This window comes from Streptomyces sp. 3211.6 (genome assembly GCF_003634815.1).
In the GTDB taxonomy this organism is placed as follows: Bacteria; Actinomycetota; Actinomycetes; order Streptomycetales; family Streptomycetaceae; genus Streptomyces; species Streptomyces katrae_A.
In genome coordinates, this window is sequence record NZ_RBXC01000001.1 from 1686858 (window position 1) to 1911611 (window position 224754).

Annotated in this window: 211 protein-coding genes, 7 tRNA genes and 1 pseudogene (2 of these 219 running past the window's edge); 60 read left to right on the forward strand and 159 right to left on the reverse strand. The window is 72.4% G+C overall.

Features of this window, described 5'->3' with window-relative positions:
- The 11 genes in view from glgX to BX286_RS07895 are tightly spaced (at most 40 nt apart) and all read right to left on the reverse strand, a layout consistent with a single transcriptional unit that may run on beyond the window.
- Positions 1–1040, reverse strand: the 5' end (the start) of a protein-coding gene (gene glgX / locus BX286_RS07845) for a glycogen debranching protein GlgX (RefSeq protein WP_237292703.1). The gene continues 1093 nt to the left of window position 1, outside the view; only the first 1040 of its 2133 coding nucleotides appear in the window; it begins with the start codon at positions 1038–1040; the stop codon falls past the left edge of the window.
- Positions 1037–1381, reverse strand: coding sequence for an STAS domain-containing protein (locus BX286_RS07850; protein WP_079424956.1), 345 nt, complete (start codon positions 1379–1381; stop codon positions 1037–1039). The genes glgX and BX286_RS07850 overlap by 4 nt, the downstream gene beginning before the upstream one ends.
- A gap of 40 nt (positions 1382–1421) precedes the next feature.
- Positions 1422–3245 (reverse strand): AGE family epimerase/isomerase, encoded by a 1824-nt coding sequence (locus BX286_RS07855; protein ID WP_079424958.1) that lies wholly within the window; start codon positions 3243–3245, stop codon positions 1422–1424.
- Between the two features lies 1 nt (position 3246).
- On the reverse strand, positions 3247–3693 hold the full coding sequence (locus tag BX286_RS07860) for a VOC family protein (RefSeq protein WP_208949809.1): 447 nt from the start codon (positions 3691–3693) through the stop codon (positions 3247–3249).
- Positions 3693–4304, reverse strand: coding sequence for a DJ-1/PfpI family protein (locus tag BX286_RS07865; protein WP_121014777.1), 612 nt, complete (start codon positions 4302–4304; stop codon positions 3693–3695). The genes BX286_RS07860 and BX286_RS07865 overlap by 1 nt, the downstream gene beginning before the upstream one ends.
- On the reverse strand, positions 4297–5913 hold the full coding sequence (locus BX286_RS07870; protein ID WP_121014778.1) for a GMC family oxidoreductase: 1617 nt from the start codon (positions 5911–5913) through the stop codon (positions 4297–4299). Before BX286_RS07870 ends, BX286_RS07865 begins: the two co-directional genes overlap by 8 nt.
- 14 nt (positions 5914–5927) lie before the next feature.
- Entirely contained in the window at positions 5928–6311 is a 384-nt protein-coding gene (locus BX286_RS07875; RefSeq protein WP_079424964.1) for a nuclear transport factor 2 family protein, read from the reverse strand.
- 15 nt (positions 6312–6326) lie between these two features.
- Positions 6327–6782 (reverse strand): nuclear transport factor 2 family protein, encoded by a 456-nt coding sequence (locus tag BX286_RS07880; RefSeq protein ID WP_079424966.1) that lies wholly within the window; start codon positions 6780–6782, stop codon positions 6327–6329.
- A 13-nt stretch (positions 6783–6795) separates the two neighbouring features.
- On the reverse strand, positions 6796–7227 hold the full coding sequence (locus tag BX286_RS07885) for a nuclear transport factor 2 family protein (RefSeq protein ID WP_079424968.1): 432 nt from the start codon (positions 7225–7227) through the stop codon (positions 6796–6798).
- Positions 7228–7261: 34 nt separating this feature from the next.
- Positions 7262–8908: a thiamine pyrophosphate-binding protein gene (locus tag BX286_RS07890; RefSeq protein WP_100865098.1), complete on the reverse strand. Its 1647-nt coding sequence runs from the start codon at positions 8906–8908 to the stop codon at positions 7262–7264.
- 19 nt (positions 8909–8927) lie between these two features.
- A complete protein-coding gene (locus BX286_RS07895; RefSeq protein ID WP_079424972.1) occupies positions 8928–9752 on the reverse strand; it encodes a type 1 glutamine amidotransferase domain-containing protein in 825 nt (274 codons plus the stop codon).
- A 274-nt stretch (positions 9753–10026) separates the two neighbouring features.
- Between BX286_RS07895 and BX286_RS07900 the strand changes: the two genes are divergently transcribed.
- The 6 genes from BX286_RS07900 to BX286_RS07920 all read left to right on the forward strand — a co-directional run bounded on the left by BX286_RS07900 (position 10027) and on the right by BX286_RS07920 (position 14168).
- Positions 10027–10299, forward strand: coding sequence for a UBP-type zinc finger domain-containing protein (locus tag BX286_RS07900; RefSeq protein ID WP_079424974.1), 273 nt, complete (start codon positions 10027–10029; stop codon positions 10297–10299).
- An 86-nt stretch (positions 10300–10385) separates the two neighbouring features.
- A complete protein-coding gene (locus BX286_RS07905) occupies positions 10386–12035 on the forward strand; it encodes an FAD-dependent oxidoreductase (protein ID WP_045946197.1) in 1650 nt (549 codons plus the stop codon).
- A gap of 61 nt (positions 12036–12096) precedes the next feature.
- The gene (locus tag BX286_RS07910) at positions 12097–12588 is read left to right on the forward strand and encodes a hypothetical protein (protein ID WP_079424978.1); all 492 of its coding nucleotides are present in this window, start codon (positions 12097–12099) and stop codon (positions 12586–12588) included.
- A gap of 76 nt (positions 12589–12664) precedes the next feature.
- Complete coding sequence (locus BX286_RS37835; protein ID WP_079424980.1) at positions 12665–12994, forward strand: putative quinol monooxygenase; 330 nt, start codon at positions 12665–12667, stop codon at positions 12992–12994.
- The gene (locus tag BX286_RS37840; RefSeq protein ID WP_079424982.1) at positions 12991–13470 is read left to right on the forward strand and encodes a group II truncated hemoglobin; all 480 of its coding nucleotides are present in this window, start codon (positions 12991–12993) and stop codon (positions 13468–13470) included. Before BX286_RS37835 ends, BX286_RS37840 begins: the two co-directional genes overlap by 4 nt.
- Before the next feature lie 98 nt (positions 13471–13568).
- Positions 13569–14168: a DUF4232 domain-containing protein gene (locus tag BX286_RS07920; RefSeq protein WP_121014779.1), complete on the forward strand. Its 600-nt coding sequence runs from the start codon at positions 13569–13571 to the stop codon at positions 14166–14168.
- A 21-nt stretch (positions 14169–14189) separates the two neighbouring features.
- Here BX286_RS07920 and BX286_RS07925 read toward each other — a convergent pair whose 3' ends face one another.
- The 5 genes from BX286_RS07925 to rpe form a co-directional block, all read right to left on the reverse strand.
- Complete coding sequence (locus BX286_RS07925; protein WP_100865096.1) at positions 14190–14561, reverse strand: barstar family protein; 372 nt, start codon at positions 14559–14561, stop codon at positions 14190–14192.
- Entirely contained in the window at positions 14558–14992 is a 435-nt protein-coding gene (locus BX286_RS07930; protein WP_079424988.1) for a ribonuclease domain-containing protein, read from the reverse strand. The genes BX286_RS07925 and BX286_RS07930 overlap by 4 nt, the downstream gene beginning before the upstream one ends.
- A gap of 50 nt (positions 14993–15042) precedes the next feature.
- Positions 15043–15264: a hypothetical protein gene (locus BX286_RS07935; protein ID WP_079424990.1), complete on the reverse strand. Its 222-nt coding sequence runs from the start codon at positions 15262–15264 to the stop codon at positions 15043–15045.
- 79 nt (positions 15265–15343) lie between these two features.
- Positions 15344–16360, reverse strand: coding sequence for a sugar-binding transcriptional regulator (locus BX286_RS07940; RefSeq protein WP_045946176.1), 1017 nt, complete (start codon positions 16358–16360; stop codon positions 15344–15346).
- Positions 16361–16498: 138 nt separating this feature from the next.
- Positions 16499–17185, reverse strand: a complete 687-nt coding sequence (gene rpe / locus BX286_RS07945) for a ribulose-phosphate 3-epimerase (protein WP_079424992.1) — start codon at positions 17183–17185, stop codon at positions 16499–16501.
- A 201-nt stretch (positions 17186–17386) separates the two neighbouring features.
- Between rpe and BX286_RS07950 the strand changes: the two genes are divergently transcribed.
- On the forward strand, positions 17387–18493 hold the full coding sequence (locus BX286_RS07950; protein WP_079424993.1) for an amidohydrolase family protein: 1107 nt from the start codon (positions 17387–17389) through the stop codon (positions 18491–18493).
- Positions 18494–18668: 175 nt separating this feature from the next.
- Here BX286_RS07950 and BX286_RS07955 read toward each other — a convergent pair whose 3' ends face one another.
- Together BX286_RS07955 and fmt are read right to left on the reverse strand one after the other, a co-directional pair.
- Positions 18669–20135: an RsmB/NOP family class I SAM-dependent RNA methyltransferase gene (locus tag BX286_RS07955; RefSeq protein WP_079424995.1), complete on the reverse strand. Its 1467-nt coding sequence runs from the start codon at positions 20133–20135 to the stop codon at positions 18669–18671.
- Positions 20136–20246: 111 nt separating this feature from the next.
- Positions 20247–21191, reverse strand: coding sequence for a methionyl-tRNA formyltransferase (gene fmt, locus BX286_RS07960; RefSeq protein ID WP_079424997.1), 945 nt, complete (start codon positions 21189–21191; stop codon positions 20247–20249).
- Positions 21192–21440: 249 nt separating this feature from the next.
- Between fmt and BX286_RS07965 the strand changes: the two genes are divergently transcribed.
- Entirely contained in the window at positions 21441–21965 is a 525-nt protein-coding gene (locus BX286_RS07965; RefSeq protein WP_079424999.1) for a hypothetical protein, read from the forward strand.
- A gap of 201 nt (positions 21966–22166) precedes the next feature.
- On the opposite strand, the gene BX286_RS07970 is transcribed toward BX286_RS07965, so the two are convergent.
- From BX286_RS07970 to pyrR, 14 genes are all read right to left on the reverse strand, one after another.
- A complete protein-coding gene (locus BX286_RS07970; RefSeq protein WP_079425001.1) occupies positions 22167–24287 on the reverse strand; it encodes a primosomal protein N' in 2121 nt (706 codons plus the stop codon).
- 230 nt (positions 24288–24517) lie between these two features.
- The gene (gene metK, locus BX286_RS07975; protein ID WP_079425003.1) at positions 24518–25726 is read right to left on the reverse strand and encodes a methionine adenosyltransferase; all 1209 of its coding nucleotides are present in this window, start codon (positions 25724–25726) and stop codon (positions 24518–24520) included.
- Between the two features lie 194 nt (positions 25727–25920).
- A complete protein-coding gene (gene coaBC / locus BX286_RS07980; protein WP_079425005.1) occupies positions 25921–27147 on the reverse strand; it encodes a bifunctional phosphopantothenoylcysteine decarboxylase/phosphopantothenate--cysteine ligase CoaBC in 1227 nt (408 codons plus the stop codon).
- A 92-nt stretch (positions 27148–27239) separates the two neighbouring features.
- Positions 27240–27512 (reverse strand): DNA-directed RNA polymerase subunit omega, encoded by a 273-nt coding sequence (rpoZ, locus tag BX286_RS07985; protein ID WP_004948662.1) that lies wholly within the window; start codon positions 27510–27512, stop codon positions 27240–27242.
- Between the two features lie 28 nt (positions 27513–27540).
- Positions 27541–28104: a guanylate kinase gene (gene gmk, locus BX286_RS07990; RefSeq protein ID WP_079425007.1), complete on the reverse strand. Its 564-nt coding sequence runs from the start codon at positions 28102–28104 to the stop codon at positions 27541–27543.
- A 61-nt stretch (positions 28105–28165) separates the two neighbouring features.
- Complete coding sequence (locus BX286_RS07995; RefSeq protein WP_030234009.1) at positions 28166–28489, reverse strand: integration host factor; 324 nt, start codon at positions 28487–28489, stop codon at positions 28166–28168.
- 293 nt (positions 28490–28782) lie between these two features.
- Positions 28783–29634 (reverse strand): orotidine-5'-phosphate decarboxylase, encoded by an 852-nt coding sequence (pyrF, locus tag BX286_RS08000; RefSeq protein WP_261340940.1) that lies wholly within the window; start codon positions 29632–29634, stop codon positions 28783–28785.
- Positions 29631–30740: a quinone-dependent dihydroorotate dehydrogenase gene (locus BX286_RS08005; protein ID WP_079425009.1), complete on the reverse strand. Its 1110-nt coding sequence runs from the start codon at positions 30738–30740 to the stop codon at positions 29631–29633. The genes pyrF and BX286_RS08005 overlap by 4 nt, the downstream gene beginning before the upstream one ends.
- A gap of 100 nt (positions 30741–30840) precedes the next feature.
- Positions 30841–34149: a carbamoyl-phosphate synthase large subunit gene (gene carB, locus BX286_RS08010; protein WP_079425010.1), complete on the reverse strand. Its 3309-nt coding sequence runs from the start codon at positions 34147–34149 to the stop codon at positions 30841–30843.
- The gene (gene carA, locus BX286_RS08015; protein ID WP_121014780.1) at positions 34142–35293 is read right to left on the reverse strand and encodes a glutamine-hydrolyzing carbamoyl-phosphate synthase small subunit; all 1152 of its coding nucleotides are present in this window, start codon (positions 35291–35293) and stop codon (positions 34142–34144) included. The genes carB and carA overlap by 8 nt, the downstream gene beginning before the upstream one ends.
- Positions 35290–35871 (reverse strand): hypothetical protein, encoded by a 582-nt coding sequence (locus BX286_RS08020; protein WP_079425014.1) that lies wholly within the window; start codon positions 35869–35871, stop codon positions 35290–35292. The genes carA and BX286_RS08020 overlap by 4 nt, the downstream gene beginning before the upstream one ends.
- Positions 35868–37160 (reverse strand): dihydroorotase, encoded by a 1293-nt coding sequence (locus tag BX286_RS08025; RefSeq protein ID WP_079425016.1) that lies wholly within the window; start codon positions 37158–37160, stop codon positions 35868–35870. Before BX286_RS08025 ends, BX286_RS08020 begins: the two co-directional genes overlap by 4 nt.
- Before the next feature lie 2 nt (positions 37161–37162).
- Positions 37163–38152 carry an aspartate carbamoyltransferase catalytic subunit gene (locus BX286_RS08030; protein ID WP_079425018.1) on the reverse strand — a complete coding sequence of 330 codons (990 nt, stop codon included), beginning with the start codon at positions 38150–38152 and terminating at the stop codon, positions 37163–37165.
- A 107-nt stretch (positions 38153–38259) separates the two neighbouring features.
- A complete protein-coding gene (pyrR, locus tag BX286_RS08035; protein ID WP_079425020.1) occupies positions 38260–38847 on the reverse strand; it encodes a bifunctional pyr operon transcriptional regulator/uracil phosphoribosyltransferase PyrR in 588 nt (195 codons plus the stop codon).
- A gap of 229 nt (positions 38848–39076) precedes the next feature.
- On the opposite strand from pyrR, the gene bldD reads away from it, so the two are divergent.
- Complete coding sequence (bldD, locus tag BX286_RS08040; RefSeq protein WP_007263032.1) at positions 39077–39577, forward strand: transcriptional regulator BldD; 501 nt, start codon at positions 39077–39079, stop codon at positions 39575–39577.
- A gap of 158 nt (positions 39578–39735) precedes the next feature.
- Here bldD and nusB read toward each other — a convergent pair whose 3' ends face one another.
- The 15 genes from nusB to rpsD form a co-directional block, all read right to left on the reverse strand.
- The gene (nusB, locus tag BX286_RS08045) at positions 39736–40170 is read right to left on the reverse strand and encodes a transcription antitermination factor NusB (protein WP_079425022.1); all 435 of its coding nucleotides are present in this window, start codon (positions 40168–40170) and stop codon (positions 39736–39738) included.
- 2 nt (positions 40171–40172) lie between these two features.
- The gene (efp, locus tag BX286_RS08050) at positions 40173–40739 is read right to left on the reverse strand and encodes an elongation factor P (RefSeq protein WP_079425024.1); all 567 of its coding nucleotides are present in this window, start codon (positions 40737–40739) and stop codon (positions 40173–40175) included.
- A 59-nt stretch (positions 40740–40798) separates the two neighbouring features.
- Positions 40799–41905: an aminopeptidase P family protein gene (locus BX286_RS08055; protein ID WP_079425026.1), complete on the reverse strand. Its 1107-nt coding sequence runs from the start codon at positions 41903–41905 to the stop codon at positions 40799–40801.
- A gap of 82 nt (positions 41906–41987) precedes the next feature.
- Entirely contained in the window at positions 41988–42722 is a 735-nt protein-coding gene (locus BX286_RS08060) for an AAA family ATPase (RefSeq protein WP_079425028.1), read from the reverse strand.
- A gap of 46 nt (positions 42723–42768) precedes the next feature.
- Entirely contained in the window at positions 42769–43209 is a 441-nt protein-coding gene (aroQ, locus tag BX286_RS08065; protein ID WP_045947843.1) for a type II 3-dehydroquinate dehydratase, read from the reverse strand.
- Positions 43206–44297, reverse strand: a complete 1092-nt coding sequence (aroB, locus tag BX286_RS08070) for a 3-dehydroquinate synthase (protein ID WP_079425030.1) — start codon at positions 44295–44297, stop codon at positions 43206–43208. The genes aroQ and aroB overlap by 4 nt, the downstream gene beginning before the upstream one ends.
- Complete coding sequence (locus tag BX286_RS08075) at positions 44294–44812, reverse strand: shikimate kinase (RefSeq protein ID WP_079425032.1); 519 nt, start codon at positions 44810–44812, stop codon at positions 44294–44296. Before BX286_RS08075 ends, aroB begins: the two co-directional genes overlap by 4 nt.
- Entirely contained in the window at positions 44809–45993 is a 1185-nt protein-coding gene (aroC, locus tag BX286_RS08080; protein WP_079425034.1) for a chorismate synthase, read from the reverse strand. The genes BX286_RS08075 and aroC overlap by 4 nt, the downstream gene beginning before the upstream one ends.
- A gap of 148 nt (positions 45994–46141) precedes the next feature.
- Complete coding sequence (locus BX286_RS08085; RefSeq protein ID WP_100865090.1) at positions 46142–46966, reverse strand: shikimate dehydrogenase; 825 nt, start codon at positions 46964–46966, stop codon at positions 46142–46144.
- A 6-nt stretch (positions 46967–46972) separates the two neighbouring features.
- Positions 46973–48697, reverse strand: coding sequence for an endolytic transglycosylase MltG (gene mltG / locus BX286_RS08090; protein ID WP_100865089.1), 1725 nt, complete (start codon positions 48695–48697; stop codon positions 46973–46975).
- 128 nt (positions 48698–48825) lie between these two features.
- Entirely contained in the window at positions 48826–49296 is a 471-nt protein-coding gene (gene ruvX, locus BX286_RS08100) for a Holliday junction resolvase RuvX (RefSeq protein ID WP_079425040.1), read from the reverse strand.
- A gap of 2 nt (positions 49297–49298) precedes the next feature.
- Complete coding sequence (gene alaS / locus BX286_RS08105) at positions 49299–51968, reverse strand: alanine--tRNA ligase (protein WP_079425042.1); 2670 nt, start codon at positions 51966–51968, stop codon at positions 49299–49301.
- On the reverse strand, positions 51968–52312 hold the full coding sequence (locus BX286_RS08110) for a DUF6167 family protein (protein WP_079425044.1): 345 nt from the start codon (positions 52310–52312) through the stop codon (positions 51968–51970). Before BX286_RS08110 ends, alaS begins: the two co-directional genes overlap by 1 nt.
- A gap of 8 nt (positions 52313–52320) precedes the next feature.
- On the reverse strand, positions 52321–52749 hold the full coding sequence (locus BX286_RS08115; protein WP_079425046.1) for a DUF948 domain-containing protein: 429 nt from the start codon (positions 52747–52749) through the stop codon (positions 52321–52323).
- Positions 52750–52926: 177 nt separating this feature from the next.
- Positions 52927–53538: a 30S ribosomal protein S4 gene (gene rpsD, locus BX286_RS08120; protein ID WP_007263048.1), complete on the reverse strand. Its 612-nt coding sequence runs from the start codon at positions 53536–53538 to the stop codon at positions 52927–52929.
- A gap of 259 nt (positions 53539–53797) precedes the next feature.
- Here rpsD and BX286_RS08125 point away from each other — a divergent pair, with 259 nt between their 5' ends.
- Positions 53798–54523, forward strand: coding sequence for a DUF2470 domain-containing protein (locus tag BX286_RS08125; RefSeq protein WP_398898299.1), 726 nt, complete (start codon positions 53798–53800; stop codon positions 54521–54523).
- On the opposite strand, the gene BX286_RS08130 is transcribed toward BX286_RS08125, so the two are convergent.
- The 5 genes from BX286_RS08130 to BX286_RS08150 all read right to left on the reverse strand — a co-directional run bounded on the left by BX286_RS08130 (position 54517) and on the right by BX286_RS08150 (position 59590).
- A complete protein-coding gene (locus tag BX286_RS08130; RefSeq protein ID WP_121014782.1) occupies positions 54517–55227 on the reverse strand; it encodes an HNH endonuclease family protein in 711 nt (236 codons plus the stop codon). The genes BX286_RS08125 and BX286_RS08130 overlap by 7 nt on opposite strands.
- 191 nt (positions 55228–55418) lie before the next feature.
- Positions 55419–56771: a replication-associated recombination protein A gene (locus BX286_RS08135; protein ID WP_079425052.1), complete on the reverse strand. Its 1353-nt coding sequence runs from the start codon at positions 56769–56771 to the stop codon at positions 55419–55421.
- A 53-nt stretch (positions 56772–56824) separates the two neighbouring features.
- Positions 56825–57439, reverse strand: coding sequence for a vitamin K epoxide reductase family protein (locus tag BX286_RS08140; RefSeq protein WP_121014783.1), 615 nt, complete (start codon positions 57437–57439; stop codon positions 56825–56827).
- Between the two features lie 172 nt (positions 57440–57611).
- Positions 57612–58871: a histidine--tRNA ligase gene (hisS, locus tag BX286_RS08145; RefSeq protein WP_121014784.1), complete on the reverse strand. Its 1260-nt coding sequence runs from the start codon at positions 58869–58871 to the stop codon at positions 57612–57614.
- Positions 58872–58879: 8 nt separating this feature from the next.
- A complete protein-coding gene (locus BX286_RS08150) occupies positions 58880–59590 on the reverse strand; it encodes an MBL fold metallo-hydrolase (RefSeq protein WP_079425058.1) in 711 nt (236 codons plus the stop codon).
- A gap of 152 nt (positions 59591–59742) precedes the next feature.
- Here BX286_RS08150 and BX286_RS08155 point away from each other — a divergent pair, with 152 nt between their 5' ends.
- From BX286_RS08155 to BX286_RS08165, 3 genes are all read left to right on the forward strand, one after another.
- Entirely contained in the window at positions 59743–60525 is a 783-nt protein-coding gene (locus BX286_RS08155) for a peptidylprolyl isomerase (RefSeq protein ID WP_079425060.1), read from the forward strand.
- A gap of 190 nt (positions 60526–60715) precedes the next feature.
- Positions 60716–61945 carry a DUF349 domain-containing protein gene (locus BX286_RS08160; RefSeq protein WP_079425062.1) on the forward strand — a complete coding sequence of 410 codons (1230 nt, stop codon included), beginning with the start codon at positions 60716–60718 and terminating at the stop codon, positions 61943–61945.
- Between the two features lie 235 nt (positions 61946–62180).
- Positions 62181–63431, forward strand: coding sequence for a mannosyltransferase family protein (locus BX286_RS08165; RefSeq protein WP_237292706.1), 1251 nt, complete (start codon positions 62181–62183; stop codon positions 63429–63431).
- Between the two features lie 78 nt (positions 63432–63509).
- Here the strand turns inward: BX286_RS08165 and BX286_RS08170 are convergent, their stop codons facing one another.
- The 15 genes from BX286_RS08170 to pgsA form a co-directional block, all read right to left on the reverse strand.
- Positions 63510–65933: a bifunctional (p)ppGpp synthetase/guanosine-3',5'-bis(diphosphate) 3'-pyrophosphohydrolase gene (locus tag BX286_RS08170; protein ID WP_079425064.1), complete on the reverse strand. Its 2424-nt coding sequence runs from the start codon at positions 65931–65933 to the stop codon at positions 63510–63512.
- 260 nt (positions 65934–66193) lie between these two features.
- Complete coding sequence (locus tag BX286_RS08175; protein ID WP_079425066.1) at positions 66194–66751, reverse strand: adenine phosphoribosyltransferase; 558 nt, start codon at positions 66749–66751, stop codon at positions 66194–66196.
- Positions 66748–67803: a protein translocase subunit SecF gene (secF, locus tag BX286_RS08180; RefSeq protein WP_079425068.1), complete on the reverse strand. Its 1056-nt coding sequence runs from the start codon at positions 67801–67803 to the stop codon at positions 66748–66750. Before secF ends, BX286_RS08175 begins: the two co-directional genes overlap by 4 nt.
- 1 nt (position 67804) lies before the next feature.
- On the reverse strand, positions 67805–69607 hold the full coding sequence (secD, locus tag BX286_RS08185; protein ID WP_079425070.1) for a protein translocase subunit SecD: 1803 nt from the start codon (positions 69605–69607) through the stop codon (positions 67805–67807).
- Positions 69608–69757: 150 nt separating this feature from the next.
- A complete protein-coding gene (yajC, locus tag BX286_RS08190; RefSeq protein ID WP_079425071.1) occupies positions 69758–70195 on the reverse strand; it encodes a preprotein translocase subunit YajC in 438 nt (145 codons plus the stop codon).
- A gap of 164 nt (positions 70196–70359) precedes the next feature.
- Complete coding sequence (ruvB, locus tag BX286_RS08195) at positions 70360–71433, reverse strand: Holliday junction branch migration DNA helicase RuvB (RefSeq protein ID WP_079425073.1); 1074 nt, start codon at positions 71431–71433, stop codon at positions 70360–70362.
- Between the two features lie 78 nt (positions 71434–71511).
- Positions 71512–72138, reverse strand: a complete 627-nt coding sequence (ruvA, locus tag BX286_RS08200; RefSeq protein ID WP_100865084.1) for a Holliday junction branch migration protein RuvA — start codon at positions 72136–72138, stop codon at positions 71512–71514.
- Positions 72135–72671, reverse strand: a complete 537-nt coding sequence (gene ruvC, locus BX286_RS08205) for a crossover junction endodeoxyribonuclease RuvC (RefSeq protein WP_079425077.1) — start codon at positions 72669–72671, stop codon at positions 72135–72137. The genes ruvA and ruvC overlap by 4 nt, the downstream gene beginning before the upstream one ends.
- 130 nt (positions 72672–72801) lie before the next feature.
- Positions 72802–73554 (reverse strand): YebC/PmpR family DNA-binding transcriptional regulator, encoded by a 753-nt coding sequence (locus BX286_RS08210; protein ID WP_079425079.1) that lies wholly within the window; start codon positions 73552–73554, stop codon positions 72802–72804.
- 57 nt (positions 73555–73611) lie between these two features.
- The gene (pdxT, locus tag BX286_RS08215) at positions 73612–74205 is read right to left on the reverse strand and encodes a pyridoxal 5'-phosphate synthase glutaminase subunit PdxT (protein WP_121014785.1); all 594 of its coding nucleotides are present in this window, start codon (positions 74203–74205) and stop codon (positions 73612–73614) included.
- An 11-nt stretch (positions 74206–74216) separates the two neighbouring features.
- Positions 74217–75134: a pyridoxal 5'-phosphate synthase lyase subunit PdxS gene (gene pdxS / locus BX286_RS08220; protein WP_079425083.1), complete on the reverse strand. Its 918-nt coding sequence runs from the start codon at positions 75132–75134 to the stop codon at positions 74217–74219.
- A gap of 181 nt (positions 75135–75315) precedes the next feature.
- Positions 75316–75858 (reverse strand): hypothetical protein, encoded by a 543-nt coding sequence (locus tag BX286_RS08225; protein ID WP_079425085.1) that lies wholly within the window; start codon positions 75856–75858, stop codon positions 75316–75318.
- 21 nt (positions 75859–75879) lie between these two features.
- Positions 75880–77046, reverse strand: coding sequence for a glycosyltransferase family 4 protein (locus BX286_RS08230; RefSeq protein ID WP_079425087.1), 1167 nt, complete (start codon positions 77044–77046; stop codon positions 75880–75882).
- Positions 77043–77948, reverse strand: a complete 906-nt coding sequence (locus tag BX286_RS08235) for a phosphatidylinositol mannoside acyltransferase (protein WP_121014786.1) — start codon at positions 77946–77948, stop codon at positions 77043–77045. Before BX286_RS08235 ends, BX286_RS08230 begins: the two co-directional genes overlap by 4 nt.
- Complete coding sequence (gene pgsA / locus BX286_RS08240) at positions 77948–78610, reverse strand: phosphatidylinositol phosphate synthase (protein WP_079425091.1); 663 nt, start codon at positions 78608–78610, stop codon at positions 77948–77950. Before pgsA ends, BX286_RS08235 begins: the two co-directional genes overlap by 1 nt.
- Positions 78611–78864: 254 nt before the next feature.
- Here pgsA and BX286_RS08245 point away from each other — a divergent pair, with 254 nt between their 5' ends.
- From BX286_RS08245 to BX286_RS08255, 3 genes are all read left to right on the forward strand, one after another.
- Positions 78865–81078, forward strand: a complete 2214-nt coding sequence (locus BX286_RS08245) for an elongation factor G-like protein EF-G2 (protein WP_121014787.1) — start codon at positions 78865–78867, stop codon at positions 81076–81078.
- 227 nt (positions 81079–81305) lie between these two features.
- On the forward strand, positions 81306–82988 hold the full coding sequence (locus BX286_RS08250) for a hypothetical protein (protein ID WP_100865187.1): 1683 nt from the start codon (positions 81306–81308) through the stop codon (positions 82986–82988).
- Between the two features lie 41 nt (positions 82989–83029).
- Complete coding sequence (locus tag BX286_RS08255) at positions 83030–83443, forward strand: DUF1992 domain-containing protein (RefSeq protein ID WP_121014788.1); 414 nt, start codon at positions 83030–83032, stop codon at positions 83441–83443.
- Here BX286_RS08255 and BX286_RS08260 read toward each other — a convergent pair.
- Positions 83440–84000, reverse strand: a complete 561-nt coding sequence (locus tag BX286_RS08260; RefSeq protein ID WP_079425099.1) for an HIT domain-containing protein — start codon at positions 83998–84000, stop codon at positions 83440–83442. The genes BX286_RS08255 and BX286_RS08260 overlap by 4 nt on opposite strands.
- Positions 84001–84078: 78 nt before the next feature.
- On the reverse strand, positions 84079–86055 hold the full coding sequence (gene thrS / locus BX286_RS08265) for a threonine--tRNA ligase (protein ID WP_079425101.1): 1977 nt from the start codon (positions 86053–86055) through the stop codon (positions 84079–84081).
- A gap of 221 nt (positions 86056–86276) precedes the next feature.
- On the opposite strand from thrS, the gene BX286_RS08270 reads away from it, so the two are divergent.
- Positions 86277–86801: an N-acetyltransferase gene (locus tag BX286_RS08270; RefSeq protein ID WP_079425103.1), complete on the forward strand. Its 525-nt coding sequence runs from the start codon at positions 86277–86279 to the stop codon at positions 86799–86801.
- 176 nt (positions 86802–86977) lie between these two features.
- Here BX286_RS08270 and BX286_RS08275 read toward each other — a convergent pair whose 3' ends face one another.
- Both BX286_RS08275 and BX286_RS08280 read right to left on the reverse strand, forming a co-directional pair.
- The gene (locus tag BX286_RS08275; RefSeq protein WP_079425105.1) at positions 86978–88204 is read right to left on the reverse strand and encodes a hypothetical protein; all 1227 of its coding nucleotides are present in this window, start codon (positions 88202–88204) and stop codon (positions 86978–86980) included.
- Positions 88204–88782 (reverse strand): DUF4365 domain-containing protein, encoded by a 579-nt coding sequence (locus BX286_RS08280; protein WP_079425107.1) that lies wholly within the window; start codon positions 88780–88782, stop codon positions 88204–88206. Before BX286_RS08280 ends, BX286_RS08275 begins: the two co-directional genes overlap by 1 nt.
- A gap of 236 nt (positions 88783–89018) precedes the next feature.
- On the opposite strand from BX286_RS08280, the gene BX286_RS08285 reads away from it, so the two are divergent.
- A complete protein-coding gene (locus BX286_RS08285; RefSeq protein WP_079431609.1) occupies positions 89019–89744 on the forward strand; it encodes a 3'-5' exonuclease in 726 nt (241 codons plus the stop codon).
- Between the two features lie 71 nt (positions 89745–89815).
- Here BX286_RS08285 and BX286_RS08290 read toward each other — a convergent pair.
- Positions 89816–89887: transfer RNA gene (locus tag BX286_RS08290), tRNA-Val, on the reverse strand.
- 38 nt (positions 89888–89925) lie between these two features.
- Positions 89926–90399, reverse strand: coding sequence for an SRPBCC family protein (locus tag BX286_RS08295; RefSeq protein ID WP_079425109.1), 474 nt, complete (start codon positions 90397–90399; stop codon positions 89926–89928).
- 165 nt (positions 90400–90564) lie between these two features.
- On the opposite strand from BX286_RS08295, the gene BX286_RS08300 reads away from it, so the two are divergent.
- A complete protein-coding gene (locus tag BX286_RS08300; protein ID WP_121014789.1) occupies positions 90565–93087 on the forward strand; it encodes an SCO7613 C-terminal domain-containing membrane protein in 2523 nt (840 codons plus the stop codon).
- Positions 93088–93151: 64 nt separating this feature from the next.
- Here the strand turns inward: BX286_RS08300 and BX286_RS08305 are convergent.
- Both BX286_RS08305 and BX286_RS08310 read right to left on the reverse strand, forming a co-directional pair.
- Positions 93152–93223 (reverse strand) — tRNA-Val (locus BX286_RS08305).
- Positions 93224–93280: 57 nt separating this feature from the next.
- On the reverse strand, positions 93281–93718 hold the full coding sequence (locus BX286_RS08310; RefSeq protein WP_079425111.1) for a TIGR02611 family protein: 438 nt from the start codon (positions 93716–93718) through the stop codon (positions 93281–93283).
- Between the two features lie 177 nt (positions 93719–93895).
- Here BX286_RS08310 and BX286_RS08315 point away from each other — a divergent pair, with 177 nt between their 5' ends.
- On the forward strand, positions 93896–94309 hold the full coding sequence (locus BX286_RS08315) for an SsgA family sporulation/cell division regulator (protein WP_030011909.1): 414 nt from the start codon (positions 93896–93898) through the stop codon (positions 94307–94309).
- A 215-nt stretch (positions 94310–94524) separates the two neighbouring features.
- The gene (locus tag BX286_RS08320) at positions 94525–95139 is read left to right on the forward strand and encodes a CGNR zinc finger domain-containing protein (protein ID WP_079425113.1); all 615 of its coding nucleotides are present in this window, start codon (positions 94525–94527) and stop codon (positions 95137–95139) included.
- Here the strand turns inward: BX286_RS08320 and BX286_RS08325 are convergent.
- Both BX286_RS08325 and BX286_RS08330 read right to left on the reverse strand, forming a co-directional pair.
- Positions 95095–95286 (reverse strand): hypothetical protein, encoded by a 192-nt coding sequence (locus BX286_RS08325; protein WP_079431610.1) that lies wholly within the window; start codon positions 95284–95286, stop codon positions 95095–95097. The genes BX286_RS08320 and BX286_RS08325 overlap by 45 nt on opposite strands.
- Before the next feature lie 131 nt (positions 95287–95417).
- Positions 95418–95837: a hypothetical protein gene (locus tag BX286_RS08330; RefSeq protein ID WP_121014790.1), complete on the reverse strand. Its 420-nt coding sequence runs from the start codon at positions 95835–95837 to the stop codon at positions 95418–95420.
- A gap of 163 nt (positions 95838–96000) precedes the next feature.
- Between BX286_RS08330 and BX286_RS08335 the strand changes: the two genes are divergently transcribed.
- The gene (locus tag BX286_RS08335; RefSeq protein ID WP_079425116.1) at positions 96001–96498 is read left to right on the forward strand and encodes a DsbA family protein; all 498 of its coding nucleotides are present in this window, start codon (positions 96001–96003) and stop codon (positions 96496–96498) included.
- 10 nt (positions 96499–96508) lie between these two features.
- On the opposite strand, the gene BX286_RS08340 is transcribed toward BX286_RS08335, so the two are convergent.
- The 3 genes from BX286_RS08340 to BX286_RS08350 form a co-directional block, all read right to left on the reverse strand.
- On the reverse strand, positions 96509–97342 hold the full coding sequence (locus BX286_RS08340) for a GNAT family N-acetyltransferase (protein ID WP_121014791.1): 834 nt from the start codon (positions 97340–97342) through the stop codon (positions 96509–96511).
- A gap of 68 nt (positions 97343–97410) precedes the next feature.
- Positions 97411–98232, reverse strand: coding sequence for an aminotransferase class IV (locus tag BX286_RS08345; protein WP_121014792.1), 822 nt, complete (start codon positions 98230–98232; stop codon positions 97411–97413).
- The gene (locus BX286_RS08350) at positions 98229–99314 is read right to left on the reverse strand and encodes a chorismate-binding protein (RefSeq protein ID WP_079425122.1); all 1086 of its coding nucleotides are present in this window, start codon (positions 99312–99314) and stop codon (positions 98229–98231) included. Before BX286_RS08350 ends, BX286_RS08345 begins: the two co-directional genes overlap by 4 nt.
- A 182-nt stretch (positions 99315–99496) precedes the next feature.
- Between BX286_RS08350 and BX286_RS08355 the strand changes: the two genes are divergently transcribed.
- From BX286_RS08355 to BX286_RS08375, 5 genes are all read left to right on the forward strand, one after another.
- Positions 99497–99569: transfer RNA gene (locus BX286_RS08355), tRNA-Gly, on the forward strand.
- A gap of 38 nt (positions 99570–99607) precedes the next feature.
- Positions 99608–99681: transfer RNA gene (locus tag BX286_RS08360), tRNA-Cys, on the forward strand.
- 1 nt (position 99682) lies between these two features.
- Positions 99683–99754 (forward strand) — tRNA-Val (locus BX286_RS08365).
- Between the two features lie 32 nt (positions 99755–99786).
- Positions 99787–99858, forward strand: a tRNA-Val gene (locus tag BX286_RS08370).
- Positions 99859–99907: 49 nt separating this feature from the next.
- Positions 99908–99979: transfer RNA gene (locus BX286_RS08375), tRNA-Val, on the forward strand.
- A 204-nt stretch (positions 99980–100183) separates the two neighbouring features.
- Here the strand turns inward: BX286_RS08375 and BX286_RS08380 are convergent.
- Entirely contained in the window at positions 100184–100393 is a 210-nt protein-coding gene (locus BX286_RS08380) for a hypothetical protein (protein ID WP_384757425.1), read from the reverse strand.
- Between the two features lie 527 nt (positions 100394–100920).
- Here BX286_RS08380 and BX286_RS08390 point away from each other — a divergent pair.
- Entirely contained in the window at positions 100921–102201 is a 1281-nt protein-coding gene (locus BX286_RS08390; protein WP_121017598.1) for a serine/threonine-protein kinase, read from the forward strand.
- Between the two features lie 167 nt (positions 102202–102368).
- Here BX286_RS08390 and BX286_RS08395 read toward each other — a convergent pair whose 3' ends face one another.
- The 3 genes from BX286_RS08395 to BX286_RS08410 all read right to left on the reverse strand — a co-directional run bounded on the left by BX286_RS08395 (position 102369) and on the right by BX286_RS08410 (position 105666).
- Entirely contained in the window at positions 102369–103187 is an 819-nt protein-coding gene (locus BX286_RS08395; protein ID WP_079425126.1) for an RNA methyltransferase, read from the reverse strand.
- A 42-nt stretch (positions 103188–103229) separates the two neighbouring features.
- Complete coding sequence (gene cobA, locus BX286_RS08400; RefSeq protein ID WP_121014793.1) at positions 103230–104492, reverse strand: uroporphyrinogen-III C-methyltransferase; 1263 nt, start codon at positions 104490–104492, stop codon at positions 103230–103232.
- A gap of 919 nt (positions 104493–105411) precedes the next feature.
- The gene (locus BX286_RS08410; protein ID WP_079425129.1) at positions 105412–105666 is read right to left on the reverse strand and encodes a hypothetical protein; all 255 of its coding nucleotides are present in this window, start codon (positions 105664–105666) and stop codon (positions 105412–105414) included.
- 329 nt (positions 105667–105995) lie between these two features.
- Here BX286_RS08410 and BX286_RS08415 point away from each other — a divergent pair, with 329 nt between their 5' ends.
- Positions 105996–107255, forward strand: coding sequence for a helix-turn-helix domain-containing protein (locus BX286_RS08415; RefSeq protein ID WP_079425131.1), 1260 nt, complete (start codon positions 105996–105998; stop codon positions 107253–107255).
- Here BX286_RS08415 and cutA read toward each other — a convergent pair.
- From cutA to BX286_RS08450, 7 genes are all read right to left on the reverse strand, one after another.
- Positions 107252–107569: a divalent-cation tolerance protein CutA gene (gene cutA / locus BX286_RS08420; protein ID WP_121014795.1), complete on the reverse strand. Its 318-nt coding sequence runs from the start codon at positions 107567–107569 to the stop codon at positions 107252–107254. The two genes, BX286_RS08415 and cutA, sit on opposite strands and share 4 nt — an antisense overlap.
- Before the next feature lie 725 nt (positions 107570–108294).
- Entirely contained in the window at positions 108295–112098 is a 3804-nt protein-coding gene (gene cobT / locus BX286_RS08425; protein ID WP_121014796.1) for a nicotinate-nucleotide--dimethylbenzimidazole phosphoribosyltransferase, read from the reverse strand.
- 244 nt (positions 112099–112342) lie between these two features.
- Entirely contained in the window at positions 112343–113557 is a 1215-nt protein-coding gene (gene cbiE / locus BX286_RS08430; protein WP_121014797.1) for a precorrin-6y C5,15-methyltransferase (decarboxylating) subunit CbiE, read from the reverse strand.
- 60 nt (positions 113558–113617) lie between these two features.
- Positions 113618–114331, reverse strand: coding sequence for a GNAT family N-acetyltransferase (locus BX286_RS08435; RefSeq protein WP_079425139.1), 714 nt, complete (start codon positions 114329–114331; stop codon positions 113618–113620).
- 238 nt (positions 114332–114569) lie between these two features.
- Positions 114570–115433 (reverse strand): MetQ/NlpA family ABC transporter substrate-binding protein, encoded by an 864-nt coding sequence (locus tag BX286_RS08440; protein WP_079425141.1) that lies wholly within the window; start codon positions 115431–115433, stop codon positions 114570–114572.
- A gap of 116 nt (positions 115434–115549) precedes the next feature.
- Positions 115550–116218: a methionine ABC transporter permease gene (locus tag BX286_RS08445; protein WP_079425143.1), complete on the reverse strand. Its 669-nt coding sequence runs from the start codon at positions 116216–116218 to the stop codon at positions 115550–115552.
- Entirely contained in the window at positions 116215–117282 is a 1068-nt protein-coding gene (locus BX286_RS08450) for a methionine ABC transporter ATP-binding protein (protein WP_121014798.1), read from the reverse strand. The genes BX286_RS08445 and BX286_RS08450 overlap by 4 nt, the downstream gene beginning before the upstream one ends.
- A 626-nt stretch (positions 117283–117908) precedes the next feature.
- Here BX286_RS08450 and BX286_RS08455 point away from each other — a divergent pair.
- Both BX286_RS08455 and BX286_RS08460 read left to right on the forward strand, forming a co-directional pair.
- Complete coding sequence (locus BX286_RS08455) at positions 117909–118277, forward strand: hypothetical protein (RefSeq protein WP_079425147.1); 369 nt, start codon at positions 117909–117911, stop codon at positions 118275–118277.
- Positions 118270–118686, forward strand: a complete 417-nt coding sequence (locus BX286_RS08460) for a hypothetical protein (protein WP_100865068.1) — start codon at positions 118270–118272, stop codon at positions 118684–118686. The genes BX286_RS08455 and BX286_RS08460 overlap by 8 nt, the downstream gene beginning before the upstream one ends.
- A gap of 16 nt (positions 118687–118702) precedes the next feature.
- On the opposite strand, the gene BX286_RS08465 is transcribed toward BX286_RS08460, so the two are convergent.
- From BX286_RS08465 to BX286_RS08475, 3 genes are all read right to left on the reverse strand, one after another.
- The gene (locus BX286_RS08465) at positions 118703–119209 is read right to left on the reverse strand and encodes a GNAT family N-acetyltransferase (RefSeq protein WP_079425151.1); all 507 of its coding nucleotides are present in this window, start codon (positions 119207–119209) and stop codon (positions 118703–118705) included.
- A gap of 36 nt (positions 119210–119245) precedes the next feature.
- The gene (locus BX286_RS08470; RefSeq protein WP_079425153.1) at positions 119246–119767 is read right to left on the reverse strand and encodes a sigma-70 family RNA polymerase sigma factor; all 522 of its coding nucleotides are present in this window, start codon (positions 119765–119767) and stop codon (positions 119246–119248) included.
- A gap of 73 nt (positions 119768–119840) precedes the next feature.
- Positions 119841–121001, reverse strand: a complete 1161-nt coding sequence (locus BX286_RS08475) for a glycerophosphodiester phosphodiesterase (RefSeq protein ID WP_079425155.1) — start codon at positions 120999–121001, stop codon at positions 119841–119843.
- 288 nt (positions 121002–121289) lie between these two features.
- Between BX286_RS08475 and BX286_RS08480 the strand changes: the two genes are divergently transcribed.
- Entirely contained in the window at positions 121290–121922 is a 633-nt protein-coding gene (locus BX286_RS08480; protein ID WP_079425157.1) for a 1-acyl-sn-glycerol-3-phosphate acyltransferase, read from the forward strand.
- A 3-nt stretch (positions 121923–121925) separates the two neighbouring features.
- On the opposite strand, the gene BX286_RS08485 is transcribed toward BX286_RS08480, so the two are convergent.
- The 3 genes from BX286_RS08485 to BX286_RS08495 all read right to left on the reverse strand — a co-directional run bounded on the left by BX286_RS08485 (position 121926) and on the right by BX286_RS08495 (position 125578).
- The gene (locus BX286_RS08485) at positions 121926–123416 is read right to left on the reverse strand and encodes a membrane-associated oxidoreductase (protein WP_121014799.1); all 1491 of its coding nucleotides are present in this window, start codon (positions 123414–123416) and stop codon (positions 121926–121928) included.
- Between the two features lie 69 nt (positions 123417–123485).
- Positions 123486–125030, reverse strand: a complete 1545-nt coding sequence (locus BX286_RS08490) for an MFS transporter (protein WP_079425161.1) — start codon at positions 125028–125030, stop codon at positions 123486–123488.
- Complete coding sequence (locus tag BX286_RS08495; protein ID WP_079425164.1) at positions 125030–125578, reverse strand: TetR/AcrR family transcriptional regulator; 549 nt, start codon at positions 125576–125578, stop codon at positions 125030–125032. The genes BX286_RS08490 and BX286_RS08495 overlap by 1 nt, the downstream gene beginning before the upstream one ends.
- 89 nt (positions 125579–125667) lie before the next feature.
- Between BX286_RS08495 and BX286_RS08500 the strand changes: the two genes are divergently transcribed.
- A complete protein-coding gene (locus BX286_RS08500) occupies positions 125668–126171 on the forward strand; it encodes an HAD domain-containing protein (RefSeq protein WP_079425166.1) in 504 nt (167 codons plus the stop codon).
- A 201-nt stretch (positions 126172–126372) separates the two neighbouring features.
- Positions 126373–126792, forward strand: a complete 420-nt coding sequence (locus BX286_RS08505; protein WP_121014800.1) for a hypothetical protein — start codon at positions 126373–126375, stop codon at positions 126790–126792.
- A 67-nt stretch (positions 126793–126859) separates the two neighbouring features.
- On the opposite strand, the gene argH is transcribed toward BX286_RS08505, so the two are convergent.
- A complete protein-coding gene (gene argH / locus BX286_RS08510) occupies positions 126860–128287 on the reverse strand; it encodes an argininosuccinate lyase (RefSeq protein WP_079425170.1) in 1428 nt (475 codons plus the stop codon).
- 259 nt (positions 128288–128546) lie between these two features.
- Between argH and BX286_RS08515 the strand changes: the two genes are divergently transcribed.
- Both BX286_RS08515 and BX286_RS08520 read left to right on the forward strand, forming a co-directional pair.
- Positions 128547–130097 carry a hypothetical protein gene (locus tag BX286_RS08515; protein ID WP_121014801.1) on the forward strand — a complete coding sequence of 517 codons (1551 nt, stop codon included), beginning with the start codon at positions 128547–128549 and terminating at the stop codon, positions 130095–130097.
- Positions 130098–130366: 269 nt separating this feature from the next.
- Positions 130367–131053, forward strand: coding sequence for a L,D-transpeptidase (locus tag BX286_RS08520; RefSeq protein WP_079431612.1), 687 nt, complete (start codon positions 130367–130369; stop codon positions 131051–131053).
- Positions 131054–131086: 33 nt separating this feature from the next.
- On the opposite strand, the gene BX286_RS08525 is transcribed toward BX286_RS08520, so the two are convergent.
- The 8 genes from BX286_RS08525 to BX286_RS08560 all read right to left on the reverse strand — a co-directional run bounded on the left by BX286_RS08525 (position 131087) and on the right by BX286_RS08560 (position 139003).
- Positions 131087–131626, reverse strand: a complete 540-nt coding sequence (locus tag BX286_RS08525; RefSeq protein ID WP_079425174.1) for an arginine repressor — start codon at positions 131624–131626, stop codon at positions 131087–131089.
- A gap of 7 nt (positions 131627–131633) precedes the next feature.
- On the reverse strand, positions 131634–132824 hold the full coding sequence (locus tag BX286_RS08530) for an acetylornithine transaminase (protein ID WP_079425176.1): 1191 nt from the start codon (positions 132822–132824) through the stop codon (positions 131634–131636).
- On the reverse strand, positions 132821–133756 hold the full coding sequence (argB, locus tag BX286_RS08535) for an acetylglutamate kinase (protein ID WP_079425178.1): 936 nt from the start codon (positions 133754–133756) through the stop codon (positions 132821–132823). The genes BX286_RS08530 and argB overlap by 4 nt, the downstream gene beginning before the upstream one ends.
- On the reverse strand, positions 133753–134925 hold the full coding sequence (gene argJ / locus BX286_RS08540) for a bifunctional glutamate N-acetyltransferase/amino-acid acetyltransferase ArgJ (RefSeq protein ID WP_079425179.1): 1173 nt from the start codon (positions 134923–134925) through the stop codon (positions 133753–133755). Before argJ ends, argB begins: the two co-directional genes overlap by 4 nt.
- A 115-nt stretch (positions 134926–135040) precedes the next feature.
- Positions 135041–136069 (reverse strand): N-acetyl-gamma-glutamyl-phosphate reductase, encoded by a 1029-nt coding sequence (gene argC / locus BX286_RS08545; RefSeq protein WP_079425181.1) that lies wholly within the window; start codon positions 136067–136069, stop codon positions 135041–135043.
- Between the two features lie 45 nt (positions 136070–136114).
- The gene (locus tag BX286_RS08550; protein WP_100865063.1) at positions 136115–136645 is read right to left on the reverse strand and encodes a GNAT family N-acetyltransferase; all 531 of its coding nucleotides are present in this window, start codon (positions 136643–136645) and stop codon (positions 136115–136117) included.
- Positions 136646–136735: 90 nt separating this feature from the next.
- Positions 136736–137500 carry an N-acetyltransferase gene (locus BX286_RS08555; RefSeq protein WP_121014802.1) on the reverse strand — a complete coding sequence of 255 codons (765 nt, stop codon included), beginning with the start codon at positions 137498–137500 and terminating at the stop codon, positions 136736–136738.
- Between the two features lie 63 nt (positions 137501–137563).
- Positions 137564–139003 carry a PLP-dependent aminotransferase family protein gene (locus BX286_RS08560; RefSeq protein ID WP_079425187.1) on the reverse strand — a complete coding sequence of 480 codons (1440 nt, stop codon included), beginning with the start codon at positions 139001–139003 and terminating at the stop codon, positions 137564–137566.
- Here BX286_RS08560 and BX286_RS08565 point away from each other — a divergent pair.
- Positions 139002–139930, forward strand: a pseudogene (locus BX286_RS08565) (DMT family transporter). The gene BX286_RS08560 and the pseudogene BX286_RS08565 sit on opposite strands and share 2 nt — an antisense overlap.
- A gap of 59 nt (positions 139931–139989) precedes the next feature.
- Positions 139990–140205 (forward strand): DUF1918 domain-containing protein, encoded by a 216-nt coding sequence (locus BX286_RS08570; RefSeq protein ID WP_079425191.1) that lies wholly within the window; start codon positions 139990–139992, stop codon positions 140203–140205.
- A gap of 79 nt (positions 140206–140284) precedes the next feature.
- On the opposite strand, the gene BX286_RS08575 is transcribed toward BX286_RS08570, so the two are convergent.
- Positions 140285–141556 carry a glycoside hydrolase family 10 protein gene (locus BX286_RS08575; protein WP_079425193.1) on the reverse strand — a complete coding sequence of 424 codons (1272 nt, stop codon included), beginning with the start codon at positions 141554–141556 and terminating at the stop codon, positions 140285–140287.
- A gap of 155 nt (positions 141557–141711) precedes the next feature.
- Between BX286_RS08575 and BX286_RS08580 the strand changes: the two genes are divergently transcribed.
- Together BX286_RS08580 and BX286_RS08585 are read left to right on the forward strand one after the other, a co-directional pair.
- On the forward strand, positions 141712–142614 hold the full coding sequence (locus BX286_RS08580; RefSeq protein ID WP_079425195.1) for a 3-hydroxybutyryl-CoA dehydrogenase: 903 nt from the start codon (positions 141712–141714) through the stop codon (positions 142612–142614).
- Between the two features lie 73 nt (positions 142615–142687).
- A complete protein-coding gene (locus BX286_RS08585) occupies positions 142688–144010 on the forward strand; it encodes an acyltransferase (protein ID WP_187344109.1) in 1323 nt (440 codons plus the stop codon).
- Here BX286_RS08585 and BX286_RS08590 read toward each other — a convergent pair.
- The 10 genes from BX286_RS08590 to infC form a co-directional block, all read right to left on the reverse strand.
- The gene (locus BX286_RS08590; RefSeq protein WP_100865059.1) at positions 144007–144537 is read right to left on the reverse strand and encodes an NUDIX hydrolase; all 531 of its coding nucleotides are present in this window, start codon (positions 144535–144537) and stop codon (positions 144007–144009) included. The two genes, BX286_RS08585 and BX286_RS08590, sit on opposite strands and share 4 nt — an antisense overlap.
- Positions 144538–144589: 52 nt before the next feature.
- Complete coding sequence (locus BX286_RS08595) at positions 144590–145927, reverse strand: transcriptional regulator (protein ID WP_100865058.1); 1338 nt, start codon at positions 145925–145927, stop codon at positions 144590–144592.
- 454 nt (positions 145928–146381) lie between these two features.
- A complete protein-coding gene (locus BX286_RS08600; protein ID WP_079425203.1) occupies positions 146382–147437 on the reverse strand; it encodes a PP2C family protein-serine/threonine phosphatase in 1056 nt (351 codons plus the stop codon).
- A gap of 184 nt (positions 147438–147621) precedes the next feature.
- Complete coding sequence (pheT, locus tag BX286_RS08605; RefSeq protein ID WP_079425204.1) at positions 147622–150150, reverse strand: phenylalanine--tRNA ligase subunit beta; 2529 nt, start codon at positions 150148–150150, stop codon at positions 147622–147624.
- Positions 150150–151277: a phenylalanine--tRNA ligase subunit alpha gene (pheS, locus tag BX286_RS08610; protein ID WP_079425206.1), complete on the reverse strand. Its 1128-nt coding sequence runs from the start codon at positions 151275–151277 to the stop codon at positions 150150–150152. Before pheS ends, pheT begins: the two co-directional genes overlap by 1 nt.
- A gap of 168 nt (positions 151278–151445) precedes the next feature.
- A complete protein-coding gene (locus BX286_RS08615) occupies positions 151446–152558 on the reverse strand; it encodes an ATP-binding protein (RefSeq protein WP_121014804.1) in 1113 nt (370 codons plus the stop codon).
- A 55-nt stretch (positions 152559–152613) separates the two neighbouring features.
- Positions 152614–153471, reverse strand: a complete 858-nt coding sequence (locus BX286_RS08620; protein WP_079425208.1) for an RNA methyltransferase — start codon at positions 153469–153471, stop codon at positions 152614–152616.
- 135 nt (positions 153472–153606) lie between these two features.
- Entirely contained in the window at positions 153607–153993 is a 387-nt protein-coding gene (gene rplT / locus BX286_RS08625; RefSeq protein ID WP_079425210.1) for a 50S ribosomal protein L20, read from the reverse strand.
- A 101-nt stretch (positions 153994–154094) separates the two neighbouring features.
- Positions 154095–154289, reverse strand: a complete 195-nt coding sequence (gene rpmI / locus BX286_RS08630; RefSeq protein ID WP_030387121.1) for a 50S ribosomal protein L35 — start codon at positions 154287–154289, stop codon at positions 154095–154097.
- 102 nt (positions 154290–154391) lie between these two features.
- Positions 154392–155105 (reverse strand): translation initiation factor IF-3, encoded by a 714-nt coding sequence (infC, locus tag BX286_RS08635; RefSeq protein ID WP_079425212.1) that lies wholly within the window; start codon positions 155103–155105, stop codon positions 154392–154394.
- 325 nt (positions 155106–155430) lie between these two features.
- Here infC and BX286_RS08640 point away from each other — a divergent pair, with 325 nt between their 5' ends.
- Entirely contained in the window at positions 155431–155796 is a 366-nt protein-coding gene (locus BX286_RS08640) for a DUF1844 domain-containing protein (RefSeq protein WP_079425214.1), read from the forward strand.
- 91 nt (positions 155797–155887) lie between these two features.
- Here BX286_RS08640 and BX286_RS08645 read toward each other — a convergent pair whose 3' ends face one another.
- From BX286_RS08645 to BX286_RS08655, 3 genes are read right to left on the reverse strand one after another with little or no spacing between them, the layout of a single operon-like run.
- Positions 155888–156628, reverse strand: a complete 741-nt coding sequence (locus BX286_RS08645; RefSeq protein WP_079425216.1) for an SseB family protein — start codon at positions 156626–156628, stop codon at positions 155888–155890.
- Positions 156629–156640: 12 nt separating this feature from the next.
- On the reverse strand, positions 156641–157903 hold the full coding sequence (gene mycP / locus BX286_RS08650) for a type VII secretion-associated serine protease mycosin (RefSeq protein WP_121014805.1): 1263 nt from the start codon (positions 157901–157903) through the stop codon (positions 156641–156643).
- Positions 157900–158721, reverse strand: a complete 822-nt coding sequence (locus BX286_RS08655; RefSeq protein WP_185117255.1) for a hypothetical protein — start codon at positions 158719–158721, stop codon at positions 157900–157902. Before BX286_RS08655 ends, mycP begins: the two co-directional genes overlap by 4 nt.
- Positions 158722–158850: 129 nt before the next feature.
- On the opposite strand from BX286_RS08655, the gene BX286_RS08660 reads away from it, so the two are divergent.
- The gene (locus BX286_RS08660) at positions 158851–160044 is read left to right on the forward strand and encodes an amino acid deaminase/aldolase (protein WP_079425220.1); all 1194 of its coding nucleotides are present in this window, start codon (positions 158851–158853) and stop codon (positions 160042–160044) included.
- Positions 160045–160057: 13 nt separating this feature from the next.
- Here BX286_RS08660 and BX286_RS08665 read toward each other — a convergent pair whose 3' ends face one another.
- The 4 genes from BX286_RS08665 to BX286_RS08680 form a co-directional block, all read right to left on the reverse strand.
- The gene (locus tag BX286_RS08665) at positions 160058–161338 is read right to left on the reverse strand and encodes a haloacid dehalogenase-like hydrolase (RefSeq protein ID WP_261993382.1); all 1281 of its coding nucleotides are present in this window, start codon (positions 161336–161338) and stop codon (positions 160058–160060) included.
- A 116-nt stretch (positions 161339–161454) separates the two neighbouring features.
- Positions 161455–162246: a 3-oxoacyl-ACP reductase gene (locus tag BX286_RS08670; protein WP_079425222.1), complete on the reverse strand. Its 792-nt coding sequence runs from the start codon at positions 162244–162246 to the stop codon at positions 161455–161457.
- Positions 162247–162251: 5 nt separating this feature from the next.
- On the reverse strand, positions 162252–163631 hold the full coding sequence (locus tag BX286_RS08675; RefSeq protein ID WP_100865053.1) for an aldehyde dehydrogenase: 1380 nt from the start codon (positions 163629–163631) through the stop codon (positions 162252–162254).
- Between the two features lie 41 nt (positions 163632–163672).
- Positions 163673–165037 carry a glutamine synthetase family protein gene (locus tag BX286_RS08680; RefSeq protein ID WP_079425226.1) on the reverse strand — a complete coding sequence of 455 codons (1365 nt, stop codon included), beginning with the start codon at positions 165035–165037 and terminating at the stop codon, positions 163673–163675.
- Between the two features lie 77 nt (positions 165038–165114).
- Here BX286_RS08680 and BX286_RS08685 point away from each other — a divergent pair, with 77 nt between their 5' ends.
- The 3 genes from BX286_RS08685 (at position 165115) to BX286_RS08695 (ending at position 168204) form a co-directional block, all read left to right on the forward strand.
- Entirely contained in the window at positions 165115–165861 is a 747-nt protein-coding gene (locus BX286_RS08685; RefSeq protein WP_079425228.1) for a FadR/GntR family transcriptional regulator, read from the forward strand.
- Between the two features lie 124 nt (positions 165862–165985).
- Positions 165986–167443: an ethanolamine permease gene (eat, locus tag BX286_RS08690; RefSeq protein WP_079425230.1), complete on the forward strand. Its 1458-nt coding sequence runs from the start codon at positions 165986–165988 to the stop codon at positions 167441–167443.
- A 53-nt stretch (positions 167444–167496) separates the two neighbouring features.
- Entirely contained in the window at positions 167497–168204 is a 708-nt protein-coding gene (locus BX286_RS08695; RefSeq protein ID WP_079425232.1) for a gamma-glutamyl-gamma-aminobutyrate hydrolase family protein, read from the forward strand.
- A gap of 176 nt (positions 168205–168380) precedes the next feature.
- Here the strand turns inward: BX286_RS08695 and BX286_RS08700 are convergent, their stop codons facing one another.
- Positions 168381–169304 carry a LysR family transcriptional regulator gene (locus BX286_RS08700; RefSeq protein ID WP_121014806.1) on the reverse strand — a complete coding sequence of 308 codons (924 nt, stop codon included), beginning with the start codon at positions 169302–169304 and terminating at the stop codon, positions 168381–168383.
- 70 nt (positions 169305–169374) lie between these two features.
- Here BX286_RS08700 and BX286_RS08705 point away from each other — a divergent pair, with 70 nt between their 5' ends.
- The gene (locus tag BX286_RS08705) at positions 169375–170499 is read left to right on the forward strand and encodes a TDT family transporter (RefSeq protein ID WP_079425236.1); all 1125 of its coding nucleotides are present in this window, start codon (positions 169375–169377) and stop codon (positions 170497–170499) included.
- Here BX286_RS08705 and BX286_RS08710 read toward each other — a convergent pair.
- The 3 genes from BX286_RS08710 to BX286_RS08720 all read right to left on the reverse strand — a co-directional run bounded on the left by BX286_RS08710 (position 170468) and on the right by BX286_RS08720 (position 174006).
- Positions 170468–171199: a helical backbone metal receptor gene (locus BX286_RS08710; RefSeq protein WP_079425238.1), complete on the reverse strand. Its 732-nt coding sequence runs from the start codon at positions 171197–171199 to the stop codon at positions 170468–170470. The genes BX286_RS08705 and BX286_RS08710 overlap by 32 nt on opposite strands.
- A 4-nt stretch (positions 171200–171203) precedes the next feature.
- Positions 171204–171752, reverse strand: coding sequence for a helix-turn-helix domain-containing protein (locus tag BX286_RS08715; protein WP_237293290.1), 549 nt, complete (start codon positions 171750–171752; stop codon positions 171204–171206).
- A gap of 253 nt (positions 171753–172005) precedes the next feature.
- Entirely contained in the window at positions 172006–174006 is a 2001-nt protein-coding gene (locus tag BX286_RS08720; RefSeq protein WP_079425240.1) for a hypothetical protein, read from the reverse strand.
- Between the two features lie 269 nt (positions 174007–174275).
- Between BX286_RS08720 and BX286_RS08725 the strand changes: the two genes are divergently transcribed.
- The 4 genes from BX286_RS08725 to BX286_RS08740 all read left to right on the forward strand — a co-directional run bounded on the left by BX286_RS08725 (position 174276) and on the right by BX286_RS08740 (position 178829).
- Positions 174276–175181, forward strand: coding sequence for a 5'-3' exonuclease (locus BX286_RS08725; RefSeq protein WP_100865051.1), 906 nt, complete (start codon positions 174276–174278; stop codon positions 175179–175181).
- 49 nt (positions 175182–175230) lie between these two features.
- On the forward strand, positions 175231–176076 hold the full coding sequence (locus BX286_RS08730; RefSeq protein WP_079425244.1) for a siderophore-interacting protein: 846 nt from the start codon (positions 175231–175233) through the stop codon (positions 176074–176076).
- 209 nt (positions 176077–176285) lie between these two features.
- A complete protein-coding gene (locus BX286_RS08735) occupies positions 176286–177836 on the forward strand; it encodes a serine hydrolase (protein ID WP_079425246.1) in 1551 nt (516 codons plus the stop codon).
- Positions 177837–177854: 18 nt separating this feature from the next.
- Positions 177855–178829: a pseudouridine synthase gene (locus BX286_RS08740; RefSeq protein WP_079425248.1), complete on the forward strand. Its 975-nt coding sequence runs from the start codon at positions 177855–177857 to the stop codon at positions 178827–178829.
- Here BX286_RS08740 and BX286_RS08745 read toward each other — a convergent pair.
- From BX286_RS08745 to BX286_RS08800, 12 genes are all read right to left on the reverse strand, one after another.
- Entirely contained in the window at positions 178826–179482 is a 657-nt protein-coding gene (locus BX286_RS08745; protein WP_079425250.1) for a TetR/AcrR family transcriptional regulator, read from the reverse strand. The two genes, BX286_RS08740 and BX286_RS08745, sit on opposite strands and share 4 nt — an antisense overlap.
- Before the next feature lie 90 nt (positions 179483–179572).
- A complete protein-coding gene (locus BX286_RS08750) occupies positions 179573–182425 on the reverse strand; it encodes an RNA helicase (RefSeq protein ID WP_079425252.1) in 2853 nt (950 codons plus the stop codon).
- A gap of 118 nt (positions 182426–182543) precedes the next feature.
- Entirely contained in the window at positions 182544–183509 is a 966-nt protein-coding gene (gene tatC / locus BX286_RS08755) for a twin-arginine translocase subunit TatC (protein WP_079425254.1), read from the reverse strand.
- Positions 183510–183567: 58 nt separating this feature from the next.
- On the reverse strand, positions 183568–183858 hold the full coding sequence (gene tatA, locus BX286_RS08760) for a Sec-independent protein translocase subunit TatA (RefSeq protein ID WP_079425256.1): 291 nt from the start codon (positions 183856–183858) through the stop codon (positions 183568–183570).
- Between the two features lie 205 nt (positions 183859–184063).
- On the reverse strand, positions 184064–184273 hold the full coding sequence (locus BX286_RS08765; RefSeq protein ID WP_079425258.1) for a hypothetical protein: 210 nt from the start codon (positions 184271–184273) through the stop codon (positions 184064–184066).
- A gap of 23 nt (positions 184274–184296) precedes the next feature.
- Positions 184297–184530, reverse strand: coding sequence for a hypothetical protein (locus BX286_RS08770; protein WP_079425261.1), 234 nt, complete (start codon positions 184528–184530; stop codon positions 184297–184299).
- Positions 184531–184545: 15 nt separating this feature from the next.
- Positions 184546–185514 carry a YafY family protein gene (locus tag BX286_RS08775; protein WP_079425263.1) on the reverse strand — a complete coding sequence of 323 codons (969 nt, stop codon included), beginning with the start codon at positions 185512–185514 and terminating at the stop codon, positions 184546–184548.
- A 44-nt stretch (positions 185515–185558) separates the two neighbouring features.
- Positions 185559–186515 (reverse strand): YafY family protein, encoded by a 957-nt coding sequence (locus tag BX286_RS08780; protein ID WP_079425266.1) that lies wholly within the window; start codon positions 186513–186515, stop codon positions 185559–185561.
- A gap of 123 nt (positions 186516–186638) precedes the next feature.
- Positions 186639–187031: an FKBP-type peptidyl-prolyl cis-trans isomerase gene (locus BX286_RS08785; RefSeq protein ID WP_079425268.1), complete on the reverse strand. Its 393-nt coding sequence runs from the start codon at positions 187029–187031 to the stop codon at positions 186639–186641.
- A 55-nt stretch (positions 187032–187086) separates the two neighbouring features.
- Positions 187087–188091, reverse strand: coding sequence for an FKBP-type peptidyl-prolyl cis-trans isomerase (locus BX286_RS08790; RefSeq protein ID WP_079425269.1), 1005 nt, complete (start codon positions 188089–188091; stop codon positions 187087–187089).
- Positions 188092–188219: 128 nt separating this feature from the next.
- The gene (gene pafA / locus BX286_RS08795) at positions 188220–189581 is read right to left on the reverse strand and encodes a Pup--protein ligase (protein ID WP_079425272.1); all 1362 of its coding nucleotides are present in this window, start codon (positions 189579–189581) and stop codon (positions 188220–188222) included.
- A gap of 58 nt (positions 189582–189639) precedes the next feature.
- Positions 189640–190878 carry an MFS transporter gene (locus BX286_RS08800; RefSeq protein ID WP_261993383.1) on the reverse strand — a complete coding sequence of 413 codons (1239 nt, stop codon included), beginning with the start codon at positions 190876–190878 and terminating at the stop codon, positions 189640–189642.
- A gap of 139 nt (positions 190879–191017) precedes the next feature.
- On the opposite strand from BX286_RS08800, the gene BX286_RS08805 reads away from it, so the two are divergent.
- Entirely contained in the window at positions 191018–192019 is a 1002-nt protein-coding gene (locus BX286_RS08805; protein WP_261993384.1) for a LacI family DNA-binding transcriptional regulator, read from the forward strand.
- A gap of 63 nt (positions 192020–192082) precedes the next feature.
- Here the strand turns inward: BX286_RS08805 and prcA are convergent, their stop codons facing one another.
- The 6 genes from prcA to arc form a co-directional block, all read right to left on the reverse strand.
- A complete protein-coding gene (gene prcA / locus BX286_RS08810) occupies positions 192083–192847 on the reverse strand; it encodes a proteasome subunit alpha (RefSeq protein WP_079425276.1) in 765 nt (254 codons plus the stop codon).
- Between the two features lie 40 nt (positions 192848–192887).
- A complete protein-coding gene (prcB, locus tag BX286_RS08815) occupies positions 192888–193727 on the reverse strand; it encodes a proteasome subunit beta (RefSeq protein ID WP_121014808.1) in 840 nt (279 codons plus the stop codon).
- Complete coding sequence (locus BX286_RS08820; RefSeq protein WP_398898313.1) at positions 193679–194278, reverse strand: endonuclease VII domain-containing protein; 600 nt, start codon at positions 194276–194278, stop codon at positions 193679–193681. Before BX286_RS08820 ends, prcB begins: the two co-directional genes overlap by 49 nt.
- Before the next feature lie 47 nt (positions 194279–194325).
- Complete coding sequence (locus BX286_RS08825) at positions 194326–194538, reverse strand: ubiquitin-like protein Pup (protein ID WP_045947082.1); 213 nt, start codon at positions 194536–194538, stop codon at positions 194326–194328.
- Between the two features lie 184 nt (positions 194539–194722).
- Positions 194723–196234, reverse strand: a complete 1512-nt coding sequence (dop, locus tag BX286_RS08830) for a depupylase/deamidase Dop (RefSeq protein WP_079425280.1) — start codon at positions 196232–196234, stop codon at positions 194723–194725.
- A 248-nt stretch (positions 196235–196482) separates the two neighbouring features.
- Positions 196483–198249: a proteasome ATPase gene (gene arc, locus BX286_RS08835; RefSeq protein WP_079425282.1), complete on the reverse strand. Its 1767-nt coding sequence runs from the start codon at positions 198247–198249 to the stop codon at positions 196483–196485.
- A 264-nt stretch (positions 198250–198513) separates the two neighbouring features.
- Between arc and BX286_RS08840 the strand changes: the two genes are divergently transcribed.
- Positions 198514–198834 carry a ferredoxin gene (locus BX286_RS08840; protein WP_079425284.1) on the forward strand — a complete coding sequence of 107 codons (321 nt, stop codon included), beginning with the start codon at positions 198514–198516 and terminating at the stop codon, positions 198832–198834.
- Between the two features lie 4 nt (positions 198835–198838).
- Here the strand turns inward: BX286_RS08840 and BX286_RS08845 are convergent, their stop codons facing one another.
- From BX286_RS08845 to BX286_RS08855, 3 genes are all read right to left on the reverse strand, one after another.
- Positions 198839–199330, reverse strand: coding sequence for a hypothetical protein (locus BX286_RS08845; RefSeq protein WP_261993620.1), 492 nt, complete (start codon positions 199328–199330; stop codon positions 198839–198841).
- 305 nt (positions 199331–199635) lie between these two features.
- A complete protein-coding gene (locus BX286_RS08850) occupies positions 199636–200532 on the reverse strand; it encodes a tRNA (adenine-N1)-methyltransferase (protein ID WP_042814566.1) in 897 nt (298 codons plus the stop codon).
- Between the two features lie 18 nt (positions 200533–200550).
- A complete protein-coding gene (locus BX286_RS08855; protein WP_100865183.1) occupies positions 200551–201684 on the reverse strand; it encodes a site-2 protease family protein in 1134 nt (377 codons plus the stop codon).
- Positions 201685–201929: 245 nt separating this feature from the next.
- On the opposite strand from BX286_RS08855, the gene BX286_RS08860 reads away from it, so the two are divergent.
- Both BX286_RS08860 and BX286_RS08865 read left to right on the forward strand, forming a co-directional pair.
- Positions 201930–202808, forward strand: coding sequence for a RecB family exonuclease (locus BX286_RS08860; protein ID WP_079431617.1), 879 nt, complete (start codon positions 201930–201932; stop codon positions 202806–202808).
- Between the two features lie 61 nt (positions 202809–202869).
- Positions 202870–203541 (forward strand): response regulator transcription factor, encoded by a 672-nt coding sequence (locus BX286_RS08865; protein ID WP_079425288.1) that lies wholly within the window; start codon positions 202870–202872, stop codon positions 203539–203541.
- Between the two features lie 80 nt (positions 203542–203621).
- Here BX286_RS08865 and BX286_RS08870 read toward each other — a convergent pair whose 3' ends face one another.
- From BX286_RS08870 to metH, 4 genes are all read right to left on the reverse strand, one after another.
- On the reverse strand, positions 203622–205205 hold the full coding sequence (locus BX286_RS08870) for an ABC transporter substrate-binding protein (protein ID WP_121014809.1): 1584 nt from the start codon (positions 205203–205205) through the stop codon (positions 203622–203624).
- Positions 205206–205276: 71 nt separating this feature from the next.
- Positions 205277–206881 carry an ABC transporter substrate-binding protein gene (locus tag BX286_RS08875; protein ID WP_079425292.1) on the reverse strand — a complete coding sequence of 535 codons (1605 nt, stop codon included), beginning with the start codon at positions 206879–206881 and terminating at the stop codon, positions 205277–205279.
- A 480-nt stretch (positions 206882–207361) separates the two neighbouring features.
- Entirely contained in the window at positions 207362–208063 is a 702-nt protein-coding gene (locus tag BX286_RS08880) for an HAD family phosphatase (protein WP_079425294.1), read from the reverse strand.
- Between the two features lie 115 nt (positions 208064–208178).
- Complete coding sequence (metH, locus tag BX286_RS08885; protein WP_121014810.1) at positions 208179–211691, reverse strand: methionine synthase; 3513 nt, start codon at positions 211689–211691, stop codon at positions 208179–208181.
- A gap of 253 nt (positions 211692–211944) precedes the next feature.
- Between metH and BX286_RS08890 the strand changes: the two genes are divergently transcribed.
- The 5 genes from BX286_RS08890 (at position 211945) to BX286_RS08910 (ending at position 218209) form a co-directional block, all read left to right on the forward strand.
- Entirely contained in the window at positions 211945–212712 is a 768-nt protein-coding gene (locus tag BX286_RS08890; RefSeq protein WP_079425299.1) for an IclR family transcriptional regulator, read from the forward strand.
- A 325-nt stretch (positions 212713–213037) separates the two neighbouring features.
- Positions 213038–213820 (forward strand): MIP/aquaporin family protein, encoded by a 783-nt coding sequence (locus BX286_RS08895; protein ID WP_079425301.1) that lies wholly within the window; start codon positions 213038–213040, stop codon positions 213818–213820.
- A 79-nt stretch (positions 213821–213899) separates the two neighbouring features.
- Entirely contained in the window at positions 213900–215426 is a 1527-nt protein-coding gene (glpK, locus tag BX286_RS08900; protein WP_079425303.1) for a glycerol kinase GlpK, read from the forward strand.
- A gap of 38 nt (positions 215427–215464) precedes the next feature.
- Positions 215465–217072 (forward strand): glycerol-3-phosphate dehydrogenase/oxidase, encoded by a 1608-nt coding sequence (locus tag BX286_RS08905; protein ID WP_079425305.1) that lies wholly within the window; start codon positions 215465–215467, stop codon positions 217070–217072.
- Between the two features lie 126 nt (positions 217073–217198).
- Positions 217199–218209 (forward strand): PAC2 family protein, encoded by a 1011-nt coding sequence (locus BX286_RS08910; RefSeq protein ID WP_121014811.1) that lies wholly within the window; start codon positions 217199–217201, stop codon positions 218207–218209.
- A 146-nt stretch (positions 218210–218355) separates the two neighbouring features.
- On the opposite strand, the gene mshC is transcribed toward BX286_RS08910, so the two are convergent.
- The 4 genes from mshC to BX286_RS08930 all read right to left on the reverse strand — a co-directional run bounded on the left by mshC (position 218356) and on the right by BX286_RS08930 (position 221879).
- Positions 218356–219585 carry a cysteine--1-D-myo-inosityl 2-amino-2-deoxy-alpha-D-glucopyranoside ligase gene (gene mshC, locus BX286_RS08915; protein ID WP_079425309.1) on the reverse strand — a complete coding sequence of 410 codons (1230 nt, stop codon included), beginning with the start codon at positions 219583–219585 and terminating at the stop codon, positions 218356–218358.
- 120 nt (positions 219586–219705) lie between these two features.
- A complete protein-coding gene (locus tag BX286_RS08920) occupies positions 219706–220500 on the reverse strand; it encodes an SCO1664 family protein (RefSeq protein WP_079425311.1) in 795 nt (264 codons plus the stop codon).
- 5 nt (positions 220501–220505) lie between these two features.
- Positions 220506–221096: a DUF3090 domain-containing protein gene (locus tag BX286_RS08925; RefSeq protein WP_079425313.1), complete on the reverse strand. Its 591-nt coding sequence runs from the start codon at positions 221094–221096 to the stop codon at positions 220506–220508.
- A gap of 75 nt (positions 221097–221171) precedes the next feature.
- Positions 221172–221879: a histidine phosphatase family protein gene (locus BX286_RS08930; protein WP_079425315.1), complete on the reverse strand. Its 708-nt coding sequence runs from the start codon at positions 221877–221879 to the stop codon at positions 221172–221174.
- Between the two features lie 55 nt (positions 221880–221934).
- Between BX286_RS08930 and corA the strand changes: the two genes are divergently transcribed.
- Complete coding sequence (gene corA, locus BX286_RS08935) at positions 221935–222927, forward strand: magnesium/cobalt transporter CorA (RefSeq protein WP_079425317.1); 993 nt, start codon at positions 221935–221937, stop codon at positions 222925–222927.
- 15 nt (positions 222928–222942) lie between these two features.
- On the opposite strand, the gene BX286_RS08940 is transcribed toward corA, so the two are convergent.
- Entirely contained in the window at positions 222943–223731 is a 789-nt protein-coding gene (locus BX286_RS08940) for a hypothetical protein (RefSeq protein WP_079425320.1), read from the reverse strand.
- A gap of 290 nt (positions 223732–224021) precedes the next feature.
- On the reverse strand, positions 224022–224754 hold the 3' portion of the coding sequence (locus tag BX286_RS08945) for an LLM class F420-dependent oxidoreductase (RefSeq protein WP_100865043.1). The gene runs 317 nt beyond the window's last position; 733 of the gene's 1050 nt are visible here — the last part of the coding sequence; its start codon lies beyond the right edge, outside the window; the stop codon is at positions 224022–224024.

The window sequence follows — 224754 nt, forward strand, 5'->3', positions numbered from 1 at the left end:
GCGACCCAGTGGCGCAGGCAGTCGAGCACGTAGTTGCGCACGACGGGGTGGTTGCAGTTGACCGTGTTGCCGGTGCCGCTGAAGTTGAAGTAGTACCCCTCGGGCGTGAGCATGTAGTACGTGGCGTTGTCGAGGCCCTTGAAGGAGATGGTGGGGCCCTGCTCGTTGCCCTCGGCGGTGTGGTTGAAGACGACGTCGAGGATGACCTCGATGCCGGCCGCGTGCAGGTCCTTGATCAGGGTGCGGAACTCGTCGCCCTGCATCCCGTAGCGTCCGGTGGCCGCGTAGCCGGCCTTGGGCGCGAAGAAGGAGACGGTGTTGTAGCCCCAGTAGTCGTAGAGCTTCTCGCCGGTCTCCGGGTTGCTGCGCGGGTTGTCGCTCTCGTCGAACTCGAAGACGGGAAGCAGCTCGATGCAGTTGACCCCGAGCTCCTTGAGGTACGGGATCTTCTCCCGCAGCCCCGCGAAGGTGCCGGGGGCGGTGACCTGCGAGGAGGGGTGCCGGGTGAAGCCTCGGACGTGGGCCTCGTAGACGACGAGGTCCTCGGCGGGGATCCCCAGCGGGGTGTCGTCGCCCCAGTCGAAGTCCTGGAGGCAGACCCGCGAGCGGTACTGGTAGCCGCGGCTGCGGTCCGGCTCCACGCCCCACACGTCGCGGCCGGCGATCAGCCGGGCGTAGGGGTCGGAGAGGACCTGGCGGGCGTCGAAGCGGTGGCCGGTGGCCGGGTCGAAGGGGCCGTCGGCCCGGTAGCCGTACTCGATGTTCTCGTGGTCGAGGCCGAAGACCGTCATGGAGAAGACGCTGCCGGTGCGGAACTCGTCGGGGAATTCCAGCTCGGCCATCGGCTCGGGCTCTCCGCGCTTGTAGATGACCAGGGTCATGGAGGTGGCCTGGTCGGAGAAGACGGAGAAGCTGACCCCGCCGGGGACCACGTTGGCCCCGAAGGGGAACGGCTTGCCCGCGCGGACGCGGTACCCGCCCACTTCGTGGGTCGGGTACGCGTCCACGCGCAGCACTCGTTCGGAGCGGGCCTCGCTCATCGCGCGGCCCTGGCCCGCCCGGCGGCGGCCGCGGCCTGGCCGGTCTCGAAGAAGTCGAGGAAGCCGGTGGCCGACATGACGAACCGGACTTCCTCGCTCACCCCGTACAGGGTGACGGCGACGCCGGCGTGCTGGGCCTCGCGGTAGACGACCAGCAGGGTGCGCAGGCCGGCGCTGGAGACGTAGGTGACGGCGGTCAGGTCGATGCGCAGCGCCCGGCCCTCGCGGACGAGCGGCAGCAGGGTCTCCAGCAGGGTGCCGGAGGTCTCGCTGTTGATCTCGCCGGTGGCGACGAGCACGGTGCCCGTCTTGTTCCGGCGTTCCTTCAGGTTCAGACTCATGTCGTGCTTCCCCTCTGGTTGGGGCGCCCCCCGTTGGGCATTACTTCTGGGCCACCGGCCGGAGCCGGACCTTGACCTTGACCCGCCCCTGGACGTCGGGGAGGTGGACGGTCAGCTCGTCCGCGTCGAACTCCTCGTACGGCTTCTCGTCGATCTCCACCGACGCGATCCGCACCGAGCCCGCGGGCAGCAGGTCGGGCGAGACGCGCAGGGTCCGGCCGGGCAGGTCGGCCGGGTCGGGCTGGAAGTGGAAGTCCATCTCCCGGCCGTTGATGAGCAGGTTGTTGTAGACGGCGGCGAGGTAGCACAGCTCCGCCGAGTGGTACATGGACATCGAGTGGCTGCCCTTGAGCCGCTCGGTGCCGAGCAGGTACGGCGTGCCGCTGGCGAGCACGTTGAAGTACACGGCTCCCTCGTCGTGGTCGAGGAAGAAGGTGTTGTAGAAGGCCTGCGCCTGGCGTGCCTCGCGCAGGTTCGCCTCGCCGCCGACGGTGCCGTTCAGGATGAGGTAGGCGAGGATCGCCTGCTCCTGCTGCCACCAGGCCTTGCGGTCGTGCCAGGCGAAACGGTACGCCTCCTGGTCCCCCTCCTTCACCCGTTCCACGACGTCGTACCAGCCGCCGCGCTGGCGGTCGCTGCCGACGGCGGGCATGATCTCGCCGATCTTGCGGGCGAGCTCCTGGTAGGCGGGCTTGGCCTTCAGCGAGTTCATCCGCATCAGGTTCCAGGCGATCTTCAGGTTGTGCCCGACGACCGCGCGGTTCTGCTGCCAGCTGTGCGCGGTGTCGTGCGACCAGTCGCGGAAGAAGCGCTCCTGGACGAACGGGCTGTTCTTGTAGTCCGGGAACTTGTCCGCGATGGTGTCGAAGGTGTACTCGAGGAAATCGGCGTACTTCTGGTCGCCGGTCGCCAGGTACAGGTTGATCAGGTAGGCGGGCGCGTGGTCGCCGACGGAGTTCCAGTTCTTGCGTTCGGCGTTCTCGCCCAGGGACTCGTGGTCGGGGCTGAAGAGGATCGGGTCGATGTGCGAGAAGTACCCGCCCTGCTCCGGGTCGTGGAAGAACTTGTCGAACAGCCGGATGGTGGCGTCGGCGTCGTTCTTGATCCGGACGTCGCCGGTGACCCGGTAGGTCTGGATCGGGCCGGCCAGGGCGTAGATCTGCTCGTACATCGGGATCGCGTCGTAGTCGTCGGAGAACTCCGAGGTGAACAGCTTGCGCTCGCTGTCCCCGTCGACGCTGATGCCGTGGTACCAGTAGACGACGTCTTCCTCGCTGTCCACGACCCGCATGTGCTTGCGCAGGTACTCGGTGCCGCGTTCGGCGATCTCCAGGTACTCGTCCTTGCCGGTCAGCAGGTAGGCCGAGGCCATGCCGTAGACCAGGCGGGAGATGGTGTCGGTCTCCTGGACGTGGCTGGCGGTCTTGTCGCCGCCGAGCCGGATCTCGGTGCGGTACTGCGTGAAGTCCACCGGCCCGTCACCGAACTGCGCCCGCTTGTAGAAGTCGGCGAGGGACTCGATCTGCTTGACCCACCAGCCGGCCTCCTCGAAGCGGTAGTCCTCGGCGCTGCGGCCCAGGAAAACCAGCCGCTTGGCGTCGAAGCGGCCGCCCTGCTCGGGGTAGTGGACCCCGTAGGCGAAGAGGAACCGGCCGGCCGAGAGCATCTCGTCGACGTGCCCGGAGGCGTCGACGTACGGCTCGTCCAGGTTGCGCACCAGCTCGGCGCTGGGACCCGAGGCGAGCGAGACGTCGAACTCCCGGTCGTCGGCGGTCCGCAGGCGCAGCAGCCGCGACGCGGAGTCGAAGCGGACGACGTAGCCCGCGATCGTGTCGGAGAAGGAGAAGCCGGGCGTGCCCGCCATGTCATGCACCGTCCTTGTCGTGTGAGCTGTCGTCCTCGAATCCCTGACTGACCTCGACGATCACCCCGTCGGGATCGCGGACCCACACGGTCCGCCAGCCGCAGATGAAGTCGTCGAAGTCCAGCGGCCCCAGGGTCACGTCGGCCGCCTCGCCCAGTTCGGCGAGGAAGGCGTCGACGTCGTCCGTCTGGAAGGCCAGGTGCCGGATCCGGCCGGGGGCCGGCGGCCCGTCGTCGTGTGCCGGGCGGGCCGGGCCCACCGGCGACTCGAAGAGCTCCAGGTACGCGTCCCCCTTGCGCAGGAACACGATCCGGGCCTCCCCGAGGTCGACCACCCGGGCCCGGGTGAAGCCGAAGTACCGGGTGTAGAACTCCTCGGTGCTCTTCTGGTCGGCGCAGTTGAGGCCCACGTGCGACCAGACCATCGCGCGCTGCCCGGTGCCGGCCATCAGGCGTTCCCCCGGCCCCGGCGCGCCGCGAGCAGTTCGATGATCCGGCGGGCGAAGAGGTGGTGGTGGCCGCCGGTGCGGCCGGTGACCAGGTCCCCGTCGACCACCACGTCCTCGTCGACGTACTCGGCACCCATGTTGCGGACGTCGCCGATGAGGTTGTTGTGGCAGACCACCTTGCGGCCGCGGACCTTGTCCGGGATGGACGAGGCCAGCCACATGCCGTGGCAGATGATCCCCTTGAGGACGGTCGGTTCCTCGAAGGCCCGGCGCAGGAACTCGGTCGCGGGCGCCAGCACGTCCACGTCCTCGGTGTAGCGCAGCCGGTCGGCCACCATGCCCGAGGGCACGATGACCGCGGCGTACCGGCGCAGTTCCTCGTCGTCCAGCCCCTCCAGGGACTTCTCGGCGGTGAACGGCGCCCGGTACTCGTGCCCGGAGAAGGTGATGGAGTCGTTGCCCCACAGCCGGGTCAGGAAGTCGACCTCGGCGCCCTCCTCGGCGAACCGGCGCTGGTAGTAGAAGATCTCCGGCTCGTAGAAGTCGCTCTCGACCAGGACCGCGATCCGCGTCCCGGTCAGCACGCCCTCGCGCAGTACGACGTCAGGCACGTCGGGCCCCCCTGTTCCGGCCGGTGAGGAAGTCCGCCGCGCGTTCGGCGATCATCGCGATGGCGGTGTGGCAGTTGCCCGACGGGACCGCCGGCATCACGCTCGCGTCCACGACGCGCAGGTTCCGTACGCCGTGCACCCGCAGTTCGGGGTCGACCACGCAGAGGTCGTCGACGCCCATCCGGCAGGAGCCCGCCTGGTGGTGGTAGCTCTCGGCCTTCTGCCGTACGAAGGTCCGCAGGTCCTCGTCGGTGACGGCGCCGGGCCCCGGCTGGAGCTCCTGCTTGTACCAGGGCGAGAAGGCGGAGGTGGCGAAGATCTCCCGGGCGAGCTTGACGCCCTGCACCATCCGTTCGAGGTCCCAGCGGTCGCCCAGGTAGTTCGGGTTGATCAGCGGGTGGGCGAGCGGGTCGGCGCTCGCCAGCCGGACGGAGCCGCGCGAGACCGGGCGGACGACGCCGGGCAGGATGGACACCGTGTTCGGGTGGCTGCGGCCGACGATCACGTCGAAGGGGACGTGGACGAAGGCGATCTGGAGGTCCGGGGCGGGCAGTCCGGGCCGGGAGGACAGGAACAGCGCGCTCTCCGACAGGTTCTGCGCCGGCGCCGGGAGTTCCTGGGTGACCTCGGCCATCAGCCCGGTCAGGACGTGGTTGTGGAAGTTCTCGCCGACCCCGGGCAGGGCCGCGGTGACCTCGATGCCGTGCTCGCGCAGCTGCTCGGGGTGGCCGATGCCGGAGAGCAGCAGCAGCTTCGGGGACTCGATCGCCCCGGCGGCCACGATCACCTCCCGGCGGGCCCGCACGGTGTGCAGTCCGGGGGCCGCGGCGGTGCTGTGGCCGTCGCGTACCGTCCGGCCGGGGATCTCGGCCGGGGGCCGGAGCTGGACGTACTCGACGCCCGTGCAGGTGTCCCCGTCGAAGAGCAGCCGGGTGGTCTGCGCGCTGGTGCGCAGGGTCAGGTTGGGGCGGGCGAGGGCCGGCTCCAGGTAGGCGGCCAGGGTGCCCTGGCGGCGGCCGTCGGCCACGTCGATGTGGTGCCAGCCGGTGCCGAAGAGGCCGCGGCGGGGGCCGTCGGTGTTGAAGTCGGCGATCTCCTGGTGGCCGAGTTCGACGGCGGCGTCGATGAAGGCGCGGGAGACCGGGTTGGGGCCGTGCCGCCCGGCGTTGGTGACCCGCTGGGGGCCGCCGGTGCCGGTGGTGGGGGCGGTGGCGTCCTCCTGGTCCTCCAGCAGCGCGAAGTACGGCAGCACGTCCTCGTACGCCCAGCCGGCCGCGCCCTGGTAGGCCCAGTTGTCGAAGTCCGAGGCGTGGCCCCGGATGTGCATCATGATGTAGAGGTTGCTGCTGCCGCCGGGCGCCTTGCCGCGCGGCTCGTAGGTCCGCCGCCCGCCGAGGCCCGGCTGCGGGACGCTGGTGTAGCCCCAGTCGACGGGGCCGCCGAGCAGCTTGTACCAGGAGGACGGGTCGTCCACCTCGGGCGGGATGCGGTTCCCGCCGGCCTCCAGGACCAGGACGGAGACGTCCGGGTCGGCGGAGAGGCGGTGGGCGAGGACGCTGCCGGCGGTGCCGGAGCCGACGATCACGTAGTCGTACTGGTCTGTGGCCACGGGTCCGGTTCCCCTCAGTCCTGGCTCAGCACCTGGAAGGGAACGGTGTCGTGGAAGTTGGCCATGTAGGCGATCCGGCCGTCCACGATCCGGAAGAAGTTCATCACCTCGGCCTCGATGGCCTGCCCCGACGGGCTTTCGGCGGTGATGTGGGAGACGGCCGCGGCCTTCTCCCCGTCGACCAGGAAGTGCACGGGCTCGTTGCGGAAGACCCGGTACATGGCCCCCATGCCCTTCATCATCGACCGCAGGGTCTCCAGGCCCTCGATGTGTCCGGCGAGCTGCTCGTCCATGACCTGGTCCTCGGCGAACAGGTCGCACCAGCGGTCCCAGTCCCCGGCGTTGGCGTACTCGTAGTACTTTCGAAGGACTTCGGTCACGCTCTCTCGGGCGTCCATCGGTCTCTCATCCCCCTATCGGTCCCTGCGGGTGCCGTCCGGCGCGAAGGGCGCCCAGAACTGGCTGAAGGCACTGGCCGTGTCGCCGAAGAGCCCGTCGCGGCCCTCGACGATCCGCCCGTCGCGCCACTTCATGAAGTGGAAGACCGGGTAGTCCATCCGCTCGTACGGGGAGCCGGCCGCCGGGTCCGCGCCGTCCCGCAGGGCGGTGTTGCGGCAGACGTCGGCGCTGCAGTCCGGCCCGGTCAGGACCGCTTCCAGCTCCATGCGGAAGGTGCCGCCGGTGAGCTTGTGGGTCTGGCCCATCAGCTCCAGGAAGGCGTCCAGGCTCTCGTACCAGCCGGCCAGCGGGTGGTTGCCGGGCACCAGCCAGCGCAGGTCCTCGGAGTAGTACTCCAGGATGCGCGCGCGGTCTCCGGAGCCGAGGGCCCGGTAGGCGGCCTCGACCCGCTCGCGGGTCACTTCGGTCATCGCCGCGGCCCTTTCAGAGCGAGCCCGAACCGGGCATCGGCGCCAGTTCGTTGACGGTGTACTGCTTGATCAGCGGGCCGTCCGCGCCCGCCACCACGGTCCAGGTCTGGTCGGCGTCGAAGCCGAGCCACTGGCTGCGGGCGGCCGGCGGGTCCCAGATCTTGGCCTGCCAGTTGACGAGGACGCGGACGATCGCCCGGTCGCCCTCGATGACCGGCTCCACCTTGGTGACCGTGTGCACCTCGTCGAAGAAGCGGTGGGTGACGGCGTCGTACCAGCGGCCGAAGCCCTGGTGGCCGAGGAAGGTGTCCTCGGGGACCTTGAACTCCAGGTCCTCGGTGATGAGGGCGAGGACCTGCTCCAGCGGGAGGTGGCGGTCCAGGGCCACGTACCAGTTCTCGGCGAAGGTGCGGATCGCGTCCTCGGTCAGCCGCTCGGCGGGCATGCGGTCTCCTCCTGTTCGGTGTGGTCCGGTCGGTTCAGATCTGGACGTCGACGAGGTACGGGCCGGGGTGGGCCAGCATCCGGTCCACGGCGGCGGCCGCCTCGTCCGGCTTCTCCACCCGCGTCCCGTCGGCGCCCAGCGCCCGGGCGAGCCCCGCGAAGTCGATCTCGGGGCGGGAGAGGTCGAAGGAGCCCGGGAAGGGGTGTCCGGCGATGTCCCGTTCCCGCCAGTACTGGGCGATGTTGTCGTCGAGCAGCCGGTACTTGCGGTTGTTGCAGACCACGAACTTGGCGTCGATCCCGTGCCGGACCGCCGTCCACAGCGCCTGGTAGGTGTACATGGACCCGCCGTCGCCCGCGAAGCCGACGACGAGCCGGTCGGGGCGGGCCAGCTTGGCGCCGACCGCCCCCGGGAAGCCCACGCCCAGCGAACCGCCCCGGGTGAGGTGGTAGTCGCCCGGGCGCTCGGGCGGCAGGTACCGGGTGACGAGCGGGGAGGTGGTCAGCGCCTCGTCGAAGACGATCAGGTCCCCGCCGGTGCGCTCGGCCAGCCTCCGCAGGAAGACGGCCATCGGCGTGTCCTCGTCCGGGGACGGCTGCCGGGCGGCGTCGGCCCGCTCCCCGGTCCTCGCCTGGAGCCGCGCGGCCGCCGCCGCGCGCCGCTGCGGGGTGAGCCGCTGTTCCAGCACGCCGGCCAGCGCGCGCAGCGCCTGGCGCGGGTCGGCGGCGAGCCCGAGGTCGACGGGGTGGTTCTTGGCGATCTCGTAGGCGTTCAGGTCGATGTGCACGACCCTGGCGCCGGGCCGGAAGGGGTTCTCCAGTTCGGGGAACACCTCGGGGAAGACGTAGGTGCCGACGATCAGCACCCCGTCGGCCTCCCCGACCAGCTCCTTGCTGTGCGGGCCGAACATGTGGCCGGTCTGGCCGCGGCGCAGCGGGTGCGAGGCCGCGATGTTGACCTCGGAGGAGTCGACCTCGTACACGTCGGCGCCCAGCAGCTCGGCGACGGCGGCGAGTTCGGCCTGGGCCCCGGAGAGCGAGACCCCGTCCCCGACGAGGACCACGGGGCGTTCGGCGGAGGCGAGCAGCTCCGCCGCCCGGCCCACCGAGGCCGGCGAGGGCGCCACGTCGGTCAGCGGCACGGTGGCGGGCAGGACGGGTTCGGAGTTGAGCTCGTCCAGCACGTCCATGGGCAGGGCCACGAACACCGGGCCGCGCGGCGGGGTGAGGGCGATCTTCACGGCCCGCCGGATCGTGCGCAGCACGGACCGGGGGTCGGTGACCCGGGTCGCGTACTTGGTCACGGGCCTGGCCATGGCCACCAGGTCACTGGCCATCTGGGCGTCCATGGCGTCGTAGCGCACCCCGGCGTCGCCGGCGACCACGACCAGCGGGGTGTGGCCGCGCAGCGACTGGTAGAGCATGCCGATGCCGTTGCCCAGCCCCACGCCGGAGTGCAGCTGGAGCAGGGCCGCACCGCCGGTGGCCCGGGCGTAGCCGTCGGCGATGCCGGCGGCCACGGTCTCCTGGAGGGCCAGGACGTAGTGGAAGTCCGCCGCCGCGTCCGCCGCGTCGAGGAATCCCTGTTCCACCGTTCCCGGATTTCCGAACATCACCGTCAGGCCGTCGGCCTTGAACTGCTCGATCAGCCTTTCCCGTCCGGGAGTGGCTTCGGAATTCATCGGACTCCCCCTCATTCCCCTACCACCCGTAACGGGTGAGGCCGTTCTCCAGGACTTCCACGATCTTCTGCCCCGTGAGGTACGAGTCGGGGGTGGAGCGGCCGGTGACGAAGGGATAGTCGACTATCACGGACAGCGGGTGGCCGAAATTCCCGTGATAGGCGCCGCGCGGGCCGGTCGCGTCGCGCAGGATGTACTCCAGCGGGTACGGCGGCGGGCCCATGTTGAAGTCGGTGCCGAGGAATCCGGTGCCGTCCTTGTAGTCGTATTCCTTGCAGTGGCCCGTGACGTGCTTGCCCCAGATGATGCTCTTGCGGTCGCCCCAGTCGCGGGCGAAGGCCAGGCAGGCGACGCCGTAGCACTCGGCGGCCACGACCTTGCCGGCGTTCTTGAAGGCGAGGATCAGGGCGTGGACCCGCTCGTTGTTGGCGAGGTCGACGATGGGACCGCTGCCGCCGACGATCAGGATCGCGTCGTAGCCGGCGATGTCGGCCTCGAGCTTCTCCAGGTCCCGGTGGTACTGCTCCAGCTTGCGCAGGTAGGCCTCGTCGCTCGTGTACGGGCGTTCCGGCACCCATGCCTCGATGTCGAGGGGCGAGTCGAGGCGGCTCGACTGCTCGAACTCCCGGCCCAGCCGGGCGTTCTCCTCCGAGGTGACCGAGCGGCCGAGCGGAGGGTCGACGAAGCTGGGGTCGAGGCTCGGCGGAAGCGCGTGGGCGCGCTTTCCGGTCGGCGTGGCGAATGTGATCTCGTAGCCCTGCTCGTCGAACTTCGAAACGGGACCGATCAGTTCCTCGGACCAGTAACCGTGTTCGGAGACAATGACCAGAATCTTTCTGCTCACGGATTCCTCCAGGCGCGGCCTGTTGTGTTTGCGTCCACCACACTGCGTGCGGCCGGAGCCCGCGTCAAAGGGCGGGAATGCGACTTCGTGAGGTAGCGGGCAAGGTGGTGGCGGCACCTCACCTAGTAGTCCGGCGAGGTCAGGAAGTACGCGCCGGACTTCCTGACCTCGGCCGGATCGCTGAACCATTTCAAGATCCCCGTTTTATGGTCTGGACGCCCCGTGATGGGCGGGCGCGCCGGGTCAGGAGTGCGTGAGGAGAGGGACGGGGACGATGACGAAGGACCTGTTGTGCACACACGTCGACCAGATACGTCCGGTGAAGCCATCCGCGGACGGCTGTGAGGAGTGCCTGCGCCTGGGGGACGTCTGGGTGCACCTGCGGATGTGCCTGAGCTGCGGGCACGTCGGATGCTGCGACTCCTCGAAGAACCGCCACGCCACCAGGCACTACAGGGCGACGGCCCACCCGATCGCGGCCTCGCACGAGCCCGGTGAGGACTGGGCCTGGTGCTACGCCGACCAGCTGATGCTGGAGCCGGCGTGAACGCCGCCCAGGGGAGCCCCGCCTCCCCCGCGACCCCGGCCGCGAGCACGGCCGCGTCCCCGGAGCGGGCCGAGAGCCGCAAGCCCGTGATCCTGGCGGTGGACGACGACCCGCAGGTGCTGAGGGCGGTCCGCCGCGACCTGCGCAGCGCCTACGGCGACCGCTACCGGGTGCTGGGCGCCTCCTCGGCCGCCGACGCCCTGAAGATCCTCGACTCCCTCGACGAGCGCGGCCACGACCCCGCGCTGTTCCTCGTCGACCAGCGGATGCCCGACGTCACCGGGGTGGAGTTCCTGCTGGAGGCGGTCAGCCGCTTCCCGGACGCGCGCCGGGTGCTGCTGACGGCGTACGCGGAGACGGACGCGGCCATCACCGCCATCAACCGGGTCCGGCTGGACTACTACCTGCTCAAGCCCTGGGACCCGCCGCACGAGCGGCTCTTCCCGGTCCTGGACGACCTGCTGTCGGACTGGCTGGCCACCTACCGGCCGGCCTACGACGGGATCATCGTCGCGGGCCACCTGGTCTCCCCCGGCACCCACGCCGTCCGGGACTTCTTCACCCGCAACGGGCAGCCGTTCCGCTTCCTGAACGTGGAGCGGGACCCCGAGGCGCTGACGGTCATCGCCGACGCCCAGGCGGGGGCGGCGCTGCCGCTGGTGCGCTTCCCGGACGGCTCGGTGCTCGCCGCGCCGACCGACGCCGAACTCGCCCGGCACCTGGGCCTGTCCACCACCGCCTCCCGCCCGCACTACGAGTGCGTGATCGTCGGCGCCGGCCCGGCGGGCCTGGCCGCCGGGGTGTACGCGGCGTCCGAGGGGCTGTCCACGCTGATGCTGGACTCCCGCGCCCCGGGCGGGCAGGCCGGCACCTCCAGCCTGATCGAGAACTACCTCGGCTTCCCCTCGGGCCTCTCCGGCGGGGACCTGACCCGCCGGGCCACCATCCAGGCCTCCCGCTTCGGCGCCGAGATCCTGCACCCGGTGGAGGTGGTCTCCCTCACCCGGGACGACCCGGCGAAGATCCTGACCCTGGCGGACGGCACGGAGATCAGCGCGGAGACGGTGCTGCTGGCGACCGGGGTCTCCTACAACCGCCTGGAGGCCCCCGGCGCGGACCGCTTCGAGGGCGCGGGCCTGTACTACGGGGCGGCGACCACGGAGAGCTCGGCCTGCATCTCCCAGCACGTGTTCATCGTGGGCGGCGCCAACTCGGCCGGGCAGGCGGCGGTGCACTTCGCCAAGTACGCGGCCCGGGTGACCATCCTGGTCCGTGCGGCCTCCCTGGACGCGAGCATGTCCCGCTACCTGATCGACGAGATCGAGCGCACCCCGAACATCGAGGTGAAGGTCCGCACGACCGTCACCGCCCTGGACGGCGGGGAGCACCTGGAGCGGATCACCCTGCACGACGCGGACACCGGCGAGGACCGGGAGGTCCCGGCCCGGTTCATGTTCACGTTCATCGGCGCCCGCCCGCACACCGACTGGCTGTCCGGCGTGGTCGAACGCGACGAGTACGGCTTCGTCCTCACCGGCTCCGACCTGATCGCCAACGGCGGGGAGCTGCCGGCGGAGTGGAGCCTGGAGCGCGCCCCCTACCCGCTGGAGACCAGCGTCCCCGGGGTCTTCGCGGCGGGCGACGTACGGGCCCACTCGGTCAAGCGGGTCGCCTCGGGCGTGGGCGAGGGGGCCATGGCCGTCTCGCTGATCCACCGCTACCGCTCGATGGGCTGAAGCCGAGGGCGAACACCCGGACCCTTGCGATCACGAGGAGAGCGGATGCAACGTTGATTACATGATTACAGCCGAACAGAGCGAGAAGCTCCGCGCGTGGTTCGCCGAGCGCCTGCCGGTGGACGTCTACGAGTCCCTCGTCTCGGTCACCGTCGACCGGGAGGAGATCACCGTCATCGGCACCGTCCCGGCGTCCGAGTCGGTCAAGGAGTTCCGCGAGCGCACGCGCGAGCAGCGCATGGAGGTGGCCCGCGAGGCCGAGGAGCTCTACCGCCGCAAGGTCGCCTGGGGCGTGGAGGCGGGTGGGGAGACCGTCCTCTTCACCCACCTCGCGGTCCCCGTCATGACCCGGCTGCGCCAGTCCGAGCGCCAGGTGCTCGACACCCTGGTCGCCGCCGGGGTGGCGCGCAGCCGGGCGGACGCGCTGGCCTGGTGCGTCCGCCTCGTCGGGGAGAACACCGACGCATGGCTCCGGGAGCTGCGCGAGTCCCTGGACAAGGTCCGCCAGGTCCGCGCGCAGGGCCCCGACATCCAGAAGTCTCAGCCGGAGTGACGGAAATCCCCACCGGGCACTGATGATCCCGGAAAGTATCCGGGACGACCTGATCCCAGGGAGAGGCACGCACACCATGACCACCACCGTCGAGTACATCCGCTACCGGATCGCCTCGCAGGACCAGCAGGCGTTCGAGGAGGCGTACTCCCGCGCGGCCGAGGCCCTGGCGGCCTCGCCCGAGTGCATCGACTACGAGCTGGCGCACAACACCGAGGACACCGAGCGGTACATCCTGCGGATCCGCTGGACCTCGGTCGACGCCCACCTCAACGGCTTCCGCAAGGGCGAGCACTTCCCGGCGTTCTTCCAGGCGATCCGCCCGTACGTGACGAACATCGAGGAGATGCAGCACTACACCGTCACCGACGTGGCCGGCCCGGGGAAGGCCGCCGGTCAGTCATGAGCACCACGCCCACGATCTACGAGTGGATGGGCGGCGCGGAGGCCATGCGCCGCCTCACCGACGTCTTCTACGGTCATGCCCTGCAAGACGAGATCCTGGCCCCGGTCTTCGCGGGCATGGACGCGGAGCACCCGCAACACGTCGCGGTCTGGCTGTCGGAGGTCTTCGGCGGCCCGGCCGACTACTCGGCACACCACGGCGGCCACATGCACATGGCCACCAAGCACCTGGGGCGCGGCATCACGGAGCAGCAGCGCCGCCGCTGGGTGGACCTGCTGCTGGACACGGCCGACGAGGTCGGCCTCCCGACGGACCCCGAGTTCCGGGCGGTGTTCGTCTACTACATCGAGTGGGGCACCCGGATGGCCCTGATCTACTCCGGCCCCAACCCGCCGCCGGTGGACGCCGCCAAGGTCCCGGTCTGGTCCTGGGGCCAGACCCCGCCGTGGATCCCGAAGTCCGCACCGGCGGAGTGACACCCCGGCCGGGGGCCGGCCCGCGCCGGCCCCCGACCGGAGGGTCCACGTCCATTTGGGCGTAACGGCAACGTCCCGCCCCGAATCGGCAACGGTCCGTGGAGCAGCCGTGCCCGCCGGGGTTCGCCAGCACCACCCCGGCCGTTTCCGCCGCCACGCCCGCCACGCCCGGCGCGTCCGGCGTCGCCGCGCCCTCGGCCGCCCCGGGGAGCGGGGGCACGGCCGCCCCGTCGAAGGGCCCTGACGGCGGCACCACCTGCAACGACAACGACCTCTCGATCGGCCTCTCGCTCTGGCGCCAGGACTCCGGGCAGAACGTCCTCGTCACGGCCACCAACGTCAGCGGCAAGCCCTGCACCCTCTACCACTACCCGTACGTCGGGTTCGGGGCCACCATCAAGGGCCCGCTCGGCCCCTACGGCACGCCGCCGCGGGCGATCGCCACGATCGCACCCGGACAGGAGGCGTACGCGGGGGTCTACCTCTTCCGCGGGGGCGAGGCGACGACCGCCGTGGACTCGCTGTCCCTCGGCTACCAGGACCGGACCCCGGGCAGCAACAGGGACGTGGGCCGGCTCGACCTCCCGCTGGCGGCGCGGACCGGCACCCTCAACGCCGGGCACGCCGCCAAGGTCACCTACTGGAACCTCGGCCTGCGCGCGGTGGAGGACCAGCTGTTCCGCCCGGGCACGAGCTGACCGGCGCCGGGCCGGCGCCCGTCAGGCCGCCGGCCCGGCCAGCAGCACCGTCAGCGCGGGCGCCCCGTCCTGCTCCCGCCAGAAGTCGACGGCCTCCTCCAGGATCTCCCCCAGGGTGGCCCAGTCCTCGGCCCGCTCCGCGGCGTACCCGCGCCAGGAGGTCACCGCCAGCAGCCGGCCCGGCGCGTCCGGCAGCCAGGACAGGTCGATCAGCGCGTCGGCGAGGGCGTCCCAGTTGCCGCCGAACCACTGCGGCACCTCGAGCGCCGCCGCGCAGCGCCGCATCAGGGCGGCCTTGCTGCGCACGCCGTCCAGGTCCAGCCGTACGGTCGTCCAGCCGGCCGCCTCGGCGGCGGCCAGGGCGGGGGCGAGCGGCTGCGGGGCGAGGGTCATCGCAGAACCGCCTTGAAGGTCTCGTAGTGGTCGTCCGTGTAGTAGAACTCCCCGCCCTCGCCCGTGACGATCCGGCGGGCCCCCCGGTCGCGCTCCCCCGGGGTCTTGACCGTGTACTCGTGGTAGTAGCCGCGCTTCTGCTTCGGCAGGACCTTCTCGAAGTTCCCGAAGACCGCGCCGTCCTGCCGGTAGGCGTACGGGCCGCCCTTGTCGATGAGCGCCAGCACCTCGCGCGCCTGCGGCGGCAGCGCGTCGGCCCGTACGGTGGCCATCCCCTTGGCCCACGCGGGCGCGGTGGCGCCGGTCCTGGGCGACGGCGGTGCGGCGGGGGCGGGCCCACCGCCGCAGCCCCCGGCGCCCACGAGCGCCACGCAGAGGAACAGGGCCCCCAGCGCGCGCGACAGCGACCGGGGCACGCTCCGAAAGATCATGCCTCGATCGTGCCAAATATCCGATATTTACGCGAACGGCGATGCGTGGCTCACAGCACCACCATCCTGGAGTACGGGCTCAGGACACGTCTGCGGACCGAGCCGAAGTCGACGAGTACCGCTACACCCTCTTCGACACCGACGACCCGGCCGAGGCCGTGCTCATCGTGGTTCACCCGGTCGCCCACGCCGAACTCCCTTACGGGCGGCTCCACGAGGGCTTTGAAGGGACTGGACGGCAAGTGGCGGCGGGACGCCGCGGGCCTGGTCATTGAAGCCAGTATGCGTGCAGGAGCCGCATTCCGACCCCGGCTCCGGGTATCGATTGCGACACCCTCCGCCCAACGCGGCCTACAGCTCGTCCGGATCGGCCCGCTCCAGCGCCGGCCGCAGCCCCGGGGCGGACTCGGTCAGCAGGTAGTCCGCCACCGCCGTGTCCGTCACCAGGCTGGTCACGAGGCCCGAGCGGAGCACCGCCCCGATCGCGGCGGCCTTGCGCAGCCCGCCCGCGATCGCCACGACCTCCGGGATCCGGCGCAGCCGGTCGGCCTCGACCGTGATGCACCGCTCGCCGAGGTCGCGGCCGACCCTGCGGCCCTCCGCGTCGAACAGGTGGGCCGACATCTCGGCCGCCACGCCCAGGGAGGCGTAGTGCGCCCGCTCCTCGTCCGTGAGCATGTCGTGCACGGTCGAGATCCCCGGCTCCCAGGAGCCGATGGACACGGCCGCCACGGTGACCTTGTCGAAGTACTCGAAGGCCCGCGCGATGCCCGTCTGGTTGCGCAGCGCCGCCGCCGTCGCCGGGTCGGGCAGCAGCATCGGGGCGTAGATCGGGTGCGCGTCGCCGCCGGAGACCTGTGCGGCGCGCCGTACGGCCTCCACGGACCCGCGCTCGGCCGTCCCCGCGTCGTACACGCCGGTCAGCTGGACGACCGTGCACGGCGGCAGACGGTGCAGGGAGGCGGCCATGTGGATGGTCGACCGCCCCCAGGCCAGCCCGAGGACGTCGCCCTCGTTGACCAGCTCGCCCAGCAGGTCGGCCGCGACCGCCCCGAGGTTCTCCGGATCGGGCGCGTCCTCGCTCGCGTCGGCCGGGGACTCGACCACGACGGCGTGCCGCAGCCCGTACCGGGCGCGGAGCGCGTCGGAGCGCTCCGCGTCCAGTTCCGCCGGTACCCGGATCTCGATGCGCACGAGGTCGCGTTCGAGGGCGGTCTCCAGGACCCGGGCCACCTTGAAGCGGCTCACGCCGAACTCCTCGGCGATCTGGATCTTGGACTTGCCCTCCAGGTAGAAGCGGCGTGCCATGGCCGCCGCCTGCACCAGCTCCGCGGGTCCCATCCGCAGGGCTGACCGTCCCGCCGACATTGCAGACACCGCGCTCTCCTCACTGCTGTTCACACTGTCGTGTTCACACTCTCGACTCGCCGTTCATCCTGTCAGATCCAACGGCCATTGATCAGCCTGGACGACATCCGTTCACCGAGCCGTTCACCAACGATCGGTTCAGTGGTCGCAGGCCCAGGGGGCGGCGGCGATCGCCGCACCCGCCTGGTCACGCAGAGTCCGCACCGCGGCGGCCGGATCGACCGCCCCGTAGACCGCGCTGCCCGCCACGAACACGTCGGCGCCGGCCTCGGCGACCCGCTCGATGGTGGTGGCCGAGACCCCGCCGTCGACCTGGAGCCACAGGTCCAGTCCGTGCTTGGCGATGAGCTCCCGGGTCCGGCGGACCTTGGGCAGCATGATGTCGAGGAAGGACTGGCCGCCGAAGCCGGGCTCGACGGTCATGATCAGCACCATGTCGAGCTCGGGGAGGATGTCCTCGTACTGCTCGATCGGGGTGCCGGGCTTGAGGGCCATCGCCGCCCGGGCGCCCTGGGCGCGGATCTCGCGCGCGAGGCGCACCGGGGCCGCGGCGGCCTCGGCGTGGAAGGTCACCGAGCCGGCGCCGGCCTCCACGTACTGCGGCGCCCAGCGGTCGGGGTCCTCGATCATCAGGTGCAGGTCGAGCGGGATGTCCGTGGCACGGCTCAGGGACTCCACGACCGGTACGCCGAGCGTGAGGTTCGGGACGAAGTGGTTGTCCATGACGTCGACGTGCAGCCAGTCGGCCCCCTCGACGGCCCTGGCCTCCTCGGCGAGGCGGGCGAAGTCGGCGGACAGGATGCTGGGATTGATCTGAACGGCCATGCCCCAAGCCTGCCATGCCCCCGGCCACTTCAGGCCACGGCCCCGGAACTCGCGGTTTCCGTAGCACCGCTTAAGTGATCCACTCGCCGATTCCGCCTGACCCTTCAGTGTCGAGTGTGACCACGACGACACGTCCCCTGGCCCTGATCCGGTCCCTCGTGTCCCCCGCCCACAGCCGGCGGTCCGCGGAAGAATGACCGCGTGAAGACGGCTCTGACGAACGCCCGGGTCTTCGACGGCCGACGGCTCCTCGGCCCCGCCACGGTCGTCATCGACGGCGGGGTGATCGCCGCCGGCCCCGACGGGGCACGGGAGGTCGACGCCGGGGGCGCCGTCCTCCTCCCCGGGCTGATCGACTCGCACGTGCACCTGCACGGCCCCGAGAACCTGCGGCAGCTGCGCGACCACGGCGTCACCACCGCCCTCGACATGGCCACCTGGCCCCCGGCCCTGGTCGACTCCCTGCGCGCCGCACCGGGACTCACCGACATCCGCAGCCCCGGCACCCTCGCCATCGCGGCGGGCGGCCTGCACTCCCGGATGCCCGGGGTGCCGGCGGACAGCGTCGTCACCGGCCCCGCGGACGCGGAGCGCTTCGTGGCGGCCCGGGTGGCCGAGGGCGCGGACTACATCAAGATCGTGGCGGAGCGGCCCGGCCCCGGGGCCCTGGACCAGGCCACCCTCGACGCCCTGGTCACCGCCGCGCACGCGCACGGCCGGCTCGTCGTCGCCCACACCGCCGCCTCCGAGGCCTACGCCATGGCGCAGCGGGCCGGCGCCGACGTGCTCACCCACGTCCCGGCGGACCGCCCCCTCGACGCGGCGGCGACGGCCCGGATGCACGCCGCCGGACGGGCCGCCGTACCGACCCTGACCATGATGGAGGGCCTCGCCGCGGCGGGACTGCCGGGCCTGGAGCACTACGACCGGGCCCGCGCGAGCACGGCCGCCCTGCACCGGGCGGGCGTCCGCGTCCTCGCCGGCACCGACTCCAACGCCACCCCGGGCGTCCCCTTCACCCCGCCCCACGGCAGCAGCCTCCACCACGAACTGGAACTCCTCGTGGACGCCGGCCTGTCCCCCCTGGACGCCCTGCGCGCCGCCACGGTCCTCCCGGCCCGCCACTTCGGCCTCACCGACCGCGGCACCATCCGCCCCGGCCACCGCGCCGACCTCCTCCTGATCGACGGCGACCCCCTCACCGACATCCGCGCCACCCGCCGCATCCTCCGCGTCTGGTGCGCGGGCGTCGAGCGGCCCGCCGACGACGACGGCCCACAGCCGGAGCGCCCCGCACCGTTCGGATGAGGGGCAACGGCACGTCATCCGCCGACGGGCGCCCGCCCCTCGGAGGGGGTCGTCACCGCAACGCGCACCGCACCGGTGGCAGAAGCCGCCACCTGTGCGACCGTGTGCTCTCCCGGGTAGCCGGCGACGACCGCCTCTCACCGCCGAGGCGGGAGGCCGGCGGCGGAAGGTGCCGCTACGCCGTGCGGCGGAGGAGGGCCAGGTACATGGCGTCCGTGCCGTGGAGGTGCGGCCACAGCTGGACGTCCGGGCCGTCGCCGAGGGCCGGGACGCCCTCCATGTACGGGCGGGCGTCGATCAGCTCGGCCGCCACCGGGACGTTGCCCGCGCCGCGGCCCTTGAGGACGTCCTCCACCACGACCCGGGTCTCCGCCAGGTGCGGGGAGCAGGTGGCGTAGCCCACGACGCCGCCGACCCGCACCGCGGACAGGGCCTCGCGCAGCAGGGCGCGCTGGAGCGGTGCGAAGCCCTCCAGGTCCTGCGGGCGGCGCCGCCAGCGGGCCTCGGGGCGGCGGCGCAGCGCGCCCAGGCCGGAGCAGGGCACGTCCATCAGCACCCGGTCGAAGGAGCCCGGGCGCCACGGCGGGCGGGTGCCGTCGGCGGCGATGACCTGGTACGGGCCCGGGTTGCCGGCCAGCGACCGCTCCACGAGGCGCGCCCGGTGCGGCTGCTTCTCGGAGGCCAGCAGGAACGCCCCCCGCTGCGCGGCCAGCGCGCCCAGCAGGGACGCCTTGCCGCCCGGGCCCGCGCAGCCGTCCAGCCAGCGCTCGTCGCGGCCCTCGACCGGAGCCGCCGCCAGGGCCATGGCCACCAGCTGGCTGCCCTCGTCCTGCACGCCGGCGCGGCCCTCGCGGACCGCCTCCAGCGCGCCGGGCTCACCGCCCTCGGCCATCCGCACGGCGTACGGGGACCAGCGGCCCGGCAGCGCCGACTCCTCGCCGAGCGCCTCCACCAGCTCCTCGGGCGTGGACCGGCCCGGCCGGGCCACCAGGGTGACCTCGGGCCGCTCGTTGTCCGCCTCCAGGAGGTCCTCGATGCCGGCGCGGCCGCCGCCCAGGGCGTCCCACAGGGCGCTGACCACCCAGCGGGGGTGGGAGTGGTAGACCGCGAGGTGCTCCTCGGCGTCCTCCTCGTACGGCGGCGCGACCCGCTCCAGCCAGCCGTCCAGGTCATGGGCGGCGATCTTGCGCAGGACGGCGTTCACGAACTTGGCCCGGCCGTCGCCGAGCACCACCCGGGCCAGCTCCACGCTCGCGGAGACGGCGGCGTGCGTGGGGATGCGGGTGCCCAGCAGCTGGTGGGCGCCGAGCGACAGCACGTCCAGCACCGGCGGGTCCACCTCGCGCAGCGGCCGGTCGACGCAGGCGGCGATGACCGCGTCGTAGGTGCCCTGGCGGCGCAGGGTCCCGTAGACCAGCTCCGTGGCCAGGGCGGCGTCGCGCGCCTGGAACTTCTCGTCCTGGCGGGCCTTCTTCAGCAGCGGGGGCAGGACGAGGTTGGCGTACGCGTCGCGCTCGTCCACCGCCCGCAGCGCCTCGAAGGCCAGCATCCGGACGGGGTCCTTCTGGGGCCGGCGGTAGGGCTTGGCCGGCCGGCCGCCCTGGCCGGGGCTGCGACGGGGCTGGGGGGACTTTTCGCTCACGTGGAAGGTGCTCCGGAGGTACGAGGTGCTTCGGGGTGCTGCGGTGTCGCGGGGTACCGCGGTGTCACGGGGTGTCGCGCCCGCCCCCGCCGGGGGCGGGCGCGGATGGAATCAGCCTACGTCGGTCCCGCCCAGGCGCTCGCCGGGAGCGATGCGCACCCCGCGGGCCCAGTCGGCGCCCTTCATCGGCTTCTTGCCCTGCGGCTGCACCCAGAGCAGCTCGACGGCGTGCGAGCCGGTGCCGACGTACACGTTGTTCTTGGCGGGGGCCAGGACGCCGGGCGCCAGGTCCGTGCGGTCGGGGACCAGCCCGACGGAGACCAGCTTGAGGCGCTCGCCGCGGAAGACCGTCCAGGCGCCCGGCGCCGGGGTGCAGCCGCGCACGACCCGGTCGGCGCGCAGCGCGGGGGCGTTCCAGTCGACGCGGGCGTCCTCGACGGTGATCTTCGGCGCGAGGGAGACCCCCTCGGCGGGCTGCTCGACGGCGCGCAGGGAGCCGTCCTCGATGCCGTCCATGGTCGCGGTCAGCAGCCCGGCGCCGGCGAAGGCGAGGCGGGTCAGCAGGTCGCCGCTGGTGTCGGTCGGGCGGATGTCCTCGGTGAGGACCCCGAAGACCGGGCCGGTGTCGAGCCCCTCCTCGATCCGGAAGGTGGAGGCCCCGGTGACCTGGTCGCCGGCCATGATCGCCTGCTGGACGGGGGCGGCACCGCGCCAGGCGGGCAGCAGCGAGAAGTGCAGGTTGACCCAGCCGTGGACGGGGATGTCCAGGGCGCTCTTGGGGATCAGGGCGCCGTAGGCGACGACGGGGCAGCAGTCCGGGGCGATCTCGCGGAGCCGCTCCTGGAACTCCGGGTCGCGCGGGCGGACCGGCTTGAGGACCTCGATGCCCGCCTCCTCGGCCCGCTCGGCCACCGGGCTGGCGACCAGCCGCCGGCCGCGGCCGGCCGGTGCGTCGGGCCGGGTGACGACGGCCGCGACCTCGTGCCGCCCGGAGGCGATCAGGGCGTCCAGGGCGGGCACGGCGACCTCGGGGGTGCCTGCGAAGACGAGCTTCACTGGGGTCCTACCTCGCTATCTCGGCGTCAGCAGCGGTCCAGTCTAGGGGGCGTGGTCCCCCGGGCCCACCTGCGGGATCGGGGGCGTACGCACACACACGCGCCTCTCGCATATGCCGACACGCCCCCAAGGCGTGACCTGGGCGCACGTTGGCGCGTTGGTCAAGAGAGATTGACCGAAACGGGCCGCGATTCTGAACGGTGTCTGCGGCCCGATCCGCTCTTCAGCACCGGTTCGAGAGGCTTCTCCATGGCCGACCACGCCACCCATGACGCCCAAGCGCGGGCCAGTCTGCACCTCCTGGTGCGGGACATCGAGCGGGTTCGCCGGCAGGTGGACGCACTGCGTACGCTCACCGCCCAGCTCGGCAACGTGTACCGCCCGCGCCGCTCCGGGCCCTCCACGGGCTTCGTCGTCTACGGCAGGGCGCCCGCACCCACCGTCCGCCTCGCACAGGAGCTGCGGGACAGCGTCGAGACGCTCGTCACCGCTGCGGTGGACTTCGACCGTTCCCTGGGCTTCTCCTGGGACGCGGTCGGGTCGGCGCTCGGCGTCACCAAGCAGGCCGTGCACCGCCGGTACGGGGCGCGGCGGGCGCAGGCCGCGGAGGCGGCGGAGCCGCCGGCCGAGGGCACCACGACGCGGACGCTGGGCCCGCTGCCGACCATTCCGGCGGCCCGCTCCGTGCCGCCGCAGCCGGTCCGCGAGGACAGCCAGGCCGCTGCGGCTCCGGCTCCCCGTCAGTCGGCCTTCCCCGGGCCCCGCAACGGCTGACCCCGCCCCGCCGCCGGGACGCCGACCCCCGACGGCCCCCCGGCCCCGCAGAGGCCGCCCGCTCGTAAGGCGGCCCTGTGGGGCCGCCCCCTGCCCGCCCTTCGCCCGTTCCTCCCCGGCTACCGCTGAAGGAGGAACGGGGGAAGGGCGGGGCGGGAAGACGGCTCCTCGCAGCGGTACCACCCGCACCCGCGGGCGGCCTCAGCCGATGTCCGGCGGATCGATCCGCACCCGGACCGCGTCGGCGACCGGCACCCCGCGCGCCATCCGCGCAGCCTGGGCCGACTTCAACGCCGCCGCCAACGCCGCCCCGCTCCCCGGCGGGACCCGCACCAGCGCCCGCTCCCCCGGCGAGGCCTCCCCCCGCCGCCCGGGCAGCGGTACCGGCCCCAGCACCTCCGCATCCGCCGGCAGGTCCGCGGCCGCGAGGAAGGCCTCCACCGCCTCCCCCCGCCCCGCCACCGCCGCCATCCGCGACACCGGCGGGAACCCCAGCTGCGCCCGCTCCGCGAGCTCCCGCACCGCATGCCCCACGGGATCCCACCGCACCAGCGCCTGGACCGGCCGCAGCGTCGGCTCGGCGACGACCACGACCTGGCCGTCCGCCCGGACCAGCGAGGCGGCGGCGATCCAGCGCCGCAGCGCGTCCTCCCCGGCCCGCAGGTCGGGCCGGGTCAGCATCGCCCAGCCGTCCAGCAGCAGCGCCGCCGCGTAACCGGCGCCCGCCGCGACCGGCTCGGCGCCGGGGGTGGAGACCACCAGCGCCGGGCGGTCCGGCACCTCGTCCAGGACGTGGTCGCGCCCCGAGGTCCGTACCGGCACGGCCGGGAAGGCCCGGCCCAGCTCCTCCGCGGTCCGCCGCGCGCCCACCACCTGGGCCCGCAGCCGGAACGATCCGCACTCCTCGCAGTGCCAGGCCGGCTCGCCCCGCCCGCACCAGCCGCAGTGCAGGTCCCGCTCGTCGGGGGCCTCCAGCGGCCCGGCGCACACGGTGCAGCGGGCCGGGGTGCGGCAGCGCTCGCACGCCAGCCGGGGCACGTACCCGCGCCGGGGCACCTGGACCAGCACGGGCCCGCTCTTCAGGCCTTCCCGGACGGTCTCCCAGGCCAGGCTCGGCAACCGGGCCGCCCGGGCGGCCCCGTCGCGGGCCAGCAGTTCGTCGCCGACGGTACGGATGCGGGGGGCGGCGGCACGCACCGTCTCCCGGTCGGCGGTCAGCGGACGGGCCCAGCCGGACTCGACCAGCTGGGCGGCCTCGACGGTGCAGCTGGTGCTCCCGACGAGGAAGGCGCAGCCGTCGGTGACCGCGCGCAGCTCCAGGACCTCGCGGACGTGCGGGAAGGGGGCGTGGTCGTCGCCGTGGCTGGAGTCGCCGTCGTCCCAGACCGCGACCAGCCCGAGGTCCCGGACGGGCGCGAACATCGCCGCCCGGGTGCCGACCACGGCCCGGACCGAGCCCCGGTTGACCGCGAGCCACTCCCGGTAGCGCTTCTCCGGCCCGGAGTCGGCGGTCAGCAGCGCGTGCCGCCCCTGGCCCAGCAGGGCGGTCAGGGCGGCGTCGACCCGGGCGGCCGTCCGCCCGTCGGGGACCACGGCCAGGGCGCCGCGGCCGGAGGCGAGGGTGGCCGCCATGGCACGGGCCAGCTCGTCGGCCCAGCCGGGGCCGGGCAGGGCGGTCCACACCGCGCGGGGGGTACCGCCGCCGGCCAGGGCGCGCAGGAAGGCGGGCCCGGCGCCGTACCGGGTCCAGCCGCCGGGTTCGGGCGGGGCGGGCGGGGGCAGCGGGTCCGGGGAGGGCTTGGCCTCGGCGCGGGCGTTGCGCGGGGGCAGGGCCAGTTGGAGGACGTCGGCCAGGCTGCCCGCGTACCGGTCGGCGACGGCCCGGGCCAGGGCCAGCATGCGGGGGCCGAGGACCACCTCGGGCGAGACGACCTGGGCGAGGGCGGCCAGCGCCCCCTCGTAGTCCGACTCGGCGCGCCGCTCGACGATGAAGCCGTCGATGAGCCCGCCGCCCTCACGGCGGCCGCCGTGCACCCGGTGGGCGCCGGCGCCGAAGCGGACGCGGACGCGGACGCCGGGGCGGGCGGCCTCGGAGAGCTCGGCGGGGACGGCGTAGTCGAAGAGCCGGTCGAGGTGGAGGACGCCCTTGTTCACGAGGACGCGCGCCACCGGCAGCTCCTCGGCGAGCGCGGCCCCGCGCCAGGTGCGCGGCTTGGCCTTGGGCGCCTTGGCCTTCGCCTCGGCGACCATCTCCCGGATGAGCGCGAGCTGCTGCGGCGGGCCGCCGGGGCCGTCTGCGTCGGGTGCGTTCTCGCTGCTCACAGCAGCATTCTTACCAAAGGGCACCGACAGTCGGAGCCCTCCCGAGGTCTCGGCGGGCGGCGGCGGTACCGCGGTCCTTCAACACCGGGCTCGCGCCCGGCTCCAGATGAAGCCGTCACCCCTCGCACCGGGAGGGCGCGTGCAGCCTATGCGGGGCGGGCCGGGGCCGCAACGCGATACCGCCCCGGACCTGCGGGTCCGGGGCGGTATCGGGTGGAGCGGGGTGCCGCTTACAGACCGGCGGCGGCGCGCAGGGCGTCGACGCGGTCGGTGCGCTCCCAGGTGAAGTCGGGGAGCTCGCGGCCGAAGTGGCCGTAGGCGGCGGTCTGCGCGTAGATCGGGCGCAGCAGGTCGAGGTCGCGGATGATGGCGGCCGGGCGGAGGTCGAAGACCTCGCCGATCGCGTCCTCGATCTTCTGCACGTCGACCTTGGCGGTGCCGAAGGTCTCGACGAACAGGCCGACGGGCTCGGCCTTGCCGATCGCGTACGCGACCTGGACCTCGCAGCGGGCCGCGAGGCCGGCGGCGACGACGTTCTTGGCGACCCAGCGCATGGCGTACGCGGCCGAGCGGTCCACCTTCGACGGGTCCTTGCCGGAGAAGGCGCCGCCGCCGTGGCGGGCCATGCCGCCGTACGTGTCGATGATGATCTTGCGGCCGGTCAGGCCGGCGTCGCCCATCGGGCCGCCGATCTCGAAACGCCCGGTCGGGTTCACCAGCAGCCGGTAGCCCTCGGTGTCCAGCTTGATGCCGTCCTCGACGAGCTGCGCGAGCACGTGCTCGACGACGAACTCGCGGATGTCGGGGGCGAGCAGCGAGTCCAGGTCGATGTCCGCCGCGTGCTGCGTGGACACGACGACCGTGTCCAGGCGCACGGCCTTGTCGCCGTCGTACTCGATGGTGACCTGGGTCTTGCCGTCGGGGCGCAGGTACGGGATGGTCCCGTTCTTGCGGACCTCGGACAGGCGCCGCGAGAGCCGGTGCGCGATGTGGATCGGCAGCGGCATCAGCTCGGGGGTCTCGTCGCAGGCGTAGCCGAACATCAGGCCCTGGTCGCCGGCGCCCTGCTTGTCGAGCTCGTCCTCGTCGCCCTCGACACGCGACTCGTAGGCCGTGTCGACACCCTGGGCGATGTCCGGGGACTGCGCGCCGATGGACACCGAGACGCCGCAGGAGGCGCCGTCGAAGCCCTTCTTCGAGGAGTCATAGCCGATCTCGAGGATCTTGTCGCGGACGAGCTGGGCGATCGGGGCGTACGCCTTCGTCGTCACCTCGCCCGCGATGTGCACCAGGCCGGTGGTGATGAGGGTCTCCACGGCCACGCGCGAGGTCGGGTCCTCGGTGAGGAGGGCGTCGAGGATCGTGTCGCTGATCTGGTCAGCGATCTTGTCGGGGTGACCCTCGGTCACGGACTCCGAGGTGAACAGACGACGGGACACAATGCTCCCTGGGGTTGCAGCGGCTGCTGGCTGATCATTTGGCGGAACGATACCGGGGGCTGCGCCCGGTCACGTTCCAGATGCAGTTTATCGGTCGCCACCGTTCGCCGGACCACCCGTCTCGCCTTATGGGAGCCGTGTGACCTGCGGCACTCCATTCTGACGTACGGATTTCCCGGCGAGAAGAGAAACGCTCAGGCGCGTCGGAGCTCGCTCGGGGGTGCGAGCCGCGGCGCGACCTGGTCCCAAATGACATCCGCCAGGGCTTCCTTCGGACCATGGGGAACCTGCACCTCGCCACCATCGGAGGCCAGGATGACGGCTTCGTTCTCCTCAGATCCGAAGGTCTTGCTCGCGCCGACCTCGTTGACGACGAGGAGGTCGCAGCCCTTGCGGCGGAGCTTGGCCCGGCCGTTGTCGAGCACGTCGTCCGTCTCGGCGGCGAATCCGACCACGACCTGACCCTTCAGGGCCCGCTCGGCGGAGATCTCGGCGAGCACGTCCGGGTTGCGCACGAGCGCCACCGGGTCGGGCTCCCGCCCCTCCTGCTTCTTGATCTTGCCGTCGGCGTACGCGGCGGGCCGGAAGTCGGCCACGGCGGCGGCCATCACCACGGCGTCGGCGTCGGCGGCCGCCGCCAGCACCGCCTCGCGCAGCTGGAGGGCCGTGCCCACGCGTACGACGTCCGCCCCGGCGGGGTCGGCCAGCGCGGTGTTGGCGGCCACCAGGGTGACCCGGGCCCCGCGCGCCACGGCGGTGCGGGCCAGCGCGTAGCCCTGCTTGCCCGAGGAGCGGTTGCCGAGGAAGCGGACCGGGTCCAGGGGCTCGCGGGTGCCGCCCGCGCTGATGACCACGTGCCGTCCGGCCAGGTCGGGGGCGGCGGCGCCGCGCGCGAGGACGGCCCGGCAGACCTCGAAGATCTCCTCGGGGTCGGGGAGCCGGCCCTTGCCGGTGTCCTTGCCGGTCAGGCGGCCGACGGCGGGCTCGATGACCACCGCGCCGCGGCGGCGCAGGGTGGCGACGTTCTCCTGGGTGGCGGGGTGCTCCCACATCTCGGTGTGCATCGCGGGGGCGAAGACCACCGGGCAGCGGGCGGTGAGCAGGGTGTTGGTGAGGAGGTCGTCGGCCAGGCCGTGGGCGGCCTTGGCCAGCATGTCGGCGGTGGCCGGGGCGACGACCACGAGGTCGGCGCCCTGGCCGATCCGCACGTGGGGCACCTCGTTCACGCTCTCCCAGACCTCGGTGGAGGCCGGGTTGCCGGAGAGCGCCGCCCAGGTGGCCTCGCCGACGAAGTTCAGGGAGGCGGCGGTGGGCACCACCCGCACCTCGTGCCCGGACTCGGTCAGCCGGCGCAGCAGCTCGCACGCCTTGTAGGCGGCGATGCCGCCGCTGACTCCCAGCACGACCTTCGGCTTGTCCACTGCTTCTCCCGTGATCGGTTGCGTCCGTACCTATGACACACCACAGGCCCGGCAGCCGTGCTGCCGGGCCTGTGGTGTGCGATGTGCGTGCCTTACTGGGCCGGGGCCTCGATGGCCTCGGAGGTCAGCAGACCCGCGTTGATCTCGCGCAGGGCGATCGAGAGCGGCTTCTCGTGGACGTGAGTGTCCACCAGCGGGCCGACGTACTCCAGCAGGCCCTCACCGAGCTGCGAGTAGTACGCGTTGATCTGACGCGCACGCTTGGCCGCGTAGATCACGAGGCTGTACTTCGAGTCAGTGGCCTCGAGCAGCTCGTCGATCGGCGGGTTGATGATGCCCTCGGGCGCGGTGATGGAAGAGGACACGCTCTACCTTCCGAAGATGGATAAAAGATCAGACAACTTCCATCAAGGCTAGCAGCTCACGTGCTACGTCCTCGACGGAGGTGTTGACCAGGGTGGTGTCGAACTCGGACTCGGCAGCGAGTTCGACCTTGGCGGTGTCGAGCCGGCGCTCGATGACCTCCGCGGTCTCGGTGCCCCGGCCGGTGAGCCGGCGGACCAGCTCGTCCCAGCTCGGCGGGGCGAGGAAGACCAGCTGTGCCTCCGGCATCGACTCGCGGACGAGCCGGGCGCCCTGGAGGTCGATCTCCAGGAGGACCGGTTCGCCGTTGTCGAGGCGTTCCAGTACCGCGCCGCGCGGTGTGCCGTAGCGGTTGCCCGCGAACTCGGCCCACTCCAGCAGCTCGCCGTTGGCGATCAGCTTGTCGAACTCGTCGTCGTTGACGAAGAAGTACTGGACTCCGTGTCGCTCACCGGGCCGCGGCTTGCGGGTGGTGGCCGACACCGAGAGCCAGACCTCGGGGTGGACCTTGCGCATATGCGCGACGACCGTGCTCTTGCCGACCCCCGAGGGGCCGGAGAGCACGGTCAGCCGCGGACGAACCTCTGCTGCCATAGAGCGATTATCCAGGTTCTCGGGACTGCCTGAGAACGCCGGGAGAACTTCGGGCGACGCCTCAGGCGCCGCTACCGCCGAACTCACGCTCCAGAGAGGCGATCTGGTTGGAGCCGAGACCTCGGACACGCCGGGACTCGGAGATGCCGAGGCGCTCCATGATCTGCTTGGCGCGGACCTTGCCGACGCCGGGCAGCGACTCGAGAAGGGCGGAGACCTTCATCTTGCCGATGACGTCGTTCTCCTGGCCCGTCTTGATGACGTCGTGGAGAGAGGCGCCGGAGTGCTTGAGTCGATTCTTCACCTCGGCCCGCTCCCGGCGAGCCGCGGCGGCCTTTTCGAGCGCTGCTGCGCGCTGTTCAGGGGTAAGGGGCGGAAGAGCCACGCCTACGTCACCTCGGATGTCGAACTGTCGGATACGGACCGGCGGGGAGCCCTCGGGCACCACGCCGGGCGAGCTCCCGAACAGCGATGGAACTCGTTCGCTGCGCGTTCACTCTGGTCGGAGACTAGCGGCCAAGGCCGCTCCAGTCAGCGAGAACGGACGAAAAGTCCTGGTCAGCCTCCACTGAACCGTACATCACGGACATACCACCCCGGTTTTGTCCGGGGAAAGACGTTCGATTTTCGTCAGCCCGTGCCCGGTGGGTGCTCCGCGCCGGTCCGCGACCCGTCCGCTCAGACCGCCACGGCCTCGCGGATCTCGTCCGCGAACCGCTTCGCGGAGGCCCGCAGGGCGGCGGTGTCCGGCCCGTGCTTGAGGACGCCTCGAGAGACGTTCGGGACGACGTTGCCCACGGCCGCGCCGAAGACCGCCGGGAGGTCCGCCGCGGTCGCGCCCTGGGCGCCGATGCCGGGGGCCAGCAGGGGGCCGTTGATGTCCAGGTCGAAGGAGGACAGGTCGCCCAGGGTGGCGCCGACCACCGCGCCGAAGGAGCCCATCGGCTCCGCCCCGGCGTTCTCCGCCGCCAGGTGCGCCAGCATGGTCGCCCCGATGGAGCGGCCGTCCTCGCGCACGGCCCGCTGGACCTCGGCGCCCTCCGGGTTGGAGGTGAGGGCCAGCACGAAGAGCCCGGCGCCGGACTCGCGGGCCAGGTCCACGGCCGGCTTCAGCGAGCCGTAGCCCAGGTACGGGGAGACCGTCAGCGCGTCCGAGAACAGCGGGGAGGACGGGTCCAGGAAGGCGGAGGCGTACGCGGCCATCGTGGAGCCGATGTCCCCGCGCTTGGCGTCCATCACCACCAGGGTCCCGGCCGCCCGGGCGTCCGCCACGGTCCGCTCCAGCACCGCCACGCCGCGCGAGCCGAACCGCTCGAAGAAGGCGGCCTGCGGCTTGAAGACCGCCACCGAATCGGCGAGCGCCTCCACCACCGTGCGGGAGAACCGCTCCAGGCCCGCGATGTCGTCCGCCAGGCCCCAGGAGTCCAGCAGGGCGGCGTGCGGGTCGATGCCGACGCACAGGGGGCCGCGCGCGTCCATCGCGGCCCGCAGACGGGCTCCGAAGGGGGTCAGAGGGGTCTGGGAGGTCACTGGGCGGCCTTTCGGGTCTCGGCGCCCACGGCCTCGGCCAGGGTCGCGTACGGGCTGGCGGCCAGGCGTGCGGCGAGGCCCTTGTGGATGGCGCGGGCGTAGAACGGGCCCTCGTAGATGAAGGCGCTGTAGCCCTGGATCAGGGTGGCGCCCGCCAGGATGCGCTGCCAGGCGTCCTCGGCGTTCTCGATGCCGCCGACGCCGACCAGGGTGATCCGGTCGCCCACGCGGGCGTACAGGCGGCGCAGGACCTCCAGGGAGCGCTCCTTGACGGGGGCGCCGGACAGCCCGCCGGTCTCCTGGACCAGGGCGGGGTCGGACTTCAGGCCCAGGCCCTCGCGGGCGATGGTGGTGTTGGTGGCGATGATGCCGTCCAGGCCCAGCTCCAGGGCCAGGTCGGCGACGGCGTCCACGTCCTCGTCGGCCAGGTCCGGGGCGATCTTGACCAGCAGCGGGACGCGGCGGCCGGTGACCGACCGGTCGGCGGCCTCGCGCACGGCGGTCAGCAGCGGGCGGAGGGACTCCGTGGCCTGGAGGTTGCGCAGGCCCGGGGTGTTGGGCGAGGAGACGTTGACGACGAGGTAGTCCGCGTGCCGGGCGAGGCGCTCGGTGGAGACCACGTAGTCGGCGGCGGCCTCGGCCTCCGGGACCACCTTGGTCTTGCCGATGTTGACGCCGACCACGGTCTTGAAGACCGGGTTGCGGGCCGCCAGGCGGGCCGCGACGGCCTCGGAGCCCTCGTTGTTGAAGCCCATGCGGTTGATCAGCGCGCGGTCGGGGACCAGGCGGAAGAGCCGCTTCTTGGGGTTGCCGGGCTGGGCCTGGCCGGTGACCGTGCCGATCTCGACGTGGTCGAAGCCGAGCATGGCCATGCCGTCGATGGCGACGGCGTTCTTGTCGAAGCCGGCGGCGAGCCCGAAGGGGCCGTGCATGCGCAGGCCCAGGGCCTCCGTGCGCAGCCCCTCGTAGCGCGGGGCCAGGGCCGCGGCGACGAAGGTGCGCAGCACCGGGGTACGGGCGGCGAGGCGGATCCAGCGGAAGGCCGTGTAGTGCGCCCGCTCGGGGTCCATCCGCTTGAAGACGAGCTCGAAGAACAGTTTGTACATCGTCCGGTTTATCCCTTGCATCCCTTGTGTGCTCGGAAGGACCTCATGAAAGGGGGGACACCGGTCGCTCTGGCCGGTGTCCCCCCTTTCGTACGGGCTGCTAGTCGCGGGAGGCGTTCAGGTGCTTCGCGTGCTCCTGGAGGGAGCGCACGCCCACCTCGCCGCGACCGAGCGCCTCGATGCCCTGGACGGCGGCGGCGAGCGCCTGGACCGTCGTCAGGCACGGGACGCCGCGCGCCACGGCCGCCGTACGGATCTCATAGCCGTCGAGGCGGCCGCCGGTGCCGTACGGGGTGTTGACGATCAGGTCGACCTGGCCGTCGTGGATCAGCTGGACGATGGTCTTCTCGCCGTCCGGGCCCTCGCCCTCGCTGAGCTTGCGCACGATGGTGGCGTTGATGCCGTTGCGGCGCAGCACCTCCGCGGTGCCGGAGGTCGCCATCAGCTCGAAGCCGTGGGCGACCAGCTCGCGCGCCGGGAAGATCATCGAGCGCTTGTCGCGGTTGGCGACCGAGATGAAGGCGCGGCCCTTGGTCGGCAGCGGGCCGTAGGCGCCGGCCTGGGACTTGGCGTAGGCCGTGCCGAACACCGAGTCGATGCCCATGACCTCGCCGGTGGAGCGCATCTCCGGGCCGAGGACCGTGTCGACGCCGCGGCCGTGGATGTCGCGGAAGCGCGACCACGGCATGACGGCCTCCTTGACGGAGATCGGCGCGTCCAGCGGCAGGGTGCCGCCGTCGCCCTCCTTGGGGAGCATGCCCTCGGCGCGCAGCTCGGCGATGGTGGCGCCGAGCCCGATGCGGGCGGCGGCCTTCGCCAGCGGGACGGCGGTGGCCTTCGAGGTGAAGGGCACGGTCCGGGAGGCGCGCGGGTTGGCCTCCAGGACGTAGAGGATGTCGCCCGCCATCGCGAACTGGATGTTGATCAGGCCGCGGACGCCGACGCCCTTGGCGATGGCCTCCGTGGAGGCGCGCAGGCGCTTGATGTCGTAGCCGCCGAGGGTGATCGGGGGCAGGGCGCAGGCCGAGTCGCCGGAGTGGATGCCGGCTTCCTCGATGTGCTCCATCACGCCGCCGAGGTAGAGCTCCTCGCCGTCGTAGAGGGCGTCCACGTCGATCTCGATGGCGTCGTCGAGGAACCGGTCGACCAGCACGGGGCGGGTCGGGGAGATCTCGGTCGACTCCGCGATGTACGACTCCAGGCGGGTCTCGTCGTAGACGATCTCCATGCCGCGGCCGCCGAGCACGTAGGACGGGCGGACGAGGACCGGGTAGCCGATCTCGTCGGCGATCGCCTTCGCGCCCGCGAAGGTGGTGGCGGTGCCGTGCTTGGGGGCGGGCAGGCCGGCCTCGGCCAGGACGCGGCCGAAGGCGCCGCGGTCCTCGGCGGCGTGGATGGCCTCGGGCGAGGTGCCGACGACGGGGACGCCGTTGTCCTTGAGGGCCTGGGCGAGACCGAGGGGGGTCTGGCCGCCGAGCTGGACGACGACGCCGGCGATGGGGCCGGCCAGCGACTCGGCGTGGACGATCTCCAGCACGTCTTCGAGCGTCAGCGGCTCGAAGTACAGGCGGTCGGAGGTGTCGTAGTCCGTGGAGACGGTCTCGGGGTTGCAGTTGACCATCACGGTCTCGTAGCCGGCGTCGCTGAGGGCGAAGGAGGCGTGGACGCAGGAGTAGTCGAACTCGATGCCCTGGCCGATGCGGTTCGGGCCGGAGCCCAGGATGATCACCGCGGGCTTGGTGCGCGGGGCGACCTCGGACTCCTCGTCGTAGGACGAGTAGAAGTACGGGGTCTTCGCGGCGAACTCGGCGGCGCAGGTGTCGACCGTCTTGTAGACCGGGCGGACGCCGAGGGCGTGGCGGACCTCGCGGACGACGTCCTCGCGCAGGCCGCGGATCTCGGCGATCTGGGCGTCGGAGAAGCCGTGGCGCTTGGCCTCGGCCAGGATCTCGGGCTCCAGCTTCTCGACGGAGCCGAGCTCGTCCGCGATCTCCTTGATCAGGAAGAGCTGGTCGACGAACCACGGGTCGATCTTCGTGGCCTCGAACACCTCCTCCTGGGTGGCACCGGCACGGATGGCCTGCATGACGGTGTTGATGCGGCCGTCGGTCGGGCGGACCGCGACGCGCAGCAGCTCCTCCTTGTCGCCGGGCTCGCCGACGAAGGTGAACTGCGAGCCCTTCTTCTCCAGGGAGCGCAGGGCCTTCTGGAGGGCCTCGGTGAAGTTGCGGCCGATGGCCATGGCCTCGCCCACCGACTTCATGGTGGTGGTGAGGGTGGCGTCGGCGGCCGGGAACTTCTCGAAGGCGAAGCGCGGGGCCTTGACGACGACGTAGTCGAGGGTCGGCTCGAAGGAGGCCGGGGTCTTCTCGGTGATGTCGTTGGGGACCTCGTCCAGCGTGTAGCCGATGGCCAGCTTGGCGGCGATCTTGGCGATCGGGAAGCCGGTGGCCTTCGACGCGAGCGCCGACGAACGGGACACGCGGGGGTTCATCTCGATGACGATGACGCGGCCGTCGTCCGGGTTGATCGCGAACTGGATGTTGCAGCCGCCGGTGTCGACGCCGACCTCGCGGATGATCGCGATGCCGATGTCGCGCAGGCGCTGGTACTCGCGGTCGGTGAGGGTCATCGCCGGGGCGACGGTGATGGAGTCGCCGGTGTGGACGCCCATCGGGTCGAAGTTCTCGATGGAGCAGACGACGACCACGTTGTCCTTGGTGTCGCGCATCAGCTCCAGCTCGTACTCCTTCCAGCCGAGGATGGACTCCTCCAGGAGGACCTCGGTGGTCGGGGAGAGCGTGAGGCCCTGTCCGGCGATGCGGCGCAGCTCGTCCTCGTCGTGGGCGAAGCCGGAGCCGGCGCCGCCCATGGTGAAGGAGGGGCGCACGACGACGGGGTAGCCGCCGAGGGTCTCGACGCCCGCCAGGACGTCGTCCATCGAGTGGCAGATGACCGAGCGGGCGGACTCGCCGTGGCCGATCTTGGCCTTGACGGCCTCGACGACGCCCTTGAAGAGGTCGCGGTCCTCGCCCTTGTTGATGGCCTCGACGTTGGCGCCGATGAGCTCGACGCCGTACTTCTCCAGGACGCCCTGCTCGTGCATGGAGATCGCGGTGTTGAGCGCGGTCTGGCCGCCGAGGGTGGGCAGGAGCGCGTCGGGGCGCTCCTTGGCGATGATCTTCTCGACGAACTCGGGGGTGATCGGCTCGACGTACGTGGCGTCGGCGATCTCCGGGTCGGTCATGATCGTCGCGGGGTTGGAGTTCACCAGGATGACCCGCAGGCCCTCGGCCTTGAGGATGCGGCAGGCCTGGGTGCCGGAGTAGTCGAACTCGGCGGCCTGGCCGATGACGATCGGGCCGGAGCCGATGACCAGGACGGACTGGATATCGGTGCGCTTAGGCACGCTCGGCCTCCATAAGGCTGACGAAGCGGTCGAAGAGGTAGGCGGCGTCGTGCGGGCCGGCTGCCGCTTCGGGGTGGTACTGGACGCTGAAGGCCGGCTGGTCGAGCAGCTGGAGGCCTTCGACGACGTTGTCGTTCAGGCAGACGTGGGAGACCTCGGCGCGGCCGAAGGGGGTCTCGGACACCTTGTCGAGGGGCGCGTCGACGGCGAAGCCGTGGTTGTGCGCGGTGACCTCGACCTTGCCGGTGGTGCGGTCCTGGACCGGCTGGTTGATGCCGCGGTGGCCGTACTTCAGCTTGTAGGTGCCGAAGCCGAGCGCGCGGCCCAGGATCTGGTTGCCGAAGCAGATGCCGAAGAGCGGGGTCTTGCGCTCCAGGACGCCCTGCATGACGGCGACGGGGCCGTCGGCGGTGGCCGGGTCGCCCGGGCCGTTGGAGAAGAACACACCGTCCGGGTTGACCGCGTACACGTCCTCGACGGTGGCGGTGGCGGGCAGCACGTGGACCTCGATGCCGCGCTCGGCCATCCGGTGCGGGGTCATGCCCTTGATGCCGAGGTCGACGGCGGCGACGGTGAAGCGCTTCTCGCCGATCGCGGGGACGACGTACGCCTCCTTGGTGGCGACCTCGGCGGAGAGGTTCGCGCCCTTCATCTGCGGCTGTGCCTGGACCTTCGCCAGCAGGGCCGCGTCGGTCGCGCCGCTGACGAGCTCCTCGCCCGAGAAGATGCCGACGCGCATGGCGCCGCGCTCGCGCAGGTGCCGGGTCAGGGCGCGGGTGTCGATGCCGCTGATGCCGACGACGCCCTGCTTGACGAGCTCCTCGTCCAGCGAGCGCTGCGAGCGCCAGTTGGACGGGATGCGTGCGGGGTCGCGCACGACGTAGCCGGAGACCCAGATGCGGGAGGACTCGGGGTCCTCGTCGTTGACGCCGGTGTTGCCCACGTGGGGGGCGGTCATCACGACGACCTGCCGGTGGTACGACGGGTCGGTGAGGGTCTCCTGGTAGCCGGTCATGCCGGTGGAGAACACGGCCTCGCCGAAGGTCTCCCCCACTGCGCCGTAGGCGCGGCCGCGGAAGATCCGGCCGTCCTCCAGGACGAGTACGGCGGGAGCTTTGGCTGCTCCCCTGGTGGAGGTCGTCATCGTTCGGCGCCTTCCGTCGTGATGGATGTGTTCATGGAGTTGATCGCCTCGACCCAGGCGGCGTGCTCGGCCGCCCGGTCGGAGCGGAATCCGGAGTCGATCAGCTTGTCGCCGTGCGCCCAGGTGACGACGAGCAGACCGCCCTCGGTGAGTACCTTGCCCGCGATTCCCTTGTCGAGGCGGGCGCCGCGCAGCTGCGGGGCCGGTACGAAGAAGTCGGTGGCACCCGGACGGACCACGTCGAGCCCCACGTCGGTGAGGGTGAGCTCCACGCGGCTGCGCACTCCCAGACCGTGGGCGACGATCCGGTCGAGCCACTGCCCGGCGGTGGTGGACCCGTGGTACCGGCCGGTCAGGGCCAGCCGGTGCTCGGGGAGGCCGCCGGGGGCGGCGGGCAGTTCCGGCAGGTCGTTCTGCAGGGCACCGCGCCATTTCCAGCCCTGCCGCATCAGCCAGTAGACGAAGGCGATGAAGACGAGCAGACCGATCACCCACGCGATGCGCGCGCCCCAGTCCGTCACCTCCGCCGACTGTCGTTCGGCGGCCTCGGCGGCCAGTTGGATCACTGCAGGTGTCACGCGAGCTTCCCGTCCACGACCGTTGCGCGGCCCCGCAGGAAGGTGTGGGTGACGCGCCCCGGCAGCTCGCGGCCCTCGTAGGGCGTGTTGCGGCTGCGGGAGGCGAAGTGTGCGGGGTCCACGAGACCACGGTACGAGGTATCGACCAAGGTCAGGTTCGCGGGTTCACCTGCCGAGACGGGCCGGCCGTGCTGGTGGGACAGGCCGCCGATGCGGGCGGGGGCGAAGGACATGCGCTCGGCGACGCCGGCCCAGTCCAGCATCCCGGTCTCCACCATCGTCTGCTGGACGACGGAGAGCGCGGTCTCCAGGCCCACCATGCCCATGGCGGCGGCGGCCCACTCGCAGTCCTTGTCCTCGTGCGGGTGCGGGGCGTGGTCGGTGGCGACGATGTCGATCGTGCCGTCGGCGAGCGCCTCGCGCAGGGCCATCACGTCGCGCTCGGTGCGCAGCGGCGGGTTGACCTTGTAGACCGGGTTGTACGAGCGCACCAGCTCGTCGGTGAGGAGCAGGTGGTGCGGGGTGACCTCGGCGGTGACGTCGATGCCGCGGGACTTGGCCCAGCGGACGATCTCGACGGAGCCGGCGGTGGAGAGGTGGCAGATGTGCACGCGGGAGCCGACGTGCTCGGCGAGGAGGACGTCGCGGGCGATGATCGACTCCTCGGCGACGGCCGGCCAGCCACCGAGGCCGAGCTCCGCGGAGACGGTGCCCTCGTTCATCTGGGCGCCCTCGGTGAGGCGGGGCTCCTGGGCGTGCTGGGCGACGACGCCGCCGAAGGCCTTCACGTACTCCAGGGCGCGGCGCATGATCACGGCGTCGTCCACGCACTTGCCGTCGTCGGAGAAGACGGTGACGCGGGCGGCGGACTCGTGCATGGCGCCCAGCTCGGAGAGCTGCTTGCCCTCCAGGCCGACGGTGACGGCGCCGATGGGCTGCACGTCGCAGTAGCCGGACTCCTTGCCCAGGCGCCACACCTGCTCGACGACACCGGCGGTGTCGGCGACGGGGAAGGTGTTGGCCATGGCGAAGACGGCGGTGTAGCCGCCGGAGGCGGCGGCGCGGGTGCCGGTCAGGACGGTCTCGGAGTCCTCGCGGCCGGGCTCGCGCAGGTGGGTGTGGAGGTCGACGAGACCCGGGAGGAGGACCTGGCCGGCGGCCTCGATGACGGTGTCGACGCCCTCGGCGGAGAGCCCGGCTCCGACCTCGGCGATGGTCTCGCCGTCGATCAGGACGTCCTGCGCCTCGCCGCCGAGGACCTGCGCACCGCGGATAAGGATCTTGCTCATGGTTACTTGTTCTCCTCGGTGCGGGCGGCGGTGCTGGTGGTGACGGCGGGCTCGGAGCCTCCGAGCAGCAGGTACAGGACGGCCATGCGGATGGAGACGCCGTTGGCGACCTGCTCGACGACCGTGCAGCGGTCGGAGTCGGCGACCTCGGCGGTGATCTCCATGCCGCGGACCATGGGGCCGGGGTGCATCACGATGGCGTGCTCGGGCATCCGGGCCATGCGGGCGCCGTCCAGGCCGTAGCGGCGGGAGTACTCGCGCTCGGTCGGGAAGAAGGCGGCGTTCATCCGCTCGCGCTGGACGCGCAGCATCATGACCGCGTCGGACTTCGGCAGCACCTCGTCCAGGCTGTACGAGACCTCGCAGGGCCAGTTCTCGACGCCGACCGGCACCAGGGTGGGCGGGGCCACCAGGGTGACCTCGGCGCCGAGGGTGTGCAGCAGGTCGACGTTGGAGCGGGCCACGCGGCTGTGGAGGACGTCGCCGACGATGGTGATCCGGCGGCCGTCGAGGCCCTTGCCGAGACCGGCGTCGCGGCCGACCAGGCGGCGGCGCATGGTGAAGGCGTCGAGCAGGGCCTGTGTGGGGTGCTGGTGGGTGCCGTCGCCGGCGTTGATCACCGGGGCGTCGATCCAGCCGGAGTTGGCGAGCCGGTAGGGGGCGCCGGAGGCGTGGTGGCGGATGACGACCGCGTCGACGCCCATGGCCTCCAGGGTCTGGGCGGTGTCCTTGAGGGACTCGCCCTTGGAGACGCTGGAGCCCTTCGCGGCGAAGTTGATGACGTCGGCGGAGAGGCGCTTCTCGGCGGCTTCGAAGGAGATCCGGGTGCGGGTCGAGTCCTCGAAGAACAGGTTGCAGATCGTGCGGCCGCGCAGGGTGGGCAGCTTCTTTATCGGCCGGTCGGCGACGCGCGCCATCTCCTCGGCGGTGTCGAGGATGAGGACGGCGTCGTCGCGCGTGAGGTCGGCGGCCGAGATGAGGTGGCGCTTCATCTGGGTGCTCCGTAAGTCGGGAGGAGGGCAGGCAGACGGGGCTGACGGTGGTGCGGGCAGGGCAGGCCGGGGCACGGACCCCGCAGCGGGGCCCGGTACCGGGGTGGCTACTGCGCTGCTGCCTGGACGGTCCGCTGGCCGAGCAGCACGGCGTCGCGGCCGTCCTCCTCCAGGAGCTGGACCTTGACGGTCTCCCGCAGCGAGGTGGGCAGGTTCTTGCCCACGTAGTCGGCGCGGATCGGAAGTTCGCGGTGGCCGCGGTCGACGAGGACCGCGAGCTGGACGGCGCGGGGGCGGCCGAGGTCGCCGAGCGCGTCGAGGGCGGCGCGGATGGTGCGGCCGGAGAAGAGGACGTCGTCGACGAGGACCACGAGGCGGCCGTCGATGTCGTCGCCGGGGATCTCGGTGCGGCCGATGGCCCGGGCGGGCTTCATCCGCAGGTCGTCCCGGTACATGGTGATGTCGAGCGAGCCGACCGGGATCTTCGTCCCGGTGATCTCCTCGAGCTTGGCGGCCAGCCGGCGGGCGAGGTACACGCCGCGGGTGGGGATGCCGAGGAGCACCACGTCGTCGGCGCCCTTGGCGCGTTCGACGATCTCGTGGGCGATACGGGTCAGCACCCGGGCGATGTCCTGCGCCTCCAGTACGGGGCGCATCGCTTCATCGGGAGAGACCTGGGAAACCTGGCTGTCCATGAAAAGGACCTCCTTCTCCGCCTCACGGGACGGACCTTAAAGGACGTCTGATGTACGCCGTCCACGGTACCAGGGCCCGGCGGACACCCGCGCACCGAGGCCCTGCGCTCCCCCTCGTACGAGGGGGTCGATGACCATTCGGCTTGACGCATCCACGTAACGCTGCGTAACCTCACAGTGAGTTACCAGCCGCGCGGCGGAGCCGCACGTCACAGCGTCCGGGAGCGTTATGTCCAGCGAATACGCCAAACAGCTCGGGGCCAAGCTCCGCGCCATCCGCACCCAGCAGGGCCTCTCCCTCCACGGTGTCGAGGAGAAGTCCCAGGGCCGTTGGAAGGCCGTGGTGGTCGGTTCTTACGAGCGCGGGGACCGCGCCGTGACCGTCCAGCGCCTCGCCGAGCTGGCGGACTTCTACGGGGTTCCGGTCCAGGAGCTGCTCCCGGGCACGACCCCGGGCGGGGCCGCCGAGCCGCCGCCGAAGCTCCGCCTCGACCTGGAGCGCCTGGCGGGCGTGCCCGCCGAGAAGGCCGGCCCGCTCCAGCGTTACGCCGCGACCATCCAGAGCCAGCGCGGCGACTACAACGGCAAGGTGCTGTCGATCCGCCAGGACGACCTGCGCACCCTGGCCGTCATCTACGACCAGTCCCCCTCGGTCCTGACCGAGCAGCTGATCAGCTGGGGCGTCCTGGACGCCGACGCGCGCCGCGCCGTGGCCCACGAGGACATCTAGTCCCCCGGCCGCTCCGGCCACCAGCAGAAACGTACCGGCGGGTGCCGGGGCCCCAGGGTCCCGGCACCCGCCGGTTTTCGTGCGCCCGCACCCGGCGGGCATACGGAAGGGCCCGCGACGCGGACGTCGCGGGCCCTTCCGTATGTGCGGTGCGCTCGTCAGCCCTCGCCGCGGCGCAGGCTCGGCTTCAGGTCCTTGAAGCGGGCCAGCAGGCCGTTGACGAAGGCCGGCGAGTCGTCCGTGGAGAACTCCTTCGCCAGCTGCACCGCCTCGTCGATCGCCACGGCGTCCGGGGTCTCGTCGACCCAGATCAGCTCGTAGGCGCCCAGCCGCAGGATGTTCCGGTCGACGACCGGCATGCGGTCGAGCTCCCAGTCCACGGCGTAGGTGACGATCAGGTCGTCGATGCGGTTCACCTTCTCGGCGTAGCCCTCGACGAGGTCCATCGTGAAGGCGCTGACCGGCGGCTGCCGGACGTCCGCATTCGCGTGCCGGATCCAGTCCGCGAGGACCTCGCGCACGGGCACGCCGCGCTGGTCGGCCTCGAAGAGGATCTGGAAGGCGCGCTTGCGCGCGTTGCTCCGGGCAGCCACGGTTAGCTGTTCACCCGGCCGAGGTAGTCGGAGGTGCGGGTGTCGACCTTGATCTTCTCGCCGGTGGTGACGAAGAGCGGGACCTGGATCTCGTGGCCGGTCTCCAGCGTGGCGGGCTTGGTGCCGCCGGTGGAGCGGTCGCCCTGGACGCCCGGGTCGGTGTGGGAGATGGTCAGCTCGACGGCGGCCGGGAGCTCGACGTAGAGCACCTCGCCCTCGTGCTGCGCGACCGAGGCGGTGAAGCCCTCGATGAGGAAGTTGGCGGCGTCGCCGACGGCCTTGCGGTCGACCATCAGCTGGTCGTAGGTCTGCATGTCCATGAAGACGAAGTAGTCGCCGTCCATGTACGAGAACTGCATGTCGCGGCGGTCGATGGTGGCCGTCTCGACCTTCACACCGGCGTTGAAGGTCTTGTCGACGACCTTGCCCGAGAGCACGTTCTTGAGCTTGGTGCGCACGAAGGCCGGGCCCTTGCCGGGCTTGACGTGCTGGAACTCGACGACGGACCAGAGCTGGTCACCGTCGAGCTTGAGCACCATGCCGTTCTTGAGGTCGTTCGTGGAAGCCACGGTTGCGGAATCTCCTGCACTGGAAGACCAGGGAGGCGCACACGGCCCGGCACAGCGGACTACAGTGCGAGCAGCTCCTTGGTCGTAATGGTGAGTAGCTCGGGACCGCCGTCCGCCTCGGGGCGCACGACGAGCGTGTCATCGATCCGGACACCTCCCCGGCCGGGGAGGTGAACCCCCGGTTCGACGGTGACCGGCACGCAAGCGTCCAGTTTACCCATTGCCGTAGGTGCAAGCTGCGGGTCCTCGTCGTTTTCGAGGCCGACCCCGTGTCCCATGCACCCCGCCAGTTCCTCGCCGTAGCCCGCCGAGTCCAGCACGGACCGGGCGGCATGGTCGACTTCGCGGTAGGCGGCGCCGGGCAGCAGCGCCTCCCGGCCGGCCCGCTGGGCGGCGAAGACCAGGTCGTACAGCTCGATCTGCCAGTCGGCCGGAGTGGTGCCGATCACGAAGGTGCGGCCGATCTCGCAGCGGTAGCCCCGGTAGTTCGCGCCGAGGCAGACGGACAGGAAGTCGCCCTCCTCCACCCGCCGGTCCGAGGGCCGGTGGCGGGAGCGGCCGGAGTGCGGGCCGGTGCCGACGGAGGTCGGGAAGGCGGGACCGTCCGCCCCGTGGTCGACCAGCCTGCGTTCCAGCTCCAGGGCCAGGTGGCGTTCGGTGCGCCCGACCAGGATCGACTCCAGCAGCTCCCCGAGGGCCTGGTCGGCGATCTCGGCGGCGATGCGCAGGCAGGCGATCTCCTCCTCGTCCTTGACCAGCCGCTGCTGTTCCACGGCGGTGCCCAGGTCGGCGAGCCGCAGCCGGGGCGCGACGGAGCTGACGGCGCGGTGCCGGGCGACGGTGAGGTGGTGCTCCTCGACGGCGAGGGTGTCCGCCCGCGCGGCGGCGGCGCGGTCGGCCGCGGCCACCGCCGGATCGGCCCCGGGGCCGCCCAGCAGGCTGAGCGTCAGCCCCTCGTCCAGGCGTCCTTCCTCGGCCTCGCCGGTGGGGGCGGACGCGCAGAAGAGCTCGTCGGCGGCGGGCCCGACCAGCAGGACGGCGCCCAGCGGGGACGCCCCGGTGAGGTAGCGGACGTTCGCCGGACGCGTGATCAGGGCAGCGGAGTTGCCCGCGGCGGCGCAGCGCTCGCGGAGCAGGCCCCTGCGGGCCGCGTACACGTCTGACATGTCTTCGAGCCTACGAGCGCCCCGCGCATCCGGCCCGGCGAGCGCGTCCGGACGGGCCCGCGCCCGGCCTCCCCCGCGGCCCCTACCAGCGCGGAGGGCTCGCCAGGGCCCGCGCCAGGGCCTCGTCCAGGGCCCGCGCGGTGGCTTCCACGTCGAGGTGGGAGTTGTCGATGATCGGCAGCCCGGAGCCGTACCAGCCGGCCATCCGGCCGTGGATGCGGGCGACCTCCTCGTCGGACAGCCGCCGGTTGCCGGAGCGGGCGGCGTTGCGGTCGAGGACGATCTCCAGGCCCGGGAGCAGGACGACGGGCAGCAGGGCGGGCCCCACGTGGCGCTTCCAGCCGCCGAGGCCGACCACGGGCCGGTCCGGGAAGACGGCGTCGTCCAGGATGCAGGAGATGCCGTTGGCCAGGAAGTTGCGGGCGGCGAAGCCGCAGGTGCGGCGGGCGAGGCGGTACTGGGCCTCGGAGTGGTCGTTCCAGCCGGCCTGCGGGTCCGCGAAGCCCGAGCGGACCCATTCGCGGACGTCGTCCAGGCTGATGTGCGCGGTGGGCACCGGGCGGGTCGCCGCCCAGTGCCGGGCCACGGTGGTCTTGCCGGCGCCCGCCGGGCCGATGAGCAGCACGGCGAGCGTGGCACCGCCCGTCCCCGCGGCGGGGGGAGCGGCCGGCGCGGCCGCGGCGGGGGGCAGCGGGATGTGCCCGGTCGCCTCGGGCACCGGGGGCGCCGGCCAGCCCTGCGCGGGGGGTATCGGCGGGGGCGGGGGCGGCGCCGGGTGCTGTCCCGGCGGGCCCCAGCCCCCCACTCCGTGCTGCATCCGCGCCACTCCGTCTCGTTCAGGCGACTGATGCGAGAACGTTATCTCAGCCCGTGACCTCTTCGGCCAGCGCGCGCAGCGCCAGCCGGTAGGAGCCCAGGCCGAAGCCCGCGACGGTGCCGGTCGCCACGGCCGCGATGACCGAGGTGTGCCGGAACTCCTCCCGGGCGTACGGGTTGGAGATGTGCACCTCGATCAGCGGGGCGGTGCGCTGCGCGGCCGCGTCCCGCATGGCGTACGAGTAGTGCGTGAAGGCGCCCGGGTTGATCACGACCGGGATCTTGCCGTCCGCCGCCTCGTGCAGCCAGCGCACGAGCTCGCCCTCGTCGTTGGTCTCGCGGACCTCGACGTCGAAGCCGAGTTCGGCGCCCAGGGTGCGGCAGCTCTCGACCAGGCCGGCGTACGAGGTGGCCCCGTACACGTCGGGCTCGCGGGAGCCGAGCCGGCCCAGGTTCGGGCCGTTCAGCACCAGGACGGGGCGGCTCACGCCGACACCTCGCCGTACGCGGCGATCAGGTGGGCCGGGTCGGGGCCCTCCAGGACGGTCGGCTTGCCCAGCCCGTCGAGGACGATGAAGCGCAGCAGGTTGCCGCGGGACTTCTTGTCGACCTGCATGGTCTGGAGCAGCTTGGTCCACTGGTCGCCGCGGTAGGTCAGCGGCAGGCCGACGGAGGCGAGGACGGACTTGTGGCGGTCGGCCGTGGCGTCGTCCAGGCGTCCGGCGAGGCGGCCGAGTTCGGCGGCGAAGACCATGCCGACGGAGACGGCCGCGCCGTGGCGCCACTTGTAGCGCTCGTTCTTCTCGATGGCGTGCGCGAGGGTGTGGCCGTAGTTGAGGATCTCCCGCAGGCCCGACTCCTTGAGGTCGCTGGAGACCACGTCGGCCTTGACCTGGATGGAGCGGACGATCAGCTCGGCCGTGTGCGGGCCGGCGGGCGTGCGGGCCGCCGCCGGATCCTCCTCGATCAGGTCGAGGATCACCGGGTCGGAGATGAAACCGGCCTTGATGATCTCGGCGAGGCCGCTGACGTAGTCGTTGACGGGCAGCGACTCCAGCGCGGCGAGGTCGCACAGCACACCGGCCGGCGGGTGGAAGGCGCCGACGAGGTTCTTGCCCTCGGCGGTGTTGATGCCGGTCTTGCCGCCGACGGCCGCGTCGACCATCGCCAGGACGGTGGTCGGGACGGCGATCCAGCGCACGCCGCGCAGCCAGGTGGCCGCGACGAAGCCCGCCAGGTCGGTGGTGGCGCCGCCGCCCACGCCGACGATCACGTCGGTGCGGGTGAAGTTCGACTGGCCCAGCGCCTTCCAGCAGTAGGCCGCCACCTCGACGGTCTTGGCCTCCTCGGCGTTGGGCACCTGGATGGCGATGGCCTCGTAGCCCTGTTCGGCCAGGTCCGCGCGCAGCGCCTCGCCGGTCTCGGCAAGGGCCTCGGGGTGGATCACGGCCACCCGCTGGGCCCTGGTGCCGATCAGGCCGCCGAGCTCGCCGAGCAGCTGCCGGCCGACCAGCACGTCGTACGCGTCGTGTCCTGCGCTGGCGCCGACCTGGATCCGCGTCACCTGGTCTGTCATACGTCCTTCAACTCCAGAGCGTCGAGGACCGCCTGGGCGACCTCTTCGGGGGTGCGTTCGTCCGTGGCCACCACGACGCGCGCGACTTCGGTGTACAGGGGGCGCCGGGCCTCCATCAGCTCGCGCCACTGCCGGCGCGGGTTGACGGCCAGCAGGGGGCGGGCCGCGCCGAGGCCGACGCGGCGCACGGCCTCCTCGACGTCCATCGACAGGTAGGCGACGGGCAGGCCGGCCAGCAGGGCGCGGGTGCCCGCGTCGAGGACGGCGCCGCCGCCGAGGGCGAGGACGCCCGTGTGCCCGGCGAGGGCGGCGGCGACCGCCTCCCGCTCCAGCTCACGGAAGTACGGCTCGCCCTCGTCGACGAAGATGTCGGAGATCTCGCGGCCCTGGGCGGCGACGATGTCCGCGTCCGTGTCCCGGTAGGGGACGCCGAGCCGCTCGGCGAGCAGCGCCCCCACCGTGGACTTGCCGGACCCCATGGGGCCGACGAGGACGACGAGCGGTCCGCCCGTCACCGGATCTGCAGGTTGTCGAGGTACGACTGCACGTTGCGGCGGGTCTCGGCGACCGAGTCGCCGCCGAACTTCTCCACGACCGCGTCGGCCAGGACGAGCGCGACCATGGCCTCGGCGACGATGCCCGCGGCGGGCACGGCGCAGACGTCGGAGCGCTGGTGGTGGGCCACGGCCGCCTCGCCGGTGGCCACGTCGACGGTGGCGAGGGCGCGCGGCACGGTCGCGATCGGCTTCATCGCGGCGCGCACGCGCAGCAGTTCACCGGTGGTCAGGCCGCCCTCGGTGCCGCCGGAGCGGCCGGAGGTGCGCCTGATGCCCTCGGGGGTGGAGACGATCTCGTCGTGCGCCTTCGAGCCGGGCACGCGGGCCAGTTCGAAGCCGTCGCCGACCTCGACGCCCTTGATGGCCTGGATGCCCATGAGCGCGGCGGCGAGGCGGGCGTCGAGGCGGCGGTCCCAGTGGACGTGGGAGCCGAGGCCGACGGGCACGCCGTAGGCGAGGACCTCGACGACGCCGCCGAGGGTGTCGCCGTCCTTGTGGGCCTGGTCGATCTCCGCGACCATCGCCTTCGACGCGTCGGCGTCGAGGCAGCGCACCGGGTCGGCATCCAGCTTCTCGACGTCGGCGGGGGTCGGGTAGACGCCGTAGGGGGCCTTGGCGGAGGCCAGTTCGACCACGTGCGAGACGATCTCGATGCCCGCGACCTCCTTGACGAAGGAGCGGGCGACGGCGCCGAGGGCGACGCGGGCGGCGGTCTCACGGGCGCTGGCGCGCTCCAGGATCGGACGGGCCTCGTCGAAGCCGTACTTCTGCATGCCGGCGAGGTCGGCGTGGCCGGGGCGCGGGCGGGTCAGCGGCGCGTTGCGGCCGGTGTCCTTGAGCAGCGCGGGGTCGACGGGGTCGGCCGACATGACCGTCTCCCACTTGGGCCACTCGGTGTTGCCGACCATGATGGCGACCGGGGAGCCCTGGGACAGGCCGTGGCGGACGCCGCCGAGGAAGGTGATCTCGTCCTGCTCGAACTTCATCCGGGCACCGCGTCCATAGCCGAGCCGGCGGCGGGCCAGGTGGTCGGCCACCAGCTCGGTGGTGACCGGGACGCCGGCGGGAAGGCCCTCCAGCGTCGCGACCAGGGCCGGTCCGTGCGACTCTCCTGCGGTCAGCCAACGCAACCTGCTCAACGATGCTCCTCATGCTCGCGCCGGGCACTGCCACGACGGGCCGGGTGCGCGGGCCCGGTACCGCCGGTACCCGAATCCTCCCACGTCCCGGGGGTTCCTCCGTGATCCGGTCCAGCTGTCGGACGGCCGTCTCACGGCCGGGAGGCCCCTAACGGGCCGCGAGCGCCCGCTCTCCCGCCGCACGCATGGCCGCCAGGGGGCCGGGGGTGCGGCCGGTCATCAGCTCCACCTGGAGCACGGCCTGGTGGACGAGCAGGTCCAGGCCCCCGAGCAGGGTGCCGCCGCGGCCGGTCCAGGCGGCGGCGAGGGCGGTGGGCCACGGGTCGTAGAGGACGTCGAAGAGGGCGCCCGGGGCCGCGGGTACGGCGGCGGCCAGTTCGTCGGTGGCGCCCGCCGGGGTGGTGGCGATCACCAGCGGGGCCGTCAGGGCCTGGGCGGCCCTCGACCAGTCCTCGGTACGGACCTCCACGCCGAGCCGCTCGCCCCAGCGGCGCATCTCGTCGGCCCGGGCGCCGGAACGGACGTACGCGGTGATCTCGCCGGTGCAGATCCGCGCGAGGGCGGCCAGCGCCGAGGAGGCGGTGGCGCCCGCGCCGAGGACGGCCGCGGCGGGGACCTTCTCGACCCCGCGTTCCCGCAGGGCCGCGACTATGCCGGGGATGTCGGTGTTGTCGCCGACGCGGCGGCCGTCCTCGGTGAGGACGAGGGTGTTGACCGCCTCCACCGAGGCGGCGGTGTCGCTGATCTCGTCCAGCAGCGGGATGACCGCCCGCTTGAGCGGCATCGTCAGGGAGAACCCGGCCCACTCGGGGCCGAGGCCGGACACGAACCCGGGGAGCGCGGCCTCGCCGATCTCGAACCGGTCGTAGGACCAGTGGTCGAGGCCGAGCTCCCGGTAGGCCGCCCGGTGCAGTACCGGTGAGAGGGAGTGCTCGATGGGAGAACCCAGCACCGCGGCCCGTGTCCGTGACATGTCCTGCTACCCGCCGTTCTTCTTCTGCGCCTGACGCTCCTGGAACTCCGCGACGAGCTTCAGGTGCTCGTCGTAGGTCTTCGTGAAGGTCGTCTTGTTGCCGTCGACCGACACGAAGAACATCCAGCCGCCGTGATCGGGGTTGAGCGTAGCGGTCAGCGCGTCCAGGCCGGGGTTGTCGATCGGGCCGGGCGGGAGGCCCTTGACGAAGTGGGTGTTGTACGGGTTGTCGAAGGCCTGGGCTTCCTTCAGGTTGAAGTTGATCTCGCTCTGGTTCTTGACGTAGTTGTACGTCGAGTCGAACTGGAGCTTCTGGTTCGTGACGTCGTTGGTCTTCTTGAGGCGGTTGTAGACCACCTCGGCCATCTTGCGGAAGTCGTCGTGGTTCTTGCCCTCGGCGTTGACGAGGCTCGCGACGGTGATCACCTGGAGCGGGTTCTCCAGGTTGAGTTCCTTGGCCTTGGCCTCGATGCCCAGCTCCGCGTACTTGTCGGAGGCGTTCTTGACCATCTGCTTGAGCAGGGACTCGGGCGTGCTGTCCTTCTTGAGGTCGTACCGCATCGGGTACAGGAAGCCCTCGAGCGGGTCCTGGATCTTGGGGTTCGCCGCGGCCCAGGCCGGCAGGCCGAGGTTCTTCGCCTCGCGCGAGGCGATCTCGCGGGTGGTGCCCTCGGGTTTGCCGAGCTTCTTGTCGATCGCCTTGTAGACGTCGGAGTTGCGCATGCCCTCGGGGATGGTGATGACGGCCAGCTTGCTGGGGTCGATCATCAGTGCGACCGCGGCCGCACCCGACATCTTCTTCTTCATCGGGTAGACACCGGGCTGGATCGACTTGCCCTTGGGGTTGGCGCCGGCCGCGTCGACGAAGGACTGGGCGCTGGCGACCACGCCGGCTTCCTTGAGGATGCGGCCCATCTGGCCGAGGCCCGCGTTCTTGGGGATCTCGACGTCGACGATCTCGTCGGTGCCCTCGCCGGCGAAGTCCTCGGTCGCGCCGAACCGGTCCTTCAGGTAGCCGTAGCCGTAGTAGCCGCCACCGCCGACGATGCCCACGATCACCACGGCGGCGACCAGGCAGGCCGCGCCGCTGCGCTTCTTCTGCTTCTTCTTGCCCGCCTTGCCGCCCTTGCCGCGGGCCGCCCGGCGGCCGCCGGACACCGGCTCGTCGCCGTCGTCGTCCGCGCCGCCGCCCACGGGCAGCAGGGACTCCTCCGACTCCTCCTCCGCCTCGGCCGGATCCGGCTCCAGGTGGCGCCGGCCGGGGGGCGTCGGGGGCGGGAAGGCGTCCGGGGTCGCGTACAGGTCGGGGGCCTCGCCGGGGTAGGCCCCGGCGGACTGCTGGGCGTACGGGTCGGCGCCCGCGTAGGGGTCGGTCTGGACGGCGGCCATGTACTGCTGTTCGTGGCCGCCGTCCCAGCCCGGGCCCTGCCCCTGGCCCTGGCCCTCGTACAGCGCCTGCTGCTGGGCGTGGGCGTGCTGGACCGCGTACGCCTGCTGCTCGGCGTACTGCGGCTGCTGCGGGTACTGCGGGGTGTACTCCTGCTGGTACTGGGCCTGCTGGTACTGCAGGTCCTGGTGCTGCGGCTCCAGGGGGTGCTGGTACTGCTGCGGGTCACCGCCGTAGGGAACCTGCCCCTGCTGCGTCTGGTGCGCGGTCCACCCCTGGTCCCCGTAGAGGGGGTCCTGGGGGTTCCACGGTTCGGAGCCGTGGCCCCGGCCATAGTCAGTCATCGGTCCCCTAGAGCCGCGAGACGTGGTCCGTGGCTCATGTCGGCCGCGGTACCCGGTTCCGCCTCTTGAGTGGTGGGCGACGGCTGTTCGAATGCCGTCTCATCGCGCGGAACGTTACCGTATCGCGATCAGACAACCACTTCGACGCACTCACCAGGCGGATTACCTGATACCCGTTCGGTCTCAAGAGCGTTCTGAAGGATGACCACAGCGGCGGCCTGGTCGATGACCGACCTGCCCTTCTTCGCGTTCCGCCCGGAGGCGCGCAGGCCCTGGGCGGCGGTGACCGTGGTCATCCGCTCGTCCACCAGACGGACCGTCACCGGCTTGATGCCCTTGGCCAGTTCGTTCGCAAAGGCACGCACCTTGGCCGCGGCCGGCCCCTCCCGCCCGCTGAGCGAGCGGGGGAGGCCGACGACGACTTCGAGGGGTTCGTACTCCTCGACGAGCTGCCGCAGCCGCCGGTGGGCGGCCGGGACGTCCCGGCCGGGGACGGTCTCGACCGGTGTGGCCAGCACCCCGTCGGGGTCGCACGAGGCGACCCCGATCCGGGCGTCTCCGACGTCGATGGCCAGCCGGCGGCCGCGGCGCAGGCTCATCGTCAGGCCGTCTCGACGACGAGGCGTTCGACCGCGGCGATGGCCTCGGGCACGGCGGCCGGGTTCTGGCCGCCGCCCTGGGCCACGTCCGGCTTGCCGCCACCGCCGCCGCCGAGGGTCTTGGCGGCGGTGCGGACCAGGTCACCGGCCTTGAGGCCGCGCTCGCGGGCCGCCTCGTTGGTGGCGATGACGGTCAGCGGGCGGTCGTTCGCCACGGTGAACAGTGCGACGACGGCCGGGCGGTCGCCGGGGATGCGGCCGCGGACGTCCAGGACCAGCTTGCGCAGGTCGTCGGCGCCCGTGCCGTCCGGCACCTGGCCGACGACGAGGGCGACGCCGCGGATGTCCTGGGCGCCGGAGGCGAGACCGGCGGCGGCCTGGAGGACCTTCTCCGCGCGGAACTTCTCGATCTCCTTCTCGGCGTCCTTCAGCTTGCCGAGCATGGAGGCGATCTTCTCCGGCAGCTCCTCCGGACGGCCCTTGACCAGCTCCTGGAGCTGGGCGACGACCGTGTGCTCCTTGGCGAGGAAGTTGTACGCGTCCACGCCGACGAGGGCCTCGACGCGGCGCACGCCGGAGCCGATGGAGGACTCGCCGAGCAGCTTCACCAGGCCGAGCTGGGCGGTGTTGCCGACGTGCGTGCCGCCGCAGAGCTCCTTGGAGAAGTCGCCGATGGTCACGACGCGCACGCGCTCGCCGTACTTCTCGCCGAACTCGGCGATGGCGCCCTGCTTCTTCGCCTCGTCGATGCTCATGATCTCGGCGGTGACGTCGAGCTCGCGGGAGAGCACGTCGTTGATCTTCTGCTCGACGTCGGTGAGCACCGTGCCGGGGACGGCGTTCGGCGAGCCGAAGTCGAAGCGGAAGCGGCCGGGGCTGTTCTCGGAGCCGGCCTGGGCGGCCGTCGGGCCGAGGGCGTCGCGCAGCGCCTGGTGGGTCAGGTGGGTGGCCGAGTGGGCGCGGGCGATGGCCCGGCGGCGCTTGACGTCGATGGCGGCGTAGGCGGAGGCGCCGACCGTGACCTCGCCGACCTGGACGGAGCCCTTGTGGACGGAGACGCCCGGGACGGGCTGCTGGACGTCGCGGACCTCGATGACGGCACCGGTGTCGAGCTTGATGCGGCCCTGGTCGGCGAGCTGGCCGCCGCCCTCGGCGTAGAAGGGGGTGCGGTCGAGGACGACCTCGACCTCGTCGCCCTCGGAGGCGGCGGGCGCGGAGACGCCGTTGACCAGGAGGCCGACGATGGTGGCCTCGCCCTGGTTGGTGGCGTAGCCGGTGAACTCGGTGGCGCCGGAGCCGTCGGCGATCTCGCGGTAGGCGGAGACGTCGGCGTGGCCGGTCTTCTTGGCCTTGGCGTCGGCCTTGGCGCGGTCGCGCTGCTCCTGCATCAGGCGGCGGAAGCCGGACTCGTCCACGGAGAGGCCCTGCTCGGCGGCCATCTCCAGGGTGAGGTCGATCGGGAAGCCCCAGGTGTCGTGGAGCAGGAACGCCTTGTCGCCGGAGAGGACCGTGCCGCCGGCGGCCTTGGTCTCGGTCACGGCGGTGTCGAGGATGTTCGTGCCGCCCTTGAGGGCCTTGAGGAAGGCGGCCTCTTCGGCGAGCGCGACGGTCTCGATGCGCTTGCGGTCGGTGACGAGCTCCGGGTACTGCTGCCCCATCGTGTTGATCACGACGTCGACCAGGTCCTGGACGACGGGACCCGTGGCACCCATGAGGCGCATGTTGCGGATGGCGCGGCGCATGATGCGGCGCAGCACGTAGCCGCGGCCCTCGTTGCCGGGGGTGACGCCGTCGCCGATGAGCATGACGGAGGTGCGGATGTGGTCGGCGACCACGCGCATCGACACGTCGCTGTCCTTGGCGGCGCCGTAGCGCACGCCGGTCAGCTCGGTGGCCTTGTCCATGACCACGCGCAAGGTGTCGGTCTCGTACATGTTCTGCACGCCCTGCAGGATCATCGCGAGGCGTTCGAGGCCGAGGCCGGTGTCGATGTTCTTCGACGGCAGGTCGCCGAGGATCGGGAAGTCCTCCTTGCCCTCGCCGGCGCCGCGCTCGTACTGCATGAAGACCAGGTTCCAGATCTCCACGTACCGCTCGTCGTTGACGGCGGGGCCGCCCTCGACGCCGAACTCGGGGCCGCGGTCGTAGTTGATCTCGGAGCAGGGGCCGCAGGGACCGGGCACGCCCATGGACCAGAAGTTGTCCTTCTTGCCCAGGCGCTGGATCCGCTCGGCCGGGACGCCGATCACCTCGCGCCAGATCGTCTCGGCCTCGTCGTCGTCGAGGTAGACGGTGATCCAGAGCTTCTCGGGCTCCAGGCCGTAGCCGCCGTCCGCCACGGAGCTGGTGAGCAGCTCCCAGGCGTACTTGATGGCGCCTTCCTTGAAGTAGTCGCCGAAGGAGAAGTTGCCGCACATCTGGAAGAACGTGCCGTGGCGGGTGGTCTTGCCGACCTCTTCGATGTCCGGCGTACGGACGCACTTCTGCACGCTGGTGGCCCGCGGGGCCGGCGGCTTGGTCTCACCGAGGAAGTACGGCTTGAACGGGACCATGCCGGCGTTGACCAGCAGCAGAGTCGGGTCGTCGGCGATGAGCGACGCCGAAGGGACAACGGTGTGACCGCGCTCCTCGAAGAAGCTCAGCCAGCGGCGGCGGATTTCAGCCGACTCCATCAGTGGTCCTCATTCCGGTTGTACGAGTAGGTCGATCGGTGGGTGGTGCTGTCGCTGCCGATGGCCCGCAGCCGCCGCGGCCCGGGGAGGGCGGTGACGTTGTCGGGCCGGTCGGGGTCCTGGGTCAGGCCCAGTGCGTCGTTCAGCTCGTCCTCGCGCTGCGTCATTCCCGCCTTGACGTCGAGGGCGAAGTCCTTGAGGCGGTGGCCCGCCTCCACGGCCTTGTCGGCCGCCTGGGCCGCGAGGCTCTCCGGCGTCAGCTTCTTCAGCTGGCGGTTGACCTTGGTGGTGGCCCATACGCCGGCGGCGGCGCCGGCGGTGAACCAGAAGGCTCGGCGGAACATCGGAGGTCTCAGCCCTTCTGCTTGCGGCGCCGGGGATCCGGCACCGTACGGCCGACGATCACGGTGCGCCGGGGGGTGCGCTCGGTCGCCGCGTCGGTCCTGCCCATGGCCTTGCGCACCCCGTAGCCGAAGGCGGCGACCTTGACGAGCGGGCCGCCGAAGGTGGAGGCGACGGTGGAGGACAGCGCGGAGGCGTTGGAGGTGACCTCCTGGACGTCGCTCGCGATGGCGTCGACCCGGTCGAGCTGGGTGCGCGCGGAGCGGACGGTCGTCGAGGCGTCCGCCAGCAGCGGGACGGCCTGCTCGGTGACCTCGGCCACGAGCTTGGTGGTGGCCCTGAGCACCTGGGCGAGCCTGGCCAGCGCCACCGCGAGGAAGGAGACCAGGATGGCCCAGAAGACGGCCACGATGATCCCGGCCACCTCTCCACCGGACACGTTGCACCGCTTCCTGAATCTGGAAAACCTACGGGATAAGTCTGCTCCGACCCTATCGCGCCGGAGATCCGCCGCAGAACCGGATTCCGGTGCCGCTCCCCCGGATACGGCAAAGCCCGCCGCCCCCCGGAGGGGACGGCGGGCCGGACCAGCCTGTGAGTGGCTACGGCCGCTGGATCAGCGGGCGTAGTACTCGACGACGAGCTGCTCGTCGCAGATGACCGGGATTTCCTTGCGGTTCGGGTCGCGGTCGAGGCGGAAGGCCAGGGCCTTCAGGTTGACCTGCAGGTAGCGCGGGGTCTCGCCCTCACCGGCGTAGCCACCCTCGCGGGCAACCTGGAAGGGGTGCTTCTCGCGGCTGCGCTCGCGAACCGTGATGACGTCGTCGGGACGCACGCGGAACGACGGCTTGTCGACCTTGCCACCGTTGACCTCGATGTGGCCGTGGACGACCATCTGGCGGGCCTGGTAGATGGTGCGGGCGATGCCGGCACGCAGGACCAGGGCGTCCAGACGACGCTCGAGCTCGACGACCAGCGCCTCGCCCGTCTTGCCCTCGGCCTTCTTCGCGCGGTCGTACGCGCGGGCCATCTGGCGCTCGGAGATGTCGTACTGCGCGCGCAGACGCTGCTTCTCCAGCAGACGGACCTTGTAGTCCGAGTTCTGCTTGCGGCCACGGCCGTGCTCGCCCGGCGGGTAGGGGCGGGCCTCGAAGTACTTGACGGCCTTCGGCGTCAGGGCGATGCCGAGGGCACGAGACTTCTTGACCTTGGGTCGCTTCTGGTTCACGGGGAACCTACCTCCATGTAAGTTAGGTGAGGCTTACCTTAGCGAGGAGGACGTAATGTCTCGACCACATGGGATCCCCCTGCCCAGTGCGCAACGCAGTTCGGATTCAGACGAAACAGAATCCGCTTGCGCCGACGATAAGCAAGGTCAGCCGCGTCCCAGGGAAGGCGTTCGGCAGCTCACCGGAGCCGAACGCGTACGAACCCTCGTAGAGTCCAACGCCTCAGTATCCCTCACTCTGCCGGGTGCTCGTGACCAGGTGTGGACCCGTGACCAGCAGGAGTGCGGGACAGGGGCGCCGGCCGCTCGGACCGTCACCCCGGACGGGGACGTGATTCTCCTTGTGCCAGGGGAATCCGCGGCTGCCAGGGCCGCCGCTCACGCCCAGGACGACGACCTCCCCGCCGTGATCGAGATCACGGACGTGGCGCCGGTGTCCGTGCCCCATCGTATACGGGGCCGCGCCCGGCTCGCCGGATGGCTGACCCCGGTCCGCGGGGACGACCGCGCCGTCTGCGCCGCGCTCATGGCCGGGCGCCACCCGGTGGGCGAGCTGCTCGGGATGTCGGAGTCGTCGGAGCCCCTTGACGCCCCCGGTACGGGCCGTCCGGCCTGGATGCTGCTGCGCCTGGAGGTCGGCGAGATCTCCGTGGCCGACCTGTGGGGCGCCGGGCGGGTGGACCCTGAGGAGCTGGCGGCGGCCGAGCCGGATCCGATGACGGCCCACGAGGCGGAGCTCCTCCAGCACCTGGCCACCGTCCACCCCGACCGGCTCGCCGGCCTGTGCGGACTGCTGGGCTCCCGGGAAGCGGCCGGGCTGACCCCGGTCCCGCTCGCCCTGGACCGCCTGGGGCTGCGCGTCCGCTTCACCCGCGGGCCCGGCCAGGCCGCCTTCGACGCCCGCTTCGACTTCCCCGAGCCGGTCGCGGACGTCTGCGGCCTGCGCCGCGCCATGCGCTCCCTGTTCGCGGCCGCCGCTCACTGAGGGCAGGTGCCGAGCATCTCCTCCAGCGCCGTCTTCTCCGGCGGGGTGACGGAGAGCGTGTACCGGGCCTTGATGCCGGTGTAGCGGCGCGCGTACTCGCACCAGTACGCCCGCCGGGGCGGCCGCCACTTGTCCGCGGTGCTGCTGCCCTTGTCCTGGTTGGCCTGCTTGTCCACGGCGAGCAGCACGTCGAGGTCGTTGGCGTACTCCAGCCTGCGCGCGGGCGTCCACGCGTACGCCCCGGCCCGCCAGGCGGCGCCGAGCGCCACGACGTGGTCGGTCTCGATCTGCGAGGCGCGGCGGTAGGAGTACGGGAGCTCCTTGCCGGTGTAGGGGTCGTGCAGCACCCCGGACACCACGACGCAGGGGTTGCGGTCCCCCTCGCGGAGGTCGGACAGGTCCCGCCGCAGCACGTCGTCGCGGGTGTCGCAGCCGTTGCGTCCGCCTACGGCGTCGGTGTCGTCGGACCAATACCGGCCGAATTCCTCGCGGCGGTACGTCTGCCAGTTCCGGCCCCACTGGACCGTGAGCCCCTTGAGCTCCGCCCTGGCCGTCGGCGCGTCCGGGGGGAACCCCGGGCCGCTGAGCGGGACCTTCGCCATGAGGGGCGCTGCGCTGGCCCGGGCCGTTGAGGTGTCGCCGTGGTGGCAGCCGGTCAGCAGCAGTGCCGCTGCGGCGGCGGTGAGGATCGGACGCCGTCCCATGGTCGGAGCCTAGGCCGCGTCCCACGGCCCGGCGCCCCGACACGAGCCGCTGCGCGGAGCGGTCCCCAACCCGCCCTTCCACCGTTCCCGCCTCAAACGCCGGCGCGGCTACGGGCACGGCGCTCCGCGCCCGCGCCTCAAACGCCGGCGGGGCTGGATTTCGCGCCGCAGGCGCGCCCGCGCCGGACGGGTCAGCCGGCTCCGCGGAGGCGTTCGCGGACCTTCTCCACCACGTCCGCGTACCGCGCTTCCGCCCCGTACCGCGTCGGCTCGTAGTACCGCTTGCCGTGGATCTCGTCCGGCGCGTACTGCTGCGCGGCGATCGCCCCCGGCACGTCGTGCGGATACACGTATCCGACGGCGTGCCCCAGCTTGGCCGCGCCCTTGTAGTGCCCGTCCCGCAGGTGCGCCGGCACCGCCCCGGCCAGCCCGGCCCGGACGTCCGCCAGCGCCGCGCCGATCGCCGTCGTGGCGGTGTTGGACTTCGGGGCCAGCGCCAGCGCGATCGTGGCGTGCGACAGGGTCAGCGCGGCCTCCGGGAAGCCGATCATCGCCACCGCCTGGGCCGCCGCGACCGCCAGCGGCAGGGCGGTGGGGTCCGCCAGGCCGATGTCCTCGCTCGCCGAGATCATCAGCCGCCGGGCGATGAACCGCGGGTCCTCACCGGCCTCGATCATCCGGGCCAGGTAGTGCAGCGCGGCGTCCACGTCGGAGCCGCGGATCGACTTGATCAGCGCGCTGGCCACGTCGTAGTGCTGGTCGCCGTCCCGGTCGTAGCGGACCGCCGCCCGGTCGACGGCCTCCTCCAGCGTCTGGAGGGTGATCTCCTCCTCGCCCTTGGCGATGGCCGAGCCGGCCCCCGCCTCCAGGGCGGTCAGCGCCCGCCGGGCGTCGCCCCCGGCGATCCGCAGCAGGTGGGCCTCGGCGTCGGCGGGCAGCGACACCGCCCCGCCCAGCCCCCGCTCCTCCTCCAGGGCGCGCCGCAGCAACCCGCTCAGGTCGGCGTCCGTCAGCGGCTCCAGCGTCAGCAGCAGGGAGCGCGAGAGCAGCGGGGAGATGATCGAGAAGTACGGGTTCTCCGTGGTCGCCGCGATCAGGGTGACCCAGCGGTTCTCCACGGCCGGCAGGAGGGAGTCCTGCTGCGCCTTGCTGAAGCGGTGGATCTCGTCGAGGAAGAGGACTGTCTCCTTGCCGTAGCCGCCGGCGGCGCGCTTGGCGCCCTCGATGACGGCCCGGACCTCCTTGACCCCCGCCGTGATCGCCGACAGCTCGACGAACCGCTTCTGCGTGGCCTGGCTGACCACGTACGCGAGGGTGGTCTTGCCGATGCCCGGCGGGCCCCAGAGGATCACCGAGGAGGATCCGGCCGGCCCCCCGGAGCCCTCCCCCACCAGCCGGCGCAGCGGTGAGCCGGGCTTCAGCAGGTGCTGCTGGCCGACCACCTCGTCCAGGGTGCGCGGGCGCATCCGGACGGCCAGGGGGGAGCTGGCCGGGTCCTTCTCCTGGCGTTCCTCGGCGGCGGCGGTGAAGAGGTCTGGTTCCACACACAGAGCCTATGCGAGGCCACCGACAGGACCGCCGGGACGGCCGCGGCGGCTCAGGAGGTCCAGAAGTCCCACCAGCGGGTCAGGATCAGCATCCCGATGATCCCGATGTGCAGGACGGGCAGCACCCAGGTGAACTCGTCCAGGAATCCGCGCAGCCAGCCGGGAGCGGGGATCAGGCCCTGGCGGACGTTGTGGGAGGTGACGTACCAGAACATCAGAATCGTGGCGACCCAGGCCAGGCAGCACCACAGGCACAGCGAGTTGATGTGGTACAGCGACTGGTACATCAGCCAGGCGCAGAACCCGACGCCGAAGAGCATGCCGGCGTTCAGGGTCAGCCAGTACCAGCGGCGGAACCGGGCGCCGGCCAGCAGGCTCATGCCGACGCAGATCACGATCCCGTAGGCGACGAGCCCCAGCATCGGGTTCGGGAAGCCGAAGGCCGACGCCTGCTCGCTCTTCATGATGTTGCCGCAGGAGACGACGGGGTTCAGGCTGCAGCCCGGCGTGAAATTCGGGTCCTCCAGCAGCTTGAACTTGTCGATGGTGATCACCCAGGCGGCGAGCAGGGCCGCCGCTCCGGTGATGACCAGCAGCAGGGCCAGCGCCCGGCTCCCGCCGTAGGTCCGCGGAGCGGTGTCCGCGCCTGCACCCGTAGTCGTCATCCCGCCCGCTCCACATCCCACGTCGGCAAGGTCATCAAGCACGGGCCATTGTGCCGCACCGCGGGCTCCGCCTTCCGTTCGCCCGGTATAAGGACGGTCGAGAACGCGTGGGAAAGCGGCGGGGGCGGGGCGGGGAGAGCGCTCCCCGTCCCGCCCCCGGCGGCGTTCCGCGTCAGGCCAGGCGGGCCCGGATCTCGGCGACGAGTCCGGCGACCGCCACGGCGTCCTGCTCGCCGGACTCCATGTCCTTGAGCTGGACCACGCCCTCGGCGAGGTCGCGGTCGCCCGCGACGACCGCGAAGCGGGCACCGCTGCGGTTGGCGTCCTTCATGGCGCCCTTGAGGCCCTTGCCCCCGTACGACATGTCCGCCGCGACGCCCGCCTTGCGCAGCTCGGTCACCAGGCCGAAAACGGCCGGCTTGGCCTCGCCCAGCGCGATCGCGAAGACCGACGTGGCCGCCGGGATGTCCAGCTCCACGCCCTCGGCCTCCAGGGCGAGCACGGTCCGGTCGACGCCCAGCGCCCAGCCGACGGACGGCAGGGCCGGGCCGCCGATCATCTCGGACAGGCCGTCGTAGCGGCCGCCGCCGCCGACCGCGGACTGCGAGCCCAGGCCGTCGTGGACGAACTCGAAGGTGGTGCGGGTGTAGTAGTCGAGGCCGCGGACCAGCTTCTCGTCGTCCTCGAAGGCGACCCCGGCGGCGGTGACCAGCGTCCGGACCTCCTCGTGGTACGCCTTGCAGGCGTCGCAGAGGTAGTCGCGCAGCACGGGTGCGCCGACCAGCTGCTTCTGCACGTCGGGCCGCTTGTCGTCGAGGACGCGCAGCGGGTTGATCTCGGCCCGGCGGACGGTCTCCTCGTCCAGGTCGAGGCCGCGCAGGAAGCCCTGGAGCGCTTCCCGGTACACCGGGCGGCACTCCTTGTCGCCGAGCGAGTTCAGCAGGATGCGGAAGTTGCGCAGGCCCAGCGAGCGGTACGCCTGGTCGGCGAGGATGATCAGCTCGGCGTCCAGCGCCGGGTCCTCGGCGCCGATGGCCTCGGCGCCGACCTGGGAGAAGTGGCGGTAGCGGCCCGCCTGGGCCCGCTCGTAGCGGTAGTACGAGCCGGAGTACCAGAGCTTGACGGGCAGGCTGCCGAGCTTGTGGAGGTTGCTCTGGAGGGCCGCGCGCAGCACGGAGGCGGTGCCCTCGGGGCGCAGGGCGAGCTCGTCGCCGCCCTTCGTGGTGAGGGTGTACATCTCCTTGCTGACGATGTCGGTGGACTCGCCGACGCCGCGGGAGAACAGCTTGACGTCCTCGAAGCCGGGGGTCTCGACGTATCCGTAGCCGGAGTTCTTCAGGGGCGCGGCGATCGCCTCGCGCACCGCCAGGAAGCTGGCGGAGCGGGGCGGCAGCAGGTCGTACGTGCCCTTGGGGGCCTTGAAGGTGCTCACGAAACTCGTCACATTCCTCGTCGTGGGGCGGCGGTGCCGTCCCCCAGGCCGGCGGCGACCTCCCGCAGGTACGGGTTGGTCGCGCGCTCACGGCCGATGGTGGTCTGGGGACCGTGGCCGGACAGCACCACCGTCGAGTCCTCCAGCGGCAGGCACACGCGGGCCAGCGACTGGAGCATCTCGGCGTGGGAGCCGCCGGGCAGGTCGGTGCGTCCGATGGAGCCGGCGAAGAGCAGGTCGCCCGAGAAGAAGACCGGCGGTACGTCGGCCTGCTCGGGCATCCGGAAGGTCACCGACCCCTTGGTATGGCCGGGCGCGTGCGCCACCGAGAACTCCATCCCGGCCAGCTTCAGGGCGGCGCCGTCGGACAGCTCGCGGACGTCGTCCGGCTCGCCGACGGTGAGCTCTCCCATGAGCGGCATGCCGATGGAGCGGCCGAGGGCCTTCTCCGGGTCGCTCATCATGTAGCGGTCCTCGGGGTGGATCCAGGCGGGAACGTCGTGCGCTCCGCACACCGGGACCACCGAGGCCACATGATCGAGGTGGCCGTGGGTCAGGACGACCGCGACGGGCTTGAGGCGGTGCTTCCTCAGCGTCTCCTCGACGCCCTGGGCGGCCTGGTGGCCCGGGTCGATGATGACGCACTCCTCACCCGCGGCGGGGGCGACCAGGTAGCAGTTGGTCCCCCAGGCCCCGGCCGGGAATCCGGCAATCAGCACGTTCGTCCTCAATCGTCGTCCGTCGGGCGGCAGCAGTTCGGAATCTGCTGCTCAGAGCCTACCGGCGCCGCTCATCACACAGCGAACCCATATACGGTACGGCCTAACCGAGCCCGGACAGCGGTACCAGAGACGTACAAGGAGACGACCCGGTGGTCACGAGCGATCAGCGTCGGCGACAGCTCGCCAGGGAGAAGTACGAGCGCCAGCAGAAGCGCCGCGCGGAGGCCCGCCGCAGGTCGCGGCAGCGACTGGCGATCATCGGTGCGGCCTCGGCCGCGGTGATCGCGACGCTGATCGGGCTCGTCGCGGGCGGTGTGTTCGACAGCAAGGACAAGACGGACGCGTCGGCCGAGCCCTCGGCCTCCCCGTCGCTGCCGGAGCCGAAGAAGTCGCCGTCCCCGGCGATGGCGATCGACGACAAGGCGAAGTACACCTTCGACCTGAAGACCAGCGCGGGCGAGATCAAGTTCGCGATGGACGCCTCGAAGACCCCGCAGACGGTGAACTCCTTCAAGTCGCTCGCCGACAAGAACTTCTTCGACAAGACCAAGTGCCACCGCCTGGTGACCAGCGGGATCTACGTGCTCCAGTGCGGCGACCCCGAGGGCACCGGCCGGGGCGGCCCGGGCTACACGATCCCGGACGAGAACCTGGACTCCCTGGGCAAGCCGAACGAGCAGGGCCAGGTGGTCTACCCGGCCGGCACCGTGGCGATGGCCAACACCGGCCAGCCCGGCACCGGCGGCAGCCAGTTCTTCCTCGTCTACAAGGACAGCCCGCTCGCCCCCTCGTACACCCCGTTCGGGAAGATCGACGCGGCGGGGCTGAAGGTCCTGGAGGAGGTCGCCAAGGCGGGTACCGCCGACGGCGCCCAGGACGGCGCCCCGAAGACCCCCGTGAACATCGAGAAGGCCACCGTCACGAAGGACTGACGGGACCCGGCGGCCCCGCCCCGGCCGGCCCCGCGGCCCCTGCGGCGATATTCCGTCGTGCGGGATGCGGACAGCCGGCCCGGCGGTCGCCTATGTTGGCGTTGTGCAGGGCGGGCGCTGCCCGCCCCAGGAAACTGTGGACGATGCCAGGGGGACACGACCCCGTGCGGCATCAGGTGGAGGAGGCGCTGTGAGCAGCGACCCGTGGGGCCGAGTCGACGAGACCGGCACCGTGTACGTGCGTACTTCCGAGGGCGAGCAGGTCGTCGGCTCGTGGCAGGCGGGCACCCCCGAGGAGGCCCTGGCCTACTTCGAGCGCAAGTACGAGGGCCTGGTGGTCGAGATCGGCCTCCTCGAACGGCGGGTGCGGACCACCGATCTGTCCGCCAAGGACGCCCAGACGGCCATCGACCACCTGCGGACGCAGGTGGACGAGCACCACGCCGTCGGTGACCTCGACGCCCTGCGCGTCCGGCTGGACAAGCTGGTGGCGACGGTGGACTCGCGGCGCGAGGAGCGCAAGGTCCAGAAGGCCAAGCAGGCGGACGAGGCCCGTACGGCCAAGGACGCCCTGGTGACCGAGGCCGAGGAGCTGGCGCAGAGCGACCAGTGGCGCAGTGCCGGCGAGCGGCTGCGCGCGCTGGTGGACATCTGGAAGGGCCTGCCCCGGCTCGACCGCAAGTCCGACGACGAGCTGTGGCACCGCTTCTCGCACGCCCGGTCGGCCTTCTCCAAGCGTCGCAAGGCGCACTTCGCCGCGCTGGACGCCCAGCGCGAGGAGGCCCGCAAGGCCAAGGAGAAGCTGGTCGCCGAGGCCGAGGCGCTGTCGAAGTCGACGGACTGGGGTCCGACGGCCGCCCGCTACCGCGAGCTGATGGACAGCTGGAAGGCGGCGGGCCGGGCGCAGCGCGAGGCCGAGGACGACCTCTGGAACCGTTTCCGCGGTGCGCAGGACGTGTTCTTCGCGGCGCGCGGCGAGGTCTTCGCGGAGCGGGACGCGGAGCAGGTCGAGAACCTGAAGCTGAAGGAGGAGCTGGCCGTCGAGGCGGAGCAGCTCCTCCCGGTGACGGACCTGAAGGCGGCCCGGGCCGCGTTCCGCTCCATCAACGAGCGGTGGGAGGCCGTCGGCCACGTGCCGCGCGACGCCCGTCCCAAGGTCGAGGGCCGGATGCACGCCGTGGAGCGGGCCATCCAGGAGGCCGAGGAGGGCGAGTGGCGGCGTACGAACCCGGAGGCGCGGGCCCGTGCGGCCGGTCTGACGGGGCAGCTCCAGGCGGCCGTCGACAAGCTGCGCGGTGAGATCGACTCGGCGCGCGCGGCCGGCAACAACGCCAAGGCCGACAAGCTGTCCCGGGAGCTGGAGGGCCGCCAGGCCCTGCTGGACCAGGCGCTGAAGGGTCTGGAGGAGTTCGGCGGCTGAGGTCCGGCCGCCGTCCTCGGACGGGCACCCGACGGGCACCACCGGTTCCCTCCGGTGGTGCCCGTCCGCCGTGTACGGGCGTTCCGGCCCGGTTGCCCGGTTGCGTGCGGTTGGGGTGCGTCCGATTCGTTACGCGGTTTCAACACAGGGTGCGCGCGGGTTGCACCCTCCTCCTGTGTAACGTTGTGCGGTGCCGCCTCGGCGGCCTTCTGCCGGGCGACGACCAGGATCGAATGTGACGCATACCCAGATACGCGCTGATGTCCCCGACTCACTTCTCGTCGCCGAGCCGCTGTCCGGCAAGAAGGACTCCGGACTGCGTGGTGTCGGACGGCGCGTACTCGCGAGCCTGAAGCGTGCCCGGAAGGCGCTGCTGGTCCACATCGCCCTGCGGGCCACCGGTCTCGCCGTGATGGCGATCTGGGCCGTGCGCAAGGACGTGCGGCCGCTGGAGATCCTCGGCGGGCGCTGGGACTCGGTGTACTACCTGCACATCGCCGAGAACGGTCTGACGACCCCGCTGGCGACCCCCTCGCCGTGCGCGTTCGCGGGGCCGAGCTGCCAGATGGCGTTCTTCCCCGTGTACCCGATGCTGGTGCGGTACACCTCGCTGGTCACGCACCTGCCCATGAACTGGGTGGCGATGGGGCTGGCGATGCTCGCGTCGGTCATCGCCGCGTGGGGCATCTTCGCCGTCACCGACAAGATCTACGGCCGCCGGGTCGCCCTCTTCACCTGCGCCCTGTTCGCGATCGTGCCGGCGGCGCTCGTCCAGTCGATGGCGTACACCGAGCCGCTGTTCCTCGCCCTTTCGGTGTGGGCGATGTACGCGGTGATGACGAAGTCCTGGCTGACGGCTGGTGTGCTGGCCTTCTTCGCGGGGGCCACCCGGCCCTCGGGTTCGGCGATCGTCGCGGCCGTGGTGCTGGCGGGGGTCTGGGAGTACGTGCAGTGGCTCCGCAAGCGCCGTGCGCAGCGGCCCCCGGTGGGGCGGATCGTCGCCGCCTCGCTGATCGCCCCGCTGGGCTGGTTCGGGTACGTGGGCTACGTCGGCTGGCACTTCGGGCGCTGGGACGGCTACTTCGAGCTCCAGCGCCGCTGGGGTTCGGTGTACGACGGCGGTTTCGACACCCTCAGCGAGCTGAAGAAGACCTTCACCGAGGTGCACACCACCCTCAACCACGTGGTGGTCTCGCTGACGGTGGTCACCGCGGTGGTGCTGTTCGTGCTGATGACGCGCCGGCGCCGGCCCCCCATGGTGGTGTGGATCTTCGCAGCCATGATCATGCTGGTGGCGCTGGGCGGGGCGGGCTTCTACTTCTCGAAGATGCGCTTCATCATGCCCGCGTTCCCGCTGCTCTTCCCGTTCGCGCTCGCCCTGGCCAGGGCGCGGCGGAGCACGGTGGTGTGGATCCTCGGGTCCGCCACGGCCGTGTCCGCGCTCTTCGGCGGCAACCTCAACTTCGTCTGGTGGGGCTGCCCCTGACCGGGCCGCCGCGCCGGACACGACGGTGGGCGCCACCCCTCGGGGGTGGCGCCCACCGTCGTACGCGCCCGGGCCGGGCTACGGCCTGCGGGCCGAGGTCACGCGGTAGACGTCGTAGACGCCCTCGACGCCGCGTACGGCCTTCAGGACGTGGCCCAGGTGCTTCGGGTCGCCCATCTCGAAGGTGAACCGCGAGGTGGCCACCCGGTCGCGGGAGGTCTGCACGGCCGCGGAGAGGATGTTGACGTGCTGGTCCGACAGCACCCGCGTGACGTCCGACAGCAGCCGGGACCGGTCCAGCGCCTCGACCTGGATGGCGACCAGGAAGACGGAGGACTGGGTCGGGGCCCACTCCACCTCCAGCATCCGCTCGGGCTGCTGGGAGAGGGAGTCGACGTTGACGCAGTCGGCGCGGTGAACCGATACGCCACTGCCACGGGTGACGAAGCCGATGATCGGGTCGCCGGGCACCGGGGTACAGCAGCGGGCCAGCTTCACCCACACGTCCTCGACGCCCTTGACGACCACGCCCGGGTCGGCGTTGCCGCGCCGCTTGGTACGGGCGCGGGAGGGCGGGACGCTCTCCTCGATGTCCTCGTTGGCTGCGTCCTCGCCGCCGAGGGCCTGCACCAGCTTCTGCACGACGCCCTGCGCGGCCACGTGGCCCTCGCCGATCGCCGCGTAGAGGGAGGAGATGTCGGGGTAGCGCATCTCGTGCGCGAGGGTGACGAGCGAGTCGCCGGTGAGGATCCGCTGGATCGGCAGGTTCTGCTTGCGCATGGCCCGCGCGATGGCGTCCTTGCCGTGCTCGATGGCCTCGTCGCGGCGCTCCTTGGAGAACCAGGCGCGGATCTTGTTGCGGGCCCGCGGGGACTTGACGAAGCCCAGCCAGTCCCGGGAGGGGCCGGCGCCCTCGGCCTTGGAGGTGAACACCTCGACCAGGTCGCCGTTGTCCAGGGTGGATTCGAGCGGGACGAGCCGCCCGTTGACCCGGGCCCCTATGGTGCGGTGGCCGACCTCGGTGTGGACGGCGTACGCGAAGTCCACGGAGGTCGCCCCGGCGGGCAGCGCGATGACGTCGCCCTTGGGGGTGAAGACGAAGACCTCGTTGCGGGAGAGGTCGAAGCGCAGCGAGTCGAGGAACTCGCCCGGGTCCTCGGTCTCCTTCTGCCAGTCCAGCAGCTGGCGCAGCCAGGCCATGTCGTTGACGGTGTCCTGGCCGGCGCTGCCCTTGGCGGCCTGCGGGACGTCCGTGCGGATCTTGGAGGCTCCGGCGACGGTCTGCTGCTTGTACTTCCAGTGCGCGGCGATGCCGTACTCGGCGCGGCGGTGCATGTCGAAGGTGCGGATCTGGAGTTCGACCGGCTTGCCGTTGGGTCCGATGACCGTCGTGTGGAGCGACTGGTACATGTTGAACTTGGGCATCGCGATGTAGTCCTTGAACCGGCCGGGGACCGGGTTCCAGCGCGCGTGCACGGTACCGAGGGCCGCGTAGCAGTCCCGGACGGTGTCCACGAGGACGCGGATGCCCACCAGGTCGTAGATCTCCGCGAAGTCACGGCCGCGGACGATCATCTTCTGGTAGACGCTGTAGTAGTGCTTGGGTCTGCCGGTGACGGTGGCCTTGATCCGGGCCGCGCGCAGGTCGACCATCACCTCGTCGGTGACGAGGGCCAGGTACTCGTCGCGCTTGGGGGCCCGCTCGGCGACGAGCCGCACGATCTCGTCGTACATCTTGGGGTAGAGGATCGCGAAGGCGAGGTCCTCCAGCTCCCACTTGATCGTGTTCATGCCGAGGCGGTGGGCCAGCGGCGCGTAGATCTCGAGGGTCTCGCGGGCCTTCTTCTCCTGCTTCTCCCGCTTCAGGTAGCGCATCGTGCGCATGTTGTGCAGGCGGTCGGCGAGCTTGATGACGAGGACCCGGGGGTCCTTGGCCATGGCGACGACCATCTTGCGCACGGTCTCGGCCTGGGCGGCCTCCCCGAACTTGACCCGGTCGAGCTTGGTCACCCCGTCGACGAGGAGGGCCACGGCGTCGCCGAAGTCCCGGCGCAGCTGCTCCAGCCCGTACTCGGTGTCCTCGACCGTGTCGTGCAGCAGCCCGGCCATCAGGGTGGCGGGGTCCATGCCCAGCTCGGCGAGGATCGTGGTCACCGCGAGCGGGTGGGTGATGTACGGGTCGCCGCTCTTGCGCTTCTGGCCGCGGTGCCAGCGCTCGGCGACCTGGTAGGCCTGCTCGATCTGGCGCAGCGTCGCCGACTCGATCTTCGGGTCGTTGCTGCGGACTATACGGAGCAGGGGTTCCAGTACCGGGTTGTACGGGTTGGAACGCTGCACGCCGAGGCGGGCCAGCCGGGCGCGCACCCGGTTGGAGGACCCGGCCGGCTTGGCCGGGAGGGGCCTGACCGGCGGGGCCGGCGGGGGCGTGGCTGCGGCCGCCGCGGCGGGGTCGGCCTTGGGGTCGGGCTGCGCGGCGGGGAGTGGCTGGACCTCGTCTGGCAAGAGCGCTCCTCTGGGGGTCCCCCGGGACAGGCTCCGGGGGAGGATCCGGAGCCCCGGTCAGGTCCGGATAACCCATGGTAGCGAGGGTTCCGCCGGCCCGTTCTCCCCGGCCGCTCCGCGATATGCCGCCCCGCCACCGTTCGAGGCCCGCCCCAGCCGGCCGCTGCCGCTCGAGGCCGCACTCGGCCGCCGTGCGGCGCCGCACGCGAAAGCGGCGGGCGCCCGGGGATCCGGGCGCCCGCCGCTTCGGCGCAGCAAGGTCAGACCACGATCAGCGCGTCCAGCGGAGCCCCCGCGAGGGCCCCGGCCAGCTTCGCGCGCCCGGGGAGGAACGACAGCTCCATCAGGACCGCCACACCGGCGACCTCGGCCCCGGCCCGCCGGATCAGCGCCAGCGAGGCCTCGGCGGTGCCACCGGTGGCGAGGACGTCGTCGATAACCATGACCCGGTCACCGGCCGCCAGGTCCTCCGCGTGGACCTCGATCTCCGCCGTGCCGTACTCCAGCTCGTACGCCTGCGCGAGCGTGGCCCCCGGCAGCTTGCCGGCCTTGCGCACGGGGACGAAGCCGATGCCCGCCTTCACGGCGACCGGGGCGGCGAGGATGAACCCGCGCGCCTCCAGCCCGACGATCTTAGTCGCGCCGTACCGGCCGGCCAGCTCCACCAGGGTGTCGGTCAGCGCGCCGAACGCCTTCGGGTCGGCGAGCAGCGGGGTGATGTCCTTGAACACCACACCCGGCTTCGGGTAGTCCGGGACGTCCGTGATCCGGCTGAGCAGCAGCTCGCGGACCTCGGGGGTGCAGCTGGGGGAGGTCACCGGCGCCGCCTCCCCTGGCCGCCCTGGGACACGACCTGCGGCTCGCCGCCGTCGGTGTCGGCGTCGGCGTCCTCGCCCTTGGCGGCCGCGGCCGCCCGCTTGGCGAGCACCCGCTTGGTCAGCGCCTTCATCGCCGGCTCGCGCTCCTTCAGGTCCACGACCAGCGGGGTGGCGATGAAGATCGAGGAGTACGCACCGGCCGCGAGGCCGACGAACAGCGACAGCGAGATGTCGTTGAGCATGCCCGCACCGAGGAAGCCGCCGCCGATGAACAGCAGGGCCGCGACCGGGAGCAGCGCCACGACGGTGGTGTTGATCGAGCGGACCAGCGTGCCGTTGATGCTGCGGTTGGCGACGTCGCTGAAGGTGTAGCGGGTCTGCTTGGTGATGTCCTTCGCGCCCTCCTTGAGACCGTCGAAGACGACGACGGTGTCGTAGAGGGAGTAACCGAGGATGGTCAGCAGACCGATCACGGTGCCCGGGGTGACCTCGAAGCCGACGAGCGCGTACACGCCGACGGTGATGGTGAGGTCGTGGACCAGCGCGATCAGCGCGGCGACGGCCATCCGCCACTCGAAGGCGATGGCGAGGTAGACCACCACGAGGACCATGAAGATCGCCAGGCCGGTCCAGGCCTTGTTCGCGATCTGCTCGCCCCAGCTCGGGCCGACCAGGTCCGCGTTGATCTGGGCCGCGTCGACCTTGAGGTCGGCGCCCAGCTGCTGCTTCACGGAGGCGGCGGATTTCGTGTCCAGACCGGAGATCTGGATGCGCAGCCCGCCGGTGCCGAGTTCCTGGACGATCGAGTGCTGGCCGGAGGCCTTGTCGGCGGCCTCGGTCGCCCGCGCCACGGACACGCTCGTCTTCGGGGTGGTGAAGACGGCACCGCCCTTGAACTCGATGCCCATGTTGAGGCCCTGGACGGCCAGGGCCACGGCGGCCGTGATGGTGATCAGGATGGAGACGCCGTACCAGACGAAGCGCTTGCCGACGAAGTCGTAGCCGACCTCACCGCGGTACAGCTTGGCGCCGAGATCTCCCAGCTTCGACATCTCACGCCTCCTTTGCGTCGACGGGGGCGGGGACGGGGCCGGTGCGGCGGGACCGGCGCAGCGGCGGCTTGGCGCCGAGCCGCTTCGGGTCCAGCCCGGACCACGGGTGACCGCTGGAGAAGAACTTCGTCCGCGCCAGCAGGGTCATGACGGGCTTGGTGAACAGGAACACCACGACCACGTCGAGCAGGGTGGTCAGACCCAGCGTGAAGGCGAAGCCCTGGACCTTGCCGACGGTGACGATGAAGAGCACCGCGGCGGCGAGGAACGACACGAAGTCGGAGACCAGGATCGTGCGCCGGGCGCGCGGCCAGGCGCGCTCGACGGCCGGACGCAGGGTGCGGCCCTCGCGGATCTCGTCACGGATGCGCTCGAAGTACACGATGAACGAGTCGGCCGTGATGCCGATGGCGACGATGGCGCCGCAGACGGCGGGCAGGTTCAGGGCGAAGCCGATGCCCTTGCCCAGCAGCGACATGATCGTGTACGTGAGGACCGCGGACACCATGAGGCTGACGATCGCGATGAAGGCCAGACCGCGGTAGTAGACCAGCAGGTAGATCACGACGAGGACCAGGCCGATGGCGCCGGCGATCAGGCCGGCCTTCAGCTGCTCCCCGCCGAGCGCGGCGGTGACGGTGGTGACGCTGTCCTCCTGGAAGGACAGCGGCAGGGCGCCGTAGGAGAGCATGTTGCCCAGGTCCTGCGCGGACTGCTGGGTGAAGCCGCCGGAGATCTCGGCGTTGCCGCCGGTCAGCGCCTGGCTGACGGACGGGTCGGAGATGACCTTGCCGTCGAGGACGATCGCGAACTGGTTCTGCGGGGCCTGCTTGGTGGCCAGCTCACCGGTGATCTTGGCGAACTTGTCGGCGCCCTTGTCGGTGAACTGCATCTGCACGATCCACTGACCGCGCTGCTGGTCGATGACGCCCTTGGCGTCCTTCACGTCCGTGCCGGCGACCTGGGCCGGACCGAGAATCCACTTGCCCCACGCGCTGCCGCGCTGGCCGCAGGCGACCGTCGGCTCTTCGGGCTTGGCGCCCTTGCCGGCGGCGGCGCGCTGGTCCTCCTTGGTGCAGTCCAGCGCGGCGAACTTCGCCTGCAGGTCGGCCACGGCGGGGTCGACCGGCGGGGTCGGGACGGGGGCCGGGGCCGAGGCGGAGGGCGTGGCCTTGCTGTCGTCTGCCTTCTTCGACTCGCTCGCCGAGGGCGAGGGAGTGGGGGTGCCCGGGGCCTTGAGGGCCTCGCTGAGCACACGGCCCTGGGAAGTGGCGCTGGACGACGGGGTGGCCGGAGCGGAGGGCTTGGAGCTTCCCTCGGCCTTCGGAGCACCGGACCCGCCCGCGGAGGGGCTCGGGGACGCGCTCGGCTTGGTCTCGGGGGCGGCGGGGGCGCCGTCCGCGAAGGCGAGCACGGGGCGGAAGTACAGCTGGGCGGTGGTACCGACCTGCTCGCGGGCCTGCTGCTCGTTCACCCCCTTGGGGATGTTCACGATGATGTGGTCGCGGCCCTGGGTCTGGACCTCGGCCTCCGTGACGCCGAGACCGTTGACACGGCGGTCGATGATGCCGACGGCCGTGTTCATGTTGGTCTCGTTGACCGCGTCCGGCTTGCCGGGCTCGCTCTTCGCCTTGAGCGTGATGCTCGTACCGCCCGCGAGGTCGATGCCCAGACGGGGGGTGGTCTGATGAGAGAGGAACATCCCCGCGGTGAGCGCCACCATCGCGATCAGGATGAAGGCCAGGGCGCGCCCCGGCCTCCCCTGAGCCCCCGTGGGCCGCCGGCCCTTCTTCGGTGCTGCCACCTTGTCGTATCTCCCTGTCCAACCGTCGCGCGCCGGGTCAGCGCGCGGACGGCCACGAAATGTGTGGTGGGGACCCCTGCCCCCCGCAGAAGTTCACTGCGGGAACCGCGGCGGATGCCGGTCGGGCACCACCGCGGTCCCTGCCCGGCGCTACTTGGCGCCGGGCTCGCCGTCGGTCTTGCCGTCCTTCGGCTCGTCGTCGCCCTTGGGCTCGTCCTTCTTGCCGAGGTCGAGCTTGGGGGCGTCGCCCCCGGTCAGCGAGGAGGCGTCGTCGGGGACGACCGGAGTGTCCTCCGGGGTCTCGGTGATGCCGTGGACGATGCGGTTGTACTCCTCGTCCTCCAGCACGGCGCCGATCGCGTTCTTGGCGTAGATCGCGTGGACGCCGGGGGCCACCTCGAGGGTGACGGTGTCGTCACCGATCTCCTTGACCGTGGCGTACATGCCGCCGATGGTGCGGACGCCGGTACCGGGCGCCATGTGGTCACGCATCTGCGCGGCCTGCTGCTGCTTCTTCTTCGCGGAGCGGGTCATCAGGAACATCGCCCCGATGAGCACGATGAACGGGAGGAGTGTCACGAGATTCACGGGACGGAGATCCTTCGCACGACCGCCCGGGAGACGGCCTTTTTCTACGGGGGTGGGCACGCCGACCCGAAGGGTCGGCATCGGCGGAGTCTAGGCGAGTCAGCGCCGATGGAACAACGCCCAGCATGGCACCGCAGTTCCTGACCGGTCGAACCTCCGCGCCGTCAGACCCCGAACAGGCCCTGTTGTCCGCTTGATCCGCCGCCCGGGTGCTGTGGGGGAACAAGTCCCAGGTGAGCCCATGCGGCGGGGGTCGCGACCCGGCCCCGCGGCGTACGGGCCAGCAGGCCCTCGCGCACCAGGAAGGGCTCGGCGACCTCCTCGACGGTCTCGCGCTCCTCCCCCACGGCGACGGCGAGGGTGGACAGCCCGACGGGGCCGCCGCCGAACAGCTTGAGCAGGGCCTCCAGCACGGCCCGGTCCAGCCGGTCGAGGCCGCGCGCGTCGACCTCGTACACCTGGAGGGCGGTGGCGGCCACCTCGCGGGTGATCACCCCGTCGGCCCGGACCTGGGCGTAGTCGCGGACGCGGCGCAGCAGGCGGTTGGCGATGCGGGGGGTGCCGCGGGAGCGGCCGGCGATCTCGGCGGCGCCGGCGGTGTCGATCTCCACGTCGAGGAGGCGGGCGGAGCGGTGGACGACGCGCTCGAGCTCCTCGGGGGCGTAGAACTCCATGTGGCCGGTGAAGCCGAAGCGGTCCCGCAGGGGCGGGGGCAGCAGGCCGGCGCGGGTGGTGGCGCCGACGAGGGTGAACGGGGGCAGCTCCAGCGGGATGGCGGTGGCGCCGGGGCCCTTGCCGACGATCACGTCGACGCGGAAGTCCTCCATGGCCATGTACAGCATTTCCTCGGCGGGCCGGGACATGCGGTGGATCTCGTCGAGGAAGAGCACCTCGCCCTCCTGGAGGGAGGAGAGGATCGCGGCGAGGTCGCCGGCGTGCTGGATGGCGGGGCCGGAGGTGATGCGGATGGGCGCGCCCATCTCCGCGGCGATGATCATGGAGAGAGTGGTCTTGCCGAGGCCGGGCGCGCCGGAGAGCAGGACGTGGTCGGCGGTGGCGCCGCGCTGGCGGGCCGCCTTCAGGACGAGGTCCAGCTGCTGGCGGACCTTCTCCTGGCCGACGAACTCGCCGAGGTCCTTGGGGCGCAGGGCGGCCTCGACGGCGGTGTCCTCGCCGTCGGCCGCGGCGGCGACCAGGCGGTCGGGCTCGGGGGTGTCGGTTTCGTCGTCCCAGTTCACGGGGTCAGTCTGCCTTCTTGTTCGTACCGGCTGCGGTGGCTGCGGTGCGCCGCTGCGCGCCCGCGCAGCGGCGTCCCGTCACCGGGCCCGGTTCAGTGACTGGAGGGCGGCCCGCAGCAGCTGGGGGACGGGGGCCGAGCCGCCGGCGGCGAGGGCCGCCTCCGCCTGCGGCGTCACCGCCGAGACCGCGTCCTCCGCCTCCCGCGAGGCGTACCCGAGGCCGATGAGCGCCGCCGTGAGCTGTTCCGTCCACGGCGCGGGGCCGGAGGCCACGGGGGCCCGCTGCGCGCCGACCACGGCGGAGGCCGAGCCGAGCTTCCCCTTGAGCTCCAGCAGCAGCTTCTGCGCCCCCTTCTTGCCGATCCCGGGTACCGCCATCAGCGCCTTCTCGTCCCCCGACTCGACGGCCAGGCGCAGCGCGTCCGGGCTGTGCACCCCGAGCATCGCCTGGGCCAGCCGGGGCCCGACGCCGCTCGCGGTCTGGAGGAGTTCGAAGACCTGGCGTTCGTCGTCGTCCGCGAAGCCGTACAGGGTCAGGGAGTCCTCACGGACCACGAGCGAGGTGGCCAGCCGGGCCGGCTCGCCGACGCGCAGGCCGGCGAGGGTGGCCGGGGTGCACTGCACGGCCATGCCCACTCCCCCGACCTCGATCACGGCCAGGGCGGGGCTGAGCGCGGCGACCGGGCCGCTGACGAAGGCGATCATCTCGTACGGCCTTTCAAGGCGGAGGCGTGCTGGGCTACCGCCTGCTGGAGGCGGTTCTGGGCGGGGGCCCGCCAGATGTGGCAGATGGCGAGGGCCAGCGCGTCGGCGGCGTCGGCCGGCCTGGGCGGTTCGGCGAGCCGGAGCAGCCGGGTCACCATGGCCCCGACCTGTGCCTTGTCGGCCCGGCCGCTGCCGGTGACGGCGGCCTTGACCTCGCTGGGGGTGTGCAGGGCGACGGGTATCCCCCGGCGGGCCGCGCACAGCATGGCGACGGCGCTGGCCTGGGCGGTGCCCATCACCGTGCGGACGTTGTGCTGGCTGAAGACCCGCTCCACGGCGACGAACTCCGGCCGGTGCTCGTCGAGCCAGTCCTCGATGCCGCGCTCGATGGCGACGAGCCGGTCCCCCAGCTCCGCGTCCGCGGGGGTCCGTACGACCCCGACGCCGATCATGGTCAGGGGCCGTCCGGCGACCCCCTCGACCACGCCGACACCGCACCGCGTCAGCCCCGGGTCCACACCCAGTACGCGCACCGTGCCCCCCCCCTCGTCCGGTCATCGCTCGCCTGTCCGTGCAGGCTATCCGCCCGCACTGACAATGCGACGGCGGGCCGACAGGGTGTGTCCTGTCGGCCCGCCGTCGCGAGCGGTGCGAGTCGGCCGACTAGGCGTCGACCTTCTCCATGACCTCGTCCGAGACGTCGAAGTTGGCGAAGACGTTCTGCACGTCGTCGCTGTCCTCCAGCGCGTCGATCAGCTTGAAGATCTTGCGCGCGCCCTCTTCGTCGAGCTCGACCTGCATGGTCGGGACGAAGCTGGAGTCGGCGGAGTCGTAGTCGATGCCGGCCTCCTGGAGCGCGGTGCGGACCGCGACCAGGTCGGTGGCCTCGCTGATGATCTCCCAGGTGTCGCCGTTGTCGTTGACCTCTTCGGCGCCGGCGTCCAGGACCGCGCCCAGGACGTCGTCCTCGGTGAGGTCGGCCTTGGGCAGCAGGATGACGCCCTTGCGGTTGAACAGGTACGAGACCGAGCCCGGGTCGGCCATCGAGCCGCCGTTGCGGGTCATGGCGACGCGGACGTCGGAGGCGGCACGGTTGCGGTTGTCGGTGAGGCACTCGATGAGCACCGCGACACCGTTCGGGCCGTAGCCTTCGTACATGATCGTCTCGTAGTCGGCGCCGCCGGCCTCGAGGCCGCCGCCGCGCTTGACCGCGGAGTCGATGTTCTTGTTCGGGACCGACTGCTTCTTGGCCTTCTGGACGGCGTCGTACAGCGTCGGGTTGCCGTCGATGTCGGCGCCGCCCATACGGGCCGCGACCTCGATGTTCTTGATCAGCTTCGCGAAGAGCTTGCCGCGCTTGGCATCGATCACGGCCTTCTTGTGCTTCGTCGTAGCCCATTTAGAGTGGCCGGACATCCGCCTGTCTCCTTCGCGTAACCAACAGTGTTCGTCTCAGATCTTACCGGGACCTGATTACAGCGCCGCGCGCACCATGTCGACGAAGTACGCGTGGACTCGGTCGTCGCCGGTCAGCTCCGGGTGGAACGAGGTGGCCAGCACGTTGCCCTGGCGCACGGCGACCGTGTGGCCGTCGTACGTGGCCAGGACCTCGGCGGAGGCGCCGACCGACTCGACCCAGGGGGCGCGGATGAAGACGCCCTCGACGGGGCCGTCCGCTATGCCCGCGAAGTCGATCTTCGCCTCGAAGGACTCGTTCTGACGGCCGAAGGCGTTGCGGCGGACGATCATGTCGATGCCGCCGAGCGTCTCCTGGTCGTCACGGCCGTCGAGCAGCTTGTCGGCCAGCATGATCATGCCGGCGCAGGTGCCGTAGACGGGCATGCCGGCGCGCACGTGCTCGCGCAGCGGCTCCAGCATGCCGAACAGGACCGCGAGCTTCGACATGGTCGTGGACTCGCCGCCGGGGATGACCAGCGCGTCGACCTCGGCGAGCTCCTCGGGACGCCGGACCGGCCTGGCCACGGCGTCCGCCGCGGCCAGGGCGATCAGGTGCTCCCGTACGTCGCCCTGGAGCGCCAGGACACCGATCACGGGGGGGTTGCTCATCGTGGGGTGCCTTACCAGCCGCGGTTGGCGTAGCGCTCGGCCTCGGGGAGGGTGTCGCAGTTGATGCCGACCATGGCCTCGCCCAGGTTGCGGGAGGCGTCCGCGATGACCTTCGGGTCGTCGAAGAAGGTGGTGGCCTTCACGATGGCGGCGGCGCGCTTGGCCGGGTCGCCGGACTTGAAGATGCCGGAGCCGACGAAGACGCCCTCGGCGCCGAGCTGGCGCATCAGGGCGGCGTCGGCCGGGGTGGCGACGCCACCGGCGGAGAACAGGACGACGGGGAGCTTGCCGAGCTCGGCGACCTCCTTGACGAGCTCGTACGGGGCGCGCAGCTCCTTGGCGGCGGCGTACAGCTCGTTGTTGTCGAAGCCGCGCAGCTTGGCGATCTCGTTCTTGATCTGGCGCAGGTGGCGGACGGCCTCGACGACGTTGCCGGTGCCGGCCTCGCCCTTCGAACGGATCATGGCCGCGCCCTCGGCGATGCGGCGCAGGGCCTCGCCCAGGTTGGTGGCGCCACAGACGAAGGGGGTGGTGAAGGCCCACTTGTCGGAGTGGTTGACCTCGTCGGCCGGGGTCAGGACCTCGGACTCGTCGATGTAGTCGACGCCGAGGGACTGGAGCACCTGGGCCTCGACGAAGTGGCCGATGCGCGACTTGGCCATGACCGGGATGGAGACGGCCTCGATGATCTCCTCGATCATGTTCGGGTCCGACATGCGGGCCACGCCGCCGTCCTTGCGGATGTCGGCCGGAACCCGCTCCAGGGCCATGACGGCCACGGCGCCGGCGTCCTCGGCGATCTTCGCCTGCTCGGCGTTGACCACGTCCATGATCACACCGCCCTTGAGCTGCTCGGCCATGCCGCGCTTGACGCGGGAGGTGCCGATGGCCGACTCAGCGGACTGGGGGGAGGTGGGAAGCGTGCTCACGGGTTGACCTCACTCGAAACGAACTCGAAAGGGAGACGGGTACTACTCGGCAGAGACAACCCCACCGACCAGTCCACTACAAGGGCCAATATGGAGCCGGTGGCTCTTTGATTTGTCCCCGGCGGCCCTGGTGGACCCCCGTTCGGCCCCGTGGCGGGCTCCACGGCACCCGCCGGCCCGCTCAGACGGGACGGTCCGCGAGGTCGGCCGGCGGCTCGTCGTCCATCTCGAAGGCCAAGGGGAACGGCGCGTGTCCGGCCAGCCGGAACCAGCGGACCTTGCGGTGCCTGCGCAGCGCGCGGGCGGCCCGTACGGCGTCGTTGAGGAAGCGCCGGGCCATCGGCACCCGGCGCACGGCGGCGGCCAGTTCCTCGGCGGCCTCCACGCCTCCGGGGGCGGCCTTGAGCACCTCCACCTGGTCGGCGTCGGCGAACACCGCGCGCAGCGCCTGGCTGAGCTCGCTCTCGGCGACCTCCCGGTGCTCCTCCTCGGCCTGCCGGGCGGCGTGCGCGGCCTCGAACAGCACGAGGGAGGAGGCGGGGTCGAGCGCCCCCGAGGTGGCCACCTCCAGGACGACGGAGGCGCGGCGCACGAGCTGCGCGTCCAGGGCGGCCCGGGCGGCGTCCATCCGGGTGTGCAGCCGGTCCAGCCGCCCGGCGGTCCAGCTGAGGTAGACCCCGACGACGGCGAGCGCCACCGCGATCCAGACAAGGTTTTCGATCACGGGCGGCGACACTACCGGAGGCTAGGGGGTGTCCCGGGAGAAGCCCAGGCGGGTGCGCAGCGGGACGCGTTCGTCTGCGCCCACGGCGGCCGCGCCGTCGGTGACCGTCTCGTAGACGGCCAGGATGTCCGCGCCCACCGTCGACCAGTCGAAGCGGCGGACGTGGGCCGAGCCGCGGGCGCTGAGCTCCGCGCGCCGGGCCGGGTCGCGCAGCAGGGCGATCGCCGCGTCCGCCAGGGAGTCGGCGTCCTCGTTCGCGAAGAGTTCCCCGGCGGCACCCTGGTCCAGTACCTGCGCGAAGGCGTCGAGGTCGGAGGCGAGGACGGCCGCCCCGGCGGACAGGGCCTCGACCAGGATGATCCCGAAGCTCTCGCCGCCGGTGTTGGGGGCCACGTACACGTCGACGCTGCGCAGCAGCCGGGCCTTGTCCTCGTCGGAGACCATGCCGAGGAACTCCACGCGGGAGCGGAGCCCGGCGGGCAGGGAGGCGACGGCCTCCTCCTCGTCGCCGCGGCCGGCCACGAGGAGCCGTACGTCGGGGCACGCCTCCACGATGCGCGGGAAGGCAGCCATGAGCACCGGCAGGCCCTTGCGCGGCTCGTCGATGCGGCCGATGAAGCCGAGGGTCTGCCCGCCCCACTCCGCCTTGGGTTCGGCCTTCGCGAAGAAGTCGACGTCGACGCCGTTGGGGATGACCACGGCGTCCCCGCCGAGGTGCTCGACGAGGGTGCGCCGGGCGTACTCGCTGACCGCGATCCGGGCGCTGATCTTCTCCAGCGCCGGCTGGAGGATCGGATACGCCGCGATCATCGCCCGGGAACGGGGATTCGAGGTGTGGAACGTGGCCACGATGGGCCCCTGCGCCGCCCAGCAGGACAGCAGCCCGAGGGAGGGGGAGGCCGGCTCGTGGATGTGGATGACGTCGAAGACGCCGTCGTGCAGCCAGCGCCGGACGCGGGCCGCCGACAGGAAACCGAAGTTCAGCCGGGCCACGGACCCGTTGTAGGGCACCGGCACGGCCCGGCCGGCCGAGACCACGTAGGGCGGCAGCGGGGTCTCGTCGTCGGCGGGGGCGAGGACCGACACCTCGTGGCCCAGCCTGATCAGGTGTTCGGCCAGGTCGCGGATGTGGAACTGGACGCCGCCCGGTACGTCCCAGGAGTACGGGCAGACGATGCCGATCTTCACTTCGGGCGCTCCTCCAGGTCCTCGAGCCACAGCCGCTGGAGCATGTGCCAGTCCTCCGGGTGCTCGGCGATCCCCGAGGCGAAGGCGTCGGCCACCACCTGGGTCATGGTGGCGGTCTTCTCGGCCCGGGTCCCCGATGCGGGCACGGCCACCTCGGGGTGGATCCGGCCGTACATCCTGGGCGCGTCCCCGTAGTACAGGGTGACCGGCAGCAGGGCGGCCCCGGTCTGCTGGGCCAGCAGCGCGGGCCCGGCGGGCATCCGGGCGGTGGCGCCGAAGAAGTCCACCTCAACCCCGGAGGAGGACAGGTCCCGGTCCGCGACCAGGCAGATCAGTCCGCCGGCGCGCAGCCGGCGCGCGAGGGTGCCGAAGGCGGCCCCACCGCTGTGCGGCAGGACCTCCATGCCCAGGCTCTCCCGGTAGGCCACGAAACGGTCGTAGAGGGATTCGGGCCTCAGCCGCTCGGCGACCGTGGTGAAGGGGACGCCGACGTGCCCGGTGACCCAGGCTCCGGCCAGGTCCCAGTTGGCCAGGTGCGGCAGGGCCACGATCACGCCGCGGCCGGAGGCGAGGGCCTCGCGCAGGATGTGGTCGTCCTTTATCGAGACGTCCGTGCCGAACCGCCGGGGGTCCATGGCGGGCAGCCGGAAGGACTCCATCCAGTAGCGCATGTACGAGCGCATGCCCGCCTGCGAGAGCGCGCGCAGGCGCTCGGGCCCGGCGTCGGGCACCACCCGGGCCAGGTTGGACTCCAGGCGCAGCACGCTCTTGCCCCGCCGCTTCCAGGCCACGTCGGCGATCTTGCGGCCGAGGGCCGCCGCCGCCGGCTCGGGCAGCTTCTTGACGCCCGCCCAGCCCAGCCCGTACAACCCGTCGACCAGCTTGTCCTTGGCGCCGGCCATCAGTGCGCGCCGCCCTCGGCGGGCGCCGCCGCGTCGGCCTCGGCGGCCTCTCGGCGTACCGTGACCACCCGCTGGACCAGCGTGACGAGCGAGCCCGCCGCCACCACCCACAGGGCGATGGGCAGCAGCACGCCGATCCAGGAGGGCACCCCGAAGGTCTGCAGCCCGGACAGACCGGCCGCGACCAGCGAGATCACCAGGCGCTCGGCGCGTTCCACGAGCCCGTTGACGGCCACGGGCAGGCCGATCGCCTCCCCGCGGGCCTTGGTGTACGAGACCACCTGGCCGCTGGCCAGGCAGAAGATCGCCACCGCGCACAGCACGTTGTCGTTCCCGGAGCCCGCGTACCAGAGCGCGAGGCCGCCGAAGATGGCGGCGTCGGCCACCCGGTCGAGGGTGGAGTCGAGGAACGCGCCCCAGCGGCTGGAGACCCCGGCCTGGCGGGCCATGTTCCCGTCCACCAGGTCGGAGAAGACGAAGAGGGTGATGGTGATCGTGCCCCAGAAGAACTCGCCCCGGGGGAAGAAGACCAGCGCCCCGGCCACCACGCCGGCGGTGCCGATCAGCGTGACCGCGTCCGGGCTCACCCCCCGGCGGAGGAGAAATGCGGCGAACGGCGTGAGAACACGCGTGAAGAACGCACGCGCGTACTTGTTCAGCATGGCCTTCCCAGAGGGTCGCTGGGCCGCGCGGCCACATCGGCCACCGGCTGGCCCATCGTAGCCAGCACCCCGGGTGCGGGGCGCCCCGCACCCTCCGGTTCGCCGGGCGCAATGCTTCGGCCACCCCCTGCCGGGTGCGTCTTCACGCCGCCGTCCGTGACCGGTACGACGTATGGACGCAGTGTGACGCCAGTGCAAAGCTCGAAGGACCCCGATCACCCTCCTTCACCGCGACACCGGGAGGCACGAGCACCATGGGACCCACATCACACCAAGCCGGGGCCGCCGGCAGGGCACTGACGGCCGACCGCCCCGACTCCGTGCGGAACGTCGTGCTGGTCGGCCACAGCGGCGCCGGCAAGACCACCCTGGTCGAAGCCCTGGCCCTGACCGCGGGGGCCGTGAACCGCGCCGGACGGGTCGAGGACGGGGGCACGGTCTCGGACTACGACGAGATCGAGCAGCGCCGCCAGCGTTCCGTCCAGCTCTCCCTGGTCCCCGTCGAATGGGCCGGAATCAAGATCAACCTGCTGGACACCCCCGGATACGCCGACTTCGTCGGGGAACTGCGGGCCGGTCTGCGCGCCGCCGACGCGGCCCTCTTCGTGGTCTCCGCCGCCGACGGGATCGACGGGGCGACCCGGATGGTCTGGGACGAGTGCGAGGCCGTCGGCATGCCGCGCGCCATCGTCGTCACCCATTTGGAGGCAGCGCGCTCCGATTACTCGCAGATGGCCTCCGTGTGCGGCGAGATCTTCGGCGCCGACGACCCGGACGCCGTCATCCCCCTCTACCTCCCCCTGCTCGCCGCCCCCGGGCCCGACGGCCACTCCCCCGTCACCGGCCTGCTCGGCCTGCTCTCCCGGCGCGTCTACGACTACAGCTCCGGCGCACGCGCCGAACGCGACCCGGACCCCGCCGAGCTCGCCCTCATCGAGGGCGCCCGCGCCCGCCTCATCGAGGGGATCATCGCCGAGAGCGAGGACGAGACCCTCATGGACCGCTACCTCGGCGGCGAGAACATCGACGTCAAGACCCTGGTCGACGACCTGGAGCGGGCCGTCGCCCGCGGCACCTTCCACCCCGTCCTGATGGCCGCCCCCGCCGCCGACGGCGCCCGCCAGGGCCTGGGCACGGTGGAACTCCTCGAACTGATCACCGGCGGCTTCCCCACCCCCGCCGAACGCGCCCCCCTCACCGTCACCGCCCCCGACGGCAGCCCGCGCCCCGACGTCGTCTGCGACCCCGCCGGGCCGCTCCTCGCCGAGGTCGTCAAGACCTCCTCCGACCCCTACGTCGGCCGCGTCTCCCTCGTCCGGGTCTTCTCCGGCACCCTGCGCCCCGAGGAGACCGTCCACGTCTCCGGGCACGGCCTGGCGGACCGGCTCCACGAGGACCGCTCCCTCCACGAGGCGGACGAGCGGGTCGGCACCCTCACCTCCCCCTTCGGCAAACAGCAGCGCACCCTCGGCACCTGCATCGCCGGCGACCTCGCCTGCGTGGCCAAACTCACCCGCGCCGAGACCGGCGACACCCTCTCCGCCAAGGACGCCCCCCTGCTGATGGAGCCGTGGGCGATGCCCGAGCCGCTGCTCCCCCTCGCCATCGAGGCGCACAGCAAGGCCGACGAGGACAAGCTCTCCCAGGGCCTGGCCCGGCTCGTCGCCGAGGACCCCACGATGCGCCTGGAGCAGAACCCGCACACCCACCAGCTCGTCCTGTGGTCCCTCGGCGAGGCCCACCAGGAGGTCGCCCTGGAACGGCTGCGCACCCGCTACGGGGTCCAGGTCGACCCCGTCCCCCACAAGGTCAGCCTGCGCGAGACCTTCGGCGCCAAGGCCGCCGGGCGCGGCCGGCACGTCAAGCAGTCCGGCGGGCACGGCCAGTTCGCGATCTGCGAGATCGAGGTGGAACCGCTCCCGCCCGGCAGCGGCATCGAGTTCGTCGACAAGGTGGTCGGCGGCGCGGTGCCCCGCTCGTTCATCCCGTCCGTGGAGAAGGGCGTACGGGCGCAGGCCGCCCGCGGGGTCGCGGCCGGCTACCCGCTGGTCGACGTACGGATCACCCTGCTCGACGGCAAGGCGCACTCGGTGGACTCCTCCGACGCCGCCTTCCAGACGGCCGGCGCCCTCGCCCTGCGCGAGGCCGCCGCGCAGACCGCCGTCCAGCTGCTGGAGCCCGTCGCCGAACTCGACGTCGTGGTCCCCGACGAGTACGTGGGCCCGGTCATGAGCGACCTGGCCGGCCGGCGCGGCCGCGTGGTCGGCACCGAACAGGCCGAGCCCGGCCGGACCCGGGTGCGCGCGGAGGTCCCCGAGATCGAGATCGGCCGCTACGCAGTGGACCTGCGGTCGGTCACGCACGGCACCGGCCGGTTCGGCCGCGGCTACGCCCGGCACGAGCCGATGCCCCCGCACCTTGCGGACAAGGTTCGCGAACAGGCCGAGAAGGGAAGCCCATTGACCTAGGAGTCATGGCGCTCACCCTGCGCTCCGGTCACCGCCCACCCAACCCGCTTGCGGTGGGCGGTATTTCCCTGTCCCATGACCATGGGGACGGCCGCGCCGTTAGGCTTTTCGGCGCGACGCGGAGCACAACGGTCCGCAACACGCACGACGGCACGACCAGCACAACGGCACAACGGCACAACGGCACAACAGGCAAAGAGCACAGTGGCACGGCGATGGGGGCAGCGGTGGCGGACGACGGTTTCGACTTCAGGCCCGGGGCACAGATCCCCCTCCAGGGGGGCGGCGGCCAGACCGCGGCGACCAACGCACTCGCCTCCGCCGCGTACCGCGACGGCGGCAAGGACACCAAGCTCAAGGACATCCTCGGGGCCAACAGCGAGAACCACCCGGCCTCGGTGAAGGACCCGAAGATCTCCCTGTTCGAACCCAACCTCGGCGAGGCCTTCTGCCGCGCCGTCGAGGCCCGCACCCTGGGAGCCGGCCGCAAACCGCTCATCCAGTCCTTCGGCGCCGACCCGCAGACCGTCGTGGAACACTGCCTGGCCGCCTCCCGCATCCGCAAGGAGCGCGACCGCCGGCTGCGCCTGATCATGCTGGTCTGCGGAGTGGTCTTCCTGCCCGGCCTGCTGATGTGGCTGGGGCTCTTCCAACTGCGCAAGACCCTGGCCAAGGGCGAGGGCAGGAAGACCAGCTGGATCGGCACCGCCCTGCTGGTCGCCGTCGCCCTCGTGGCCGCCGTCCTGCTCTACCGGGTGGTCTACCGCCAGCCCGGCAGCGGACTGCTGGAGCTGTACCTGCTCGGCGCCATCGTCGCCCCCGTCCTCGGCTGGTACGGGGCCCGCCGGATCTGCGAGCGGACCGCCGCCGACCTGCGCTCCCGCTGGGACGGCCTGCTCGGCGGCGGGGGCGTGGTCACCGCCAAGATCCCGGAGGCCGTCCCCGGCAACCCGGACGAGAAGGCCCGCGAGGACCTGCGCCACCAGCTGGCGAAGCTCACCGCCGAGGACCGCAGCAACTCCGTCTTCTACGCCGGCCCCAAGGGCATCCTCGGCATGGGCACCCGCTGGGGCAGCTGGCAGATGGCCGAGGAACTGACCCCCAAGACCGAGGGCCACGACATCCACCCCTTCCGCAGCTGGGACGTCATACGCGCGATCGACACCGAACTGCGCAAGCTGGAGCGCGGCCCCCTGCACACCGGAGGCTTCCCGCCCGCCTCGATCCAGCACTGGATCGTCACCCCCGTCGGCGAGGGCGCCGCCGAGGTGGCCCGGCCCGGCGGCGAGGACGTGGACACCTTCATGATCAAGCCGCACGAGATCACCCGGATCTGCAACGAACAGCAGTTCAGCGCCGGCAACCGGCACTACCTGGGCATCCAGTGGCCGCTGTGGGACGGTCAGCTCGTCATCACGATGCTGGTCACCGTCACCGTGCTCTACAAGACCCTGCGCGTGGACGTCACCGCCCACGCCCTGGGCCCCGTGCACGGCCTGTTCACCACCAAGTCCAAGCCCCCGGTCGTCGAGGTCCCCAAGTCCATTCGCTTCTGGGAGACGGTGGAGCGCCCGCTGCCCCTGGTGGACGCGAGCGAGGTCGTACGCCTCGCCGTGCGCGCCCCCCTGACCTGGTACCCGCCGCTGCTGGACTACTTCGGCGGCAAGCTGGTCCTGCCCGAGCCCTTCGGCCTGCGGCACGTCTGGGCGAGCTCGATGTGGCGCCACCGCTTCATGGCGGACGACGCCCTGCGCACCGTGGCGCCGGTCCTGCGCGCGGTGCACGCGGCGGCCTTCAGGGTGCTGGACGAGAACGGCGTGGACACGTCGGCCTTCACCAACCGCTCCTCGATCATGAACGGCCTGATCCAGGAGCCGGCCCCGCGCAAGGCGGACGTCTACGACGCGTAGGTAGGCTGGAGGGGTCCGATCCGCCCCGGGGAGGTGCCGCCGTGACCGAGCGCAAGCCGCCCGGAGTCAGCTTCGAGTCCTTCGTGGACCGGCAGATCAGAGAGGCCGCCGACCGGGGCGACTTCGCCCGGCTGCCGGGCCTGGGCAAGCCGCTGGCCTCCCTGGACGCCCCGTACGACGAACTGTGGTGGATCAAGGGGAAGCTGCACCGCGAGGGCTGCACCCCGCTGCCGCCCTCGCTGGCCCTGCGCAAGGAGGCCGAGGACGCGCACGAGACGGCCCTGGCGGCCCCGACCGAGCGCCGGGCCAGGGAGGTCCTGGCGGAGGTCAACGAGAAGATCCGCACCGCGCTGCGCCGGCCCCCGCCGGGACCGCCGCTGGGCATCGCCGAGTTCGACGTGGAGGCGGTCCTGGCGGAGCGGCGGGCGGCCCGCGCTTCGGGAGAGACGGCCTAGTCGTTCGGCCAGGCGTCGGAGAGCATCTGGCGGGTGTCCGCGAGGAGCTGCGGCAGGACCCGGGTGTGGCCGACGATCGGCATGAAGTTCGTGTCCCCGCCCCAGCGGGGCACGATGTGCTGGTGCAGGTGCGCGGCGATGCCGGCGCCGGCGGCGGAACCCTGGTTCATGCCGATGTTGAAGCCGTGCGCCCCGGAGGCCTTGCGCAGCGCGACCATGGCCCGCTTGGTGAGGTCGGCCAGCTCGGCCGTCTCGGGGCCGTCGAGCTCGGTGTAGTCGGCGACGTGCCGGTACGGGACGACCATCAGGTGGCCGCCGTTGTACGGGTACAGGTTCAGCACGGCGTAGACGTGCTTGCCGCGCGCGACGATCAGGCCGTCCTGGTCGGACATCTCCGGAATCCCGCAGAAGGGGCAGCCGTCCCCGGCCTCCGGGCCGGTCGGCTTGTTCTCGCCCTGGATGTAGGCCATCCGGTGGGGCGTCCACAGACGCTGGAACCCGTCGTGCGTACCCACACCGTTCTGCTGCTCCGGCTCAATCGTCATAGGACGCAGCATATGACCTTGCCCCGGCGAACGAGGAAGGCCCCCGGAAAGTGATCAGCGGGTGATCGCTCCGGGGGCCTTCGGGCCGGGTCAGACCTGGACGCGGTCCGCGACGACCTTGGCCAGCTTCGCCAGCGCCTCGTCCTTCGGGATGCCGTTCTCCTGCGAACCGTCGCGGTAGCGGAAGGAGACGGTGCCCGCGGCCATGTCCTCGTCGCCGACGATGATCATGAACGGGACCTTGAGCTTCTGGTGGTTGCGGATCTTCTTCTGCATCCGGTCGGAGGAGGCGTCCACCTCCACCCGCAGGCCCTGCTTCTTCGCCTCGGCGGCGAACTCCTGCAGGTACTCCACGTGCCCGTCGCCGATCGGGATGCCGACCGCCTGGACCGGGGCCAGCCACGGCGGCATGGCGCCCGCGTAGTGCTCCAGCAGCACCGCGAAGAACCGCTCGATCGAGCCGAACAGCGCGCGGTGGATCATGACCGGGCGCTGGCGGGAGCCGTCCGGCGCGGTGTACTCCAGGTTGAACCGCTCCGGCAGGTTGAAGTCCAGCTGCACGGTCGACATCTGCCAGGTGCGGCCGATGGCGTCACGCGCCTGCACGGAGATCTTCGGGCCGTAGAAGGCCGCGCCGCCCGGGTCGGGGGTCAGCGGGAGGCCCTGCTTCTCGGCGACCTGCTGGAGGACCGCGGTGGCCTCCTCCCAGACCTCGTCCGAGCCGACGAACTTCTCCGGGTCCTTGGTGGACAGCTCCAGGTAGAAGTCGGTCAGACCGTAGTCGCGCAGCAGGTTCAGCACGAAGGTGAGGGTGCGGTCGAGCTCCTCGGCCATCTGCTCACGGGTGCAGTAGATGTGCGCGTCGTCCTGGGTGAAGCCGCGGGCCCGGGTCAGGCCGTGGACCACGCCGGACTTCTCGTACCGGTACACGGTGCCGAACTCGAACAGGCGCAGCGGCAGCTCACGGTAGGAGCGCCCGCGCGCGTCGAAGATCAGGTTGTGCATCGGGCAGTTCATGGGCTTGAGGTAGTAGTCGGTACCACCGTCGAGCTGCATGGGGGGGTACATGCCCTCCGCGTACCAGTCCAGGTGGCCGCTCTTCTCGAAGAGGGCGCCCTTGGTGGCGTGCGGGGAGTAGACGAACTCGTAGCCCTCCTCCTCGTGCCGGCGGCGCGAGTAGTCCTCCATGGTCCGGCGGATGATGCCGCCGCGCGGGTGGAAGACGGCGAGGCCGGAGCCGATCTCGTCCGGGATGGAGAAGAGGTCGAGCTCGTTGCCGAGCTTGCGGTGGTCGCGCTTCTCGGCCTCGGCGAGGAAGTCGAGGTGGGCCTTCAGCTCGTCCTTCGAGGGCCAGGCGGTGCCGTAGATGCGCTGGAGCATCGGGTTCTTCTCGCTGCCCCGCCAGTAGGCGGCCGCGTTGCGCATCAGCTTGAACGCCGGGATGTTGCGGGTGGTGGGCAGGTGGGGACCGCGGCAGAGGTCCTTCCAGCACAGCTCGCCGGTCTTGGCGTCGAGGTTGTCGTAGATGGTCAGCTCGCCGCCGCCCACCTCGACGTTCGCGCCGTCGTCGGTCGACGCGGAGCCCTTGATGCCGATGAGCTCCAGCTTGTACGGCTCGTCCGCCAGCTCCTCGCGCGCCGCCTCGTCGGAGACCACGCGGCGGGCGAACCGCTGCCCGCGCTTCTGGATCTCCTGCATCTTCTTCTCGATGGCCTTGAGGTCATCGGGGGTGAAGGGGCGGGCGACGTCGAAGTCGTAGTAGAAGCCGTCGCGGACCGGCGGGCCGATGCCCAGCTTGGCCTCGGGGAACAGCTCCTGCACGGCCTGCGCCATGACGTGCGCGGTCGAGTGGCGCAGGATGTTCAGGCCGTCCTCGGAGGAGATCTCCACCGGCTCGACGGTCTCCCCGTCCTGGACCTCGTAGGAGAGGTCCTTCAGCTCGCCCGCGACGCGCGCGGCGATGACGGTGCGCTCGGCGGCGAACAGCTCGGCCGCCGTGGTGCCCGTGGTCACCACGCGCTCGTCCCGCTCGGAATCGCGTTGGATGATCACACGGACGTCTGACACCGGTTTCTCCTGAACTCTGGGTGCCCGCCCCGGCGGCAGCCGGGCGGGAAAGCGCCGGTGGTTCCGGCGCGTGTGAATCGTACCGAGCGGAGTGGCCGCGCCGCTAAACGGTTGTTCCGGGTCCCGCGGCGACGGCGGCGGGAAAATGCCGGGGCCTGGCGCCGGGGGCGCGGGTAGCGTGGCCGGGCCTCGTCCGCCGCGCCCCGAGGGGATCCCCGCCCATGCCGAACCCGTACGTCCGTCCGCTGGACCTGGCCGACGAGGCGACGGCCGTCGCCGTGCACCGGATCGGGCGGGCCGCGTACGCCGTGGAAGCGGAGCTGATCGGGTTCGACGGGATCCCCGCGCTGGGCGAGAGCCTCGACGACATGCGGGGGCGGGGGCTGGAGTGGCTGGGGGCGGTCGGCCCGGACGGGACGATCGCCGGGTTCCTGGCCTGGGAGGACCCGGGGCCCGCCGGCCCCGTCGGCCTCGACCGGCTCTGCGTGGACCCCGCCTGGTTCCGCCGGGGGGTAGCCTCGCTGCTCCTGCGGCACGCGCTGGGGGAACTCTTCCCGGACCGGACGGTCGAGGTCGCCACCGGCGCGGACAACACCCCGGCGGTGACCCTGTACGAACGCCTGGGCTTCGTCCGGGGCGCCGGCTTCTCCCCGGTCCCCGGCCTGCGGATGGCCTCCTTCACGCGCACCCCCGCACACCCCGGCGCCGGCCCGGCGGACACCCCCCGGGGCGGGCGCGAGCAGTAGCGCCGGGCGCCGGAGGGCGTGGCCTGCGGCGTCCGGCGCCGTGCGCCCCGGGGCGGAGGGCCGCCCGCGGACCGGACGCACTCGGGCGGTCCCGGCCACGCGGCGGGGCGCGGCGCCGGGCGTCGCGGGCCGGGCAGGTCCTCCGGAACACGCCCCGGCTCCCCGCCGGGGGCGGCTCAGTCGTCCGAGGGGAGTACGTCCTCGGGGTCGAAGGCCGCGTCCAGGGACTTCATCAGCCGGTCCCGCTCCACCTCGTCCAGCGGGACGGGGGTCACGTCCGCGGCGTCCGTCAGCCGGCGGAAGCCGCCGCGCCGCGAGAGGCGGCCGCTGATCCGGACCGGGAGGCCGGCCAGGTGGGCGTGGACGGCGATCCGGTACGCCTCCTCCCCCAGCGCGGCCCGTACGTAGGGGACCTCCGCCCCGGCCAGCACCCGCAGCCGGACCGTCCCCCCGCCCCCCGCAGCCGCCCGCCGCATCCGCACCACCGCCCCCGCCAGCCGCACGGCGACGGCCGGCTCGGACCGGGTGTAGCGGGCCGAGGCCTCGCGGAGCACGGGCAGGTCGCCGGGCGAGAACTCCACCGGCTCAGGCCGCGCCGCGCACCCGGCGGGGACCCCGGCCGCGGGGGCCCAGGCCAGCGCGATCCGCGCCCCCTCCGAACCGTGGACGAGGGCGATCAGCGCGTCGGCGAGCTCCCGGCTGACGCCGGCCGCGACGGCCGCGTCGAAGGCTTCCATGCCGCCGGTGGCCCGCTGGTAGTCCACCGCCTCGCGGGCCGCGTGCAGCGCGTGGTGCAGCCTCGTGACCAGCCCCCGCCCGCCGTCCACCGGCACGTACGCGGCCAGCCGCCGCCCGTCCGGGCCGGGCCCCACCAGCACCCGGTCCAGGGCCCGTTCGGCCTGCGCCCGGTGGCGGGCCCCGTGGTAGCCGGCGCGGGCCCGTTCGGCGAGGGCACCGGCCAGCAGCAGCCGGCGGGCCGCCGAGCGCAGCCGTTCCTGCGCGGTCCAGGCGGCCTCGCCCTGGAACCCGTACGGCGCCTCGGGTACCTCCCGCTCCCAGCGGACCTCGTCGCTGGGCACGCTCAGCCCGAACAGCACCTCCCGCGCCGACGCCAGCCCGCTGCGCGACAGGGCGGTCAGGGCCTCCTCCAGCAGGTCCGCGCAGTCGGGGAAGGTCCGGGTCTCGGGGACGAGCAGGCTGGTGCCGCCCTGCCCGGGCGGGGTCCAGCGCCCGTACCGGCCCGCCGCGCCGCCGCGCCGCAGCCAGCCGTGCCGGTGCAGCAGCGCACCGAGGACCCGGGGGTCGACCTCCGCGGGATCGGGGGTGCCGGGCAGGGCCGGCCGCACCGGCGGCAGCGGCAGCGGTGCCGGGCGCGGCTCCGGGCGCGGTGCGTGACGGTCCATCAGGGTGTCCCTCCCGACCCGACCCGGGTCATGATCTCGCACAGCGCCCGGTCGTCGAAGATCCGCGCGGTCGGGATCCGTACGGTGGTCCGGCGCCGGCCGGTCACCGGGTGCCCGGCGAGGTTGGTCCAGTAGCAGCAGTGCCTCAGGTCGAGCCGGTCGTGCCCGGCGCTCAGCCACTGCTCCCGCTCCCGCGGTACGAGCATCACGACGAGGATCTTGTGCACGGCCACCGGGGTGCGGGCCAGCTTCACCAGGTGCTCGTTGTCGAGGGTGAAGCCGAAGCTGGGCCCGGCCGGCCGCGGCGGGACCTGGTAGGTCGCCTTCAACTGCACCTTGATGGTGACCTCGTCGTCGACGACGTGTTCGGGCGCGCCGTGGCTGACGTGCCAGTCGACGCCGTTGTCCGGGAACGGCTGGGACAGCGAGCAGCCGGCGGCGGCCGCGACGGCGTGCAGGTATCCCACCTGGAGGGTTTCCATGCAGGCGGTGGTGGCGAGCGTGCCGCGCAGCGGACCGGTCCTCGCTCCGGTGTCCGCGTCCAGCACCCCGCCCGGTTCGGGCTGCGCGAGCGCCATGGCCGGCTCCCCATGCCTTCCGGGCTCTGCCGTGCGTGTGGTGGTGGTGTGTCGACGTGCGGGGTGACGGCCGGTCACGTGTACGACCCCCCAGGTGAGTTGTCTCCGCACCCGGCTCGGCGCAAACGGCGTACGGGGCAAACAGCCCGGGTATCACGGAATCGGCGGGGGCGGCAGGTCCCGGGGCGGTGGCGCCCGGTACGCCCCGTCTGCCGATCGGGGACGAGGAGTTCGCCATGACACGCTGGTACGAGGGGCCGCTGGCCGCCTTCGACACGGAGACCACCGGGGTGGACGTCGAGCAGGACCGGATCGTGTCCGCCGCGCTCGTCGTGCAGGAGTGCGCGGGCGGCCGGGTGCGCGCCACGCGCTGGCTGGTCAATCCCGGCATCCCGGTGCCCCGGGGTGCCACGGAAGTGCACGGCCTGACCGACGAGCACCTTCAGCGCAACGGCCGCTGGCCGGCGCCGGTGGTGGAGGAGATAGCCCGCGCGCTGAGCGAGCAGCAGATGGCGGGCCGGCCGGTGGTGGTGATGAACGCGCCGTTCGATCTGACGCTGCTGGACCGGGAGTTGCGCCGGCACCGGGCGTCGTCGCTCGCGCGGTACCTGGACGACCGGCCGCTGACGGTGCTGGATCCGCGGGTGCTGGACAAGCACCTGGACCGCTACCGCAAGGGCCGCCGGACGCTGACGGACCTGTGCGCGCACTACGGGATAGAGCTGGAGGGGGCGCACGACGCCTCGGCAGACGCGATGGCCTCGCTGGAGCTGGTGCGGGCGGTGGGGCGGCGGTTCGCGGCGCGGCTGGAGCGGCTGACCCCGGCGGAGCTGCACCAGCTCCAGGCGGTGTGGCACGCGGCGCAGGCGCGCGGGCTCCAGGCGTGGTTCGCGCGGCAGGGCACTCCGGAGGCGGTGGATCCGCACTGGCCGCTGCGCCCGGAGGTTCCGGCGGCGGCCTGAGCGGGCCCTGGCGGACGGGGCCGTGGAATGCGGAAGGCCGGTCCGTCGTCAGACGGACCGGCCTGTCCCGGTGGGCGATACTGGGATCGAACCAGTGACCCCTTCGGTGTGAACGAAGTGCTCTCCCGCTGAGCTAATCGCCCGGGAACGCACTGAACAATACAAGAGCCTCGGGGTCTGTTCAAACCGCTTCGGGCGGGGCGGTCAGCCTGGCCGCGAGGCCGCGCCGTCCGGCCCGCATCATCAGCGCGTGGTTGAGCCGCAGGGCGGGCCGTCCGGCGAGCGCGAACCGCCGCAGCAGCGGGGCCCGTACGTCGACCTCCTGCTCGTAGACGGCCCGGGTGCGGCGGGCGCCGGGGCCGCCGCGCGGGCGTACGGTCCACCGCGCCCAGCCTTCGAGGTCCCCGTCCAGTGCCACTTCCAGGACGCCCCGGGCGGGGGCGCGCAGCAGGCCGGTGAGGGTGACGTGGATCTCGTAGGGGAGGACGGAGCGGATCACGGCGGTCCCGGACTGCGCGTCGGTCTGCGCGACCCGGCGGACCTGTGGCCACCAGCCGGGGTAGTGCCGCGGGTCCTCCAGCAGGGAGTAGACGAGGGCGGGCGGGGCGTCGAGGTCCCACACGCTGCGGAAGCTGTAGTGCGTCCAGCGGGGCATGTTCCCAGTCTGGACCTCCGCCCGGCGGCGCCGGGGCGGTTTTCCGTGAAGGCCGCCCGGGACGGGGAACGGGTGGGATGCGCCGGGCGGCACCGCGGGTACTCAGGGGCGATCTGAGTACGCCCGCCCATGTCCTGACGGCGTGACGGGCGCCACACTCCGGGCATGGACACACCTCTGCCGCCGGCCCGCGAGCTGGCGCTCATCGACGCCGAACTGGCCCGACTGGACGCCCGGCGGCTGCACTTGCTGGCCCGCCGGGACTGGCTGCTGCGGCTGCTGTGGCAGCCGGGCGGGGTGCAGCCGGGGCCGGGGGCGGGTGCCTTCGGCCCCGCCGGGGCTCCGTTCGCCCCGCCGGCCTCTTCCGGCGCTTCCACCCCTTCCGCCCCGCCCGAGTCGAAGCCGAGTGCCCAGAACGTGCTGTTGGTACTGGGCGCGGTCCTGCTGGCGGTGGCCGCCCTGGCGTTCACCCTGTTCAGCTGGGGTTCCCTGGGCATCGGGGGCCGCTCGGCGGTGCTGGGCCTGGTGACGGCGGCGGCGCTGGCGGCGCCCGCCGTGCTGCTGCGGCGGGGGCTGCGCTCGACGGCCGAGGCGGTGACGGCGGTGGCGCTGGCGCTGACGGTGCTGGACGCGTACGCGCTGCACGCGGCCGGCCTGCCCGGCAGCGACGGTCCCGCCTACGCGGCGTGGGCGGCCGCGGTGCTGGCGGCGCTCTGGGCGGGGTACGGGGCGGCGCTGCGCGGGCTGCGGTCGGCGCCGCTCGCCGCGGTGGGGGCGGCGCAGCTGCCGTTGCCGCTGGCGGCGGCCGCTGCGGGGGCGGACCTGACGGGTACGGGCTGGGCGCTGCTGGCGACGGCCGCGCTGGACGCGGTGGCGGCGGTGGCGGTGGTCCGGCGGGCGGTGCGGGTGCCGGCGTGGGTGGGCTCGGGGGTGCTGGGCGGGTCGGCGCTGGCGGCGGGGCTGGCGGGTTCGCTGGCGGAGCCCGGGGCGGCCGGTCCGGCGCTGCTGCTGGCGGCGGGGGCGCTGCTGGGCGTGGCGGTGGCCTGGCGGGAGCCGCGGGCCGTGGCGGCCTCGGTGGCGGGGGGTCTGGCGGCGGTGTCGGCGGTGGGGGCGCTGGTTCCGGCCGGGTGGGCGGACGTGTGGTGGGCGGTGGCGGTGCGGGTGGCGGCGGGGGTCGCGCTGGTGGCCGCGGTACGGGTGGACGCGCTCCCGGCGGCGGTGCGGCGCGGGCCGGCCCTGGCGGGGGCGGGGGTGGCCGCCCTGGGCGCGCTGGCGGGGCTGCCGGTGGTGGCGTGGCTGCTGGCGGCGCGGCTGGCGGTGCCGGCCGAGGTCTGGTCGGGGTCGGCCCCGCGCCCGGAGGGGCCGGGGGCGGGGCTCGCGGTGACGCTGCTGCTGGCGGCGGGGGCCTTCGTCCTCCTCCCCCGGCTCCGGGCGGGCGGACCCGGGCCGTCCGGAGCCGGGCCCCGCGGGGGGTACGGCCCGGCGGCCGCCGGGCCGGGCGCGGATACCGCGACGGCGCCGGGCGCTGCGCAGGCCCCGGCGGGCGGGCCGTCCCGCCGGAGCGCGGTGGGCCTGCCGGGTCCGGCCGCCCGGGCCGGGGCGGTGGTGTGTGCGTGGGCCGGGCTGTTCGTGGCGGCCGCGGGGGCGGGGCTGCCGGGGGCGGTGGGGCTCGGGGTGGAGCTGGCGCTGGCGCTCGCGGCCGGGGCGGTGGCCTTGCGGGCCGCGGAGCCGGCCGTCGCGTGGGCGGCCGGCTGGTGTGCGGGGGCGGGGGCCTTCGGGGTGTCCCTGGCGGCTCTGGACGGCCGTGCGGCCACGTTGGCGGTGTTCGGGGTGCTGGGTGCCGCAGGCGCGCTCGGAGCGGCGTACGGGGGCGCTCGCGCGGCGGTGCGGGGCGTCTGCGCGGTGGCGGCCGTCGGGTACGCGGCGGCGACGGTGGTGGCGCTGGGCGCGCTGGGCGGCGTGGCGCCCGCCTGGACGGGGGTGGCGGTGGTGGCCCTTCCCTCGGCGGTGGTGGCCTTCGGGCCGGCGCTGGGGACGGTGCGCGTCCCGGCGGAGGTCTCCGCGGCGGGGGCGGGGGTGCTCGGGGTGGTCCTGGCGACCGGTGACCTCCCGGTGCTGGCGCTGGTGCTCGCGCTGGGCGGGGCGCTCTGCGCGGCGGGGGCGCTGCGGGCCGACCGGCGGGGGCTGGGTCCGGCGGCGGGGGTCCTGGGCGTGGCGGCCGTCTGGGTGCGGCTGGCGGCGTCGGGGGTGGCGGTGCCGGAGGCGTACGCGCTGCCGGCGTCGGCGGCGGCCCTGGCGGTGGGGCTCGTGCGCCGCCGCCGCGACCCGGAGGCCTCGTCCTGGGCGGCGTACGGCCCGGGTCTGGGGGTGGCGCTGCTGCCGAGCCTGGCCGCCGTCTGGGGGGACCCGTACTGGCCCCGCCCGCTGCTGCTGGGGCTGGGGGCGCTCGCGGTGACGCTGGCGGGTGCGCACCGGCGGCTGCGGGCGCCGTTGCTGCTGGGCGGGGTCACCCTGGCGGGGGTCGCGGTGCACGAGCTGGCCCCGTACGTGGTGCAGGTGGCGGGTCTGCTGCCGCGCTGGGTGCCGCCGGCGCTCGCGGGAGTGCTGCTGCTGGCGGTGGGGGCGACGTACGAGAGGCGGCTGCGGGAGGCCCGCCGGCTGCGCGAGGCCTTCGGCCGGCTGCGCTGAGGGGCGGGCGGGTACGGCAGAGGCCCCGGAGACTCTTGCGAATCTCCGGGGCCTCTGCTCCGGGTGGGCGATACTGGGATCGAACCAGTGACCCCTTCGGTGTGAACGAAGTGCTCTCCCGCTGAGCTAATCGCCCGGGCACACCGCAAACATTACCGCATGTCAGCGGTGCTCCATGACCACCTCCGGACGATCACTGGTCCTTGAGGTTCCACGGCAGGGTGAAGCCGTACTTCCAGAGGTAGAAGCCGACCAGCGCGCCCGCGATGACCAGGCCGGCGCTGGTGAGGATGATGTTGCGGCGCCGGACCTTCGGGTCGAGGGCCTTCTGCGCGGCCTCGGTGACCTTGCGCTTGGTCCAGCGCAGGACGAGGTGGGCCCACGCGAACTCGGTGGCCCAGATCGCCAGGCCGGCGAAGATCGCGACCCAGCCGGGCCCCGGCAGGACGAGCATCGCGATGCCGGCGCCGATGACGACCAGGCCGACGACGAAGACGCCGACCTGCCAGCTCAGGTGCAGGCTGCGGTTGGCCTTGATGAAGGCGGGCGCCTTCGAGACGTGCGGCGCTTCCTCGGCGGCCGTCTCGCCCGTAGCGGATTCGTTGGTTCCGCGGTCACTCCCCGTATCCATGGCACCGAATCTACCGGAGCCGGAAGCACACGTGAATGCGGCTTTGGATCCGCCGTCCGAGGGACCCAGAGGTCCGCAAAACGGTCAGAGGGGTTTACAACGGCACCGTAGGTGGCATGTCGATTTCGCCGACGTGCGAATCCCCGAGCGCACACTGAGCGAAAGGCCCTGGCGCTTATGAACACCACGGTCAGCTGCGAGCTGCACCTGCGCCTCGTTGTGTCGAGCGAGTCCTCACTGCCTGTTCCCGCGGGCCTGCGGTATGACACGGCCGATCCCTACGCCGTGCACGCCACCTTCCACACCGGCGCCGAGGAGACGGTCGAATGGGTGTTCGCCCGCGACCTCCTCGCTGAGGGCCTCCACCGGCCTACCGGTACCGGCGACGTCCGCGTCTGGCCGTCCCGCAGCCATGGTCAGGGCGTCGTCTGCATCGCCCTGAGCTCACCGGAGGGAGAAGCGCTGCTGGAAGCACCCGCCCGAGCCCTCGAGTCGTTCCTGAAGCGCACGGATGCCGCGGTCCCGCCCGGGACCGAGCACCGGCACTTCGACCTCGACAAGGAGCTCTCCCACATCCTGGCCGAAAGCTGAGCCAGGCCCCCAGCCGCCCGGCACCGTCCGACTCGGGGCGACGGTGCCGCACGGACAACCCCATACGGCAGCACCGGCGCTGTCCCCGCGGGAGCCACCCGCGAGGGCGGCGCCGTCGCGCTGCCCGGGCGCCCTGTTGACGCCAACCGCTAGAGTCGGCCCCCAGCGGCGGCAGCGGCCCGTCGCCGCCAGGCCGGCATCCAGGGAGCGACCCCGTGCAGATCCCCCACGACACCCGTCGCGCGCTCGACGTCGTCGTCGCGCTGGTCAACACAGCGGCCGAGCCCGGCCGGCCCGACGGGCTGGCGGACGTCGCCGCCCTGCGCGGCTTCGTCAAGGAGTACGCGATCAGCGACGTCGGCGAGCTCACCGCCCGCGACCTCGCCGGGGTCCGGACGGTACGGGGCAAGTTCGCCCAGGTCTTCGCCGCGCCGAACTCCCGCGCCGCGGCCGTGCTGATCAACGAGCTGGTGGCCACCGCCGGCACCACCCCCCGGCTGACCGACCACGACGGCTACGACTGGCACGTGCACTACTTCGCGCCGGGCGCCTCGGTGGGCGACCACCTGGCGGCGGACGGGGGCATGGCGCTGGCCTTCATCGTGGTCTCCGGCGAGCAGGAGCGGCTGCGCCGCTGCGAGGCCCCGGACTGCCGGCGGGCCTTCGTGGACCTCTCCCGCAACCGCTCGCGCCGCTACTGCGACAGCCGGACCTGCGGGAACCGGCTGCACGTGGCCGCGTACCGGGCGCGCCGCAAGGGTGCCGACAGCCACCCGGAGCACGCGTCAGAGCAGGTAGAGGTCGTGCACGGCGGCGAGCAGGAGCAGTAGCCCGATCACCGCCAGGAAGATCATCAGCGGCGGCTGGGACAGGGCGAAGAGGCAGCCGCGCGGTTCGGGGGGCCCGAGGGGCGCGGGGGCCTCGGCAACGGAAACGGGAACGGGAGCCTGCGGCTCACCCTGGGATGTGTCGAGCATGTCGGGGCGATGATCGCGCAGTGCGACCCCCCGGCGCCCCCAACACGCCATGCGTCACGCGGTAGTTAGCCGTCTCTCCTCACTTCGGGTGGTTTCCCCGGGCTTCTCCCGCGCGGGAACGCTGCCGTGCGCTAGATGCCGTGCTTCTTGAGGATGGCCTCGATGTCGGAGAAGTCCTCCGCCGGAGCGCTCCGCGGCGTCGGGGACGGGCCGGCGGCCCCGCCGCCGAGGGCGGGCGCGGAGGCGGCCGGGGCGACGGCCCCGCGGGGCTTCGCCGCGCCCGCCCCGCCCGCCGCGCCGCGCCGTTCGAGCGCCCGGGTGGCCAGGAACAGCACCCAGGCCAGGGCCAGCAGCCCGAAGCCGATCCACACGGTCGGCTTGAAGACGACCCCGGACAGCCACTGCACCACCCCGGTCAGCACCAGGGCGACCGGCACCAGCGCGTACGCGGCGATCCGCACGGCCCTCAGGAACCGCCTGCGGTACGCGGTCACGGCGGCGATGCCCAGGCCCGCCGCGGACACCGCGGAACAAATGGTCTCGGCGAGCATGCGGTCCTCCGGCGGTCTGCGGCGGGCGTTCTGTCCCTTCCATCCTGCACCGCCCGCCTCCGTCGCGGCCATGCCCGCGCGCCCGCCCGGCCCGATCTCCGGGACATCTCGGGGTCGGATCTCCTCCCCCGGTGCCGCACGGGTGGTCTGGGAGACTGTCCGTATGACCGATTCCGTGATCCTCGACGTCTGGTGCGAACTCCAGTGCCCGGACTGCCACAGCGCTCTGGACGACGTGCGCGCCCTGCGGGCCCGCTACGGCGACCGGCTGGACATCCGGCTGCGCCACTTCCCGCTGGAGAAGCACAAGCACGCCTTCGCCGCCGCGCAGGCCGCCGAGGAGGCCCTGGAGCAGGGGCAGGGCTGGCCGTACGCGGAGGCGGTACTGGCCAGGGCGGCCGAGCTCGGCGAGCGCGGCGAGGCCGTACTGCTCGACGCGGCCCGTGAACTGGGGCTGGACGCCGAGGAGTTCGACACCGCCCTGATCGACGGGCGGCACATCCTGATCGTCGACGCCGACCAGGCCGAGGGCAAGGCCATCGGCGTGACCGGCACCCCGACCTACGTGATCGGCGGCGAGCGCCTCGACGGCGGCAAGAGCCAGGAGGGCCTGCGCGCCCGGATCGAGGAGATCGCCGACCGGCTGCTGGCCGGCGGCTGAGCCGGAGGGCTCAGAGGAGTTCCTTGGCGTAGTTCACCTCCGTGGTCCGGTAGCCGAGGGATTCGTACAGCCGCAGGGCCGGGGTGTTGTCGGCGAACACGTGCAGCGCCAGCAGGCGGTGGCCCCGCGCGATCGCGGCGCGCTCCGCGAGGAGCATCAGGTCCCGGCCGTGGCCGCGGCCCCGGTGCTCCTCGGCGACCGCGACGTCGTACACGTACGCCCCCGCGCCGCCCTCCCCGCGCGGCGCGAGCCACACGTGCCCGACCGGGGTCCCGGCCGCCTCCAGGACGGCGAAGGTGACGCCCGGGGTGTCCAGGCCGCGCGGGAGCTGCGCGTCGTGGTCCGCCTCCGACTTGGCCCGCGCCTCCTGCGGCCGCATGCCCCGGGCCGTCCAGCTCGCCGCGTACTCCGCGCGGGCACGGACGTCCCACGCCGCGTACTCGGCCTGCGTCATCGGCCGGCCCCGCACCCCTTCGGAGAGGGCCGGCGGGTCCTGGGGGAGCTCCTTGGCCATGTTCCGGCCCGTTTCCGCGTATCCCAGGGCCCCGGCGAGCCGCAGGCCGCCCGGGGAGCCCGCCGGGACGGAGATCCGCACCCGGCGGCAGCCCCAGCCGCGCAGCACCTCCTCGGCGGCCAGCGCGGCGACCGTGGCGCGGCCGCGGCGGCGGTCCGCCTCGTCGATGGCCAGGTCGCGGATCTCCCCCAGCGTCGGCCCGAAGGGCGTGTCGGCGGCGATCAGGAGCGTTCCGACCCGCCTGCTGTTGACGCGGACCTCATACGGGCGCGAGCGCCCGCCGCCCCCGCTGTGCTGAAGCGGCCCGGTCGGCCGCAGGGTGGTGGTCATCCGTCCCGTTCTACCCGCCGCGCGCCGGTGTCACCCGGGCGGGGGGGCTCAGGGGGCTCAAGGGGGGCTCAGGGGTCGATGTCGGACGCCGCGCGCTCCTCGAAGACCCGCATGGCCTTGGCGGTGACCGGCCCGGGGGCGGCGGGCAGGACGCGGCCGTCGATGCGGTGGACGGCCTGGACGTCGCGCAGGGTGGAGGTCAGGAAGACCTCCTCGGCCCGCTCCAGGACGTCGAGGGGCAGGTCGGTCTCGTGGGCGCCGGTCCATTCGGCGGCCAGGGCGCGGGTGATGCCCGCGAGGCAGCCGGAGGTCACGGGCGGGGTGTGCAGTTCGCCGTCGAGGACGACGAAGACGTTGGAGCCGGTGCCCTCGCAGAGCTGCCCCACCGTGTTGGCGAAAAGGGCCTCGGAGGCGCCCGCCCGGTTCGCCCGGGCGAGGGCGACCACGTTCTCGGCGTAGGAGGTGGTCTTCAGGCCGGCCAGGGGCGAGCGCTCGTTGCGCACCCAGGGGACGGTGATCACGGCCGTGGTGTCCGGCCGGCGGGCGGTCTCGCCGACGGCGACGACCAGGGTGGGCCCGGTCTCGCCGCGGTCGGAGCCGAGCGGGGAGAGGCCGCCGGTGTAGGTGATCCGCAGCCGGCCGAGCGGCATCGGGTTGGCCTCCAGGACGGCGGCGCAGGCCCGGCGGACCTCGTCGAGGTCGGGGTCGGGCAGGCCGAGGCCGCGGGCGGAGCGGGTCAGCCGCTCCAGGTGCCGGGTGAGGGCGAAGGGGGTGCCGTCCTGCGCCTTGAGGGTCTCGAAGACCCCGTCGCCCACGGTCAGCCCGTGGTCGAGGACGGACACCTTCGCGTCGTCGGCGTCCCGCAGTGTTCCGTCGAGCCAGATCCTCACCGTACGGTTCCTCCACTCAGGTCGTGCGTCGTCTCGTCCGCGCCCGGGGCGGGCCCGCCCGAGGCCAGCGCGAGCAGCCGGGCCGCCTTGAGCTCGGTCTCGGCCCATTCCCGCTCGGGGTCGGAGCCCCAGGTGATCCCGGCGCCGGTGCCGAAGCTCAGGCGGGGCCCGCCGGGGGCCTCGCGGTCGATCCAGAAGGTGCGGATGCCGACGGCGAGCGCGGCGGTGCCCCGGTCGGCGTCGACCCAGCCGATGCCCCCACAGTAGGGGCCGCGCGGGGCGGTCTCCAGCTCTTCGATGATCCTCAGGGCGGAGGACTTGGGCGCGCCGGTGACGGAGCCGGGCGGGAAGGTGGCGGCCAGCAGCTCGGGCCAGCCCGCGCCCTCGGCGAGCTCGCCGCTGACGGTGGAGACCAGGTGGACCAGGCCGGGGTGCTCCTCCAGGGCGCACAGCTGGGGCACGGTGACCGAGCCGGTGGCGCAGACGCGGCCCAGGTCGTTGCGGACGAGGTCCACGATCATCACGTTCTCGGCGTGGTCCTTGGGCAGCAGGTCGGCGGCGGTGCGGCCGGTGCCCTTGATCGGTCCGGACTCCACGCGGCGGCCCGCCCGGCGCAGGTACAGCTCCGGGGAGGCGGTGGCGATCTCCACGCCGTGGGCGCGGAGCCGAATCGTTCCTGCGTAGGGGGCCGGGTTGCCGCGCGCGAGGAGGGCGGTGAGGGCGTCCACGTCGGCGGCGGCCGGGTCGGGCAGCGGAGCGGAGACCACGCGGCAGAGGTTGGCCTGGTAGACCTCCCCCGCCGCGATGTACTCGCGGATCCGGCGGACCCCCGCGACGTACGCGGAGCGGTCGAGGGAGGAGGACCAGCGGTCGGCGGCGGGTCCGCGCCAGGCCCCCGGGACGGGCGCGGGCACGGGGTCGGGGCGTATGTCCCCGAAGCGCGCGCAGACCAGCCGGCCTTCGAAGTCCGCGCTCACCACCCAGAACCCGGTGGAGTCGAGGGCCGAGGGATCGCTGGTGACGTCTCGGAGGTCGGTCGCGAGGAGGCCGCCGAAGCGGGCCAGGGGAGGCAGGTCGTGCACGGCTGCGAGTCTATGACCGGTGGCGAGATGCCGCCGGTGAGGTGACCGGCGGGTGACCTCTGGTGATCGGGTCGGCAGCACGCTGCGGAAACGCGTTTTTGAGCTGGCCCGGGAATCCGCTAGAGTTCAACACGTCGCCAGGGAGCGAAGGGGAAAAACCCCGGAGCGAACACGGTGACACTGCGGACGTAGCTCAGTTGGTAGAGCACCACCTTGCCAAGGTGGATGTCGCGAGTTCGAGTCTCGTCGTCCGCTCTGAGTGGGGGATCTTCCCGAGACCCCGCGCACTCCGAGGTGGAGTGGCCGAGAGGCGAGGCAACGGCCTGCAAAGCCGTCTACACGGGTTCAAATCCCGTCTCCACCTCCAAGGACGATTAGCTCAGCGGGAGAGCGCTTCCCTGACACGGAAGAGGTCACTGGTTCAATCCCAGTATCGTCCACTGGTCCGAAAGGGCCGGTCCGCAAGGATCCCGCGCGATTAGCTCAGCGGGAGAGCGCTTCCCTGACACGGAAGAGGTCACTGGTTCAATCCCAGTATCGCGCACGCAGTACCAGCAACACCCTGATTGACCTGCGGTTCCGTACCGTAGCCCGCGCGATTAGCTCAGCGGGAGAGCGCTTCCCTGACACGGAAGAGGTCACTGGTTCAATCCCAGTATCGCGCACCGCCACCGGAAGCCCCGGCCGTCTCGACGGCCGGGGCTTCTGCCGTGGGGCGGCTGTGGGGACGTGAAAAAGGGTGTTGCCCGTCCGGCTCCCCAGCCGTACGGGCAACACCCTTCAACTGCCGTCCGCCGTTCCCCCGTCCCCACGGGGTTCGACCGGCCGATGTCCCGGCCCGGGCCGCTCTCCCGGACCCGGAGCGCCGCTCAGCGCCCCAGCATCACGCCCACGGACGACGCCTGTGCCGCCACCTGATCGAAACCCCCGAAGAGGAAGAGCAGGAGGGCGGCCAGGGGGAGGACCATGGCCGCGGCCACCAGCGGGTGGCGCGTACCGGACTCATGGCCGTTGAACGCGAAGAGCTTGCGTCCCTGCCGTGCGATGTCCGCCATGGTCCTCTCCCTGTCGTCTGGCAGCGGCGGGCTCGTGACCTCGGGGGACGAGTGCGCCACCCGCCGCTTGTCTTCAACACTAGGCGGCCGGAAGGCTGCTGGCCTCATGCCCTCGTACCCATTGCCGGGCCTCCAGGAGGATGAGGCGGACGCCCGCGGCCTACTCCCCTGGGTGGAGATCGCTGCCCCCGGGTGGGGGTCTTCCCGGAGGGAATGACCGGAGAGTAGTGACTTCGCTCACTTCCGTCACCCCCCGCGCACGCGTGTCCTCGTACGGGGTGTTGACGGCTCCGGTCGCGCGCCGCGGCCGCCCTCCCCCGGCCCCCGCTGCCCGAAGGGGGTGCGAACAGGCCAATCCCCTTGGCCCGAAGGGCTCTTGGGGGTGCGGGGCGAAGTCACCGGAACGGGGGTCTTCCTGTCTGGCACACCCTCAAGTGGCCTGCCCCGCACTGAGGATCGAATCCTCCGCGGAGGGCGCGGCCTCTGAGCGCTGGTGCCGGATGGTCCGTAAGCTGTGCCAGGTCAGCAAGGCGACCGTCAGCGGGGTGGACATGGCGATGATGCGGCTCCGGCGCGAGGACCCGCGTGTCGTCGGCTCCTTCAGACTGCACCGGCGGCTCGGTGCCGGCGGCATGGGCGTCGTCTACCTGGGCTCCGACCGGCGCGGGCAGCGCGTCGCCCTCAAGGTGATCCGGCCCGACCTGGCCGAGGACCAGGAGTTCCGCTCCCGGTTCGCCCGCGAGGTGTCCGCCGCCCGGCGGATCCGCGGCGGGTGCACGGCCCGGCTGGTGGCCGCGGACCTGGAGGCCGAGCGGCCCTGGTTCGCCACCCAGTACGTGCCCGGCCCCTCGCTGCACGACAAGGTGGCCGAGGAAGGCCCCCTGACGGCGGCACAGATCGCCGCCATCGGCGCCGCGCTGTCCGAAGGGCTGGTCGCCGTCCACGAGGCCGGGGTCGTCCACCGCGACCTGAAGCCCTCGAACATCCTGCTGTCGCCCAAGGGGCCGCGGATCATCGACTTCGGCATCGCCTGGGCCACGGGTGCCAGCACCCTGACCCACGTCGGCACAGCCGTCGGCTCCCCCGGCTTCCTCGCCCCCGAGCAGGTGCGCGGCGCCGCCGTCACCCCGGCCACGGACGTGTTCTCCCTCGGCGCCACCCTCGCCTACGCCGCGATGGCCGACTCCCCCTTCGGGCACGGCAGTTCCGAGGTCATGCTGTACCGGGTCGTGCACGAGGAGCCGCACCTGGTCGGCGTCCCGGACGCGCTGGCCCCGCTGGTGCGGGCCTGCCTGGCCAAGGACCCCGAGGAGCGGCCGAGCACCCTGCAGCTGTCGATGCGGCTCAAGGAGATCGCCGCCCGCGAGGCGCAGGGGCTGGGCGACGGCCGCCCGCCGGCCCAGCGTGCCCGCGTCGAGCGGTCCACCGGCCGGCTGCCGGAGCGGGCCGCCGGGTACGCGGGGCAGGACACCGCGCGGCGTACCGGGGGCGGCGGCCGGGGCCCGGGCGAGCGGCTGGGCGATCGGGCCGGCGAGCGTGCGGGTGAGCGGCACGGCGAGCGGCACGGGGACCGCCCGGCCGGCGCCACCCCCGCCCCGCGGCCGCAGGGGCCGCACAGCGGGGCGCGCCCGCGCCCGTCGGGCTCCCGCCACCCCGGGTCGACGGCGGGGCGCACGGGGGGCCGTACGGGACCGCGCACCGGGCCCCGTACCACCGGCACCGGGCGGCGGCCTTCGCGGCCCGACCCGAAGCTGATGCGGCAGCGGCTGATCGTGTTCGTGGTCGTGACCCTGCTGGTGGCGCTGGGGATCGCGCTCGCGCAGCGGCTGTGAGGGAGCGCGTAGCGGCGAAGGGGCGCCCCGCCTTGCGGCGGGGCGCCCCTTCGGTTTGTGCGGGGGGCGGGCTGGTCGTGTGTTGTGTGAGGGGGTGCGGGGGCTGCTGGTTGTGCGTTGTGCGTTGTGCGTTGTGCGTTGTGCGGAGGGGGTGCGGGGGCTGCTGGTCAGGCGTTGCCGCCGCTGCCCGCCACCGCGTAGAAGGCCACCGCCGCGGCCGCGCCCACGTTCAGCGAGTCCACGCCGTGCGCCATGGGGATCCGTACCCACTCGTCGGCGGCGACCAGCGCCTGCGTCGACAGGCCGTCGCCCTCGGCGCCCAGCATCAGCGCCACCCGTTCCAGGGTGTGCGGGGCCGCCACGTCGATCGGCGAGGCCTTCTCGTGCGGGGTGAGCGCCAGCAGCTTGAAGCCCGCCTCGCGGACCGTGTCCAGGCTCTTGGGCCAGGCCTCCAGGCGGGCGTAGGGGACGGAGAACACCGCACCCATCGACACCTTCACCGAGCGGCGGTACAGCGGGTCCGCGCAGTCCGGCGACAGCAGGACGGCGTCCATTCCGAGGGCGGCGGCGCTGCGGAAGATGGCCCCGATGTTGGTGTGGTCGTTCACCGCCTCCATGACGGCCACCCGCCGGGCCGAAGCCAGCAGCTCCGGCGCCGTGGGCAGCGGCTTGCGCTGCATCGAGGCCAGGGCGCCGCGGTGCACGTGGTAGCCGGTGACGCGCTCGGCGAGGTCCGGGCTGACGGCGTACACCGGGGCCGGGATCTCGTCGATGACGTCGCGCATGACGTCCACCCACTTGGCGGAGAGCAGCATCGAGCGCATCTCGTACCCGGCGTCCCTGGCCCGCCGGATGACCTTCTCGCCCTCGGCGATGAACAGGCCCTCGGCGGGCTCTCTGCGCCGGCGCAGCTCCACGTCGGTCAGGCCCGTGTAGTCGCGCAGGCGGGGGTCTTCGGGGTCTTCGATGGTGATGAGATCAGCCACAGGGTGATACTGCCTTGTCCTGGGTGTGGTGCCAACGGGCCGTCAGGCGCCGGTGGCGGGGGGCTCGGGGAGCACGGGGAAGGTGGGGAGCTCGCCGGGAGGGTTCACGGCGACGACCTCGCCGATGACGATGACGGCCGGCGGGCGGACCTCCTCGGCGCGCACGGTCTCGCCGACCGTGGCGAGGGTGGCGTCCACGCGGCGCTGGGTGGCGGTGGTGCCCTCCTGGACGACCGCGACGGGGGTGTCGGCGGAGCGGCCGTGCTTGATCAGGGCCTCGGCGATCAGCCCGATCTTGTCGACGCCCATCAGGATGACGAGGGTGCCAGTGAGCTTGGCCAGCGCGGCCCAGTCGACCAGGGAACGCGGGTCGTCGGGGCCGACGTGGCCGCTGACCACGGTGAACTCGTGCGCCACGCCGCGGTGGGTCACGGGGATCCCGGCCGCGCTCGGCACCGAGATGGAGCTGGAGATGCCCGGCACGACCGTGCAGGGGATGCCGTGCTCGGCGAGGGCCTGGAGCTCTTCCATGCCGCGGCCGAAGACGTAGGGGTCGCCGCCCTTGAGCCGGACCACGGCCTTGCCGGCCTTGGCGTGCTCGATGAGGGCGTTGTTGATGGCCTCCTGGGCCATGAAACGGCCGTACGGGATCTTCGCGGCGTCGATGACCTCGACGTGCGGCGGGAGCTCGTCCAGGAGGTCGCGGGGGCCGAGCCGGTCGGCGATCACGACGTCGGCCTCGGCGAGCAGGCGCCGGCCGCGCACGGTGATCAGGTCCGGGTCGCCCGGGCCGCCGCCGACGAGGGCGACTCCGGGGGTGTGCGGGCGGGCGGCGGTGAGGGAGCCGTCGCGCAGCCCCTCGACCACGGCGTCGCGTACGGCCGCGGAGCGGCGCGGATCGTTTCCGCTGAGCACGGCCACCGTGACGCCCTCGACCCGGCCGGTCGCGGGGGTCCAGGCGGTCGCCGCCTCGGCGTCGTCGGCGCGCACGCACCAGACCCGCTTGGCCTCGGCCTCGGCGGAGGCACGGTCGTTGGCCTCGCGGTCGCGGGTGGCGATCAGGGCGTACCAGGCACCGTCGAGGTCGCCGTCCTGGTAGCGGCGCCGCTCCCAGCGGATCTCCCCGGTCTCGGCCATCGCGTCCACGGAGGGGGTGGCGGACGGGGACACCAGCAGGACGTCCGCACCGGCGGCGACGAGGGCGGGCAGGCGGCGCTGGGCGACCTGGCCGCCGCCGATGACGACGACGCGGCGCCCGGTCAGGCGCAGTCCTACGGGGTAGGCGGGGTGTGCCGGGTTTCCCATGGCGGTTGCGGCTCCTGATGCGGCGGGTGTGTTCGGCGGGGCCGCTGCTGCGCTGGAGCGGCTGACGGACCGTGCGGGCGCCCGTCCGCCACCACGATACGACCCATCGCCGCTGGTGGTACCTGCGGGGGCGCAGATTGGCGGAGGCACGGCCACGGCTTGACGTCGCCACGCGGGGGCGGGGTTTTCGCCCCTGCGGCGTGTCCGGGGCAGGCCGGCGGCTGCCTCCCCGCCGGGCGGGGATGGGGCGGGGCCGCCCCCTCGCGGTGCGGGCCCGCCATCTCCCCCGCGAGGGGTCGGGGGCCGAACGGCGCTTGCCCACCCGCCTCCCGGCCTGCGGGCCGGTGGGGTGGGGCCGGGAGCCCGCCGGGCGGGACCGGACGGCCGACCGGGGGTGGGGAGGGGCGGGGTCTCGGCCGGACGGTCTCAGAGATCGGTTGGGGCTTTCCCGTCAGTCTCATCGTCCTTCCGCGTCGGGCCGCCCTGTCAAGGGCGCTCCTTCGTCGCGTCGCTTCGCGATGGCCTTCGGCCACCCTTGACAGGGCGTCCCGCCACGGAAAAACGAAGACTGCCGGGAAACCCCCAAAGGAACGGGACGGACGTTCACTGGACATACGGCCGTATCAGCGACCCTTCGGGGTCGTCGTGGGCCGCCTCGCCAAGCATCCGGGCCGATGAGCCGGTGGATCGGGGCCGCGATTCGCGACAGATCGCTACGCGCTCCTGCCGTCCCAGCGTCCGCCGACCGTCCGGGGATGATGCCCGCAGGAAAGGACGACGGGACCGTCATCCGGGGCCGGTGGGCGCGACAAATCGCTACGCGCTCCTCCCTTTTCGGCGTCCGCCGCCCGGCTGGGGCTGATACCTGCACCAAATGCCAATCTGAGCGGCATCCGGGGCCTGTGGGCGCGGCAGATCGCTACGCGCTGCCCGGTTCTCGGCGGCTGCAGGCCGTCTGGGGCTCGTCATAGGCGGGCTGGATGTTGGCGACGGCCGTGGTGAACTCGCGGCCGGATGCCCCCCGGATATAGGCCAGCTCCATCCAGTACTCGGCACCCCGATCCGAGACGTTCTCGTTGATCACGGCCATCAGGACGCCCTCCGCCCCGGAGGCGATGTCGCGGACACGGCGATGGAGGAGGCGGTGAGGGACGTACTCGTACTGCTCACTCATGGGGCGGCTCCTCGAAGGAGTCGAGGAAGCGCTCCCAGCCGGCTTGGGCGCGGTCGAAGAGTTCCTGGCTGGGCAGGGGCACGGCCCGCACCCTCCAGAAAGGACTGCTGCGATGAGGCAGAGCACTGACGCAGGTGCACACGGTCTGGCGCTGATCCTTACGGTTCTGGGGGGACACTGCACCTCTCCACGGTCTTGGACGGGCGGCTGTGACCAGTCAACTGCCTTGAGCGTTTGGACGGATGGGCCAGGAGGCATGGCCATTCCGGGGACATGGCCACGTTTTATGGCCAGGCTGAGTTCCGGGCGGGGACAGCCGAGGGACGGCGATGACGACCAAGAGCGAGAGCAACGATCCGGAGCCGATCGGCCAACTGATTCGTCGGCTGCGGACGGCCAGCGGACGGACGCAGGAATGTCTGGCCGCAGACCTCTCCGCACGGCGGGGATACCCGCTGGAGCAGGCTGCGGTGTCGAGATGGGAAACGCACGAGCGACTTCCGGACCCCGCGTCGCGGGCACTGCTGGCGGCCGAGTTCGGCGTGCCGGAGGAAGAGCTTTGCCGCGCAGTCGCGCTGGCGCGGCGGCTTCGCCGTCAGGAGCAGCAGAGCGACCAGGAGAACGATGTGAACCGCCGAGGATTCATGGCCAGCGCTGGCATCGCCGTCATACAGCCATCGTCGCTACTGGCGGCGGGCCGGAGGATCGGTGCCGACGTGCCGGGGCAGCTGAGCCAGAGAACGGCCCGGCTCAGACGACTGGACGACTTCGCGGGCGGTGGTGACACCTACCGGTTGTACGTGCGTGAGCTCGACAGCACGATCCGGCTGGCCGACGAAGGTGTCTACTCGGAGACCACAGGGCGTGCCCTTCGGGGAATCGTCTCCGAACAAGCTCAGCTGGCGGGATGGGCGGCATACGACGCCGGCCACTACGGGGCCGCCCGCAACCACTACATGACCGCCCTGGCGGCATCCCGGGCTGCCGGGAACACCTCCTTGGAAGGCAACTCGCTGGCCTTCCTCGCGTACTTGGAGTGGACTGTGGGTGGCGACTCCGGCGTCAGGTTTGCGACGGCCGCGTGCGAGGCGCTGGGCACGAACGCGACGCCGGCCGTACGGGCCCTCCTGGCGGACCGACTGGCATGGCAGCACGCGACATCCGGCAATGCCTCAGCAGCGGACTACGCCCTTAAGACGGCCGAAGAAGCCATCCACGAGGAAAGCGACGAGTCAGCGCCGGACTGGGCCTACTGGGTGGACAGTGACGAAATCGCGATCATGACTGGGAGGTGTTGGGCGGAGCTACATCGTCCGCTGCGGGCCATCCCCGCGTTGGAGGACGCCCTCAGCCGCTACGACGACACACGGGCACGAGACAAAGCGCTGTACCTCTCCTGGCTCGCGTCGGCCTACCTGGACGCAGGAGAAGTCGAGCACGCAGCCACGATCACGGGTCGAGTGCTCGACCTCGCGGAGGGGCTGGCTTCGGTCAGACCGGCCGCACGGGCTCGGGCGATGGTCAGGCGGCTGGAGCCCCACCGGGCCCTTGCCCCGGTCACCGCACTGCTGGATCGTGTGAAGGCCTAGCGGGTGGCGCGGGTGATCCACTCCAGGTACTCGGCACGACCAGCGTCAATTCCGAACGCGATGACCTCCGGCGAGTCGTACGGGTGGTTGTCCGCGAGGTGTTTCTCCAACGCCTCGCGGCAATCATCGGCTGTCCGGAACGCCACCTGGTACTCGGTCCCCTCGGTCACCTCGCCGAGGTGCCTGTACGTGGTCTCGATCGGACCGGTCACCTGCCCGGAGGCGGCCAACCCCGCCTCCACCGCCGACCGCGACAGCTTCCGGGCGGCCTCGTGAGTATGGACGGTCGTGATCACAATCAAGAAGTCAGCCATGCTGGCAACGTACCTGCCGCACAAAGACATTGGGCTGGATACTGCACATCAGAAGACCGTCTGTTGGTCCTGGGACACGTGTATCAGCCCTCGACGGCCGCCGGACGCCGATTCAGGGCAGCGCGTAGCGATCTGATGCGCCCATCGGTCCCGGATGTGGTCCTGATTGGCATTCCCTGCGGGTATCGGCCCCAGGCGGTAGGCGGACGCTGAGACGGGAGGAGCGCGTAGCGATCTGTCGCGGATTGCGGCCCCGGATGGCAATCCTGTCGGCCCAGATGCTTGGCGAGGCGGCCCCCGACGACCCCGAAGGGTCGCTGATCCCGCCGTATGTCCATCAATGGACCGTGCCGTCCTTTTGGGGGTTTCCCGGCAGTCCTTGTCTTTCCGGGGCGGGTCGTGCTGTCAAGGGTGGAGCGCAGCGACATCGCGAAGCGACGCGACGAAGGAGCGCCCTTGACAGGGCGGCCCGAACCGGAAGGACAGTGGGACTGACGGGAAACCCCCAACCCTTCTCTGAGACCGGCCCGCTGAAACCCGACGGCCACCGGTTCCGGCCGGCTGTTCATCCCCGCCCGGCCGGCTCCCGTCCCCGGACCACCGCCCCGCACCCGGGAGGCGGGTGGGCAGCCACCGCCCGGCCCCCACCCGTCGAGGGGGAGATGGCGGGCCCAAAGCAGCGGGGCCGGACACCCCGTGGTGTCCGGCCCCGATCCGCGTGGTGGCTACTTCTCCGTCACGCCCGCCGAGTCGAACGTGGCCACCTCGTGCATCGCGCGGGCCGCGCTCTGGACCAGGGGGAGGGCCAGGAGGGCGCCCGTGCCTTCGCCGAGGCGGAGGTCCAGGTCGACCAGGGGGCGCAGGCCCAGCTTGTTCAGGGCGGCCACGTGGCCCGGTTCCGCGCTGCGGTGGCCCGCGATGCAGGCCGACAGGGCTTCGGGGGCGATGGCGCGGGCCACCAGGGCGGCCGCGCCCGCGCTCACGCCGTCCAGGATGACCGGCGTGCGCAGGGAGGCGCCGCCGAGGATCAGGCCGACGATCGCGGCGTGCTCCAGGCCGCCGATGGCCGCCAGGACGCCGATCGGGTCGTTCACGTCCGGCTGGTGGAGCTCCAGGGCGCGGCGGACCACGTCGACCTTGCGGGCGTGGGTCTCGTCGTTGATGCCGGTGCCGCGGCCGGTGACCTCCGCCGGGTCGACGCCCGTGAAGACGGAGATCAGGGCGGCGGACACCGTGGTGTTCGCGATGCCCATCTCGCCCGTCAGGAGGGCCTTGTTGCCCGCCGCGACGAGGTCGCGCGCGGTCTCGATGCCGACCTCGATGGCCGCGACGGCGTCCTCGCGGCTCATCGCGGGGCCCGCGGACAGGTCGTCCGTGCCGGGGCGGACCTTGCGGGGCAGCAGGCCCGGGGTGGCCGGCAGGTCGCCCTTCACGCCGACGTCCACGACGCACACCTCGGCGCCGACCTGGTTGGCGAAGGCGTTGCAGACGGCCCCGCCGCCCAGGAAGTTGGCCACCATCTGCGTGGTGACCTCCTGGGGCCACGGCGTGACGCCCTGGGCGTGGACGCCGTGGTCGCCGGCGAAGATCGCGACGGCGGCCGGCTCCGGGATCGGCGGCGGGCAGACGCGCGACAGGCCGGCCAGCTGCGCGGAGATGATCTCCAGCATGCCCAGTGCGCCCGCGGGCTTCGTCATGCGCTTCTGCCGCTCCCAGGCCTCGCCGAGCGCCTTGGCGTCGAGCGGGCGGATTCCGGCGACGGTGTCGGAGAGCAGGTCGTGCGGGGCCTCGCCGGGCAGCGCGCGGCGCCCGTACGTCTCCTCGTGCACGACCCAGGCCAGCGGACGGCGCTGGGCCCAGCCCGCCTGCATCAGCTCCGGCTCCTCGGGGAACTCGTCGACGTACCCGACGCACAGGTAGGCGACGACCTCCAGGTGCTCGGGGAGGCCGAGCGCGCGGACCATCTCGCGCTCGTCGAAGAAGCTGACCCAGCCCACGCCGAGGCCCTCGGCGCGCGCGGCGAGCCAGAGGTTCTCGACGGCGAGGGCGGAGGAGTACGGGGCCATCTGCGGCTGGGTGTGCCGGCCGAGGGTGTGGCGGCCGCCGCGGGTGGGGTCGGCGGTGACCACGATGTTGACCGGGGTGTCGAGGATGGCCTCGATCTTCAGTTCCTTGAACTGCTTGGCCCGGCCCTTGGGCAGCGACTTGGCGTAGGCCTCGCGCTGGCGCTGGGCGAGCTCGTGCATGGTGCGGCGGGTCTCGGCCGAGCGGATGACGACGAAGTCCCACGGCTGGGAGTGGCCGACGCTCGGGGCGTGGTGGGCGGCCTCCAGGACGCGCAGCAGCACCTCGTGCGGGATCGGGTCGGTGCGGAAGCCGTTGCGGATGTCGCGCCGCTCGCGCATGACGCGCAGGACGGCCTCGCGCTCGGCGTCGGCGTAGCCGGGGGCCGGGTCGCCGACGGAGGGCCGGGGTGCGGCGGCGGCTTCGCCGTCGGCCGGGGCGGGCTCGCCGACGGCCGGCTCGGCATCGGCGGCGACGGGCTGCGCCGCCTCGGCGGACCCGGGGGCCGGCTCGGCCGGTACGTCGGCCTCCGCGGCGGGGTCGGCCGGCTCGGCCGGGGTCGCGGCGGGGGCGTCGGCCACCTGGACCGCCGCGTCTGCGGGGGTGGTCCCGGCGGCGGGCTCGGCCGGGGCCTCCGCGGCCTCGGGGGCCTGCGCCGCCTCGGCGGGCTCGGGGTTGCCGGGCGTGCCCGCGACGGCCGGGGCCTCCTCGGCCACCGGCGCGGGGGCGCCTTCGGGGGCGGTGACGCCCTCGGGCCCGGCGGCCGCCTCGGTGGCCACAGCGCCCTCGACGGCCTCGCCCGCCTCCGTCGCGGCCACAACGGCCTGCGGCGCCCCGGCAGGCTCGGCCACGGCCTGGCCGTCGGCCACGGGCGCGCCTTCAGCCGCGGCGGCCTGCACCTCGGCCGCCCGCTGGGCGTCTGCGGCCGGCTGGGCCTCGGCTGCGGCCTGGCCCTCGGCCACCGCCTGGCCGTCGGCACCGGGCCCGCCGTCGAGCACGGCCACCGGCTGGGCGTCGGCTGCGGCCTGGCCCTCGTTCACCGGCAGGCCGTCGATCGCCGCCTGGCCCTCGGCCACGGGCTGTCCGACGACGCCCTGGCCCTCGGCCGCACCCGGAGCCGCCTGCTCGGCACCCGCACCCGCGGGCTCCGCCGCCCAGGGCGCGCCGGCCTGCGGCGGGATCTCGCCCAGCTGCGCGGCGACCGGGGCGGCCGGGGCCACGGGCGCCTCCGCGCCCGGAACGTCAAGGTACTCGGGACCCGCGGCAGGCACCCCGGGCACCCCGGGAGCCGCATCCGCACCCGGAACCGGCTCCGGCGCGCCCGGCGTCCCCGCACCGGCCTCGGCGGCGGCCGACGGCTCGGCCACGCCCAGGGGCTCGGCGCCCGGCGGGGTCTCGGGGGCGGTCGCACCCTCGGCGGCGGCTGCGTCCGGTCCGGCCTCCGGGGCCGCTTCCGCCGCCGGGGCGGGGACGACGGCGACGGCGGGGGCCCCGGTCGGGACGGCGACGGCGGGGGCGGCCGGCATCGGCGGCGCCACGGTGGCGGCCGGCGCCGCGGCGGGCCCCCGGTCCGCGAGGGAACGTACGACTCCCCCGGTGGCCTCGGGCACGGGCGGTCCCATGTGGAGGGGCCGGCGGGACGGGGCCACGGGCGCGGCGTGCGGGATCTGCCCGGCCGCGGCGGCGGCCGCGGGCGGGACCACGAGCCCGCCGAGGTCCAGGGAGCCGGAGTCACGGCCGCCGGTCTCGTGCGCACCGGCGCTGTACCCGGCGGGGTCGGCGAAGCCTTCGGGGGAAGCGGGGTCGGGGAACGCGCCGTCAGGGAAGCCGAGCGACGGCCCGGGCACCGGCTGACCGGGCAGCGGCTGACCCGCGAGGGAGTGGTCCTGAGCCGGCTGACCCGCCAGGGCGTGGTCCTGCACGGCCTGGCCCGCCAGGGGCTGACCCGGCATCGGCTGCCCCTGCACGGGCTGACCCGGCGCGGCCTGCTGACCCGGGACCGGCGCCTGAGCACCGGGCACGGCCTCCTGACCCGGGACCGGCTCCTGGCCCGCGACCGGCTGCTGACCCGGCATGGCGAACCCGGGCTCCGGGAAGCCGAGGGGCCCCGGCTCGGGGTAGCCGGCGGCCTGGGGCTGCGCCGGGGACTGGGGGTACTCGGCCTGCTGGTACTCGGCCTGGGGGTATTCGGTGTAACCCTGGTCCGCGGGGAACTCGCCGGGGAAGGCGGGGACCGGCGGGACCACCTGCGGGTCGCTCCAGGAGCCCTGCCCGTGCCCGCTGGGCATCAGCAGCAGTTCCTCGTCCTCGGCCGGGTCGTCGACGAGGTCCTGGAAGGCGTAGCCGGCCGGGGGCATCGGCGGCAGCGGGGGCATCGGCGGGACCGGAGCGGGAACGCCCTGCTGATCCACCATGCCTGCGTTGTCCGGGTGACCCTCGCCCGGGACCTGGCCGGTGTCAGTCATGCTTACCCCTCGCCCATCGGTGTTGCCTCTTCGCCTCTTCAATCGCCCGGCGCCCTGCTGGCCCGACGAGCGGGGTCGCCGCCCGGCGCCACGTCTCGTGTGCGCCCGCACGACAACTCCTGAGCATTGTCGCGCCCGTCGGCCACCGTGTCGGCCGGAAACCGGCACGGTCCGCTGTGGACTGCGCCACGTCGTGCCCCTGCCTGGCGGTACGACGATCGGCCAGCCTACCCCGGGCTCCCTGTCAGCGGTTCACGGGGCGTTCGGCTGCCAGCAGGAACACGACGGAACGCTCCTGTTCGGCCCAGGTCCTGGTGTCGAGGCCGACGGACTGCAGGAGCGCGCATTCGACGGCGTACCCGTGTTCGGTGAGGGTGCGTCCGATGGCCTCGGCCTCGTCGCGCGTGGAGGCGTGGCTGACGATCCGTTCGGGGCGGCGGTCGGCGACGGCGGCGACGACCGGGGCGCCGCCGCCCCCGACCCGCACGACATCGGGTTCGGGCAGGTTCTCGAGTACGTGTGGAGCGCGGCCCGTGACGACCTGGATCTGTACACCGCGCCTGCGGGCGGCGGCGGTTGTGCGTTCGCAGGCGCGCGGGTCGGCGTCGACGGCGATGACGGCGGCGCCGAAGGCGGCCGCGTCGACGGCGAGGGCGCCGTGCCCGGTGCCGATGTCCCAGACGAGGTCGCCGGGACGGGGGCCGAGGCGGGCGAGCTGGGCGGCGCGCAGCTGCGGCGACTCCCCCTCCCCCGCGTACGGGTCGGTGTGCGGGCGGGCCCAGCCGCGTCCGGCGGCGGGGTTCTGGGCGGGGTTCTGGCCGAGGAGCCAGGGGGCGTCGGCGGCTGCGGGGTGTCCGGCGCCGCCGATGACGATGACGACGTTGGGGTCGCGCCAGGTGTGGTCGGCGGCGGCGTCGGAGGTGAGGACGGTGACGCGTTCGCGGTCGGTGCCCGGTTCCTCGCAGATGACGAAGGTCCGGTGGACCCCTTCGAGGAGCAGGGCGAGTTCGGCGGGGCCGGCGCCGGGCGAGGTGAGGACGGCGACCTTGCCGCGGGCGCGGCAGACGTTGACGGCGCGGCGCAGGGTGCGGGGGTGGGCGACGACGACCTGGGCGTCGTCCCAGGGCATTCCGGCACGGGCGAAGGCGGCGGCGACGGAGGAGACGGCGGGGACGACCTCTACTTCCAGGCCGTGTTCGGGGGCGCGCAGGGTGCGTACGACACCGAAGAAGCCGGGGTCCCCGTCGGCGAGGACGACGGCGGTGCCGCGGTGGCCGGCGATGCGGCGGGCGGCGAGGCCGAGGCTGCCGAGGCGGATGCGTTCGGCGCCGGGCGGGACTTCGGGGAGCGCGAGGTGGTGGGCGGCGCCGGCCACGAGGGTGGCCGCGGAGAGCGCGGACCGGGCGGCCGCGGTCAGGGGGGAGCCGTCCCAGCCGATCACCGTGACCCGGTCGGCCATCGTCGTCAGTCTCCTGGGGTGGGGGCAGGCGAAGTTTCGTCGGGGTCGCGCACTGCGAGACTACCTGGTCACGGGACGGCTGCGGTCCGCGGTGGCGGCGTGGGCGGGGTGGCCGGCGCGGGACTGGCGGGCCTCGTGGCTGTCGTGGGTCTCGTAGGCGCCGTACTCCTCGCCGTAGGGGTCGGTGCCGGCGTCGTCGAGGTCCTCGGGGACCAGGCTCCACACGATGAGGTCGGTGCGGGTGTCGGCCCAGCTGCCGTCGGCGGACTGGGTGCGGACGGTCCAGGCGTTGCGCAGGACGCCTTCGCTGATGCAGCCGATCTTCTGGGCGACCTGCTGGGCGGCGGTGTTGTCGGCGGCGGTGCGCAGTTCGAGTCTCTCGAACTGCTGCTCGCGGAAGAGCCAGCGGGCGACGGCGAGGACGGATTCGCTGGCGTAGCCCTCGCCGCGGGCCCAGGGGGCGGTGACGTAGCGGATCTCGGTGGTGCGGGTGCGCCAGTCGGTGTCGCGGAGGTGGACGCTGCCGACGAGGCGGTGGGTGAGGAATTCGGTGACGGCGAGGACGATGCCGCGGCCCGTGGTGCGTTCGGCGTGGGAGCGGTCGGTGGCCCAGGCGTGGGCGTCGGCGCGGGTGTAGGGGTGCGGGGCCGGGGTCCAGGCGGTGACCTGCTCGTCGTTCATCATCTCGGCGAGCGCGGTGACGTCCTCCTCCTCGAAGGGGCGCAGCACCAGCCGGTCCGTGCTGATGGTGACGTCCGGGAAGGTGGTAGTCATGCGCAGCTCCATGCCTGAGACGGACCGTTTTGGCGGGTCGTAGGCCACAGCATGCAGCATCGGCCCGGGGATGTGCAGGGCCGGGCTGCCCGGAAGCGGGCACGGCCGGGGCGGTGTCCGGGCAGCCCTCGGCCCCGCGTGCCCGGGAGGGCGCGCGGGGCCGTGGATCCGGCGTGGGCCGGGCGGTTGGCCGGCCGGTCCGGCGGGCGGTCGCTCAGCCGGTTCGCCGGGCGGTCGCTCAGGCGGCCGGGGTTCCGAAGGCGGGGATGACGGAGCCCTGGTACTTGTCCTGGATGAACTTCTTGACCTCGTCGGAGTTCAGGAGCTTGGCGAGCTTCTGGATGCGCGGGTCGTTCTGGTTGCCGTCCTTGACCGCCAGGAAGTTCGCGTACGGGTTGCCCTCGGCCTTCTCCAGGACCAGGGCGTCCTTGGCGGGCGAGAGGTGGGCCTCGAGGGCGTAGTTGCCGTTGATGACGGCGGCGTCGACGTCGTTCAGGGCGCGCGGGACCGTGGCGGCCTCCAGCTCCTTGAACTCCAGGCCCTTCTTGTCGGTGATGTCGGAGAGCTTGGCGCTGGTACCGACGCCGTCCTTGAGGGTGATCAGCTTGTTCGCGGCGAGCAGCTGGAGGGCGCGGCCCTCGTTGGTGGTGTCGTTGGGGACGGCGATGGTCTGGCCGGCCTTGATGTCGGTGAGGGCCTTGACCTTCTTGGAGTAGAGGCCGAGGGGCTCCAGGTGCACGTTCACGACGGGCACGATGTGGGTGCCGTTCTTCTTGTTGAAGTCGTCGAGGTACGGCTTGTGCTGGAAGTAGTTGCCGTCGACCTGGCCCTGCTCGGTGGCGGTGTTGGGCAGGACGTAGTCCGTGAACTCCTTCACCTCCAGCTTGAGGCCTTCCTTGGCCGCGAGCTTGTCCTTGACGAAGTTCAGGATGTCGGCGTGGGGGCTCGGGGAGGCGGCGATGACCAGGGGCTTGCTCTCGTCGACCTTGCCGCCGTCGGCCTTGGTGGAGGACGGGTCCGAGGAGCTGCCGCAGGCGGTGAGGCCGAGGGCGAGCGCGGCGGAGGCGGCGGCGATGGCGGTGAGCTTGGTGTTCTTACGCACGAAGAGTGCCTTTCTTGCGGGTACGGGTCCGTGGTGGGGATCCGCTGGTGGTGGCCCAGGCACGACAAGTGCGGGCTTTCTCGGGTGGGGAAACTCAGGGGCGGCCCGGGGCGGGCTCAGGCTGTCCGGCCGCGGCGGGCGAGGACGCGCACCACGCCGTCGCCGATCAGCTGGATCACCGTGACGAGGGCGATCAGGACCACGACGGTGGCGACCATGAAGCCGGTCTCGAAGCGCTGGAAGCCGTAGGTGATGGCCTTGGAGCCGAGTCCTTCGCCGCCGACGGCGCCGGCCATGGCGGAGTAGCCGACGAGGGTGATGACGGTGGTGGTGACGGCGGCGACCAGGGAGGGCAGGGCCTGCGGGAGCAGGACCTTGCCGACGAGGGTCGGGATGCCGCCGCCCATGGACTCGACGGCTTCGATCAGGCCGTGGTCGACCTCGCGGACGGCGGTCTCGACGAGGCGGGCGAAGAAGGGGATGGCGCCGATGGCGAGCGGGACGATCATGGCGGTGGGGCCGATGAAGGTGCCGACGACGGCCGTGGTGACGGGGATCAGGGCGATCAGCAGGATGATGAACGGCAGCGAGCGGCCTATGTTCACGATCACGCCGAGGGCCTTGTTGAGCGGCTGGTTGCGCAGGAGGCCGCCCTTGTCGGTGAGGACGAGGAGGATGCCGATGGGCAGTCCGCCGAGGACGGTCACCAGGGTGGACCACAGGACCATGTAGAGGGTGTCGTACGTGCCCTGGGTGAGCAGGGGCTGCATCTCGGACCAGGTCACTTGGCACCGTCCTTGACCAGTTCGGCCAGTTCGTCGTCGATTTCGTCCGTGGCGGGGGCCGTCCCGTCGACCACGTCGACCTGGAGGCCCTGCTCGCGCAGGAAGCCGACGGGTACGACGTTGTCCTCGTAGCGGCCGGGCAGTTCGATGCGCATGCGGCCGATCTGGCGGCCGGCGACGGTGTCCATCGCGGCGCCGAGGATCGAGATGTCGATGTTGTACGTGCGGGAGAGCTGGGAGATGACCGGCTGGGTGGCGGCCTCGCCGTGGAAGGTGACGTCGACGACCGTGCGCTCGGGGCCGGTGGCGGTGCCGCTGACGGGGAAGAGTTCGGCGGCGAGCTCGGAGCCGGGGGTGGCGAGGAGCTCGGAGACGGTGCCGGACTCGATGATCCGGCCCTTCTTCATCAGGGCGGCGGAGTCGCAGATGCTCTTGACGACGTCCATCTCGTGCGTGATGAGCAGGACGGTGAGGCCGAGCTGGCGGTTCAGGTCGCGCAGGAGCTGGAGGATGGAGCGGGTGGTCTCGGGGTCGAGGGCGCTGGTGGCCTCGTCGGAGAGGAGCACCTTGGGGTCGCCGGCCAGGGCGCGGGCGATGCCGACGCGCTGCTTCTGGCCGCCGGAGAGCTGGGTGGGGTAGGCCTTGGCCTTGTCGGCGAGGCCGACGAGGTCCAGGAGCTCCAGGGCCTTGCGGGAGCGCTCTCGGCGGTCCACGCCGAGGATCTCCAGGGGGAGTTCGATGTTGGCCTGGACGGTCCGGGAGGACAGCAGGTTGAAGTGCTGGAAGACCATGCCGATGCGGCTGCGGGCCTCGCGGAGCTCCCTGCCGGCGCGTCGGCCGCGGCCGGCGAGGGCGGTGAGCTCGACGCCGTCGACGGTGACGGTGCCGGTGGTGGGGCGTTCCAGCAGGTTCACGCAGCGGATGAGGGAGGACTTGCCGGCGCCGCTCTGGCCGATGACTCCGTAGACCTCGCCCTCGCGGACGTGGAGGTCGACGCCGTCCAGGGCGGTGACCTCGCGGCCACGGGACTGGTAGACCTTCGTGAGGCCCGATGTGGTGATCACAGGATTTCCGTCGCTGTCGAGTGCACGGCGTGCGGGACCGTGCACGGGGCAAACATCTGGGGACGCGATACGGGTCGAACCGTCACAAAGGAATCGTGTCGACGCGTGCGCGGGCTGGAGCGGGTCCGGGCCGGAGGTCAGCGGTGACCTGGGCGGCGGAGTGGCTCGCCTCGTCTCGCTTCGGGGCGCGAGACCGCGGGGGAAGGGGCCCTCAGAAGGCGCACATTCGACACATACAACGAGCACCGGGCGTCATCGTCGCCTCGGTCGCAAGGGTGCGGCTGCTCGTCGTGGTCATGGGCCCAGTAAAGCAGACATGCCGGTTCACCGATCAATGCTGTCCGGATAGCGGACATATTCCGATCGCATTCCGGACGGGACCGGTCGTCTCCGGCGCCCCGTCCCGAGCGGCCCGAGAGCCCTCCCGGCCAGTCCCGGCACGGGCGAGCGGACTCCGCCCGGCGGGCCCGGGCGGCGCCGGGCGGGGGCGACGGCTGTGGCCAAGGCCACCCTCGCCGGCCCTCCGCCGCCCCGTCAGCGCCCCGTCGTCGGCCCGTCGCAGCCCCGTTGTCGTCCCGTCGCCGCCCCCTGCACGGCCGGTCCCGGGGCCGTAATACCCTCGCAGCATGCTCGACGCCCTGACGGCCGCCCTCGGTGTGGCCGCCCTCGCCCTCGCCGCCTGGTGCGGCCACGCCGTATGGCGGGACCAGCCGACCAAGGACTGGCACTTCATCGGCATGGCCGTGGTGACCCTGCTGGCACTGGCCCAGCTGGTGGTCGGCCTGGTCCAGCTGGGCCGGGGCGAGAAGCCCGAACAGGGCACGGTGCTGTTCGTGGCCTACCTGGTGGGCGCCTTCGCGGCGGTCCCGGCCGCCGGGCTGCTCTCGCTGACCGAGCGCACCAAGTGGGGTTCGGTGACGGTGGCCGCGGGCGCGGTCGTCCTCGCCGTGCTCGAGGTGCGCCTCTACGACATCTGGGGATCCGCCGGTGCCTGACACGACGACCGCCTCGCCGGAAGCCCGCAAGCGGCTGGTCTCCGGCCCGGGGCTGCTGCTGGTGTGGCTCTACGGGGTCATGGTGGTCGGCGCGGTCTCGCGTTCGGCCTACCAGATCTCCACCGAGTTCGACCGGGCCCCGCTGGCCTACTCCCTGTCGGCGGCGGCCGCGCTGGTCTACGCCTTCATCACGTACTCGCTCGTGCGCGGCGGCGACCGGGCCCGGCGGGCGGCACTGGTGTGCTGCGGCGCCGAGCTCGCGGGCGTGCTGGCCGTCGGCACCTGGACACTGATCCGGCCCGAGGCCTTCCCCGACGCGACCGTGTGGTCGGACTTCGGGATGGGCTACCTGTTCATCCCGGTGATCCTTCCGGTCACCGGGATGCTCTGGCTGCGCGCCAGGCGCTGAGGCGGACCCTTCGGGCTCAGGCGCTGACGGTGTAGTCGGCGGGGACCTCGGCGTCCTTCTCCAGGATCACCAGGTGCACCCCGTCGGAGGCGGTGCGGTTGCCGACCTTGGCGTAGCCGGCCTTGCGGTAGAGCCGCAGGTTGGACTCGCTCTTGTGACCGGTGTGCAGGCGGAAGCGGGTGGTGCCGCCGTGGCCGGCGAGGGCCTCCTCGACCGCGCGCAGCAGCCGGGCGCCGAGGCCGTGGCCCTGGAGGCGGGGGTGGACGCACAGCTTGGCGATGCTGGCCGTGCCGTCCTCGCCGACGCTGCCGCGCACCGCGCCGACCACTTCGTCACCGAGCCGGGCCACCAGGACGGTGTCCGTGGCCAGCTCCTCCTTCAGGGAGTCCAGGGACTGGGTGAGCGGCTGGATGAGGTAGTTCCCGTACAGCTCGGCCTCCCGCTGGAACGCCAGGTACTGCAGCTTGAAGATCTGCTCGGCGTCTTCGGCGGCCGCCGCCGAAATGGTCACGCTCATGCCCATGTGCGCATGCCTCCCGCTCACCGGTAGCTCTCTGGTCTACCGCTCCTTTCCCCACGGGCCAGGAGCCGCAACCTCTCCAGCGAGCATTCTGCGCAGACATCCCAGGCAACGGGAACGTACCGGCCCTAAACTTCCTTGTGAGATACCCAACTCTCCTGCGATTTCACGGTATGTGAGGTCCCTGGGCGACAGAAGTGCGGCTATCAGCTCGGGGCAGCGTCCCGGCAATCGGGCGACCGCCGATCGGAGGGCGCGGTTCTCCTCCCCGTGCAGCAGGGCGTCCTCGGGTTCGGCGGTGGGTGCGGGGGCGGTTCCGTACGGGACCTCCCGCCGCGCCCGGCGCCGGGCGAGCCGGGCCTCGGCGCGCACGGCCCGCCGCAGCCAGCGGGCCCGGCCGGCCGGGCCGGGGCCGGTCGGGCCCTGTTCGAGCAGCCTCACCCAGACGGCCTGTTCCAGGTCGGCGGCGTCGACCCCGGCGGCGGGGGCTTCCGCGGCCGCCTCGGCGGAGAGCAGCGGGCGCAGTTCCTCGATGAGTTCCGATTCGCGTCGCAGGTCCATGCCGGGCGGGACGCGGGGGCCGGGCCGGGCGGTTTCCCCGCCGGACCCGGCCCACCCGTACGTGGCCGGGGGGCTAGCGGTTGACGCCGCGTCCGGGGCGGAAGGCCTCGGCGGCGAGGAGTCCGGTGTCGGGGTTGTCGGTGAAGATGCCGTCGATGCCGAGCTCGAAGTACCGCTGGAAGGCGCCGAAGGCGTCGCCGTAGGCGTTCGGGTCGGTGCCCTTGCGGTATTCGGCCGGCAGGAAGGTGTTCTCGTTGCGGGCGGTGTAGGGGTGCAGGACGAGGCCGCGGGCGTGGGCGTCGCGCACCAGGGTGGTGGGGGCGCCGAGCTTGCCGTCGGCGCCGCGCGGGACGATGAGGTCCAGGGTGGGGCCGATGCCCTGGGCGAAGCCGGAGATCCACTTCAGGCCCTCGGGCTTGACCAGGTCGGCGACGGTGCGGGGGTCCTTGGCCACCTCGAAGTCCCAGGGCCGGGTGTTCGCGGCGGAGAGCAGCACCACGCGCGGGGCGGACACCAGGCGGGAGAGCCGCTGGATGCTGGAGGGCTCGAAGGACTGGAGGAAGACGGCGGCGTTCCGGCCGTCGCGGCCGTAGCGGCGCAGCAGGGCGGCGAGGGGTTCCTCCAGGCCGAGGCCGAGGCCGCGGAAGTAGGTGGGGTGCTTGGTCTCGACGTGCAGCCAAACGCGCTTGCCGCGCCGCTTGCCCTCGCGGTCGGCCCAGCGCAGGACCTCTTCGAAGGTGGGGACGGGCCAGCGGCCGTCGTAGAGGGTGTTGCGCTGGCGGATGGCCGGAATGCGCTCCTTGGCGCGCAGGGTGCGCAGCTCGGCCAGGGTGAAGTCCTCGGTGAACCAGCCGGTGACGGAGACCCCGTCGACGGTCTTGGTGGTGCGGCGGCCGGCGAACCCGGGGTGGTCGGCGACGTCGGTGGTGCCGCCGATCTCGTTCTCGTGGCGGCAGACCAGGTGGCCGTCCTTGGTGGGGACGAGGTCCTGTTCGACGACGTCGGCGCCGAGGTCGAGGGCGAGTTGGTAGGAGCCGAGGGTGTGCTCGGGCCGGTAGCCGCTGGAGCCGCGGTGGCCGATGACCAGGGGGACGGGGAGGTCGCGGTAGCCGCCGTCGCCGTGCCCGGCCTCGCTCGCGGAGGCGGTGCCCGCGCCGAGCGTGGTGATTCCGGTTCCGGCCGCGAGGACCGCTGCTCCCAGGACGGTGCGCCGGGCTGTCCCACCTTGCATCATCAGTGCCACTCCTTGTTCGGAAATGTTTGGAAAGGGCTCGGCTTCTTTTGGAAATCGGCGAGCCGATGGTAGGCAAGGGGGATGGCTGACGGGTGCGGTCGCATGGAACATGGCGGAAACACACGTCAACACCGCGTATCCACCTCGTGAACCCGATGTGCGATCAGCGGTGACCCGCGAGTATCGTCCTCACCTGCACTACCGCCGTGTGGTGCGAAACCGCTTTTCGATGCCGGAGGGCTCACGTTGTTCCGTACCGCGCTCATCAAAGCCACTGTCGGATCGGCCATGCGCATGATGTTCCGCACCAGGGTGGAGGGGCTGGAGAACATTCCGGGCACCGGTCCGGTGATCCTGGCGGGCAATCACCTGACCTTCATCGACTCGATGATCCTGCCGCTGGTGTGCGACCGCACGGTGCACTTCATCGGCAAGGACGAGTACGTGACGGGCAAGGGCGTCAAGGGCCGGCTGATGGCGTGGTTCTTCACCGGCGCCGGCATGATCCCGGTGGACCGGGACGGCGCGAACGGCGGCGTCGCCGCGCTGATGACGGGCCGCCGGATCCTGGAGGAGGGCAAGATCTTCGGGATCTACCCGGAGGGGACCCGCTCCCCCGACGGCCGCCTCTACCGCGGCCGGACCGGCATCGCCCGCCTCACCCTGATGACGGGCGCCCCCGTGGTCCCGTTCGCGATGATCGGCACGGACAAGCTCCAGCCCGGCGGCAAGGGCATGCCCCGCCCGGGCCGGGTCACCATCCGCTTCGGCGAGCCGATGGAGTTCTCCCGCTACGAGGGCATGGACCGCGACCGCTACGTGCTGCGCGCCGTCACCGACTCGGTGATGGCCGAGGTCATGCGGCTGTCGGGGCAGGAGTACGTGGACATGTACGCGACCAAGGCCAAGGAAGCCGCGTAGCGCTCACTGGCGCTGGAGTGACCGGCTGACGCCCGCCGCCGTGGTGGTGGCGAGGATCCAGCCGGTCACGACCAGCAGGTACGACAGCCACTGGTACCAGCCGCTCGGCGCGAAGGCCTCCTCCTGGCCGAAGCCGATGATGGGCAGCAGCAGGTCGATCGTGTAGAACACCGGGTTGAAGTCGGGGGCCTCCCCCGGCTTCAGCGGCCTCGGGTGGTGCAGCCCGTACGCGACCGAGCCCGTCAGGACCAGCAGCAGGAGCCAGCCCGCCGCGCGCAGCGGCCGGAAGCCGTAGCCGACGGTGACGTCCTGGAGGAGGCCCCACAGGCGGGCGTGCCGGGGCAGCGTGTTCCGGTGGCGGCGGAGCTTGGCGAGCTGGACGCTGCGGGCGGCGGTCTCGTCGCCGACGGTGCGGTAGGCGGCGGCGAGCTGCTCGTAGCCGTACGGGAGGTACCCGGACTCCTCGCGCTCCAGCAGCGGCAGCCGCTGCTCGGCGGGCAGGAGCGGGTGCAGTACCCGGTAGCCGAGCCCCTCGGTGCGGACCACCGGCGGCCAGGTGTCCGGTTCGGCGTAGAGCATGTCCAGCTGGCTGCGGCGCAGGTTGACGATGCCGTCGATGGGCGGGCACTTGCGCAGCCACAGCTCGCCTATGGCGCAGCTGCTGGCGCGCAGGGCCACCCCGCCGGGGTTGGCGAGACGGGCGCGCGTGAGCATCAGCTGGCCGGGGATCCGGGCCCCGGTGAGGTTGAACATTCCCTCGGCCTCCAGCCGGTGGCCGCGCAGGTCGGTGCCGACGGAGACGGTCTCGGCGTGCAGGGCGATCCCGCCGGGGGCGAGGAGCCTGGCCCGGTCCAGGCTGATCTGTCCGGCGACGGTGGCGCCGTTGACACGGAACTGGCCGTGGACGGTGAGCCCGTCGGCGACGACGTCGGTGCCCACCTCGGCGTGTTCGAGCTGGAGCGGGGGCTCGTCGGGCTCGTCGGCGTCCGCCCCGGCGGCGGGTCCGGCGGGGCGGATCACCGCGTCCTGGAGGTAGAGGTTGCCCGCAATCCGGGCCCCCGCGAGGCGGACGGGCCCGGTGAAGCGGCAGCCGGTCAGCCGGAGGGCGAGGTCGACACCGACCGTCGAGGCGGTGAGTCCCGGCAGCGCCGAGCCGGTGAAGGCGACGGCGCGCAGCCGGGCCCCGTAGAGCTGGGGTTTGCGTTCGAACCAGCAGCCGCGCAGCCGGATCGCGTGCTCGACGTCGGCGTACTTGAGGTTGAGCTTGCCGGTGATCCGGGCGCCCCTGACGTTGAGCTCGGCCACCTGCCCCGGCGCGGCGGGGCCGGCGAGCAGCAGGGCGGCCAGCACGTCGGCGCGCACGGTCCGCTCGGGCCCCCAGCCGTGCCCGTCGCCGGCGTCCTCGCCCGGACCCTCGCGGAAGTCGACGCCCTCACCGCGGGGGAAGGCGTCCCGTATACGGTGTTCGGCGGGGGTCAGGTCGGTGATCTCCATCGCCGGGATGGTGTCCTGCGCCCCGACGGGCTGTCAACTTCCGTCGGGGCGCCACTCTCTGGCGTGACGTCAGTGTTCGACGCCGTCCTGGAGCTCCTGCCCCTTCAGCAGGAACCAGGCCGCCACGGCGGTGGCGAGCAGGACGGCCGCGCCGACGCCGGAGGCGAGCCGCAGCCCGTCCACGAAGGCCTCCTGGGCCGCGCTGACCATGGTGTGGGCGGTCTGCGGGTCCACGGCCCTGGCGGCTTCGACGGCTCCGCCGAGGGACTCGTGGGCCGCGTCGGCCACCGGGCCCGGGACCGAGGCGGGGGCGGTGAAGCCCTGGTAGACGCCGGTGACGATGGAGCCGAGGAGGGCGATGCCGAGGGCGGCGCCCAGCTCGTAGGCGGTCTCGGAGACGGCCGAGGCCGAGCCGGCCTGCTCCTTGGGCACGCTGGAGAGGATCACGTCGGCGGTGACGGTGAAGGAGAAGCCGGCGCCGAGGCCGACGACGAGCAGGGACGCCCCGAGCAGCGGGTAGCCGCTGTTCTGGTGGATCAGGGTGAGCGCCGCCAGGGCCAGGCCCATGGCGGCGAGACCGCCGGCCACGATGACCCGGACCGAGTAGCGGCGGGCGTACCGGCCGGCGACCAGGCCGGTGGCGACCGCGCCGATGGCGGCGGGCAGTTCGGCCAGGCCCGCTTCCAGGGGGTCGCGGCCCTGGACCAGCTGGAGGAACTGGGAGAGGAAGAAGACCAGGCCGGAGAGGCCGAAGACGGTCAGCAGGTCGGCGAGGACCGCGCCGGAGAAGCCGCGGTGCTTGAAGAGCCGCATGTCGAGCAGCGGCGAGGTCAGGGTGAACTGGCGGCGCACGAAGGCGTAGAGGCAGGCCGCGCCGAGGACGGCGGCGGCGCCGACGCCCCAGGTCGGGCCGTGGGTGGCGACTTCCTTGACGGCGTAGACCACGCCGATGACGCCGACGAGGGAGAGGGCGACGCTGGACAGGTCCCAGGGGCCGGCGACCGGGTTCTTGGACTCGGGCAGCAGCTTGACGCCGACGACGACGAGGACGGCCATCACGGGAAGGTTGATCAGGAAGACCGAGCCCCACCAGAAGTGCTGGAGCAGGGCTCCGCCGACGACCGGTCCGACGGCCGCGCCGGCGGAGGCGGTGGCGCCCCAGATGCCGATGGCGAGGCTGCGTTCCTTGGGGTCGTGGAAGATGTTGCGGATCAGGGCGAGGGTGGACGGCATCAGGGTGGCGCCGGCGACGCCGAGCAGCGCCCGGGCCGCGATCATCATCTCGGGGCTGGTGGCGTAGGCGTTCAGGACGGAGACGGCGCCGAAGGCGGTGGCGCCGATCAGCAGCAGCTTCTTGCGGCCGATGCGGTCGCCGAGGGAGCCCATGGAGACGAGCAGGCCGGCGATGACGAAGGAGTAGATGTCGCCGATCCACAGCAGCTGGGTGCCGGACGGCTTCAGGTCCTCGCTGAGGGAAGGGGTCGCGAGGCCGAGTACGGTGGCGTCGACCGCGACCAGCAGGACGGCCAGGACGAGCACGGAGAGTGCCAGCCAGCGTCCGCGGCTCTTCCCCTCCGCCCCCGCCCGCCGGTTCAGCTGTTCGGTTCTGGTCATCACTCCACACTCCGTCGTGCGCCACCGAGCAGCAACTCGGTGATCATGTATTGGAAGTCCTTGGCCGCGACCCGGCCGTCCATGACGGCCCAGGCGCAGGTGCCGATGAGGCCGTAGAGGGCCTCGGTGAGCCAGGCCGGGCTCAGGTCGATCCGGATGTGGCCCTCCTGCTGGCCGCGCCGGAAGAGCGCGCTGACGCGGGCATCGAGGCGGGCCCAGCCCTCGTTGACCTGGTCGCCCTCGAAGAGCTGGTTCTCGGTGACGAGGAAGGCCAGCAGCTGGGCGTCGGTCTCGGTCTCGGCGACGAGCCGGTGCAGCGCCTCCACGGCCGTGCCCTCGTCGAGGCGGGCCCGGTCGAAGGCGATCTCGAACCGGCGGATGCCGAACTCCTCCAGGGCCCGTACGAGGGCGTCGCGCCCGGCGAAGTGCCGGTGGAGGGTCGCGCGGCCGATTCCGGCGGCGCGGGCCACCTCGTCCATCGTCGCGGTCGATTTGCGGGAGAGCAGAGCCGCCGCGTCGCGGAGCACCTGGTCACGATCCATGGCCATGAGACAACCATACCTCAAATGAGACGCCAATGTCTCACTCGCCGAAAAACGGGCTGCCGAGAGGGCGGCCGGGAAGGAAAAGTGCGCCCATGAAGCCACTGCTGCTGATCGACGTCGACGGACCGCTGAACCCGTACGGGGCCCGGCCCCACCGCCGCCCCGAGGGCTACACCACCCACCGGATGCGCCCCACGGGGTTCACGGACGGCAAACCGCTGCGGGTCTGGCTCAACCACGGCCACGGGGCCGAGCTGCTGGCGCTGGCGGAGGCGTACGAGCTCGTCTGGGCCACCACCTGGAAGGACGAGGCGAACGACTGGATAGGCCCGCACCTGGGCCTGCCCCGGCTGCCGTTCATCGACTGGCCGGTGATGCACGGCCGGGCGCCGCGCGGGACGTTCTGGAAGACGCAGTACGTCCTGGAGTACGCGGGCGCGCGGCCCTTCGCCTGGATAGACGACGACATCACGGTCATGGACCGCGAGTACGTCGGGCAGCGCCATCCGGCGCACGCGCTGCTGATGCACGTCGACGAGCGGATCGGCCTGACCCGGCCGGACTTCGACGCGCTGGCCGCGTGGGCGGCTCGGTGACCTTACGTCATTCGGTCATCACTCCCCGCATCCGGCGGCGTTGATGCGCAGCTTGATCATTTGGAGTGACCCTCTGCCGTCCGGGCTTTCGCCGGTGCCCCGGGAGCCGGAAGAGTCCTTCCCGGCGAGCCCTTCCCGGGGTGGGCCGCCCGCACCGGTCCACTGATTTCCGCTCCATTGATTCCGCAGGGGAGATGTTCCATGAACGGATCGAAGAAGCTGGTCCTCGGCGCCGCCGCGGTGGCGCTCGCGGTCGGCGGCGCGGTCGTCGCGTCCACCGCCTCGGCCGAGCCGCGGCTCCCGTCCCAGGCCCTGGCCACGACCACGGCCTGGGCCAAGGTCGCCGCCAACGGCCAGGTCCTCGGCGGCCAGGGCATCACCGGCATCAACAAGTTCGGCATCGGCCGCTACAACATCACCACCGCCTCCGGGCTGGGCGGCTGTGCACTGCTCGGCACGATCAACACCAACGGCGGCAACGATCCGGGCCCGGGCAGCTCCTCGATCCTGGTCGGCCAGGTGAACGGCAACACCCTCTTCATCCGCACCGCGACGCCGTCCGCCGCCGGCAGCGCTGCCGTGGACAGCGACCGCCCGTTCTCGATCACCGTCGTCTGCTGACACCCCCGCACGCCGGAGGGGCGGTACGGACCCGCGCGGGTCCGTACCGCCCCTCCGGGCGTTTCGGCTACTGCTTGTGGACCGCCCAGGCGTGCTGGATGACCAGGTCGGCCTTCAGCTCGGTGAGCTGGACCGCCACCGCCGACGGGGCGGTGCCGCCGCGGCCGTTGCGGGAGGCGAGGGCGCCGGGGACGTTGAGGACGGTGCGGACCTCGGGGGTCAGGTGCTCCGAGATCTTCGCGAACTGGGCGTCGGTGAGCTCGTCGAGCTCGATGCCCTCGGCCTCGCAGACCTTGACGCACTCGCCGGCCACCTCGTGCGCCACCCGGAAGGGCACGCCCTGCTTGACCAGCCACTCCGCGATGTCGGTCGCCAGGGAGAAGCCGGCCGGGGCCAGCTCCTCCATCCGCTCCCGGTTGACGGTGAGGGTGGCCATCATCCCGGTGAAGGCCGGCAGCAGCACCTCCAGGGTGTCGCAGGAGTCGAAGACGGGCTCCTTGTCCTCCTGGAGGTCCCGGTTGTAGGCCAGCGGCAGCGCCTTGAGCGTGGCCAGCAGGCCCGTCAGGTTGCCGATGAGGCGGCCCGACTTGCCGCGGGCCAGCTCCGCGATGTCCGGGTTCTTCTTCTGCGGCATGATCGAGGAGCCGGTGGAGAAGGCGTCGTGGAGGGTGACGAAGGAGAACTCCTTCGTGTTCCACAGGATGATCTCCTCGGCGATCCGGGAGAGGTTGATCCCGATCATCGCGGTGACGAACGCGAACTCGGCGACGAAGTCCCGCGAGGCCGTGCCGTCGATCGAGTTGCCCACCGAGCCGCGCTCGAAGCCCAGGTCCGCGGCGACCGCCTCCGGGTCCAGGCCGAGGGAGGAGCCGGCCAGCGCGCCCGAGCCGTACGGGGAGACCGCCGTGCGGGTGTCCCACTGGCGCAGCCGCTCGGCGTCCCGGGAGAGGGACTGCACGTGCGCGAGGACGTGGTGGGCGAAGAGGACGGGCTGCGCGTGCTGGAGGTGGGTCCGGCCGGGCATCGCCACGTCCGGGTGCGCCTCCGCCAGGCCGACGAGGGCGTCCTGGAGGTCGGCGATCAGGCCGCCGATGATCCGCGCGTGGTCGCGCAGGTACATCCGGAAGAGGGTGGCCACCTGGTCGTTGCGCGAACGCCCGGCCCGCAGCTTGCCGCCCAGGTCGGGGCCGAGCCGCTCCAGCAGGCCCCGCTCCAGGGCGGTGTGCACGTCCTCGTCGGCGACGGTGCCCACGAAGGAGCCGTCGGCCACGTCGGCCTCCAGCCGGTCGAGGCCCGCGATCATGCGGTCGAGTTCCTCGGCCGTGAGCAGGCCCGCCTTGGCGAGCACCCGGGCGTGGGCGCGGGAGCCGGCGATGTCGTAGGGCGCCAGTCGCCAGTCGAAGTGGACCGACGCGGACAGCTTCGCGAGGGCCTCCGAAGGGCCGTCGGCGAACCGGCCGCCCCAGAGCCGGACGTCACCGTTGTTGCTGCTCACAGCTACTGCTCCTCATGAGGTGGAAGTGGACGGCCTCCCCGCCGCGGAGGTTGCGGGGAGGCCGTCCGGGTACAGCGTCAAACGATTCAGGCGGGGTCGCGACGCGCGGCGGTCCACGGCAAGAACAAGCATAACTATGCATTGCTCTGCATGTTTCGTCAATCAAGTGGCCCGGCTCCGACGCTGACCAGCCCGTATATCGCGGGCGGGGCCCGGGGGGCGCCGCCTACGATCGGGGCGGAACCAGCCGGGGGAGGACATGGTGTGGAGCGCGGCCGAGAACGCGGCCAGGGGCCGGAGCGTGGCGCAGGGGCTGGTGCACGGGGACACCGCCCCGGTGGCGGGCCGACTGCTGGGCAACGGGCCCGAGGCCTGGACCGCCTTCGACGAGGAGGTGCGCCGCCTCCAGCGCTTGCCGGGGGCGCCCGCACCCGTGAACCGGCTGGAGGCGCGGCTGTGCCACCCCGACGGACGGATCCGCGCCTCCGCGCTCGCCGCGTGGCGCAACCCGCCCCTGCAGCTCGTCCTGATCCGGTGCGCCGACTGGGTCCCGCAGGTGCGCGAGCGCGCCCGCCGGGTGCTGGGCCGGGTCCTGGCCAACTACCCCGCCCGGACCCGGGACCGGGCCCGCAGGGCGCTGGGCCGCCCGGTGCCCTACGACGCCGCCCACGCGCTGACCGAACTCACCCCGCTCTTCCTGCGGCTGGGCGGGCGCGAGCACGGCGGCTGGGCGGTGCAGCAGCTGGAGGCCGCCCTGGCCGGCCGGTACTCCCTCCTCGCCGCGTGGTGGCGGCCCGGGCAGGCCGCGACCACCTGGAGCTGGAACTCGCTGACCGCCCCGCAGCGCGCGGGCATGCTCGACCGGCTGGGCCGCAGCCCCGACCTGCCGACCCGCCGCTTCGCCGCCCGGGTGGCCCTCGCCACCGGCCGGTACGGCGTACGGGAACTCGCCCGGCGGGCCGCCGCCGAGCCGGATCCGGCACTCGGCCGGATGTGGACCGACGCCGTCCTGGCGGCGATGGCGACCGACGGGCCGGACGACGAGGCGGTCGACACCCTGCTGGGATCGCGCCTGCCGGCCGTACGGGGCGCCGGGGTCACTGCCCTGCGCCGGGCCGGGCGGGCGGCGGAGGCGGACCGGTACCTCGCCGACCGGGCGGGGTCGGTGCGCGCCTGCGCCCGCTGGCTGCTGCGCCAGGAGGGCGGCGACCCGTACGCGCACTACCGGGCGCTGCTCATGGACCCCGAGCAGGTGAGCCGGTACGCGGTGACGGGCTACTGCGAGGTGGCGGAGCCGGCCGACCGGGCGCTGCTGCGCGGCCTGCTGGCCCACCCCGCAGGACCGGTGCGGGGCGCCGCCCTGGCCGGGCTGCGCCGGGCGGGCGTCGTCCTGGAGGACGGGGTGCTGCTGCCGCTGCTTGACGACTCGTCAGCTTCGGTGGCCCGCGAGGCCGCGCTGCAGCTGCTGCCGGTGGCGTGGCGGCTGGACGCGGCCGCGCTGGCCGCCCGTACCGGTCCGGAGTGGCGCCCGCACACCCGCAGGGCGGCCTTCCGGCTGCTGCAGGGCCGGGGCGGGAGCGCCGAACTCCGGGCGTCGGTCGCCCTGTTGGACGACCCGGACCCCGGTACGCGGCGCCGCGCACGGGAACGGGTGGCCGGCTGGAACTGGCTCGTCACCCTGGACGAGGGCGAGGCGGCCCAGACGGAGCTGGGCGGACTGCTCGCGCGAGCGGCGAAGCTCCTGGGCGCCGACGAGCTGCGGCTGACCCGCCCGCCCTGGAGCCGCCCGGCCCCGGACCCCCGCCCCTGACGCCGCCGCCGGGACCGGCCCGGCGACCGGCCATCGCCCGGACGGCCGGTCCCGGCCCGCCGACGGACGGGCCGGCGGGCCGCCCGAAGGCAGGACCGGCCCGCGCATGGCCGGCCCCACCGCGCCGGAGGCGAACCCGAGGCGGGGGAACCCGGACCGGGCCGCCGGCGGGAGGGCCCCGAGTGGGACGGGCGGGGGGCGGCCGATCGGGTGGTGGCGGCCTGCCTGCGCCGGGCTCGGGGCCGTCGGCCCGTACCGTCGGGCGTGTGCTGCGTAACGCTCTCGTCGCCGGCTCGCTGGTCCTCGCCGGGCTGTGGCCGCACGGCCCGGATCCGCTGCCCGAACGTCTCGCCGACACCGGCGGCGGCAGCCAGCTGATCACGGCCGTCGCCCCCGCCCCCGGGTCGACCACCGGCGTGCTGACCTGGTGGGACCGGCGCGCGGGCCGCTGGTACGAGGCGGGGCGCGCGCCGGCCCGGTTCGGCGCGAACGGTCTGACCGAGGGGACCACCCGGACCCAGGGCACCAACACCACCCCGACCGGCCTGTACGGCCTTCCGTACGCCTTCGGCATCGCGCACGCCCCGGCCGGGACGGGGTACGCCTACCGGCGGGTGACGGACCGTTCGTGGTGGTGCCAGGACAACGCCTCCGCCGCCTACAACCGCTGGACGGAGCCGCTGCCCGCCGACTGCGCGCCGGGTGAGTCCGAGCACCTGGTGGCGTACGCGGAGCAGTACGCGCACGCGCTGGTCATCGGCTTCAACTACGAGCGCCCCGTACGCGGCCGGGGCGCCGGCATCTTCCTGCACGTCGACGGCAGGGGCGCCACGGCCGGCTGCGTCTCGGTGCCGCGGGGCGCGATGCGCGAGCTGCTGCGCTGGGCGAACCCGCGCCGCGCCCCGCACATCGCCATCGGTACGGAGGACGGCCCCCTGGCGGTGACCCGGTACTGAAACCCCGGAACCCGGGCTCCTGGCCCCGGGCCCCTAGCCCTCCTTCTGCGCCAGGCGCAGCATGTGGTCGGCCAGGGCCTGGCCGCCGGAGGGGTCACGGCTGATGAGCATCAGGGTGTCGTCGCCGGCGATGGTGCCGAGGACGGCGTGGAGTTCGGCCTGGTCGATGGCCGAGGCGAGGAACTGCGCCGCCCCCGGCGGGGTGCGCAGGACCACGAGGTTCGCGGAGGCCTCCGCCGAGATCAGCAGCTCGCCGGAGAGGCGCCGCATGCGCTCCTCCTTCGCCGACTCGCCGAGCGGGGCCTGCGGGGTGCGGAAGCCGCCCTCGCTGGGGACCGCGTAGATCAGCTCGCCGCCGGTGTTGCGGATCTTCACCGCGCCCAGCTCGTCGAGGTCGCGGGAGAGCGTCGCCTGGGTGACGCTCAGCCCGTCGTCGGCGAGCAGCTTGGCCAGCTGGCTCTGGGAGCGGACCGGCTGCCGGTTGAGGATGTCCACGATCCGGCGGTGGCGGGCGGTGCGGGTCTGCGGAACGGAAGGGCCGCCGTTCTGCTCGTGTTCCTGCGCCTGGCTCATCGTCGTCTCATTCTCCGGATCGTCCCGCTTCGTCGAGGATGCCGGGAAGTGCCCGGACGAACGCGTCGACCTCGGCCTCGGTGATGACGAACGGGGGCATCAGCCGTACGACGTCGGGGGCGGGCGCGTTGACCAGGAATCCGGCCTGCTGAGCCGCCAGCTGCACCTTCGGTGCGAGGGGCTCCGTCAGCACGATACCCAGCAACAGGCCCGAGCCGCGGACGTGGGAGACCAGCCCGTGACCGGAGGCTTCGATTCCGGAGCGCAGCCGCTCGCCGCGGGCCTTGACCCGGTCGAGGAGTCCGTCGGTGGCGATGGTGTCGATCACCGCGAGGCCGGCGGCGCAGGCGACCGGGTTCCCGCCGAAGGTGGTGCCGTGCTGGCCCGGCTGCAGGAGCCCGGCCGTGGGGCCGAAGGCGGCCACGGCGCCGATGGGCAGGCCGCCGCCCAGGCCCTTGGCGAGGGTGACCAGGTCGGGGTCGACGCCCTCGTGCTGCTGGTACTCGAACCAGGTGCCGCAGCGGCCGATGCCGGTCTGGACCTCGTCGAGGGCGAGCAGGGTACCCGTCGCCCGGGTGATCTCGCGGGCGGCGCTCAGGTAGCCGGCGGGCGGGACGACCACGCCGTTCTCGCCCTGGACGGGCTCGATGAGGACGAGCGCGGTCTCCTCGGTGACGGCGGCCCGCAGCGCCTCGACGTCACCGTAGGGGACGTGGGTGACCTCGCCGGGCAGCGGCAGGAACGGGGTCTGCTTCTTGGGCTGGCCGGTGAGGGCGAGGGCGCCCATGGTCCGGCCGTGGAAGCCGCCGTCGGTGGCGACCATGTGGGTCCGCCCCGTGAGCCGACCGATCTTGAAGACGGCCTCGACCGCCTCTGTGCCGGAGTTGCAGAAGAAGACCCGTCCCTCGCGGCCGAACAGCTGGAGCAGCCGCTCGCCGAGGGCGATGACCGGCTCGGAGGCGAAGAGGTTGGAGACGTGGCCCAGGGTCTGGATCTGGGTGGTGACGGCCTCGACGATCGCCGGGTGGGCGTGGCCGAGGGCGTTGACCGCGATGCCGCCGACGTAGTCGGTGTACTGCTTGCCGTCGGCGTCCCAGACCTGCGCTCCCTCGCCGCGGACCAGGGCCACCGCCGGGGTGCCGTAGTTGTCGGTGAGCGCGCCCTGCCAGCGGGCGGCGTAGTCCTCGTTGTGCGTCACTGCGCTCCCCCTTGCGGTGCGTCGGGCCGGTCGGTTCCGGGCTGCGGGTCGGGCACGACCATCGTGCCGATGCCCTGGTCGGTGAAGATCTCCAGCAGGATCGAGTGCGGGACGCGTCCGTCGAGGACGCGGGCCGTGGGGACGCCGCCGCGCACGGCGTGCAGGCAGCCCTCCATCTTGGGCACCATGCCGCTGGACAGCTCGGGCAGCAGCTTTTCCAGCTCGCTGACGGTGAGCCGGCTGATCACCTCGTCGCTGTTGGGCCAGTCCGCGTAGAGGCCCTCCACGTCGGTGAGGACCATCAGCGTCTCGGCGCCCAGCGCGGCGGCCAGGGCGGCGGCCGCGGTGTCGGCGTTGACGTTGTAGACGTGGCCGTCGTCGGCGCTGCGGGCGATGGAGGAGACGACCGGGATCCGGCCGTCGGCGAGCAGGGCCCGGATCGCTCCGGTGTCGATGGAGGTGATCTCCCCGACCCGGCCGATGTCGACGAGCTCGCCCTCGATCTCCGGCTTGTGCTGGGTGGCGGTGATGGTGTGGGCGTCCTCGCCGGTCATGCCGACGGCGAGCGGGCCGTGCTGGTTGAGCAGCCCGACCAGCTCGCGCTGGACCTGTCCGGCCAGCACCATCCGGACGATGTCCATCGCCTCGGGCGTGGTGACGCGCAAGCCCGCCTTGAACTCGCTGACCAGGCCTTCCTTGGCGAGCTGGGCCTTGATCTGCGGGCCGCCGCCGTGGACCACGACGGGCCTGAGGCCGGCCTGGCGCAGGAAGACCACGTCCTGGGCGAAGGCCGCCTTCAGGTCCTCGTCGATCATGGCGTTGCCGCCGAACTTGACGACGACGATCTTGCCGTTGTGGCGGGTGAGCCAGGGCAGGGCCTCGATGAGGGTCTGCGCCTTGGGCAGCGCGGTGTGCTTCCTCGCGGCGCTCATGAGGAGTACGCGCTGTTCTCGTGGACGTACTCGGCCGTGAGGTCGTTGGCCCAGATGACCGCCGACTCGGTGCCGGTGGACAGGTCCGCGGTGATGTGCACCTCGCGGTCCTTCATGGAGACCAGGTCGCGGTCCTCGCCGACCGAGCCGTTCTTGCAGACCCATACGCCGTTGATGGCGACGTTCAGGCGGTCCGGGTCGAAGGCGGCCTTCGTGGTGCCGATGGCGGAGAGCACCCGGCCCCAGTTGGGGTCCTCGCCGTGGATGGCGCACTTGAGCAGGTTGTTGCGGGCGATGGACCGGCCGACCTCGACCGCGTCCTCCTCGCTGGCCGCGCCGATCACCTCGATGCGGATGTCCTTGCTGGCGCCCTCGGCGTCGCCGATGAGCTGGCGGGCCAGGTCGTCGCAGACGGTGCGGACGGCCCGGGCGAAGTCCTCGTAGACGGGGACCTGGCCGGAGGCGCCCGAAGCGAGCAGCAGGACGGTGTCGTTGGTGGACATGCAGCCGTCGGAGTCGACCCGGTCGAAGGTGGTGCGGGTGGCGTCGCGCAGCGCCTTGTCCAGGGTGGCGGAGTCCAGGTCGGCGTCGGTGGTGAGGACGACGAGCATGGTGGCCAGGCCGGGGGCGAGCATGCCCGCGCCCTTGGCCATGCCGCCGACGGTCCAGCCGTCCTGGCCGGCCGTGGCCGTCTTGTGCACGGTGTCGGTGGTCTTGATGGCGATGGCGGCGGCCTCGCCGCCGTCGGCGGACAGGGCGGCGGCGGCCGTCTCGATGCCGGGCAGCAGCTTGTCCATCGGGAGCAGGACGCCGATCAGCCCGGTGGAGGCGACGGCGATCTCGCCGGCGTTGTGCTCGCCGCCGAGACCGTGCTCGTTGAGAGTGGCCGCGGCCTTCTCGGCGGTGGCGTGGGTGTCCTGGAAGCCCTTGGGGCCGGTGCAGGCGTTGGCGCCGCCGGAGTTGAGGACGACGGCGCTGACCGTGCCGCCGCGCAGGACCTGCTCGGACCAGAGGACCGGGGCGGCCTTGACGCGGTTGGACGTGAACACGCCGGCGGCGGCCAGCCGCGGCCCGTTGTTGACCACGAGGGCCAGGTCGGGGTTGCCGTTCGCCTTGATCCCGGCGGCGATGCCCGCCGCCGTGAATCCCTGTGCTGCCGTGACGCTCACAGCATCTCCTCGTTCGCTTCTCCGCCCGCGCAGCGCGCCGGCGCGGCCATCATGGTCGTCTGCAGCCCGGTGGCTGCGCGTGCTCCCCCGGCTACCGCTGGGAGGTGCCCCCTGCTCACGGTGCGACTCCGATCGTGGAAAGTCCCGTCGCCTCGGGGAGGCCGAGGGCGATGTTCATGCTCTGCACCGCGCCGCCGGCGGTGCCCTTGGTCAGGTTGTCGATGGCGCTGATGGCGATGACGCGCTGCGCGGACTCGTCGTAGGCGACCTGGAGGTGCACGGAGTTGGAGCCGTACACCGCCTTGGTGGTCGGCCAGGCGCCCTCGGGGAGGAGCTGGACGAAGGTCTCGTCCGCGTACGCCTTCTCGTAGGCGGCGCGCAGCGATTCCGCGGTGGTGCCGGGGCGGGCCTTGGCCGAGCAGGTGGCGAGGATGCCGCGCGGCATGGGCACCAGGTGGGGGGTGAAGGAGACGGAGACCTTCTCCCCGGCGAGGGGGGAGAGGTTCTGCACCATCTCGGGGGTGTGGCGGTGGACGCCGCCGACGCCGTAGGGGGTCACGGTGCCCATGACCTCGGAGCCGAGCAGGTGCGGCTTGAGGGCCTTGCCCGCTCCGGAGGTGCCGGTCGCGGCGACGACCACGGCGTCGGGCTCGGCGAGCCGCGCCTGGTAGGCGGGGTAGAGCGCGAGCGAGACGGCGGTGGGGAAGCAGCCGGGGACGGCGATGCGCTTGGTGCCGGCGAGGGCGGCCCGGGCGCCGGGGAGCTCGGGAAGGCCGTAGGGCCAGGTCCCGGCGTGCGGGGCGCCGTAGAAGCGGTCCCAGTCGGCGGAGTCCTTCAGCCGGTGGTCGGCGCCCATGTCGACGACGAGCACGTCGTCGCCGAGTTCGGCGGCGACGGCGGCGGACTGTCCGTGCGGCAGCGCGAGGAAGACGACGTCATGGCCCGCGAGGGCGTCGGCGGTCGTCGGCTCGAGGGTCCGGCCGGCGAGGGGGACCAGGTGCGGCTGGAGGCCACCGAGGAGCTGCCCGGCGTTGGAGTGTCCGGTCAGCGCGCCGATCTCCACCTCGGGGTGGGAGAGCAGCAGGCGCAGGACCTCGCCGCCCGCGTATCCGCTCGCTCCGGCCACCGCTACACGTACCACCATCGGACCCTCCTCTTCGATGGCATGACTATACGTACCTATGCAGGTTTATGCAAAGGCCTTCCAGGGTCCGTCACCTCCACGGTCCCGCTCGTATTCGACCTGTTCAAGGGGGTGCCCGTCGCCGAAGTCGCACAGGCGCGAGGCGCCGGTCTCGGTGAAGCCGGACTTGGCGTAGAAGCGGCGGGAGCGGGGCGTGTCGCGCAGGGTCCACAGGTGCGCGCCGGTGAAGCCGTCCGCGCGCAGCCGGGCCAGTGTGCCCGTCATCAGGGCCGCGGCGACGCCGGTGCCCCAGCCGTCGGGGTGGGCGTAGAAGCTGAGGATCTCGGCCGTGCCCGGGGGGCGGGTGTCCGAGGGGCGGTACCAGGACAAGGCCAGGGGCCGGCCGTCGGCGAGGGCCAGCAGGACGGTCCCCGGGCCGTCGGCGACCCGGCCGTGCCAGCGGGCGCGCCGGTCGGCAACGCCGGCGGCGGCGAACTGCGGGGTGAAGAAGGGGCCGTACGCGGCCCCCCAGGCGGCGGCGTGGATCTCCCCGAGCGCGTCCCCGTCGGCCGCGCCCGCCACACGAATCTCGGTCATGGCGGCAACCTAAGGGCTGTCCCGTAATCCCCGCCGGGGATTACGGGACAGCCCTCGGCGGCGGCCGCGGACCGGACGGGGGTGTTTTCGTCAGGCGCCGGACGCGGGCTCCAGCCGGTGGCGGACCCAGACGTTGGGTTCCACGTAGACCGCGTAGTCGTGCTCCGGCTCGCAGTGGACGAGGCTCAGCGCGCCGGGCACGCGGATCTGCCCGGGTTCGTCGAAGGGCAGTCCGGTCCACTCGCGCCACTGGGCGAGGGAGCCGGTGACGGTCATCGACAGCGGGGCCACCGAGTCGATGACGGCCCCGGCCCGGATGTGGACCCGCAGCCACGGGTCGTAGGGGAGGCCGTCCTCGCGGGTGCGGTACGCGTACTCGGACATCGGCGTCTGCGGTTCGGCGGGCTTGCCGCTGGGCCGGACCGGGGCCACGACCTCCGTGAACCCGGCGGCCCGGGCGCCCTCGCGCATCGCGGCCAGCATCCGCCCGGAGAGCCCCTGCCCCTGGCGGCCGGTGGCCACGGAGATCTCCAGGGCGCTCACCGTGTCGGGCCGGATCCCCCGGCGCTGGTCGGAGAAGGCCCACATCAGGACCCGGTCCCAGCCCTGGGCGGGCAGCGCGCCGCCGCGCTCGGCGCCGTGCAGCGCGAACGGCACGCTGAAGGCGCGCGCCACCACCTCGTCTCCGTCGGTGGCGATGAACACGTACTCCGGGAACTCGGCGACCAGGCGCGGGTAGAGCAGCCAGGCCACGGAGTCGTGCTGGGAGAACCGCGGCCAGGAGTCCTGCATGTCCCACAGCCGGGAGGCCAGTTCGGGACGGCGGGCGAGGGAGGTGATCACGATCTCGTTCATGGGCCGCAGGTTAGGCGCGCGCCGCAGCGCCGCTCAACCGGGTTTTGGCCGTCCCGCCGCAGGTCAGGGCCAGTGCAGCCCCCCGCGCAGGCGCTGGACGGCCTCCACCAGCTCCCCCGGTCCCGAGACCCCGGCGAAGCCCATCCGGACGTACGCGGCCGGTGGCTCGGCGCAGAAGTACGGGCGGCCGGGCGCGACCGCGACCCCGGCGCGCAGGGCCGCCGCCGCGAACTCCGCGTCGTCACCGCCGCCCGGGGGCCGGACCCACAGCTGATAGCTCCCGCGCGGCAGGTGCGGCAGCTCCACCCCGGGCAGCTCGCGCCGCAGGGCCCCCGCGAGCACGTCGCGGCGGTGGCGCAGTTCGGCGGCGACGGCCCGCAGGTGGCGCGGCCAGGCGGGGGCGCCGACCAGTTCGAGGGCGGCCTCCTGGAGCGGGCGGGGCACGAAGAAGCTGTCGACCACCTGGATGGCGCGCAGCCGGTCCAGTACCGGGCCGCGGGCGGCGAGCGCGCCGACGCGCAGGCTGGGCGAGGTGGCCTTGGTCAGGGAGCGCACGTGGACGACGATCCCGTCGGCGTCCTCGGCGGCCAGGGTCGCGGGCAGCGGTCCGGCGTCCTCGTGGGCGAGGTTGCGGGCGTAGTCGTCCTCGATGACGAAGGCCCCGGCGGCCCGGGCGATCCGCAGCACCTCGGGCCGCCGTTCGGCGCCGAGCACGGCCCCGGTCGGGTTCTGGAACAGCGGCTGGCACACGAAGACCCGTGCTCCCGTGGCCTCGAAGGCGGCGGCCAGCAGCTCGGGCCGGACCCCGTCGGCGTCCATCGGGACGGGCACGGGCCGGCAGCCCGAGGCGCGGGCGATGGCCAGCAGCCCGGGGTAGGTGGGCGACTCCACGAGGACGGGGGCGCCCGGCGGGGCCAGGGCCCGCAGGGCGGTGGTCAGGGCGCTCTGCCCGCCGGCGGTGATCATCACGTCGGCGGCGCCCAGCGCCCCGACGGCACCCCCGATCTCCCGGGCGAACCAGTCGCGCAGCTCGGGCAGCCCTTCCAGCGGCGGCCGCCCCCAGGCCCCGGGGCGGCGCCCGGCCCGGGCCAGTGCGGCGGCCATGGCCCGCTCGGGCTGGAGCGAAGGGTGGAGGTAGCCGCCGTTGAGCTCGATGACCCCGGGCGGCGTGGCCGCGAGCGAGGACAGCAGCCCGGAGGCGTCCACGGAGCGCGGGATGACCTCCCCGGCCCCCTCGGCGCTGAGGGACACCTCCTGCCAGGAGGTGTCCCCGGGGGTGAGGCCGGCCGCGCGGGGGTGGGCGCGGTAGGCGCCGGCGCCCGGGCGGGTGACTACCAGCCCCTCGGCGGCGAGCTGCGCGAGGGCCCGGGAGACGGTGACGGGGCTGACGCGGTAGCGCTCGACCAGGGCCCGGCTCGACGGGAGCTTTCCACCCACCGGGTAGCGGTCGAGCTCGGATCGGAGGGATTCCGCCAGTTCCGCCACACTGCTACGCTCGTACATGACAGCACAGAATAGCGCTACTCGCCCGGCCCCGATAGCAGTCCAGGTGGGGGGCCACAGCACGGTCCAAGCGGGGGGCCGCGGCGGCACCGCCCTCGCCCTCCTCGGGGTCGTCGCCTTCTCGCTGACCTTCCCCGCCACCACCTGGGGCCTGGAGGGCTTCGGCCCGTGGTCGTTCGTGGCCCTGCGCAGCGCCCTGGCCGCGGTCATCGCGGGCGGCTTCCTGATCGCCGGACGGGTCCCGCTGCCGGCCCGTGAGCACTGGGCGGGGCTGGCCGTCGTCGCCGGCGGGGTGGTCGTGGGCTTCCGCTGCTGACCACGCTCGCCCTGCGGACCTCCACCACCTCGCACGCCGCCGTCGTGGTGGGCCTGCTCCCGCTGACCACGGCCGCGCTGTCGGCCCTGCGCACCGGTACCCGGCTCCCGCGGGCCTTCTGGGCGGCGGCCGTCGCCGGGGCGCTGGTGGTCCTGGCGTTCACCCTGGCCCAGAGCGGCGGCGCCCCCTCCGCCGGGGACGCCTACCTGTTCGGGGCGCTGCTGGTCTGCGCGGCCGGCTACACCGAGGGCGGACGCCTCGCCCGGCTGATGCCGGGCTGGCAGGTGATCGGCTGGGCCCTGGTGCTGTGCCTGCCGCCGGCGCTGGCAGGCTCCGCGCTCGGGCTCGCGGCCGAGCCGGTGCACCTGACCTGGCACGGAGCGGCCGGCCTGCTGTGGACGGCGGCCGGTTCCACCTTCCTCGGGCTCTACGTCTGGTACCGCGGCATGGCCGCGATCGGCGCCCCGCGCGCCAGCCAGCTCCAGCTCGCCCAGCCGCTGCTGACCCTGGTCTGGTCGGTGGCGCTGCTGGGCGAGCGGCTGTCCCCGGGGACCCCGCTGGCCGCCGGGGCGGTGCTGGTCTGCATCACCGTGACCCAACGGGTCAAATAGCCCCGGATCGGCCTAAAATACAGGCACCGGATCGGACCTGTTCCGAGGGAGGTCAGCAGATGCGAGCGACCGAGGGCGACCAGCTGGTGCAGCACGGCAGGATCGTGGGCCAGCACGACAGGGTGGGCGAGATCGTCGAGGTGCTGGGCGAGAACGGCGCGCCCCCGTACCGGGTGCACTTCCCGGACGGGCACGACGCCGTGATGTCCCCCGGGCCCGACTGCGTGGTACGCCACCCGGACAGGCCCGAGGGCACGTCCCCCACCTGGCAGTGAACCAGCCGGCACCGGACCACCTGACATGCGGGGCCCCTGACCTGCAGGCCCCTGGCACACGGGACCGGCTGACATCCGGTCAGCGCGGCGCCGCCACCGCCTGGTAGTGGTCGGCGACGACCCTGGCCATTGCACCGTTGGGGTCCGCGGCCACCTGCTTCGCCGAGAAGTAGACGTGGCCGCGGACCTCCGTGTACTTCTTGGCGAGCGTCAGGTGCTTCGACAGCTCCGCCGGATCGCGCCAGGCGGCCGTGGAGCTGTGTGCGTCGCAGCGGTACAGCGCCTCGCCCACGTACAGGTCCACGCCCGTGCCGGCGACGGTCCGCGCCCACCAGGGCACGATCGCCGCGTAGTCGGCCTGCGGGTGTCCGATCTGCCAGTACGCCTGCGGGACGATGTAGTCCAGCCAGCCCTCGGTGACCCACTTGCGGGTGTCCGCGTACAGGTCGTCGTACGTCTGCACGCCCGCCCGCGTCGGCGAGCCGAGCGGGTCGGTGTCCTGGTTGCGCCACACCGCGAAGGGGCTGACGCCGAACCGCGCCGCCGGGCGGACCTGGCGCAGCCGCTGCGACATCTCGGAGACCAGGGTGTCGGTGTTGTGCCGGCGCCAGGCGGCGCGGGAGCCGAAGGAGGCGCCGTACTCCGCGTAGGCGTCGTCGTCGTCGAAGTACTCCCCCTCCACCGGGTAGGGGTAGAAGTAGTCGTCCCAGTGCACCCCGTCGACCGGATAGCGGGAGACGGCGTCGAGCATGGCCTCCTGCACGAAGGCCCTCACCTGGGGCAGCCCGGGGTTGTAGTAGAGCTTGCCGCCGTAGGGGACGACCCAGTCGGGGTTGCGGCGGGCCGGGTGCGCGGCGGACAGCCGGGAGGGGTCGGTGTGGTTGGCCACCCGGTACGGGTTGAACCAGGCGTGCAGCTCCAGCCCCCGCGCGTGCGCCTCGGCGACCGCGGTGCCCAGCGGGTCCCAGCCCGGGTCCTTGCCCTGGGTCCCGGTCAGCCACTGCGACCAGGGCTCGCGCGCGGAGGGCCAGAAGGAGTCCGCGGCCGGCCGGACCTGGAGGATCACGGCGTTCAGGCGGCGCCGGACGGCGGTGTCGAGGAGGGCGGTCAGCTCGGCGCGCTGCTCCCGGGCGGCGAGGCCCGACGCGGAGGGCCAGTCCACGTTCTGTACGGTCGCGATCCACATCCCCCGGAACTCCCGGGCCGCCGCCCGGCCTGCTCCCCCGCCCCCGGCGGGCCGCTCCCGTACCCGCGCCGGGCGGGCGGCGGCCTCCGCCGGGCCCGCGCCCGCCGCCGCGGCCAGCGCCCCCGCCGCTCCCGCCAGCAGCCCCCGTCGTCCGATGTACGCCATGTGACGACTCCGTTCCTCTCCGTGACTTCGCTCCACGAACGCCCAGCATGCCCGCCCCGCCCCGCCACGGGCGGGAAGGACGGGAGTAACGTCGGGGGGCGTGGCGGGCGCCGGGGTGCAGTTACCACTGCCGAACTACGGGGGACCCGCGATGGATGAGCAGCGAAAGGCACGATGTGACGGACCTCTCTACCCTCCCGACCGACATCACCAGGGTCGGCGTGGTGGGCTGTGGCCAGATGGGCGCGGGCATCGCGGAGGTGTGCGCCCGCAGCGGTCTTGAGGTGAAGGTCGCCGAGACCACCGGGGAGGCCCTGGAGATCGGGCGCACCCGGCTGCACAACTCGCTGACCAAGGCCGCCGAACGCGGCAAGATCAGCGAGGAGGAGCGGGACGCCACCCTGGCCCGCCTCACCTTCACCACCGATCTCGGCGAGTTCGCCGACCGCGACCTCGTCATCGAGGCCGTCGTCGAGAACGAGCAGGTGAAGACGGAGATCTTCCAGGTCCTCGACCAGGTGATCACCCGCCCGGACGCGATCCTCGCCTCCAACACCTCCTCGATCCCGCTGGTCAAGCTGGCCGTCGCGACCTCGCGGCCCGATCAGGTCATCGGCATCCACTTCTTCAACCCGGCGCCCGTGCAGCGGCTCGTGGAGCTGATCCCGGCGCTGACGACCGGCGAGGAGACCGTCAAGCGGTCCGAGGCCCTGGTGCGGGACGTACTGGGCAAGCACGCCGTCCGCGCCCAGGACCGGTCGGGCTTCGTCGTCAACGCCCTCCTCGTGCCGTACCTGCTGTCGGCGATCCGGATGTTCGAGTCGGGCATCGCCAGCCGCGAGGACATCGACAACGGCATGGAGCTGGGCTGCGCCCACCCCATGGGCCCGCTGAAGCTGTCGGACCTGATCGGCCTGGACACCATCGCGTCGATCGCCGACTCGATGTACGCCGAGTACAAGGAGCCGCTGTACGCCGCTCCCCCGCTGCTCCAGCGCATGGTCGACGCGGGCCGGCTGGGCCGCAAGACCGGCTCGGGTTTCTACCCGTACGGCTGATCCGCCGTGAATATGGTGTGAGAAGCGCCTCGGTCGCCCGCGCGGCGGCCGGGGCGCCGCTAGGGTCCTGCCGGTGAACAGCCCCACGACCGCAACGGTGCGGCCCCCCACCTCCGGCGCCCCGTCCCCGTCTCCCTCCCCGGCCCCGAAGACCTCGGCGGCCGCCCGGCTCGGCTGGCTCGACGCCCTGCGCGGCCTCGCCGCCCTCGTCGTGGCCCTCCACCATTTCGGCGTCCTGCGGATGCTGCCCGCCGGGAAGATCGTGGGACGGAACTTCGACCTCGGCCTGTTCGGGGTCATGCTGTTCTTCATAGTCAGCGGCTACATCATCCCGGCCTCCCTCGAACGCCGCGGTGACGTCCGGGGGTTCTGGATCGGGCGGTTCTTCAGGATCCACCCGGCCCTGATCGTCACCATCGTCGTCTCGCTCCTGGTGCTGCCGTCCGGGGACGGCGCGATCCGCGTCCTGCGCACCGGCGACGACCTGAGCTCGCTGATCACGAACGGCCTGCTGCTTCAGGACGTGCTCGGGGTCACCAACGGCATGAACGTCACCTGGACGCTCTGCTACGAGATGGTCTTCTACTTCTTCGTCACCGCCCTGTTCACCCGCGGCCTGCACCGGCACAGCGCCCCCATCGCCGCCGGCTGCGCCGCCCTCGCCCTCGCGGTCGGCACGGCCGTCGGTGAGAGGCTCCTGACCCCGGACCCCCACTCGGTGCGCCTCGCCCTGCTGGTCGTCGTCCCGGTCGTGCTCACGGGCTTCGCCGGGGTGCTCAGCGGCCGGCCCGGTCCGACCCGGGCGGGCGCGCTGCTGCTGGCCGGGCTGGGCCTGGTGCTCGTCACGCTGAACAGCCGGGCCCCCTGGTACGAGACGTGGACGATCTTCGCGACCATGTTCGCCGGAACGGCGGTGTACCGGGCGCAGCACTCCGCGCGCGGCCGCGTCCCGTCCCTGCTCGCCTGCGGTTTCGTGGTCGTCTCGGGTGTGCTGGTCGGCTGGCTGTACAACCGGGACGGCTTCCAGAACCACACCTGGACGCTGGGCTGGATCTCCTGGTCGTCGGCCTACCTGGCCGCCTGGGCCGTGTTCGGGCTCGGCTTCCTGCTCCGGCGGCGGCGCTTCCCCCGGGTGCTGACCTGGCTCGGCGCGATCAGCTTCTCCGTGTACCTGGTGCACGTCCCGCTGGTGCACGCGCTCGCTCCCGTGGTGGGGGTGCCGCTGTCGCACTCGGCCCTGGGCCGGGCCGTGTGGGCCGTGCTGCTCGTCGCGGCGGCGCTGGCCGTGAGCCACCTGATGTACCGGCTGGTGGAGATCCCGGTGCAGAACCTCGGCCGGCGGGTCCAGAAGGCGGCGGTCCGGCGGTGGCCGGCCGCCGCCCGGGAGGAGGGCTAACCGAGCCGCAGGTGGTGCAGCAGGAGCAGTCCGGCCGCCATGTTGGCGGCCGGGATCTCCCCGCGCCCGATCATGTCCGGGACGAGCTTGAGCGGCACCCACTCGCGCCGCGAGGACTCGAAGGCGTCCTCCGGTTCGCCGATGCGGGTGGCCCCGTCCGCCCAGTAGAGGTGGTGGCGGGCGTCCGTGAGCCCGTTGGAGGGCTCGACGGTCATCAGGTGGTGGAGCGGGCCGGGCCGCCAGCCCGACTCCTCCTCCATCTCCCGGGCGGCCGCCGCCTCCACGGACTCCCCGTCCTCGACCACCCCGGCGGGCAGTTCCCAGCCCCAGCTGTCGGTGATGAACCGGTGGCGCCACAGCAGCAGCACCTCGTCCGCCTCGTTGACGGCCGTGGCCACGGCGACCGGCCGCAGCCGGATGACGAAGTGGTCCAGGTGCCGTCCGTCGGGAAGTTCCACGTCCGCGAGGTTCACGTCGAACCAGCGGTTCTTGTACACGGTCTGCTCGCTCAGGTTCGTCCACTGCACGGTTTTGCCGCCTTCCGCTTCGTAGGTGGCAACATGGCAGCAGCTGGGACCGTCACAGGGGAACGCGCAGCGCCCCGTCGATGAGTGCGGCCGTCTCCTCCGCACCGGCACAGCCACTGCTCAGCAGCGCCTCCCGGACCGTTCGCAGCCGGTCGCGCAGCCTCAGCGACTCCATCCCCTTGGCCCGTTCGGCCATTTCGGCCGCCGAGGCCACCGCCCGGTCCGCCTCCCCCTGGCGCAGCTGGATCTCGCACAGCATGGCCAGCCGGTGCACCCGCCCCCGGTCGTGCGCCGGGGTGCCGACGGCCTCGGCGGCCTGCTCGTGCGCGGCGTCCAGGTCGCCCAGACTGAGCAGCGCCTCGGCCACCTGTACGTTGACCAGCCCGGGCTGGACGTAGCCCGTCTCGGCCGGCTCGCTGCCGGGCCGGATCCGCTCGGCGGCCGTCTCGGCCCGCCGGATGCAGGCCAGGGCGGCCGACGTGTCCCCGAGTTGGGCGTAGGCCTTGGCCTGCATCGCGTACAGGTCGGCGGCCAGTGCCGGGGTCGTCCGGCTGCCCGCGGCCCGCAGCGCGGCCTCGGCGAAGGCGACGGCCTGGCGGAAGTCCCGCAGGTGCAGGGACTGGTTGACCAGCAGGGCGATCACGTACGCGCCGAGCCCCCGGTCCCCGCTGGCCTTGGCGAGGCGCAGGGCCTGGTGGAAGTAGCGCTGGGCGAGTCCGTGCGCGTCGGAGTCGTACGCGCAGATGCCCGCGACCGCCACCAGGGACCCGGTGGCACGGTGCAGCTGCCGCCCGACGTCGTCGGAGTAGCCGCCGCGCAGCATCGGGGCGGTCTCGCTGCCGAGGAAGCGGACGATCCGGGCCCGGGTGGCCATCCCGCCGGCCCGGCGGTACATCAGCTCGTAATGGGCCCGGGCGGCCCGCAGGATCTCGATGTGCTCGGGGCCGATCCGCTGCGTGCCCGGGCGGGACACGTCGGCGTCCTCGGGCGGGTTCTCCCACTCCCACACCGGGATGACGGCGGGGGTGCCGGTGAGGGCCTGCGCGGTGAGCTGCGCGGGCCGGCCCAGCTCGTCGGAGCGCCACAGGGCGGTGGCCCGGTCCACGAAGCCGCTGAGCCGGGTGGCGTGCGCGGTCTGCCGGCCGGGGATGCCGAGCCCGATGTCGTCGAGGCCCACGGGGCGGTGCAGGCGTCCGCCGAGCACTTCGCAGATGAGGTCGGGCACCTGGCCGCGGGGGCGCTGCCCCTTCAGCCAGCGGGAGACCGCGGTGTGTTCGTAGCGCAGCGCGAGTCCGCGGGACCGGCCCGCCTGGTTGACGTGCGCGGCAAGTCCGGCGTGGGACATGCCCGCCTCGGCGAGGAGGGCGTCGAGCAGGGCGTTGGGCTGCATGGGCCCCTCCAAGGGCTCGTCGGCTTCAGGCTAGTGGCTCGGCGGTTCGCGCGGGGTGGGGTGCGGGCAATTCACACGGGGTGTGAAGCAAGAACGCGCATAAATGCGATACGCACCCTGCCGCGGAGGGCCCGCGCCGCGCTTCACTTAAGAGCCTCGCCAAGGAGGCCGCCCGGTCGTCGGCTCCCCCTCGTACAGTGCGACGACCCGGCAACGCGCCGCCCGCCCTGCTGTCTGCCCGACACTCCATGGCGGGCGGGCGGCGCACCACGGCTCCGCGGGGGCCGCCCGGTTGGTCGCCGGGTGGGTCCCCCGTCGAGCCCGGCCGGTTCCGCACCGGGTCCGTCCACCGGCCCGGTGCGGAGCGGCATCGCCGGTGACACGGATCCGCCCGGGCCGTTCCACTCCCCCCGGCCGGGCGGGTCCTGTCCCCGGTGGCCGGTGCGGTGCCCGGTCAGGTGCGGTCGTTGCGCAGCGCGAGCAGCGCGACGTCGTCGGCGAGGCGTCCTCCGGTGTGGCGCAGCAGGGCGGCGTGCACGCCCGCGACCAGCCGCGCGGGCGTGAGCGTCTGCTGGGCCGCGAGGAAACGGGCGAGGGGGAAGAACCGGCCGTGCCGGTCGCGGGCGTCCTCGGCGCCGTCGGTGTGGAGTAAGAGCGCTTCTCCGGGGTGGAGTTGGCCGAGTTCTTCCGGCTGGACGCCGGGCGGTACGGGCAGCACCCCGAGCGGCGGCCACGGGTCGCCCCCGTCCAGCACGCGCGCCTCGGCGTGCCGCTGCGCGGACCCGCTCCCCGCCCCGCCCTTGCTCCCCCGGCCACCGCTGGAAGCCGCCCCGCAGGGTTGCGGTACCGGCGCGCGGCGCAGGAGATACGGCCAGGGGTGGCCGCAGTTCAGGGCCAGGACCGTGTTGTCCGGAGCGATCTGGAGCAGCAGGACCGTGACGAAGTCCTCCGCGACCGGGGACTCCGGATCGGCCGGGCAGGCCGAGGGGTGCTCGGCCCGGGCGCGCTCCCGCAGGTACCGGTGCAGGGAGCGCTCCATCCGCAGCAGGACCCCGCCCAGCGACGGCTCGTCGTACGCCGCCTCGCGGAAGGACCCGAGGACCGCCGCGGCCGCGCCCAGCGCCGCCAGCCCGTGGCCCCGCACGTCCCCGATCACCACCCGCACCCCGTACGCCGTCGGCACGGCCTCGTACAGGTCCCCGCCCACCGCCGCCCCGCGGCTCGCGGACAGCTGGGCGGCGCACAGCGCCAGCCCGTCGATCCGCCCCGGCAGCGGCCGCAGCAGGACCCGCTGCGTGGCCCCGGCGATCTCCCGCGAGCGCCGCAGCTCGGCGACCAGGCCGCGCCGGATGTGCAGGGCGCAGCCCGTGGCCAGGACCAGGAAGGCCGCGCAGGTGGCGAGGCTGGGCCCCAGCGGGCCCGGGGTGGACAGCTCCCAGGACACCGCGGCGCCGCCCCAGGCGAGGACGCACCCCAGGCGCGCCCGGTGCATCTCCCGGCGCGTGATCATCCGCAGGACGCTCCCCTCCGGCTCGTCGGCCGGAACGATTGTGTCGACCTCCAGACGTACCGGACACGGCCGGAGGCCGTTCTCACCCGAATGAGTGAGCGTCGTCCGATATGCCTGCCGATATGCCCGAGGGGCCCGTCCGGTGGTCCGGACGGGCCCCTCAGCAGGTCCTGCTCACGGCGGATCAGGCGCCGCGCAGCACCGCCCCGGTCCGCTCGCCGGCGAGCGCCACCGCCGCGTCGCGCGCGGCCGTGGACTCCTCGGCGGTCAGGGTCCGGTCGGGCGCGCGGAAGCGCAGCGCGTAGGCGAGGGACTTCTTGCCCTCGCCGACCTGCTCGCCGGTGAACACGTCGAACAGCCGCAGCGATTCGAGCAGTTCGCCGGCGCCCTCGCGCAGCGCGGCCTCCACGGCCGCGGCCGGGACGGACCCGTCGACGATCAGCGCGACGTCCTGGGTCGCCACCGGGAAGGTGGAGATCCGGGGCGCCTGAAGGGCCTCGCCGCCGGCCGCCGCGAGGCGGTCGAGGTCGAGCTCCATGGCGCTGGTGCGGGCCGGCAGACCGAGGGCCTTGACCACGCGCGGGTGCAGCTCACCGGCGTGGCCGATGACCGTCTCGGCGCCGTCGAGGGTGACGACCAGCTCGGCGCAGCGGCCGGGGTGCCACGGACCGTACTGGCCCTGGCGGACGACCAGCTCGGCGCCCGCCTCGGCGGCCAGCGCGCGGGCGGCCTGGACGGCGTCGGCCCAGTCGGCCGGACGGCCCTTGCCCCACCAGCCGGCCTGCTCGCGGGCGCCGGCCAGCACGACCGCGGCGTACCGCGGCTGCGCGGGCAGGGCCGCGTCCAGGGTGGCGATCTCCTCGTCCGTGGGACGCCGGTCGACCGGCAGCCGCACGGCGGCACCCGGCTGCTCGCCGGCGCGGAAGACCGAGCCGGTCTCGAACAGCGCCAGGTCGTGGCTGCCCCGGCTGTCGTTGCGGCGCAGCGCGCCGAGGAGGCCCGGCAGCAGCGTGGTGCGCAGCGCCGGCTCCTCGTCGGAGAGCGGGTTGACCAGCTTGACGACCCGGCGGCTCGCGTCGTCCGCGGGCAGCTGGAGCTGGTCGAAGACGCCCTCGCCGATGAACGGGTAGCTGAGCGCCTCGACGTAGCCGGCGCCGGCCAGGGCGCGGCCGACGCGGCGGTGCAGCTGCTGGCGCGGGGTCAGACCGCGGCCGGAGGGCACCTGCGGGAGGGTGGACGGGAGGTTCCCGTAGCCCTCCAGGCGGATGACCTCCTCGGCGAGGTCGTTCGGCGCGGCGAGGTCGGGCCGCCACGAGGGGACGGTGACGACGAGCTCGTCCTGGCCGTAGACGTCGCAGCCGATCTCCTGGAGGCGGCGCACGACGGTCTCGCGGCCGTAGTCCATGCCCGCGACCCGGTCCGGGTGGTCGGCGCGCATCGCGATGGTGCGCGGGGCGCCCGGGGCGATGAGCTCGGTGACCCCGGCCTCGGCGGTGCCGCCCGCGAGCAGCACCAGGAGGTCGACGGTGCGCTGCGCGGCCGCGGCGGCGGCCAGCGGGTCGACACCGCGCTCGAAGCGCTTGGAGGCCTCGGAGGACAGCTTCATGCGGCGGGCGGTGCGCGAGATCGACACGGAGTCGAAGTGCGCGGCCTCGATGACCACGTCGGTGGTGCCGGTGACGGCGCCGGTCTCGGGGTCGGTGACGGAGTCGGCGATCTCGGTGTTGGCGCCGCCCATGACACCGGCGAGCCCGATCGGGCCGCTGTTGTCGGTGATCACCAGGTCCTCGGCGTCGAGGATCCGCTTGACCCCGTCGAGGGTGGTGAACTTCTCGCCCTGCTCGGCACGGCGGACGCCGATCTCGCCGTCGAGGCGCGAGCGGTCGTAGGCGTGCAGCGGCTGGCCCAGTTCGAGCATCACGTAGTTGGTGATGTCGACGGCGAGGGAGATCGGGCGCATGCCGGCCTTCTGGAGGCGGCGGGTGAGCCAGATCGGGGAGCGCGCCTCGGGGTCGAGGCCGGTCACCGTGCGGGCGGTGAAGCGGTCGCAGCCCTGCGGGTCGGAGATCTTCACCGCGTACCCGTACGAGTTCGGCGCGGGCACGTCGAGCAGGGCCGGGTCGCGCAGCGGCAGGCCGTAGGCGGTGGCGGCCTCGCGGGCCACACCGCGCATCGACATGCAGTAGCCGCGGTCCGGGGTGATGTCGATGTCCAGGACCTCGTCGACGAGCTCCAGCAGCTCGATCGCGTCGGTGCCCGGCTCGTACTCCGGCGGCAGCACGATGATGCCGTGCGTGCCGTCGTCGCCCATGCCGAGCTCCTCGCCGGAGCAGATCATGCCGTGCGAGGTCTTGCCGTACGTCTTGCGCGAGGCGATCGCGAAGTCGCCGGGCAGGACGGCGCCGGGCAGGACCACGACGACCTTGTCGCCGACGGAGAAGTTCCGGGCGCCGCAGACGATCTCCTGCGGTTCGCCGGTGCCGTTGGCCTGGCCGACGTCGACCGTGCAGAAGCGGATGGGCTTGCGGAAGCCCTCCAGCTCCTCGATGGTCAGCACCTGGCCGACGACGAGGGGGCCCTTGAGGCCGGCGCCGAGCTGCTCGACGGTCTCGACCTCGAGGCCGGCGTCGACGAGCTTGGCGGCCACGTCGCGGCCGGTCTCGCCTGCGGGGAGGTCGACGTACTCCCGCAGCCAGGAAAGCGGGACGCGCATCAGATCTCACTCCCGAACGGCCGGGTGAAGCGCACGTCACCCTCGACCATGTCTCGCATGTCTTCAACGTTGTGGCGGAACATCAGCATCCGCTCGATGCCGAACCCGAAGGCGAAGCCGCTGTACTTCTCGGGGTCCACGCCGCAGGCGACGAGCACCTTGGGGTTGACCATGCCGCAGCCGCCGAGCTCGATCCAGCCCTCGCTGGAGCAGGTACGGCAGGGGCGGTCGGGGTTGCCCACCGACTCGCCGCGGCAGACGTAGCACTGCATGTCCATCTCGGCGGACGGCTCGGTGAAGGGGAAGAAGTGCGGGCGCAGGCGGGTGGTGGTCTGCTCCCCGAAGAGCTCCTTGACCATGTGGTCGATGGTGCCCTTGAGGTCGGCCATGGTCAGGCCCTCGTCGACGGCGAGGAGCTCGACCTGGTGGAAGACCGGGGTGTGCGTCGCGTCGAGCTCGTCGGTGCGGTACACGCGGCCCGGGCAGACGATGTAGACGGGGGGCTTGCGCTCCAGCAGCGAACGCGCCTGCACCGGGGAGGTGTGGGTGCGCAGCACGACGCCGGACTCGTCGCCCTGGGTGCCTTCGGGGCCCTGGACGAAGAAGGTGTCCTGCATCTGGCGGGCCGGGTGGTCGGGCGTGAAGTTGAGGGCGTCGAAGTTGAACCACTCCGCCTCGACCTCGGGGCCTTCCGCGACCTCGTAGCCCATGCCGACGAAGATGTCCGCGATGCGGTCCATCAGCGTGGTCAGCGGGTGGCGGGCGCCGGCGGGAACGCGGTCGTAGGGCAGCGTGACGTCCACCGCCTCCTCGACCAGCACCCGCTCGTCGCGCTCGGCCTCCAGGGCGACCGTGCGGGCCCCGAAGGCCTTGTTCACGGCGCCGCGGGCCTGTCCGACGCGCTTGCCCGCCTCGGCCTTGGCCTGGGGCGGCAGGGCGCCGATCTCGCGGTTGGCGAGCGCGAGGGGCGAGCGGTCGCCCATGTGCGCGGTCTTCGCCTCGCGGAGCTCGTCGAGGTCGCCGGCGGACGCGAAGGCGGCGAGCGCCTCGTCCCGCATGCGCTCGATCTCTTCCGGTTTCAGTGCCTCGACCTCGACAGGGTCGTACGACTTGTTCGGTGCCGACATCTCTTCCCGTACTTCCGATGGCTGGCTGGTGGGTCCCCGCACGACTCGCACGACTCGATCGGCTGATCGGCGTGATCGGCACAAGGACACAAAGGTGCCAAAGGACGAGTCTAAGGGCCGCCGGGGGTGAGGAAGCCCGTGGGCCGCCTGGCGAGACTCCCCGCAGGGCTACTGGGTGAGGTAGGCCGGCGCGCTCACGGGCAGCATAAATCGGAACTCCGCGCCGCCGCCGGGTCCGCGCCCGACGGTGATGGTGCCGCCGTGGGCCTCCACGATGCCCTTGACGATGTACAGGCCCAGGCCGGTGCCGCCGCGCTTGCTCCCCCGCCAGAAGCGGGTGAAGACGCGGGCCATCGACTCCTCGGGGATCCCGGGGCCTTCGTCGGTCACGGTGACGGCTGTTCCCTTCTCGTACGGCGCTACGTCGATGGTGACCGTTCCGTCGCCGTGCCGCACCGCATTTTCGAGGAGGTTGCCCAGGATCTGGTCGATCTTGTCCGGGTCGGCCCACAGGTCGGGCAGCGGGCGGCTGACGCGTACGAGGAACCGCTCGGGGGCCTGGCCGTTCGCGGTGAGGGCCTGGACGTGCCGGCCGACGGCCGCCGCGATGTCCACGGGCTGCCGGCGCACCTCCAGGCGGCCGGAATCGATGCGGGAGATGTCGAGGAGTTCCGCGATGAGGCGGGTGACGCGGTTGGCGTCGGCGTCGACGGTCTCCAGCATCAGCCGCTTCTGGTCGTCGGTGAACCGCTCCCATTTGGCGAGCAGGGTCGCCGTGAACCCCTTGACGGAGGTCAGCGGGGAGCGGAGCTCGTGCGCGACGGTGGCGATCAGCTCGGCGTGGCTGCGCTCGGTGCGGCGGCGGGCCTCGGTGCCGCGCAGGGTGACCACGAGGCGGCTCAGCGGGCCGGTGGGGTGGGTGCGCACGTAGGCGGCGGAGACCAGCACCTCGCGGCCACCGGGCAGCAGCAGGTTCCGCTCCGGCTGCCCGCGCCGGGTGGCGAGGCCGCCGTACGGGTCCGTCAGGGTCCACCAGCGGCGGCCCTCCAGGTCCTCCAGCGGGAGCGCGCGCTCGATGCGGGCGCCGAGGGCCTGGCCGACCGTGATGGCGGTGATCCTGGAGGCGGCCCGGTTGAAGCAGACGACGTGCCCGGTGTGGTCGGCGACGACGAGGCCGTCCGGCAGCTCGTCGGGGTCGAGGGCGAAGGCCCCGTCCGGCGTGTCCCGGAACCGCTCCGCGGCTCCCGCGGTCACCGGCGAGCTGTTCGTGCCGACGGTCATGTCCCCGTACCCCACATCTCCGGGTAGCTCAGTGGGCCCCCGGACGGCCACATTACTAGCTGGGGGTCACGGAGCGGCACCCTCCGGGCGCCCGCTGTGCACGCGCGGACGCGTAGAGGCACACGGCGGCGGCGGTGGCGAGGTTCAGGCTCTCGGCCTTGCCGTGGATCGGGACCCGCACGACGGCGTCCGCGAGCGCCCGGGTCTCCTCGGGCAGGCCCCAGGCCTCGTTGCCGAAGACCCAGGCCGACGGGCCGCCCATGGTGCCGGCGTCCAGTTCGGCGTCGAGGTCGTCCTGTCCGGCGCCGTCGGCCGCGAGGATCCGTACGCCCGCCGCCCGCAGCCCCGCCACGGCCTGCTCGACAGGGACGCCGACGGCCACGGGGAGGTGGAAGAGGGAGCCCACGGAGGCGCGGACGGACTTGGGGTTGTAGAGGTCGACCGAGGCGTCGGTCAGCACCACCGCGTCGGCGCCCGCGGCGTCCGCGCAGCGCAGGACGGTGCCGGCGTTCCCGGGGTCACGGACGTGCGCGAGGACGGCGACCAGCTGGGGACCGGACTTCAGGATCTCCTCGAAGGGCGAGTCCAGGAAGTGGCAGACGCCGACGAGCCCCTGCGGGGTGACGGTCTGCGAGACCTCCGCGAGCACCTCGTCCGAGGCGTGGTGCACCCGCGCGCCGCCCAGCAGCGCGGCCTCGACGATGTCGGGGTAGCGCTCGGCGGCCTCGACGGTGGCGAACAGCTCGATCAGGGTGGCGCCCTGGGAACCGCGGTGCGCGACCGCCTCGCGGACGGCCTGGGGGCCCTCGGCGAGGAACCGGCGCTCCTTGGTGCGGAAGTTGCGCCGCGCCAGCCGCCGTGCGGCGGCCACCCGCGGGGATCGGGGGGAGATCAGCTCGGCGGGGGTGGGCATGCTCTCAGGGTTCTCTCTCGGGTGGTCCGGTGCGCGGCCGGGGCCGTGCGGGGCGGGGCGAACGCACACGGACCCGCAGGCGAGCGCCTGCGGGTCCGTGGGTGCCGGCCCCAGTCCATCGGGCCGGCGAATGCCTTACGCGGCGGCCTTGGGCGCGTTCACGTCGGCCGGGAGGGCCTTCTGCGCGACCTCGACGAGCGCGGCGAACGCGTTGGCGTCGTTGACGGCCAGCTCGGCCAGCATCTTGCGGTCCACCTCGATGTTGGCGGCCTTCAGACCCTGGATGAGGCGGTTGTACGTCATGCCGTTCTGGCGGGCAGCGGCGTTGATGCGCTGGATCCACAGCTGACGGAAGTCGCCCTTGCGCTTCTTGCGGTCGTTGAAGTTGTAGACCAGCGAGTGGGTGACCTGCTCCTTGGCCTTGCGGTACAGGCGCGAACGCTGACCGCGGTAGCCGGAGGCCGCCTCGAGGATCGCCCGGCGCTTCTTGTGGGCGTTTACTGCCCGCTTGACGCGTGCCACTTTTTAACTCCTTGTAGCGGGGCCGTGGTTGTCTTCACACGGCCCGAATTCGATGGGGTCCCGGTCTCGACGTCCCGCCCCCGCAGAGGGGCGGAAGGACGTCACTTGCCGAGAAGCTTCTTGATCTTCGCGGCGTCGCCGGGGGCCATCTCCGCGGTACCGGTCAGGCGGCGGGTGACACGGGACGACTTGTGCTCGAGCAGGTGGCGCTTGCCGGCGCGCTCACGGAGCACCTTGCCGGAGCCGGTGATCTTGAAGCGCTTCTTGGAACCGCTGTGCGTCTTGTTCTTCGGCATAGCGCCGTTATCTCCTCGTCGGTGGCGCTCCCACCGGTCCTTGCGGACCGGCTGGCGGGAGCGTCATGTTGTGTGGGTGATCCGAGACGGGCTGCCCCGGAATCAGGCCTCGGCGTTCGCCTCGGCAGAGCCGTCGGCGGCGACCTCGGGGGACTCCACCTCGGCGGACTCCGCCTCAGCGGCCTCCGCGTCGGCCGGAGCGGCCTCGGCGGCGGCACCACCCTGACGCTCGGCCTTGCGGGCGGCCTGCGCCTCGCGGGCTTCGGCCATCGCCTCGGTCTTCTTCTTGTGCGGACCGAGAACCATGATCATGTTCCGGCCGTCCTGCTTCGGGTTCGACTCGATGAAGCCGAGGTCCTGGACGTCCTCCGCGAGACGCTGCAGCAGTCGGTAGCCGAGCTCCGGCCGGGACTGCTCGCGACCACGGAACATGATCGTGATCTTGACCTTGTCGCCCTGCTTGAGGAACCGAACGACGTGACCCTTCTTGGTGTCATAGTCGTGCGGGTCGATCTTCGGCCGGAGCTTCATCTCCTTGATGACCGTGTGCGCCTGGTTCTTGCGCGCCTCACGGGCCTTCATGGCCGACTCGTATTTGAACTTGCCGTAGTCCATGAGCTTGCAGACCGGCGGACGCGCGGAGGCGGCGACCTCGACCAGGTCCAGGTCGTATTCCTGCGCGAGCTCAAGCGCCTTCGCAAGCGGGACGATGCCCACCTGTTCGCCGCTGGGACCGACGAGTCGCACCTCAGGGACGCGAATCCGATCGTTGATGCGGGGCTCGGTGCTGATGGATCCTCCTCGGTAGCACCACACGGCTGCCTGGCAGACAACCGCTGACGTCTTGTGTCGTCAGACCTCAACCGCGGCGGAGAATGAAAAATGCCCCGCCGGGCACAGGCAGGGGCTCCAAAACAACCGGAGCACCGCCGCGTGCGAACCGCGGGGCGCAACTCGGCGGCCTTCCATCGTCCGTACGGAACGATGGATACCGCCTGACCGGATGACCCGCCTCCCCGGAGGGCGGTCGGGTGGGAGATCGGAGCCTCCACTTGTGGGCCGGGCACATACGTGTCCGGCCGGTCGCTGTCCATACTACCCCACGCCAGGCAAGGCCGCCGCACGACCTATCGTGGAGCGCATGACTGACGCGACGCCCTCCGATTCCACCACTCCCGACTACGACGAGATGACCCGCGACATCGCGGACGTCCCGGCCGTCGAGGTCATCACCACGGTGGCCGTCCACCTGCTGAGCGCCGCGGCGGTCAACCTGGGCCTGGACAAGCCGGACTCCGAGCACAAGGACCTCGACGAGGCCCGCAAGCTGATCACCGCCCTGGCCGGCCTGGTCTCCGCCAGCGCCACCGAGATCAGCTCCTTCCACGCGGCCCCGCTGCGCGACGGCCTGAAGTCGCTCCAGCTGGCCTTCCGCGAGGCCTCGATCGTCCCGGACGAGCCGGGCCAGGGCCCCGGCGAGAAGTTCACCGGCCCGGTCTACGCCTGAGCCTCCGCCCGCTGACCGCTGATTCCGTTTACTCAGGCCGAAGGGCCGTCCGCGACCTCGCGGACGGCCCTTCGGCCTGAGTACGCGCTCCTCAGCGCGTGAAGAGCGGCTCGCCCGGCGGGACCGGGGCACCGGCCGGCAGCAGGGCCAGGTCCAGGCCGCGCACGAGGCGCCCGCGCAGGGTCTCGTCCGCGGCGATGGCCTCGGCCACCCGGCGGGCGGCGGGGGCGACCGGCGCCCCCTCGGCCAGCACGATGGCGAGGGTGCCGTCGGCGGCGTCCCCGCCGGGGCCGAGGTGGGCGCGGAGCACCGCCGGCTCGGCGGCCACCGCGGCCCGTACCGCCGCGCGCACGGCCGGGTCGGCCAGCGGGTCGGCGTCGGTGCGCCCCTCGGCCAGCGCGAGCAGCGCGGAGCCGGTCAGCTGGTAGGGGACGGGGCCGGCCAGGTCGAGGACGATCGTGTCCGCCTTCTCGTGCGCGGCGGCGGCCAGGGCCTGGTGCAGCGGGACCGCCACCGGGCGGGCGGCCGGGTCCCACAGGGCCAGCGAGGCGAGGGAGGTGAACGCGGGCAGCGCCCTGCGGTGGCCGGCGGTGAGGGTGGGGACGGCCATGTCGCTGGTCTTCTCGCGCTTCAGGCCCGTCGCGGGGTCCGTCTCGACCTCGCCGAGCACCGCCACGACGGGCACCAGCAGGCGGGCGTCCTTCAGGGCCGCCAGCAGCTCGGGCTCGCGTCCCCGGTCCTCGGCCCAGGCGGCCAGGGCCGCGCTCAGCCGGGGGTCGGCGGTGCCGTCGTCGTCGGAGAAACCGGGGTCTGGAATGTTCTTGGTCGCCACAATGACCCGACCCTATCCCGCCGGGGGCGGGGCCTGGCCCGCGGCGTCCCGCCGTGCGGCGCGCGGGCGCCGGGCCAGCACGGCGGCCAGCACCAGCAGCGCCGCTCCCCCGGCGGCGACCGCCGGGGCGGTCCGCCGGGAGCGGTGCTCGCTCGCGCGGACGGGATCGGGTCCGATGCCGAAGAACCGCTGCCCGGCCGGGACGGCGACCGGCGCCGGGGCCTCGGGGCGCAGCCCCGCGGCGGCCTGGAGGGCGGCGACGGGGTCCACCGTGCCGTGGCCGCGGGCGTCGTCACGGCCGCCGGGCGGGCGGGCCGTGGCGGTGTCCTCCAGCAGCTTCTTGATCTGCGCCGGGGACAGACCGGGGTGGGCCGCCTTGACGAGGGCCACGGTGCCGGAGACGAAGGCCGCGGCGGCGCTGGTGCCCCAGCCCTCGTAATAGGCCCGGTCGGGGTCGGCGAGGACCACGTCGACGCCGGGGGCGCTGACGGTGGCGTACCAGTGGCTGGTGGAGAAGGGGGCCCGGCGGCCCTGGCGGTCCACGGCGGCGACCGCGATGACCCCGGGGTAGGCGGCGGGGTAGGAGGTGTGGTCCCCGCGTTCGCCGCCGTTGCCGACGGAGGCGACGACGACCACGCCCTTGCCGAGGGCGTACTGCACGGCCTCGTCCTCGGCGGACTCGTGGTGGGCGGTGTCGCTGTCGTCGCCGAGCGACATGTTGATCACGTCGGCGCCGTGGTCGGCGGCCCAGCGGATGCCTTCGGCAAGGGCACCGGTCTTGCTGTCACGGGCCTTGGCCCGGCCCGGGTCGGCCTCCTCCAGGATCACCCGGACCGGCAGGATCCGGGCGTGCGGGGCGATGCCGAGGACGCCCTGGCTCCGGGCCGGGCCGTGCCCGTGGCCCGCGATGATGCCGGCCATGGCGGTGCCGTGGCGGGCCCAGGCGCGGTCGCCGCGGCCCGCGCCCATGCCGACGAGGTCGGTGCCGTCGAGGACCTGGCCGTCGAGGTCGGGGTGGCTGGAGTCGACGCCGGTGTCGAGGACGGCGACGGTGATCCCGTCGCCCTGGGTGATGCCCCAGGCCTCCTCGGCGCGCAGGGCGAGGAGGCCCCACTGGCGGTCGCGGATGGTGTCGGCGGCCGCGGCCGGGGCGGCGACGGCCACGAGCAGCGCGGCCAGGGCCGTGGCGGCCCCGGCCCCGCGCAGGGCGGCCTTCCGCGACGCCGCTGCCGCCGCCCGGGGCGTGCCGGGGCGTGGCCGGGGGGTGGGGGTCATCGGGAGGGCTCCTGGCGCGGGCGTTGTACGGCGGCCGCCTGTGCGGGCTCGGTGGGGCGGGGTGCGGCGAGGGCGCCGAGGGTGCGTTCGACGCGGACCGCGAGGGCCTTGGCCTCGTGGCCCAGGCCCGCTTCGGCGACGGTGCCGGTGGCGCTCTGCGCGGCGGCCGCCTCGGCCGGGACGGGGGCGTCCATGGTGCGGCCGTCGGCGAAGGCGGAGACGGCGTAGACCACGGCGGGTGCCTCGGCGACGACGCCGGCCGTCCAGGCGGCGCGGCGGGAGTCGGCGTACCCGTAGGCGGGCGGGGCGGAGAGGTGGCCGCGCAGGCCGTCCATGGTGCGGGCGTCGGCGGGGGTGAAGACGAGGCCGACGGTGATCAGGCTGCTGCGGGTGGAGTCCGTGTAGGTGGCGCGGAGCACCCGGGTGCATCCGGTGGCGGTGAGCGCGGCGCGCCAGTCGGCGGGGAGGACGGCGGCGCAGTCGGCGTCGGGCGCGACGGCGATCCGGGTCCAGGTGCGGCTCGCGCCGCCGGGGCCGGCCTCGCGGTCCTCCAGTACGGGAGGGAGCAGGCCGTCCACGGGCGCCGTGTGCCAGAGGGCGGCGGCCTTGCGGTAGGCGGCGTCGGGGGGCAGCGCGTGGTGGTCGGCGCGGTACTGGCTCCAGGTGGTGACGGCGCCTCCGGCGAGGAGGGCGGAGCCGAGCAGGGCGCTGAGGACGGCGGCGGTGACGCGGGCCGGATGGCGGCGGGGCAGGGGGGCCGGCGGCGGCTGCTGCCAGGGGTCGTCCAGGACCTCGGTCCGCGGTGTCGTCGTGGTCATGCGGCGGCTCCGCCCCCCGTTCCGTACGGCTGCCTGCCCGTACTCTACGGGGCCGCCGCCCCGGCCGGGCCGGGGCGGGGTCGGCGCGACCCCTACCCGTCGGTACGGCGGTCTGGCAAGCTGCGGCCCATGACTTCGGACCGGGCCCGGTACGACCGGGCGACCGCGCATCTCGACGCGCCCCTGGCCATCGTGGACCTGGACGCCTTCGACGCGAACGCCGACGACCTGGTGCGCAGGGCGGGCGGGAAGCCGGTCCGGGTGGCCAGCAAGTCCGTGCGGTGCCGGGCGCTGCTCGAACGGGTCCTGGCCCGGCCGGGGTTTGCGGGGATCATGTCGTACACGCTGGCCGAGTCGCTGTGGCTGGCGCGGTCCGGGTTCGAGGACGTGCTGCTCGCCTATCCGTCCGCGGACCGGGCCGCGTTCGCGGAGCTGGCCGGGGACCCGAAGCTCGCGGCCGCCGTCACCGTGATGGTCGACGATCCCGCGCAGCTGGACCTGATCGAGCGGTCGCGGGCCGGCGGGGCCGAGGAGCTCCGGGTCTGCCTGGAACTGGACACCTCGCTGCGGCTGCTGGGCGGCCGGGTACGGGTCGGGGCGCGGCGCTCGCCGCTGCGCGAGCCGGGGCAGCTGGCGGAGCTGGCGCGGGCGGTGGCCTCCCGGCCGGGGTTCCGGGTGGTGGGGCTGATGGCGTACGAGGGGCACGTGGCAGGGGTCGGGGACGCGGTGGCCGGGCGGCCGGTGCGCTCGCGGATGATCCGGCTGATGCAGGGCGCGGCCCGCAGGGAGCTGGCGGCGCGGCGGGGCGAGGTGGTGCGGGCCGTGCGGTCGGTGGTGGCGGACCTGGAGTTCGTCAACGGCGGTGGTACGGGGAGCGTGGCGGAGACGGCCGCCGAGGAGGCGGTGACGGAGATCGCGGCCGGTTCGGGGCTGTACGTGCCGAGGCTGTTCGACAACTACACCTCGTTCCGGGGGCGTCCGGCGGCGCTGTTCGCGCAGCCGGTGGTGCGCCGGCCGGGGGTGGGGGTGGTGACCGTGCTGGGCGGCGGCTATCCGGCCTCGGGTGCGGCGGGGGCCGACCGGCTCCCGGTGCCGTACCTGCCCGCGGGGCTGCGCTACGACCCGCAGGAAGGGGCCGGCGAGGTGCAGACCCCGCTGCTGGGGAGCCCGGCCGACGACCTGCTGATCGGCGACCGGGTCTGGTTCCGGCACGCGAAGGCCGGGGAGCTGTGCGAGCGGTTCGACACCCTGCACCTGGTGGAGGGCGACCGGGTTTCCGCGTCCGTCCCGACCTACCGGGGCGAGGGGCTGACCTTCCTCTAGAGGACCGTGTCCGCTAGAAGACGGTGTCCGCCTGGTCGGGGATGACGCTGGTGTCGGCCCGGCGGACGGGGGCCGGGGTGCCGTCGTGGCCGGTGTAGCCGGTGGTGGAGCAGGGGTAGGGGGTCGTCTTCTGCTTCTTCGGCTCGATGAACATGGGGTTCACGATCCACTTGCCGTCGCTGTTGTCGTAGGCGCGGCACATCAGTTCGTTCTTGTTGCGGTTGACCACCAGGCGCAGGGCGGTGGCGTCGCGCAGGAAGGTGACGTCGGTGTCGGAGTCGCCGGCGGCGAAGACCTGGCGGCGGGCGGCCGGCTGGACCCTCTCGGCGGCCGGGCCCCGGACGCCGAAGACCTCCTTGTTGATCCAGCAGCGCTTGCCGTCCACGTAGGTGATCATCGTGTCGGCGCCGTCGGCGACGGATCCGCAGCCCTGGAGGTGGGTGGTCAGCTTCCCGTCCCGGGTGGTGTTGCGGATGCCGATGACGTGGTCGGCGCCGACGCCGACGCCCCGGGCCCAGACCTCCACGACGGGCTGGGGTGAGGCGGAGCTGATCCAGACGTCGAAGCCGGCGCGCTGGAGGTTCTTGACGAGGTCGCGCTGCTGGTCGTAGTAGCGGACCCAGCCGGTGACGGAGCCGGTGCCGACCTGCTGCCTGGCGCCGATGGGGGCGGCGAGGTTCTCGGTGCGGGCGGCGGCGGCGAAGCCGCGGACCTGGCCCGGGGTCCAGCCCTGGAGGAGCTGGGGCAGCCAGGCGTAGGCGGGTTCGATGGTGCGGCGGTCCCAGCCGGCGAAGGCGGCGGCGCCGGTGCGGGTGGCGGAGGTGCCGTAGACGGCGCCCAGCTCGTCGGCGCAGGCCGCGCCCTCGGGGGTGCCGGTGGGCAGGGGGGTGCCGGGGCGGGCGAGGGGGCCGCAGGCGGTGGTGAGGGCCTGTGCGGCGGCGGGGGTGAGGTAGCGGCTGGTGGTCTTCCAGTCGGCGGGCTGGCGGATCTTGCCGTTGCGCAGGAGCCAGAACATGGTGGCGTCGCCGACGTCGTTCTTGACGACGGTGTTGTCCCAGTCGAAGACGGCGACGGGCTTGTTGCGGCCGGGCCGGTAGGGGTTGCAGCTGCCGTACTGGTCGATGAGCTGCTGGAGACGGGCCTGGTTGTCGCCGTACCAGCCGGCGGCGAGCTCGGGGGTGGTGCAGGCCGGGTGTGCGGCCTGGGCGGGGGCGGCCGCGGTGAGGGTGGCGGCGGCCATCGCGGCGGCGGCGCCGGCCGCCTGGAGCCTGCGCCGGGTGCTGGGTCGGGTCACGGGGGTGGTCGCTCCTGGTTCTCGTGCAAGATCGTCGGGCACGGTAGAGCACGACAGCCGGGCGTCGTGCGACGCCCGGCTGTCGTGGGGGTGGGGCCCAGGTGAACGTCGGGTGTTTACAGGGGCGTCACGTACGCGCCGGAGATGCCGCCGTCGACCAGGAAGTCGGTGGCGTTGATGAAGGAGGAGTCGTCGCTGGCGAGGAAGGCGACGGCGGCGGCGATCTCGGTGGGTTCGGCGAAGCGGCCGAGCGGGATGTGCACCAGGCGGCGGGCGGCCCGTTCGGGGTCCTTGGCGAACAGCTCCTGGAGCAGGGGGGTGTTGACGGGTCCCGGGCACAGGGCGTTGACGCGGATGCCCTCGCGGGCGAACTGGACGCCGAGTTCGCGGGACATGGCCAGGACCCCGCCCTTGGAGGCGGTGTAGGAGATCTGGGAGGTGGCGGCGCCCATGATGGCCACGAAGGAGGCGGTGTTGATGATGGAGCCGCGGCCCTGGCGCTGCATGTAGGGGAGGGCGGCCTTGCAGCAGAGGTAGACGGAGGTGAGGTTGACGTCCTGGACGCGGCGCCAGGCGTCGAGCTCGGTGGTGAGGATGGAGTCGTCGTCCGGGGGCGAGATGCCCGCGTTGTTGAAGGCGATGTCGACGGAGCCGTAGGTGTCGAAGGCCGTCTTGAACAGGGCGTCGACCTGTTCCTTGTCGGTGACGTCGACCTGGACGAAGGTGCCGCCGACCTCTTCTGCGGCGGCCTTTCCGGCGATGGGGTCGATGTCCGCGCAGACGACGTTCGCGCCCTCGGAGGCCAGGCGGCGGGCGGTGGCGAGGCCGATGCCGCTGCCGGCTCCGGTGATGACGGCGGTGCGGCCGACCAGGCGGCGGCAGACGATCTCTTCGGTGCGGTCGGTCATGGGGTTCAGGCCTCCGTGCTGATGAAGACGTTCTTGGTCTCGGTGAATGCGGTGAGGGCGTCGGGTCCGAGCTCGCGGCCGAGTCCGGACTGCTTGTATCCGCCGAAGGGGGTCCAGTAGCGGACGCTGCTGTGGGAGTTGACGGAGAGGTTGCCGGCCCGGACGGCGCGCGAGACGCGCAGGGCGCGGCCGACGTCGCGGGTCCAGAGGGAGCCGGAGAGGCCGTACTCGGTCGCGTTGGCCAGGCGTACGGCGTCCTCCTCGTCCTCGAAGGGGAGGAGGACGGCGACCGGTCCGAAGACTTCCTCGGCGGCCACGGGCGCGGTGGGGTCGACCTCCGTGACGAGGGTCGGCGGGTACCAGAAGCCGGGGCCCTCGGGGGCGGTGCCGCGGACGGCCTTGAGGTCGTCGGTGACGTAGGCGCGGACGCGCTCCAGCTGGGCCGCGGAGACGAGCGGGCCCATCTGGGTCTTCTCGTCGAGCGGGTCGCCGACGACCACCGAGGTGAGGGCGGGGGTGACCAGGTCGAGGAAGCGGTCGTAGACGGAGCGCTGGACGAGGATCCGGGTGCGGGCGCAGCAGTCCTGGCCGGTGTTGTCGAGGTAGGCCATGGGGGCGGCGGCGGCCGCCGTTTCGAGGTCGGCGTCGGCGAAGACGATGTTGGGGCTCTTGCCGCCGAGTTCGAGGGTGACCCGCTTCACCCGGTCGGCGCACTTGGACATGATCTGCTTGCCGACCCGGGTGGAGCCGGTGAAGACGATCTTCGCGATGCCGGGGTGTTCGACGAGGGCGTCGCCGGTGACCGCTCCGTGGCCGGGGAGCACCTGGAAGAGGTGTTCGGGGATCCCGGCTTCGAGGGCGAGTTCGGCGAGGCGCAGGGCGGTGAGGGGGGTGGTTTCGGCGGGCTTGAGGATGACGGCGTTGCCGGCGGCGAGGGCGGGTGCCAGGCCCCAGGCGGCGATCGGCATGGGGAAGTTCCAGGGGGCGATCACGCCGATGACGCCGAGGGGTTCGAGGAAGGTGACGTCGATGCCTCCCGCGACGGGGATCTGGCGTCCGCTGAGGCGTTCGACTCCGCCGGCCGCGTAGTCGAGCAGGTCGCGGACGTTGCCCGCCTCCCAGCGGGCGTTGCCGAGGGTGTGGCCGGCTTCGCGGACCTCCAGCCGGGCCAGTTCCTCCAGGTGGCCGTCGACGACCGCGGCGAAGCGGCGCAGGAGCCGAGCCCGGTCGGCGGGGGCGGCGGCGGCCCAGCCGCGCTGGGCGGCGGTGGCGCGTGCGACGGCACTGTCGACGTCGTCCCGTGTGGCGGCCGGGACGGTGGCGACGAGTTCCTCGGTGGCCGGGTTGAGCACCCTCAGGTGGGAGGGGTCCAGCGCTTCGGACACGTGGTGCCTTTCTGGGACGGGTGCGGTGCGGAGCGGGACGGTCAGAGGCGTTCGAAGGAGCGGCGGCGTTCCCAGTCGGTGACCGCGGAGTCGTAGGCGTCGAGTTCGACGCGGGCCATGTTGCGGTAGTGGGCGACGACTTCGGGGCCGAAGGCGGCCTTGGCGATCTCGCTGTTCTCCCAGAGTTCCGCGGCCTCGCGCAGGGTGGTGGGGACGTGGGCGAAGTCGGCGGTGTAGGCGTTGCCGGTGCAGGCCTCGGGGAGTTCGAGGCGGTTCTCGACGCCGTAGAGGCCGGCCGCGACCAGGCCGGCGACGGCGAGGTAGGGGTTGACGTCGCCGCCGGGGAGGCGGTTCTCGAAGCGCATGGAGCGGCCGTGGCCGACCACGCGCAGGGCGCAGGTGCGGTTGTCGACGCCCCAGGCGACGGCGGTGGGCGCGAAGGATCCCGGGCGGAAACGCTTGTACGAGTTGATGTTGGGGGCGTAGAGAAGGGAGAAGTCGCGCAGCGCCGCCAGCTGGCCGGCCAGGAAGTGCCGCATGAGCGGTGACATGCCGCCCGGTCCGTCTCCGGCCATGGCGTTGCGTCCGTCGGTGTCGGTGAGCGAGAGGTGGATGTGGCAGGAGTTGCCCTCGCGCTCGTCGAACTTGGCCATGAAGGTGAGCGAGACGCCTTCCTGGGAGGCGATCTCCTTGGCGCCGGTCTTGTAGACGGAGTGCTGGTCGCAGGTGGTGAGCGCCTCGTCGTAGCGGAAGGCGATCTCGTGCTGGCCGAGGTTGCACTCGCCCTTGGCGGACTCGACGGTCAGTCCGGCGGTCTGCATCTCGTTGCGGATGCGGCGCAGCAGGGGTTCGATGCGGCCGGTGCCGAGGACGGAGTAGTCGATGTTGTACTGGTTGGCGGGGGTCAGGGCGCGGTAGTCGGCGTTCCAGGCCTGTTCGTAGGTGTCCTGGAAGACCATGAACTCCAGCTCGGTGCCGACCATGGCGGTGTAGCCGTGTTCGGCGAGGCGCTCCAGCTGGCGGCGCAGGATCTGGCGGGGCGCGGCGACGACCGGCGTGCCGTCGTGCCAGGCGAGGTCTGCGAGGACGAACGCGCTGCCGGGGTTCCAGGGGATGCGGCGGAGGGTGGCGAGGTCGGGGTGCATGGCGAAGTCGCCGTAACCCCGGTCCCAGGAGGACATCTCGTAGCCGTCGACGGTGTTCATGTCGGTGTCGACGGCGAGGAGGTAGTTGCAGCCCTCGGTGCCGTGGTCGAGTACCTCGTCGAGGAAGAACTGTGCGGCGAACCGCTTGCCCTGAAGTCGTCCCTGCATGTCGGGAAAGGCGAGGACGACGGTGTCGATCTCGCCGCCTGCGACGAGGGCGCGAAGCTCCTCGGGCGCGAGCGGCGGCTTGCGGTCTACCACGGGGATCTCTCCTTCGGTGAGCCGAGAAGGCCTAAGGTATTGAACAGAACCATTGCTTGGGAAGGGGAGGAACGGAGATGACCGACACGGCGGGCGACGGGGGCGCGATCGCGCGGCTCAATCCCGTGCTGCGGCAGGTCCGGGCGGGCAACGGTTTCGAGGAGGCGCTGGAGCAGATCCTCCAGGTGGTCCGGCTGGGTCTGGTGCCGGGCGGGGAACGGCTGCCGCCGGAGCGGGAGTTGGCGGAGCGGATGGGGATCAGCCGGGTCACCCTGCGCGAGGTGCTGAAGGTGCTCCAGGACCAGGGCCTGGTCGAGGCCCGGCGCGGCCGGTACGGGGGCACGTTCGTGCTGGCCCGCCCCGACACCCCGGCCGGCGGGGCCGAGGAGGAGCTGCGGCGGCGCGTGGCGGGGGTGGACATCGAGGACGTGCTGCGCTTCCGCGAGGTGCTGGAGGTCGGCGCGGCCGGGCTGTGCGCCTCGCAGGGGCTGCCCGAGGAGGGCGGCGAACGGCTGCTCGCCGCCCTGGCCGCCACGCACGACGCCCCGCTGGCCGAGTACCGCCGCCAGGACACCCTCTTCCACCTGACCCTGTGCGAACTGGCCGGCTCGGCCAGCCTGACGGCCCAGTACGCGGCCGTCCGGGCCCGGGTCAACGACCTGCTGGACTGCATCCCGCTGCTGGTGCGCAACCTGGAGCACTCCCAGCAGCAGCACAGCGCCCTGGTGGAGGCGGTGCTGGAACGCGACGCGGAGGCGGCGCGGGCGGTGATGCGCGAGCACTGCTGCGGTACGGCGGCCCTGCTGCGCGGATTCCTGGCCTGAGGGGGCGGGGCGGTTGAGGCGGGAGAGGTTTTCGTAACCCCTGTTTAACGCAGGGGTCTTGCGCGCTCCCCGCCCTTGACGCAAAGGTACGCAGCGAAACCTTTCCTCCTGGGCAGGAGCGCACATGGCCGAAGACCTTTCCACCGCGCCCGCATCACCCGCCGTCGGGGACACCGACGCCGAGTACCTCCAGCGCCGGACCCTGCGCCGCGGCAGCGCCGGCTGGCTGCTGCTGACCGGGCTCGGCGTCGCCTACGTCGTCTCCGGGGACTACTCCGGCTGGAACGTGGGCCTGTCCAAGGGCGGCTTCGGCGGCCTGGCCGTCGCCACGGTGCTCATGGGCGCCATGTACGCCTGCCTGGTCTTCTCCCTCGCCGAACTGTCCACCATCCTGCCCACGGCGGGCGGTGGTTACGGCTTCGCCCGCCGCGCGCTGGGCCCCTGGGGCGGCTTCCTGACCGGTACCGCCATCCTCATCGAGTACGTCCTGGCCCCGGCGGCGATCGTCATCTTCATCGGCGACTACGTCGAATCCCTGGGCCTGTTCGGGCTGACCTCCAGCTGGCCGGTCTACCTCGGCTGCTTCGTCGTCTTCATCGGCGTCCACCTGTGGGGCGTGGGCGAGGCCCTGCGCTTCAGCCTCGTCGTCACCGCCATCGCCGTGGCCGCCCTGCTGGTCTTCGCCGCCGGCGCGCTGACCGGCTTCGACGCGGCCTCCCTCGACAACATCCCGGTGGACACCGGTGCGTTCGGCTCCGGCTCCTGGCTGCCGTTCGGCGTCCTCGGCATCTGGGCCGCGTTCCCCTTCGGCATGTGGTTCTTCCTCGGCGTCGAGGGCGTCCCGCTGGCGGCGGAGGAGGCCAAGGACCCGGTCCGCTCCATGCCGAAGGCCCTGGCCATCTCCATGGGCATCCTCGCGCTCCTCGCCCTGGTCACCTTCGTCGCCGCCACCGGCGCGCAGGGCGCCGACGCCGTGAAGTCCGCGGGCAACCCCCTGGTCGTGGCCCTGGAGGGGGACGGCGGCCCGACCGCGCTGAGCCGCTTCGTCAACTACGCGGGCCTCGCCGGCCTCGTCGCCTCCTTCTTCTCCCTCATCTACGCGGGCTCCCGCCAGCTGTTCGCCCTCTCCCGGGCCGGATACCTGCCGCGCTTCCTTTCCCTCACCTCCCGGCGCAAGGCGCCGTACCTCGGACTGGTGATCCCCGGCGCGATCGGTTTCGCCCTCGCGGCGGCCACCGGCAACGGGGCGCGGATGCTGAACGTCGCGGTGTTCGGGGCGACCATCTCCTACGCCCTGATGGCCCTCTCCCACATCGTGCTGCGCCGCCGCGAACCCGGCCTGGAACGGCCGTACCGCACCCCCGGAGGGGTCCTGACCTCGTCCGTCGCCTTCGTCCTCGCCCTTTCGGCGCTGGTCGCCACCTTCCTGGTGGACGTCGACGCGGCGCTCATCGCCCTCGCCGTGTACGCCGTCGCCCTCGCCTACTTCGCCTTCTACAGCCGCCACCGGCTCGTGGCCTCCGCGCCCGAGGAGGAGTTCGCCGCGCTTGCGGAAGCCGAGGCGGAGTTGACCAGAGACTGAAATCCTGCTCCCGCACCCTGCTCCGCTTCCGGCACCACCCTGGAGGTAACACCGTGCCCAGGCCGCTCATCGGCATCACGACCTACGTGGAGGCGTCCACCCGCTACGGGGTGTGGGACCTTCCGACGTCCCTCGTCCCGTCCGGCTACTACGAACTGGTCCAGGCGGCGGGCGGCGCGGCCGTCCTGCTGCCGCCCGACGACGCGGAGCGGGCGGCGGAGGTGCTGGGACGGCTCGACGGGCTCGTCGTCTCCGGCGGCCCGGACGTGGACCCCCTGCGGTACGGGGCCGAGCGCGACCCCCGTACGGGCGCACCCGCGACGGTCCGCGACGAGTGGGAACTGGCCCTGCTCCGGGCCGCCCTGGCCGACGGGGTGCCGCTCCTGGGCATCTGCCGCGGCATGCAGGCGCTGAACGTGGCCCTGGGCGGCACGCTGATCCAGCACATCGACGGCCACGTCGACACCCCCGGGGTCACCTCCTGGCACCCCGTCACCCCGGTGCCCGGCACCCGGTACGCGGAGCTGGTCCCGGAGGTCGCGGAGGTCCCGACGTACCACCACCAGGCGGTGGACCGCCTCGGCCGGGGGCTGGTCGTCTCGGCGTACGCGCAGGACGGCACGGTCGAGGCCATCGAGGACCCCGACCGGTCGAAGTGGGTCGTGGGCGTGCAGTGGCACCCCGAGCGGGACAAGGACACCCGGGTGATGGCCTCCCTGGTCGAGGCGGCCGCCGACCGCCGGCCGGTCCCGGTGGCCTGACCCCGCCCCACCCCCGCGGGCCCCGGCGCCCCCTCCCCGCGCCGGGGCCCGCGCATCCGCCCGCCTGCCGGTGCGGCCGGCGCCGGAGTCGAGCGGCCGGCGGGCGGGCCCGGGCCGCCCTCCGCCGCGAGGCGTGGGGCCGCCCCGTCGCCCCGTCGCATCGTCGCCCGGGCGGCCTACGGGCGGCGGCGGGTCAGTGACAGGAGGTCCCGCGCCGGGCCCGCCGGGCGGGCCCCCGACGGCCAGACGGCGCGCAGCGCCCGGGCGAGCGCGGCGCCCGGAACCGGGACCTCGACCAGCCGGCGGGCCGCGAGTTCGTCGCCCAGCGCCAGCTCCGACAGGACACACGGCCCCGCACCGCTCAGCGCGGCCGCCTTCACGGCGGTGGTGGAGGCGAGCTCCAGCAGCGGAGCCGCCACCCCGCCCGAGGGGGCCAGCGCGGCATCGAGGACCTGCCGGGTGCCCGAGCCGCGCTCCCGCAGGATCAGCGCCGTCGACGCCAGTTCCCCCGCCGCCACCCCCTTCGAGCGCCGCGCCCAGGGGTGCCCCGGTGCCACCGCCACCACCAGGCGGTCCTGGGCGATGACCGCCGAGTCCAGGCCGTCGGGGACGCCGAGCCCCTCCACGAAGCCGAGGTCGGCCTCGTGGGTCAGCACCCGCTGGGCCACGTCCGCCGAGTTCCCGGCGTGCAGGGACACCGCCGTGTCGGGCCGCTCGCCGCGCAGGGCGATCAGCCAGCCCGGCAGCAGGTACTCGGCGATGGTCATGCTGGCGGCCACCCGCAGCCGCGAGTCCCGCCGCCCGCGCAGCGCCTGCGCGCCCGCGTCGAAGGCCTCGGCCGCCTCCACCACCCGCCGGGCCCAGTCCGTGACCAGCGCGCCCTCCGCCGTCAGCGTCGAGCCGCGCGGGGAGCGGTCCACCAAGGCGACCCCCAGCCGGGTCTCCATCGCCCGGATCCGGCTGCTCGCCGCCGGCTGCGTGATGCCCAGGCGGCGCGCCGCACGGCTCAGGCTGCCGACCCGCGCCACCGTGAGCAGCAGCTCCAGTGCGCCCAGGTCCGGCACCCGGTGTGCGAGCGGAACCATCTCCTCGTTACCCATAACATCAGTTTATGGCCTGATAGACACGCGGCCTCTGCCGGACGGCCCCGGCGGACGGGACGCTGGACCCATGGCCACCACCACCGTGCGACCCCGCACCGTCATCAACAGCGCACCCAGGACCCACAAGGCCCCCGCGCTGCGCCACCTCGGCCCCAACTGGTACGCCTCCGTCATGGGTACGGCGATCATCGCGAACGCCGGGGCCACCCTCCCCTACCAGCTCCCGGGCCAGCGCGTGGCCTGCCAGCTCGTCTGGGCGCTGTCCGCCGCGGCCCTCGCCGTCCTGCTCGCCGCCCGCGCCGGGCACTGGCTCCACCACCGCGACCAGGCCCGCGCCCACCTCCTCGACCCGGCCGTCGCCCCCTTCTACGGATGTCTGGCGATGGCCCTGCTGGCGGTCGGCGGCGGCACGCTCATCGTCGGCAAGGACCTGATCGGGACCGGCGCCGCCGTCGCCGTGGACACCGTCCTGTTCACCGCCGGCACCCTGACCGGCCTGGTGATGGCCGTGGTGGTGCCCTACCTGATGGTGGTCCGGCACAAGGTCGAGGCCTCGCAGGCCACCCCCGTGTGGCTGCTGCCCGTGGTCTCCCCCATGGTCTCCGCCGCCGTCGGTCCCCTGCTGGTCCCCCACCTGCCCGCCGGCCAGCCCCGCGAGGCCCTGCTGCTGGCCTGCTACGCCATGTTCGGCGTGAGCCTCATGGCCACCCTGCTGCTGCTCCCCCTGGTCTTCGGCCGGCTGATCGTGAGCGGACCCCTGCCCCTGGCGCTGACCCCGGCCCTGTTCCTGGTCCTCGGCCCCCTCGGCCAGTCGACCACCGCCGTCAACCAGCTCGCCGACGTGGCCCCCGGCGCCATCGGCGCCCCCTACGCCCAGGCCCTCGGCGCCTTCGCCGTCGTCTACGGAGTGCCCGTGATGGGCTTCGCCCTGCTGTGGCTGGCCCTGGCCGCCTCGATGCTGGTCCGCGCCGCCCGCGGCGGCATGGGCTTCGCGATGACCTGGTGGGCACTGACCTTCCCCGTCGGCACCTGCGTGACCGGCGCCGCCGGGCTGGCCCGGCACACGGGGCTGGACGCCTTCGCCTGGCTGGCCGCCGCCCTGTTCCTGGGCCTGGTCACCGCCTGGCTGCCGGCCGCCGTCCACACCCTGCGCGGCCTCTTCAGCGGCCGGCTGCTGCCGAAGACCGCCTGAGCGCCGCCCCCAGGACGGCCGGCGCCTGCGCCAGCGAAGGCCCGTACCAGGTGAGGTGACGGCCGCTGACCAACGCGGCCCGGAGGCCCGGAAAGGCCTCCGGGCCGTCCTGCGCGGTGAAGGCGTAGGGCTCGTCGGGGAGCACCACCAGATCGCAGCCGCTCGCCGTCAGCTCGGCGAGCGGCACCTTCGGATACCGCTCCGGGTGCCCGGCGTACACGTTGCGGACCCCCAGCCGGGCGAGCAGGTCGCCCGCGAAGGTGTCCCGGCCCAGCACCATCCACGGTCGGCGCCACACCGGCACGAAGGCCGTGAAGGAGCCCGCGGGCTCCACCCCGGACCAGACCTCTTCGGCACGGTCCAGCCACTCGGGCCGCTCCAGCCCCAGCGCCCCCACCAGCAGCCGGTCCAGCTCGGAGAAGGCCTGCGGCAGGTCGCGGACCTCGGTGACCAGCACCTCCAGACCGGCCGCGCGCAGCGCCGCCAGGTCGGGGGCCCGGTTCTCCTCCTCGTTGGCGATCACCAGGTCCGGGCGCAGCCGTACGATCGCCCCCACGTCGGGGTTCTTCGTCCCCCCGATCCGTACCGCCTCCCCCAGGTCCGCCGGGTGCGTGCACCAGTCCGTGACCCCGACGAGCCGCCCCGGCGCCGACACGGCGACCGCCTCCGTGAGGGAGGGCACGAGCGAGACGACGCGCACCGGCTCAGTGCTCCGGGGACGGCGGCTCGGAGGTGGCGTGGATGTGCTCTCCGACGGCCACGACGAGGAGCCGGGTGTCCTCGCTCGTGGCCCGCCAGCGGTGGCGCACCCCGCCGGACAGGAACAGCGCGTCCCCCTCCTCCAGCCGGTACGCCCGCCCCTCGGCCTCCACCTGGCAGGCCCCCGCGACCACGTACATCAGCTCGTCGTTGCGGTGCTGGTACTCGCGGCCGGCGTCCTGGTCGCCGCTGAACTCCAGCGCGTGCAGCTGGTGGTGGCCCCGTACGAGGGGGCGCACTCCGCCCACCGGCCCGAGCCCGGAGTCGTCGCCGGCCCGCACCAGGTCCACCGTGCGGGCCGTGTCGGAGGCGGCGAGCAGGTCGACCGCCGTGGTCTCCAGGGCGTCCGCGACCCGCTCCAGCGAGCGCATGCTGGGGCGGGCGCGCTCGTTCTCTATCTGGCTGAGGAAGGGCACGGACAGCCCGCTGCGCGCCGACACCGCGGCCAGCGTGAGGTGGAGCGCCCGGCGCCGTTTGCGCACCGCGACGCCCACCCGCAGCGGCTGCTCCTTGGCGTCCTTCTCCTTGTCGTTCACGTCGGGGCCGCCCGCCCGGGCGAAGCCGTACTCCGTGCCGTCCGAGGCTTCCGCGATGTTCCCGTCTTCCTTGCCGTTCATGTCGGGGCTGCCCTCCCCTACCCGTCGTCGCACATCGGTGTGCTGTAAGCACCTTACGCAGCAACCGCCCCCGGAATCGCGCGCAAGGGACCTCCGGGCCGTTCCCCGGCCGATTCCCGTACCCGGGTGGTCACCCTGCGTGGCCGCCTCCCGCCTGCCACAGCACACGGTCGCCGTCGAGGATCACCGCGTCGCCGGCCGGGCGGACCAGGAGCCGGGCGCCGGGGTGGCCGGCGGTGCCGCTGCTCCAGGCGGCCGTGCCGTCGGCGGTGCGCACGGTGAGCTCGCCGTCGCCCGAGAAGACGGCCTCGCTGCCCTCGCCCGCGGTGCCGGCGCTCCACAGGTGCGCGCCGGAGGGGTCGAGCAGGACGAGGTCCCCGTCGGCGGCGAGGGTCAGCCGGGCCTCGCCGGCGTCGAGGACGTCACCCACGCGCAGGACGGTGCCGCGGTGGACCTCCACGGAGACGTCGAGCCTGCCGTCGGCCAGGGCCCGCAGGGTGGGGATCGAGGGGGTGAAGGCGTAGAGGGCGCCCTCGGTGTGGACGAAGCGGCCGAAGCTCAGGGTGGTGGCGCGGCTGCCGGTCCCCGACTCGCTTTCGAAGGCGACCGGGGAGCCGGGGCCGAGGACGGGGTCGGCGCCGGTGCGCGGGTTGCGGCCGGCCGGGAAGTCCGTGGCGTTGACCCACTGTCTGGCCACGAACTCGAACTGCTGGACCAGGTCGGCCTGGTAGCCGATGAACACCAGCCCGCGGGAGGCCCCGTTCGTGCCCCGGCCGGGCTCCTGCTGCGGGTCGTACGCGGGGCCGTAGGGGATGCCGCGCCGGATGATGCGGTGGGTGTCGGTGACGGCGGGGTCCAGCGGGGGACGGCCGGGAAGGGGGACGATGCCGTCGCGCGGGTTGCCCTTGCGGATGTGCGCGAACAGCGGGGTGTGCCAGCCCTGCGGGTCGTCGCGGTAGGACACGGCGGTCGGGCCGGTGCCGGCGGGGCAGGGCTGTTCGGCGAGCGGGCAGCGCGCGACGGGGGTGCCGCCGGGCCAGCGGCCCACCAGCCGGGCGGCGAGCCAGGTGTCGGTCGCGTCGGCGGGGGCGGCCCCGGCCCGCTTGAGGTCGGCGAGCCGCTCGCGGACCTGGGCCCACCAGCCGGGGACGTCCTGGGCGAGGCGGCGCACCACCTGGAAGGAGCCTCCGGTGGCCCAGGCGGGCAGCCCGGCGGGCCGCTTGCCGGCCTTCTCCTGGCCCACGATGAATTCCCCGGCGGGGACCAGCCGGGCGCCCGGCTTGCCCAGGACGGTGGTTCCGGTCGCCGGGTCGGGGGCGTGGAAGCCGCGCACCCCGGGCTGGCTGATGCCGTCGGTGAACCCGAAGTGCTCGTGACCGCGCAGCGCGCCGGGCAGGGTCCCGGCGTCCTGCCGGAAGACGAGGACCCCCTGGGCGGCCCCGAGGGCCTGCTGGTGGCGGTCCACGGCTTCGGCGAGCTTGCGGGGGTCGTCCGCCGCGAGGTTGAGGATCGCGTGCACGGCGCGGTGCGGTCCCTCGCCGCCGAACACCCAGGAGTCGGGGGAGCTGTCGCCGGTGTCCCCGAGCGCCTCGGCGCGCTGGGCGGGGCCCTGGGCGAAGGCCTCGGCGGTGCTGCCGGGCGGCAGCGCCGGGAAGGGGTCCCGTCCGGCGAGGAAGCGCAGCCCGGCGTGGGTGAGGGACAGGCCGGTCCACTGGGCGGAGAGGGAGGCGGGGTCGGTGCCGCCCGCCTTGACCCGGGCGGCGCTGAAGGCGGCGTTGAACCTCGCCATCTCCTCGGTGGTGGAGATCTCCGGCAGCAGCCGGCGCAGCCAGCGGCGGGCCAGGACCGGGTCGCGGAAGCGCAGCAGCAGGAGGCAGGCCTGGTCCTTGCGGGAGCCGGCCAGGATGTCGCCCTGGGTGCTGCGGTCGGAGCGCAGGGGCAGGTCCGCGGCGCCCTCGGCCGGGGCGGGAGCGGCCTGCGCGGGTGCCGCCGCCGCAGGTGCGGGGGCCGGCGGCGGGGCCGTCGTCGCCGCGGCCGCGGTGCGGGGGCACACGGCCAGCGCGGCGGCGGCCACCGCCCCGGCCCTGATGACGGTCCTGCGGGCGGGTGCGGTGGACTCGGCGGCATCCATCGGGGCTCCTGGGTGGGGGTGGGGCGGGGCCGCGCCGCCCCCGCCCGCGCCGTACCGGTGGCGCGTGCGGGCAGGGCGCACGGAACTCCTCGCGCGGGGACCGGGCGCGGCCGAGCGGCCCGCCGTTGATCAACACCCTCGGGGAGGAAGCGCGGGCGCGCGCGCCGGAGGAACTGTTTGAGTGATCATTCACCCACCAGGGGTGACGGGCTGCGGCCAGGCGGCGTTACGGCATCATCGCCTGCATGACGACGACCACACGACGGCTGATGCTCCTGGACACCGCGTCCCTCTACTTCCGCGCCTACTTCGGCGTCCCGGACTCCGTGAAGGCCCCGGACGGCACCCCGGTGAACGCGGTGCGCGGGCTGCTCGACTTCATCGGCCGGCTGGTGCAGGACCACCGCCCCGACGACCTGGTGGCCTGCATGGACGCCGACTGGCGGCCGCACTGGCGGGTGGAGCTGATCCCCTCGTACAAGGCGCACCGGGTCGCGCAGCTGTCGGAGTCGGGCCCCGACCTGGAGGAGACCCCGGACACCCTCGCCCCGCAGGTCCCGATCATCGAGGCGGCGCTGGACGCCTTCGGCATCGCCCGGGTGGGGGTCGCCGGGTACGAGGCGGACGACGTGATCGGCACCCTGACGGCCCGCGCCACCGGCCCGGTGGACATCGTCACCGGGGACCGGGACCTCTACCAGCTGGTCGACGACGCCCGGGAGCGCCGCGTCCTGTACCCGCTCAAGGGCGTGGGCACCCTCCAGGTCACCGACGAGGCCTGGCTGCGCGAGAAGTACGGCGTGGACGGCCCCGGCTACGCGGACCTGGCACTGCTGCGCGGGGACCCGAGCGACGGCCTGCCCGGCGTCCCCGGCATCGGCGAGAAGACCGCCGCGAAGCTGCTGGACGCGTACGGGTCCCTGGCCGGGATCATCGCGGCCGTCGACGACCCCCGGTCGAAGCTGACCCCCACCCAGCGCAAGCGCCTGGACGAATCCCGCCCCTATCTGGCGGTGGCCCCCAAGGTCGTCAAGGTGGCCGCGGACGTCCCGCTGCCCGCCTTCGACCCGGCCCTCCCGCAGACCCCCGCCCGACCCGAGATGGTCGACGCACTCGCCCACCGGTGGGGTCTGGGAGGAGCAATGTCACGCCTGAGCAGCGCGCTGCGCCCATGAGGTGCTAACTTAGGTAATCCTAAGCTTCGTAAGTACCAGGGGAGAGACCGTGGCAGAAGGACGCGCCCGTACCGTCGGCACCGCAGTGGTCGTACGCACCGAACGGCTGACACCGCACATGGTGCGCCTCGTGCTGGGCGGCGACGGACTGGCCGGATTCGGCGCGGGCGCGTACACCGACCACTACGTCAAGCTCCTCTTCGCGCCGGAGGGCGTGCGCTACGCCGAGCCCTGGGACCTGGACGAGATCCGTGCCACGCACCACCGCGAGGCCTGGCCCCGCCAGCGCGCGTACACGGTCCGCGCCTGGGACCCGGCCCGGCTGGAGCTGACCCTCGACTTCGTCGTCCACGGCGACGAGGGCCTGGCCGGCCCGTGGGCGGCCCGCGTCCAGCCCGGCGAGCTCGTCCACTTCCTCGGCCCCGGCGGCTGCTACGCCCCGGACCCGGCCGCCGGCTGGCACCTCCTCGTGGGCGACGAGAGCGCACTGCCGGCGATCGCCGCCTCGATGGAGCGGATGCCGCGGGGGGCGCGGGTGCACGCCTTCGTGGAGATCGAGGGCCCCCAGGACGAGCAGGACATCGCCACCCCGGACGGCGTCACCCCGGTCTGGCTCCACCGCGGCGACCGCCCGGTGGGCGCGGCCCTGCTGGAGGCCGTCACCGGCCTGGACTTCCCCTCGACGGACGTCCACGCCTTCGTCCACGGCGAGGCGGGCTTCGTGAAGGAACTCCGCCGCCACCTCCGCCTGGAGCGGGGCATCGCGCGCGAGCGGCTGTCCATCTCGGGCTACTGGCGCCACGGCGAGACGGACGAGGGCTGGCGGGCGATCAAGCGGGACTGGAACGCCACGGTGGAAGCCGAACAGGACCTCCCGGCCCGCGCCGCCGCGTAACCCCTGGCCGCGCGCCGCTACGCAATTCCCCTCCCCGCCGCCGGCGGGCTATGGATGGCCCGCGCGGCGATGGAGCACCGGGCGCGGAGCGGCCGGAACGGGGTCCGGGGCTTGCCCCGGGAAACGGCGAAAGGGCGGGGCGGGGAGACGGCTCCGCGCAGCGGCCACCACAGCGCGCGCCGAACCCACCCGAACGACACAATGGCGACATGCGTACGCACCGCGCCGCCGCAGTGGCCGGGACGGCGATCCTGCTGGCCTCCGGCACGGCCGGGACGGCCGCGGCGGAGCCGACCCCGCCCCCGCCCCCCAAGCCCCGCATCAGCGACGCCGCCGTCGCCACGGCGGTGAGCCGCCTCGACGCCACCGTCGAGGACGTGATGCGCCGCACCAAAATCCCCGGCGTGGCAGTGGCCGTGGTCCACCGCGACAAGGTGCTCTACCTCAAGGGCTTCGGCCTCCGCCGCACCGGCGAGAGCGCGAAGGTGGACCCGGACACCGTCTTCCAGCTGGCCTCCGTCTCGAAGCCGGTCTCCTCCACCGTCGTCGCCGGCGCCCTCCGCGACCCCGCCGCCTGGGACAAGCCCCTCGGCTCCTCCCTGCCCGGCTTCGCGCTGGCGGACCCCTGGGTGACCTCCCACGTCACCCCCGCCGACCTGTTCTCCCACCGCACCGGCCTGCCCGACCATGCCGGCGACCTCCTGGAGGACCTCGGCTACGACCAGTCGTACATCCTCGGCCACCTCCGCGAGGAACCCCTCACCCCCTTCCGGTCGAGCTACGCCTACACCAACTTCGGCCTCACCGCCGCCGCCGAGGCCGTCGCCCGCGACCACGGCACCACGTGGCAGAAGCTCAGCGCGGACACCCTGTTCAAGCCCGCCGGGATGACGCACACCAGCACCGAGTTCTCCGCCTTCGCGAACGCCGCCGACCGCGCCTACGGCCACGTGAAGAACCCCGACGGCACCTGGAGCCCGCGCTTCGTCCGCGACGCCGACGCCCAGGCCCCGGCCGGCGGGGCCAGTTCCACCGCCCGGGACATGGCCCGCTGGCTGCGGCTCCAGCTCGGCGACGGCGTCCTCGACGGCAAGCGGATCATCCCCGCCGACAGCCTGGGCCGCACCCGCCTGCCCGAAATCGTCTCGCAGGCCCAGACCTTCCGCGGGGTCCCGCAGTTCTACGGACTCGGCTGGAACGTCAGCTACGACGACGCCGGCCGGCTGCGCCTGGGCCACTCGGGGGGCTTCGAGCTCGGCGCCAACACCAACGTCACCCTGCTCCCGCTCGAACAGCTCGGCATCGTCGTCCTCACCAACGCCGCCCCCGTCGGCCAGGCCGACGCGATCGCCCTGGACTTCTTCGACACCGCCGAGCACGGCAAGCCCACCGCCGACTGGCTGGCCCTCACCGGCGCGCTGTATGCACAGGAACTCAACGAGGGCCACCGCTCCACCACCGACTACGCGCACCCGCCCGCCGGCGCCCGGCCCGCCCGCGAGGCCGGCGCCTACACCGGCACCTACGACAACCCCTTCTACGGCCCGCTCACCGTCACCGCCGACGCCAAGGGCGCACTCACCCTCTCCCTCGGCCCCAAGCCCCAGCGCTTCCCCCTCACCCACTACGACGGCGACACGTTCAGCTTCGTGACCACCGGCGAGAACGCCATCGGCCGCACCGGGGTGACCTTCTCCGACGGCAAGGTCCGCATCGAGTACCTGGACGCCGAGCACCTGGGCACCTTCACCCGGAAGTAGCCGCCTACCCTGGTCCCGGTGAGCCGCAGATCCCACATCCCTCCCGCGCCCCTCCCCCAGCAGGACGGCATCGACCCGGTCCGCATGCGCCTTCCCCCCGACCCCGGGGGCCGCTGGCCCCGCCTGGGCGACTACCTGACCGAGCGCTACGCCGGCACGCGCGGCGCCGAGTCCATGGCCCGGCTGCTCGCCCAGGGCCGGGTCCTCGGCGAGGGCGGGCGGGTGCTGCGGCCGCAGGACCCGTACGAGCCCGGCGGCTGGCTCTGGTTCCACCGCGACATGCCGGCCGAGCCTCCCGTCCCCTTCCCGATCCGCGTCGTCCACCGCGACCAGCACCTCCTGGTGGTGGACAAGCCGCACTTCCTGGCGACCACCCCGCGCGGCAGCCACGTCACCCAGACCGCGCTGGCCCGGCTGCGCCGGGAGCTCGGCCTGCCCGCGCTCAGCCCGGCGCACCGCCTGGACCGGATGACGGCCGGACTGGTGATGTTCAGCATCCGCCCCGAGGACCGGGGCGCCTACCAGCTCCTGTTCCAGCAGCGGCGGGTCCGCAAGGAGTACGAGGCCATCGCCCCCCACGACCCGGACGTCACCCTGCCCCGGACCGTGCGCAGCCACATCGAGAAGGTCCGCGGGCAGATGGCGGCGGTCGAGGTCGCGGACGCCGAACCCAACGCCGAGAGCCTGGTCGAACTCGTCGGGACCCGGGGCGCCCTGGGCCGCTACCGGCTCACCCCGCACACCGGGCGCACCCACCAGCTGCGGGTGCACATGAACAGCCTCGGCCTGCCCATCCTGGGCGACCCGGTCTACCCGGTGGTCGCCGAACCCGCCGACCCGGCGGACTACCGGCGTCCGCTCCAGCTGCTGGCCCGGACCCTGGCCTTCACCGACCCGGTCACGGGCCTCGCCCACCACCTGGAGACGGGCCTGACCCTCCAAGCCTGGGACGACCCCGAGGGCTGGGAAGCGGGAGCGCCCCACACTGCCTAGAAGGCCGGGGCCACGCCCGCGATCCGCAGCGCCGCGTCCGCGGCGGCCTCCGCGAACGCCGCCACCGGGCGGGCCGGGTCGCGGCGGCGGACCAGCATGACCCCCTCGACGAGGCCGAAGACCAGGTCGCCCCGCAGGGCCAGTGCGGCCCTGTCCGCGGCCAGTTCGCCGCCCAGCGGAGTGGCGTCCAGCAACGCCCGGTAGTTATCGCGCAGTTCCTCGCGCATCCGGCGGAACGGCCCCAGCCGCGGCCGGTCCAGCTCGGGCAGCAGGTAGAGGGCGCCCAGGTTGTACGGCCCGCCGCACAGCAGCAGGACGTCCGAGCGGCACAGCTCCCACAGCCGGCGCGCGGCCGGCCGGCCGGTGTCGGCCAGCAGGCGGCGGGAGAGCGCGAGCGAGGGGGCGACCGTGGACTCCAGGAGTTCGGCGAGCAGTTCCTCCTTGCCGCCGAAGTAGTGGTACATCGTGGCCTGGCGCATGCCGGCCCGCTCGGCCACCGCCCGCGTGGTGGTGGCCGCGTACCCCCGTACGGTGAACAGCTCGGCCGCCGCGCACAGCAGTTCCTCGCGCGGCGGCCGGCCGCTCGGCGGTCTCAGCTGGTCGGCACGCGGCCGGCCGACCCGTCTCGGCCCTTCGTCACTTCCCCCGCTCATGCTCCGATCGTCGCACAGGAGACGGCGAAGGGATCATGGCCAGAGATGAGATCCGGCCGTCCACGGGCTCGGAGGAAACCCCAAAGGGGGCTACCCCACCGAGCTGTAGGCCACGACACCCCGCAGCAGGGCGTCAACGGCCTTGCGGGCGTTCTTCGCCACCGTGCTCCCGCCGGCCGAGGACGGCGGGGCGGTGGAGGCCGGTGCCGCCGCCGCGATCTGCCCGAGGACGTCGATGACCTGCTTGCACCAGCGCACGAAGTCGCCGGCCGGCATCTCCGCCTCGCGCAGGACCTCGTCCAGGCTCTTGTCGGAGGCCCACTGGTAGGCCGCCCACGCGAAACCGAGGTCCGGCTCGCGCTGGCCCACACCCTCCGCCTGGTTGATGCGGTGCTCCTCCTCCAGGGCGTCGAGCCGGCCCCAGATGCGGACCATCTCGCCGAGCGCCGCCTTCGCCGGGCCGTTCGGCACCTTCGGCGGGGCCGCGTCGTCGGACTGGCGGGCCTCGAAGACCAGCGCCGAGACGCAGGCGGCCAGCTCTGCCGGGCTCAGCCCCTCCCAGACGCCCTCGCGCAGGCACTCCGAGGCCAGCAGGTCCAGCTCCCCGTAGAGCCGGGCCAGCCGCTTGCCGTGCACGGTGACCTCGTCCTCGCGCAGGTAGTCCAGCTCGGTGAGCAGCGCGTGGATCCGGTCGAAGGTGCGGGCGATGGTGTTCGTCCGGCCCTCGATGCGCCGCTCCAGCTGCTGCGTGTCCCGCTTGAGCCGGTGGTAGCGCTCCGCCCAGCGGGCGTGGTCCTCGCGCTCGTCGCAGCCGTGGCAGGGGTGCGCCCGCAGTTCGGCGCGCAGCCGGGCGATCTCGCGGTCGTCGGCCGCCGCGGCCCGGCCGGGCCGGTGCCGCTCCGGCCGCACGTTCCCGGCCTTGTTGCGCAGGGCGGTCGCCAGGTCCCGGCGGGACTGCGGGGAGCGCGGGTTGAAGGTCTTCGGGATCCGCATCCGGTCGATGGCCTCGACCGGCACCGGGAAGTCGATCGCGGCGAGCCGCTTGACCTGCCGTTCGGCGGTGAGCACCAGCGGGCGCGGGCCCTCGGCGTACTCGTAGCCGCGGTGCCCGTTGCTGCGCCCGGCGGGCACGCCCGGGTCGAGGACCAGGGCGAGGCCGGCGAACTTGCCCGTGGGGACGTGGATGATGTCGCCGGGCTTGAGCTTTTCCAGGGAACTCGCCGCCTGGGCGCGGCGCTGGGCCGCCCCCTGCTTGGCCAGTTCGGTCTCGCGGTCCTTGAGGTCGCGGCGCAGCCGCGCGTACTCCTCGAAGTCGCCGAGGTGGCAGGTCATGCCCTCGCGGTAGCCCTCCAGCCCCTCCTCGTTGCGCTGGACCTGGCGGGAGATCCCGACGACCGAGCGGTCGGCCTGGAACTGCGCGAAGGAGGTTTCCAGCAGTTCGCGCGAGCGGTGCCGCCCGAACTGCTGGACCAGGTTGACGGCCATGTTGTACGAGGGCTTGAAGCTGGAACGCAGCGGATAGGTGCGGGTGCCCGCGAGGCCGGCGAGCTGCACCGGGTCCATGCCGCGCTGCCACAGCACCACGGCGTGGCCCTCGACGTCGATGCCGCGGCGGCCGGCCCGGCCGGTGAGCTGGGTGTACTCGCCGGGGGTGATGTCGGCGTGCTGTTCGCCGTTCCACTTGACGAGCTTCTCCAGGATGACCGTGCGCGCGGGCATGTTGATGCCCAGGGCGAGGGTCTCCGTGGCGAAGACGGCCTTGACGAGACCGCGGACGAACAGCTCCTCCACGACCTCCTTGAAGGTGGGGAGCATGCCCGCGTGGTGGGCGGCGATGCCGCGCTCCAGGCCTTCGAGCCACTCGTAGTAGCCGAGGACGTGAAGGTCCTCGGCGGGGATGGAGGCGGTGCGCTCCTCGACGATCTCGCGGACCTTCAGGCGCGCACTGTCGTCGTTGAGCCGCAGGCCCGCGTAGAGGCACTGCTGGACGGCGGCCTCGCAGCCGGCCCGGCTGAAGATGAAGTTGATGGCCGGGAGCAGCTCGTCGTTGTCCAGGCGGGCGATGACCTCGGGGCGGCCGGGGGTCCAGATGCGGCTGCGGGAGCGGCGTTCGCGCTCGCGGTCGGCCTCGCGGACCATCTTGCCGCGCCGCCGGTCCTTGGGGCTGTAGCTGCGGGTGTTCTCCTCGCGGGCCATGCGCAGCAGGTCGGGGTTGACCTCGCGGCGGGCGGAGCCGCGGCCTCCGTGGTCGGACTCCTCCTCGAAGAGGTCGTAGATCCGCCGGCCGGCCATGACGTGCTGCCACAGCGGTACGGGCCGCTCCTCGGAGACGATCACCTCGGTGTCGCCGCGGACGGTGTCGAGCCAGTCGCCGAACTCCTCGGCGTTGGAGACGGTCGCGGAGAGCGAGACCAGCGTCACCGACTCGGGGAGGTGGATGATCACCTCTTCCCAGACGGCGCCGCGGAAGCGGTCGGAGAGGTAGTGCACCTCGTCCATCACGACATAGCCGAGGCCGCCGAGCGCCTGGGAGCCCGCGTACAGCATGTTGCGGAGCACCTCGGTGGTCATCACGACCACGGGCGCGTCGCCGTTGACGCTGTTGTCACCGGTCAGCAGGCCGACCTTGTCGGCGCCGTAGCGCTTGACGAGGTCGGCGAACTTCTGGTTCGACAGGGCCTTGATGGGCGTCGTGTAGAAGCACTTGCGGCCCTGCTGGAGGGCGAGGTGCACGGCGAACTCGCCCACGATGGTCTTGCCCGAGCCCGTCGGGGCGGCCACGAGGACGCCCTTGCCGGCCTCCAGTGCCTTGCAGGCCTCGACCTGGTACGGGTCCAGGTCGAATTCGTACATCTCGCGGAAGGGGGCCAGGGCGGAGGCCTCTTCGGCGGCGCGGATCCGGGCAGCGGCGTACCGCTCGGCGGGTGAGAGTTCTTCGGTCATCTTGCTGTCGAGCCTACCCGCCGCCTCTGACAACAGTCTCGATCATTTATGTGATCGGACCGAGGGCCCCCGGCCCCTCCCGGCGGCAGCCGGGGGGGAGCCGGGGGGAACCCGAATCTCAGGTGGCGTCGTCGTAACCGTTGATCTGGCGGCGTCCGCCGTCGGCCTGCTCGGGCAGCACGGAGGGGGCCGGGGCCGCGTCCGCCCCGCCGATGGACGAGGGGGTCAGGTCCAGCTCGGAGGCCTCGTCGTCGTCGAGGCCGGCATCCGGGTCGGCACGCCGGCGGCGGCGGTCGTTGAGGAGGCAGATCCCGAGGGCGAGGAAGTACAGGGCCACGATCGGGGAGGCCAGGGTCAGCATGGTGACCGGGTCGCCGGTGGGCGTGGCGAAGGCCGCGAAGATCGTGATGCCGAGGACCATGCCCCGCCACCAGCTGCCCAGCCGCTTGGCGCTGAGGATCCCGGTGAAGTTCAGCAGCACCAGGATCAGCGGCAGCTCGAAGGCGAGACCGAAGACCACGACCATGCGCGTCACCAGGTCGAGGTAGTCGTCGACCGGGAGCAGGTTCTTGACGTGGTCGGGGGTGAAGCCGAGCAGGATCTCCGCGGTCTGCGGGAGGATCTTGTACGCCAGGACCGCACCGGCCAGGAACAGCGGGGCGCCGACGGCCACGAAGCTCAGCGTGTACCGCTTCTCGTTCTTGTGCAGGCCGGGGGCGGCGAACGCCCACAGCTGGTACAGCCACACCGGGGCGGACAGCACCATGCCCGCCGAGAGGCCGACCTTCAGCGCGATGGAGAACGGGCCGGTCAGACCGTTGGCCGTCATCTCGGCGCAGGGGGCGCCGTTGCGCTGGTGGGTGGCTCCGCCCACACAGCCGACGGAGGAGAGCATCGGCTCCAGCAGGAAGTCGATGATCGGCCGGAAGAAGTAGGCGCAGACGACCGTGACCACGGCGATCGCCAGGACCGACTTCAGCAGGCGGTTTCTCAGCTCACGCAGGTGCTCGACGAGCGGCATCCGCCCTTCGGCGTCCTTCGGAAGCCGATCTCGTTTCCCCTGCTTGCGGGCAGACTTGAGCAACCCACGTCCCTTGTCTCGTTGCAAATGACCGGCGTGCTGGGGGAGGACCCCCCGGGTGTCAGCCCTGGGCGGTGCGGCCCGGCTCGCCGACCGGACGGGAGCTGGTGACGTCACCGGGGGCGGCCTGGATGGTCCGCGGGGCGACGGGCTGCTGGGCGTCGGCGGCCGGGGCGGCGGCGGGGGCGTCGTCCACCTCGCCGTCCTTCTTCATGGCCTTGGCCTCGCTCTTGAGGATCCGGGCCGACTTGCCGAGCGAGCGGGCCATCTCGGGGAGCTTCTTGGCGCCGAACAGCAGCACGATCACAGCGATGATCAGAAGGATCTCGAGGGGCTTCAGATTGCCGATCATGTGTGTCTTCCTTACTCACCGAAACGGCTGGTTTGTGGTGGCCTCGCGATACCGGACAGACGTCCGGCACCTCTCTGACATGGATCGTAACCCCCTGGGGTTAACGCCCGGCAATCCCCAGGGGTGTCCGCGGTGCCCTGCGGCTTAGACGGTACGGGTCCGGCCGCGCGGTTTCCATAACGCGGACGCACCGAGCGCCACACCCCTACAGCCGCACCGCGCCCTCGCGGCGGGCCGCTCCGGCCAGGTCGGCCGCGGCCCGCTCCAGGTCCCCGGAGGCCTCCGTGATCCGGCGGCTGGCCGAGGCCACCTGTACCGACAGCCGCCGCACCTCCAGGAAGACCCGGACGGCCAGCACGGACAGGACGGCGACCCCGAGGAAGCCCAGGGCAATCGCAAGCATCGGCCACAGCATGGGACGAGCCTAGCGCCCCGCCCTCACAGGCTGCGCAGGGTGCTCACTCCCCCGCCGGTCAGCAGCTCCACGATGCGCTCACCGGCGGGTTTGCGGACCTGGGCGGAGCACTCGGGGCAGGTGAAGGAGTAGAACGTGGTCCGCCGGCTGCCGCCGATCGCCAGCCGCAGGGCGTCCGCCGCGAGCTCGAGGCGCGCCCGGCACTCGGGACAGGCGGCCTTGAAGGTGACCGGTTGCGCACCGGAAGACGGCGACATCTGTCCGCGCCCCCTCTAGACCTGTTCCCCGTACCCCGCGAGTGCTTCTGTGGCGGCCCTGCGGGCGCTCTGTGCCAGCTCGGGCGGCGAGACGATGCGCCCGTCACGGCCCAGGCGCAGCGCGAGCCGGCGCAGGGAGGCCGGGTCGGGGCTGCGCAGCACGATCCGCAGCCCCCCGTCGGGCAGCTCGTCGGCGCTGTCGTGCGGGTAGTACTCGGCGACCCAGCGGCCGCCGGGGCCGACCTCGACGACCACCTCCGGGTCCTCGGCGGCCGGCTGGACCAGGCCCTCGGACAGGTCCCGGGGCTCGATGGCCGGCGGCTCGGCGCGCTCGTCGAGGAGGCGGATCTCGGCGACCCGGTCCAGGCGGAAGGTGCGCCGGGCCTCCGAGAGGTGGCACCAGCCCTCCAGGTAGGTGTGCCCCACCGCGAAGAGCCGGATCGGGTCGACGGTGCGCTCGGTCAGCTCGTCGCGGGCGGGCGAGTAGTAGCGCAGCCACAGCCGGCGCCGCTCGGAGATGGCCCGGTCGACGTCGGCGAAGACCCCGCCCTCGGACTCGAAGGTCACCGACAGCCGGGAGCTGGCCCCGGCGGCCTCGCCGGCGGCCGCCTCCAGCTTGGCGGTGGCCCGCAGCAGCGCGTCCCGGTCGCTCTCGCGCAGCCCCGGCAGGGTCGCCACCGCCCGGGCGGCGACCAGCAGGGAGGTGGCCTCGTCGGCCGCCAGGCGCAGCGGCTCGGCGGTGGACTCCCCCGAGGCGTCGGCGTTGTGCCACCAGATACGGTCGCCGTCGGTGTCGATGTCGAGCAGGTCCCCGCCGCGGAAGCTGGTTCCGCACATGGGCAGTACGTCGAGGTCCGAGATCAGCTCGTCCTCGGTGATCCCGAAGGCGCGGGCGACATCCGCGACGTGCGCCCCGGGGCGCTCGCGCAGATAGGTCACCAGGGACAGCATCCGGCGGGTCTGGTCGATGGCGTTCGCGGCCATGCTGCTACGTCTCCCCCTCAGGGCGTTGCTAGTGAAGTTCCTGGTCAGCCCTGGGCGACGGCGCGCAGCCGGTCGACCACGTCGGCCCGCAGGTCCGCGGGTTCCACCACCACGACATCGGGGCCGAACTCCACGAGCCAGGCGTCCAGCCCGTGCCCGTAGGGGATCTCCAGCTCGTCCCAGCCGTCGGTGCCCTCGCGGACCTCGGTGGCCTTGGCCCGCAGCGGGTAGCCGGACCCGGCGCGCAGCCGGATCAGCGCCGACCGCTGGGCGCCCTCCCCGGCCCAGGCCGCCACGGTCTCCCGCACGGTCACCACGTCGGGGACCTCGGCGGTGTACTTGCCGGCCCGGGAACGGACCTTGCCGGTGATCCGGGAGAGCCGGAACACCCGCTCCGCTCCGCGGTCGCGGTCGTAGCCGGCCAGGTACCAGTGGCCGCGCCAGCACTCCAGGGCCCACGGCTCGACCTGGCGCGGCTCGGGCCGGGCGGCGTTGGACTTGCGGTAGTCGAAGACCACCGGACGGCGGTCCCGGCAGGCCAGCATCAGCGGCTCGAAGGCCGCCTCGTGGACGGGGATGCGCGGCTCGATCGCGCTGTGCTGCCCCTCGTACGGGTCGCCGGCCTCCGGCATGCCGCCCGCCCGCAGCTTCTGCAGGGCGCCGCTGGCCGCACCGGCCAGACGGGCCTGCTGCCAGACCTTGGCGGCCAGACCCAGGGCCGCGGCCTCCTCGGCGTCCAGGGAGACGGGCGGCAGCCGGTTGCTGTCGCGGCGGGCCAGGTAGCCCGTCTCGCCCTCCAGGTTCTCCACCGTCTCGATCACCAGACCGAGTTCGCGCAGGTCGTCCTTGTCCCGCTCGAACATGCGGTTGAAGGAGTCGTCGTTGCCCGCCTCCAGGTAGGCCTCGATCGAACCGCGCAGCTCACGCTTGCTGAGGGGACGTCGGGTCCCCAGCAGACACAGCGCCAGGTTCATCAGCCGCTCGGCCTTGGCAATCGCCATCGACGCCCTTCCCCCACTTCCTCGACACACTCGTGACCGTTGACCGTACCGCCAAGGCGGTCCCCGGCAAAAGCGAGGGCCCCCGCCTCACGGCGGGGGCCCTGCGCGGTGACTGCCCGTGGATCAGGCGGCCATCAGGTCACAGACGAAGATCAGCGTCTCGCCCGGCTTGATGGCACCGCCGGCGCCGCGGTCGCCGTAGGCGAGGTGGGCCGGGATGACCAGCTTGCGGCGGCCGCCGACCTTCATGCCCTGGACGCCCTGGTCCCAGCCGGCGATGACCTGGCCGACACCGAGCTTGAACTGCAGCGCGGAGCCGCGGTTCCAGGAGGCGTCGAACTCCTCGCCGGTGGAGTAGGCCACGCCCACGTAGTGGACCGAGACCACGGAACCGGCCTTGGCCTCCGCGCCGTCACCCTCCCAGATGTCCTCGATGACCAGGTCGGCCGGGACCGGGAAATCCGGGAAGTCGATCTCGGGCTTCTCGAGCTTGTCGCTCACGGAACTACTCCTCATGCGTACGGATGCGGGCCCCTGACCGCGGGGGCGGAAAAGGGCAACCCCACCAGTCTTACACTGCGCCGACGATGTCCACGACGAAGACGAGCGTGGAGTTGGCCGGCAGGTCCTCACCCTGGGCCTGGTCCTTGTACGCCTGCTCCGGCGGGATCACCAGCAGCACGCGGCTGCCGACCTTCTTGCCCACCAGGCCCTTGTCCCAGCCCTCGATGACCTTGCCCTGGCCGATCTTCGTCGAGAACGGCTGCCCGGTCTTCCAGGAGTTGTCGAACAGCTTCGCCGCGTCCTTGCCCTGGTTCGGAGCCCACGCCGCACCGCTGTACTGCATGAAGACGGTCTGACCGGACTTGACCTCCGGGCCCTTGCCCTCGATCAGGACCTTGTCGACCAGCTCCTTCGGCGGGTCGTTCTTCGGGATCGTGATCGTCGCTTCCTTCTCCTCGTCGGCCTTGACCTGCGGCAGGTCCGACGGGATCGGCGCCTGGGTACCCTCGGCCTTCTTCGGCACGACCTGGTCCACGTCGATCACGAAGACCAGGTTGTCCTTCGCCCCCACACCCAGCTTCGGCTGACCCTGGTCACCGAAGGCCGCGGCCGGCGGGGCCACCACCAGGAGCCGGCTGCCGACCTTCTTGCCGAGCACGGACTCGCTGAAGACCGGGAGGAAGTCCGCCGAACCGGCCGGGAACGCCACCGGCTCGCCGTCCTGGTCGTAGGAGCTCGGCAGCTCCTTGCCGCTCTTCCAGATCTTGCCGGTGAACTTGGTGATCACGAAGTCGTTCTTCTTGACCTCCGCACCGGTGCCCTCCTTGAGGACGTTCACCACGAACTTGCCGCTCGGCTCGCCCTTGGGGACCGTGATATCGGCCTTCTTCCCCACCTCACCGGCCACCGTCGGCATCGGGTCCGCCGAGGCCACCTGCTTGGGCACCTCGGCGGGCTTGGAGGCGCCGGCCGACGGAGAGGAATCCTTCTTCTTGGAGTCGTCGCCCCCTCCACAGGCTGCGGTGAGCATCAGAGCCGGCACGATGAGCGCGGCAGCAAGTCGGCGTCGCACAGTGGTCCTCAGGGTCGCTGGAATGGTCCGTCGTAGCGGCCCACTCTACGGGCTGGCCCCTGCGCCACAAGGCTCTGGCATGCGAAGACCCCGCACGCAGACACGCACGGGGCCCCCGGCCGCACCGGTCACATCCCGGCGATCAGCTTCTCCACCCGGTCGTCCACCGACCGGAACGGGTCCTTGCACAGCACCGTGCGCTGTGCCTGGTCATTGAGCTTGAGGTGCACCCAGTCCACGGTGAAGTCCCGCCGCTGCTCCTGGGCCCGGCGGATGAAGTCCCCGCGCAGCCTCGCCCGGGTGGTCTGCGGGGGCACCGACTTGCCCTCGAAGATCTTCAGGTCGTTGCAGACCCGCTCGGCCTGCCCCTTGCGCTCCAGCAGGTAGTACAGCCCCCGCCGGCGGTGGATGTCGTGGTACGCGAGGTCTATCTGGGCCACCCGCGGATTGGACATGGTCATGTTGTGCTTGGCCCGGTAGCGCTCGATCAGCTGGTACTTCATGACCCAGTCGATCTCCCGGCCGATCCGGTCCAGGTCCTCGGCCTCGATCGCGTCCAGCGTGCGGCCCCACAGCTCCAGCACCCGCTCCACGACCCCGGTACGGATCCCCCGCCGCTCGGCGAAGTCCAGGGCCTTGTCGTAGTACTCGCGCTGGATCTCCAGGGCGGAGGCCTCCCGGCCGCTGGCCAGGCGCACCTTGCGCTGGCCCGTGATGTCGTGGCTGACCTCCCGGATCGCCCGGATCGGGTTCTCCAGGGTCAGGTCCCGCATCACCGTGCCCGCCTCGATCATGCGCAGCACCAGGTCGGTGGCGCCGACCTTCAGCAGCATGGTCGTCTCGGACATGTTGGAGTCCCCGACGATCACGTGCAGGCGGCGGTAGCGCTCAGCGTCCGCGTGCGGCTCGTCACGGGTGTTGATGATCGGCCGGGAACGGGTGGTGGCGGAGCTGACACCCTCCCAGATGTGCTCGGCCCGCTGGCTGACGCAGTAGACCGCGCCCCGCGGGGTCTGCAGCACCTTGCCCGCACCACAGATCAGCTGGCGCGTGACGAGGAAGGGAATCAGGATGTCCGCCAGACGGGAGAATTCACCGTGCCGGGCCACGAGGTAGTTCTCGTGGCAACCGTACGAATTGCCCGCCGAGTCGGTGTTGTTCTTGAACAGGTAGACGTCGCCCGCGATTCCCTCCTCGTGCAGGCGGCGTTCGGCGTCGACCAGCAGACCTTCGAGAATGCGCTCGCCCGCTTTGTCGTGGGTGACCAGTTCGGTCAGGCTGTCGCATTCGGGTGTTGCATATTCCGGATGCGATCCCACGTCGAGGTACAGGCGGGCGCCGTTCCGCAGGAACACATTGCTGCTGCGGCCCCATGACACGACACGGCGGAAGAGGTAGCGCGCCACTTCGTCAGGAGACAGTCGGCGCTGTCCCCTGAACGTGCACGTGACGCCATACTCGTTCTCCAGCCCGAAAATGCGGCGGTCCATGACTGAACATTACGCCTTCTGCCCTCTTCTGAAACCGGGTTCGAGAGCGGCGTTCCCATCAGTTTCTGATCAACTGCTCCGAAGCCGCCCCCGCAGAGCCCGCCACGGCCCGGCTGCGGCCACCCGACGCGAGGATCCGCTGAGTGGCCGTCAGCACCAGCAGCGCCGCCACACCCGCGCCGCCCGCCACCGCGAAACCGGCCGCCGTCCCGCCCAGTTCCACCGCCGGACCCGCCGCCGCCGTACCGATGGCCGCACCCACCCCGAAGAAGGTCACCAGCCACGAGAAGGCCTCGGTCACCGTGCCCGCCGGCGCATGCCGGTCCACCACGATGAACGCACAGGCCAGAGAAGGCGCCAGGAACACACCCGAGAGCGCGGCCAGCGCCGTCATCGCCACCGGCCCGACACTCAGCATCAGCGGCAGGTAGCCCACCGCCAGCAGGCCCACCAGCAGCCGCAGCCGCCGCTCCGGAGCCCCCGCCCACTGCCGGGCGCCATAACACACACCGCCCACCAGCGCGCCCAGCCCGAGCGCCGCCATCAGCCAGCCGTACACCGCCTGACCACCATGCCCGTCGGAGTACGCCACCGCCGCCACCGCGATCGAACCCAGCGCCATGCCCACGAAGAAGAACGCGCCCAGCAGCGCCAGCAGCCCGTGCGAACGCAGCGCACCCAGCCAGTGCGCCTCACGCGGCGCCGAACGCCAGGTACGGGAAGGCTCCGAGAGCACCACCATCAGCACACCCACCAGCCCCACACCGTTGAGCACCAGCAGCGCGGCGGCCGGCGACCACAGCGCGACGCACAGCGTCACCAGCAGCGGGCCGACCGTGTACATGATCTCCTGGGCCACCGCGTCCATCGCGTACGCGGCGTGCACCCGCTCCTCACGACCCCCCAGCACCGACGGCCACAGCGCCCGCAGCCCGCCCTCCAGCGGCGGCGTGAACAGACCCGAGACCAGCACCGCCGCATAGGCGGCCGCCATCGAACCCGTCCCCGCCCCGGCCAGCCACACCATGCCCAGCGCCGACACCAGCGCCGCCGGCAGCTGCACCCGCGGCTGCCCGTACACGTCCACCGCCCGGCCCAGCAGCGGCTGACCCACCGCGTTCGCCAGCCCGTACGCCGCCGCCAGCGCACCCGCCAGGCTGTAGCTGCCGCCCTCGGACCGGATGAAGAGGACGATCGCGATGGCGGCGGTGGCGTTCGGCAGCCGGCCCAGCAGCGTGCCCGCCAGGAGCCTCGCCGCGTACCGGGTCCTGAGCAGCTCCGCGTAACCCGCGGCCATGGATGCCCCCTTCTGCCCGGGATTCTCCCCCCGGGGTAATACGTATAACTCGACCCGTCATACGTACCATGGCCGCAGACCCGGGGTCCACCCCGCGGACCAGCCCCACCCGCCCCACCTGGCACTTCAGGAGCCCCCTGTGACGAGACCCACCAGCCGCGACGTCGCCACCGCCGCCGGAGTCTCCCAGGCCACCGTCTCCCTCGTCCTCGGCGACAAATGGCGCGGCCGCGTCTCCGAACGCACCGCCGCCCACGTCCGCGAAACCGCCACCACCCTCGGCTACCGCCCCAACCTCGCCGCCCGCAACCTCCGCCTCGGCAGCACCCGCACCGCCCTCCTCGTCGTCCCCGCCCTCACCAACGAATTCTTCGCCCGCGTCTACACCGGCGCCGCCCGCGTCGCCGCCACCCACGGCTTCGGCGTCGTCCTCTACCCCTCCCCCGACGGCACCGGCCCCGCCCGCGACCCCTTCGCCTCCGCCCGCGCCGCCATCGACGGAGTCATCGCCTCCTCCATGGCCGCCGCAGCCCTCGACGCCATCGGCGGCGACGACCTCCCCCTCGTCATGCTCGACAGCGACCCCACCGCCGGCCGCGCCGCCGCCCACGTCAACCTCGCCATGACCGACGGCGTCCGCCAAGCCGCCCAACACCTCCTCCACCACGGCCACCGCCGCTTCCTCCACCTCGCCGCCGACGTCGACACCTGGACCTTCCACATCCGCGCCCGCACCCTCGCCACCCTCCTCGGCCCCACCACCGAACTGCGCACCGTACGCGCCGGCCTCAGCGTCGACGCCGCCCGCACCGCCATGGAAACCGCCCTCGCCGACCCCGCACACCGGCCCACCGCGATCCTCTGCGACGACGACGTCCTCGCCGCCGGCGCCTGCAAGGCCGCCCGCCGCCTCGGCCTGCGCGTCCCCGAAGACCTCTCCGTCACCGGCATCGACGACCTCGGCCTCGCCACCGCCGTCGAACCCGAACTCACCACCGTCCGGCTCCCCGCCGAACAGGTCGGCGAACACGGCATGAACGCCCTCCTCGCCGTCCTCGACGGCCGCCCCTGGACCGCCCCCGACATCCCCGTCGAACTCGTCGTCCGCGACTCCACCGGCCCCGCCCCGGCCACCCCCTGACACACGAAAGCCCCGGCCCACCCCCACAAGGGGCGGACCGGGGCCTCCCACGGCCTGCCGGAACTACTCGGCCTCATCCTCCGGCGCCTCGTCGTTCGACACGGCATCCACCTGCGCCGCCGCCGGAACCTCCGCCTCCAGCAACCGCGCCAGCTGCCGGCCCCGGATCCGCTTGAACTTGCGCTGCTGCGACCGCGTACGGTCCAGCACCGCAACCTCCAGCCGCTCCGCCGGAATGGCCTTGTCCGCCCCGTTCGCCTGGCTGGACAGCGCCTGCACCGCCAGCTTCAGCGCCTCGGACAAGGTCATCCCGTCCTGATGCCGCTGGTCCAGATAACTGCTGATCTGCTCCGCGTTCCCACCGACCGCGACCGAGCCGTGCTCGTCCACGATCGACCCGTCGTGCGGCAGCCGGTAGATCTGGTCCCCGGCAGCCGTCGCACCGACCTCCGCCACCACCAGCTCCACCTCGTACGGCTTCTCACCGGCCGAGGAGAAGATGGTGCCCAGCGTCTGCGCGTAGACGTTCGCCAGACCGCGCGCCGTCACGTCGTCACGGTCGTAGGTGTACCCGCGCAGATCGGCGTAGCGGACGCCGCCGATGCGCAGGTTCTCGTACTCGTTGTACTTGCCGGCGGCCGCGAAGCCGATCCGGTCGTAGATCTCGCTGAACTTGTGCAGCGCACGGGACGGGTTCTCGCCGACGAAGACGATGCCGTCGGCGTACTGCAGCACGACGAGGCTGCGGCCGCGGGCGATGCCCTTCCGGGCGTATTCCGCCCGGTCGGCCATGGCCTGCTGGGGTGACACATAGAACGGAGTCGACACCGGTGGTCCGTCCCTTTCTTCTGGGCGACGAGAGGACTGGTCAGAGCAGGGCGGCGCGCGGGCCGTCGGGCTCCTCGAGCCGGCGGTCCGTCACCTTGCGGGCGAGCGCCTGCGACTCGTCCTCGTCCAGCCTGCGGAAACCCTCGTCGGTGATGACGGTGACGATGGGGTAGATGTGGCGGTACAGGTCCGGACCGCCGGTCGCCGAGTCGTCGTCGGCGGCGTCGTACAGCGCCTGCACGACCAGCGTGGTGGCCTGCTCCTCCGTCAGATCGGGACGGTAGAGCTTCTTCATGGAGCCCCGGGCGAAGATGGAACCCGAGCCGGTGGCGGCGTAACCGTGCTCCTCGGAGCGGCCGCCGGTCACGTCGTAGGAGAAGATCCGGCCCTTCTCCTTGGCCTCGTCGTACCCCGCGAACAGCGGCACGACCGCCAGCCCCTGCATGGCCATGCCCAGATTGCTCCGGATCATGGTCGAGAGCCGGTTCGCCTTGCCCTCGAGCGACAGTGTCGCCCCTTCGACCTTCTCGAAGTGCTCCAGCTCCAGCTGGAACAGCTTGACCATCTCCACGGCGAGGCCGGCCGTACCGGCGATGCCCACCGCGGAGTACTCGTCCGCGGGGAACACCTTCTCGATGTCCCGCTGCGCGATCATGTTCCCCATGGTCGCCCGCCGGTCACCGGCGAGGACGACCCCGCCGGGGAAGGTGGCGGCGACGATGGTCGTCCCGTGCGGGGCCTCGACGACCCCCTCGGGAAGCTTCCGGTTCCCCGGCAGCATCTCGGGCGCGTGCGCGCCCAGGAAGTCCATGAAGGACGACGACCCCGGCGTCAGGAAGGCTGCCGGTAGACGCCCTGTGCCACGAGTGTTGGGTTCCACAGGTTTCCTTCCACATAAGCGGCTGCACGCCTTATGACGTCCGGCCGATCCTTGAACTGCCCCAGGGCTGCGTTGCAGCTGAAGCACAGTACGCCTCGGACCTTACCCGTCTGATGATCGTGATCAACGTGCTCCGCGGGAGCCTCCCGGCAAAGGAGGCACACCCCGCCTTGCGCCGCGATCATGTCATCACGCTCCGCTTCGGTGATGCCGTACTGGCGCTTGAAGTACGAGGCCCGGTTCCGTTGAGCTCGGCACTCCCGGCAGTAGCTGGCCCAGCCATCCGAACTGGTCTTGTTGCGCTCCCAGTCCGAGTGCGGCTTGATTTCCCCGCACTGGGGACATCTCTTGTGGCCGGACGGCACGGGTATCTTCACCCGCACCGTCCGCCCCTTCGCTTCCTGGCGCTGCTTGTAGTGCTCGGCTTGGCACTCTCGGCAATACGCCTGAAGACCGTCCCGCATCGAACGGTTGCTCGCGAAAGCCTCGCGTGGCTGAACGCGTTTACAACGCGAGCAGCGCTTCAGACCCTCGGGGGCCACTTCGGCCACCACTCCCCCCAACCTTCAATCTGAAGGTCAAATGGCCTCAGCTACCCCTACTCGCCACCCTTTTGGACGAACGACCTCACGAAATCCTCGGCGTTCTCCTCCAAGACATCATCGATCTCATCCAGGACCGAGTCGACGTCGTCGGAGAGCTTTTCCTGTCGTTCCTTGAGGTCGGACTGCGCTTCCGCGGCCTGCTCCTCGACCTCTTCGGTCGAGCGAGTGGCCTTCTGCTGTCCGCCGCCGGTGTCCTTGGTCGCCATGTCTACCTCACCCCGCTCGGTTCGCGCGCTCACACGGAGAGACCCCGGGATTCGGGACCTCTCAAGATCAGACCCTACGTCGGACCCTACAAGGAGGGTCCGACATTCGTCCCCGTACTTTCACAACGTCCGGTCATTCTCATGATTCCCGGATGGCGGCCCTTTCAGGCCCCTTCAGGCCCGCTCACTGCCCCGAAAGCACCCGCACCAGGTCCTCCGCCGTGCGGCAGCGGTCCAGGAGCTCCTTGACGTGCTTGCGGGTCCCCCTCAGGGGCTCCAGGGTCGGGACCCGCTGGAGGGAGTCGCGGCCCGGGAGGTCGAAGATCACCGAGTCCCAGGAGGCCGCCGCCACGTCGTCCGCGTACTGCTCCAGGCAGCGCCCGCGGAAGTACGCCCGGGTGTCCTCCGGGGGCTTGCTCTCGGCCCGCTCGACGGCCGGCTCCTCCAGGAGCCGCTTCATCTTCCCTCGGGCCGCCAGACGGTTGTACAGCCCCTTCTCGGGCCGCACGTCCGAGTACTGGAGGTCCACCAGGTGCAGCCGCGCCGCGTCCCAGCCGAGTCCGTCGCGCCTGCGGTAGCCCTCCAGGATCTCCCGCTTGGCGATCCAGTCCAGCTCTCCGGCCAGGCTCATCGGATCGGTCTCCAGCCGGCCCAGTACGTCCTCCCAGCGGCTCAGGACGTCCTTGGTCTGCTCGTCGGCGTCCGTGCCGAACCGCTCGTCCACGTACTTCCTGGCCAGCTCGAAGTACTCCATCTGAAGCTGTACGGCGGTCAGCGTGCGCCCGCTGCGGAGCGTGATCAGGTGCTGGAGGTCCGGGTCGTGGGAGACCTGGTGCAGGGTGCGCACCGGCTGGTCCACGGCGAGGTCGACGCTGATGAACCCGTCCTCGATCATGGACAGGACCAGCGCGGTCGTGCCCAGCTTGAGGTAGGTGGAGATCTCGGAGAGGTTCGCGTCCCCGATGATCACGTGCAGCCGGCGGTACTTCTCCGCGTCGGAGTGGGGTTCGTCGCGGGTGTTGATGATGGGGCGCTTGAGGGTGGTCTCCAGTCCGACCTCGACCTCGAAGTAGTCCGCGCGCTGGCTGATCTGGAAGCCGTGCTCGCGCCCGTCCTGGCCGATGCCGACGCGGCCGGCGCCGGTGACGACCTGGCGGGAGACGAAGAAGGGCGTCAGGTGGCGCACGATGTCCGAGAAGGGGGTCTCCCGCTTCATCAGGTAGTTCTCGTGCGTGCCGTAGGAGGCGCCCTTGTTGTCGGTGTTGTTCTTGTAGAGGTGGATCGGCTGGGCGCCGGGGAGCTGGGCGGCCCGCTCGGCGGCCTCGGCCATGATCCGTTCGCCGGCCTTGTCCCAGAGCACGGCGTCGAGGGGGTTGGTGATCTCGGGCGAGCTGTATTCGGGGTGCGCGTGGTCGACGTAGAGCCGTGCGCCGTTGGTGAGGATGACGTTGGCGAGGCCGATGTCCTCGTCGGTGAGCTGGCTGCTGTCGGCGGCCTCGCGGGCGAGGTCGAAGCCTCGGGCGTCCCGCAGCGGATTCTCCTCCTCGAAGTCCCAGCGGGCGCGTCGCGCCCGGTGCATCGCCGCCGCGTAGGCGTTGACGATCTGGGACGAGGTGAGCATGGCATTGGCGTTCGGGTGCCCGGGGACGGAGATTCCGTACTCCGTCTCGATCCCCATTACTCGCCGTACGGTCATGCGGCCCTCCTTGCCCGGCGGCGCTCCCGTTCGGGGGCGGCGCTCAAGTACCGCTGGTGCTCCGGTGCGTCATGTGCGGTGCCCGTCCCGCACTGCGCGACCGGCGGTACGGAAGAGCCTAGAACCACTCCGCGCTGGTGGGGAGATCATTTCAGTCATTGACTTCGCCTTGTCACGGCCGGAAAAGGCGGGCGGTAAAGCAGGCGGCTGCGGGTGCCGTGTGAGGCACCCGCAGCCGCCTCGCACCGTCAGAGGTACTGACCGGTATTCGCCACCGTGTCGATGGAGCGTCCGGTGTCCGCGCCCTGCTTTCCGGTGACGAGGGTGCGGATGAATACGATCCGCTCGCCCTTCTTTCCGGAGATGCGGGCCCAGTCGTCCGGGTTGGTGGTGTTGGGCAGGTCCTCGTTCTCCTTGAACTCGTCCACGCAGGCCTGGAGGAGGTGGGAGACGCGGAGGCCCTTCTGGTTGTGTTCGAGGAAGGCCTTGATGGCCATCTTCTTGGCCCGGTCGACGATGTTCTGGATCATCGCTCCGGAGTTGAAGTCCTTGAAGTAGAGGACTTCCTTGTCGCCATTGGCGTACGTGACCTCGAGGAAGCGGTTTTCCTCGGTTTCTGCGTACATCTGTTCGACGACGGTCTGGATCATGCTGTGGACGGCCACCTCCGGCGAGCCGGAGTGCTCGTTGAGGTCGTCCGTGTGCAGCGGCAGCGAGGCCTTGAGGTACTTCGCGAAGATGTCCTTCGCGGCCTCGGCGTCCGGGCGCTCGATCTTGATCTTCACGTCGAGGCGGCCGGGCCGCAGGATCGCCGGGTCGATCATGTCCTCGCGGTTGGAGGCGCCGATGACGATGACGTTCTCCAGGCCCTCCACGCCGTCGATCTCGGCGAGCAGCTGCGGGACGATGGTGTTCTCCACGTCCGAGCTGACACCGGATCCGCGGGTGCGGAAGAGGGATTCCATCTCGTCGAAGAAGACGATGACGGGGGTGCCCTCGCTGGCCTTCTCACGCGCGCGCTGGAAGACGAGGCGGATGTGCCGCTCGGTCTCGCCGACGTACTTGTTGAGGAGCTCGGGGCCCTTGATGTTCAGGAAGTACGACTTGCCGGCGGCCTGCCCGGTCACCTCGGCGACCTTCTTGGCAAGGGAGTTGGCGACGGCCTTGGCGATGAGCGTCTTGCCGCAGCCGGGCGGGCCGTAGAGCAGGATGCCCTTCGGGGGCCGCAGTTCGTGCTCCTTGAAGAGGTCGGGGTAGAGGTAGGGGAGCTCGACCGCGTCGCGGATCAGCTCGATCTGGTCGCCCAGGCCGCCGATCTTGTCGTAGTCGATGTCCGGGACCTCTTCGAGGACGAGGTCCTCGACCTCGCTCTTGGGGACCACCTCGTAGACGTAGCCGGAGCGGGGTTCGAGCAGCAGGGCGTCGCCGGGGCGGATGGTGATGTCCAGGAGCGGCTCGGCGAGCCTCACCACCCTCTCCTCGTCGGTGTGCCCGACCACCAGGGCGCGCTCGCCGTCCTCGAGGATCTCCTTGAGGGTGACGATGTCCCCGGCGCGCTCGAACTCCATGGCCTCGACCACGTTGAGCGCTTCGTTGAGCATGACCTCCTGGCCGCGCCGGAGGTCTTCCGGGTCGACGCTGGGGCTGACGTTCACGCGGAGCTTGCGGCCGCCGGTGAAGATGTCGACGGTGCCGTCCTCGTTGGCCTGAAGGAAGACGCCGAAGCCGGCCGGCGGCTGTGCGAGCCGGTCGACTTCCTCCTTGAGGGCCACGATCTGGTCGCGGGCCTCACGGAGGGTGTTCGCCAGTCGTTCATTCTGCGCGGATACGCCTGCCAGATTCGTCTGGAGCTCGACGATCCGCTCTTCGAGAATCCTCGTGTGACGCGGAGAGTCGGCGAGCTTGCGGCGCAGGACGGCGATTTCCTGCTCGAGATAGGCAACCTGGCCAGCGGGGTCCTCAGACCCTCGCCCGGGCCGGATGCCGCGGTTGATGTCGTCGTCGTGGGCTGCCACGGTCCTCACCTCCTCCAAGGGGAGCTGGACGCTTCCTGACCCTACCTGGGCTGGTGGTGATTGAAACCCCTAGATCACAAAGACGGTAGGGGTGTGTCCGATCTTCACCCTTGCGTACTCCCTCACGCCAGGGAAATACCCACCCTTCAACATCGGAAAGCAGCCGGTTGTAAGGTCGAAGTGTTCAACACCCGTCCGGGCCCGCGCGACTTGCCGAGAGCCGCTTCCGGAACGGTTCGATCAGAGCAGGGAACGGCAGGAGATATGACCGTGCAGCAGGAGGTCCCGGCGGGTGGTTCCGGTGGTGCCGGAGAGCCCCTCGAGGTCTGGATCGACCAGGACCTCTGCACCGGGGACGGGATCTGCGTCCAGTACGCCCCGGAGGTGTTCGAGCTGGACATCGACGGTCTGGCCTATGTGAAGAGCCCGGAGGACGAGCTCCTGGTGGAGCCGGGGGCGACGACTCCGGTTCCGTTGCCGCTGCTGCGGGACGTGGTGGATTCGGCGAAGGAATGCCCGGGGGACTGTATTCACGTAAGGCGCGTTTCGGACAGGGTCGAGGTGTACGGTCCGGACGCGGAGTGACGGTTCAAACACGTCCGGCGGTCGAGTCCGTAAGCTCCTGGCGGAATGTTCCGCCGGTCCAGCGCCACTTGGCGAGCTGCTTGAGGTCGGGGCTGTAGCGGGGCACGGAGGGCGAGGAGTAGCCGAGCAGACTCGCGGTGACGGTCCGGTCGCGGACGGTCAGGGTGGTGGCGGTGCGGCGCTTGGCGGGGTCGAGGAGGGTGGCGACCACGCGGGGCCGGGCGCCGGGTGCGGCTTCCTGGGCGAGTACGTAGATGGCGTGGGGCGGGGTGCCGGAGCCGGCGTCGCAGCGCACGGCGGCGACGGTTTCGGGGCGGGCGTCGCCGTCGAGGTCGCCTTCGGCGGTGGCGGTGACGGTCTGTGCGGCGCCCTTGCAGTCCAGGGGGTAGGTGACCGCGTGTGCGTCGGGGGCGGTGGCGGGCGGGGCGGCGGCGGGGGTGGCTCCGGTGGCCCGGTCGGGCTGGAGGAGGCCCGCGCCGGCTATGACGGCGGCCATGGCGGTGGCCGTGGCGAGCCAGTGGACGGGTTTGGCCCGGTGGTGTGCGGGGTGTTCGGGCGACAGGTCTTCCAACGACGGGGCGGGGTCGGTGGGGCTGTGCGTCACGCGGGGTGTCTCCTGTACGGCGGGTGACGGTGAGCCAGCATCGTGCCACACCTCACACCGCGGTGGAACGGCTGGGTCCGCGTCGGCCGGTGCGGGCAACGAAAAGGCGCTGTGGCGCAGTTCCGGGAGTGTTCCGGGGAACTGCGCCACAGCGCTTTCGTGTTGGGTCCGCGCCCGGGGCGGGCGGCGGGGTGGGGCTATGCGGAGCGGTCGCTGCCGGGGCCTTCGTAGTCCTCGCCGTAGGCGCCCTTGGCGGGGCGGCGGCGGCGCATGGGGGGCTCGACGCCGTCGGCGAGGCGGCGGGCGGTGACGAGGAAGCCGGTGTGGCCGATCATGCGGTGGTCCGGGCGGACGGCGAGGCCTTCGACGTGCCAGTTGCGGATCATCGATTCCCAGGGCTGCGGCTCGGCGAAGCAGCCGATTTCGCGGATGGACTCGACGGTCTTGGACAGCTGGGTGGTGGTGGCCACGTAGCAGCAGAGGATGCCGCCGGGGACGAGGGCCTTCTTGACCGCCTCGAGGCATTCCCAGGGGGCGAGCATGTCGAGGATCACGCGGTCGACGTCGGTCTCGTCCAGGTTGTCCTGGAGGTCTCCGACGGTCAGCTTCCACGCGGGGTGGGGGCCGCCGAAGTAGCGCTCGACGTTGGCGGTGGCGATCTCGGCGAAGTCCGCTCGGCGCTCGTAGCTGTGGAGCATGCCCTGGTCGCCGATGGCGCGCAGCAGGAAGCTGCTCAGGGAGCCGGAGCCCACTCCCGCTTCCACGACGCGGGCGCCGGGGAAGATGTCGGCGAAGGCCAGGATCTGGCCCGCGTCCTTGGGGTAGACCACGGCGGCGCCGCGGGGCATGGACAGGACATAGTCGGGGAGCAGGGGGCGCAGCGCGAGGTAGGCGACGTTGCCGGTGGTGCGGACAACGCTGCCCTCGGGAGCGCCGATCAGCTCGTCGTGCGGGAAGGAACCCTTGTGGGTGTGGAAGTTCTTCCCGGCTTCGAGCGTGAACGTGTAGTGGCGGCCCTTGGGGTCGGTCAGCTGTACCTGGTCCCCGACCTCGAAGGGCCCGCGTCGGCGGGCGGCACCGGTCGGTTCGGACATGTGACCAGTGTATTGGCTTCAGGACTGGGGCCGCGCCATGGCCTTCACGAAGGCCTTCTCGACGTCGAGGGTGGACAGGACGCCGTAGATCTCGCCGCCGGTTTCGATGACGAGGTATTCGGTGGCGGGGGTGGTGCGGAGGTGGTCGAGGAGTTCTTCGCCGGTGAGTTCCGCGGAAACCTTCATGCCGTCGGTGAGGTCCTGGGCGAGGGTGCTGACGGCGACCCAGGGGCGGCGGTGTTCGGGGACGGAGGCGATGGCGGTTTCGCGGACGATGGCGGTGGGGTCGCCCTGGCCGTCGACGACGACGAGGGCGCGGGCTCCGGCTTCGTTGGCGCGGCGGAGTGCTTCGGAGAGGGGGGTGGCGGCCTGGACCGGGACGGCGCGGCGGGTGAGGGTGCGGGCGCGCAGTTCGGGGAGGTGTTCGCGCAGGCGGGCCATGCGCAGGCTGTTGCCGGCGCCGGTCCAGATGATCGCGGCGAGGATGGCGGCGAGGAGGGCGTCCATGACGGTGTCCATGCCGCCGATGTCCTGGGGCGGGTTGCCGAGGATGCCGGTCTGGGTGACGAGGGGCAGGCCGAGGAGGACGGTGACGGCGAGGGCGCGGCCGACCCAGGCTGCGGCGACGGTGCCGGTCATGGGTTTGCCGGTGATGCCCCAGATGAGGGCGCGGAGCATGCGGCCGCCGTCGAGGGGGAGGCCGGGGAGGAGGTTGAAGGCGGCGACGAGGAGGTTGGAGACCATCAGGCCGGCGAGGAGGACGCCGGGGACGGTGGCGGGGTCGACGGCTTTCATGCCGAGGTAGAAGATCCCGGCGAGGGCGAGGGAGAGGAGGGGGCCGACGAAGGCGAGGACGAATTCGCGGCCGGGGGTTTCGGATTCCTTCTCGATCTCGGAGACGCCGCCGAAGAACTGGAGCTGGATGCGTCGTACGGGGAGTTTGAAGCGGAGTGCGGCGATGGTGTGGGCGAGTTCGTGGACGAGGACGGAGGCGTAGAAGGCGACGGCGAAGAAGAGGGAGACGAGGTAGCGGGCGGGGCCGAGGTCGGGCAGGATCCGGTCGAGCTGGTCGCCGAAGACCCAGGTGATGAGGGCGGCGACGAGGAACCAGCTGGGCGAGACGTAGACGGGTACGCCGAAGGGGCGGCCCATGAGGATGCCGCCGCCCGGGTCGGAGCGCTTGGCGGGGCGCTCGCCGGTTTCGTCGGTGTCTGCCACGGCTGTCCTTCGTTCGGTGCGTTTGCTTCCAGTGTGGTCCACGCCGTGGGTGGGGTGGCGTGGGGTGCTGTGGTGCGCGGGGTGCTGTTGCGCGGTGTGATGCTCCGATCATGCAGGGCGATGGGTCAGGAGTCGATGGTATGCGCGTGCTGTCGGTGCCGGGTCGTAGGGTTTTAGGCATGACGACGATCCCCGGCGCCGGTTTCGACGGTGCTTCCCCGGGTGCTGCCCGGCCCGCTTCGCTGTCGCCTTCGCGGGCGGGTGACTTCATGCAGTGTCCGTTGCTGTACCGGTTCCGGGTGATCGACAGGCTGCCGGAGAAGCCGAGTGCGGCGGCGACGCGGGGGACGCTGGTGCACGCGGTGCTGGAGCGGCTGTTTGATCATCCGGCGGCGGAGCGGACGGTTCCGCGGGCGAAGGAGCTGTTGCCGGGGCAGTGGGAGCGGTTGCTGGAGGCAAAGCCGGAGCTGGCGGGGCTGTTCCCGGAGGGGGACGGGGGCGCGGGGCTGGCGGGGTGGCTGGCGGAGGCGGAGGCGCTGGTGGAGCGCTGGTTCACGCTGGAGGACCCGACGCGGCTGGAGCCGGTGGAGCGGGAGTTCTTCGTGGAGACGGAGCTGGAGTCGGGGCTGCGGCTGCGCGGGATCATCGACCGGGTGGACGTGGCGCCGACGGGCGAGGTGCGGATCGTCGACTACAAGACGGGCAAGGCTCCGCGGCCGGAGTACGCGGAGGGCGCGTTGTTCCAGATGAAGTTCTACGCGCTGGTGGTGTGGCGGCTGAAGGGCGTGGTGCCGCGGCGGCTGCAGCTGGTGTACCTGGGCAGTGGTGACGTGCTGACGTACGACCCGGTGGTGGCGGATCTGGAGCGGGTGGAGCGCAAGCTGCACGCGTTGTGGGAGGCGATCTCGGAGGCGACGGAGACGGGTGACTGGCGGCCGCGGCCGACGAAGCTGTGCGGCTGGTGCGACCACCAGGCGGTGTGTCCGGAGTTCGGGGGCACTCCCCCGGTGTATCCGCTGGCGATCGTGCCGGGGCCCGGGCGCCCGGCAGGTTCCTGATCGCGGGGTCAGGGCAGAATGGGCGGCGCTGAAGCCGTCCGACGAATACGAGGTACCTTCCGTGGCGATCCGCGTCCTGCTGGTCGACGACCAGCCTCTGCTGCGCACCGGCTTCCGGATGATCCTGGAGGCGGAGCAGGACCTGGTGGTGGTGGGTGAGGCCGGGGACGGTCTGCAGGCGCTGGAGCAGGTGCGGGCGCTGCAGCCGGACGTGGTGCTGATGGACATCCGGATGCCGCGGATGGACGGGGTGGAGGCGACGCGGCAGATCACGGGTCCGGAGCGGAACGGGCCGGCGAAGGTGCTGGTGCTGACGACGTTCGATCTGGACGAGTACGTGGTGGAGGCGTTGCGGGCGGGGGCGAGCGGGTTCCTGCTGAAGGACGCTCCGGCCGATGAGCTGGTGCAGGCGATCCGGGTGGTGGCGGCGGGCGAGGCGATGCTGGCGCCGAGCATCACGCGGCGGCTGCTGGACAAGTACGCCGGTCATCTGCCGTCGGGTGAGGAGAGGGTCCCGGATGTGCTGGGGACGCTGACCGAGCGCGAGGTGGAGGTGCTGAAGCTGGTGGCGCGGGGGCTGTCGAACGCGGAGATCGCGGCGGACCTGTTCGTGAGTGAGACGACGGTGAAGACGCATGTGGGTCATGTGCTGACGAAGCTGGGTCTGCGCGACCGGGTGCAGGCGGCGGTGTACGCGTACGAGAGTGGTCTGGTGCGGCCGGGCGCGCAGTAGGCGCGGGGTCGCGCGGCCGGGAGACGCCTCCGCCCCGGCGCCCTTCGCGGGTGCCGGGGCGGAGGTGTGTCCGGGGCGGGTCAGCCCTTGCTGATCTCCCAGAAGCGGAAGACGGTGGAGGCGTCGAGGGACCACTGGAGGCCGGTGACGTTCTGGCGGGCGACGGCGTACTGCTTGCTCTGCCAGAGCGGGAGGATGGGGATCTCGTCGGCGACGATGTCCTGGAGGCGGGTGTAGTCCGGGTTGGCCGCGGTGCGGTCGGACTTGGTGGAGGTGGCGGGGATGATGGTCCCGCTGATCTCCTTGTTGTCGTAGTTGTTCATCAGGACGTTGTCGGGTCCGAAGAACGGCTGGGTGAAGTTGTCGGCGTCGGGGTAGTCGGGGACCCAGCCCTTGACGTAGACGCCGTACTTGCCGGCCTTGATGTCCTTTTCGTACTGCTCGAACTCGACGGACTTCACGTCGGCGTCGAACAGGCCGCTGTCGTTGAGCTGCTTGGCGATGACCTGGAACTGCTGGTCGGTGGAGGGGCCGTAGCGGGTCGGCGTGGAGTACAGCGTCAGCTTGATCTTGCCGGTGATGTTGGCGGCCTTGAGGACGGCCTTGGCCTTCTCGAGCTGGGGGCTGCCGCCGTAGCGGTCGAAGAAGGGGGTGGTGTGTCCGGCGATGCCGGCCGGGACGATCGAGTAGAGCGGGACGGCGGTGCCGGAGTAGACGTCCTTGACGAGGGCGTCGCGGTCGACGAGGTAGGCGATGGCCTTGCGGACGGGGAGCTTGCCGGCGACGGGGTCGTTGACGTTGAAGACCAGGTGCTGGACTTCGGCGCCGGTGCCCTGGACGACGTCGACCTTGTTGTCGCCGGTCTTGGTCGCGGCGAGGCCGGCGATGTCCTTGGCGGCGAGGCCGCGGAAGGCGAAGTCGACGTCGCCGCTCTCCAGGACGGTCTTGAGGCCGGCCTGGTCGCCGTTGAAGAACTTCAGCGTGACGCCGGTGTTCTTGGCCTTGGCCTTGCCGCTGTAGGAGTCGTTGACGGAGAAGTTGGCGCTCTTCTCGCTGAAGGAGTCCAGCTTGTAGACGCCGGAGCCGATGGCCTTGTTGTCGGTGCGGAGCTTGTCGGCCGGGTACTCGCTGTGGTCGACGATGGCGCCCGCGCCCGAGGCGATCTTGCTCGGGAAGGTCGCGTCGGGGGTCTTCAGCTTGAAGACGACGGTCTTCTCGTCGGGGGTGTCGATGCTCGCGATGGAGGAGAGCATGACGGCCGGGCCGCTCGGGTCGTTGATCTTCAGCGTGCGCTCGAAGGAGAACTTGACGTCCTTCGAGGTGAGGCTGTGGCCGTTGCTGAACTTCAGGCCGGAGCGCAGGGTGCACTTGAACACCTTGCTGTCGCCGCCCTCGAAGTTGCAGGCCTGCGCGGCGTCCGGCTCGGGCGTGGTGCCGCCCTTGGGGAAGCTCAGCAGCGACTGGAAGACGTTGTTGAAGAGCAGCCAGGAGCCCGGGTCGTAGCCGGACGCCGGGTCGGTGGACTTCACCTTGTCGGATATGCCCATGACCACGCCCTTGCCGTCGCCGGCGGCCGAGCCGTCCTGCGAACCGCAGCCGCTGAGCAGCGCGGCGGCCGTGGCCGCCCCGAGCGGGGCCACCAGCCACTGGTTACGTCTCTTCACGCGATGTCCTTCACAGTTCTTGTCTGATCCTTGCGCCGGCCTGCGACGTCCGCCGCCGGTTGCTGCCGGTCTCAGCCGCTGACGCCCCGGCCGAGTTCCCACAGCTGGAGGTCGGAGATGGCGTTGACCGACCATTCCACTCCGGTGATCCCGTCGCGGGCGGCGACGTACTGCTTGCCCTGCCACAGGGGCAGGACGGGCACGTCGTCGGCGACGATGTCCTGCATCTCCGTGATCGCGGGGACGGCGACGTTGCGGTCGGCGGCCTTGCGGGACTCGGGGATGAGCTTGGTGCGCACCGTGTTGTTGGCGTACGGCGTGCCCAGGAAGTTGTCCTGCTCCAGGAACGGGGCGAGGAAGTTGTCGGCGTCCGGGTAGTCGGGGAACCAGCCGAGCCCGTAGGCGGCGTAGTCGCCCTTCTTCTGGGCGGGGCGGAAGTCGGCCCACTCGTTGCCCTGGACGGTGATGTCGAACAGCTGGGTGGCGTTCAGCTGGGTCTTGAGGGCCTGGAACTCGGCCGCGGTGCCGTCGCCGTAGTGGTCGGTGGTGTAGTTCAGCGTCAGCTTGACGGGGGTTTTGATCCCGGCGGCCTTCAGCAGGTCGGCGGCCTTGGCGGTGTTGGCCTCGCCGTACTTGTTGAAGAAGGAGTTGACGTGGCCGGTGACCGTGGTGGGGACCAGTGAGTACAGGGGCTGCGCGGACTTGCCGTAGACCTTGGAGATGACGTTGCCCCGGTCGACGGCGGCGGCGAGGGCCTGGCGCACGGCCTTGTCCTTGACGGCCGGGGCGTCGGTGTTGAAGCCGATGTAGCGGATCTCCAGGCCCGGCATGGGGACGAGCCTGACGCCCTTGGGTGCCTTGGCGGAGAGCTCGGTGATCTGGGCCGGGGAGAGGGTGCGGGAGACCATGCTGATGGAGCCGTCGGAGAGCGCCTTGGTGGCCGCGGCCGAGTCGGGGAAGGTGCGCAGTTCGACCTTGTCGTTCTGCAGCTTGATGTCGCCCTTGTAGTTCGGGTTCTTGGTGAAGACGGCCCGGACCAGGTGGTTGTCCTTGACCTCGGGCTTCATCGTGTAGGGGCCGGAGCCGTCGACGGCGAAGCCGGTGCGGAGCTTCTTGGCGTCGTAGTTCTTCTCGCTGACGATGCCGGCCGCGGGGGTGGCGAGCTTGTACGGGAAGGTCGCGTCGGGGGTCTTCAGGTGGAAGACGACGGTGTCGGTTCCCTTGACCTCGACGGTGTCGAGGGTGGAGAGGAGGGAGGAGGGGCCGTTTTCGTCCTTTATGGCGCGGACCCGGTCGATGGAGAACTTGACGTCCTTGGCGGTGAGCGGGTCGCCGTCGGCGAACTTCAGGCCCGGCCGCAGGGTGCAGCGGTAGCTCTCGTTGTCGTTGTCGGTGAAGCGGCAGTCGGAGGCCGCTTCGGGGACGGGCTGGCCGCCGCCGCGCGGGGTGCGCATCAGGGTCTGGACGGTCTGGCGCAGGATGTTCCACGTCGTGGCGTCGTAGGCGTAGGCGGGGTCGAACGGGGCGGGGGCGTAGTCGGCTGCCTCGAACCGGTCGGTGGTGCCGACGACGATCGCTCCGGATCCTGCTCCGTTTCCGCTCGCGCTGCCGCATGCGGACAGCGCGGGGGTGAGCAGGCCTATCGCGGCCGTCAGCACCATGGTCTTGCGGTTCATGCTGGAAGTACTCCCTCACCCGGCACTTGTTAAGCGGCGTAGAGGGCACTTCGCGGCGGTCGCCCGTTCAGGGCGGAACGATCGGGCCGGTGTTTGACGATCGGTCCACGCGCGTGCCGGTGCAAGGGTGTGCGGCCGGTACGGCAGAGGTGCGTGCGGAGTGCCCGCGACGACATTAGTGGCCCGGGACGGGGTGGCTGGAACCAGCAGGAGTTGGGGCGTAATCGCACTGTGATGGGTGCGGACTGACCGCTTATGCCGGAGTCTTCGCAGATGGTGTCAGGAGATGATCAATCCGGACACATGGGAAGCCCTTGGAGCGTCGGGGCAGGTCCGGCGAAGGCTGCGCGGGTGACCAAAGTCACCCGCTCCGCCCACATCGCCGGGATGGAATTTCGGCCTCCGGACCCGGAGGCGGAAGATCCTTGCGCGGGAAGGAGGTCCCGCCCCCGTTTTGCGTCCGGCACGGACGGTGTGCGCCTAGTTCATCGGAGTGATGAGGGAGCGCAGGAAGCTCAGGTCCACGTCCTCCAGCGAGCGCACGATGGTCCGGCCCGGGGCGGGCTCGATCAGGCCCACGGAGGGCACGGCCACGACGCGGCAGCCGGCCGCTTCGGCGGCCGCCACCCCGGTGGCGGTGTCCTCGATGACGGCGCACCGCGAGGGGTGCGCGCCGAGGCTGCTCGCGGCGAACAGGTAGGGGTCGGGGTGGGGCTTGGTGCGGGGGACCTCGTCGCCGGCGACGGTCAGGTGGAAGCGGTCGCGGCCGAGGGTGAGCAGGACCTGGTCGATGACGCGGCGGTGGGAGGCGGAGACCAGGGCGGTGGGCACGTTGTGCCGGGCCAGCTCGCTCAGCAGCCGCTCGGCGCCGGGCATCATGGGGACCTGCTCGGCGATCCGGGCCTCGAAGCGCTCGTTGAGCAGGACGCTCAGTTCGGCGAGGCCGATGTCGGCGCCGGTCGCCTCGATGAGGAAGGAGGCGCTGCGGCTCATGGGGCCGCCGACGACCACGTCGCGCCAGGCCTCGTCGAGGCGATGGCCCAGTTCCTGGAAGATCTGCGCCTCGATCTCCCACCAGAACCCCTCGGTGTCGACGAGGGTGCCGTCCATGTCGAGCAGCACCGCCTGCAGGGCGTGCCCGTCGGCCGTGTGGACGACGGGAGCGGGAACGGTGCTGGTCATGCGTACGCCTCTCTCCGGGGACGACAAGGCCGGTCACCTCGGAACCGCGCGGGGCTTCCCCCTCGGGAACAGGTGACCGGCCTGTATGGGACCGACCAGTGTACGCCGGTCTGTGTCAGCGTGCGTTGAAATACTTCGCTTCGGGGTGGTGGATGACCAGAGCGTCGGTGGACTGCTCGGGGTGGAGCTGGAACTCCTCCGAGAGGTGGACGCCGATCCGCTCCGGCTCCAGGAGGGTGGCGATCTTCGCCCGGTCCTCCAGGTCGGGGCAGGCCCCGTAGCCGAGGGAGAAGCGGGCTCCCCGGTACTTGAGGTCGAACATGTCCTCGATGGCGGCCGGGTCCTCGCCGCCGAAGCCGAGCTCGGCGCGGACGCGGGCGTGCCAGTACTCGGCGAGGGCCTCGGCCAGCTGGACGGACAGGCCGTGCAGCTCCAGGTAGTCGCGGTAGGAGTCGGACTCGAACAGCTTGGCGGTGGCCTCGCCGATCTTCGAGCCGACGGTGACCACCTGGAGGCCGATGACGTCGGTCTCGCCGGACTCCTCCGGGCGGAAGAAGTCCGCGAGGCACAGGCGCCGGCCCCGGCGCTGGCGCGGGAAGGTGAAGCGGGTCCGCTCGTTGCCCTGCTCGTCCAGGATGATCAGGTCGTCGCCCTTGGAGACGCACGGGAAGTAGCCGTAGACCACGGCCGCTTCGAGGAGGTTCTCGGTGTGCAGCTTCTCCAGCAGGCCGCGCAGGCGCGGGCGGCCCTCGTTCTCGACGAGCTCCTCGTAGGTGGCGCCGCCGGCGCGGGCCTGCTTGAGGCCCCACTGGCCCTTGAACAGCGCGCCCTCGTCCAGCCAGGAGGCGTAGTCCTTGAGCGGGATGCCCTTGACCACGCGGGTCCCCCAGAAGGGCGGGGTGGGCACCGGGTTGTCGACGGCCACGTCGGAACGGCCGCCCGGCTGCTCGGGCTCCTCCACCTGGAGGGCGGGCGTGTCCCGCTTGGCGACGCGGCGCTGCTTGAGCTCGGGCAGGGTGGCGCCGGGGACGCCGCGCTTGACGGCGATCAGGGCGTCCATCAGCCGCAGGCCCTCGAACGCGTCGCGGGCGTAGCGGACCTCGCCCTCGTAGATCTCGTGGAGGTCCTGCTCGACATAGGCCCGGGTCAGGGCCGCGCCGCCCAGGATCACCGGGAAGTCGGCGGCCAGCTTGCGCTGGTTGAGCTCCTCCAGGTTCTCCTTCATGATCACGGTGGACTTCACCAGGAGCCCGGACATGCCGATCACATCGGCCTTGTGCTCCTGCGCGGCCTCCACGATCGCGGAAACCGGCTGCTTGATACCGATGTTCACCACGTTGTAGCCGTTGTTGGTGAGGATGATGTCCACCAGGTTCTTACCGATGTCATGGACATCACCGCGGACCGTGGCCAGCACGATCGTGCCCTTGCCCTCGTCGTCCGTCTTCTCCATATGCGGCTCCAGATAGGCCACCGCCGTCTTCATCACCTCGGCCGACTGGAGCACGAACGGCAACTGCATCTGCCCCGACCCGAACAGCTCACCAACGACCTTCATCCCCTCCAGAAGGGTGTCGTTGACGATGTCCAGCGCCGGACGGCCCGTCAGCGCCTCGTCGAGATCGGCCTCCAGACCGTTCTTCTCCCCGTCGATGATCCGCCGCCGCAGCCGCTCCTCCAGCGGCAGCGCAAGAAGCTCCTGCGCACGGCCGGCCTTCAGCGACTTCGTGTTGACCCCCTCGAACAGGGCCATCAGCTTCTGCAGCGGGTCGTAGTCACCCTCACGACGGTCATAGATCAAATCCAGAGCCGTGCTGACCTGCTCCTCGTCGAACCGCGCGATCGGCAGGATCTTCGACGCATGAACGATCGCCGAATCCAGACCCGCCTTCACACACTCGTCCAGGAACACCGAGTTCAGCAGCACACGAGCAGCCGGATTCAGACCGAACGAAATATTCGACAGACCCAGCGTGGTCTGCACCTGCGGATGACGCCGCTTGAGCTCACGGATCGCCTCGATCGTCGCGATCCCGTCCTTACGCGACTCCTCCTGACCCGTGCAGATCGTGAACGTCAGGGTGTCGATCAGAATGTCCGACTCACGGATACCCCAGTTCGACGTCAGGTCCCCGATCAGCCGCTCCGCGATCGCGACCTTGTGCTCGACCGTACGGGCCTGGCCCTCCTCGTCGATCGTCAGCGCGATCAACGCGGCACCATGCTCCCGCGCCAGCCGCGTCACCTTCGCAAAACGCGACTGCGGACCGTCACCGTCCTCGTAGTTCACCGAGTTGATGACCGCACGCCCGCCCAGCATCTCCAGACCCGCCTGGATCACCGGAACCTCGGTCGAGTCCAGCACGATCGGCAGCGTCGAAGCCGTCGCGAAACGCCCCGCCAGCTCCCGCATGTCCGCGACACCGTCACGGCCCACATAGTCCACACACAGGTCCAGCATGTGCGCGCCCTCACGGATCTGGTCCCGCGCCATCTCCACACAGTCGTCCCAGCGGCCCTCCAGCATCGCCTCACGGAACTTCTTCGACCCGTTCGCGTTCGTCCGCTCACCGATCGCCATGTACGAGGTGTCCTGCCGGAACGGCACCGTCTGATACAGCGAGGCCGCACCCGGCTCGGGGCGCGGGTCGCGCTCCACGACGGCGGCGCCCCTCACCCGCTCCACCACCTGCCGCAGATGCTCGGGAGTGGTGCCACAGCAACCGCCCACCAGCGACAGCCCGTACTCCCGCACGAACGTCTCCTGCGCATCCGCCAGCTCCGACGCCGACAGCGGGTAGTGCGCACCCTGCTTCGTCAGGACGGGCAGACCGGCGTTCGGCATGCACGACAGCGGGATGCGCGCGTTCCGCGCGAGATAGCGCAGGTGCTCGCTCATCTCCGCCGGACCGGTCGCACAGTTCAGACCGATCATGTCGATCCCCAACGGCTCCAGCGCCGTCAGCGCCGCCCCGATCTCCGAACCCAGCAGCATCGTGCCGGTGGTCTCGACGGTGACGGAGCAGATCAGCGGGACCGTGACGCCGAGGGCTTCCATGGCGCGGCGGGCGCCGATGATGGAGGACTTGGTCTGGAGGAGGTCCTGGGTGGTCTCGACGAGCAGCGCGTCGGCGCCGCCGGAGATCAGGCCTTCGGCGTTGACCTGGTAGGCGTCGCGGATCTGGGCGTAGGCGATGTGGCCGAGGGTGGGCAGCTTGGTGCCGGGGCCGATGGAGCCGAGGACCCAGCGCTGCTGTCCGGTGGAGGCGGTGAACTCGTCGGCGACCTGCCGGGCGATGCGGGCGCCGGCCTCGGAGAGCTCGAAGTTGCGTTCGGGGATGTCGTACTCGGCGAGGGCCGCGTAGTTCGCTCCGAAGGTGTTGGTCTCGACGCAGTCGACGCCCACCGAGAAGTACGCCTCGTGGACCGAGCGGACGATGTCGGGGCGGGTGACGTTCAGGACCTCGTTGCAGCCTTCGAGCTGCTGGAAGTCTTCCAGGGTGGGGTCCTGTGCCTGGAGCATGGTTCCCATGGCTCCGTCGGCGACGACCACGCGGGTCGCGAGCGCCTCTCGGAGGGCATCGGCCCGGGTCTGGGTGTCTGCGGGCGGGTTCGGCAACGAGGCCATGGTTGAGCTCCCTGGGATGCGACGGCTGTCGGCTTTGCGCCCCCGCTGTGTCAGGGGTGCACGCGGTCAGGGTAACCGCGCGGCACCCGCCCCGGTGAGGGCGTCCCACGTGGCGGACTGCATTCTGTGCCCGGGAGTCGCACGGACGGGTGCCCTGGTCGGCGGCACACCGGGAAACACCCAAGCATGCACGAGGTCGGCATCGACCGATAGTGTTCGGCATGGTCGAACTACGTCAGCAGGAGGCTGCGCGATGGCACGGAACATCCAGTCGCTCGAACGAGCCGCTGCGATGCTGCGGCTCCTGGCCGGCGGGGAGCGCCGGCTGGGCCTGTCGGACGTGGCGTCCGCCCTGGGCCTGGCCAAGGGCACGGCCCACGGGATCCTGCGCACCCTGCAGGCCGAGGGCTTCGTGGAGCAGGACCCGGCTTCGGGGCGCTACCAGCTGGGCGCCGAGCTGCTGCGGCTGGGCAACAGCTACCTGGACGTGCACGAGCTGCGCGCCCGCGCGCTGGTGTGGACGGACGACCTGGCCCGGGCGAGCGGCGAGAGCGTCTACGTGGGCGTGCTGCACAAGAGCGGGGTGCTGATCATGCACCACGTGTTCCGGCCCGACGACAGCCGGCAGGTGCTGGAGGTCGGGGCCATGCAGCCGCTGCACTCCACGGCCCTGGGCAAGGTGCTGTCGGCCTACGACCCGGTGGCGCACACGGAGGCCCTGGACGCGGAGCGGGAGGCCTTCACCCCGCGCACGGTGACCGACGCGGCGGGCTTCGAGGAGGTCCTGGACCTGACGCGGGCCCGCGGGTGGGCGGCGGACGTGGAGGAGACCTGGGAGGGCATCGCCTCGGTGGCGGCGCCGATCCACGACCGGCGGCGCATGCCGGTGGGCGCGGTGGCCGTCGCGGGCGCCGTGGAGCGCGTGTGCGGGGAGTCCGGGGAGCCTCGTGCGGCCCTGGTGGCCTCCGTGCGGGACTGCGCCCGGTCGGTTTCGCGCGACCTCGGAGCGGGCCGGTTCTGAGCTTGACCTGATCCCTTTGGTCCACCCCTTGGCCGCTTTGGGCGCCATTCGGGTGGACCTCTTCGTTTCCGGACCGGCCATTGGCCGGATTTGGGCGATCGTACCGAGTGGTAACGATCCGGTTCTTTGACCTGGTCAGGCCTTGACGCGTTCTGAACCCAGGCGGAAAACTGCCGTTCATCGGTCGGCATTGTCGAACACCTACCGGCAATACGCGTTAGGCTAGGGCGAGGCCATGGACCGGTGAAGCACTCACCGAGTGCGCGGACCCACCGGAGGGACCCGGTGTCCGCCCACCCCTGGACGTAAGACAAAGGAGTCGCGGGTGTCCAGCTCCGACATCTTCATCGGCGAGACCATCGGTACCGCCCTGCTCACTCTGCTCGGCGGCGGCGTGTGCGCCGCCCTCACGCTCAAGAGCTCCAAGGCCCGCGGCGCGGGCTGGCTCGCGATCACCTTCGGGTGGGGCTTCGCCGTCCTGATCGCCGCCTACGTCTCCGCGCCGCTCTCCGGCGCGCACCTGAACCCGGCGGTCACCGTCGGCATAGCCGTGAAGACCGGCGAGTGGGGCGACGTCCCCGTCTACCTCGCGGGCCAGCTGCTCGGTGCCATGCTCGGCGCGGTCCTGATGTGGATCACCTACTACGGCCAGTTCCGCGCGCACCTGGCGGACCCGGAGAACATCAAGGACGCCAAGCTCGGTCCCGAGGACCCGCACCCGCACGACGTCGCCGGCCCGGTGCTCGGGATCTTCTCCACCGGCCCCGAGATCCGCAACGTGGTCCAGAACATGGCCACGGAGATCATCGGCACCTTCGTCCTCGTCCTCGCGATCCTGACCCAGGGCCTCCAGGGCGACGGCAAGGGCCTCGGCGTCATCGGCGTCCTGATCACCTCCTTCGTGGTCGTCGGCATCGGCCTCTCCCTCGGCGGCCCGACCGGCTACGCCATCAACCCGGTCCGCGACCTCGGTCCCCGCATAGTCCACTCCCTGCTCCCGCTGCCCAACAAGGGCGGCTCGGACTGGGGCTACTCCTGGATCCCGGTGCTCGGCCCGCTCGTCGGTGCCGCGCTCGCCGGCGGTCTGTACAACATCGCGTTCGCCTGATCAGCTTCGGCCGCGTTCGTAAGATCCGCACCGCCCTCCTGATTCCGCCTACTCAACAGACCTGCCAGGAGCAGCCACCATGACCAGCAGCACCGGCCCCTTCATCGCCGCGATCGACCAGGGCACCACCTCCTCCCGCTGCATCGTCTTCGACCGCGACGGCCGCATCGTCGCCGTCGACCAGAAGGAGCACGAGCAGATCTTCCCGAAGCCGGGCTGGGTCGAGCACGACGCCACCGAGATCTGGACCAACGTCCAGGAGGTCGTCGCCGGCGCCATCGCCAAGGCCGAGATCACCGCCGCCGACGTCAAGGCCGTCGGCATCACCAACCAGCGCGAGACCACCGTCCTGTGGGACAAGAACACCGGCGAGCCGGTGCACAACGCGCTGGTCTGGCAGGACACCCGCACCGACGCCCTGTGCAAGGAGCTCGGCCGCAACGTCGGCCAGGACCGCTTCCGCCGCGAGACCGGCCTGCCGCTGGCGAGCTACTTCGCCGGCCCGAAGGTCCGCTGGCTGCTCGACAACGTCGAGGGCCTGCGCGAGCGCGCCGAGGCCGGGGACATCCTCTTCGGCACCATGGACTCCTGGGTCATCTGGAACCTCACCGGTGGCGCCCAGGGCGGTGCGCACGTCACGGACGTCACCAACGCCTCGCGCACCATGCTGATGAACCTGCACACCCTGGCGTGGGACGAGAAGATCGCCGAGTCGATGGGCGTCCCGCTCAACGTGCTCCCCGAGATCAAGTCCTCCGCCGAGGTCTACGGCCACGTCAAGGACGGCGTCCTCGCCGGTGTCCCGGTCGCCTCGGCGCTCGGTGACCAGCAGGCCGCCCTCTTCGGCCAGACCTGCTTCGCCGAGGGCGAGGCCAAGTCCACCTACGGCACCGGCACGTTCATGCTGATGAACACCGGCGACAAGATCATCAACTCCTACAGCGGCCTGCTGACCACGGTCGGCTACCAGATCGGCGACCAGAAGCCGGTCTACGCCCTGGAGGGCTCCATCGCCGTCACCGGCTCGCTCGTCCAGTGGATGCGCGACCAGATGGGCCTGATCAAGTCCGCGGCCGAGATCGAGACCCTGGCCTCCTCCGTCGAGGACAACGGCGGCGCCTACTTCGTACCGGCCTTCTCCGGCCTGTTCGCCCCGTACTGGCGCTCCGACGCCCGCGGTGTGATCGCCGGCCTCACCCGGTACGTCACCAAGGCGCACATCGCCCGTGCCGTCCTCGAGGCCACCGCCTGGCAGACCCGAGAGATCACCGACGCCATGACCAAGGACTCCGGCGTCGAGCTGGCGGCCCTCAAGGTCGACGGTGGTATGACCTCCAACAACCTGCTGATGCAGACGCTCTCCGACTTCCTGGACGCCCCCGTGGTCCGTCCGATGGTCGCCGAGACCACCTGCCTCGGCGCCGCCTACGCCGCCGGCCTGGCCGTCGGCTTCTGGCCGGACACCGACGCCCTGCGCGCCAACTGGCGCCGCGCGGCGGAGTGGACCCCGCGGATGCCCGCCGAGCAGCGGGACCGCGAGTACAAGAACTGGCTCAAGGCCGTCGAGCGGTCCATGGGCTGGATCGACGACGAGAACGCCGGCTGACCGCACCAGCTGTCGAAATGACGAGGAGCTGAAGAGACATGAGCACCCTGCAGAGCGTCCCCGCACTGGGCACGCACCCGACCGCCGGCTCGAACCCGAGCCGCGCCGAGACCCGTGAGCAGCTGGCGAAGGCCACGTACGACCTGCTGGTCATCGGCGGTGGAATCCTGGGCACCTCGGTGGCCTGGCACGCCGCGCAGTCGGGTCTGCGGGTCGCCATGGTGGACGCCGGCGACTTCGCCGGCGCCACCTCCTCCGCCTCCTCCAAGCTCGTCCACGGCGGTCTGCGCTACCTGCAGACCGGCGCGGTCAAGCTGGTGGCCGAGAACCACCACGAGCGGCGGGTGCTGGCCAAGGACGTGGCCCCGCACCTGGTCAACCCGCTCACCTTCTACCTGCCGGTCTACAAGGGCGGCCCGGTGGGTGCGGCCAAGCTGGGCGCGGGCGTCTTCGCCTACTCCGCCCTCTCGGCCTTCGGCGACGGCATGGGCAAGGTCATATCCCCGGCCCGTGCCGTCGCCGACAACCCCGGTCTGAAGACCGACAACCTCAAGGCCGTCGCGGTCTACTACGACCACCAGATGAACGACTCCCGCGTCGCCGTGATGACGGTGCGCGCGGCCGTCGAGTCGGGTGCGGTCGTCCTCAACCACGCCGAGGTCACCGGCCTGCGCATGACGCGCGGCCGGGTCTCGGGTGCCGAGCTCAAGGACCGCCTCGACGGCACCGAGTTCGGCGTCGACGCCCGCGTCGTGCTCAACGCCACCGGCCCGTGGGTGGACCACCTGCGGCGCATGGAAGACAAGCACGCGCTGCCGTCGATCCGCCTCTCCAAGGGCGCGCACATCGTCATGAAGCGCAAGTCGCCGTGGAAGGCCGCCATGGCCACCCCGATCGACAAGTACCGCATCACCTTCGCCCTGCCGTGGGAGGACCAGCTCCTGCTCGGCACCACCGACGAGGTGTACGAGGGCGACCCGGCGGACGTGCGCGCCACCGAGAAGGACATCCAGCAGATCCTGGACGAGGCCGCCTTCTCGATCAAGGACGCCGACCTCGACCGCTCCCTGATGACGTACGCCTTCGCCGGCCTGCGCGTGCTGCCCGGCGGCCCCGGCGGCGTCGAGAAGGCCAAGCGCGAGACGGTCGTCACCGAGGGCGCGGGCGGCATGCTGTCCGTCGCCGGCGGCAAGTGGACCACGTACCGCCACATCGGCCGCGTGGTCATGGACAAGCTCGCCAAGCTCCCCGGCAGCCCGCTGACCGATGACATGGAGCCGGTGAAGTCCCTCGTGCGCCGCGTCCCGCTGCCCGGTGTCGCCAACCCGAACGCCGTCGCGCACCGCCTGCTCGTGGACCACGAGCCCGGCGCCCGGATGGACCCGCTGACCGCCCGCCACCTGGCCTCGCACTACGGCTCGCTGGCCTTCGACATCGCCCGCCTGGCGAACGAGGACCCGGCGCTCGCCGAGCGCATCCACCCGGACGGCCCGGAGATCTGGGCGCAGGTCGCCTACGCCCGTGACCACGAGTGGGCCGAGACCGCGGACGACGTGCTGCGCCGCCGTACGACGGTGACCATCCGCGGCCTGGACGACGAGTCCGTACGGGCCCGCGTCGAGGAGATGCTGGCCCGCAAGGCATAGCTCGTACGCAGGTGGGGAAGAGGGGCGGTTCCGAGGGGAACCGCCCCTCTGTCGTGGACTGTGGCGGCCGACCCCACAAGGCTTAGGCTTTCCCACGTACACAAGGAACTTCGGAAGGAGACCTGGGTGATCGAGCTTGAGGGCGTGCCCGAGCTGATCGACCCGGTCATGGTGGCCGCGTTCGAGGGCTGGAACGACGCGGGTGACGCCGCCTCCGGTGCGGTGGCGCACCTGGACCGGGAGTGGAAGGGCGAGGTCTTCGCGGCGCTCGACGCCGAGGACTACTACGACTTCCAGGTCAACCGGCCGACGGTGTTCCTGGAGCACGGGGTCAGGAAGATCACCTGGCCGACGACGCGGCTGTCGGTGGTCCGGATCGGCGGGGCGAAGCCGCGCGACCTGGTGCTGGTGCGGGGCATCGAACCGTCCATGCGGTGGCGGTCGTTCTGCAACGAGCTGCTGGGTTTCGCGCACGAGCTGGGCGTGGAGATGGTCGTCATCCTCGGCGCGCTCCTCGGGGACACCCCGCACACCCGGCCGGTGCCGGTCAGCGGGGTGACGTCGGACCCCGACCTGGCGCGGACGATGGACCTGGAGGAGACCAAGTACGAGGGCCCGACGGGGATCGTGGGCGTGCTCCAGGAGGCCTGCACGCACGCGGGGGTCCCGGCGGTGTCGCTGTGGGCGGCGGTGCCGCACTACGTGTCGCAGCCGCCGAACCCGAAGGCGACGCTGGCGCTGCTGAACCGGCTGGAGGACCTGATCGACATCAGGATCCCCCTCGGGGAACTGCCGGAGGACGCGCGGGCGTGGCAGCTGGGGGTGGACCAACTGGCCGCCGAGGACAGCGAGGTGGCGGAGTACGTCCAGACGCTGGAGGAGGCGCGGGACACGGCGGACCTCCCGGAGGCGTCCGGGGACGCCATCGCGCGGGAGTTCGAGCGGTACCTGCGGCGACGGGACCCTTCGTCTGCCGACGGGCCGGGGGACGGGTCGTACCTGCGGGACACGTCTGCGGGGCCGCGGGCGTCGAAGCGGAAGCCGGAGCCTTCTGCGGAGGAGCCTCCGGCTGCGCCGCCGGAGCCGGATGAGCCGGATGAGCCGGGGGACGACTCCCCCGAGGCCCCGCAGGCGTAGCCGTCCGGGAGGGCGGGCGGGGTGCGGCTGCCGCTGCGCGGAGCGGTCCCCTACCCGCCCTTCCACCGTTCCCAGGGGGCTCCGCCCCCAGACCCCCGCGCCTCAAACGCCGGCGGGGCTCTGTCTGGCCCCGCCGGCGTTTGAGGCTACAGCGCTACGCCCAGGAGGGCGTCCACCGTGCGGGAGACGAGGCCGGGGGCCGTCTCGTCCGTTTCGTCGGAGGCGAGCTGCCGCTCGACCCAGCGGTCCACCGCCGCGAGGGCGGCAGGGGCGTCCAGGTCACGGGCCAGGGCCTCGCGGACCTCCTCCACCAGCGAATCGGCGGGAACGCCGTCCGGGCGGGAGACCGCCGCGCGCCAGCGCGCCAGGCGGGCCTCCGCCTCGGCGAGGACGGCGTCCGTCCACTCCCAGTCCGCCCGGTAGTGGTGCGACAGCAGCGCCAGGCGGATGGCGGCCGGGTCCACGCCGGCGCGCCGCAGGGCCGAGACGAAGACCAGGTTGCCCTTGGACTTCGACATCTTCTCGCCGTGCAGGGCGACCATGCCCGCGTGGACGTACGCCTTGGCCATCGGGAACTCGCCCGTCAGCGCGTGCGCGTGGGAGGCGCCCATCTCGTGGTGCGGGAAGGCGAGGTCGGAGCCGCCGCCCTGGATGTCGAAGCCCATGCCCAGGTGTTCCAGGGCGATGGCCACGCACTCGATGTGCCAGCCCGGCCGGCCGGGCCCCAGCGAGGCGCCGTCCCAGCTCGGGTCGCCCGGGCGGGCGGCCATCCACAGCATCGGGTCCAGGGGGTTCTTCTTGCCCGGGCGGTCCGGGTCGCCGCCGCGCTCCGCGGACAGCAGCCGCATCGCCTGGGCGTCGAGGTGGGAGACCCCGCCGAAGTGCGGGTCGGACTCCACCGAGAAGTAGATGTCGCCCTCGAGTTCGTACGCGGCGCCCGCGTCGCGGAGCCGCTCGACCAGCGGCACGATGCCGGGTATGGCCTCGACGGCGCCGATGTAGTGCTGCGGGGGCAGCATCCGCAGGGCGGTCATGTCCTCGCGGAAGAGGGCGGTTTCGCGCTCCGCGAGCTCGGTCCAGTCGTGCCCGTCGCGCAGCGCCCGCTCCAGCAGCGGATCGTCCACGTCCGTGACGTTCTGGACGTAGTGGACCTGGCGCTTGTTGTCGAGCCACACGCGCTGAACGAGGTCGAACGCGTTGTAGGTCGCCGCGTGACCGATGTGGGTCGCGTCGTACGGAGTGATTCCGCAGACGTAGAGGCGGGCGACGGGACCGGGGTCGACGGTGACCGTCGCCCGGGTCGCGGTGTCGTGGATCTGGAGGTCGCGGCCCTTGCCGGGCAGGGCGGGGACCTCAGAAGCGGGCCAGGCATGCATGCTTCGAGCCTAACCGGACGACTGTTCCGGAAACGAATGGGAGCAGCACTGTTGGCTTGATCGCCACCCTTGCGCTTTGGCCGGATCTGTGCGTCTGTCCTCTTCGGGCGTCCGCCCTGCTCAGACGGGCGGCCAGGGGATCGACGGCCACTGCCCGGAGGGCTTGGGGTGCGTCCCGCTGCGCAGCAGGAAGGCGACACGGGCCCGTACGGCGGCCAGCTCTGCGGGGGTGATCAGTTCGGCCAGCCGGGCGGTCAGCGGGGCGTCCTCGGCCAGCTGGGCCTCCAGGGAGGTCAGCACGGAGCGCGCCTCACCGGTCAGCGGCTCCCCCGCCCAGCCCCAGAGCAGGGTGCGGAGCTTGTCCTCGGAGTGGAAGGTCACACCGTGGTCGATCCCGTAGAGGCGGCCGTCGGGCGCGGGGAGCAGGTGGCCGCCCTTGCGGTCACCGTTGTTGATCACGGCGTCGAGGACGGCGAGCCGGCGCAGCCTGGGGTCGTCGGCGTGGACGAGCAGGGCCGTGCGGCCCTCCCCGACCTCGGCGAGGGCGACCGCCTTCCAGCCCTCCCCGGCCTCCTCGCCCTCCACGAGCGCGAGCAGCTGCGGCTCCGGCTGTTCTCCGGCGTCGATCCAGTGCTGCACCATGCCCTCTCCGTAGGGGCCGTCGCGCAGCACGGTGGTGGGCACGAGCCCCCATCCGGTGGCCTCGGAGACGAGGTAGGCGGCGCGCTCGCGCCGGGCGAGGTTGCCGTCGGGGAAGTCCCACAGCGGCCGCTCGCCCTTGACGGGCTTGTAGACGCACTCGGCGCTGCGGCCCTCGTAGGCCACGGTGCACAGCAGCACGGCGTTGGACGCCTCGGCGATGCGGCCGCGGACGGTGAGCTCACCGCGGGTGAGCAGCTCCTCTATCGGGGTCACGCCGCTCACACCTGACGCCGGTACCCGTTCTGGCGGGGGCACACGTGCCCCTCGGGGTCCAGGGGCAGGCTGCACAGCGGGCACGGCGGGCGGCCGGCGTTGACCACGTCCAGGGCCCGCTTGGCGAAGGCCCGCGCCTGGGCGCCGGAGAGCCGTACGCGCAGCATGGGCGGGCCGTTCTCCTCGTCCTGGAGGAGCCGCTCCTCGGCCTCTGCCAGGTCCTCCTCGGAGTCGGCGTCGAGTTCGACGAGCGCCTGGGCCTCGACGATCATGCGCTGCTGTTCGCCGTCCCAGGCCAGCGCCATGGTGCCGACGCGGAACTCCTCCTCGACGGGGACGTCCAGCGGTGCGGTGTCGGCGGCTTCGGCGGAGGCGACGGCGGGGACGGGGGCGTTGCCCCCGGTGCGGCGCACGACCTCGTCCAGCAGCTCGTCCATCCGCTCGGCCAGCGCCGCGACCTGCGTCTTCTCCAGGGAGACGCTGGTGACGCGGGGGCCCTGGGAGGCCTGGAGGAAGAAGGTGCGACGTCCAGGCAGACCGACGGTGCCCGCCACGAAGCGGTCCGGCGGGTCGTAAAGGAACACCTGACGGGGCACGACCGGTCTCCAAGTCTGGGGCGGGGGCAGGGCTGCGCAGTTGTGTTGGCCCTGCCACCCTACTGCGCCGTCCGATCAGGCCGCGCCCGCGCCGCCGCCCACGACGGCGTTGCCGCCGCCCTCGGCCGCGCTCTCCGCGGGCGGCGCCGCGGCCGGGATCAGCGGGGCGAAGTCGCCGGTGTCGCCGAGGCGCAGCAGGAAGGGCCTGGTGGGGGTGTAGCGGATCGCGGTGACCGAGCAGGGGTCGACGTGGATGCGCTGGAAGAGGTCGAGGTGCATGCCGAGGGCGTCGGCGACGACGGACTTGATGATGTCGCCGTGGGAGCACATCAGGAAGACGGCGTCGGCGCCGTGCTCCTCCTCGATCCGCGCGTTCCACTCGCGGACGGCCTCCACGGCGCGGTTCTGCATGGCACGCATGGACTCGCCGCCGGGGAAGGCGGCGGCCGAGGGGTGCTGCTGGACGATCTTCATGAGGGGTTCGTCGCCGAGTTCGGAGAGCTTGCGGCCCGACCAGTCGCCGTAGTGGCACTCCCCGATCCGCTCGTCGGTGTGCAGGGGCAGGCCGGGGCGGGCGGCGAGCAGCGGGGCCAGGGTCTCCCGGCAGCGCTGGAGCGGGCTGCACACGGCGGCGGCGAGGGGCACTCCGTCGAGTCGTCCGGGCAGCGCGGCGGCCTGCCCGGCGCCCCGCTCGTCGAGGGCGACCCCGGGGGTCCAGCCGGCGAGCAGACCGGCGGTGTTGGCGGTGGACCGCCCGTGTCGTACGAGGATCAGCGTGGCCATGGGGGCCAGCCTAAGCGGTGCGGCCGACGTGCGGGCGGGCGCCGGTGGGGGAAGAATGCCCCGCGTGATTGTGGACTGCGCGATGTACCGTGACGGCCGGCGCTCCGAGGCCCCGGGCGACCTCTCGGAGGCCCTGGCGCAGGCGCGCGCGGTGGGGGACGCCTTCCTGTGGATCGGCATGTACGAGCCGACGGAGGAGGAGTTCGCCCACGTCAGCCATGAGTTCGGGCTGCACAGGCTGGCGGTGGAGGACGCGCTGACCGCGCACCAGCGGCCGAAGCTGGAGGTGTACGACGACTCGCTGTTCGTCGTCCTCAAGCCGGTCATGTACGACGACGACGCGGACACGGTGACCACGGGCGAGCTGATGCTGTTCATCGGCGACTCGTTCGTGGTGACCGTCCGGCACGGCGAGGGCGCGGCGCTGGCGGCCGTGCGGCGGCGGCTGGAGCACGAGCCGGGGGTGCTGCGGCACGGGCCCACGGCGGTGCTGTACGCGGTGTCCGACGCGGTGGTGGACCACTACATCGAGGTGGCGGCCGAGCTCCAGGCGGACCTGGAGGAGCTGGAGGCGGAGGTCTTCGCGCCGAACGTCACGGACACGAAGAACACCGCGGCCCGGATCTACGGGTTCAAGCGGCAGGTGCTGGAGTTCCGCCGGGCGACGAGCCCGCTGCTGCAGCCGATGGACCGGCTGGCCTTCGGGGACGTGCCGTTCGTGCACGACCACGCCAGGCCGTTCTTCCGGGACGTCGCCGACCACCTGACGAAGGCGAACGAGTACGTCGAGGGCCTGGACCGGCTGCTGTCGGACGCGCTGGCCGCGCACCTGGCGCAGATGGGGGTCCGGCAGAACGACGACATGCGCAAGATCTCCGCGTGGGCGGCCATGGCGGCCGTGCCGACGATGGTCGCGGGGATCTACGGGATGAACTTCGACCACATGCCGGAGCTGCGGGAGTGGTGGGGCTATCCGGTGGTGCTGCTGCTGATGGTGGGCCTGTGCCTGGGGCTGCACCGGATGTTCAAGCGGCGCGGCTGGCTGTGAGGGCCGCGGCCCGGCTCAGGCGAGGCCGGGCGCGGGGGCGGGCCGGCCGCCGAGCGGGTTCGCGCGCTCGGGCGCGCGCAGTGCGATCATGCGGTGCCAGCCGCTGAAGCGCTCGTACGCGTACATCCCGCGGATGCCGGCGGCGAGCGCGGCCGCCTTGGGGGCGGGCCAGCGCAGCAGCCGGCCCATGTGGTCCATGACGGCGAGGCTGACGTCCCGGTAGACGCCGATCTCGGCGAGGGCGCTGTCGCGCAGGACCCGCTGGATGGTCCGGCCGTGGCCCTCGCGGGCCAGGCGCAGCAGTTCCTCGTGGCAGTAGGCGAGGTGGTTGTCCTCGTCGTGGCTGATCACCCTGATGGCCTTGCCGACCTCGGGGTGGTCGCCGAAGTGGCGCAGGAGCATGTCCATCTGGTCGGCGGCGCGCTGTTCGGTGACCCGGCTGTGCGCGAGGTAGACGACGATGTCCTCCTCGCTCAGCGGCTCGTCGCGGCGCAGTTTCTCGTGGGCGAGGCCGATGCCGCGGCCTTCGAGGAGCATGGTGTAGTCGGTCTCGGGCGGGACGGGCACGGCGGGCAGGCCGCGCTTGCGCAGCAGGGCGCGGAAGATCCGGCCGTGTTTGTCCTCGTCGGCGCCGTGCCGGACGATCTTGGGCGCGAGGTCGCGCATGCCGTCGGGGACGAGGGCGGCGATCCTGGCGTTCTCCCAGCCGCCCTGCGACTCCCCGCCGGCGGCGATGGAGCAGAACAGCTGGAAGGAGGCGTCGTCGTCGACGATCTCCTGGAACAGGCTGCGTGCGGAGAGCATGGAACGAGTCAAATGCGGATGGAGCGGGCGGGCAACCGTGGGGTGCCGCGACTCGCCCGAATGAACGAAACCGCGGACCGTACCGCGGGGCGTAACCCCGCGGGCCGGCCGGGCGTTGTTCGCTGTGTCGGCCGTGGCGGGGAAGACCCCCCGAGCCCCCACCACGGCCGCTGACCCCTCTCCGACGCCGCCCCGCACCGCCGCGCGGGCTTCGGGCGGCCGCGCGGGAGCCCGCCCGGCGGTGGCCGGGGGAGGCTCCGTCCGACGGCCGCCGGGGCGGCCCGTGCGCGTCAGGCCAGGCCGGCCAGCTCCAGGGCCTCGGTGCCGGCCCGCAGGGCGGTGAGCCGCTCGTCCAGGGTGAACCCGGCGGGGGCGAGCGTGAGGGTGGTGACCCCGGCACCGGCGTAGGCCCGCATCCGGTCGGCGATGCGCTCCACCGAGCCGAGCAGGGTGGTGGAGTCGATCAGCGAGTGCGGAACGGCGGCCGCCGCGCCCGTCTTGTCGCCGCCCAGGTACTTGGCCTGGATCTCGGCGGCCTCCTTCTCGTACCCCATCCGCTGGGCGAGCTGGTTGTAGAAGTTCTGCTTCGGGCTGCCCATGCCGCCGACGTACAGGGCGGTGTAGGGGCGGAACATGTCCGCGAGGGCGGTCACGTCCTCGCCGACGGCCAGCGGCACGGTGGGGCAGACGTCGAAGCCGTCCATGGTCAGTCCGGCCTTCGCGCGGCCCGCGCGGATGTGGCGCAGGGCCGTCTCCTCCAGGTGCTCGGCGGCCGGGAAGATCAGCAGGGCGCCGTCGGCGATCTCGCCGGTCTGCTCCAGGTTCTTGGGGCCGATGGCGGCGATGTAGAGCGGGATGTGCGGGCGCTCGGGGTGCACGGTGAGCTTGAGCGGCTTGCCGGGGCCGCCGGGCAGCGGCAGGGTCCAGTGCTCGCCGTCGTAGCTGAGGCGCTCGCGGCTCATGGCCTTGCGGACGATGTCCACGTACTCGCGGGTGCGGGCGAGGGGCTTGTCGAACTTGACG

Excerpts from the sequence above, each read along its gene's own strand:
- BX286_RS08580 (WP_079425195.1), top strand. The coding sequence starts at position 141,712 with ATGAGCAGCGAAAGGCACGATGTGACGGACCTCTCTACCCTCCCGACC.
- BX286_RS08130 (WP_121014782.1), bottom strand. The coding sequence starts at position 55,227 with ATGGGACGGCGTCCGATCCTCACCGCCGCCGCAGCGGCACTGCTGCTG.
- BX286_RS08515 (WP_121014801.1), top strand. The coding sequence starts at position 128,547 with ATGGTGTGGAGCGCGGCCGAGAACGCGGCCAGGGGCCGGAGCGTGGCG.
- BX286_RS08905 (WP_079425305.1), top strand. The coding sequence starts at position 215,465 with ATGAGCACCCTGCAGAGCGTCCCCGCACTGGGCACGCACCCGACCGCC.
- cobT (WP_121014796.1), bottom strand. The coding sequence starts at position 112,098 with ATGACTGACACCGGCCAGGTCCCGGGCGAGGGTCACCCGGACAACGCA.
- BX286_RS08825 (WP_045947082.1), bottom strand. The coding sequence starts at position 194,538 with ATGGCGACCAAGGACACCGGCGGCGGACAGCAGAAGGCCACTCGCTCG.
- BX286_RS08480 (WP_079425157.1), top strand. The coding sequence starts at position 121,290 with ATGCGCATGATGTTCCGCACCAGGGTGGAGGGGCTGGAGAACATTCCG.
- alaS (WP_079425042.1), bottom strand. The coding sequence starts at position 51,968 with ATGGAGTCGGCTGAAATCCGCCGCCGCTGGCTGAGCTTCTTCGAGGAG.
- BX286_RS08275 (WP_079425105.1), bottom strand. The coding sequence starts at position 88,204 with ATGGACCGTCACGCACCGCGCCCGGAGCCGCGCCCGGCACCGCTGCCG.
- BX286_RS08875 (WP_079425292.1), bottom strand. The coding sequence starts at position 206,881 with ATGAACCGCAAGACCATGGTGCTGACGGCCGCGATAGGCCTGCTCACC.
- BX286_RS08055 (WP_079425026.1), bottom strand. The coding sequence starts at position 41,905 with ATGTCAGACGTGTACGCGGCCCGCAGGGGCCTGCTCCGCGAGCGCTGC.
- BX286_RS08660 (WP_079425220.1), top strand. The coding sequence starts at position 158,851 with ATGACTTCGGACCGGGCCCGGTACGACCGGGCGACCGCGCATCTCGAC.
- BX286_RS08500 (WP_079425166.1), top strand. The coding sequence starts at position 125,668 with ATGAAGCCACTGCTGCTGATCGACGTCGACGGACCGCTGAACCCGTAC.
- BX286_RS08620 (WP_079425208.1), bottom strand. The coding sequence starts at position 153,471 with ATGCCCACCCCCGCCGAGCTGATCTCCCCCCGATCCCCGCGGGTGGCC.
- BX286_RS08325 (WP_079431610.1), bottom strand. The coding sequence starts at position 95,286 with ATGCTCGACACATCCCAGGGTGAGCCGCAGGCTCCCGTTCCCGTTTCC.
- BX286_RS08140 (WP_121014783.1), bottom strand. The coding sequence starts at position 57,439 with ATGACGACTACGGGTGCAGGCGCGGACACCGCTCCGCGGACCTACGGC.
- BX286_RS08235 (WP_121014786.1), bottom strand. The coding sequence starts at position 77,948 with ATGGCCGGCGCCAAGGACAAGCTGGTCGACGGGTTGTACGGGCTGGGC.
- BX286_RS08340 (WP_121014791.1), bottom strand. The coding sequence starts at position 97,342 with ATGACCACCACCCTGCGGCCGACCGGGCCGCTTCAGCACAGCGGGGGC.
- BX286_RS08415 (WP_079425131.1), top strand. The coding sequence starts at position 105,996 with ATGACGACCAAGAGCGAGAGCAACGATCCGGAGCCGATCGGCCAACTG.
- BX286_RS08335 (WP_079425116.1), top strand. The coding sequence starts at position 96,001 with ATGACCGATTCCGTGATCCTCGACGTCTGGTGCGAACTCCAGTGCCCG.
- BX286_RS08525 (WP_079425174.1), bottom strand. The coding sequence starts at position 131,626 with ATGAGCCAGGCGCAGGAACACGAGCAGAACGGCGGCCCTTCCGTTCCG.
- BX286_RS08840 (WP_079425284.1), top strand. The coding sequence starts at position 198,514 with ATGACCGTGCAGCAGGAGGTCCCGGCGGGTGGTTCCGGTGGTGCCGGA.
- BX286_RS07860 (WP_208949809.1), bottom strand. The coding sequence starts at position 3,693 with ATGGCCGGCACCGGGCAGCGCGCGATGGTCTGGTCGCACGTGGGCCTC.
- BX286_RS08720 (WP_079425240.1), bottom strand. The coding sequence starts at position 174,006 with ATGGATGCCGCCGAGTCCACCGCACCCGCCCGCAGGACCGTCATCAGG.
- BX286_RS08030 (WP_079425018.1), bottom strand. The coding sequence starts at position 38,152 with ATGAAGCGCCACCTCATCTCGGCCGCCGACCTCACGCGCGACGACGCC.
- gmk (WP_079425007.1), bottom strand. The coding sequence starts at position 28,104 with ATGGCAGCAGAGGTTCGTCCGCGGCTGACCGTGCTCTCCGGCCCCTCG.
- BX286_RS08550 (WP_100865063.1), bottom strand. The coding sequence starts at position 136,645 with ATGACCGAGATTCGTGTGGCGGGCGCGGCCGACGGGGACGCGCTCGGG.
- BX286_RS08245 (WP_121014787.1), top strand. The coding sequence starts at position 78,865 with ATGGGACCCACATCACACCAAGCCGGGGCCGCCGGCAGGGCACTGACG.
- cbiE (WP_121014797.1), bottom strand. The coding sequence starts at position 113,557 with ATGGCCGACCGGGTCACGGTGATCGGCTGGGACGGCTCCCCCCTGACC.
- BX286_RS08860 (WP_079431617.1), top strand. The coding sequence starts at position 201,930 with ATGACGACGATCCCCGGCGCCGGTTTCGACGGTGCTTCCCCGGGTGCT.
- pheS (WP_079425206.1), bottom strand. The coding sequence starts at position 151,277 with ATGTCGGCACCGAACAAGTCGTACGACCCTGTCGAGGTCGAGGCACTG.
- argB (WP_079425178.1), bottom strand. The coding sequence starts at position 133,756 with ATGAGCGCCGCGAGGAAGCACACCGCGCTGCCCAAGGCGCAGACCCTC.
- BX286_RS08280 (WP_079425107.1), bottom strand. The coding sequence starts at position 88,782 with ATGGCGCTCGCGCAGCCCGAACCGGGCGGGGTGCTGGACGCGGACACC.
- BX286_RS08655 (WP_185117255.1), bottom strand. The coding sequence starts at position 158,721 with ATGACCACGACGACACCGCGGACCGAGGTCCTGGACGACCCCTGGCAG.
- BX286_RS08410 (WP_079425129.1), bottom strand. The coding sequence starts at position 105,666 with ATGAGTGAGCAGTACGAGTACGTCCCTCACCGCCTCCTCCATCGCCGT.
- BX286_RS08455 (WP_079425147.1), top strand. The coding sequence starts at position 117,909 with ATGCTCGACGCCCTGACGGCCGCCCTCGGTGTGGCCGCCCTCGCCCTC.
- BX286_RS08685 (WP_079425228.1), top strand. The coding sequence starts at position 165,115 with ATGACCGACACGGCGGGCGACGGGGGCGCGATCGCGCGGCTCAATCCC.
- eat (WP_079425230.1), top strand. The coding sequence starts at position 165,986 with ATGGCCGAAGACCTTTCCACCGCGCCCGCATCACCCGCCGTCGGGGAC.
- BX286_RS08490 (WP_079425161.1), bottom strand. The coding sequence starts at position 125,030 with ATGACCAGAACCGAACAGCTGAACCGGCGGGCGGGGGCGGAGGGGAAG.
- BX286_RS08850 (WP_042814566.1), bottom strand. The coding sequence starts at position 200,532 with ATGTCCGAACCGACCGGTGCCGCCCGCCGACGCGGGCCCTTCGAGGTC.
- BX286_RS08705 (WP_079425236.1), top strand. The coding sequence starts at position 169,375 with ATGGCCACCACCACCGTGCGACCCCGCACCGTCATCAACAGCGCACCC.
- BX286_RS08785 (WP_079425268.1), bottom strand. The coding sequence starts at position 187,031 with ATGAGGAGTAGTTCCGTGAGCGACAAGCTCGAGAAGCCCGAGATCGAC.
- BX286_RS08845 (WP_261993620.1), bottom strand. The coding sequence starts at position 199,330 with ATGGCCGCCGTCATAGCCGGCGCGGGCCTCCTCCAGCCCGACCGGGCC.
- BX286_RS08670 (WP_079425222.1), bottom strand. The coding sequence starts at position 162,246 with ATGACCGACCGCACCGAAGAGATCGTCTGCCGCCGCCTGGTCGGCCGC.
- BX286_RS08495 (WP_079425164.1), bottom strand. The coding sequence starts at position 125,578 with ATGGCCATGGATCGTGACCAGGTGCTCCGCGACGCGGCGGCTCTGCTC.
- BX286_RS08560 (WP_079425187.1), bottom strand. The coding sequence starts at position 139,003 with ATGTACGAGCGTAGCAGTGTGGCGGAACTGGCGGAATCCCTCCGATCC.
- BX286_RS08725 (WP_100865051.1), top strand. The coding sequence starts at position 174,276 with ATGCTCCTGGACACCGCGTCCCTCTACTTCCGCGCCTACTTCGGCGTC.
- BX286_RS08465 (WP_079425151.1), bottom strand. The coding sequence starts at position 119,209 with ATGGGCATGAGCGTGACCATTTCGGCGGCGGCCGCCGAAGACGCCGAG.
- BX286_RS08025 (WP_079425016.1), bottom strand. The coding sequence starts at position 37,160 with ATGAGCAAGATCCTTATCCGCGGTGCGCAGGTCCTCGGCGGCGAGGCG.
- BX286_RS08505 (WP_121014800.1), top strand. The coding sequence starts at position 126,373 with ATGAACGGATCGAAGAAGCTGGTCCTCGGCGCCGCCGCGGTGGCGCTC.
- BX286_RS08270 (WP_079425103.1), top strand. The coding sequence starts at position 86,277 with ATGCCGAACCCGTACGTCCGTCCGCTGGACCTGGCCGACGAGGCGACG.
- BX286_RS08745 (WP_079425250.1), bottom strand. The coding sequence starts at position 179,482 with ATGAGCGGGGGAAGTGACGAAGGGCCGAGACGGGTCGGCCGGCCGCGT.
- BX286_RS07935 (WP_079424990.1), bottom strand. The coding sequence starts at position 15,264 with ATGACCAGGCCCGCGGCGTCCCGCCGCCACTTGCCGTCCAGTCCCTTC.
- BX286_RS08880 (WP_079425294.1), bottom strand. The coding sequence starts at position 208,063 with ATGACCAGCACCGTTCCCGCTCCCGTCGTCCACACGGCCGACGGGCAC.
- BX286_RS07965 (WP_079424999.1), top strand. The coding sequence starts at position 21,441 with ATGGCCGACCACGCCACCCATGACGCCCAAGCGCGGGCCAGTCTGCAC.
- BX286_RS08330 (WP_121014790.1), bottom strand. The coding sequence starts at position 95,837 with ATGCTCGCCGAGACCATTTGTTCCGCGGTGTCCGCGGCGGGCCTGGGC.
- BX286_RS07925 (WP_100865096.1), bottom strand. The coding sequence starts at position 14,561 with ATGACCCTCGCCCCGCAGCCGCTCGCCCCCGCCCTGGCCGCCGCCGAG.
- BX286_RS08085 (WP_100865090.1), bottom strand. The coding sequence starts at position 46,966 with ATGTCACGGACACGGGCCGCGGTGCTGGGTTCTCCCATCGAGCACTCC.
- BX286_RS07890 (WP_100865098.1), bottom strand. The coding sequence starts at position 8,908 with ATGAATTCCGAAGCCACTCCCGGACGGGAAAGGCTGATCGAGCAGTTC.
- BX286_RS07900 (WP_079424974.1), top strand. The coding sequence starts at position 10,027 with ATGACGAAGGACCTGTTGTGCACACACGTCGACCAGATACGTCCGGTG.
- BX286_RS07855 (WP_079424958.1), bottom strand. The coding sequence starts at position 3,245 with ATGGCGGGCACGCCCGGCTTCTCCTTCTCCGACACGATCGCGGGCTAC.
- BX286_RS08940 (WP_079425320.1), bottom strand. The coding sequence starts at position 223,731 with ATGCTCTCCGCACGCAGCCTGTTCCAGGAGATCGTCGACGACGACGCC.
- ruvX (WP_079425040.1), bottom strand. The coding sequence starts at position 49,296 with ATGAGCCTGCGCCGCGGCCGCCGGCTGGCCATCGACGTCGGAGACGCC.
- BX286_RS08260 (WP_079425099.1), bottom strand. The coding sequence starts at position 84,000 with ATGCTGCGTCCTATGACGATTGAGCCGGAGCAGCAGAACGGTGTGGGT.
- pyrR (WP_079425020.1), bottom strand. The coding sequence starts at position 38,847 with ATGGACAGCCAGGTTTCCCAGGTCTCTCCCGATGAAGCGATGCGCCCC.
- glpK (WP_079425303.1), top strand. The coding sequence starts at position 213,900 with ATGACCAGCAGCACCGGCCCCTTCATCGCCGCGATCGACCAGGGCACC.
- BX286_RS08800 (WP_261993383.1), bottom strand. The coding sequence starts at position 190,878 with ATGGCCGCGGGTTACGCGGAGCTGCTCAGGACCCGGTACGCGGCGAGG.
- aroB (WP_079425030.1), bottom strand. The coding sequence starts at position 44,297 with ATGACAGACCAGGTGACGCGGATCCAGGTCGGCGCCAGCGCAGGACAC.
- ruvA (WP_100865084.1), bottom strand. The coding sequence starts at position 72,138 with ATGATCGCCTTCGTCAGCGGCCCGGTCGCCGCGCTCAGCCCCGCCCTG.
- BX286_RS08615 (WP_121014804.1), bottom strand. The coding sequence starts at position 152,558 with ATGACCGTCGGCACGAACAGCTCGCCGGTGACCGCGGGAGCCGCGGAG.
- BX286_RS37840 (WP_079424982.1), top strand. The coding sequence starts at position 12,991 with ATGAGCACCACGCCCACGATCTACGAGTGGATGGGCGGCGCGGAGGCC.
- BX286_RS08890 (WP_079425299.1), top strand. The coding sequence starts at position 211,945 with ATGGCACGGAACATCCAGTCGCTCGAACGAGCCGCTGCGATGCTGCGG.
- BX286_RS07930 (WP_079424988.1), bottom strand. The coding sequence starts at position 14,992 with ATGATCTTTCGGAGCGTGCCCCGGTCGCTGTCGCGCGCGCTGGGGGCC.
- rpmI (WP_030387121.1), bottom strand. The coding sequence starts at position 154,289 with ATGCCGAAGAACAAGACGCACAGCGGTTCCAAGAAGCGCTTCAAGATC.
- BX286_RS08005 (WP_079425009.1), bottom strand. The coding sequence starts at position 30,740 with ATGTACAAACTGTTCTTCGAGCTCGTCTTCAAGCGGATGGACCCCGAG.
- corA (WP_079425317.1), top strand. The coding sequence starts at position 221,935 with ATGCCCCGCGTGATTGTGGACTGCGCGATGTACCGTGACGGCCGGCGC.
- BX286_RS08485 (WP_121014799.1), bottom strand. The coding sequence starts at position 123,416 with ATGGAGATCACCGACCTGACCCCCGCCGAACACCGTATACGGGACGCC.
- BX286_RS08300 (WP_121014789.1), top strand. The coding sequence starts at position 90,565 with ATGGACACACCTCTGCCGCCGGCCCGCGAGCTGGCGCTCATCGACGCC.
- BX286_RS08575 (WP_079425193.1), bottom strand. The coding sequence starts at position 141,556 with ATGGCGTACATCGGACGACGGGGGCTGCTGGCGGGAGCGGCGGGGGCG.
- BX286_RS08435 (WP_079425139.1), bottom strand. The coding sequence starts at position 114,331 with ATGACTACCACCTTCCCGGACGTCACCATCAGCACGGACCGGCTGGTG.
- tatA (WP_079425256.1), bottom strand. The coding sequence starts at position 183,858 with ATGATCGGCAATCTGAAGCCCCTCGAGATCCTTCTGATCATCGCTGTG.
- BX286_RS08210 (WP_079425079.1), bottom strand. The coding sequence starts at position 73,554 with ATGTCCGGCCACTCTAAATGGGCTACGACGAAGCACAAGAAGGCCGTG.
- bldD (WP_007263032.1), top strand. The coding sequence starts at position 39,077 with ATGTCCAGCGAATACGCCAAACAGCTCGGGGCCAAGCTCCGCGCCATC.
- BX286_RS07850 (WP_079424956.1), bottom strand. The coding sequence starts at position 1,381 with ATGAGTCTGAACCTGAAGGAACGCCGGAACAAGACGGGCACCGTGCTC.
- BX286_RS07885 (WP_079424968.1), bottom strand. The coding sequence starts at position 7,227 with ATGCCCGCCGAGCGGCTGACCGAGGACGCGATCCGCACCTTCGCCGAG.
- cutA (WP_121014795.1), bottom strand. The coding sequence starts at position 107,569 with ATGGCTGACTTCTTGATTGTGATCACGACCGTCCATACTCACGAGGCC.
- BX286_RS08315 (WP_030011909.1), top strand. The coding sequence starts at position 93,896 with ATGAACACCACGGTCAGCTGCGAGCTGCACCTGCGCCTCGTTGTGTCG.
- pgsA (WP_079425091.1), bottom strand. The coding sequence starts at position 78,610 with ATGCTGAACAAGTACGCGCGTGCGTTCTTCACGCGTGTTCTCACGCCG.
- BX286_RS08285 (WP_079431609.1), top strand. The coding sequence starts at position 89,019 with ATGACACGCTGGTACGAGGGGCCGCTGGCCGCCTTCGACACGGAGACC.
- argC (WP_079425181.1), bottom strand. The coding sequence starts at position 136,069 with ATGGTGGTACGTGTAGCGGTGGCCGGAGCGAGCGGATACGCGGGCGGC.
- BX286_RS08390 (WP_121017598.1), top strand. The coding sequence starts at position 100,921 with ATGGCGATGATGCGGCTCCGGCGCGAGGACCCGCGTGTCGTCGGCTCC.
- mshC (WP_079425309.1), bottom strand. The coding sequence starts at position 219,585 with ATGCATGCCTGGCCCGCTTCTGAGGTCCCCGCCCTGCCCGGCAAGGGC.
- BX286_RS08640 (WP_079425214.1), top strand. The coding sequence starts at position 155,431 with ATGACTGACGCGACGCCCTCCGATTCCACCACTCCCGACTACGACGAG.
- BX286_RS08570 (WP_079425191.1), top strand. The coding sequence starts at position 139,990 with ATGCGAGCGACCGAGGGCGACCAGCTGGTGCAGCACGGCAGGATCGTG.
- BX286_RS08780 (WP_079425266.1), bottom strand. The coding sequence starts at position 186,515 with ATGGCGATTGCCAAGGCCGAGCGGCTGATGAACCTGGCGCTGTGTCTG.
- BX286_RS08060 (WP_079425028.1), bottom strand. The coding sequence starts at position 42,722 with ATGCAGCACGGAGTGGGGGGCTGGGGCCCGCCGGGACAGCACCCGGCG.
- BX286_RS07880 (WP_079424966.1), bottom strand. The coding sequence starts at position 6,782 with ATGACCGAAGTGACCCGCGAGCGGGTCGAGGCCGCCTACCGGGCCCTC.
- mycP (WP_121014805.1), bottom strand. The coding sequence starts at position 157,903 with ATGACCCCCACCCCCCGGCCACGCCCCGGCACGCCCCGGGCGGCGGCA.
- BX286_RS08775 (WP_079425263.1), bottom strand. The coding sequence starts at position 185,514 with ATGGCCGCGAACGCCATCGACCAGACCCGCCGGATGCTGTCCCTGGTG.
- carA (WP_121014780.1), bottom strand. The coding sequence starts at position 35,293 with ATGACGACCTCCACCAGGGGAGCAGCCAAAGCTCCCGCCGTACTCGTC.
- BX286_RS08595 (WP_100865058.1), bottom strand. The coding sequence starts at position 145,927 with ATGCAGCCCAACGCCCTGCTCGACGCCCTCCTCGCCGAGGCGGGCATG.
- BX286_RS08750 (WP_079425252.1), bottom strand. The coding sequence starts at position 182,425 with ATGACCGAAGAACTCTCACCCGCCGAGCGGTACGCCGCTGCCCGGATC.
- BX286_RS07910 (WP_079424978.1), top strand. The coding sequence starts at position 12,097 with ATGATTACAGCCGAACAGAGCGAGAAGCTCCGCGCGTGGTTCGCCGAG.
- cobA (WP_121014793.1), bottom strand. The coding sequence starts at position 104,492 with ATGGGAAACCCGGCACACCCCGCCTACCCCGTAGGACTGCGCCTGACC.
- BX286_RS08770 (WP_079425261.1), bottom strand. The coding sequence starts at position 184,530 with ATGTCGCCGTCTTCCGGTGCGCAACCGGTCACCTTCAAGGCCGCCTGT.
- BX286_RS08600 (WP_079425203.1), bottom strand. The coding sequence starts at position 147,437 with ATGATCACGCGCCGGGAGATGCACCGGGCGCGCCTGGGGTGCGTCCTC.
- BX286_RS08470 (WP_079425153.1), bottom strand. The coding sequence starts at position 119,767 with ATGGACCTGCGACGCGAATCGGAACTCATCGAGGAACTGCGCCCGCTG.
- BX286_RS07875 (WP_079424964.1), bottom strand. The coding sequence starts at position 6,311 with ATGGACGCCCGAGAGAGCGTGACCGAAGTCCTTCGAAAGTACTACGAG.
- secF (WP_079425068.1), bottom strand. The coding sequence starts at position 67,803 with ATGTCGAAGCTGGGAGATCTCGGCGCCAAGCTGTACCGCGGTGAGGTC.
- metH (WP_121014810.1), bottom strand. The coding sequence starts at position 211,691 with ATGGCCTCGTTGCCGAACCCGCCCGCAGACACCCAGACCCGGGCCGAT.
- BX286_RS37835 (WP_079424980.1), top strand. The coding sequence starts at position 12,665 with ATGACCACCACCGTCGAGTACATCCGCTACCGGATCGCCTCGCAGGAC.
- BX286_RS07940 (WP_045946176.1), bottom strand. The coding sequence starts at position 16,360 with ATGTCGGCGGGACGGTCAGCCCTGCGGATGGGACCCGCGGAGCTGGTG.
- BX286_RS08855 (WP_100865183.1), bottom strand. The coding sequence starts at position 201,684 with ATGGGCCGCCCCTTCGGCGTACCCGTCTACGTCTCGCCCAGCTGGTTC.
- pheT (WP_079425204.1), bottom strand. The coding sequence starts at position 150,150 with ATGCGCGTCCCGCTTTCCTGGCTGCGGGAGTACGTCGACCTCCCCGCA.
- BX286_RS08765 (WP_079425258.1), bottom strand. The coding sequence starts at position 184,273 with ATGCTGTGGCCGATGCTTGCGATTGCCCTGGGCTTCCTCGGGGTCGCC.
- BX286_RS08310 (WP_079425111.1), bottom strand. The coding sequence starts at position 93,718 with ATGGATACGGGGAGTGACCGCGGAACCAACGAATCCGCTACGGGCGAG.
- BX286_RS08735 (WP_079425246.1), top strand. The coding sequence starts at position 176,286 with ATGCGTACGCACCGCGCCGCCGCAGTGGCCGGGACGGCGATCCTGCTG.
- BX286_RS08555 (WP_121014802.1), bottom strand. The coding sequence starts at position 137,500 with ATGAACGAGATCGTGATCACCTCCCTCGCCCGCCGTCCCGAACTGGCC.
- BX286_RS08110 (WP_079425044.1), bottom strand. The coding sequence starts at position 52,312 with ATGTTCCGCCGAGCCTTCTGGTTCACCGCCGGCGCCGCCGCCGGCGTA.
- pdxT (WP_121014785.1), bottom strand. The coding sequence starts at position 74,205 with ATGAGCAACCCCCCCGTGATCGGTGTCCTGGCGCTCCAGGGCGACGTA.
- BX286_RS08475 (WP_079425155.1), bottom strand. The coding sequence starts at position 121,001 with ATGATGCAAGGTGGGACAGCCCGGCGCACCGTCCTGGGAGCAGCGGTC.
- BX286_RS08295 (WP_079425109.1), bottom strand. The coding sequence starts at position 90,399 with ATGCCCCGCTGGACGCACTACAGCTTCCGCAGCGTGTGGGACCTCGAC.
- mltG (WP_100865089.1), bottom strand. The coding sequence starts at position 48,697 with ATGACTGACTATGGCCGGGGCCACGGCTCCGAACCGTGGAACCCCCAG.
- dop (WP_079425280.1), bottom strand. The coding sequence starts at position 196,234 with ATGACCGTACGGCGAGTAATGGGGATCGAGACGGAGTACGGAATCTCC.
- BX286_RS08930 (WP_079425315.1), bottom strand. The coding sequence starts at position 221,879 with ATGGCCACGCTGATCCTCGTACGACACGGGCGGTCCACCGCCAACACC.
- pafA (WP_079425272.1), bottom strand. The coding sequence starts at position 189,581 with ATGGACCGCCGCATTTTCGGGCTGGAGAACGAGTATGGCGTCACGTGC.
- BX286_RS08700 (WP_121014806.1), bottom strand. The coding sequence starts at position 169,304 with ATGGGTAACGAGGAGATGGTTCCGCTCGCACACCGGGTGCCGGACCTG.
- rpe (WP_079424992.1), bottom strand. The coding sequence starts at position 17,185 with ATGGCCGTTCAGATCAATCCCAGCATCCTGTCCGCCGACTTCGCCCGC.